This window comes from Yersinia sp. KBS0713, from assembly GCF_005937895.2.
GTDB lineage: Bacteria > Pseudomonadota > Gammaproteobacteria > Enterobacterales > Enterobacteriaceae > Yersinia > Yersinia bercovieri.
The window spans coordinates 1,210,430-1,441,115 of sequence record NZ_CP042173.1; the positions used below are offsets into that span (position 1 = coordinate 1,210,430).

Here is a 230,686-nt window from a genome sequence, read left to right on the forward strand (position 1 = left end):
ATCGAAGAAGTTTACCTGAATGGCGATTTGGAGAGTGGCGCACCTGGCATTCTGAACGTCAGCTTCAACTATGTTGAAGGTGAATCGCTGATCATGGCACTGAAAGATTTGGCTGTTTCATCAGGTTCCGCCTGTACCTCCGCGAGTCTGGAACCTTCTTACGTGTTGCGCGCGTTAGGGATGAACGACGAACTGGCTCACAGTTCAATCCGTTTCTCTCTGGGGCGTTTCACCACCGAAGAGGAGATCGACTACGCCATTGCGCTGGTTCGTAAATCCATTGGCCGTCTGCGTGACTTGTCTCCGTTGTGGGATATGTTCAAGCAGGGCGTGGATATCAGCAGCATTGAATGGTCTCACCATTAATTCCAGACTTTAAGACTCAGGAGTAATCACATGGCTTACAGCGAAAAAGTAATCGATCATTACGAAAATCCCCGCAACGTCGGTTCATTCGACAACGCAGATCCTAGCGTCGGTAGCGGCATGGTTGGCGCCCCCGCTTGTGGTGATGTCATGAAGTTGCAGATCAAAGTTAACGAAGCTGGCATCATTGAAGATGCACGTTTCAAGACTTATGGTTGCGGCTCTGCCATTGCTTCCAGCTCTCTGGTCACTGAATGGATGAAAGGCAAATCTCTGGATCAGGCAGAAGCTATCAAAAATACGCAGATCGCCGAAGAGCTGGAGTTACCGCCAGTCAAAATTCACTGCTCAATTCTGGCGGAAGACGCCATTAAAGCTGCTATCGCCGACTACAAAAGCAAACACACTGCCAAGTAGTTGTAAAATAGGTTATTAATAACTGGCTCATTTTCCTAAAAAATTTCAAGATACTGCATTCCAATACACCTGCGGTTTGAAAGATGATGGGGATATGAGCGGGTTTCAGAGTTGAGGAAGCTGTATGTCGATATCAATCAGCGACAGTGCTGCACAGCGGGTCAGCGCCTTTTTAAGTCACCGTGGTAAGGGCTTAGGTCTGCGCTTGGGTGTCAGAACTTCGGGCTGCTCCGGCATGGCATATGTGCTCGAATTTGTTGATGAAATGAACGATGACGATATCGTTTTTGAAGACAAAGGCGTGAAAGTGATCATCGACGGCAAAAGCATGGTCTATCTTGACGGCACTGAACTGGATTTCGTCAAAGAGGGGCTGAACGAGGGCTTTAAGTTCAACAATCCGAACGTCTCCAATGAGTGCGGATGTGGCGAAAGCTTTAACGTCTGATCCTGTTTTTGTTCCTACCTCAGGCACTTGATACCTTATATACCCAACGTCATTAGAGTTACAGGGGAGTGAGCGCAGCTAACACCCCTGCAGCTTCAAGGACGAAGGGGATAACTCCAGAGCATGTTATGGATTACTTCACACTATTCGGGCTACCACCTCGCTATCAGCTTGATGGCAACCAACTCACTACCCGCTATCAAGAGTTGCAACGTCAATTCCACCCTGACCGTTTTGCCAACCAGCCTGAGCGCGAACGTTTGGCCTCATTGCAACAAGCCGCGACCATCAATGATGGCTACCAAACCCTCAAGCACCCGTTAAAACGGGCCGAGTATATGCTATCTTTGCAGGGTTTTGATTTAGGCAACGAACAGCACACGATGCGCGATACCGCGTTTTTGATGGAGCAGTTGGAGCTGCGCGAAGAGCTTGATGCCATCGAACACCAACCCGATGCTGAAACGCAGCTTGCGGCATTCAGCCGCCGTCTGGCTTTGATGACGCAAAGGCGTAGTCAGCAGATGGTTGAGCAACTGGATCAACAGCTGTGGGCGTCAGCCGCGGATACGGTGCGGAAATTACGTTTTCTGGATAAATTGCAGCAGCAGGTTGAACAGCTAGAAGAGCGCCTGTTTGATGATTTTTCCTGAGGATGTTGCCCGACAAACTCTTATAACAGTGATATATCAAACGACCTTTGCAACAGATCTGAATATAACGCAAGGCCTTGGTATCTCGCCGGATAGATTTTGCTTTTTAGACTCATGATTGATGGAAGCTCAACATGGCCTTATTACAAATTAGTGAGCCTGGTTTAACTGCGGCCCCGCATCAACGGCGGCTGGCGGCAGGGATAGATTTAGGCACCACCAACTCATTGATTGCCACGGTGCGCAGCGGTAAAGCGCAAACGCTGGTCGATGAACAACAGCGGGATCTTCTGCCCTCGGTGGTTCATTATCAACAAAATGGCATTGATGTCGGCTGGCATGCGCGCGAGTTCGCCGCGCAGGATCCGGTCAACACCATCAGCTCAGTCAAACGCATGATGGGCCGCTCTTTGGCGGATATCCAACAGCGCTACCCCAATCTGCCTTACCAATTCCAGCCTAGCGAGAATGGCCTGCCGATGATCCAGACCGCCACGGGATGGGTCAATCCGGTGCAGGTCTCTGCCGATATTCTGAAAACCTTGACGCAGCGCGCGCAGGCGGCGCTGGAGGGGGAGTTGGATGGCGTGGTGATCACGGTTCCGGCCTATTTCGATGATGCGCAGCGTCAGGGCACCAAAGATGCCGCACGTCTGGCCGGGCTGCATGTGTTGCGCTTATTGAATGAGCCAACCGCTGCGGCTATCGCATATGGTCTGGACTCCGGTCAGGAGGGGGTGATCGCGGTTTACGATCTGGGGGGCGGCACTTTTGATATCTCCATTTTGCGCCTCAGCCGTGGGGTGTTTGAAGTGCTGGCAACCGGCGGTGACTCGGCATTAGGGGGCGATGATTTCGACCATCTATTAGCCGATTGGCTGCGTGAGCAAGCTGGCATTGATTCCCGTGATGATCACACTATTCAGCGGCAGCTACTTGATGCGGCGATTGCCGCCAAAATTGCTTTGAGTGATGCCGATGTTGCCGAGGTCTCGGTGGCTGGCTGGCAAGGGCAGATCACGCGGGCGCAGTTTGAATCCCTGATTGCCTCGCTGATTAAGCGCACACTCATGGCTTGCCGTCGCGCACTGAAAGACGCCGGTGTTACTGCTGACGAGGTGCTGCAAGTGGTGATGGTCGGCGGCTCGACCCGCGTGCCGCTGGTGCGTGAGCAGGTGGGGCTGTTCTTTGGCCGCACGCCGCTGACCACGATCGACCCCGATAAAGTGGTCGCCATCGGCGCGGCTATTCAGGCTGACATTCTGGTGGGCAATAAGCCAGACAGCGACATGCTGCTGCTTGATGTTATCCCGCTCTCATTGGGGCTGGAAACCATGGGCGGTTTGGTGGAAAAAGTCATCCCACGTAACACCACCATTCCGACGGCCCGCGCACAAGAGTTCACCACCTTTAAAGATGGTCAGAGCGCCATGATGATCCATGTGCTGCAAGGGGAGCGCGAGCGGGTGCAGGATTGCCGTTCGCTTGCCCGTTTCACCCTGCGTGGCCTGCCGCCACTGCCTGCGGGCGGGGCGCATATTCGCGTCACTTTTCAGGTGGATGCGGATGGGCTATTGAGTGTCACGGCGATGGAGAAATCCACCGGCGTTGAAGCATCGATTCAAGTGAAGCCATCTTATGGGCTATCTGATAATGAGATAGCTAACATGATTAAAGATTCGATGGTTAATGCACAGGCCGATATCAGTGCACGTAAGCTGGCGGAGCAGCAAGTCGAAGCCGCCCGGGTGCTGGAGAGTCTGCAGGGCGCATTGGCGCAAGACGCGGCACTACTCAGTGAGCAAGAGAGCAGCGCTATCGCGCAAGGGATGACGTTATTACAGCAGCAGATGCAGGGCAGCGACCCACAGGCAATCGAAGCTGCGATCAAGGCGTTAGATGCACAAACGCAAGATTTTGCCGCGCGCCGGATGGATGCCTCCATTCGCCGTGCTTTGGCTGGCCATTCAGTGGATGAGGTTTAATCATGCCCAAAATAGTATTTTTGCCCCATAAAGACCTCTGCCCGGATGGCGCAGTGCTGGAAGCAACCCAGGGTGAGACCATTCTGGACGTTGCCCTGCGTAATGGCATTGATATTGAGCACGCCTGTGAGAAATCCTGCGCCTGCACCACCTGCCACTGTGTGGTGCGCGAAGGTTTTGACTCCCTGCCGGAGAGTAGCGAGCTGGAAGATGACATGCTGGATAAAGCATGGGGTCTGGAGCCAGAGAGCCGCCTGAGCTGTCAGGCCAGAGTCACCGACGAAGATCTGGTGGTTGAGATCCCGCGTTACACCATTAACCATGCACGGGAGCACTGATATGAGCATGACCTGGCAAGATAGCCGTGAGATTGGCGAAGCCCTTTACGACCAATTCCCCGATATCGATCCCAAAACGGTGCGCTTTACCGATATGCATCAGTGGATTTGCTCCCTAGAAGATTTTGATGATGACCCGCAAGCATCGAATGAGAAAGTGCTGGAAGCTATTTTGCTGGTTTGGTTAGATGAGTTTAGCTAATCATTGATAAGGGCCGCCGGGTGAGTGGCGGAGAGAACAAGTAGATCGTAAAGACGCCGTCAATCCCTCCCTGGAGGCTCGAGCCGCGCCATCCTTGGCGCGGACGCTTTACTCTTCTACCCGTCCTCTCCGTTCCAGATCGCGTCATCGGGGTTTGTCAGCAGTTTAAGGGTCGCGTAAGCGGCCCTTTTGCTTTCTGTTACTTTTTATCTGTTACATTATCTCTAACGAAAGTGACTTTTTAGCGTAAAGTGTTGGCTTGTTCGATAGAAATTTTTGTTCCGCCGTGGCTAACACAGAGTCACGTATTATCAGCTGAATAACAGCAAAAAATAATAATGACGAGGTCGTCGATGACAACAGAAATAATGCAAGTATCCCTATCCGATAATCCTGCCGATGCCCGTTGGGGCGAAAAAGCGCTGCTCAGCACTGATGCTGAGGGCATGACCATCCATCTGACGGCGAACGGCCAATTGGGTGCTATTCAACGTGCCGCCCGCAAGATAGATGGGCAAGGTATTAAGCAGGTAAAACTGGCCGGTGAGGGCTGGGGTCTGGAGCAGAGCTGGGCATTTTGGCAAGGGTTCCGTGGGCCAAAAGGCCAGCGCAGTGTTGAGTGGGCAGAGCTGCCAGAGAACGAAAAAACCGAGCTAGAACAGCGTCTTAAAATTATTGACTGGGTGCGAGACACCATCAACGCCCCGGCTGAGGATCTCGGCCCAGAGCAACTGGCGAAAAATGCCATTGATCTGCTGTGTGCGGTATCTTGTGATGCCGTCACCTACCGCATCACCAAAGGTGAAGATCTGCGCGAGCAGGGTTATGCCGGAATTTATACCGTCGGGCGCGGATCTGATCGTGCTCCGGTACTATTGGCGCTGGACTATAACCCGACCGGTAACCCCGATGCACCAGTAATGGCTTGTCTGGTCGGCAAGGGAATTACTTTTGATTCAGGCGGTTACAGCCTGAAACAGAGCGCGTTTATGGATTCGATGAAATCCGATATGGGGGGCGCGGCGACAGTGACCGGCGCGTTGGCATTGGCTGCGGCCCGTGGGCTGAAAGCGCGTGTGAAGCTCTATCTGTGCTGCGCTGACAATATGGTTAGCGGCAATGCTTTTAAGCTGGGTGATATTATCCGTTACCGCAATGGTAAGTCGGTAGAGATCATGAATACTGATGCAGAAGGGCGTTTGGTGTTGGCCGATGGCCTGATCGATGCTTCCAGTCAGCAAGCACCACTGATTATTGATGCGGCCACCTTAACTGGCGCGGCAAAAACCGCCTTGGGCAATGATTACCATGCGCTGTTCAGCTTCGATGATGAGCTGGCGCAGGAGCTATTAAGCAGTGCAAAAAGTGAGCACGAACCTTTCTGGCGCTTACCGCTGGCGGAATTCCATCGCAGCCAGTTGCCATCCAATTTTGCTGAGTTAAATAATGTGGCGGGTGCCGCTTACAGTGCGGGTGCCAGCACTGCTGCTGCTTTCTTGTCCCATTTTGTGAAAAATTACCAACAGGGCTGGCTGCACATTGACTGCTCCGCCACTTACCGTAAAGCAGCAGTGGATCAGTGGTCTGCAGGCGCTACCGGGTTAGGGGTGCGGACTATTGCCAACTTGTTGTTAGCGAAAGCAAAATAAGAAATTGATGTGCCTAGGAGTGAGAATAGGCAGATCGTAAAGACGCCGTAAACCCTTCCCTGGGGGCTTGTTCCGCGTCATCCCTGGCGCGGACACTTTACTCTTCTACCTATCCACCCTCCCATTTATCCTAGCAAGATGTTTTTTGGAGTAGAGCATGAGTTTGCCGCAACCCCCTATTGATGATAATCACCATCACCACCATGATGATGAGCAGAGTCTGGAGTCCCTGCTAAAGCTGGCAGCGACCGAGTCGATTCATCGTATCGCCTTTTTCCGGGCCTTGCTGGATGCCACTGTTTTGGTGCTGGTGGATAGTTCGGCGCAGGGCAGTGAAGAAGATAGCGAGATGACCTTCACGGCGGGCAATGGGGTCAATATTCTGCATTGGGAAAAGCAGGATGGTGAATCTGTGATCCCTTTCTTCACCTCGGTAGAGGTGTTGCAGCAGGCGCTGGATCTGGCCGAAGAGACGCCAGAAGAGCGCGAAAAGCAGCCCTTTATCGCCATGCCAGTGCGGCTGTTATTTGAAATGACACAGGGCGCACATCTGTTTTTGAACCCGAAATCAGAGCACGGTAAAGAGTTCTGGCCACAAGAGGTGGTAATGCTGCTGGAGAATGGCGGTTTAGCCCAACCCGCTGAAATGACGGTAGATAAAGAGAGCCAGATTTTGCTGGGGCAGCCGGAGGAGTACCCTACGGCGATGGTTGACGCGCTGATCCAACTATTCAGCCAGCGTAAGCCGGTGCGCCGTGCATTTTTGGCACTGATGCATGATAAGAGTGTGGACGAGAAACCTAACCTGCTGATTGGGCTAGAGGTGGATGGCAGTGGCGAGGAGATTGACCAGCTGATTCAAGAGGCCGGCAGTGTCGCCAGTGACCATGCAGCAGATGATAGCCCGGTCGATTTCTGTCTGGTTAGCGAGCAACAGCGCGGTGTTAGTCACTATCTGATGACCCATACTCAGGCGTTTTATCAGCGCAGATGGGGCAGTTGGCTGCGCAATGTTATCCCTTCGGTCAGCCATTAGTGATTGATAAATGACATAAAAAAAGGGAGCCGATAGTGGCTCCCTTTATTATTTCACTGCTACATGAATTTCACTGTGGTTTACAACTTAGAAGGTGTAACCGACACCCAGATTAATGGTCACTGGGGTATCCACGTTTTTGCCTTTCGACAGCTTCACTTCAGAACCGATAGAGAGGTTTTTGGTCATGTTTACATTCATACCCACACCGGCATTAACACGCGTACCTTTGCGGCTGTTATCAAACATCTCGCCATTGACCAGCACGTTGTTACGCGCCATCAGGTCATGGTCAACAGAGAACAGTGCATATGGCTTGATCTCTGCACCGCTATTCAGCACAAAGCGATAGCCGGTGTTCACACCCAAACTCCCGGTGGTGTTACGTGAACCTTGGTTCTGCGCATCCATACCGTTAGACAACTGGTACTGGCTCTTGCCGGAAGTAAAGGTGCTCAGCGCGGCATAAGGAGAAACATACATTGCATCAACATTGATATGTTTACCCGCTTTCAGTGCCACACCCAGACCAGAGAAGTTAGCACTACCGTTGGCGCTGCTGCCATTCGAGGTGATATTCAGCTTCTGCTTAAACTGGTTAGTTTTCAGCACACCATTCAGGTAGTAACCACCATTGGTCAGATATTGTGCATATGCACCCAATGAGTTACTTTCCACGCTACCGCTGCTCTGGTAATCAGATTTGATATCTGAGCTGCTTTGGCTGCCGAAAGCACCAATACTCAGTACAGAGTCACCTACTTCAATGGCCTTATCGCCACCCAAGGTTATGCCATTCAGTTTTTGGTCGAAATTAGCGGCCGTACCTTTCACTTTGAAGTTATTGTTCAGGTAGTTGATCCACACGCCACTTTCGTTGGCTGAGGTGCTTTGCTTATCTAAACGATTCTGAATAGAGCTTAATTCAGCATTAAAGATAACCGGCATGGTGTTTGCCACCGCCAGAACACCGGCAGTACTTGGTGTCAATGCAGCGGTATCCGCCACCAGCTTATAGCCGCCTTTACCATCGCTGACCAGATTGTGCTTGTAGTTACCCAGGTTAATCGGCCCATTAGACAGCGAGAAACGAGCGGCATTAGTACCTTGTACATCAATCAGTTGCAGGTTGGTTGGTGCGACACCATTGTCACTTAGTTGGATGCCAAAGCTACCATTAGCATCGCCGGTGACATTCAGCGGTGCATTTGCCTGATTGTACAGTGATGCTGTCAGATTAAAGGTACCAGCACCTGACAGTGACGCCATGGTCAACTGAGCATTGGTGCTGCTCATATCAACAGTACCGCCATCCAGTGCAACATTTTTAAAGGCGAACTGTGCAGGATTACTCACAGCGGCACGGTGCAGTGCGTTTTGTGGTGCATTCGCGCCAACTAACTGCATATTACCGGCTAAGTTCAGGTTCGCATCTTGAGTTTTTGCGCCGTCATGCACGGTGATAACGCTGTTTTCAACTGCATTAATATTGCCGCTAATGGTCGCTGTTTTATCGAAGATAGCGGTGCCGCCATGGAATGTTGCATCTTTAAGTTCACCGGCGATCAGGGCGTAACCATTTTCAACAATGAGCTTAGCTGCCTGAGCGCGCTCCATCAGATTAAATTTACCGCCATTCACGTTGACCGTATTAGCAGTTGCACCCTGTTGCACGTCAAATACGCCGCCGTTTACGATGGTGTCGTTAGCAGTACCTGCAAGGGTGAATGTACCGTTATTCACGGTGGTGTTATTGGCTGTTACTCCGCTAACCAGCGTGAAGTCAACTTCGTTGAGTGTGGTATCAGCAATAGAGGCACCGGATTTAACATCAAATAGCCCACCATTGATGGTTGTGCCTTGTGCTTCCGAACCGCTTTCAAGCGTGAAAATACCACCTTCCAGGGTAGTGCCCGTTGCAAGAGCTTTATCTTGTAGGGTTAATGTTCCGCCCTTAATGGTGGAGTTAGAGACCTTCGCATCTGCTTTGGCAGTAACCTCACCTTCACTGACCATATTACTGATCAATGAATTCGCGTCAGCTGTCACAACCCCACCTTTGGCAACGGTAGCACCTTCAGATGTGGCTATCTGCGTGCCACTCGCCCCTGCGAGGACTAACTTACCTTGAGCGCCAACCTGCGTATTGGTATCTGTACCGCCGCTATTGGTCATGGTGCCCTCGGTGATCACCGAGTCAATCGCTTGTGCATCTGCTGCCAGATTTATGCTGCCGTTTTCGGTCACAATGCTGCCAATGACCTTGCCTTTAGTGTCTACGTCTTGCGTGCCACCGTCCACTTTGGTATCGATAGCGATAGTATCTGTAGCAACAGTATCTGTTGTACCTAAGGTGATAGTTTTATCGACAGCAGACAAATTAAAAGCAGTGTCTTTGACTAGATCGCTAACAGCACTCTTGGCGTCATTTAATTCCGTGTTTTTGGTGACTAGCTCAGTGTTTGCGTTGTTTTTGGCCGTTTCTGCTGTAGCAACATCTGCCTTGATACTATTAAGTTCTTCAGTTGACGCATGGTGCTCAGCCGCTGCACTCTCTGCCGCTGTTTTAGCAGCTTCAGCAGTCTTGATTGCTTCATTTGCCTGTTTGGCCTTATTGATTTTCCCCTCTACATCATCGAGTTGTTTTTTTGCATCAATTTTAGCTTTTTCTGCAGTATCGGCTGCCTGTTCTATATCCTGGGTCTGACCCTCAGCGGTGTTTTTCTCGTTCGTAATACCTGATTTTTCATCTTCTAGCTTTTTGCTTTTTGCTCCATTTTCTGTAACTGCATCATTAGCCAGCTTAATATTATCATTATAGGTTTTGACTAAAGCGTCATAGGCTTCTTTATTCGCGGTTGCTGTGGCTTTTAGTGCGTCATCTTGGCTGCTAAGGTTACCTTCGGTTTGGTCATGCTCTTTTTTGGCTTTAGCAATTTTGGTAGTAGAATCAGCTTCTGCAACGCCTTGAGCACTTTCTGCGGTAGAGAGAGCTGTATCTAACTTGCCTTTTTCTGTGGTGAGATCAGCTAATTTACCTTCTAGCTCTATAATCTGCTGATCAAACCTGCTAAGTTCATCTTCGTGCGCCTTTTTATCTGCTGCTGCTTTTTCAGCCTTTTCTGTTCTCTCGACTAGCGCTTGAGTTTTAACTTGAAGCTCTGTTTCTGACGTAGTAATCAGCTGAGTGACTTGTTGTGCGATATCGGCGGCGCTAGGATCTAACGTTATGCCAGTAATGGCAGTAATGGCAGCTTTTTTCTCACCGTCTTTTGTTGCAAAATCTGCCTCTAAATCAGTTTTAGTTTGTTTTTTTGCCGCGACTTCTTGGACGGCAGTAGCTTCTTTTTTCTTCAACTCATCAAAGGCTTGAGTTGAAGTTTCTGCTGCTTTTTCTGCTAACTCAACGGCTGCTTGCGCATTTTTTTCCGCTTCTTTCTTCTCGCCCAGCAGTTCTAAACTATCTTTCTCTGTTTGAGTAATAATACCAGCAGCCAGATAGTCGCTTAGTTTTTCATAGATACTCTTTTCAACAACCGGTTCTTTCTCGACAACAAGTACTGCCTCCTGGACAGACCCAGCATCAGCTATACGCTTGAATTTGCCAGTACTGATTTCTTTAGGTTGAAGAGGTTTGCTCTCTTTTATCAAAGTTGTCGATGTTGCCATTGCCCCGCCAGAAACCAGCGATGAGATCAGAATAGATAAAGGTAAGAGACGCGTATTTAATGTATTGCGATGATTCATAGTTTTATAACTTCCTATTTGCAGATAAATTTTAATAAATGAATGCTAAAGATAATAAGGGACGACAAAATGTTGGGAGGAATATAAGGAACTAACCTTAGCCAGGCTAGTTATTAAAACCTTAAAGACATTAATTTATATTAATTTGATTTTATATTGTATTTTTCAAGGTTGAGTATGCTATTAAGTTATTGTTATTTATTGTTTTAATTTGGCGCTCTCTGGTCTTTAATTTTTCGCCAGAGTTAATTTAATTTTTTATTAAAAAAATATTAAATACGTTTTTCTGTTTCTGTGCTGCAAAGTTAGAATGTTTCCTGGAAATTCCGCCTTTTTCTGGAGGGAAAAAACCATCTGTTTTATCTCTCTATATTCCCTTTCAGGCGAATGCTATAATCTTGCTATCATTCAGGGAGCAAGATATGAATCACCATGGTGTGCTGCGGTTAATCTCAGGAATAAAAAAGGGTATCGGGGTCAGTGCCCTGTTGTTGAGTATCACTCTGCTATTGGCGGGTTGTGATAACCGCAGTAGTAAAGAGGAGAGTAGCGCCCCGGCCCCTACCACCACCCAGGCCACGGCGCTGCCCGCCAATGGCCCGTTGAGCCAAGCCAAAGATGCCGCCACATTGGCCGCACTGGCAAAACGCCATGCCGGCCAGCCGCTCACCTTGCTCGATGCCTCTGAGCTGCAACTTGATGGGGCCAGCGCCATGGTGCTGACCTTCTCGCAACCGCTCGATCCCAATCAGGATTTTGCCGCGCAAGTGCATCTGGTGGATACCCTCAGCGGCACCATTGATGGCGCTTGGGAGCTATCAGATAACCTGATGGAGCTGCGCCTACGCCACCTCAAACCTGAGCGCAAACTGCTGCTCACGGTTGATAGCACACTAAAAGGGGTTGGCGGCGCGCAGCTTGGCGCACCACAACAGCAGCAAATCACCACCCGTGATAGCAAACCGAGTGTCGGTTTTGCCAGCAAAGGCTCCCTGCTACCGGGGAAACTGGCGCAGGGGCTGCCGGTGATGGCGCTGAATGTTGATAATGTCGACGTTAACTTTTTCCGCATCAAGCCCGCCAGCCTGGCCAACTTCCTCGCCAGCTGGCAGTACCGCAGCGCACTCTCTAACTGGGAGTCGGACGATCTGCTAAAAATGGCCGATTTAGTCTATAGCGGCCGTTTTGACCTCAATCCCGCCGCCAATACCCGTGAAAAACTGCTGCTGCCACTGGCCGATATCAAACCGCTGCAAGAGTCCGGCGTCTATCTGGCGGTGATGCAACAGGCGGGTCACTACAGCTATACCAATGCTGCCACCCTATTTACCCTCAGCGATATTGGCGTTTCGCTGCACAGCTACCATAACCGCATGGATGTTTTCACTCAGGCGCTGGCGGGTGGTGCGGCATTGCAAGGGGTCTCGGTGCAGCTGCTGGATGATAAAGGGCAAGTGCTGGCGCAGGCGGAAACTGATGCTCAGGGCCATGCGCAGCTAGAGAAAAAGGCCAATGCCAAGCTGCTACTGGCCTCGCAAAATGGGCAGACCAGCCTGATTGACCTCAATGCGCCGGCGCTGGATCTGGCGGAGTTTGATATTGCCGGGCCAGAGGGCTTTTTGAAGCAGCTCTTTGTCTTTGGCCCGCGCAACCTGTATCGCCCCGGTGAAACCTTAATTGTCAATGGCTTACTGCGCGATGCCGATGGTAAGCCGCTGACCACCCAGCCGGTTAAAGTGGATATCCTCAAACCGGATAACCAGGTGGTGCGCAGCTTTGTTTGGCAGCCGCAAGCGGGATTGTATCAATACCAATACGCCATTCCTGCCGGCGGCCCGACGGGGGAGTGGTCGCTGCGCCTCAATCTGGGGGATAACCAGCCGCGTTTGTACAAATTCAAAGTGGAAGATTTCCTGCCAGAGCGCATGGCACTGGAGATAGCCGCCAGTAAAGCGCCGATCGCCACTGATAGTGAGGCTCACTTTGCGGTCACCGGGCGCTATCTCTATGGTGCGCCAGCATCTGGCAACCGCCTGCAAGGGCAGCTGTTCCTGCGCCCACAGCGGGAGGCGGTGGCGTCACTGCCCGGTTTTGAATTTGGTTCGATTACCGAAGAGAACCTCTCCCGCACGCTGGATGAGTTTGATACCACGCTAGACAGCGAGGGCAAAACTGACGTCGCGGTAGAGAACAGCTGGCAGAGTGCCCAATCGCCGCTGAAACTGATTTTACAGGCCAGCTTGCTAGAGTCCGGCGGTCGTCCGGTCACTCGCCGTGCTGAACAGGCGGTGTGGCCCGCCGAGGCGCTGGCGGGAATTCGCCCACTGTTCAATCAGCAGCAGGTTTATGATTACCGCAGTGACAGCTATAAATCGCAGCCGATGGTTGATCAGGACTCTCAGGCGGATTTTGAGATCCTCTATGCCACGGCGGATGGTGAGAAACAGGCGGTTAATGGCTTAAAAGTCAAACTGATACGCGAGCGCCGTGATAACTACTGGCAGTGGTCAGAAAGTGATGGCTGGCAGTCGCTGTTTGATAAAAAAGATCTCCAACTGGCGGAGCAAACCATCAATATTGCCGCCAACGGCAGCGCGAAAGTCAGCTTCCCGGTGGAGTGGGGCGCTTACCGCATTGAGGTGAGCAATCCGGATAACTCACAGGTCAGCAGCTCGCGCTTCTGGGCCGGCTACAGCTGGCAGGATAACACCGCAGGCAGCGGCGCAGTGCGCCCGGATCAGGTCAAATTGACACTGGATAAACCCGCCTATCGCCCCGGCGAAAAGGTGAAATTGCACATTGAAGCCCCCGCCGCCGGTAACGGCTATCTGCTGGTGGAGTCCAGTGACGGCCCACTGTGGTGGCAGCAGGTGACTATTGCGGCAGGTGGCACTGAGGTTGAGGTGCCGATTAACCCCGGCTGGAATCGCCATGATCTCTATCTCAGCGCGACGGTGATCCGCCCTGGTGATAAAACGCAGCAGGCGACGCCAAAACGGGCAATTGGTTTACTGCATCTGCCGCTGGTGGATGAAACCCGCAAACTGGCACTGCAACTGGATGCGCCAGCCCGTATTCGCCCCAATCAGACCTTAACTGTTAAAGTGAAAGCCAGCCGCAGCGGCGCGCCGCTACCTGAAAAAGTGCAACTGCTGCTCTCCGCCGTCGACAGTGGGATTTTAAATATCACCGATTACGTCACGCCAGACCCATACGACGCCTTTTTGGGTCGCAAACGCTACAGCGCGGATCAATATGATGTTTATGGTCAGCTGATTGAGGGGCAGGGGCGGTTAGCCAGCTTGCGCTTTGGTGGTGATGGCGAAGAGGAGGATGCGCTCGCCCGTGGTGGTAAAAAACCGATTACCGAAGTGACCATTGTGGCGCAGCAAGCCCTACCGGTGACACTAAATGCGCAGGGTGAGGGCATAGTCGAGCTGGCTATTCCCGATTTTAACGGCGAACTGCGCCTGATGGCTCAGGCCTGGAGTGACGAAGAGTTCGGTAAAGCCGAGTCTAAAGTGGTGGTGGCCGCGCCACTGATTGCCCAACTGGCGACCCCACGCTTTCTGGCCGGTGGCGACACCACTGAGCTGGCGCTGGACTTAAGTAATCTATCCGGTCAACCGCAAACCCTCTCTCTCAACTGGCTCGCCAGCGAATTATTGGCGCTAAAAGGTGAATCGACTCAATCTGTTACTCTGGCAACCGGCGAGCGCAAAACGGTGTTGGTTCCGGTTCGCGCGCTGAACGGTTTCGGGCAGGGCGATATTGGTCTGACGATCAGCGGCATGGTGCTGCCGGGGGAGAAACTGCCGGATTATCAGCACCATTGGAAAATTGGCGTGCGGCCTGCTTATCCGGCTCAAACGCGCCATTTCGCCAATGTGCTGCGCAGCGGCGAGAGCTGGAGTTTGCCGACGGAGGCGATGGCGGGATTGGTAGCTGAAACCTTGCAAGGGCAACTGCTGGTGACCAGCCGGCCACCGCTCAATTTGGCGCGTTATATCAGCGAGTTATACGCTTATCCCTATGGCTGTCTGGAGCAGACGGTGAGCGGCTTATATCCGTCGCTCTACAGCAACCATGAGCAGTTGACCGCGCTGGGTATCAAGGCGGATAGCGATGAAAAACGGCGTCAAACGATTGATGTCGGCATTGAGCATCTGCTTGGTATGCAGCGCTACAATGGCGGTTTTGGCTTATGGCGCAATGATAGCCCGGAGGAGTTCTGGCTGACCGCCTACGCCACTGACTTCCTCTATCGCGCCAGCCAGCAGGGCTACAGTGTGCCAGAGGCCGCGTTAACCGCCGCCAACAGCCGTTTGCAGCGCTACTTGCAGGATCCGAGCCAGATTGAAATTCGCTACAGCGAGCAGAGCAAACATACCCGTTTTGCCGTGCAGGCCTATGCCGGTTTAGTGCTGGCGCAGCAGCAACAGGCCTCGCTGGGCGCATTGCGCCAGCTGTATACCCGCAGTGATGATGCCCGCTCCGGCTTGCCGCTGGTGCAACTGGGGGTGGCGCTCAAACTGATGGGGGACATGCCGCGCGCCAAAGAGGCCATCACGCAAGGGCTGAATACCCCGCGCAGCGATAAAGATTACTGGCTGGAAGATTACGGCAGCTCACTGCGCGATGATGCTCTGATTTTGGCGCTACTCACTGACAACAACTTGCTGCCAGAGGTGCGCGATAGCCGCTTGTTGGCGCTATCCGAGGCATTAGTTGGGCGCAATTATCTCTCCACCCAAGAGAGTAATGCGCTGTTCCTCGCCGGGCGCACGCTGATAAGTGGCGCTGAAATGCCGTGGCAACTGGCGATTGCGCCATCGGCGGAGTTACTCGCCGAGCGCGCGACCTTAACGCAGAGCACGGCGCTGAACCAAAATTGGTCGGCACAACAATTGGCCGGTGGGATGCAACTGCAAAATCGTGGCGATACACCGCTCTATAGCCGCGTCGATGTGGTGGGCTATCCGCAACAAACGCCAGCGCCATTTAGCCGTAATCTGCATATCAGCCGCAGTTATATCGGGCTTGATGGCAAGCCGTTGCAGCTATCACAACTGAAGAGTGGTGAGCTGGTGCTGGTGCATCTGGATGTGTGGGCGGATCAGCGGGTGCCGGATGCACTGGTGGTGGATCTACTGCCCGCCGGCCTGGAGCTGGAGAACCAGAATCTGGGCGACAGCAGTGCCACTCTGGGTGAGAGCGCCAATAGCGTGACTGAGCTACTGCAGGATATGCAGCAGTCAGATATCAAGCATCAGGAGTTCCGCGATGACCGCTATGTGGCGGCAGTCAGTGTTGACGGCTATCGCCACACCACGCTGCTCTATCTGGCACGCGCCGTCACACCGGGCATCTATCAGGTGCCAGCACCACAGGTGGAGTCAATGTATGTGCCGGATTGGCGGGCGCTCGGGGTCACGCCGATGCAACTTGAAATTGTTAAGTGAATACTTACTCCCCTTTGCTGGCGGTTAGTTGCAGCAAAGGGGGGTAAAGGCTATTGATGCGAACCACTCTTTTTTCCCGCTATCGCCGCCTGTGGTGGGCGCTGGCTATCATTGTCATATTGCTCCCGGCCACACTGTGGCTGGCGGATAAGCTCTGGCCGCTCCCCTTGGCGCAAGTTCAGGTCGCCCGGGTGGTGGTGGCTGAAGATGGCACGCCACTATGGCGTTTTGCCGATGCCGATGGGGTATGGCGCTATCCGGTGACCCTGCAACAGGTCTCACCTTACTACCTGCAAGCCCTGCTCACTTTCGAAGACCGCTGGTTTTACCGCCACCCCGGTGTTAATCCACTGGCGTTGGCCCGTGCCGCCTGGCAGGATCTGCGGGCGGGTAAAATCCTCTCTGGTGGCAGCACGCTATCAATGCAGGTTGCCCGCCTGATCGAGCCACATCCCCGCACCTTGACCGGAAAATTACGCCAAATTTGGCGCACCTTGCAGCTGGAGTGGCATTTTTCCAAAGATCAAATTCTGGAGCTTTACCTTAATCGCGCCCCATTTGGCGGCACCCTGCAAGGTATCGGGGCCGCCAGTTGGACCTATCTGGGCAAAGCGCCGGCCCAACTGACACCGGCAGAAGCGGCATTGTTGGCCGCCCTGCCACAGGCCCCAAGCCGATTGCGGCCAGATCGCTACCCGCTGCGGGCCAAAGCGGCGCGGGATAAAGTCTTAACCCGGCTGGCTGATTATCAGGTCTGGACGCCAGCAGAGGTGGCTGATATCAAACAAGAAGATATCTGGCTGGCACCACGTCAGGTGCCGCAACTCGCGCCACTGCTGGCCCGCCGCTTAACCCTGGGCAATCAGCGGGAAGTGATCCAAACCACTCTGGATGCTGCGCTACAGCGGCAATTGGAGGATATGGCGGCCAGTTGGCGGCATCAACTGCCGGAGAAAACCTCGCTGGGGCTGCTGGTGGTCGATCACACCACCATGAATGTGCGCGCTTACCTCGGCTCGGTGGATTTTCAGGATGATAGCCGCTTCGGCCATGTGGATATGGTCAGCGCCTGGCGCTCACCGGGTTCAACACTCAAACCTTTTCTGTATGCCATGGCGCTGGATGATGGCCTGATCCATGCTGAGTCACTGCTGCAAGATGTGCCGCGCCGCTTCGGTGATTACCGCCCCGGTAATTTTGATAGCGGATTCCATGGCCCGGTCAGTGCCAGCGAAGCGCTGGTGCGCTCACTGAATTTACCAGCGGTGCAGCTGTTGGAAGCTTATGGCCCGAAACGTTTTACCGCCAATTTGCGCAATGGCGGCCTGAATTTACGTTTTCCGCCGCACAGCGCACCGAGTTTGGCGGTGATCCTCGGCGGGGCTGGCTCACGACTGGATCAACTGGTGGCCGCCTATAGCGCCTTCGCCCGTGGTGGCATGGCGGCGACACTACGTTTTGAGCCGCAACAGCAGATACAGGAGCGGCGGCTCTTCTCACCTGGTGCCGCGTGGATTATCCGGCGCATACTGGCCGGTGAGGCCAGACCACTGCCGGACGATACTCTGCCGGCAACGGTGCCATTGGCGTGGAAAACCGGCACCAGCTATGGCTACCGTGATGCCTGGGCAGTGGGTATCAATGCCCGTTATACCATCGGCGTGTGGGTTGGGCGGCCAGATGGCACACCGGTCGCCGGGCAATTTGGCTATGCCACCGCTATCCCCATACTCAATCAGGTCAATAACTTGCTGATGACAGGACTGCCACCCGCTGGCCGCCAGTTACCGCGTGATCCACGGCCCGCGTCAGTCAGCCGGGCAGAGATCTGTTGGCCTGGTGGGCAACCGCTCGCCGCTGGCGACAGCAACTGCCGGCAGCGACGTCAAAGCTGGGTGCTCGACGGCACCTTACCACCCACCTTGACCGCTATCGGCCAGGAAAATAGGCAAGGCAGCTTGCTCACTCTGTGGCTAAATCCACAGGGCCAGCGGGTGGCGGCTGATTGCCCGGAAGCGGTGCCGCGCCAGTTAATATTATGGCCGCTACCACTCGAACCCTGGTTACCGATTGCCGAGCGGCGTAGCCAACGATTACCGACCGCCAGCACACAATGTCCTCCCCAAGCTGGGGGAGATACGGTGCCACTACTGATTTTAGGCATACGTGATGGTGCCATCGTCAAACGTTTACCCGGCCATGCTAGTCTCGATCTGCGTTTGGCGGCGCAGGGGGGGCGTGGACAACACTGGTGGTTCCTCAATGGGGAGCAGGTGGCGATGACGGAGAATAACCAGTCATGGCTCCAGACCTTATCAGCGCCTGGTGTCTATCAACTCAATGTATTGGATGAAAGTGGATTAGTGAGTAATTTACTGTTTCGGGTGGAATAGACTTCATTACCTTCTTCAATTAATCAGAATGCATTGTTTTATTATAACTAATTACCAAATCACTCTTCTTGTAATAAAAAAAGAAATATGAATTTTTAGATTATTCGCTAGAGTAATTAATCTGTCGCTGAGTGTTTACCCTGCACTTTATAATTCATATGAGTTAGCCGCGAGGAGAGTTGGCATGATAAAAAATAATCGCGTTCTCTTATTTGTTTCAATGCTTTTAATATTAAATTGTGATGTTATGGCAGAACAACCCAAAGTTTGCTTTTATGCCAATGAGTCTTATGTTGGGGAGAGTTTTTGTGCTGAAGAGGGTTTTTTTTCCCATTCACTTTTTCCTCAATGGAATGATAGAATTTCATCTGTCAAAGTTCCTCATGGTATGGTCGTCACTCTCTATGAACATGTGGATTTCTCTGGTCATTCATTCACCCTGAACCGTGATACCGATTTATTACACTCTCAAGACCTTCGCTGGTTTAACGATAAAACAAGTTCATTAAGAGTAAAAAATGCAGTGTGTCTTTATGAGAGTGATAATTTTATTGGTGATACAATTTGTTTATCTGAAGGTAAGCAGATTGATCTATATAGTCACGATAAGATTAAGAGTCCCCACATGCTATTGAATTCACTTAATGACCAAATAAACTCCATAACAGTACCAAGAGGTATGCAAGTTACTGTTTATAAAAATGATAACTTCAGCGGAGATGAGTTCACCTTAACGGAAACCTACTCGTTTAATGACCTGAAAGAGATAGGAATGGATAATCACATAAGCAGTCTCAAGGTCTATCAAGATAATAATTTTCTTTGTGACCACTCTTGCGCGATAAAAAAATATATGACACTGCCGATTAGGCAGGTTTTTGGGGATTATTGGATTGATGAAAAAATAGGAGCAAAGCAGATGCTCCTTAGCTTCAAGCTAACGGGCAATGATGAGTTCCTTATATTTATCACTGATGGTGGGTTAATTAAAGTTGGAAATAAGAAAATATACATTATTTATGACAGGTTAGATAATGCAGCTTATTTTGATCTGAACGATGAAAGTGAAAGTTTGTCAATGTTAGCACGCTTTAATGGTGGATATTTTGAGGTGCAGTTTATTGAATCTATGGGAACTCAGCCCACCTTTTACACCCCGCTTATTGGATATCTATTTGATCCCTTGGATGTTAATATAAATTTTTTTCTGGTAAACGCGAATACGAATGAAAATAGATCAATTATAATTGATAAAATCGTGATGACAGCAGAGAAGGTTTATAGCAGAAAGATACGAGATATCAGCGGAGCCGTTGCTTGTTGGTCCATACCCCTGCTTAATATTTATAATTATATTGTGCAGGGGCATTGCAACCAAGCAGATCGTTTTGTATCAAGTGCCTCTGATTTTTTTAGCGGTGGTCACGATAAGATATTGCAAGTTTTTGGCTCATCTAAGCCGCTGCCTAAAATAAGTGCCAATGAGCCTCTTCTTTTTGCAGATAGCGAGTTGACCCCCTCTTCAAAGATTGAAGCTACATTGACTCATGTCAATACCTCTATGGATAAAAAATCACTGACAATTCCGGCCACGGCTTTGGCCTGTCAAGTATCGATGAAGGAGCAATTACTCCCACATATCCGTTCTCGGCGTGACCTTAATCCTTGTATTCACTGGACCCTTAATATTATGACGGATTTTACGTTACTGTTTGGTGGCACTCTCACCAGTTGGAATAATGAAATTTTTGGTCAAGTAATTGCGCGAATTCTTCAGGAGGGAAATACCGGTTATGCAGTCTCTGATGTTGATACCGAAACACGTTTAATTAATAATGTTAGGGAGTATATCGCTGCAGATGAACATCATGAACAGCTCCACTTAAAAACAGCCTTCGACTTTTCTCAACTCGGTTATGCCACCTATTTGTACTTCAATAATCAAAATGATCCGGTTGTCTCCCCACAGAATACCCAAACTTTATCCTTGGGTCGTTATGAATTGGCATTGGAAACCTTTAATTATGTAGAGACCATACCCAGAATACATCAAAATGGCTACTGGGTTGAATATGCTAATTCTCATTTTGAGATTGAAATTATTACTGGCGCACCTGAAAAGACACTGGCTGCCCGGCAACGGGTTATTCCTACGATAAGCGAGTGGCGGCGATTATATAAGCAGGAAAAGCCATCTGAAGGGGGAATTGCCTCAAAGGATGTTGATGAAAAAACACATAGTGAAGGAGCTACCAGTGCGCAGGCCAATATAGACGGGGCTATTTCTGCATCACATATTGTCAGTGATGTTGTTGATAGTTGGTTAAGAACCAGTCGTGAGGATTATGTTTATGTCATCGTTCGTCTGGCAGGACGAATAGTGAGTATTACTTTGGCTGTTGATATTAATGAAACTGATGTGGGTATTGCTGGCTCATTAACCGATCCTGCTTATGTACTGCATCCTGCATCTGAAGGGACAATACGGGGCGGGGGAACGGCAGCGATTAGAGGCCTGGCCAGATATGCGGCTAGTATAGGGAGGCGGACTTTAGTTTCAGAGGTGATTAGCCAACCCTCAGCGATTGTAAAGAAAAAAGTTGGATTTACCTATACAAAGGAGCTTTAAATAGGGTTGAGACGTTTGAGATTATCAGGATGATTTATATGTAAAATGTGAGTTGTGCATAAAAATGAGTAATTAGGATAAATTATTTTTAATAAAATGTTGTGATTCCCGTATGCAATCGCTGATAGCGAACATATAATCGGCGGCCACCTATACAGGTCGGTAACATTGAGTGTTCAGGCGCTGCCTGTCAGCCAAGCTTACCCCCCTTATTTAAGGCTGTTAGGGGCGGTTCCGAGTCCGGTCAATATTAGAAATCCAATAGAGGTTATCATGGCTTTAGAACGTACTTTCTCCATCATCAAACCAAATGCTGTTGCCAATAACGACATCGGTGCTATCTACGCGCGTTTTGAAAGTGCTGGTTTCAAAATTATTGCTGCAAAAATGCTGCACCTGACCAAAGAACAGGCTGAAGGTTTTTACGCTGAACATAAAGGCCGCCCATTCTTTGATGGTTTGGTTGAATTTATGACCTCTGGCCCGATCATGGTTCAGGTTCTTGAAGGCGAAAATGCGGTTCAGCGCCACCGTGATATCATGGGCGCAACTAATCCAGATAACGCACTGGCCGGCACACTGCGTGCTGATTTTGCCGACAGCTTCACCGCGAACGCCGTACACGGCTCTGATGCAGTGGAATCTGCTCAGCGTGAAATCGCTTATTTTTTCGCTGCGGATGAGATTTTTCCCCGTAGCTAATGGATTGATCCCGTTTGGGAATGGCTGATATTTAACCAACGGAAACAATTAAAGTTGGTCGAGCGCCTTTCCAATTATGGAATCCACGCCCTAAAATTTGTACAATGCCGCGCCCCGGTGGAGACATCTCTCCCGGGGCGTTCTATTATTGATTAGATTCCAGTCTTTATTCATCGCCGTTTCTGAAGCCGTACCCGGTTTAAAGCACAGCGCCGTAAAGTGTAACAACGAGGCCACGACAATTTATGTCTGAACAATTATTAACTGCATCAATGCCAACTGATGTTGCCACTCTGTCTGACAATGGGGTTGAGACCACCGCACCTGTCACCAGCAAAATCAATCTGCTCGATTTAAACCGCCAGCAAATGCGCGAATTTTTTGCCCAAATGGGTGAGAAACCTTTCCGGGCAGATCAGGTCATGAAGTGGATGTATCACTACTGCTACGACGATTTCGAGCAAATGACCGATATCAACAAAGCGCTGCGCGCTAAGTTACAGCGCGTGGCAGAGATTCGCGCCCCTGAAGTGGCACAAGAGCAGCGCTCTGCGGATGGCACCATTAAGTGGGCCATCACCGTGGGTGATCAGCAAGTTGAAACCGTGTATATCCCGGAAGCCGACCGCGCCACGCTGTGTGTCTCATCACAGGTAGGCTGTGCGTTGGAGTGTAAATTCTGCTCTACGGCGCAGCAGGGCTTTAACCGCAACCTGCGGGTATCCGAAATTATTGGCCAGGTATGGCGCGCGGCGAAAATTATCGGCTCATTAAAATCAACTGGCACACGGCCTATCACCAACGTGGTGATGATGGGCATGGGTGAACCCCTGCTGAACCTAAATAATGTTGTGCCCGCCATGGATATCATGCTGGATGACTTTGGTTTCGGTCTGTCCAAACGCCGCGTGACCCTATCCACCTCGGGTGTGGTGCCGGCGCTGGATAAGCTGGGTGATATGATTGACGTTGCACTGGCCATCTCATTACATGCGCCGACTGATGATATTCGCGATGAAATCGTACCAATCAATCGCAAATACAATATTGAAACCTTCCTGGCCGCGGTACGCCGTTACCTGGATAAATCCAAAGCGAATGGCGGGCGGGTTACTGTTGAGTACGTTATGCTGGATCACATTAATGACAGCGTGGAACAAGCTCATCAACTGGCTGAATGTTTAAAAGACACACCATGCAAGATTAACCTGATTCCATGGAACCCGTTCCCCGGTGCACCATATGGCCGTAGCTCAAACAGCCGAGTGGATCGTTTCTCTAAGGTGTTGATGGAGTATGGGTTTACCACCATTGTGCGTAAGACGCGCGGTGATGATATTGATGCCGCATGTGGTCAATTAGCCGGAGAAGTGATTGATCGCACCAAGCGCACCTTGAAAAAGAGAATGGCGGGTGAACCAATCGCCATTAAGACAGTCTGATTGATAAGATTGCCTGAAGACAGGTAACTAACTGTTATTTAACTTATAATTTGTAGCGTGCTCAATGCTGAAAAAGTTATTCAAATCTCAGTAATGGGAATAACATGAGTGCCTAATTCCGGCACTTATCTTCACACATAAGGACAATTGAGAAAGCATGAAGCTGACAAGACTGTGGAGAGTTTGCCTGCTAGCAATAATACTGACTGGTTGTTCTGGTTCGTCGCCAGAAAAAACCAATCAGCCAGCGGCAGGGCAGACGCGCTTACAACTGGGTTTAGAGTATTTGGCGCAAGGTGATCTTAATGCTGCGCGACAGAATCTTGAGAAGGCTGTAGAGGCGGATCCGCAGGATTATCGTGCTCAATTGGGCATGGCATTTTATGAGCAACGTATCGGTGAAAACAGTGCCGCAGAGCAGCGTTATCAACATGCGATGAAACTGGCACCTGGAAATGGCACTGTACTGAATAATTACGGTGCGTTTCTGTGTAGTTTAGGGCAGTATGTATCGGCCCAACAACAGTTTAGCGCAGCAGCGCTGTTACCTGATTACGGCCAGGTGGCAGATAGTCTGGAAAACGCCGGATATTGCTTTTTACGGGCCAATCAAAATGATCAGGCTCGGCTATTGTTGAGTCGGGCATTGAAGTACGATCCAGATAAAGGTGAGCCGCTGCTCGCAGAAGCTCAACGGCATTTTGGTGAAGGGAATCGTGCTCAGGCGCAACTACTACTGGATATTTACCAACATACGCTACCAGCCAGTGCTGAAAGTTTATGGTTACAAATTCGTTTCGCCGCGCTAGCGGGCCGTCAAGATAGTGTTCAACGCTATGGCAAGCAGCTTGCGCGAAGTTTTCCACAATCCAAACAGTACCAGCATTTTCTAGCTAATGAATACTGAAGCCTCCCAAGATCAAACTGTTCCAGAGACGACAGGTGAGCGCCTGCGTCAAGCCCGTGAAGCACTAGGGCTAACTCAGCAGACGGTTGCAGAACGTCTGTGTCTGAAAGTATCCACAATCCGTGATCTTGAGGAGGATAAAGCACAAGCTAATCTCGCCTCAACATTCCACCGTGGTTACATTCGTTCTTACGCCAAACTAGTTCACCTTCCAGAAGATGAACTGCTACCCATGCTAGAAAAACAAGCGCCAGTCAGAGCGGCGAAGGTTGCCCCAATGCAGAGTTTCTCATTGGGCAAAAAGCATAAAAAACGCGATGGCTGGTTGATGACATTCACCTGGCTTATTGTGTTGGTTGTGCTGGGGCTGACCGGGGCATGGTGGTGGCAAAATCATCAGGCGCAGCAAGCAGAAATAGCCACCATGGCTGATCAATCCTCTGCTCAACTGTCGCAAAATGGCGGGCAATCTGTGCCGCTGACTGATGATAATAGCGATCCTGCACCATCTTCGGATGCTCAGGCTCCGGTTACCAACACTACACCAACAGCAAATGGTACCGCCCCTGTCACTGACAGTGCGGCACCAGCCGATACGGCAAATAGCCGTGTCGGGACCACCACCCAGGGAACGACGCCGGCGGAGTCAGTGGTCGTCTCCCCAAGTCAGGCTCCGTTGCCTGATGTTTCTACCACGCAACCACCATTGCCGACTGCAGACGCTGGGGTGAATGGTGCGGCATCAACTGCGGGTTCATTGGTCATGAACTTCACAGCTGATTGCTGGTTACAGGTTGTTGACGCGAGTGGAAAAACGCTGTTTAGCGGTATCCAGAAAGGGGGGGCTACCCTCAATCTATCGGGTAAATCGCCCTATAAGCTAACCATTGGTGCGCCGGGTGCACTGACGATCACTTATCAGGGTAATCCAGTAGATTTAACTAAGTTTATTAAGGCTAATCGCGTAGCCCGCCTGACTGTCGGTGTAGAGTAATATTGTGGTCTTGAGAAACTATAAGGTGGTGCAGATAGGTAACCACCATAGTTTTGATAGAGTGCTCTGTTGTATAACCTACACGACTGTAAAGGAGAGTGTGTAATGCATAACGAATCCCCCATTATCCGCCGTAAATCTACCCGAATTTACGTCGGTAAAGTGCCTATTGGTGATGGTGCACCGATTACAGTGCAATCAATGACCAATACCAAAACCACGGATGTTGATGCCACAGTTGCCCAAATCAGGGCATTGGAACGTGTTGGCGTGGATATCGTACGTGTCTCGGTGCCGACGATGGATGCGGCTGAAGCATTTAAGTTGATCAAACAGCAGTCGAATGTACCGCTGGTTGCCGATATTCACTTTGACTACCGGATTGCCCTTAAAGTCGCTGAATATGGTGTTGATTGCTTACGAATTAACCCCGGCAATATTGGTAACGAATCCCGTATTCGGGAGGTGGTTGCCAGTGCCCGCGATCACAATATCCCTATCCGTATTGGTATTAATGGTGGTTCGCTGGAGAAAGATATTCAGGAGAAATATGGTGAACCTACGCCGGAAGCCCTGCTTGAATCCGCGATGCGTCATGTCGATATTCTCGATCGCCTCAATTTCGACCAGTTTAAGGTCAGTGTTAAAGCCTCCGATGTTTTTCTGGCGGTAAACTCCTACCGCCTGTTAGCCAAACAAATTAATAATCCTCTGCATTTAGGGATCACTGAGGCCGGTGGTGCGCGCAGTGGCTCAGTAAAATCGGCCATTGGGCTGGGTTTGCTGCTGTCAGAGGGTATCGGCGACACCCTGCGTATTTCGTTAGCTGCGGACCCCGTTGAGGAAGTTAAAGTCGGCTTCGATATCCTTAAATCTCTGCGGATACGTGCGCGCGGGATTAACTTTATCGCCTGTCCAACCTGCTCCCGTCAGGAATTTGATGTTATCGGTACAGTGAATGCGTTGGAACAACGGCTTGAAGATCTGATTACGCCGATGGATGTTTCTATCATTGGTTGTGTGGTCAATGGGCCGGGTGAGGCATTGGTATCGACCATTGGTGTGACTGGTGCACGTAACCAAAGTGGTTTCTACGAAGATGGTGTTCGTCAGAGAGAGCGCTTTGATAACAAAAACATGATTGATCAGTTGGAAGCGAAGATTCGTGCCAAAGCATCAATGCTTGATGCCAATAACCGAATTACTATCAATCTGCTGGATGATAAATAGGTCGTTGGGTGCAGATAGGTGCTGCTGGTAGTGTGTTATTAGCCAGTATGCATGCCAGCCAACATGAAAAGTGGATAGCGCCCACTTTATATTGCATATTGCGCTTGTAGAGGTAACAAATTGCCGCCATTGAATAAGTGGATGGCAAACCTCTATAATCGACTTTATTTTTTGCACTATGCCCAAGCTCGCGGGAGTGGCCGCTAATAACGTTGCTACTTCCCGTTAGATGGGGATAAAACTACAGAGAACAGACGTGGCAAAGAACATTCAAGCCATCCGTGGTATGAACGACTACCTGCCGGCCGACACGGCGATATGGCAGCGTATTGAAAGCATCTTGAAGCAAGTGCTTGCAGGCTACGGCTACAGCGAAATTCGTATGCCGATTGTAGAGCAGACCCCGTTATTCAAACGCGCTATTGGTGAAGTCACCGACGTGGTTGAAAAAGAGATGTATACCTTCGACGATCGCAATGGCGAAAGTCTGACACTGCGCCCGGAAGGCACCGCAGGGTGCGTACGTGCCGGTATTGAACATGGTCTGCTGTACAATCAGGAGCAGCGTCTGTGGTACATCGGCCCGATGTTCCGCTATGAGCGCCCCCAGAAAGGCCGCTATCGTCAGTTCCACCAGTTGGGTGCCGAAGTTTTCGGCCTGCAAGGGCCAGATATTGACGCCGAATTGATTCTGCTAACTGCCCGTTGGTGGCGTGCTTTGGGGATCTCAGAGCACGTGCAGCTTGAGTTGAACTCCATTGGGTCATTGGATGCTCGCGCTGATTACCGTGAAGCACTGGTGACGTTCCTGGAACAGCATGTTGAGGTGCTGGACGAAGATTGTAAGCGCCGCATGTATAGCAACCCGTTACGGGTACTGGACTCCAAAAATCCCGATGTTCAACAGTTGCTTAATGATGCACCTAAGCTATCTGATTACCTGGATGAAGAGTCAAAACAACATTTTGCAGGTCTGTGTGAACTTTTGGACCAAGCCAGCATCCCATATACCGTTAATGAGCGTTTAGTTCGTGGCCTGGATTATTACAACCGCACGGTATTTGAGTGGGTGACCAACAGTTTAGGCGCACAAGGCACCGTTTGTGCCGGTGGGCGTTATGACGGCTTGGTCGAGCAATTAGGTGGTCGTGCAACGCCGGCTGTTGGTTTCGCGATGGGGCTGGAGCGTCTGGTCCTATTGGTGCAGGCAGTCAATGCTGATTTCCAGGTACCGGCGACCGTTGACGTTTATGTCATCTCGTCAGGTCAAAATACGCAAAGCGCCGCGATGCTACTCGCCGAAAGCTTGCGTGATGCCATGCCAACACTGAAATTAATGACCAATTACGGCGGTGGCAATGTCAAAAAGCAATTTACCCGCGCTGATAAGTGGGGGGCTAGTGTGGCATTAATGCTTGGCGAAAGCGAAGTGGCTGCAGATCAAGTGGTCGTCAAAGATTTGCGAAATGGTGAACAAGAAACGCTGGCGCAAGCGGATGTTGCTGCGCGTCTGGCTTTGATGTTGGGTTAAGGAGAGAGACACCGTGGAAGTCTATACCACTGATAATGACCAGGTTGATGCAGTGCGCCGCTTCTTTAGCGAGAATGGTAAAGCGCTGGCCGTGGGTGTGGTGCTCGGGATTGCTGCATTAGTGGGTTGGCGTTACTGGCAGAGTCATCAGAATAGTGCCATGACGGAGGCCTCCACTGCCTATCAGCAAGCTAGTGATGCTTTGTCAGCTAACAGTGCTGATGGTGTTGCGCTTGCTGAAAAATTTGTTCAGGGCAATAAAAATAACTATGGCGTACTTGCCGGGTTAGAGCTGGCGCATCATTTCGTTGAGCAAAACGAGTTTGATAAAGCAGCACAGCAGCTGACTCAAGCGCTGGGCCAGACAAAAGATGAAAACCTGCTGTCACTGATTAATCTGCGTCTCGCTCGTTTGCAACTGCAATTGAAAAAACCAGACGAAGCATTGAAAACACTGGATGCAGTGCAAGGTGATGGCTGGACAGCGATGGCGCAAGATGTCCGTGGTGATGCGTTATTAAGCAAAGGTGACATCTCAGGTGCGCGTGCCGCTTACAGTAAAGGCGTCGAATCCAATGCTTCTCAGGCGCTGCAAGCTCTGCTGCGCATGAAATTGAATAATTTGTCCAGCTAAGGGGTATTCCCATGCAATTGCGTAAAACACTCTTAGTAGGACTGGTATCTGTTGCCCTATTGAGCGGTTGTTCACTGTTTAACAGTGAAGAAGATGTGGTTACCATGTCACCACTGCCAAAAGTTGAGAACCAATTCACGCCAACTAAGGTGTGGAGCACCTCTGTTGGTGGTGGTGTTGGTGATTATTACTCTCATTTACGTCCAGCCTGGCAGGGGACATCTGTCTTCGCCGCAGACCGTAAAGGTCTGGTGAAAGCCATGGATGCAGACACTGGCAAGCAAATTTGGCAAACCGATCTGTCTGAGAAAACTAACTTCCTTTCCAGCAACCGCTCTGCAATGTTATCGGGTGGCGTAACGGCTTCAGGTGCACATGTGTATGTCGGTAGCGAGAAAGCAGTGGTGTATGCCCTGAACTCTGACGATGGTCAGATTGCATGGCAGACCGTGGTGGCGGGTGAAGCACTATCTCGCCCTGTGGCCAGTGATGGTGTGGTTCTGATCCACACCTCAAATGGTATGCTGCAAGCGCTGAATGAATCTGACGGCGCGATTAAATGGACACTCAATCTGGATACGCCTGCTTTGTCCCTGCGTGGCGAATCTGCGCCAGCTGTGGCATTCGGTGCTGCAATTGTTGGTGGCGATAATGGCCGCGTCAGTGCGGTGATGATGGAACAGGGTCAGTTAATCTGGCAGCAGCGTATTTCTCAAGTGACCGGCACCACTGAAATTGACCGTCTGAATGATGTCGATACGACGCCAGTGGTGGTTGATGGTGTGGTTTATGCACTGGCATACAACGGTAACCTGACGGCACTGGATCTGCGTTCCGGCCAGATTCTGTGGAAGCGTGAGATGGGTGCAGTGAACGACATTATTGTCGACGGTGGCCGCATCTATCTGGTCGATCAGAATGACCGCATTGTCGCGCTGAAAACTGATGGCGGTATAACTCTTTGGAGTCAAAGCGATTTATTACATCGTAACTTGACCGCTCCAGTGATGTATAATGGCTATCTGGTTGTCGGTGATGCCGAAGGTTATCTGCACTGGGTGAATACTGATGATGGTCGTTTCGTCGCTCAACAGAGCGTGGATAGCTCTGGCTTCTTAAGTGCGCCAGTGGTTGCCAGCGATAAACTGTTGGTTCAGGCCAGAGGCGGCACGGTTTACGCCTTTACCCGTTAATTTTGATTCAGTGCCTGTTTAACAGGTCAATACCCAAGTCATTGGCGTTGCAGCAAGTAATATCGCTGCAACTTCAAGGACGAAGGATTTAAAGCGGCTCCTGATGTTCAGGGGCCGTTTGTCTTCTAAAAACTGCGCTGTTGAAAGTTCGGTACAGCGCTGTAACGCTTTGAAAATTAAGTAATGAGGCTTCAACAATGATACCTGTCATCGCGCTGGTCGGGCGCCCGAATGTGGGTAAATCCACTCTATTTAACCGCTTAACGCACACCCGTGATGCGTTAGTTGCGGACTTTCCCGGGCTAACGCGTGACCGTAAATATGGTCGTGCCGAGGTCGAGGGTCATGAGTTTATTGTTATCGATACCGGAGGTATTGATGGCACAGAAGATGGCGTAGAAACCAAGATGGCTGGTCAATCGTTACTGGCGATTGAAGAGGCAGATATTGTCCTATTTATGGTTGATGCGCGCGCCGGGCTGATGCCTGCGGATCAGGGCATTGCCCAACATCTGCGTAGCCGTGAGAAAGCCACCTTTTTAGTTGCTAACAAAACTGATGGTATTGACCCGGATACTGCAACAGCCGACTTCTATTCATTAGGCTTGGGTGAAGTACATGCCATTGCGGCTTCCCATGGCCGTGGTGTTACCCAACTGATTGAAGATGTTATGGCGCCTTACATTGACGCCGAAGAGCCTGAAGTTGAGCTGACCGATGAAGAGGCCAATGCGGCCTATTGGGCGGCGCAGGAAGCTGGTGACGACGAAATTCCGGAAGATGAAGAGGATGATTTCGATCCGCGGACTCTGCCAATCAAGTTGGCTATTGTTGGGCGTCCTAACGTAGGTAAGTCCACACTAACTAACCGCATCCTCGGTGAAGATCGTGTGGTGGTGTATGACCTGCCGGGCACCACCCGTGACAGTATTTACATCCCGATGACCCGTGACGAGCGTGAATATGTTCTGATCGACACCGCTGGTGTGCGTAAACGCGGCAAAGTGACTGAAACTGTTGAGAAATTCTCAGTTATTAAAACCTTGCAGGCCATTGAAGACTCCAACGTTGTACTGTTGGTTATTGATGCCCGTGATGGTATTTCGGATCAGGATCTGTCGCTGTTAGGCTTTATTCTAAATAGTGGGCGCTCACTTGTTATTGCCGTCAACAAATGGGATGGCATGACAGAAGAGGCCCGTGCGCAGGTTAAAGATATGCTAGACCTGCGTCTTGGCTTTGTTGACTTTGCTCGTATTCACTTTATTTCTGCTTTGCACGGCAGTGGCGTGGGCAACCTATTTGAATCCATACAGGAAGCTTATGACTGCTCTACCAAACGAGTAGGCACCTCATTACTGACCCGCATTATGCAAATGGCAGAGGAAGATCATCAACCTCCGTTGGTTCGCGGCCGTCGTGTTAAGCTGAAGTATGCCCATGCTGGCGGTTATAACCCGCCGATTGTGGTTATCCACGGCAATCAGGTGACGGATCTGTCAGACTCTTACAAACGCTATCTGATGAATTACTTCCGCCGTTCACTGAAAGTAATGGGTACGCCAATCCGCATTCAGTTCAAAGAGGGTGAAAACCCGTTTGCGGGTAAACGCAATACCTTGACACCGAATCAGATGCGTAAACGTAAGCGTTTGGTTTCGCACCTGAAAAAAAGTAAGTAACCACAGCAAAGCGCGGGCATTCCGCGCTTTTTGCCTTTTTAGCGTACAGTATTTAAGATGCCATTTTGGCAATTTTCGGCCTGGGCCGCTTACCGGTAGACAAAAGGAGTTGAACACCCGCCATGTCATGGGAAACCTGGAGTTTCGCATTCGGTGTTACTGTACCTAACTTATTGATGATGTTGCTCGGTGTGCTGTTACGGCGTGGTGGTTTGATGGATGACCGCTTCTGCGATGGTGCGACCCGCGTGGTCTTCAATCTCGCCCTCCCTTGCTTGCTGTTTTTCAGTGTCGCCACCAATAATGTTAGCCTGATGGATAACCTACCACTGGTTATCTATGGTGCTGTTGGGACGTTGTTCACCTTCTTGTTACTTGAGTTCTCCGCCAAATGGCTGGTCAAAGACCCGAAAGAGCGCGGTGTCTTCGTGCAGGGTGGATTTAGGGCTAATACGGCGATTGTCGGTTTGGCTTTCGCCATGACCGCCTATGGCGCAGAGGGGGTTGCGTTGGGGTCGATGTACCTAACGGTAACGGTGATACTATTTAATATGCTGTCGGTGATTACACTCACCCGCAGCTTGCAAGCCGGGCAGGGCGGGAAAATCAGCAAAATGGCCTTGTTACGCAGCATTGTGACTAACCCCCTGATTATCGGTTTGCTATGTGGTTTAGCCTATGCTCAAACCCATTTACCTATTCCTACGGTGATTGCCCAGACCGGTAGCTATATCTCTGGCTTAGCACTTCCATTGGCGCTGTTGTGCACTGGGGCGAGTCTCGATTGGCAGGCGATGTTCCGTTCGTCTAATGTGGCGGCGTTATCTTCGGTGGCCAAACTATTCGTGGTGCCTATGCTGATGACCCTCGGCGGTTTGCTGATGGGATTCCGTGGCGCGACGCTAGGAATTATCTTCCTCTTTTCCGCCACGCCAACCGCCGCAGGTAGCTATGTGATGACCCGTGCGATGGGGGGCAATGCCACTTTGGCGGCGAATATTATTGCGCTCACCACGGTCGGTTCATTCTTCACCACCGCACTTGGGATCTATCTCTTACGTTCGCTGGGCGTAATTTGAGTGTTGAACCGCAAAACAGGAGAGAAATGATGGATGCGTTATGTCCGATTTGCCAAAAAGTGATGACAGAAGTCAGTGGTCACTATCATTGCGCTAACTGCCATGGCAACTACCAGCAGCAGGCTGATTGCCCTGATTGCGGCAAACCGCTGCAAGTGCTTAAAGCCTGTGGCGCAGTCGACTATTTTTGCCAGCAGGGTCACGGGTTGATTTCGAAAAGCCGTGTGCGCTTTAGTTACCTGCCGACACTCTGATAGTGCCACGAGGGGCTGAAACGGCTCCGCTACTCTTTTGCTGCTTTGCGTTGGCGCGGCTTCTTCGCCACATTGATCTGGGTAATCTCACTCTCCACCCAACCATCTTGCAGCCGAGTGGTTAATTTATCACCTGCTTGCACTTGTCTGGTGCTCTTGAGCAGTGCGCCCGCAGGGGTCTGAGTGACGCTGTAGCCGCGGGCTAATGTCGCTAATGGGCTGACGGTTTCCAACTGTGAGCAGGCGATGCCAAAGCGCTGACGATAGCCATTGAGCTGGCGCTCCAGTGCTTGACGCAAACGGTACTCTTGCTGCTGTACCCGTTGGTGGTAGCGGTGGATCTGCCCCTGCGGCTGCGCTTGAACCAAGCGCTGCTGGAGCTTTTCGCTGCGCCGACCCAATAAGCGAATCTGGTTCTGCGCACTCTCTGCCAGGCGTCGTTGCAGCTTCAACAGCAGTGTCTGCTGACGTGCCAGTCGTAAATGGGGATGTTGTTGCTGCAACCGGTGTTCGAGGCGGCTGAACTGCTGCCCACGTTGCGCCAGATAGTAATCCATCGCCATCTCCATCCGTTGCTGCTGCCCCTGTATTTGCCGAACCAATTCAATCTGGTTACGGCTGACTAACTCTGCGGCAGCGGAAGGGGTAGGGGCGCGTAAATCGGCAACAAAATCAGCAATAGTGACATCGGTTTCATGACCGACAGCACTGACAATCGGAATGCGGCTGTTAAAGATGGCGCGGGCAACCCGCTCGTCATTGAAACTCCACAGATCCTCCAGCGAGCCGCCACCACGCCCGACAATCAATACATCACATTCAGCGCGTAAGTTAGCGAGCTGAATGGCGCGGACTATCTGCAATGGTGCATCGGCACCTTGCACCGCTGTCGGGTAAATAATGACCGGCAGTGAGGGATCACGGCGCTGTAAAACTTGCAAAACGTCGTGCAGAGCCGCGCCGCTGGCGGAGGTAATCACCCCGACCTGCTTAGCCGGGCTGGGCAGAGATTGCTTGTTAGTTTGGTCAAAAAGCCCCTCTGCGGCCAATTTCTGCTTGAGCTGCTCGAATTGTTGTTGCAACAATCCGTCACCGGCAGGCTGCATGCTCTCGGCGATTAATTGATAATCACCACGGGGTTCATACAGCGTAATCGATGCCCTGACCAACACTTGTTGGCCATTTTGCGGACGGAAAGTGGTGCGGCGATTGGTGTTGCGGAACATCGCGCAACGCACCTGCGCCCGATCGTCTTTCAGGGTGAAATACCAGTGACCGGACGACGGCTGAGAGAAGTTGGAGATCTCGGCAGTGAGCCAAATCTGGCCCATTTCCATTTCCAGCAGCTGTCGCACCGTCTGATTAAGGCGGCTGACCGTAAAAATTGTTGATGCAGAAGATAGTGGCATGTGACCTGGATCAAATTTTAAAACAAGCACTTAATTGATCGATATTACCTGCCTCACACCTGTTGGCAAGAAATATTATGAGAAAGTACTGGAGGCAAACGGTTACGCTCTGTAGAATGCCACGGCAATATTTTATCTTTTCACATTCACCTTGGTGAGATATTGCCCATGCTACGTATCAAGAAAGAAGCACTAACATTTGACGACGTTCTCCTGGTTCCAGCCCACTCCACAGTGCTGCCTAATACGGCGGAACTTGGCACTCAACTGACCGCAACTATCCGCCTAAATATCCCTATGCTCTCCGCAGCGATGGATACTGTTACCGAAGCTCGTCTGGCCATTGCGCTGGCGCAAGAGGGCGGTTTAGGTTTCATCCACAAAAATATGTCCATTGAGCGCCAGGCTGAAGAAGTTAGCCGGGTGAAAAAGCATGAAAGTGGCGTTGTCACTGAGCCACAGACTGTTACACCAACCACCACTCTTCGCCAGGTTAAAGAGCTGACCGCCCGTAATGGTTTCGCCGGCTATCCGGTGGTGACCGAAGATTACGAGCTGGTTGGGATCATCACTGGCCGTGACGTTCGCTTCGTTACCGACCTGGAGCAACCAGTGACGGCGGTGATGACACCGAAAGATCGTCTGGTTACCGTCAAGGAGGGCGAGGCGCGCGAAGTTGTGCTGCAAAAAATGCATGAAAAACGCGTCGAGAAAGTGTTGGTTGTTGATGACAGCTTCCACTTGCGCGGCATGATCACCGTGAAAGATTTCCAAAAAGCAGAACGCAAGCCAAACGCCTGTAAAGACGAACACGGTCGTCTGCGGGTTGGTGCTGCTGTCGGTGCCGGAGCAGGTAACGAAGAGCGTATCGACGCGCTGGTTGCTGCTGGCGTTGATGTTCTACTGATCGACTCCTCCCACGGTCACTCCGAAGGTGTGCTGCAACGTATCCGCGAAACCCGTGCTAAATATCCAAACCTGCAAATCGTGGGCGGTAACGTCGCGACTGGCTCGGGCGCAAAAGCGCTGGCGGATGCAGGGGTGAGTGCGGTTAAAGTGGGTATCGGCCCTGGTTCAATCTGCACTACCCGCATTGTTACAGGCGTCGGCGTGCCACAGATTACGGCAATTGCAGATGCGGTCGAAGCGCTGGAAGGCACCGGTATTCCGGTTATCGCCGATGGGGGAATTCGTTTCTCCGGTGATATCGCCAAAGCCATCGCGGCGGGCGCTTCTTGCGTCATGGTCGGTTCTATGTTGGCCGGTACTGAAGAGTCTCCGGGTGAAATCGAACTGTACCAAGGCCGCTCATTCAAATCTTACCGCGGGATGGGTTCACTGGGCGCGATGTCCAAAGGCTCCTCAGACCGCTACTTCCAGACCGACAATGCGGCCGATAAATTAGTGCCGGAAGGCATTGAAGGGCGCGTGGCGTACAAAGGTCTGCTGAAAGAGATTGTGCATCAACAAATGGGGGGCCTGCGTTCATGTATGGGGCTGACCGGTTGTGGCACCATCAATGAATTACGCACCAAAGCTGAGTTTGTTCGTATCAGTGGTGCCGGTATTCAAGAGAGCCATGTGCATGATGTGACTATCACTAAAGAGTCACCAAACTACCGCATGGGCTAACTCCTCGGGCTGAAACTGGCGAATTGGGTGATCGTCCGCTGCACATGCTCTGCAGCGGGCGTTAACTCCTTTCTTGAGTCCTGCCGATGGAATGCTTTCAATTATTTACTTTTATTAAAAACCCTTGGAATTTGCCGCACATGACAAAAAATATCCATCAACATCGCATCCTTATTCTTGATTTCGGCTCGCAATACACTCAACTGGTGGCGCGCCGTGTTCGTGAGATTGGTGTCTATTGTGAATTATGGGCGTGGGATGTCACTGAAGCCCAGATCCGTGAATTTAATCCAAGCGGTATCATTCTTTCCGGCGGCCCTGAAAGCACCACCGAACACGACAGCCCACGTGCGCCTGATTATGTGTTCACCGCAGGTGTACCTGTGCTAGGTGTGTGCTACGGCATGCAGACCATGGCAATGCAGCTGGGCGGCAAAGTTGAAGGTTCAAATCAGCGCGAATTTGGTTACGCGCAGGTTGAGATTAAAACTGATAGCGCACTGATCCGTGATATCAAAGATGCCATCAATCCAGCCGGTGAAGCAGTGCTGGATGTGTGGATGAGCCATGGCGATAAAGTCACCGCTATCCCCTCTGATTTTGTCACTGTTGCCAGCACCGACACCTGCCCATTTGCCATTATGGCCAATGAAGAAAAACGTTTTTATGGCGTGCAGTTCCACCCAGAAGTGACCCACACCAAGCAAGGCCAACGTCTGCTGGAGCGCTTTGTTCTGGACATCTGCGCCTGCGAAGCGCTATGGACACCTGCTACTATCATCGAAGACGCCATTGTCCGCCTGCGTGAGCAAATCGGTGAGGACCACGTGATCCTCGGCCTGTCCGGCGGTGTTGACTCATCAGTGACCGCAATGCTATTGCATCGTGCCATTGGCAAACGCCTGACCTGTGTGTTTGTTGATAACGGCCTGTTGCGTTTGAACGAAGCGGATCAGGTGCTGGAGATGTTCGGCGATAAATTCGGCCTGAATATTGTCCATGTGGCCGCAGAAGATCGTTTCCTCTCGGCACTGGCGGGAGTGGACGAACCAGAAGCCAAACGTAAAATCATTGGTCGCGTATTTGTTGAGCTTTTCGACGAAGAAGCCTGCAAACAAGAGCAAGTTAAGTGGTTGGCGCAGGGGACTATCTATCCAGATGTGATTGAATCTGCTGCATCTGCTACCGGCAAAGCGCATGTGATTAAATCTCACCACAATGTGGGCGGCTTGCCGAAAGAGATGAAACTTGGGTTGGTAGAGCCACTGAAAGAGCTGTTTAAAGATGAAGTGCGCAAAATTGGTCTGGAGTTGGGCCTGCCATATGACATGCTGTACCGCCATCCATTCCCTGGCCCTGGTTTAGGTGTCCGCGTGCTTGGCGAAGTGAAAAAAGAGTATTGCGATTTACTGCGCCGCGCCGATGCTATCTTTATCGAAGAGCTACACAAAGCGGATCTCTACAATAAAGTCAGCCAGGCCTTTACCGTGTTCCTGCCTGTTCGTTCGGTTGGCGTGATGGGCGATGGTCGCAAATATGATTGGGTTGTTTCACTGCGTGCGGTTGAAACCATCGACTTCATGACCGCACACTGGGCGCATCTGCCATATGAGTTCCTGGGGCGCGTCTCAAATCGTATCATTAATGAAGTGAATGGTATCTCGCGCGTGGTTTACGATATCAGTGGTAAACCACCAGCAACCATTGAGTGGGAATAGCCTACTGCCTTTTGAAGAGTATTGACCACGATAGCCAAACCCTTAAACCCTCTGCCTTGGCAGGGGGTTTTCTCTTTTTGACGATGGATAAAGATTGAGGGAAGACTCAAATTTCTGACGGTATTTTTGACGGTATTACTTAGCAAGAGACACTGACATGCTCACTGATACAAAACTAAAAAATCTCAAGCCAAGAGATAAGCTTTATAAGGTTGCCGATCGTGATGGACTCTAGCCAACACTGAATATCAAAGTGGATGATGTCAAAACGCTGCGCGGGGAGTAAGGCATCAGCCCCTATTTAGTCATTTGAGGGAGCGCCTGATGCTCCCTCTCTTATTTAATTTTTTCATTATGCCAATGCATCAAAATATAGTCGCCGTCAATGCTCTTGCCGGTAGCAATCGCCACCCACCCCTGTTTTTGATAAAACGTCAGCGCCCGTTGGTTTTTTTCCAGGCATTTCAGTGAGCCATGGCGGGTAAATAGTGCATGTGCTGCCAGTAATAGTGCTTTTCCCGCCCCGAGATATTGCGCCGCAGGATCAACAAACAGATTATGCAGGAAGCTCTCCTCGATAAAAATTGAGGCAAAACCCAAGTGTTGATCACCATCGATGGCCACCAAAATGGTCTCTCCGAGAGTGGCACGGTCAAAATCTTCCAGGTGAAAACACTCGCCATCCCGCCAGCTAAAGGCGTCACGGCGTGATGCCAGATACAAAGTGCGCAGAAAGGGGCGGTCACTCTCCTGATACAGACGAATCTCAATACTCATTCTTCAGTTATCTCTCCAGTACAGCGTATTTTTGTTCTCTTGATTATTTGTTTTGCGAATGCATCGTTGACCTTCTATCACCTGCCGATGATAATAACAATTCTGACTCGGGGTGCCCGCCACAAAAGTGGTTTGGCTGAGATATACCCGTATTACCTGATCTGGATTATACCAGCGTAGGGAAGTCTCGGCACCGCAGGGTTCCGCCTTCTTGACCGCCGGTTAGGAGGAATATGTACGTTCAACCTGCCGCTTTTTCTTCAGTTGTCACTGTGAATCCCGCGCTATTCGCCCGATCGCTTACGAATGTGAGTGTTGGGATGTATTCATGAAGCGTATTAATGCACTCACCATTGCCGGAACTGACCCCAGTGGTGGCGCGGGTATTCAAGCTGACCTGAAAACCTTCTCTGCTCTGCAAGCTTACGGCACCACGGTTATCACCGCGCTGGTGGCGCAAAACACCACCGGCGTGCAGTCGCTCTATCCCATCGAACCCGCTTTTGTCGCCGCGCAACTGGATTCAGTGCTGAGTGATGTGCGCATCGATAGTGCCAAAATAGGTATGCTGGCCAATGCCGACATTATTGAGGTGGTCGCCGCGCAACTGCGCCGCTATCCAATTGCATTTGTGGTGCTGGATACCGTGATGGTGGCGAAAAGTGGTGATCCGCTGTTGGCACCGGAGGCAGTGGCGGCTCTGCGCCAGCTACTGCTGCCACAGGTAGACCTGATTACGCCGAACTTGCCGGAAGCCGCGGCGTTACTCAATTGCCAATCTGCCCGCGATGAACAAGAGATGCGTGAGCAGGGGCGGGCGCTGTTGGCGCTAGGCTGTCAGGGGGTGCTGATGAAAGGGGGTCACTTAAGTGGCGAAGATAGCCCGGACTGGCTGTTTACCGCGCAAGGGGAGCAGCGTTTTGTCACCCGCAGAGTCAGCACTCGCCATACCCACGGCACCGGTTGCACCTTATCAGCAGCACTAGCGGCGTTGCGACCACGGCACGCCAACTGGGGGGATACAGTCAATGCGGCCAAAGGCTATCTCCAGAGGGCATTGGAGCAAGCCGATACTCTTGAGGTGGGGCGGGGGGTTGGGCCGGTGCATCATTTCCATTTATGGTGGTAATCCCCTTCGTCCTTGAAACCACAGGGGTGTTAGCTGCGCTCATTTACCCGAATCACTGACTTGAGTCAGCTCATCGGGATGCTTTCGCTGGCTGCCTACCTGTGGCTCCAATGACTTTGGGGATGGCTTTTTTCCTTGAAACCACAGGGGTGTTAGCTGCGCTCATTTACCCGAATCACTGACTTGAGTCAGCTCATCGGGATGCTTTCGCTGGCTGCCTACCTGTGGCTCCAATGACTTTGGGGATGGCTTTTTTTTCCTTGAAACCACAGGGGTGTTAGCGGCGCTCGCTTACCCGAATCACTTACTGGTGTAAGCTCATCGGGATAAGCTTGCTTGCTGCCTACCTACAACGCCAATGACTTTGGGGGGATATTCTTCGTCCTTGAAAACACTGGGGTGTTAGCGGCGCTCATTTACCCGAATCACTGACTTGAGTCAGCTCATCGGGATAAGCTTGCTGGCTGCGGTTTACGGTAACAAATGGCGCTGGGTCATGGTAAACATTGCGATGGCACGTTGCAGATGATGAGCATCAAAGCGGTTAAGCAGATAACTCTCCGCGCCTTTGCGGGGGCGGATACACAGTGACAGCTTAGGCTTGCCAGCTTCATCGTTGATCAGACTAAACTGATAGCTACCAATCTCTTTCTCATTTTCGCGCCAGGAGATCTCTATGGCAGGCAGTGGGTTAGCGGCCGTGGGGTGTCTGACGGCAAAAAAGTACTCGCCAGCCCAGAAACCGGCGTAATCGCCGTCAGCTTGCAAGGGTTTGCTGCGAAAGATGGCGGCATCGGCTAACTGGCTAATCGCCTCCGGTGTTATCTGCAGTTGGGCTTGCTGCCACAGCGGGGTGTCGTTCTCCAGTTGCCAGCAGGCGGCTCCCAGATAGTCATTTAGTTCGCGCCAATCCGCATCCAACTGCTGTAGCAGCTCTTCGTCGAGGATATTGCGGTATTGCTGCATACCGCCAGGTTGCTCACCCAGTGTTTCGTAGGTGATTAACTCCATGGTGCGCGGCTTGCGGCGAAAGCTCATCCACAGCACCGCTTTCGGAATGCGGAACTCAATCGACTGAATACTTAGCCGATAGCGATCGCCTTTGTTCACCACAAAACCGTTGGCCGTGCCGCGCTTATTTTGATAGTTACGCACCACCACCACACTATTGAGCCCCATCCAGCCGGTGACATAGTGCTCGCTATCTGAGTTGGCGACATCAAGATCGATCACCATCTGGATGATCTTATCGGTCTCAAGCTTGTCCAGCGGATGGGCATCCCCGGCAGAGTAATAGAGCTTCTCGGGTTCTTTGGGTAACTCATAGGTTAACATGGCATGGCCTTCTCATCATCATCTGGTTCATAGCTTAACTCAAGCTGTCATACCGATTGTGGTATAACTGGAATTAGCGTGAAAATTCGTGCTATGGATCAACTTTTTCTACTGTTGATGGTCATAGACAGGCAAACCAACACTACGCCTGCAAATCAGTTGCACAGAGAGCATGTTCAATACTCCGGCGAGTAGATTAATCAGATCATAAGGATTTCGATAATGAAAGGTCATAAAACCCTCCATTGTCTTGCTGCTGCTGCGATACTCAGTGCCAGTTCCTGGGCCTTCGCGCAGCCAGCCAGTGCAACTTCAACCGTTTTAGCTTCATCCATTTCAACTTCGGCACCTTCTCAGGCTACGCCGGCTAAACCCCTGCCGACCACGGCGGATCTTCTGCAACAGCCGGTTTATAAAAATAGCTGGCAGAAAATGACCAAGAGCCAAAAAAACCTGCCGGCATGGGCGCGCAAAGGGGTGGGAACCTCAGGGCCGTATGAGGTCATCAATTGGGCAGGGCAGCAGTATAAAGTGGGCCGCATTTGTAAACCCCATGATTGCAGCAACCAATTTATGTGGGTGGCATTTAGCCAGAATAAAAAGCAAGTTTGGCAGGCGTGGGGGATGAGAGTCTCGGTGGAGGATAAGCCGCAAGCACTGGATAACCCGAGTCAATTCGCCACTTATCAATGGCTGGGCCGCCCTGATGAGCACATTCAGGCGCTGCTGAAAAAGCAGTTACAGCAAGATCCTAACTGGCGCTAATCTTTGGCGGCAGATAGTGAGCGCGGAGCATGATGTTGAGTGCCATGCCCCGCCGCTATCATTAAGCAATCCCCGCTTGATGCAGGTCATGCAGATTAATGGCGCCGACCAGTTTCCCTTGCAGATCTACCACCGGTGCTGCACTGATATGATGCTGATGCAGTGCTTCCAGCGCTTCGCCAGCACGCCACTGTTCAGGTAATCGGAAGCCGGGGCGGGTGATCGCTCCCGCCAGTGGTTGTTGTAATGTGCCGCCTTTTACCAGCCAGCGGCGCAAATCGCCATCGGTAAACACGCCAACCACCCGCTGATGCGGATCGCATACTGCCACCAACCCGAGTCCGGTGCGGCTCAGCTCCAGCATCGCCTCCATAACGCTGTCGGATTCATTCACTACCGGCAGGCGATCACCGGTTCGCATCAAATGATGGACGCGATTTAGCAAGCGCGCACCTAAGCTGCCCCCCGGATGTGAGCGGGCAAAATCTTCTGCATTGAAGCCGCGATGGCGCATCAATGCCATTGCCAGTGCATCACCCATCATTAGGGTATTTACTGCGCTGGATGTGGGAGCTAGCCCCATTGGGCAGGCCTCGTGCTCAACACTGATATCTAATACGCAGGCGGCACCTTGTGCCAGTGGTGACTCTTTACCACCAGTGATAGCAATCACCGGAATATGGCTGTCAGCCAGCAGGGGCAAAATCAGATCCAGCTCTTTAGCCCGGCCAGAGTAGGAGATAAAAATCAGCACATCCTGCGGGCCAATCATGCCCAAATCGCCATGTAATGCTTCGGCAGGATGGACGAAAAATGCGGGGGTGCCGGTACTGGCCAGTGAGGCGGCGATCTTTTTGCCGATATGGCCGGATTTTCCGATACCGGACACCACCGCTTTACCGGTGCAGGCCAGCAACAGCTCGCATGCACGAATAAAATTATCATCTAATCGAGACAGCAACTTGTGGGCTTCTGTCAGCTCAATTTCCAGTGTTTCACGGGCGTAGGTCAGCAGTGGATTACTCATTTTTATCAACCAGAATGATGTTAATGCCCATCTCTTGTAGTGCCTGCAAATATTCCGGGCTAATCCCTTTATCGGTAATCAGGGTATCAACGGCGCTTAATGGGCAAACTACATTCGGGCTTTTACGGCCAAATTTGGAGGAGTCGACCAGCAGAATGATGCGGCTGGCGGCACGGCACATCGCGGTACTGACATGGTAAACTTCGTTAAACGTGGTGACACCGGCTTTCAAATCAACACCATCTGCGCCGATAAACAGCTTATCGAAGCTGAAATTATCAAATGCAGACTCCGCCAGACTACCATGAAAAGAGGCTGAGCCTTTACGGTAAGTGCCGCCTGGCATCAGAATTGTTTGATCGTTATTTAACTCAACCAGCTCATTGACGATATGCAGGCTGTTAGTCATCACCGTGATATTGTTGAATTTTGTCAGGTGCGGCACCATTTGTAACACCGTGCTCCCGGCATCAAAAACCAGGCTGTCGCCATCTTTGATCAGTTGACTGGCCGCTTGGGCAATCTGTTTTTTCTTATCGGTATTGATATGTGTTTTGCGGTCAATTGGCTGCTCGACATCATCACGATTTAACACCACGCCGCCGTAGGTACGAATAACCGCCCCCTCTTTCTCGAGAGTGGTTAAGTCCTTACGGATAGTGGTTCCGGTGGTCGAAAAGTGGTCGGCGAGTTCATCAACTGCCGTCTTACCGTGTTGCTGGAGATATTCCAGTATAGCAACCTGCCGCTGCTTTGGTTTCATAGCGATTCCTGCTCAAGTATTTCCATTGCCTCTTTTTCAGGCATAACTTTCACATGAAAAAGAATAACTTTCATTATGAAAATATCATGATTTCGGTTTAATCGCTAACGATAGTGCAGTTTGACATGCGGTATCCGTAGGAAAGATCACATTTGGAATTAAATCCTGCTGATGTAACCCATGGAGGTGAGTTAATGGGCGTGGGCGGGCAAACACACTGATTCCACGCATGATCATGCTGTCGCTGACCCGCATATTCTCATCAAAAGCTAAAGCCATCACCACTCTGGGCTTAAAACGCCCACCAGAGCGGCCAACCCCTACCGATTTACTGTGCTGACACAGGCGATCAAAAGCACGATTAAATTGATTAATTTGCCACCAACCCAGCAAGATTTGTAGGACCCAGGCGATGATGACAACACTGATTAGTGCAGATGTAGGTGTCATTTACTCTTCTCCCTTGGCGCTGCAGCGGTGTTAGCTGCTGATGGGTGGCCCGGGTCACTGGTGCGAGTCAGTGACCCGGGTGTTGGCTACTTTAAAACATCACCTGCCCGCCGGTAATATTTATCGATTGGCCGGTGCAATAGGCGGCTTTATCACTGGCGTAGAACAGCAGGGTATTTAGCACATCTTGATAATCACAGCCACGTTTTAGCGGCACTTTATCGGTATAGTACTTCTCAACTTCTTCTGGTTTAATGCCCAACTTAGCGGCGTACTGTGGTAAAAGTGATTGGAACATCGGTGATTTGAGTAAATTCCCTAACATCAATGAATGCACGGTAATACCGTAATCAGCCAAGTCCAATGCCAGTGATTGCGTCAGCCCCACACCGCCAAACTTCGCGGCACTGTAACCGGAGTTGTGTTTGCTGCCCACTTTACCCGATTTAGAATTGATTTGGATAATGCGTCCGCCATTACCATCACGGATCATCAGCCGAGAGAACTCACGGGCGCATAAGAAGTAGCCCACCAGATTCACCTGTAATGAGCGGTCAAAATCATCCAGCGGGAAATCTGTAATCGGCGCGGCTTTGGCAATGCCCGCACTGTAAACCAATAAATCTGCTTGATGGAAGCGCTGATCGACGGCTTTTGCCAGCATCTCCACACTGCTTTCATTGGTGGCATCAACCTGAAAACCACGGGCAGTGTCTGCGCCATACTCTGCATTAATCTGGTCGGCCACCAACTGTGCGTTATCTGAATTTAAATCAGCCACCGCCACTTTATAACCTGCTTCAGCAAGCCCCTGACACAAGAATGCGCCCAGAGTTTGCCCACCACCAATCACTACTGCTACTTGTTGTGACATATACACCTCCATTATCCTTCGTACTTGAAGCTGCAGCTGTGTTAGCGGCACTCTTTCACCCGAATCACTGACTGATGTCAGCTCATCGGGATTAATGAGCCTTTTTGAGGCTCACCCTGCGGGCTAGCATAAATGCTGTTCAAATCGGTTTGACCGATTTGTCACTCGCTGGCTGCCTTGCTGCAACTCCAATTACTTTGGCTAATATCCTTGGTACTTGAAGCTGCAGCTGTGTTAGCGGCACTCTTTCACCCGAATCACTGACTGATGTCAGTGATTCGGGATTAATGAGCCTTTTTGAGGCTCACCCTGCGGGCTAGCATAAATGCTGTTCAAATCGGTTTGACCGATTTGTCACTCGCTGCAACGCCAATAACGTCGGATATAAATTAATAAATAAATTAACGAATAAATTTCAGTGAGCTACCAACAGGAATATCACTGGGGGTCGGGCCATTCACATGGATGGAGCCGGGGAACTCGGGCTGCTGATCACCATTGAAACGGATGGTGACGTGGCCCAACTCCCGCAGATTTTGAGTTGCCACCTCGCCAACCGCAGTGATGATGTAGCGCAACTGTGCCAGTTCCATAATGTTGCCTGCCTGTAACTCCCCATCAGTGGTACTGTGCTGGTGGATAAAACAGAACTCTTCAATATCTTTGGGTGCCCCCTCGCGGAAGGTGATGAGCATGTCATCAAGCAGCGCCTCGCGGGCGCTGTCGCCGATAGTGGTAATGGTTGTCTGATAAATAGTATTCATACGTACATCCTTAACCGTTGAATGTATTACAGAAATCTTTAGGTGATGCTCTTATCGATTCGATAACTCTTACTGATAGATAAAGGCCGATACTGCCCAGGCAATCAATACCGTTGGTGCGCCGGTGAGGAAGCGACCAACCAGTACTGATGGGACGCCAACCCGCACGGTATCTTGCTTCGCTTCAGCCAGAGAGAGACCAACAGGGATAAAGTCACAGGCTGCCTGAGCATTTATCGCAAATAACGCTGGCAGGGCTAATTGTGGTGGGATATTCCCCAAACCAATTTGTACCCCAACTAATACGCCGATAACCTGGGCAATAACCGCCCCTGGGCCTAAGAATGGGGACAACAGCGGGAAGGAGCAGATCAGCGCCAGGAGCACTAACCCTATCGGGCTGCTAGCCAGTGGAGTTAAGCCGTGGGCAATAAAATCACCCAAACCGGATGCCATGATGATGCCGATTAAGGCTGAAACGAAGGCCATAAACGGCAGGATAGTTTTCAGCACGGTATCAATGGTGTCGCGGCCTGACTGGAAGAACACCGCCACGACAGAGCCCATGCCCATACCCACTTTCGCCAACAATCCGTCACTCTGCTCGGTGATTTTCTTGCTGGTGTCGTAATCACGCCCACCTTTGGCTGCCACCGCAGCTGCGGATTCGGTGTTCACTACGACTGCTGTTGCCTGGTCAGCTCCGCTGATTTTCTGGATATTTTTTTCACGCACCCCGGAAACATAAATATCTTCCAGTATGTATTGCGCCATCGGGCCGGATTGACCGGTTGAATGGATGTTGACGGTTGGAATACGGCGTTTGGGATACAGGCCGCAGCGCAGGGTGCCACCGCAGTCAATAATGGCGACCGCGATCTCTTCTGCTGGTGGTTCACCTTCTTTAAATCCATCAACCGCTTCCCAGCCGGTCAGTTCACTAATACGGTCAATAATCGCCGGGCGAGTTCCTGCCGTGATATAAACAATTTTCTTACCGGGGACGATGGGCAGCACTAATGGGCCACCCCAACCGCCTTCGCCTTTTTCAATCCGGATAAATTCACTCATGATCTGCTCCACACAGTATGTATTTAATTTACATATTAAAGTTGTACGTTACGGTCCAGACGGATACCCATTTTGCGTTCGAAAATGGAGGTCGTCAGATCAGTCACCCAGCCACGGAAGAAGTTGGTGAACAAGCCAACCAGGAAGTAACTCACTGCAAGTGGGCCTAGTGGCAAGCCCAGTGTGGTTAAACCACTAGCGATGCCTAAGAAGACGAACAACTCACCTGGGTTGATGTGTGGGAACAAACCATTCATTGAGTGACAGCTGTAAGAGGCAGCTGCGTAATAACTTGGTTTATATTTTTCTGGCATAAAACGTCCGAGACTCAAGGTCATCGGGTTACAGAATACAAAGGTCCCGATCAGTGGCAGCAGCAGATAGCGGGAAACGGGGTTGCCCGCGCAACGTTGTGCCAATCGTTCGATTCTATCCTGACCAACAAACTTGATCAGGGCATTCATGATAACTAATAAACTGATTAATAAAGGTAAGATCCCGGTGACCATGCCAACAAAAACTTCTCCCCCTTTTTGGAAGAGTCCGATAAACCACTCGGCTCCATGGGTTATAAGTTCAATCATTCTTTTTCTCCTGTAATCGACGTTATGGCTGTTTTTATAAACCTTTGTTATAAGGTTTTGTTATGAAAAGAAATTTTAAAGACCACATATTAAAATGGTTTCAAAATGCTGGGGTGTTAGAGTGAACCTCAGTATCTTGTCTATCGCCATGGGTACTACCATAAGCATTTTTCAGATCTATTTATCGCATATAGATCACACTTTGAAAGATAAATCTTTCAAGCTGAAGATTAAAAGTAAAAGAAAATCGGATTGAAATGAAAGATTTTGGTGTGAATTGAATACGCTAACAGTGACTGAAGCTTTGCCAGCATGGGGGGGAGTGGGAACGAAATGGGAGTGGAAATAGATTAAAAAGATAATAAAATCATGGGTTAAGTATGATTAACCCACGAAGTGATATTTAGCCGAGCAGCTCACAATTAGGGGGTAAGCGGCACTGGATGGCATTGGGAACGATTTCAATGCGGAAATGTTTGCCTGACAATGGTTCACCGTCCAGATTGAAGATGATGTCGTGCGGCGCAGTAATTTCCAGCCAGGTCAGATTGGCCTCAACCACATTTTTATTTTTCTCGCCGCTGAATAGACTGGTCAACAGGGCAGGGAGCAGCTCTTCGGCAGTCAATAACCGCAATTGCAGCAGGCCATCATTAATCAGTGCATCAGGACAGAGAGGCTGTCCGCCGCCAGCTTGTCTGCCATTACCTATTCCTATCACCAATGCATCACCCGCCCAGTTGAACTCAGGCCCATGGATTTCACAGCTGTCTGCTTTAATCGCATCCATGCGCATCAGGCCATGAATAAAATAGGAAGCTCCGCCCAGTACTGCTTTGAGTTTTTCGGGGGTTTCAGTGGTGATTCGAGTCCCAAAGCCACCCGTCGCCATATTGATAAAATAGTGCTCGCTATTCACCTGCGCGATATCAATGGTCACGGCGCGGCCTTTAACCGCTAATTGCAATGCGTTCTCTATTTGCAGGGGAATGTTGCAGCTGGTGGCAAAATCGTTGGCGGTGCCGAGTGGCAGGATACCTAAATCGGGCCGATTTTCGGCAGCTATTGCCATTAATGCGGTCGTGACCTCATTCAGAGTGCCATCCCCGCCGCCAGCAATCACGACATCAACACCCAGAACCGCGGCTTCTGCGACATAACGTTTCGCATCACCTTGCTCCCAGGTGACCCGAACATGAATTGTGACACCCTCCTCACGTAGGTTTTTGACGGCATTACGAACATCAAGATTACCTGATTCTTTACCGTTCAAGACGAGAAGGGCACACGGCGTTGGGGTCATAGCTTGCTCCGGATCAATTCTGTAATAGCGAGTATATACCCTTCATCCTTGATGCCTAGCTGCATCACCAATGATTTGGGTATATCAGATTATTTAAAGAATAATTGAATTTATTAATGATTGTTAGGTTTAATAGGGGGGGATTTTATTTTTACTAGAATATGAAGCTAACTGGAATAATTATTATTTGAGGTGAGATTATTGATGACAACAGGATTTTTTTATTATTAGTTAATAGCTTAACAAGGGTTGCTAATAATAAAAAAACAAGAAAAATCCTTTTTAATCATACAGATATACATCAAAAAGAAAAGGCCAGCCCAAGGGAGATTGGGCTAGCCAAGGAGGTGGTTCCTAGTCTTGTTTTAAAACTTTTTTAGTTCTTGATTGTACTCGAGCTATACTACCCCTCCGCCATTATAATTGATGTGATCTAATTCTAATATTTGCTAAAAATGCCACCTTAGCGATGGCAATATTTTTTATTGTTTTACGTTACGCTTTTTCATGGGGATTACGGCTATTTGTTCCGTTCAGATTACGGATCAGTAAGCCATATTCCACATCAATATCAGCCGGGATAGGCAAATACATGATATGCCCATTACCCGGAGCAATATCCGCCGCTTGGCCTTTTTTATCCTGCATGCTCTCAAGGGTGAACTGGATATTGCCGTTTGGCGTCATCAGCTCAACACTGTCACCGACCGAAAATTTGTTTTTGACCACCACTTCAGCCAGGCCATCACGGCGTACAGCAGTAAACTCACCGACAAATTGTTGGCGCTCTGAAACCGAATAACCGTAGTCGTAAGTTTGTTGATCTTCATGCACGTGACGGCGTAGGAAGCCCTCGGTATAGCCGCGGTGTGCCAGACCTTCTAGTGTGGTCAATAGTGTGGGATCGAAAGGTTTACCCGCGACAGCATCATCAATGGCGCGGCGATAGACCTGCGCGGTGCGGGCGCAATAGTAGAACGATTTGGTTCGGCCCTCAATTTTCAGCGAATGCACACCCAATTGGGTCAACCGCTCCACATGCTGGATAGCCCGCAGGTCTTTTGAGTTCATGATGTAAGTGCCGTGCTCATCTTCTGAGGCGGTCATATACTCCCCCGGGCGCTGCGCTTCTTCTAGCATAAACACTTTGTCGGTGGGGGCGCCGATACCCAGAGTTGGCTCGACACTCTTCACCGCGATAGGCTGATGAATATGCACGATATTGCCGATATCGTCCTCTTTGCCTTCCTGAACGTTATATTCCCAGCGGCAAGCATTGGTGCAGGTGCCCTGATTTGGATCGCGCTTATTGATATAGCCGGAGAGCAGGCAGCGACCTGAATAGGCCATGCACAGTGCGCCGTGGACAAACACTTCCAGTTCCATGTCAGGGACTTGCGCGCGGATTTCTGCAATCTCTTCCAGTGATAACTCACGGGAGAGGATCACCCGGGTCAAGCCCATCTGCTGCCAGAATTTGACGGTCGCCCAGTTGACGGCGTTAGCTTGCACTGACAGATGGATATCCATCGCTGGAAATGCTTCCCGCACCAGCATAATCAAGCCGGGATCAGACATAATCAGCGCATCTGGCCCCATATCGATCACCGGTTTCAAATCACGCAGGAAGGTTTTCAGTTTGGAGTTGTGGGGGGCAATATTCACCACCACATAGAAGCGTTTGCCAAGTGCATGGGCTTCCTCAATACCTAATGCCAGATTCTCGTGATTGAATTCATTATTACGCACCCGCAAGCTGTAACGCGGCTGACCGGCATAAACCGCATCCGCGCCGTAAGCAAAGGCATAGCGCATATTTTTAAGTGTACCGGCAGGGGATAGCAGTTCCGGTGTAAAAGGTGCATTAGAGGATAGTGCTGATGACGACATATTGTTGGCTCTCAGTCTGAGTTCAAGTCAGAACCACGCCCGCAGGGGTGGCTAAAAACCGGGGATTGTAACCTTGCCCATCGTGAAAATCAGCCCTTGCACAATTTTTGTAAGGTTTAAATGATTTAGATCAACTCACTGTTAGTAATATTTTTGCTGACAGTATGCCGCAGCAGGTTATATATGATCTCTATGGTGGAGATAAATTTATAAGCGTTAAATTAACTCAATAGTTAAAATTAATCACATGGCGATGGGTTAATATAATCATCGCTGATTATTGATGCTAAATCAATAAAATGCGCGGTAAGGTAGCCCGCGCAGGGAGAGGTAAAAGTTAAAAGTTACAGCGTCAAATCTTTTATTGTTGCTGTCGGGCCATTTTTCATCACTGAGGCAATGCCATTTTTAGCGGCAGCTTCGGAACTGTAGGCTTCGCTGACACCAATAACTTGATGGTTCTTCGCTTTCAAAACGAAATAGGGCTCGTTTTTGACATTACGTTTAGACTCGTACTGGCTCTCTAGTGGCGAGTTACTCTGTACTGATGCGATGCCGTTCTCTGCGGAGGCTTTACTGGCATACATCTCACTGGAGAGAATAATTTCACCATTGCTGGCTTTCAGATTGAAATGGTATTGCCCATTCTTTGCCTTTTTAATCTCATAGTGACCCATGGCCATAGTGTTTCTCCTGTTGGTTGTGATAACTCTACTGAGTGTAGTCAACGTTGACCGAAAGTGAGGTCAATGCGCCATGCACCACCAACATTAATAGATCTTCTGTCGCGATGAAATTACAGTAAACGACAGATCTCTGCTTCCCAACGATACCCCATGCCATAAACCGCGCGGATAAAAGGCTTCTCGCCATCGAGCGCCTCCAGCTTGCGCCGCAGATTTTTGATATGACTGTCGATAGTGCGGTCAGTCACCACACGATAGTCGTCATAGAGATTATTGAGCAGCTGTTCGCGGCTAAACACATGTCCCGGCTGTGTTGCCAGTATTTTCAGCAGGCGAAACTCTGCCGGCGTCAGCTCCAGTAAGTGACCCTGATAACTGGCCTGAAAGCGCGACTCATCAATCAGCAGCGGCGCACTCTCACTTGGCTGTTCGCGCTGTTGTTGGCAGCGGCGCAGAATGGTTTTAACCCGCGCCACCACCTCCCGTGGGCTATAGGGTTTGCAGATATAGTCATCAGCACCGATCTCCAGCCCCAGTAAGCGGTCGATCTCCTCGGTTTTTGCCGTGACCATCATGATGGGCACATCGGAGAAACGGCGAATTTCCCGGCAAATGGTGATGCCATCGCTGCCCGGTAGCATTAAATCCAGCAATATCATCGCCGGTGGGGCCTGGCGCACGGCGGCCACGACCTCTGCGCCATTGGTGATCCACTGGGTGCTGTAACCCGCCGCTTGTAGATAATCGACCAATAATTGGCCGAGTTTAGGTTCATCTTCAACAATCAATACGCAGCCAGACTGGCTGGCAGACTGAAGCGGCTCGTGCATTACCATGAGTTACCCTATGGAGTGGAAGAGGGGAAATAGTACCGTAATCCGCAGCCCCCCTAAAGGTGAATGTGCCGCGCTGATTTTCCCCCCATGGGCCTCGACAATATTGTGACAAATTGCCAGGCCCAGCCCCGATCCGCCACTGGCGCGGTTACGCGAACTTTCGGTGCGATAAAAACGCTCAAAAATACGCTGCAACTGTTCGTCACTCAGGCCCGGTTTACTGTCCTGCCAGTGTAGCGTTAAGGTATCGTCATCGAGTTGTGCGGTGATCTCTAGCCGCCCGCCCTCATTGGTATAGCGCAAACTGTTCTCCAGCAAATTGTGGAACAGCTGATTCAGGCGGTCGGGATCGCCAAAGATAACCCCCTGCTCCGGCAGATTAGCCATCACGGTGATATTTTTGCTTTGGAAGCGGCCATGGAAGCTGGCAACGGCAATCTGTAGCAGCCGCACGGCATCCAACTGGGTTTTGCGGTAGGCCAGTGCGCCGTGATCTGAGAGCGACAATTGATGCAGGTCATTGACCAGCTTGGTGAGGATGCCGACCTCAGCTTGCAGCGAAATCAAGGATTCAGGTGTCGGTTGGCGCACGCCATCTTGCAGGGCCTCCAGCTCACCGCGCAATACCGCCAGTGGGGTGCGCAATTCATGGGAGACATCGGCCATGAAATCGCGCCGCATCTGCTCATTTTTCTCCAGCGAACTGGCGAGCTGGTTAAAGTCCTGTGCCAGACGGCCTAGCTCATCACGGCTGCTGACTGCCACGCGGGTGCTGAAATCACCGGCGGCTAGCCGATGGGTGCCCTCCACCAACCGTTTTACCGGTGCCAACATGCCGCGCGATAATAGCCAGGTGGCGGCCGCCGCCAGTAGGGTCGAGAGGCCGACAATCATCCAACTGGTGCGGCGCTGTTGCAGATCAAAGTTGATATCGGCATTGCGGGTCAGTTTTTCCGATGGTGTCGACATCACCCAGCCCACCACCTGTTTATTCACGGTGATAGCCTGGCGGCTGGCCTCTTTTGGCACCCGGTCACTGCGCCCGGCCAACAGATTATTGTGCTGATCGACAACCCAAAATTGGGCGCGCCAGCCATGTGGGGGCATACTGCGGCTGTTATCACCACTCTGTTCGAATGAGCGCATGATCTGATAAATCAGCTGATCATTATTGCGCAGGAAATCCCAGTTGCCATGTTGCTGATACTGCACCTCCAGCGCATTGCCTAACATGCTGATCCGCTGCTCATTACTCTGCTTGATGTAATCAATAAAACCGCGCTCGAAGCTGGCTCTCACGCCCCAATGCATGGTGATCAGCACTAATATGCAGGTGGCAAATATCGCCATAAACAGTTTTCCGGTAATGCCGATCCTCATTTTTCACCTATCTCTATCGGTTTGCTGGGGCGGTGGGCCAGATGACAGACTACTCCAGCCTCATGAGCGGCTGTTTGCTAAAACGGCTGCGCAGCCGGTCAAAGTAGAGGTAGACCACCGGCGTGGTGTAGAGGGTGAGCAGTTGGCTCACCACTAACCCGCCGACAATGGTGATCCCCAGCGGCTGGCGCAACTCCGCCCCATCGCCACTACCGAGAACCAGTGGCAGTGCGCCGAACAGGGCCGCCAGTGTGGTCATCAGAATTGGCCTGAAACGCAGCAAACTGGCCTGGAAAATAGCATCGCGGGCGCTGATATTGCCATTACGCTGTGCATCAAGGGCGAAGTCCACCATCATAATGGCGTTCTTTTTCACGATACCAATCAACAACATAATGCCAATCAGGGCGATAAGGCTAAAGGGCGCATTGAACAACTCCAGCGCCAGCAGCGCCCCGACACCGGCGGAGGGCAGTGTTGACAAGATAGTCAGCGGGTGAACATAGCTCTCATACAGGATGCCGAGCACGATATAGACCGTGGCGATGGCGGCCATAATCAGCCATAGCTGAGATTTCAGCGTCTCCTGGAATACCTGCGCGGTGCCGGTAAATGTCCCGCGCACGCTAGCGGGCACGCCAAGTTCGGTCATCGCCCGCTCAACGGCCGCAGTCGCCGCAGATAAACTACCGCCCTCCGGTAAGTTAAACGAGATGGTCGAAGCGGCAGAAAGTCCCTGATGATTGACCGCCAGTGGCGCATTGGCAGGTTGCCACTTGGCGAAATAGGAGAGCGGAATGGATTGGCCGCTGCTATTAATGACAAACATTTTGTCCAGCGAACTCACATCCTGCGTGTATTGTGGCGCGACTTCCATCACCACTTTGTATTGGTTTAACGGCTGATAAATGGTGGAGATCTGCCGCTGACCAAAGGCATTGTTCAGCAGGGCATTAGCATCGGAGACATCAATCCCCAGCCGCGCCATAGTTTCACGGTCATAAGTGAGCGCAATCTCAGCGCCTTTATCTTGCTGGTCGGAGCTAACATCCGCCAGCTCCGGCAGCTTCGCCAGCGCGGCCCGCACTTTGGGTTCCCACTCACGCAGTGCGGTCAGATCGTCGGCCAGCAGGGTAAATTGGTAGCTGGCATTGGCTTGCCGCCCGCCAACGCGGATATCTTGCACCGGGGCCAGAAACAGACTGGCGCCCGGCTCTTTGGCTAATTTGGCCCGCAAGCGGGTGATAATTTGCTGGGCGCTTTCGCCGCGTTCACTCAGCGGTTTGAGCGAGATAAACATTGAGCCGCTGTTGGTGCGTGAACCGCCAGTAAAACCGGTGACATTATCGACCGCCGGATCATCATTGATGATCTTCATGAAATTTTTCAGTTTTTGCTGCATCGCCTGGAAAGAGATGCTCTGATCCGCCTGAATAAAGCCCATCATGCGGCCGGTATCCTGCTCAGGGAAAAAGGTTTTCGGGATGCTGATATAGAGCCAGACATTCAGCGCAATAGTGGAAAGCAGCACAACCATCACCCAGCGTGTATGGCCCAGCACCCAGTTGAGTGAGCGGCCATAACCCCGCTGAATCGCCAGTAGCACTTTACCAAAACCACGGATCCGGGGTTGCTGACCCGCCGGCTGCGCGCGCAGCAAGTGGGCGCACATCATCGGGGTCAGGGTCAGGGAGATGACCAGCGAGATGCCGATCGCCACTGACAGCGTAATGGCAAACTCGCGGAACAGTCGGCCCGGCAGCCCCTCCATCAGCAGCAGGGGGATAAACACCGCCACCAGTGAGATACTCATCGACAGCACGGTAAATCCGACTTCGCGCACCCCGCGTAGGGCGGCCACCATCGGTTTCACCCCCGCCTCCAGATGGCGGGAGATATTCTCCAGCACCACAATGGCATCATCGACCACAAAGCCGGTGGCGATGGTCAGCGCCATCAGTGACAGGTTATTGAGACTAAAACCGCACAGATACATGGCGGTAAAGGTTCCGATCAGTGAGACCGGCACGGCAACCGCGGGGATCAGTGTGGCGCGTCCTGATCGCAGAAACAGGAACACCACCAGAATTACCAGCGCCACCGCGATGATCAGTGAGCGCTCCACCTCCTCTAGTGAGGCGCGGATAGTTGGCGAGCGATCTTGCGCAATTTTTAACTCAATTGAGGCCGGGATCGAGGCACGCAGGGCGGGTAGCTCCGCGCGGATCCGGTCTACCGTGGCGATAATATTCGCCCCCGGTTCGCGGCTGATCACCAGCAGCACCGCCGATTTGCCATCGGACATCCCGGCGTTGCGCACATCCTGAACTGAGTCCACCACGTTGGCGACATCCTGCAATCGCACTGGCGACCCATTATTGTAATGAATGATTAGTGGGCGATAACCCTCGGCGGTTTTGATCTCATCATTGGCCTGAACTTGCCAGTGCTGCTCGTGGCTATCGACAGAGCCTTGCGGGCGGCGCACATTGGCGGCAGTGATGGCCTGGCGCACCGCATCAAGTGAGACCCCCTGATTAAATAGTGCGCTAGGGTTCAGCTCCACCCGCACCGCAGGCAGCGAGCTACCACCGACACTCACATCACTGACGCCCTCAGTCTGGGCGATTTTCTGCGCCAGTTTGGTAGAGGCGAAGTCATACAGCTGGCCCTGAGTGAAGGTGTCTGAGGTCAGCGTCATGATCATGATGGGGGCATCCGACGGGTTCATCTTGTAGTAGGTCGGGCGGTTCGGCATGCCGGTCGGCAGCAAGCTTTGCGCGGCATTCAGCGCCGCCTGCACATCGCGGGCAGCGCCATTAATATCGCGGTTGAGATCAAATTGTAAAATGATCCGCGTGCTGCCCAGTGAACTGGTCGAGGTCATCTCATTGACTCCGGAAATTCTTCCCAGAGCGCGCTCCAGCGGCGTGGCGATGGATGACGCCATGGTTTCCGGATCAGCTCCGGGCATCGAGGCACTGACCATAATCACCGGATAATCGACCTGCGGCAGCGGCGATACCGGCAGTAAACTAAAACCGATAATGCCACTCAGGGTGATAGCCAGTGTCAGCAGGGTGGTCGCCACCGGGCGCTGGATGAACAGAGCAAAGAATTTCACGGCAGCTCCCGCCCATCGGGTAATGTAGCTGAATCCATATCTTCGTGATGATGGGTATTGCGCGCCACTCTATCGAACAGCAGATAGATAACCGGGGTGGTAAACAGGGTCAATATTTGGCTGACAATCAACCCGCCGACCATACAGACCCCCAGCGGCTGGCGCAATTCGGCCCCGGCCCCGGTACTGAGCATCAGGGGCAAGGCACCGAACAGCGCGGCCAGTGTGGTCATCAGAATGGGGCGGAAACGCAGCAAACAGGCCTGATAGATAGCATCATAAGGGGTCATGCCCTGATCCCGCTCGGCGGCGAGCGCAAAGTCGATCATCATGATCGCATTCTTTTTGACGATGCCGATCAGCAGAATTATTCCGATGATGGCGATCACATCCAGCTCATGGCCGGTCAACATCAGCGCCAGCAACGCCCCGACCCCAGCGGTCGGCAGGGTGGATAAGATAGTCACCGGGTGAATAAAACTTTCGTACAACACACCGAGCACGATATACATCGCCACAATGGCGGCGATAATCAGCCACAAGGTGCTGCCGAGGGCGGCCTGAAATGCCAGCGTCGAGCCTTGGAAGCGGGTGGTGATATCGGCGGGCAGCTGAATGGCCTGCTCAGCTTGCGTCACCGCGGCCACCGCCTCGCCAAGGGAGTAGCCCTGGGCCAGATTGAAGGAGATGGTGGCTGACGGGAACTGATTCAAATGGTTGATCGACAGCGGCCCAAAGCGCTCCTCAATGGTGGCAATACTGCTTAGCGGCACCCCTTTGCCGTCACTGCCGGTCAGGCGGATATCATTGAAAGCCGCCAGCCCCGGCGCGGCTTGCACGTCATGCTCCAGCACCACCCGATACTGATTGGCCTGGGTATAGATGGTGGAGATCAAGCGCTGACCAAAGGCGTTATACAGCGCATTGTCGATGGCGGCCATGGTGATCCCCAAACGGCTGGCGCTGTCTCGGTCCACATTGACAAAGGCCACTAGCCCCTGATCCTGCCAGTCGCTGGTCACATCCTGGAAGGGCGCTTGCTGCTGCAACTCGCTAATCAGCTTCGGCACCCAGGTGCTCAGCTCTTCGAGCGAGGTGGCCTGTAGCGTGAACTGATACTGCGTGCGGCTCAGTTGGGTATCGATGGTTAAATCTTGCACTGGCTGTAAATAGAGTTTGATGCCCGGAATGCTGGCGACACTCTGCTGCAAGCGGGCTATCACCTGCGGGATGCGGTCGGCGCGCTCAGCCAGTGGCTTAAGGTTAATCTGCAATCGGCCACTGTTGAGGGTGGCATTGGTGCCATCGACACCGACAAATGAGGTCAGACTCTCCACCGCCGGATCTTTGAGGATGATAGCCGCCACCTGCTGCTGGCGCTCAGCCATATTGCTAAATGACACCGATTGCGGCGCTTCTAGTGTGCCCTGAATCAGCCCATTGTCCTGCAAGGGGAAAAAGCCTTTGGGCATCAGCAAATAAAGCAGCACCGTCAGCAGCAGAGTGCTCACGGCAACACCCAAGGTTATCCATTGATGCTTCAGCACTTTTTTTAGCGCCACGGCATAATGGGCGATCACCCAATCGAAGAATTTCTCACTAGCGCGTGACAGCCTATTTTGCTTGCGCAGTGACTCATAACTGAGCATCCGCGCGCACATCATTGGGGTAAGGGTCAGGGAGACCACCGCTGAAATCAGGATCGCCACCGCCAGGGTGACGGCAAACTCGCGGAACAGCCGGCCGACGATATCGCCCATAAACAGCAGCGGAATCAACACCGCAATCAATGAGAAGGTCAGTGAGATAATGGTGAAACCAATCTCTCCCGCCCCTTTTAGCGCCGCATCCAGCGGTTTCTCGCCCTTTTCGATATAGCGCGAGATATTCTCAATCACCACAATGGCGTCATCCACCACAAAACCGGTGGCGATGGTTAGCGCCATCAGGGTCAAATTATTGATGGAAAAACCGAGGAAATACATCGCCGCAAAGGTGCCGATCAGTGACAGCGGCACCGCGATACTGGGGATCACAGTGGCGGCGGCATTGCGCAGGAACAGGTAGATAACCATCACCACCAGGGCAATCGACAGCAGCAACTCAAACTGCACGTCACTGACCGAGGCGCGGATGGTGGTGGTGCGGTCGGTCAGGATGTTGACCTCCACCGACTTGGGCAGACTCTTAATCAGCTCCGGCAGCATCTGGCGGATACTGTCGGCGGTGGCTATCACGTTAACCCCCGGCTGGCGCTGGATATTCAGCACAATCGCCTGCTGGTTATTGGCCCAGGCGGCCAGCTTGTTATTCTCCGCCCCCTGCTCAATGGTGGCGACATCCCGCAAGCGGATTGGCGCGCCATTTTGGTAGGCGATGACCAGATCACGATAATCCTCGGCGGATTTCATCTGATCATTGGCCGACAGAGTCACCGAGCGGGTTGGCCCATCCAGACTTCCTTTGGCGGAGTTGACATTGGCATTGCTGATGGCGGTGCGGATGGTTTCGCTATCCAGCCCAAGGGCGGCGACGGCGGGCGCATTTAGCTTCACCCGCACCGCAGGGCGCTGGCCACCCGAGATGGTGACCAGACCGACACCGGTGACTTGCGAAATCTTCTGCGCAATGCGGGTCTCCACCATGTCCTCCACCTGAGTCATCGGTATCGCCGTGGAGGTGACCGCCAGTGTCATAATTGGCGGATCAGCCGGATTCACTTTGCTGTAAATCGGCGGATAGGGCAGATCACCTGGCAGCAGATTCGTGGCGGAGTTAATCGCCGCTTGTACCTCCTGCTCTGCCACATCGAGCGGCAGGGCGAGCTGGAATTGCAAAGTGATAACTGACGCGCCGCCAGAGCTTTGCGACGCCATCTGTTTCAGGCCGGACATCTGACCAAACTGGCGCTCCAGTGGCGCGGTGATAGAGGAGGTGACCACATCCGGGCTGGCGCCGGGATAGAGTGTCACCACCTGAATGGTGGGGTAATCCACCTCCGGCAGGGCGGAGACCGGCAGGGCGCGGTAGCCGAGAACCCCGGCTAGCAGAATGGCGACCATAAACAGGGTGGTGGCGACCGGGCGCAGGATAAACAGCCGTGAGGGGCCACCACCGGGTGTTGGGGGCATCACTTGCATCAGGACTTCTCCGCCGGAGTGGTTTGGCCGGCTTGCGCATTAGCGCCATGTTTTCTGCCGGTGCGGGTGCCGGTTTGTTCTGTTGGCGCGGCGGCATCGCTTTGCTCTGTCGCGGTGGAGCGCGGCGTGACCACTTCAACCTGCACCCCCTCGGTCAGGCGGTCGATGCCGTCAGTGACCACCCGCTGACCAGCATTCAGGCCGGAGCTGATTACTACCTGTTTGCTATCCTGAATGCCGGTGGTGACCAGATGTTTGCTGACCCTATTTTCGTCATTGAGTGTCCAGACAAAGCTACCTTCGCTGCCCATCTGCACCGCAGCGGTGGGGACGACCACCGCATTTTGCAGCAAATCGACCTTGATGCGGGCATTGACAAACTGATTCGGGAACAGCGCATCATCTTCATTGGCGAAACGCGCTTTCAGCTTAATAGTGCCGGTGGTGGTATCAATCTGGTTATCCATGCTCAGCAGATAGCCCTGCGCCAACAGCTGTTTGTTGGTGCGATCCCAGGCCTCCACTGGCACGGTACTGTTATTTTTGGCCGCATTTTTCTGCGCCTGCATAATGGCCGGAATATCACTCTCCGGCAGAGTAAAGAGTACATCAACCGGATGTGTCTGGGTGATCACCACAATCGGTGTGGCGGTGCCACTGGTGATAAAGTTGCCGACATCCACCTGTTTTAGCCCCACTTTGCCGGAAATTGGCGCGGTGATGCGGCTATAGGTCAGTTGCAGTTCAGCACTATCAATCGCGCCCTGATCGGCCTTCACGCTGCCCTCACTCTGGCGCACCAAGGCCGCTTGGGTGTCCAGCTCTTGCTGTGAAATCACTCCGGTTTTGACCAATTTCTGGTAGCGGGCCAGATCACGGCGCGCATTATCGAGGGTGGCCTGATCTTTGGCCAACTGCCCCTGTGCTTGGGTCAGTTGCACCTGATAAGGGCGTGGGTCGATCTCGGCTAGTAGCTCACCGGCCTTGACCTGCTGACCCTCGGTAAAGTGGATCGCCATTAACTGACCATCAACACGGCTGGTGACGGTGACAGTATTGGCGGCTATCACGGTGCCTAATCCGCTGAGGTAGCGCGGCACAGTTTGCTCGCTGGCGGTGGCGGTCTGTACTGGTGACAGTGGCATATTACGTCGCCCGCCGGCCCGCGCGGGGCTGCTGCTGCTGCTGGCGGGTTGCGCTCCCGGCGCCCGGCTTTCAGCGGTGGCACTGAAGTGACGCCAAACCAATAGAGCAACAATAATCGCCACCACTGCCCCCAATAACATCAGTAACCGGGAGGTGCGTTTAGATTGAGCTTTCATGATGGCGGAGCATTCCTTTTGATGTTCTGGTTATCTGCAGTTGCAATATAGATGCATAAGTCAGTTTTTGGATATGTTACTAGTTTAGCGGGGATTTACCGGATAAAAATGGAGGAAATATGAAAATAGTGTATAGATTCGTTCACGAGTTAAGTTGGTGAGGGGGCTGTCGTTGGGGGGCGACCCAACACCACGCCTTGCGCCAAGATTGGATAGTCGCGTTGCGTCTATCCAATCGCTGGGCCTAAGCAGAAAAATCTGCTTACCGATAGAGCGTCTGCGCCCAGCGGGCTAACCCGGCGGTTACCGAGCCAAAGTCATTTCCCCCCACCAGCGGAATTCCCGGTAGTTGCTGCTGCAAGGCGGCGCGCAGTAATGGGGAGCGGGCGCTGCCGCCGGTCAGGTAGATCACATCTGGGGTGATGTGGCTGGTGGCGAGCGCCAGGCTGACTTGTTCCTGAATCCGTTGCAGCGGCTGAGAAATAGCCTCGGCCAACTGCTGCTGGCTGATGGTCTGCCCCAGTTCCGGCTGGACAAAACTCAGCGCGGCGGCGACCTGCCCCTGCTCAGAGAGCGCAATTTTGCTCTCTTCTGCGGCGCGCACAATGCGGTAGCTCAGGCGCTGTTGATAGACTTTCAGCAGGCGCTCGACCTGCTGCGGGTTGGCGGCGTCGCGGATCAGATCCCGCAGGAAGCGGCCATTGGCGATGCTGTAGAAGTCGCTCTGTGCCGGAACATCATTGGTGGCCACCGCATTCCAGTAGGGCAGTGACGGCATGGCAATGCCTTTTTCGGTTTCGCTCCCCATGCCAAACAGCGGCATCAACTGCTTAAACGCGAGCATGATATCCAGATCGTTACCGCCGACGCGGCAGCCACTGTGGCCCAGCAGGCTCTGCTGGCGGTCTGCCACTCCCTGCCATTTTGGCCCCATCAGCAGCACCGAGCAGTCAGTGGTGCCGCCGCCGATATCCACCACCAGCACGGTTTTCTCTGTGGTCAGTGTGGCTTCAAAATCCAGCCCCGCCGCCACCGGCTCAAACTGAAAGGCGATATCGCGAAAACCGGCCCGTTGCGCGGCGCGTAGCAAGATGCCCTCGGCCTGACGGTTGGCCTCTTCGCCACCGGAACCCTGAAAGTTGACCGGGCGACCAATCACCGTTTGGCTGATTTCTGCAGCTAGCACTGACTCTGCCTGCCGCTTAATATGGAACATCATGGCGCAGACCAAATCCTCAAACAGCGCCAGTTGCTGCGGCTTTAGGCCATTGGCGCCAAGGAAGGATTTAGGGGATTTTACAAAGTAAACTTCTTCTGGATCTTCAATATATTGCGCCAGTGCTGACAGGCCGAACATCAGGCTGTCTGCGGTGACCGGAATATCCTCTTCGCGGTTAAACGCCATGGCCCGGCGCAACAGTTGCTGGTTTTCGTCACTGCCCGTTGGCACTTGCCAGTGGCGGTGCAGGCACTCACTGACCGCTTCCCGGGTCGGCGCACACAACATGGAGGGCAGATAGACGTCACTATTTTCCAGTGTCAGCAATTCGGGAGCATCGCCCCGCATCACGGCAACCGAGCAGTTTGCTGTGCCGTAGTCAAATCCAATGAACATTAGTGCTCCCCCCCAAATAAAAGGGGCCGACTTTACCCCAGAGTGAGCAGCGGAGCAATCGTCAAAGCAGGGATTTTTTTATCCTGAGCAGCGGCGCTGCGCCTAAGGAATAAAAATATTCGCTGCGGCGCGGTCGATGGCGATGAAGGAGGTCAAAAGTATCGCCCGCGACTGAAATTATTTAGCCGCGAAATAGCCGCTGTTCAGCACCTCAGATAGCGGCTGCGTGCGGCCAATAGTCTCGCCGTCAGCTAAATCGACGCCAATCACGATCAGCTTATTGAGGATCTGCGGTAATTCGGCGGGGCCTGCCAGTGTGGCGATATTGGCCCGTTGCGCCGTGCCGTTGATGATGGAGACCAGCACCTCATCCATTTGATTGATATGAATATGGGCAATTAAGTCACTGTTGAACTTAAGGTAGTTGATGGTGTGCTCAGCCAGCAGCTCAAAGTCATTTAGATTATGACCAAACTCCTTGACGATTAGCTGGCAGCCCAGCTGTTGCAGCTTGGCGAGGAAGTTACCAATCGCAAATGGATATTGCAGCAAGGTGGATTCGTCGACCATCCAGTACAAACTGTGGGGTGGCAATGGGGTCTGTTGCACCAGGGTCAGCAGTGACTGACGAAACTCCTCTTTGAGCAGCGCAGTTTCTGAGAGTGGAATCGCCAGTGCCAGCCCTTTGCGGTTGATCGCCTCGGCTTGCGCCACTAACAGTTGCTCGCACACCCAGCCGTCAACTTGCGGCAGTAAACCATACAGCAGCGCGGCCTCCTGAAATGCGGCCTCGCTGACATTGATGTTTTCTGGCCGATTGACAATAAAACTGACCTGATAAAAGCAGACTGACAATGGCGTTTTAGGCGGAGCAGTTGGCGTCAGTTGCAGTGTCAGTTGGCTGTCACTGAGGATAGTTTCAACATCCTCTCTGCTCAGCAAGTCGTGCTGGCGTGCCAACAGCTGTTTTTGTCGTGGTTGATAGAGGAACACCTGACCGCGACCACTGTGTTTGGCGGTATAACAGGCGATATCGGCCTGCGCCATAATCTCACTGCGCTGGTTGTTGCTACTGCTGATTTGGGTCACTCCGGCGCTGGCACCAATACGATAGAGCTTATTCTCCCAGTAGAATTGGTAGCCATTGATAGTGGAGACCAGACTTTGGGTGATAGCTTTGGCGTGGGGCAGGGTGCAATTGAGCATCAATAGACCGAACTCATCCCCGCCGAGGCGCGCGACACAATCACTATTGCGCAAGTGCTGGCGCATTAACTGGCTGATCTCTTTCAGTAATGCATCCCCCGCCGGATGCCCTGCGGTGTCGTTGATGGCCTTAAAATAATCTAAATCGAGGAACGCCAGCGCATGTTGCTGGTTTAGCTCAACACTGACCTGAATGGCCGCCTTCAGCTTATTTTCAAAATTGGCGCGGTTTGGCAGGCCGGTCAGATTGTCGTGGGAGGCACTGTGGCTCAGTTTGCGCATCATAGCGCGCGACTCGCCGACATCCTGGAACACCATCACCGCCCCGACCACCTCACCTTCCAGGGTTTTCAGCGGCGCGACCGACTCCTGAATGTCGTAATACTGCCCATCGCGATGATGTAACACTATCGATTCATTGAGCGAAGAGTTAGAGCGATGGTTGAGACAGTGGGCGATTGGGTCGGTAATTTCTGGCCCCTCCACACCATTGGTCAGCTTGATGATATGGTTGACCGGCTGGCCCAGGGCGATGGTGTTGGCCCAGCCGGTCATTTTCTCGGCGACCGGGTTCATAAAGGTGATCTTCATCTCCTGATCGGTACAGACCACCGCTTCGCCGATGGAGTCTAGCGTGATATGCAGCCGCTCTTTCTCTTCGTGCAGCGCTTCCGTCAGGTTTCTGATCTCGGTCATATCCAGTGTGGTGCCAATCAGGCGCAGCATATTGCCGTGCTTATCACACACCATATTGGCCTGATTGCGCAGATGGACAATCTCACCGTTGGGCAGTAGCAGCCGGAACTCCAGACGATAGGGCTGGCGCTGCTTGAGGGCCGCGCTGTATTCGCGATTGACCCGGTTGAGATCTTCCGGATGCACGTGTCTGCGCCAAACTTTATCGTCAACCGGGGTATGTAGCGGGATATGATAAAGCTCATACATCCGCTTATCCCAACTGATTAGCTGTTTTTTCAGATCCAGTTCCCAGATGCCAATGCCGCCCGCTTCATTAGCCAGCGTAATGCGCTCCATCAGGCGGCGGTTAATGATCTCGCTCTTTTTCAGGTCATTGATATCTTCGACCTGGGAGATGTAATAGAGCGGTTGTTGCTGATGATCCCGCACCACACTAACCACCAGTAGCGCCCACACCACCTCGCCATCACTGCGGATATAGCGCTTTTCCATCGAGTAGCTGGGGATGCGGTCATGATATAGGTCATCGAGCAATTTCAGGTCAGCGGAGAGATCTTCCGGATGGGTGATTTGCTGGAACGTCAGGGTGAGTAAGGTCTCCTGGCTGTAACCCAGCAACCGGCACAACGCCTGATTGACCTGCATCCATTGCCCTTCCGGTGACACCAGCGCCATGCCGATAGCCGAATACTCCATGGCGTTACGAAAGCGGTTTTCACTCTCAATGATATGTTCTTTCTCCATGCGGAAGGCGTGCATCACCATCGCCATGGCGTGAGGCGGGATTAGCACCATCAACAGAGGAATAAAGGAGAATGCCTGCACCAACATTTTGGTATCCGCCTGCAGGGTAAACAGGTTGAAATTGATCATCAGTGCAATCAGCAAGGTGGCCAGAAAACAGATGGTAAATGTCTCAAAGCGCGGCAGGCGAATTGCGACCCAAATCAGCGACATAATGACAAAGGTGAACGGGAAGGGCAGGTAAAGCAGACCGATATAGCAGACAGATAGCGATAGAATCATCATCCACATCATATCAAACAGCGCTTTAGATTTGGTCGCGATATTAAAGTAGCCACGGCGATAGAGCAGCCCGACCGGGCCGAGAGCCAACATGCCGATGGCTTCGGACATAAACCACACCGTGAACACCTGCCCAAAGCTGCCGTTATCGGGGGCGAGATACCAGGCTGCTGCCAGCCCGCTCATCAGTGGCACTACAATCACCGTGCAAATCGAGAACTTGAGCCAACTGAACAGGCTATTGAGTGGGTCTTTCGGTTGCAGGAATCGCCGCAACAGCCACGCGCCGGCTGCCGATTCTGCCAGATTGATCAAGGTAAGCGGCAGCGGGAACCAACTGACGCCATATAAAATAAAGTTGGCGGCAACAATACATAGCCCCGCAGAGGATAGTTGCCACCACCAGTAGCGTGTCGGGTGGTGGAATAGGGCCACCATCAGTAGGGCGGTTGGGAACCACAATGGGGCCAGATTCTCTGATCGCTCAGAGAGTTGGATACAAAAGAGTGCAAGCAAAAACACCACTATGCTGACCAGAGTGATGTGCAGAATGGTTTTATTGTCAGGTGCCGGTTGTTCGGCCGCGCTGAGATCCATAGAGTGCCTTATTTTGCTTGCCAGTGTGCTGGTTATGATGAGAAGGCCTCATCACATAAAAAATATACCGCAGTTAAAATACGGTCATATTCAAAAGTTTAGTATAGATGAGCAGTGCCGAGTGTTGTTCGTTTTGTCTCATGCTCAATTTATTGCTTAATTCTAATAATATCTAAACTAAAAATAGGGTGGCTAACCCCAGGAAGATGAAAAAGCCGCCAGTATCAGTGATGGCGGTGATCATCACACTGGAGCCAATTGCCGGATCACGGCCTAATCGGGCCATGGTCATTGGGATAATCACCCCCATCAATGCCGCCATTAATAGGTTCAGCATCATTGCTAAAGTCATGACACCGCCCATAGCCGGGTCGCCATAGAGTAGATAAGTGACCACCCCCATAATACCGCCCCAGACCAGACCATTAATCAGTGCCACCCCCAACTCTCTGAACATCAGGAAGGTCACATTGCCCTGCTGAATATGGTGCAGGGCCAGAGCGCGGACAATCATGGTGATGGTCTGATTGCCAGTGTTACCGCCAATGCCGGCCACGATGGGCATTAATGCCGCCAGCGCCACTAATTGCGAAATAGTATCTTCAAATAAGCCGATAACGCGTGAGGCCACAAATGCGGTACAGAGGTTGATCGCCAGCCATGACCAGCGGGTGCGCACCGCGCGGCCGACCGGGGAGAACACATCCTCTTCCGGGCTTAAGCCCCCCATCCGTCTTAAGGTGGTATCACTCTCTTCATTGACCACGTCGACTATCTCTTCGATGGTCAGACGGCCCATCAGTTTGCCTTTGGCATCAATCACCGCAGCACTGATTAAGTCATAACGTTCAAACGCGCCCGCCGCATCTTCCGCTTTCTGCTCGGGTTGGAAGGTGGTTGGATTACTCTCCATCACCTCAAACACCTTGGTGTCAGGTGCGTTGAGCAGGATGGCGGTCAGTGGTAGTTCGCCGAGTAAGGTATTCTTGCGGTCAATAACAAAGATTTTATCTGTGGCGTCGGGAATGCTGCGCCGATAGCGCAAATAGCGGTGCACCGTCGCCAGTGTCACGTCTGCGCGCACGGTAACCAGCTCGAAATCCATCATCTGGCCAACAGTGTCACGGCCATACTGAATAACTTCCCGCACACGGGCGCGCTGGTCGGGGTCTAGTGAGGTGAGTAGCCGGCCCATCAGGTTACGCGGCAGATACTCCGCCAGATAAGCCTGCTCATCGACATGTAAGGTGCGCATCGCTTTCAGCAGGTCTTTATCGCTCATCTCTTTGATCAGGGTGTCCCACACCGTCTCCGAGACTTCAACTAAGGTTTGACCGCGCTTCTCATTTTTGACTAAGCGCCACAAGGCTAAACGTTCGTCGTTGGGGAGAGCTTCGAGCAGGTCGGCAAGGTCCGCTGCGTGTAGATCATCAAGCAGCGTTTTGATCTCTAAGGTTTGTGCTGATAACTGCTCATCACTGAGCTTTTCGCGCTCATCCTGACGGCCAAGAATACCGTCAACCAGCGCTTTATTATTCAGTAACAGAGAAAGTATCCGGTTGCGGATCTCTGCCAGTTTCTTTGTTTTATTTTTCGTTTTGTTCTTTATAGTGGCGGAAAGTGGCGCAGGTATGATTGGTGCTGGCATAGTATATATTACCCTTGGTGCTTGAAATTGCAGGGTTATTCGCTTGCCCGAGCCGCTGAGTGACTCGGGATAGGTTAACTGATATCTAGGGGCTGAGATCGCTCTCGTGGGGGCCAGGTGGCTCACCCTCCACCGACAGTTCGAGCCGCTGCGTTTCACGTCGCTCCTGATGATGAGAGATAGACGCGACTGCGGCATACAATAAGCGGCCGAACAGAATGAGGAAGCTCACCAGTAAGATTATTTTTGTTAGCTGTGTGGAGGGCCGTCGCTTCATTTTTTCCCTTCTTCCTTGGCGCTGCAGCGGTGTTAGCTGCTCTCACTCACCCGAATCACTGACTTGAGTCAGCTCATCGGGACTCACTCGTTTGCTGCCTTGCTGCAACCCCAATGACTTTGGGAAAATCCGTGGCACCTTGGCGCTGCAGCGGTGTTAGCTGCTCTCATTTACTCGGCCCATCCTTGGGCCTCGCCTCTGCGAGGCCGCTGCAAGCAGCGTTCAAATTTGCTCCCAGCAAATTTGTCACCCGAATCACTGACTTGAGTCAGCTCATCGGGACTCACTCTATTTAGGCCGCTGGTGCTGCGTTATTTGCCTGTTCCGGCGCCTATTCTTCGATGATCAACTTCCAGCCGACCACGTCATCCCAGTATGCCTGCTCGCGTTCAAAATCCAGTTGCACCAGATTATTTTGTGCCAGATAACCCGCAGGGAAGCGCAATGTCCAGTGGCTATCATCGGTTATCAGCCGCAGACTTTCTGGTGTGGTGGTCGATTGGCGCTGATTGTTGAGCAAGGTGCTCAGCCGCAATAATTGAATTAACGGCAAATAATACTTTTTCTTGAATAAATTCAAGCGCGGCAGCTCATCCAGCTTAATGCCTTTACGATGCATACGAACCAGCGTTGCTAACAGCAATTGCTGCTCTTGATTGAAGCCCGGCAAGTTGGTGTTTTGCAGAATATAGGCAGAGTGGCGATGCATCCCGCTGTGATTAATGCTCAGGCCCACTTCGTGCAGCATTGCCGCCCATTTCAGCAAGGCTTCAAGCTGCGGTTGTACCAGCTTAGTATTCTGTGCCAGCCACTGGGTATAGAGTTGCTCGGTTGTCTCCAGCACCCGGCGGGCCTGTTCGCGATCAATATTATAGTGCTCCGCCAGGCTTTTGGCAGTGCGCTGACGGATATCCTGATGGCGGAAACGGCCTTCCATTTCATACAGCACACCTTCGCGTAGCGCGCCATCCGATAAACGTAACTCTTTGACAGCTAATGCATCGAACACACCACACAAAATAGCCAGACCCGGAACAAATACCGATTGGCGATCTTCTGATAGCCCCGGCAGACTCAGGGCCGAGAAGTGTTTGAATTGCAGCACTTGCTCCACCAGCATTTCGAGCCGTTCCGGCGTGATTAAGCCATCTTTCTCGCCCATCTCCACCAGCACTTCGTAGGTGGCTTTAATGGTGCCGGATGCGCCCAGCGCATACTGCCAGCCTTGAATTCGGTATTGCCACGCCAGATTTTCCAGCTTTTGGGCCGCCGCCAGACGGGCGCGCTTGAAGTTGGTTTTGCTGATTTCGCCATGGGGGAAGAACTGCTGGGCAAAGCTGACGCAGCCCATGCGGCGGCTCTCTACCAGCAGCGGTTCAAAGTCTTCACCAATCACTAACTCAGTGGAGCCACCACCAATGTCAATCACCAGCTTGCGGCCTTTCTCCGGCTGAGTATGCTCGACGCCCATGAAAATCAGACGCGCCTCTTCCTGACCGGAGATGATTTCGATGGGGTAAGGGATCACCTCAGCGGCGCGTTTGAGGAAGGTTTCCGCATTCGCTGCCTGGCGCAGTGAATGGGTGCCGACGATACAGACGTTGTCCGGTGAGAAACCCTGTAGGCGCTCAGCAAACAGTGCCAGACAGGCCAGACCCCGCTCAATGGCCTCTTCGCTGAGCATATTATTGCTATCCAGACCATCAGCCAGATGCACCCGCTGCTTTAGGCGGCCTAAAACTTGCAACGCGCCGTTGACGACGCGGGCGATCACCATATGGAAACTGTTAGATCCCAAGTCGATAGCCGCAATTTCCTGCGGTTTGGTGGTAGTCGAATTATTGGTTAGCGGCATAATTTTCGCCCTACTGCTCTGGTTGTTCCAGCGCTTTTAAATAATCATAGATGGCAATCTGTGCACGTACTTTGCGCCTGTTGCCACGCGGTACATAACGATTACTCAGTTCTTTATCAATATAACGGGCTTTTACCGTGTCGTTAAATAGCAGCTCTAAAATATCCAACACCCGCTGCTTTAATTTCGGATCAAGCAGCGAGACCGCGACTTCTATACGGTAATCAATATTGCGGGTCATCCAGTCAGCGGAGGAGAGATACACCAGTTTGTCGCCTTTATTATCGAAGACGTAGACCCGGTCATGCTCTAAGAAGCGGTCAACGATGCTGGTGACCTGAATATTATCGCTGATCCCCGGCATATTGGGGATTAATGAACACATTCCGCGCACTAATAATCGAACCTTCACCCCGGCACTGGAGGCGCTATATAACCTATCTACCAGCCCTTTATCCACTAAATTATTTATTTTCAGTGAAATTCCCGCGCTTTCCCCCGCCTGAGCATGAATAATTTCCTGGTCAATCAATTGATAGAGCATGATGCGCGAGTTTTGTGGTGACACCATCAGATTATCAAACTTCACCGGGCGGTATGGATTCTCAATAAAGTTAAATACGCGCCGCACTTCATTGGTGATACGTGCATCGGCCGTCAGTAGTGAGTAGTCGGTATAAATCCGCGCGGTTTTTTCGTTAAAATTACCGGTGCCAATATGGGCATAGCGCACGATTTCATCGCCTTCAAGGCGGGAAATAAGGAATAATTTGGCGTGGATCTTCAGGCCCGGCGCGGAGAAAATAACGTGTACACCCGCAGCGGTCAGGCTTTTGGCCCAATGAATATTAGCTTCTTCATCGAAACGCGCCTGTAACTCCACCACCACCGTGACTTTTTTGCCATTATGGGCGGCATGGATCATCGATTCAATAATACGTGAATCTTTGGCGACCCGATAAATATTGATTTTAATCGCCAAGACACTGGGATCAAATGATGCCTGGCGCAGCAGTTCTAATACGTGCTCAAAGGTGTGATACGGATAGTAGAGCAGTACATCCTGTTCACGAATAGCATCAAAGCCGTTGCGGAATTTATCAAACCAAACATGGCGCAGACGCGGCATGAGTTTGTTCACCAGATTGCTTTTACCGACATTGGGGAAGCTAATAAAATCTTTGAAATTATGATAACGGCCGCCGGCGATCACGGAATCATCGTTAGAGATACCGAGCTTGCCGCGCAGTAACTCCACCATTTCGTTGGGCATATCACGTTGATAAACAAAGCGTACCGGCTCTGCCGTCAGGCGCTGTTTCAGGCTCGATGACATCAGTTCCAGCAGGCTGGACTCCATCTCAGTGACCAAATCATATTCGGCATCGCGGGTCATCTTCATCGAATAGGCATTCAGCGCATCGTAATCAAAGAAGCCTTTGAAGATCTCATCGAGGCAATAGCGCAATATATTATCAAGTAATATCATTGGCTTTCGGCGGCGAGGTGCTTCCGGTGGTAAATTAACGAAGCGCGGCACTTTATCCGAAGGAATTTCCAGCAGGGCATAGGCAATATCCTGACCACGGATAATTTCCACTGCCAAATAGGTATAATCGTCTTTTAAAAACTGCACCAGATTGGTGTCATGGTTAATTAGAATCGGTGTGATGTGCTGGCGTAGATGCTGCTTAAAATAGAGCTTTAGCCAGACTTGCTGATTCTCAGAAATTTGCCGCTCATTAATCAGGAAGATCTGATTACGCGCCATCTCCAGCAAAAGATCATTATACAGCCCATCAAATTCTTGGTCGGCCTTCACCACTTTGTTCTGAATTTTTTTCAGCAAATGGCGCGAGGTCACGGCAGAGCCTTGCTCTTCGCTAATCAAAATGCGCCGCTTCAGATCGGCGAAACGGACTTTATAGAATTCATCCAAATTATTGGAGTAAATGCCAAGGAATCGCATCCGCTCAATGAGTGGATTGCTCTTATCCGCTGCTTCTTGCAATACCCGCTCATTAAAGGCTAACCAGCTGAGTTCTTTCTCGATGTAGAGCTTTTCCTGACCCATTGCAACTCCAGTAAGATTATTGTGGGAGTATTTAGTGTCCGTAATCATTATTGCGAAAGAATGATAAGAAAGTCCAACAGATATCATTAGTTAACTTTATTAGGTAAACATCAAACCTATTGTCAGGTAAATAGCGCACAGATGTTGGGCGGGTGTGGCAAACATTGTCATGCAAATGCCACAAAAGTGACATAAAATGCTCGGTCATCTGGCGCTATGTTATAGCCATAAATTGTGGCCGGAGTGATAACATAGACGGATATGGCGTAAGGGCATGGGGCAATCAAAGATGCAGCAGCAAGTGGGTGTAGTAACACCATCAGGGAGAGATAAGCGCCGGGCTGTCATTGATCGTCTGGTGCGCATGATGGTGACAGGCAGTGGCTTGCTGGTGTTGCTGACTCTGATGCTGATTTTCGTTTATTTATTGTACGCCGTCTTCCCTCTGTTTAAGCCCGCCACCGTCAGCTTGCATAATGAATTTGCGGTCAATCGTAGTGCACCCACCGCGCTGCTCGGCCTTGATACTCAAGGGCAGGTGGCCTATCGCATTGATAATCAGGGCAAAGGATACTTTATTCGGCTCAATGCACAGGGGGAGTCTCCCGCTGGCAGCCTGATTAGTGAACAGATATTATCACCACCGCCGATATCAATTAGCCGCGCGGCAGGGGGGCAACCGCTATATGGGGTCGGTTTGAGCAATGGGCGGCTTCTGCTGCTGCAACCTGATCTCTCGGCCACGCCACCGCGCTGGCAATTTCCACTGGGTGAGCAACCGCGCTTTTTGGATTTGCGAGGCCAGCGCTTACACCATTTGGTGCTGGCGGAGCCGCAACCACAACAATTTACCCTGGCCGCCATGACTGAGGATGGCCGCTTGCTGACCGGAACCTTTACTGCGCAGGGCCAGCAAGTCAGCGAACTGACGGGGGTGCCGAGGGCCGATCAGCTGTTATTGGCCCCTGACGGGCGCTTGCTCTATCTGTTAGCGGGCAATCAGCTGTACATCTACCAATTGGGCGCCGAACTGACACTGCGCGAAGTGGTGTCGTTGCGAAATGATAAGCATGCCGCTGATGGCCCCTTAACCCTCGCTATATTGGCGGGCGGAAAATCCCTGTTGGTGCAATCGCCAGATGGCCAGTTAACCCAATGGTTTGATGTACGCAAAGCGCAGGATAACTCGTTCCACTTAACCCCTATCCGCACTTTTACCCCAGCGCTCAAGGGGTTACTGACCACCGAAAATAGGCGGCGGGTCTTTGCATCGTTGTCACCACAAGGGGAGTTATCTCTCTTCTCTAGCATCCAATCCGCACCGCTATTGCAACAAAAAATGGCTAAGGGGATCACTCATGCCGCCTTCTCCCCTTGGGGCGATAATCTGCTGGTGGAGAGTGCCGCCGGTTGGTCATTTTATCAGGTGGATAACCGCTATCCCGACATCAGTTGGCGCAGCTTATGGCAACGGGTGTGGTATGAGAATTACCCGGAGCCGGCTTATGTGTGGCAATCAAGCTCAGCCGAAGAGAGCTATCAGGCCAAATTCAGCTTAGTGCCGATCATTTTCGGCACATTAAAGGCCGCCAGTTACGCCATGTTATTTGCTATTCCACTGGCATTGGCGGGGGCCATTTACACTGCCTATTTCATGTCGGCGGGTCTGCGGCGCGTGGTGAAACCGGCCATTGAGATGATGGGGGCATTCCCGACCGTGGTGATTGGTTTGATTGCCGGTATTTGGCTGGCTCCGGTGATTGAAAACTATCTGGCGGGCATTTTATTGCTACCGCCACTGCTGGCATTGACCATCATTCTGTCCGGCTGGGGCGCTACCCGATTGGCAGAAAAGGCTCAGTGGCGGCTGCCTGCGGGCTGGGATGCCATTGTGCTGCTGCCAGTTATTCTGCTGACGGGGTGGCTGGCATTGTGGTTGGGGCCGCAACTATCGATGTGGACGCTGGGGGGGCCGTTACATGAGTGGCTGGGTGACAACTACTCTCAGCGCAATGCGCTGGTGGTGGGGGTGGCGATGGGCTTTGCACTGGTGCCGGTCATTTTCTCACTGGCGGAAGATGCCCTATTTAGTGTGCCGCCGTCGCTAAGCCAGGGGTCATTGGCGCTGGGGGCCACCCCCTGGCAGACCCTGGTGCGAGTGGTGTTGCCCTCGGCCTTCGCCGGTATTTTCTCCGCCCTGATGATAGGTTTTGGTCGTGCTGTGGGTGAGACGATGATTGTGTTGATGGCGACCGGTAACACGCCAATTATTGATGGCAGCATTTTTCAGGGGCTGCGCGCGATGGCGGCCAATATCGCCATTGAGATGCCGGAAGCGGTGGTGGGCAGCGGGCATTATCGGGTGCTGTTTTTGACGGCGTTGGTGCTGTTTTGCTTCACGTTTTTAGTGAACACGCTCGCCGAAGCCATTCGGTTACGGCTGCGTGAGCGCTATCAGATGGAGCGGATGGCATGACGACGGCAGGCACTATCAAAAGGTGGTTTGCCTCCGGCTCGCCGTGGATCTGGCTGACCGCCAGTGCCGTGAGTATCAGCCTATTGGCGCTATTGGGGATAGTATTGCTGCTGGCGGGGCAGGGGATGCGCTATTTTTGGCCCGCGCCGGTTTATCTGTTTGAACTCAAGCAGACGGCTGCCGGCCCGGTCAGGGTGATTGGCGAAATTTATCAGCAGCAGTCGCTGCCACGGCAACAACTCGAACAGGCCGGGGTGATTTTGCCGCCACAAACCGGTGAGACGGTGACCCGATATCTGATTAAAACCGGCAATCGGGAGATTCAGGGGCAGGATTTTCATCGATTGCTGGAGAGTGATATCCAACAACGCACGCAACCTAAAGAGCTGTTGGTACTGGATCGGCAAAACAGTGGCACCGCTTACGGTTTTCTCGCGGGTATGCTGGATAACGGCCAGCCACTGGTGGGTGATGATTTGGCGCAGGAGCTGCAAAAGCGTATTCCCGTTATTCAGGGGCTGGTTCGGCAGTCGAAAGATATTCAGTTCCGCCAGATAAATATGCTCAATCAGCAATTTGAGGCGTTGCGGCTACAGAAAAAACGTCTGCAAATGACCGGTTCGCTCGACAGTAAATCGCAAGACAGCATTGACGCGGAGTGGGGCGAGTTACAGCGCCGCCATCAGGCGATGATAGAGAAATTGCGGGGTCTGCAAACTGAGCAGAATCGCTATACCTTATTGCTGCGGGATATGAATGGGCAAATTCACCCCCAGTTGCTCAGCCAGATCAACCGCGCCTGGTATCCCAATGAGATGAGTTTTGGGCAAAAATTGCGCCATTGGCTGGCACAAGTTCATCAATTTTTGACCGATAATCCCCGTAATGCCAGCACCGAAGGCGGCGTCTTCCCGGCTATTTTTGGTACTGTGCTGATGGTGATACTGATGTCGATTATTGTCATGCCGTTAGGGGTGATTGCGGCGGTCTATTTGCATGAGTATGCGGGTAAAAATTGGCTGACCCGTATGATTCGTATTTCCGTGGTGAATCTGGCGGGGGTGCCATCCATTGTCTATGGGGTATTTGGCCTCGGATTCTTTGTCTATTTTATCGGCGGATCACTGGATAAACTCTTTTATCCGGAGGCGCTACCCAACCCCACATTTGGCACGCCGGGTGTACTGTGGGCGGCCTTGACTCTGGCGCTACTGACGCTGCCGGTGGTGATTGTCGCCACTGAAGAGGGGCTGGCTCGCATTCCGGCCAGTTTGCGACAAGGCTCGCAAGCGCTGGGGGCCAGTAAAGCCGAGACACTGTGGCACATCGTGTTGCCGATGGCAGCGCCGGCGATGATCACCGGGCTGATTCTAGCTGTAGCACGGGCGGCGGGTGAAACCGCCCCGCTAATGTTGGTGGGCGTGGTAAAATCAGCGCCACTCTTGCCGGTAGATGGCATCTTCCCGTTCCTGCATTTGGAACGTAAATTTATGCATTTAAGCTTCCAGATCTACGATATGGCGTTCCAAAGCCCCAATGTGGAAGCCGCCCGCCCATTAGTCTTCGCCATCGCATTGCTGCTGGTGATCATAGTGGTTGGCCTTAATTTAGCGGCCATCGGCATTCGCCACCATTTGCGCGAAAAGTACCGAGGTTTAATGCTGTGATTGAACTTTTTAACCCGCAGGACGAAATATGGGACTTTTGATGCCGGATGCGCTGCCACTGTTTGATGTGCAGCAATTGAGTGATGAGCAAACGGCGCTGGCGGTCGAAAAGCTCAACTTATTCTATGGCGACAAACAGGTGCTGCACGATATTTCGTTTTGTGTGCCTAAGCACCGGGTAACTGCGCTGATTGGCCCGTCTGGTTGCGGCAAATCCACATTGCTGCGCTGCTTTAACCGCATGAATGATCTGCTGGATAACTGCCGCCTTGAGGGTGAAATCCGCTTGGGTGGCGAAATCATCACAGATAAAACCACCGATGTGGCCGCCTTACGTCGGCGGGTCGGCATGGTCTTCCAACGGCCTAACCCATTCCCAAAATCAATCTATGAAAATGTGGTCTATGGCCTGCGCTTGCAGGGAATTCGTGATCGTCGGCTGCTTGATGACGCCGTTGAGCGCTCCCTGCGGGCGGCGGCGCTGTGGCATGAGGTGAAAGACCGCTTACGGGAGAATGCGTTTCGTCTCTCCAGCGGCCAACAGCAGCGCTTAGTTATCGCCAGGGCCATTGCGATCGAGCCAGAAGTTTTGTTGCTGGATGAACCGACATCGGCCCTTGACCCTATCTCCACGCTGACCATTGAGGAGCTGATCACCACGCTAAAACAGCAATATACCGTGGTGTTGGTGACCCATAACATGCAGCAGGCTGCGCGGGTGTCAGACTATACCGCCTTTATTCATCAGGGGAGTTTGGTGGAATATAACAATACTGATGCTCTGTTTACCTCACCATATCAGCGCCGCACGGAAGATTATATTACCGGGCGTTATGGTTAGCTCCGCGTGGAGGGCGTAGGCTAGCTCGAGCTAGGGTCTTCACTGTATTTATTTTTCACCATTTAAGTTTACATTATTACGTGTCGCTCGTTATTAAAGTAACTATTAAATGGAAATGTTAAGTGAAAGAGCTATTGATAACCCAGCCTGATTTTATGGAGACATTTAGTTGTGTGGGTACAGCCTGTCTTGATCACTGTTGCAAAGGCCAGAATGTCATACTCGATAGAAACCGCTATCAAAAATACATTAAAAGCCCCTACTCAGATATTAAACGTATTGCCATCACTCATATCTCTGTTACTCAAGATAGTCTCGCCTCTTGGGCCAATATTAGCCCCGATAGTCAGGGTAATTGCCCCTTTCTTGATGAACAGCGACTATGTCAGATTTATAAACATGCCGGTGTGAATGCGCTGGGTAATCGCTGTTCAACTTACCCTCGCGTTGAACATATCTATAAAAATCAAAAGATTAAAAGTATGTCACTCTCCTGTCCTGAGGTCACTCGGCAAGTATTATTCTCGCCTGATGCATTAACCCTGCGATTTTCGATTATTAATCAATATGACTATTTTAAATCACCGGATATTGTTGTCGAAGAGCGATTGGTCAATCGTGCTTGCGCGGCGATTGCAGCAATTCCGCAGGTGGATATAGCAGAAAATCTTTGGGCAATAAATTGCTTCTTGCACAGCTATCAAGCTTGTAATGATGTGAACAGAAATAACATGGTTGAGATCGATAACCTGCGTAGTAAATTAATTTCTTCCATAGAGACCGGGCAAGCGGCCCATGAATTAATGGCCGTAGAATATAATCCGGTTATCCGTGGTGAGTTATTAAATTGCCTGCACAATTTTATGGCACAGCTATCAGATGTTCGAGGAAAAAAGAGACTGACGGCCTATACCAATAGGCTACTGACCAATTCCACTGATGAACAGATTGAATCCCACAGTTTTCGGCAGCAATTAACGACGGCCTGGCAGCAGTATGCACTGCCTTTTTTTATGGGGAATCCGTCTGTGTTGCGTAACTACTTTCTGTTTCGCATTCATCATGACCAATTGGCAATGGGCGGGGGATTATCTGCGGTGGCTGCGTTTAATCTACAAATTATAGACTTCTTTTATTTGAAAATGCTAATCACGGCCCATGTAAATGAGTATGGGCAATTAGCTGAGGATGACGTGATTGGTATTGTCTACTCTTACCATGCCTGCCGTGAGTCTAGTGACAGCTTAAGCCAGCGCTTTATGCAGCAACTGACTGTTTATGCCATGAGCGATGATTTTCCGTTATTATCCTTACTAATGTGAAATTAAATTTAATTCCACAGCCTGTTGTGTCGCTTGTTATGGCTAAATAATCAGTGACTAATAGGATTTCATTCGGTGAAAAAATTACAAATTACTCAACCTAAGTTTGTAGAGCGTTTTAGTTGTGTCGGTTCTGCCTGCCGTGATCATTGCTGTAATAGTTGGAGCATCCAAATCGATAAAGAGACGTACCGAAAATATAAGAGTAGTCAGAATCAAAATATCAGAAATATAGCAATAAAAAATATTAAGGTGACACGAGATAGCCTAGAGAGTTGGGCCGAAATACGTCTTGATGATGACGGTAATTGCCCTTATCTTGATAAGGCTCGTTTGTGTGAGATTCATAAATGCTTAGGTGGTGAGGCACTAAGTAAAACCTGTTCCACATATCCGCGTAGTAGTCATGAATACAAAATTGAAAAATTTAATACACTGACACTCTCCTGCCCAGAAGTTACCCGATTAGTATTATTTAGCCCAGATGCGTTTCTTGTTAATCAGGAAGAGATAAGCCAGCAGCACTACTTCAATAATAGAGAGATCCACGCTGAAGGGAAGATGGTTAATGATTATTGTAATCAATTGATGTCCACTCCACGGGAGAATATTGAAGAGAATATTTATGCAACCAATGTATTTATTCATTATTATCAGGATATCGATAAAGCTGTTAAGGATAAAACTCAATTAATATCTGAAGGTTATGCAGCAATTAAAAATATGCTAACCTCTGGCCGTATGACTGAGGAGATGACCAGCATTCCTTTTAATGCTAATGTGCGCTGGCATTTTTTAATGGCATTCCAAAGACATATTGTTAATTCCCTATCTAGCAGAGGGAGAAAAATGATGATTAATTACATGGGTTTTTTAATCCATCATTTAATGAACGACGTGGATGTCAATCAACTTGAAAAACGCATGAGTGAACTGAGTGAGACTTGGAATAGCAAAGTTATGCCTTTGCTCAATCAACACCCCCATATTTTGAGTAACTTTTTTCTGTATAACTTCTATCATCACCAGTTTGCGCTGAATAAAACTGATGAGATTGACAAGGAGTTTTATTCTTATGTCATGGATTTTTTCATTATAAAATCAGTTATCAGTGCTTTTGTCATATACAACAACACGCTAAGTGAAGATGACATAATCAATATTGTTTACTCATACAGTGTTTTCAGAATACACACCAGAAAATCACAGGAGTATTTATTAGGGAAAATAGATGAAATCAATGCGAGTGATAACATTACTTTATTAAATTTGTTGAATTGATTCTACCATAACTATTGGGGCCGTGTGGCCCCTGTTTGGGTATAAATCAAGCACTCTTTATCGATGGCGTTTTATATTTAGCTAAATATTGTGGCTGAAAAATGCACATACGAATCACCGTACGGTATTCACCATTGATAAAGAACTCCTGCTTCAGTTCGCCTTCCACTTCAAAACCTAATTTGCTGTAGATATGAATGGCTTTTTTATTCTCTTTATCCACGATCAGATAAAGTTTGTACAAATTCAGCACAGAAAAACCATATTCCATGGCCAGTTTTGCTGCGGTGCCAGCATGGCCTTTCCCCTGATGGGCGGGGTCGATAATAATCTGAAACTCAGCACGGCGGTGAATATGGTTAATTTCAACTAACTCGACCAGCCCTACTTTTGTGCCCTGACTTTCAATAATAAAGCGGCGCTCACTCTGGTCATGAATATGTTTATCGTAGAGATCAGAGAGTTCGACAAAGGCCTCGTAAGGCTCCTCAAACCAATAGCGCATAACACTGGCATTGTTATCTAACTGATGGACAAACGGCAGATCATCCCGTTCAAGTGGGCGTAAACGGACGCTGCTGGTGGTAGACATGCTTATTCCTCATAGGGCGACAGCGGCTGCTGCCACAACGATTATATACTCTCATGCTTGAAGGTGCAGTGGGAGATCTGCGACTTTGGCGATAACCTGAGCGCGATAATTAGCATAACGCATTAAGAATAAAGCATAAAAAAGGCGCTAACCGCAAAACGGTAGCGCCCTTAATCAATGCACTATTATCTGTTATTGCATCAATCTACTCTTCAGCCGCATAACCTTGCGCAGGTAAGCGCTTGCCATCCAGCCAGGCTGCGTTATCACCCATAGTCAGTCGGCCATCAGTAAACCAATTCACCACCAGCGGATAGATGTTATGTTCCTGAGTTTGCACTCTTTCGATAACATCATCTTCGGTGTCATCACTGAAAATGGGCACTTTGGCTTGCAGAATCACCGGGCCGCCATCCAGCTCCTCAGTGACAAAATGTACTGAAGTGCCGTGTTCCTGATCGCCGTTTTCCAGTGCCTGCCGATGAGTGTGCAGGCCAGGATATTTGGGCAGCAGGGAGGGGTGGATATTCAACATCCGCCCGGCATAGTGCTGCACAAACACGGGGCTAAGAATGCGCATATAACCGGCAAGTACCAGCAAATCAGGCTGATACTGGTCAATGGCTTGGGCCAATGCCGCATCAAAACTGGCGCGGTCAGCAAAGGTTTTGGCATCCAACCCATGGTGTGGGATACCCGCCAGCTTGGCACGTTCTAACCCATAAGCCGCAGGGTTATTGCTGAATACGGCGCTAATCTGGCCTGAAATGCGCCCTTGCTGCTGGGTCTCTATCAGTGCCTGTAGATTGCTTCCTTGGCCAGAGACTAAAACGACAATTTTCATCATCATTACGGATTGATAATAACTTGTTCAGCGCCTTCGACTGCCGCTGCGATCACCCCTATTTTCCAGGCTTTTTCACCAGATGCTGTCAGCAACTCAACGGCACTATCTGCCAGTTCCGCTGGGAGAGCAACCACCATGCCGACACCACAGTTAAAGGTGCGGTACATTTCGTGGCGGCTCACATTGCCAGCTTGCTGCAACCAGCTGAATACCGCAGGCCACTGCCAGCTAGCTTCATCGATAACCGCTTGAGTGCCTTGCGGTAATACCCGTGGGATATTCTCCCAGAAGCCGCCACCGGTCAGGTGAGCAATCGCATGAATATCAAGTTGTTCAATCAAGCTCAGAATAGATTTTACGTAGATTTTGGTCGGTTCCAGCAGATGGTCGGCCAGGGATTTACCTTCCAGCTGTGTCTGTTCTGGATTGGTGTTGCTGACTTCCAAAATTTTGCGAACCAATGAATAACCATTGGAGTGTGGGCCGCTGGCACCTAAGGCCACCAACACATCACCGGGCGTCACTTTGCTGCCATCGATGATTTCAGATTTTTCGACCACGCCAACACAGAAGCCAGCAACGTCATAATCTTCGCCGTGGTACATGCCCGGCATCTCGGCTGTTTCGCCGCCGACCAGCGCACAACCTGACTGTTTGCACCCTTCGGCAATACCGGTAATGACACTGGCGGCAGTATCCACATCCAGTTTACCGGTGGCGAAGTAGTCGAGGAAGAACAGTGGTTCGGCTCCTTGAACCACCAGGTCGTTGACACACATGGCCACTAAATCGATACCGATGGTATCGTGGCGTTTCAGGTCCATCGCCAGACGCAGCTTGGTGCCCACGCCATCAGTGCCTGAAACTAAAATAGGTTCACGGTATTTTTGCGGCAAAGCGCACAGGGCACCGAAGCCGCCCAATCCACCCATGACCTCTGGGCGACGGGTCTGTTTAACCACACCTTTTATGCGATCAACAAGGTCATTGCCGGCATCAATATCTACACCTGCGTCTTTATAGCTGAGAGAGGTTTTGTTGGTCACTGCGAGGTCCCCACGGCGGTTGGCGGTTTAAGCATAGGAAGAAAACGCGACAATTCTAACAGCGCAGGCAAACGTTTGCGAGTAGCTTGTGATATCACGCTGATTTTTAGCTTTCTTGACTTAATAATGATTTTCTATTGATCTGAATCAGGCTATTGATTGTGGCGTTCAAAAAAAAAGGCGGTATAATCTCGCGATTTTTTTGGCCGCCAGTCGCCTAACCAGGAGAAAAATAATGAAGATCGTTGAGGTGAAACACCCGCTAGTAAAACATAAACTTGGTTTGATGCGTGAAAATGATATCAGCACGAAGCGTTTTCGCGAGTTAGCGTCTGAAGTGGGGAGTTTGCTGACTTACGTGGCAACCGCCGATTTGGAAACTGAAAAAGTGACCATCGAAGGTTGGAACGGGCCGGTTGAAGTTGAGCAGATTAAAGGTAAGAAAATCACTGTGGTGCCCATTTTGCGTGCCGGTTTGGGCATGATGGAAGGGGTGTTGGAAAATGTACCGAGCGCCCGCATCAGTGTGGTGGGTGTCTATCGTGATGAAGAGACACTAAAGCCAGTACCTTACTTCCAGAAGCTGGTTTCTAATATCAATGAGCGGATGGCGTTAGTGGTTGACCCAATGCTGGCAACCGGTGGTTCGATGATTGCCACCATTGATTTGCTGAAGAAAGCGGGCTGCCAGAGCATTAAAGTCTTGGTATTGGTCGCGGCACCGGAAGGTATTAAAGCATTGGAACAGGCGCATCCAGACGTTGAGCTATACACTGCCTCTATCGATCAGGGCCTAAACGAACACGGCTACATTATCCCAGGTTTGGGTGATGCCGGTGATAAGATTTTCGGAACAAAATAAACGATGATAGCCGACTCGATAGTCGGCTTTTTTTTGAATAATTTTTAGCATAAATCACACCATTGAAGAGGATAGAGATAATGAGCCGTCGCACCATTGGCGTCAGCGAGCGTCCACCGCTGCTCCAGACGATCCCACTGAGTTTTCAACATTTGTTTGCCATGTTCGGTGCCACAGTTTTAGTTCCTATCCTATTTAAGATTAACCCGGCCACAGTGCTGCTGTTCAACGGCATTGGCACCTTACTCTATCTGTTTATCTGTAAGGGCAAGATCCCGGCTTATCTGGGTTCCAGCTTTGCGTTTATTTCACCGGTTTTACTATTATTGCCATTGGGATATGAAGTCGCCTTGGGCGGTTTTATCATGTGCGGCGTGCTGTTCTGCTTGGTAGCGCTGATTGTGAAAAAAGCCGGCACTGGCTGGTTGGATGTGATATTTCCACCGGCGGCGATGGGGGCGATTGTCGCGGTTATCGGCCTTGAGTTAGCCGGTGTTGCTGCCGGAATGGCAGGACTACTGCCAGCACCGGGGGTGACGGTAGATTCAACCACCATCATCATCTCAATGGTGACCCTGGGGGTGACCATTTTAGGTTCGGTGCTGTTCCGTGGCTTCTTCGCCATTATCCCGATTCTGATTGGTGTATTGGTGGGTTATGCCTTGTCATTCGTGATGGGTGTGGTTGATTTAACACCTATTAGCGAAGCCCATTGGTTTGCTTTGCCGACCTTCTATACCCCCCGTTTTGAGTGGTTCGCCATTCTGACCATCTTGCCTGCGGCGCTGGTGGTGATTGCCGAGCATATTGGGCATCTGGTGGTGACCGCCAATATCGTGAAAAAAGATTTAATTCGTGACCCCGGCCTGCATCGCTCGATGTTTGCCAACGGTATTTCTACAGTGATCTCCGGTTTCTTTGGCTCCACGCCGAATACCACTTATGGCGAAAATATTGGGGTAATGGCGATCACCCGGGTTTATAGCACCTGGGTTATCGGTGGTGCAGCGATTCTGGCGATTATGCTCTCTTGTGTCGGTAAACTTGCTGCTGCCATTCAGGCCGTGCCTGTTCCTGTTATGGGCGGCGTTTCACTGCTGTTATACGGCGTGATTGCGGCATCTGGTATCCGTGTGTTGATCGAGTCAAAAGTTGACTATAACAAGGCACAAAACCTGATTTTAACCTCGGTCATCTTGATAATCGGCGTGAGTGGCGCGAAAGTGAACATTGGCGCGACTGAACTTAAAGGCATGGCGCTGGCGACAGTGGTCGGTATTGGTCTGAGCCTGCTGTTCAAAGTGATCAGCTTGTTGCGCACGGAAGAAGAGATTCTCGATGCAGCGGAAGATAAGTCTGCGCACTAAAAAGTGAAATCTGGCCGAGCCGCTGTTGTCTGCGGAGCGCACATCTGTCGGTTCGGCCACTATTTCATCCCAGATCAGGTTTTTATGCTGTTGTTACTTTTTGTGTTAAGCTGACTCTGTTTTCCCGCCCGTTTTGTTGGTTGAGGTGCTTTTCTGAATACGCCGGCACAGCTTTCACTGCCACTATATCTTCCCGATGATGAAACTTTTGCCAGTTTTTATCCGGGTGAGAACCCGTCGCTATTAGCGGCGATCCAGTCCGCTGTTCATCAATCCCACGGCAGTTACATCTATTTCTGGTCGCGCGAAGGCGGTGGCCGTAGCCATCTGTTACATGCCGCTTGCGCGGAGCTATCGCAACAAGGCGAGGCGGTAGGCTATGTCCCGCTGGATAAACGTGCCTACTTTGTACCCGAAGTGCTGGACGGCATGGAGCAGTTAGCGCTGGTTTGTATTGATAATATCGAGTGTATTGCCGGTGATGAGCAGTGGGAAATGGCGATGTTTAATCTCTATAACCGCATTGTAGAAACCGGTCGTACCCGTTTACTGATCACCGGTGATCGCCCGCCACGGCAGTTAAATCTCGGTTTGCCGGATTTGGCCTCTCGTCTTGATTGGGGCCAGATCTATAAATTGCAGCCACTATCTGATGACGAAAAGTTGCAGGCTTTGCAGCTGCGCGCCAAATTACGTGGTTTTGAATTGCCGGAAGATGTGGGCCGCTTTTTGCTAAAGCGACTGGATCGGGAGATGCGCACCCTATTTATGACACTGGATCAGCTTGATAGAGCTTCCATCACCGCACAGCGCAAGCTGACTATTCCTTTTGTGAAAGATATCCTCGGGCTGTAATCCCCTGCATCCTTGACGTTGCAGGGTTGTTAGCTGCGGCCACTCACTTACTCCTGCAACACCAACGACGTTGACCAGGAGTCGTTAGCCGGTTTATTCGTGCCACTTTTCGTCTTGATTCAATCACGGCAAAATGTCCAATACCTGCTCTGGCGGCCTGCCAATGCGCGCTTTCCCTTGATAAACCACAATTGGGCGCTCGATCAATTTGGGATTTTCGCTCATGATTTGTAGCAATTTTTCTTGTGTCAGCGACGGGTCTGCCAGATTCAGCTCTTTGTAGCACTCCTCTTTGGTGCGCATCAATTGCCGGGCATCACTAAAGCCCAACTGTTGCAGTAACTCTTTTAATGTCGCCACTGACGGCGGGGTGTCTAAATACAGAATCACCTGCGGCTTAATCCCCTGTTGTTCAACTAACGCAAGGGTCTCGCGGCTTTTTGAGCAGCGCGGATTATGATAAATCGTGACATTTTTCATCGTAACTCTCCTTAGGTTTTCTGGTATTTACGAAAGCGCTCATTCAACTGGCGTAGCTGGTCAATACGAGCGTCATAGCGAGCCTGCTCCAGACTTCCTAATTTCACCCGCGCGCTGGCATCACTAAGCAGGCCAATTGCCTGTGTCAGCTTGCCACTTAATGCCAAACTCTCCGCTCGGGCGGCCAATTCTTGATCACGTAAATTCAATGCCGCCGCCGCTTGTGCTAATAGATCCCAACCATTCGGGTCGTTCGGATTGGTGAAAGTGTAGCGATGCAGTATCTTGATGGCTGCAGCCGGTTGTCCACCCTGAACATAAGCGTTGGCCAGATTGAGTTGCAATACCGGCTCATCATTCTGTTTTGCGGTGGCAGCTTGTAGGCGAGAGATGGCTGCTGCCGCTCTGTTCTGCCCCAAATCAATATCGGTCATCAAATCGAGGAACCAAATATTGCCCGGTTGCTGGGTTAACAGCGGCTGTAACTGATTACGGGCTTCGTCATATTTTTTGGCCTGATATAGCAAGATGGCCTGACCATATTTGGCTGCCAACTGTTCGCGCACCGTGCCTTTGCTCAAGGTTTCCAGCAGGTCTGGGGTCAGGCTATTTTCAGTTGAACCATACATGCCCAGAATACGAACTTTGGCGAATAGATAATCTTGTGATGAAGCGATAGGGTGCGGCTTCATTTGATTGGCGCGGTTACGTGCATCAGATAACCGGCTATCGGGTAAGGGGTGAGTCAGCAGCATTTCTGGCGGTTTTGACGCATATCGTGACTGATCGGCCAGTTTTTGCAGGAAATTGGGCATGGCTTGCGGATCAAATCCCGAACGTTGCAGCACTTGAATCCCAATGCGGTCAGCTTCCTGCTCATTGCCCTGAGTAAAGCTAATGACACCTTGCTGAGCGCCCGCCAGGGTGCCACTTAAGCCCGCCATACCAGCTTGTGGGCTGGCCATGGTCAACAGGATCGAGCCTAATACCCCGACCCATGTCAACGGGGCCATACGTTGCTGCTCTTCCATGGCTCGCGCCAAATGGCGTTGAGTGACATGAGATATTTCATGGGCTAATACTGATGCCAACTCACTTTCGTTATCGGTATAACGGAACAGCGCGGAGTGGAGCACCACGTTGCCACCAAAGAAAGCAAAGGCGTTAATCTGGTCGTTATTGACCAGATAGAAATGGAAGGGGGTGCGAACTGAGTTGGCATTGGCAACCAGCCGCTTACCCAGCGTATTGATATATTGCGTCAATAACGGATCATATATCAGTGGCGTACTGGCGCGCATTTGGCGGACATAGAAATCCCCCATCGCCAGTTCTTGATCGATGCTCAAGGTCGCCCCGGCTGAAGTCCCGATATCGGGCAGCAGGTCTTGTGTCTCAGCGCTAGCGGGTATTGTGCTGGTGAGCAGCAAGCTACTGAGCAGTGCTGCAAGCACTCTCTTACGTAATCGGCCCGTTTGATTAAACCGACCTGTGTTACTCAACCGATAAGTCATAACTGAAGCTGCCCCTGCCAATGTAATGACAATTAGACTCCGAGATGTGTAAGAGTTCTTCTTCCTTGCTCTGCTCTCCAGTACAATCATCACGAAAGCGAGCTATATCACAAAAATAGGTTCAAATAGGTCAAAAGCTAAGCTCAGCATCCATTGCTGAGACTCATAACTATCTTAGCCAGCCTGCGAGTATAAAGAAATAGTTATAACTTAATGGATACCTAGGCAATGGCGTTATGGAAGAGCCGACAAAAAATTTGACCTTCGGGTTGTGCCTCTGCTGAGCGGGGCGGTTTAAGGAGTTCGTCAATTTGCGGATTCCTCATGGTATTTAAGGAGCAATTTCGGATGCTAGAGCTGTTGTTACAGTGGTATCGTCGCCGTTTTACCGACCCGCAGGTTATCGCTTTACTGGTTATTCTGTTAGCTGGGTTCTGTATTCTCTATTTCTTCAGCGGTATTTTGGCCCCGCTACTGGCGGCAATCGTATTGGCCTATCTGCTGGAGTGGCCGACTGCCCGATTACAGCGCATTGGCTGTTCACGCCTTTGGGCCGCCACTATTGTACTGGTGGTTTTTGGTGGTATCACACTGTTAGCGGTGTTTGTCGTGGCACCGACGGTCTGGCAACAGGGTAATAATCTGATCTCAGATATGCCGAAAATGCTAAATAAATTCAACGCATTTGCTCAAACACTGCCCTCGCGCTACCCCGCGTTGGTGGATGCCGGTATCGTCGATATGATGGCGGAAAACCTGCGCAATAAGCTCTCCGGCATGGGTGAATCCGTGGTTAAATTCTCGGTGGCCTCATTAATCGGCTTGCTGACACTGGCGATCTATTTGATTTTAGTGCCGCTGATGCTGTTTTTCCTGCTCAAAGACAAAGAGCAGATGTTGAATGCAGTGCGCCGTGTTCTGCCGCGTAATCGTGGCCTTGCCGGGCAGGTTTGGCTGGAGATGAACCAACAGATTACCAACTATATTCGCGGCAAAGTGGTGGAGATGGTTGTTGTCGGCATCGCCACCTACTTAGTGTTCTTCATCATGGGCATGAATTACTCGCTGTTGTTGGCGGTGTTGGTCGGTTTCTCGGTTTTGATTCCCTATATTGGCGCGGTGATTGTTACCATTCCGGTGGTGCTGGTGGCGCTATTCCAGTGGGGGCTTGGTGCTGATTTCTGGACCCTTTTTGTCGCCTATCTGGTGGTGCAGGGGCTGGATGGCAACTTATTGGTGCCAGTTTTGTTCTCGGAAGCCGTCAATCTACATCCGCTGGTGATTATTCTGTCGGTGATCATTTTCGGCGGTATGTGGGGTTTTTGGGGGGTATTCTTTGCTATCCCATTGGCGACTTTGGTCAAAGCCGTTATCCACGCCTGGCCGGAAGAGCTTGCTCTTGAAGCGGATTGATTAACAGAAAGCGATGCGCTATTTTGACTGAATAAACAGCAGGTTGAGCCAATAAAAAAGAGCGCCTAAACGCTCTTTTTTGCTTTTTATGGGAAATGCGACCACTTAGGCACTTTGGCGTAAATAGTCCATCACAATATCGTGGTGGTTGGTGGTTTTGAAATTATCAAACACATGCTCCACCTTACCGTCGGCATCAATTAAGAAGCTGATGCGGTGGATACCATCGTAGGTTTTACCCATAAAACTTTTTTCGCCCCAAACGCCAAATTGCTCTGCAACCTGATGATCTTCATCCGACAGCAAAGTGAAATTCAGCAGCTCTTTCTCCGCGAAACGTGACAGTTTTTCAGGTTTATCAGTGCTAATACCCAGCACTTCAACCCCCGCGCTCGTCAATTCATCCATGTTGTCCCGCAGACCACAGGCCTGCACAGTACAGCCCGGTGTCATGGCTTTAGGATAAAAATAGACCAAGACACGTTGTCCCTGGAAGTCGGCCAAACTAATTTGCTCACCATCTTGGTCGGGCAAGCTAAAGTTCGGCGCTAAATCACCGGCTTTCAATGGGCTCATTACTAACTCTCCATTCGTGAATCATGTTGTGGATAGTTCACAACGCTAATACTGCCTTGTGCATTGAGTTCTGTACATAGCTGATAAAAAGCGTGTTCAATTATCGAACTGTCTTGACTGGCGGGGCTGTGCGCACTCATCTGGATATGTAACCGAGGAGGCATGTCGCCTTCAGCCGGTTGAGTTTTGGAAACCAACTCCGCGATATTCATATTGTGGCAATGAAACAGGTTGGTAAAGCGTTCAATAATATGTGGGGAGTCATTCACTTCAACTTTTACCCATACTGTCGCCGGCATCGCTTTCTGCTCTTGGGCGTTGGTTCGCTTCATCACAATCAGCAAATCAAGCTCTGCGCCTTTTTGCGGCAAAGTTGATTCCAGCAGGGTAATGGCATTCCAACTGCCTGAAAGCAACATAATAAATGTGAACTCTTCACCGAACATGGCCAGACGGCTATCTTCAATATTACAACCGCAGCTACTGACATGGCGGGTGATGGTATTCACGATCCCAGGGCGGTCAGCACCCAGTGCGGTAATGACCAGATAATGTTCATCAAGCTGCGGCAAAATCGCTCTTCCTGTCATGCTCTTGGGGGTTACCATGGTAAACATAAAAAAAACCTGCTGCCAAGCGCTTACAACAGAGTTGTTTGCTTGCTTTTGGATAGAGGTCAAAAGTACCATGAGTAACTTGTTTAAGGAGGGGGTGGGCAATGTTTACGGGAAGTCCGATGTTTACAGGCAACGCAATGTTTACAGGTAGCATAGTTGCACTGGTAACGCCGATGGACGACAAAGGTGCTGTCGATCGTGCGAGCCTTAAGAAACTAATTGATTATCATGTCGCCAGCGGTACTGCGGCGATTGTCTCCGTGGGCACCACGGGAGAGTCAGCCACACTGAATCATGACGAGCATGTCGATGTGGTGATGCAGACCCTTGAACTGGCTGATGGCCGCATTCCCATCATTGCTGGAACCGGTGCTAATGCCACCTCCGAAGCAATTTCTCTCACGCAACGGTTCAATAACACCGGTGTGGTGGGTTGCTTGACTGTGACGCCATATTATAACCGGCCAATGCAGGAAGGGTTATATCAGCACTTCAAAGCGATCGCTGAAAGTACCGATTTACCACAAATTCTCTATAATGTGCCTTCGCGTACTGGTTGCGATATGTTACCGCCAACCATCGCCCGCTTAGCCAAGATTAAAAATATTGTTGCTGTTAAAGAGGCAACAGGGAACTTAAGTCGTGTTAGTCAGATCCAAGTGCTGGTTGATGATGAAGATTTCATCCTGCTCAGTGGTGACGATGCGAGCGGACTGGACTTTATGCAACTGGGCGGCAAAGGGGTTATTTCGGTGACGGCGAACATCGCTGCGCGTGAAATGGCTGAACTTTGTGCGTTGGCTGCACAAGGCAACTTTGCACAAGCACGCCGTTTGAATCAGCGCTTGATGCCATTGCATCAGCATTTATTTGTAGAAGCAAACCCAATTCCGGTGAAATGGGCCGCAAAGCAACTGGGATTAATGGCGAATGACACTTTGCGTCTGCCAATGACCCCGCTGACTGATCCGGCTAAACGGATTGTGGAAGACGCGCTGAAAAGCGCAGGTTTGCTGTAACTCTTAGGGAAATTTGATGGCAATAACATTGCAAAAGTCGACAGTGGTCACGGTAGTGGGTGTTTCGCTGGCCATGCTGCTGGCAGGCTGCACCACTGACCAACGCTACAAACGCCAGGTTGGTGGTGACGAATCTTATCTGGAAGCTCCGGGGCTGAAACCGCTTAACTCACCAGCAGGCATGATTTTGCCGGTACAAAATGGCGATTTTGATGTCCGTTCCGTCAACTCTCAAGGCGCTGTGGGTAAACAGTTGGACATCCGTCCTCCGGTACAACCACTGGCATTGTTAAGCGGTTCTCGCGCTGAAAATGCTAACGATACCAGCAAGCTATTGTTAGAAAATAGCCCGCAAAACCGTAATCTGTGGGCGCAGGTTACCCGCGTCCTGCAAGATAAAAACTGGCCGATAGCCAGCCGTCAGGATGCCAGCCAAACACTGACCACTGACTGGGTCAAATGGAACCGCGCTGATGAAGATGTGCAGTTTGAAGGCCGTTATCAGATAAGTGTGCAGGAGCAGGGTTATCAGTTGGTATTGGTGGTGAAATCCCTTGCTCTCCAGCAAGGAGGTCAGCCCGTTAGCAGCTATACCGAAATCCAGCGCTACAACGGCGCAATGCTGAATGCCATTATCGAAGGTTTGGATAAGGTTCGTTCTGACAGCGAAAGCAGCCAGGCAGCCCGTAAAGTTGGCTCGCTAGATGTTCAAAGCGGCAGCGACGACACCGGCTTACCACAACTGATTGTCCGCGCGCCTTATGCTGTGCTGTGGGAGCGCCTGCCAGCCGCACTTGAGAAAATCGGCATGAAAGTCACTGACCGTAGCCGTCCGCAAGGCTCAATTAACCTGACCAACAAATCTATGAGCAGCAGTGACTGGGATGCGTTGGGGGCCAAAGACCCTGAATTGCCAGCAGGTGATTACAAGCTGCAAGTCGGTGACCTTGATAACCGCAGTAGTTTGCAATTCATCGGTCCGAAAGGGCACACCCTAACCCAGTCGCAGAATGATGCGCTGGTCGCGGTGTTCCAGGCGGCGTTTAGCCAGACAAGCGCCACAAGTACCAAATAAAACCAAAGGGGCTTCGGCCCCTTTCCCTTTACACCCGTCATACTTTAAGCTGCATGTGCGTTGGCTATGTTCAATTATCCGAATCACTTACTTATGTAAGCTCATCGGGATTCTCTCTTGCCGCCTTCCTGCAACTTGAACTATTTAGGGCTTACCCATTTTATGGCGAGTTACATTTTCACATTACTGGAGTAATAAAATGCAAAAGCTAGCTGAGTTGTATCGTGGGAAGGCGAAGACCGTCTATACCACCGAAAATCCTGACCTATTGGTATTGGAGTTCCGTAACGATACGTCAGCACTGGATGGTCAGCGCATTGAGCAATTCGATCGTAAGGGCATGGTAAACAACAAATTTAACCATTTTATTATGGCTAAATTAGAAGCGGCCGGTATTCCCACTCAAATGGAACGTTTGCTATCTGATACTGAAGTGCTGGTAAAAAAACTGGAAATGATCCCGGTTGAATGCGTTATCCGCAACCGTGCTGCTGGCTCGTTGGTAAAACGTCTGGGTATCGAAGAGGGCATAGAACTGAATCCACCGCTGTTTGACCTGTTCTTGAAAAACGACGCAATGCACGACCCGATGGTTAACGAGTCTTACTGCAAAACTTTTGGTTGGGCAACAGAAGCACAATTAGCGCGGATGAAAGAGCTGAGCTATTTAGCCAATGAGGTGCTGAGCAAACTGTTTGACGATGCCGGTTTAATCCTGGTGGACTTCAAATTGGAGTTTGGCCTGTTCAACGGTGAAGTGGTATTGGGTGATGAGTTCTCGCCGGATGGCAGCCGTTTGTGGGATAAGAAGACCCTCAACAAGATGGATAAAGACCGTTACCGTCAGAGCCTGGGTGGTTTGATTGAAGCCTACGAAGAAGTTGCACACCGTATCGGCGTTAAATTAGACTAACTACGCAATCGATTACCTTTCGTTGGCGTTACTGTTCTAAGGGGAGATAGCCTCTATCTCCCTTCAATCTCCCTTCAATAACCTCTCTCATCCCTATCATCGTTGAATCAAATCCGCCAACATACCAATCATTCTTGTTTTTAATGGTGTTGAGCCAATATATTTCCTACGATAGTGGTAAGGAATATCTCTGGGAGTACAGCTATGCGTTGGCAAGGTCGTCGTGAAAGTGACAATGTGGAGGACAGGCGGGGCGATTCATCCGGTGGTGGCGGTGGATTTAGACCGCCGATTGGTGGCAAGGGCGGTATTGTCATCCTGATTGTGGTGCTGGTCGCTGGCTACTATGGGGTGGATCTGACACCACTGTTGAATGGCAGTGATCCTATGTCGCAAACCCAGACGCAGCCGCGCTCATCAAGCTCCGTCAGTGCCAAAGATGACCAATATGCCAAATTCACCTCCGTGATTCTGGCTGACACGGAGGAGACCTGGAAACCGATTTTCCAGAAGATGGGGCGCAGCTATCAAGAGCCTAAATTGGTGATGTACCGTGGCGCAACCCGCACCGGCTGTGGCACCGGCCAATCGGTGATGGGGCCGTTTTATTGCCCGGCAGACAGCACGGTTTATATCGATTTATCCTTCTATGAAGAGATGAAAAACAAGCTGGGCGCAGGCGGTGACTTTGCGCAGGCGTATGTGATTGCTCACGAAGTTGGGCATCATGTGCAGCACTTGATGGGCATCGATACCAAAGTGCGGCAACAGCAGCAGGGGGCGACGCAGGCAGAAGCTAATCGACTGTCGGTCAAAATGGAATTGCAAGCAGACTGTTTTGCTGGCGTGTGGGGCAAAGCGATGGATGAACAGCAGGTGCTGGAAGTGGGGGACTTGCAAGAAGCCCTGAATGCCGCGCAGGCCATTGGTGATGACCGACTACAGCAGCAAAGCCAGGGGCGCGTGGTGCCGGACAGCTTCACTCACGGCACATCACAGCAGCGTTACACCTGGTTTAAACGTGGATTCGACAGTGGCGACCCCAATAGCTGCAACACCTTTGCCAGCCGCTAATAGCGCTAGAACCTCGCGTCAGCAGCGATTATCATAACAGCACTTTCTTCTGGCCGGCACTTTCGCTGCCGGCATCTCTTGCAAGGCAAGGATAACCATGGCCGCTCTCGATCCCACTTTATTGATTCTATTGGCGTTGGCTGCGCTCGGCATCATCAGCCACAATATGACCGTCACATTAGCCATTCTGACACTACTGGCCATTCGCATCACTCCCCTGAATCAGTTCTTCCCGTGGATAGAAAAATATGGCTTAACCATTGGCATCCTGATTTTGACCATTGGGGTGATGACCCCGATTGCTAGCGGCAAAATCAGCGCCAGCGAGGTGCTGCACTCTTTTGTGCAATGGAAATCGATATTGGCCATTGTGGTGGGGGTGGCGGTGTCGTGGCTCGGCGGGCGAGGGGTTTCGCTGATGACACATCAACCGTCGGTGGTGGCGGGGCTACTGGTCGGGACAGTGCTGGGTGTGGCGCTGTTCAGAGGTGTGCCGGTCGGGCCATTGATCGCCGCCGGATTGCTCTCGCTGGTGATTGGTAAATCCTAACGTGAGTCAGGGGATAGTTGCCAGCCAACCGCTGATGGCACAGCAGGGGACACGCCGTTTACTGGTGCTCAGTGGCAGTGCTGATTGGTCACGGCAACAGGCGCTAAATCTATGTCAGCAACTGCCGGGGGATTGGCTGTGGATTGGCGAGGAGCTACCCGCTGATACTCAGGGGATTCGTCCGACGGCGGCAAAAACCTTATTGGGTCAGGAGTGGTTGCACGGCGTATTTGATGCCACTGATGGCTTGAATACCGAGGCGCTGGCGGTGCTGGCGGGGACATTGCAGGCCGGAAGCTGGCTGCTGCTCTTGGTGCCCGAGTGGGGCCGTTGGCCGAGTTTGCCCGATAGTGATAGCTTGCGTTGGAGTGAGCAGGGCACCCCCATCACCACGCCCAACTTTATCCAGCATCTGCAACGCCAGCTTCTGGCTGATCCCGATGTGGTGTTGTGGCAAGAGGGCCAGCCACAACCTGCGCCGATAGTGGACTCACGCCCCAACTGGCAGCGACCAGACGGCTCTCCTACCCTGGAGCAGCAAAATATTTTGCAGCGTTTGATGCAGGCCAACAGGGGGATTTGGGTGCTGACCGCCGCTCGCGGGCGCGGCAAGTCGACTCTGGCTGGCATGTTGGTGGCGCAGTGGCAAGGCCAGTGCTGGGTGAGCGGGCCGGGTAAGGCCGCTACGCAAGTTTTGAATACGCGGGCTGGCGAACGGGCGCAGTTTTGGGCGCCGGACGCACTGTTGGATTACTGCCGACAGCATGATGTCAGTGAAGTCGACTGGCTATTGATTGACGAGGCCGCCGCCATCCCCGCCGCATTACTCGCCGCGCTATTGGCCTACTTTCCACGGGCATTATTAACCACCACGGTACAGGGTTACGAAGGCACCGGACGCGGCTTTTTACTGAAATTTTGCGCCACCCTAAACGATTGGCACCATTTGACACTGACGAACCCGATCCGCTGGGCCAGTCACGATCCGCTGGAGCGCATTGTGGATGCGGTGATGCTATTTGATGATCAATGGTCACTCACGGCCCCTTTATCCTCGCCGGTTGATATCATCACCTGTGAACAGCGCGATTGGCTGGATAATCCCGAATTACTGCGGCAGTTTTATGGTCTGCTCTCCAGTGCACATTATCGGACTACACCACTAGATTTGCGGCGGTTGATGGATGCTCCGGGTATGCACTTCTCTGCGGCGCAAGCAGCTGATGCTGTGGTTGGCGCACTGTGGCTGGTGGATGAAGGTGGCTTGAGCCGTGAATTGGCCCAAGATGTTTGGGCGGGCAAGCGGCGGCCAAAGGGCAGTTTAGTGGCGCAATCACTGGCAGCGCACAGCGGGCAATGGCAAGCGCCGATCCTACTATCGCGGCGTATCAGCCGGGTGGCGGTCGCCCCATTATGGCGGCGGCAGGGGATTGCCCGCCAGATGATTGCCGCCGAGCAGCTACGCGCGCAGCAACAGCAGCTTGATTTTCTTTCGGTTAGTTTTGGCTATACAGCAGAATTAGCGCATTTTTGGCACACCTGCGGATTTCAACTGGTGCGCATTGGCAGCCACCAAGAGGCCAGTAGCGGCTGTTATGCCGCCATGGCGCTGCTCCCTTTGAGTCGCGCCGGGCAAGCACTCTGTAACGCGGCACGCCAGCAATTAGAGCGAGATTGGTATTGGTTGCAGCAATGGATTGAGATCGACACGCCAGCATCGCTATCCCTGCCTGAACAGCCTGATGTCAGCTTAAATGATGACGACTGGCGTGAATTAGCGGGTTTTGTCTCTGCTTCCCGCCCATTAGAGGCCAGTTTACCTGCGTTGCAGCGCCTGTTAGTGCACAGTGAATTACCCCTTCCTGCGCTGCGGCAATATTTGCAGCAGGAGGTGCCACCTGCGGAGATTGTTAGCTCACAGGGTCTTTCTGGGCGCAAGGCGTTAGTGGCGCGTTGGCGGCAGGAGGCCGCAGCAGGAGTGCGGGGGATTGATGGTGAACGGCCGTGTGCAATTTCCTTTTATTTACTTAATGGCTCAGGTTCTTATGAGTGATTAAGAGTGTATCAGGTTAAGATTTTTCGAATATTCAGGATGAGTATAACGAAGGATGCCAGGCTAGATGCACACGCACAGATTGGTCACTGAAGGGGCGCAATTGACTTATTGTTAGGCGAACTACACTATTTATACCGAACTTTAGTGGATTTTATGCTCAAGGTTGCCAACAATGAAAGTATACAAATTCTGTATTTTGTTGCTGAAAACCGAGCCTTAAATGCCATATACCCGAGGTATGTGAAGCGGTTTGCCAGAGAGCACAACCTAACCTACATAAATGATGGAGCTTGTTATGCGATACGGACACGGCACTACCCACACTAAAGGGCCGATTGATTTTAAAGCGATTCATGATAGCAAAATCGAAATGTTCAAACGATTTATGGCCGCTAAAGAAATTGCTGAGCGTAATGGTAACGTGGTCATCACGCCACTTTGAATGTTCTGCCCGGTAACGAAAAGAGGCCTATTGGCCTCTTTTCTTGATAAAAAACCAGTCGCCAGAACAAGCCGAATCGATTACATCATCACCTTCAATAATTCCCACCAACTCCATCAATAAAACCCAATATCCCTGCGGCACGAGCGGCCGTATAGTAACACTATCGTCACTCAATGATTAAAGGCCCCTAATGAATCAACAACATATCGTGGTGCAGCAACCCGCCAAGGCAGAACAATTGATTTTACTGTTTCATGGGGTCGGCGACAGTGCCGCTGGCATGGCACCGGTAGGCAGCCATTTCGCGCAAGCTTTTCCTCAGGCGCTGGTGGTCAGTATTGATGGGCCATTTGCCAGCAGCATGGGCAATGGAAGGCAGTGGTTTTCGGTCCAGGGGATTACCGAAGAGGGCCGCCAGGGGCGCATCGACGAAGTGATCCCTCAATGGGTTGCCACGATACATCAATGGCAGCAACAAAGTGGCTTGGGGGCGCAGCAGACCACGTTGGTTGGCTTCTCGCAGGGCGCTATCATGTCATTAGAGGGGATGAAAGCCCAGCCACAACTCGCAGGGCGGATTATTGCCTTCAGCGGGCGGTTTGCCACTTTGCCACAACAACCGATAGCGGATGTGGTTTACCATCTGATTCATGGCGAACAGGATGGTGTGATACAGGTAGAGCACGCGAAAAAAGCGGTCAGCAGCTTAACGGCGTTAGGTCATAAGGTGACGTTGGATCTTGTACCCAACATGGGGCATGGCATCAATCAGCTGATGCTAGAGCAGGCGATCGCCCATTTGCGGCAAGATCTGGCCGCGAGATAAGGGTTATTGGCGAAGGGGGGCTATCCCTTCGCGGGGGGCGCGCGTTCAGTTTACTTTTTCTTATTTTTATCCGGCCAGTCATCATCGTCGTCCCACTCCGCATTATTGTCGCGGTGAGGTGGGATCTCCGGCTTATTGCTCAAAAAGCGTTTATGGTCGAGACGGCGTAACTCTTTGATGCCATTTAGGATAATCCCTGCCAGTAGGATAAGGATTATCCACCAGTAATCTGCTAGCCAGTGCATAATTAAGATCCTTCCATCGTGGGTGTCGCGATAAATCGTGAAAAAATCATGGGTAAATGGCGTGTCAGCCACTCACTGCCCGCCACATCTTCTGCTTGCCAGGCTTCCAGCAAGATTTTGGGTGTCAGTAACTGTGCCGCCGTGACGGCTAACGGGCGATAGCTCAAGTGCCATGGCTCTACAGCGACGCCGCCACTCTCCTCGCTAAAAGGTCGGTAAAAACCAAATTCAGCCATATGCGCACTCAGCCATTGGGTGAGCGGATAAAAATAGCCGCCAGTTTGGTACTCCCATGGTTCCAGCTGTAGTTTGGCCTCCGCTGGCAGCAAGGAGGGATCGTAAATATCCAGATCACTGCCCCAGTGATGGCGGCTGGCCCCCGGCAGGGCAGACCAGCGCAAAATAGCTTCACAGCGGGCTGCATCGTCAAGCTGGCTGATATCTATCGGCTGACTCTCTTTATCTAATACTGGTCGCTCACCGCGAAATTTACCATTCCAAATCGCTAATTGGCGGTCAAAATCGCGAAAAGTGCTGGCAGGCTGGAGATCAAAACCTGCCGCTTTCGCCGCCTGCTGCATGGCCTGAAAAGCCTCAACCGCCTGCGGCTGTAGGCGGTGATTGCCGGTTAACACCATCAAATGTTCCGTTGAGCGCCCGGTAAGCATCTGTGGGGTTAATGTGTTAACTGTCATGCGATAAGTTGCTCCATGATTCGCTGATACATTCGGCTTAGCAGTTGTAAATCAGCCGCGTGAACGCACTCATTCACTTTATGGATAGTGGCATTAACTGGCCCCAGCTCCACCACTTGAGCGCCCATTAAGGCGATAAAACGGCCATCTGAGGTGCCACCGGTAGTGAGTAGCTGCGGCGTGATTTCAGCGTAATGCTCAACGGCGTTAACCACCGCATCGACCAGCGCGCCTCGAGCGGTCAGGAAGGGTTGGCCGGAGAGCACCCACTCCAGGCTGTAATTGAGTTGATGGCGATCCAGCAGGGCTTCAACCCGCTGCTTAATCAGAGTGTCGGTCAGCTCAGTGCTGAAACGGAAGTTGAACTGCACGTAGAACTCACCGGGGATCACGTTATTGCTGCCGGTGCCCGCGTGTAAGTTAGCAATCTGCATGCTGGTGGCGGGGAAGAACTCATTGCCCTCATCCCACTGGGTGGCAACCAACTCATTCAGGGCTGGCATGGCGCGGTGCACCGGGTTATCAGCCAAATGGGGGTAGGCCACATGCCCTTGAATACCGTGGATGCGCAGATTGGCGGTGATCGAGCCTCGGCGGCCATTTTTCACCACATCGCCGACTCTATCGGTACTGGAGGGTTCGCCTACCAGACAATAGTCTAACCGTTCATTGCGCGCCATCAGCGCATTAACCACTTTTACGGTGCCGTTAATCGCTTTGGCTTCTTCATCGGAGGTGATCATAAATGCCAGGCGGCCCTTATGATTCGGCTGCGCGGCAACAAAACGTTCGGCGGCGACCACCATGGCGGCCAGTGAGCCTTTCATATCGGCAGCACCACGGCCATACAACATGCCATCACGAATGGTCGGCTCAAAGGGTGGAGTGCTCCAATGGCTCTCATCACCGGTTGGCACCACGTCGGTATGACCGGCAAACGCCAGCGTCTCGCCTTCGCCACGCCATGCCCAGAAATTAAGAGTATCGCCAAAATTCATCGGTTCAACAGTAAAACCAATCGCCTCTAAGCGCTTGATCATGATCTCCTGGCAACCCGCATCATTCGGGCTGAGCGACGGGCGCTTAATTAATTGTTGGGCCAGTTCGATTACCGGACAGATCATATTATTGCACCTCAATAGCGGTTTGGTTTTGGATAAAGGATTGATAACTCTCAACGTTGAAGCCCAGCAGCATCTCGCCATTGGCGGCTTCCAACAGTGGGCGCTTGATTATGGCGGGCTGCTCTAACATCAACACTTTGGCGGTTTGGGCATCGGTGATGCTATCTCGCCGCTCTTCTGGCAGCTTGCGCCAGGTGGTGCCGCGGGTGTTGAGTAGCGGCTGCCAACCCAGTTTATCAATGAAACTTTGCAGACGTTCGTCACTCAATCCATCCACGCGATAATCATGGAACTGATAGGCAATGCCTTGTTCTTCCAGCCAGCGGCGGGCCTTTTTTATGGTGTCGCAATTTTTAATGCCATAAAGGCGCAATGATGGGGTGGCAGGGCTATCTGACATGGAAAAATAGTACCTCGGCTAGAGTGGTAAAACAGGTCAGCTACTAATGCGGCTGCCCGGCTCCAAAGGAGCAATTAGCCCATAATGCGGGAAAATGAGGTTTGAATCCAGACGGCTATGGCTTGTTTGGCGTTCCGACAATCAGGAATGAGCTGCGGTTTTAGCTGATAGCGTCAAGGTCAACGGCATATTGGCGCAGCGCTTTTTGGTAAAGGCTGATCTCTTGATGGTTTGAGGTCTGCGCCAACAGTAGCAGCAAAGCCGCCACCGCTTCTTGGGTTTCACCCAGATTATGCAGCGTCATGGCGCGAAACAGGGTTATCTCCTTCGCTTGCGGGAAGGCCGCCAGCGCGCGGTCAAGTGTCTCTAACGATGCTTGATATAACCCCAGTTCCCGATAAGTGCTACCCAGCCCCAAATAGGCCTCCTGTAGCTCTTTACCCACCAGGTGATGATCAATGGCCGCACGATAGAAGGGAATGGCCTGTAACTCCAACCCCTGCACATCATACAGGGAGGCGATTTTATACATCAGACTGGCGTTATCTGGTGAGTGTTGCAGCAACTTCTGCGCCATTGCCAGCGCATCATCATAACGGCCCTGCTCTTTTAGCGAGTCGATGGAGTGTTTCATGGTTTCACTCTGTCATTTAAGTGACACACAGTCATTTAAGTTTCACACAGTAATTAATTAGCAAACTGCTCGAATTAATGAGCACGCTACTCCGGAATTGAACCTCTGGCAAGCTGAGCGCAGCCAATTCGGCTATCAACAGTGCCGCTCTTCCCCGAAGTAAATCTATGCCGCACATCTTTTAGAGAGAGAGTTTGGGCAATAATAGCGCGATAAATGAGCGCCATCACAAAATAAGAAGACAAAAAATTAACTTCATTGCTTAGCGACACATATTAAATATATGTTGTTTTTTCGTTCCATAAATGGATATTGGAGTTAATTATATGTTAAGGAAAGTTAAAGTATTAATGATGGCGACGGCGGTATTAGCCACTCTTCCAGCCATTGCTCAACTCCCAACTTATTATCCTGCTGATTATCAAAACATTATTGATGGCGCCAAAAAAGAGGGCAAAGTGGTGGTGTATGCCTCTACGGATATCAAAGCCGCAGCGCCGCTGATTAAGGGATTCGAAGCCGCCTATCCGGGGATTAAAGTCGAATACAACGACATGAACAGCACCGAGTTATACAACCGCTACATCAGTGAGCAGGCATCAGGTAGCCTCAGTGGTGACGTGGTGTGGAGCTCCTCCATGGATACCGCGTTGAAGTTGGCGACCGACTATGCGCAGGAGTACCTCTCTCCAGAGCAGGGTGAGCTGCCAACATGGGCAGTATGGAAAAACAGGGCCTACGGCACGACTTACGAACCGGTGGTTTTCATCTATAACAAGCGCCTGATCCCCGCAGCAGATGTGCCGACGACCCATGCCGCACTGGCAAAACTCATCGCCAGCCAGCCTGATAAATTCAAAAAGAGAGTGACCACCTATGATATTGAAAAGTCAGGTTTAGGTTTTATGTTGTCGGTACAGGATTTCAAAGCTGATCCTAACTACTTTGCGACACTGGCTGATATCGCCAAGGGCGGGCTGACGGTGCAATCCTCCACCGGCACGATGATGGAGAGAGTGTCATCTGGTGAGAATCTGATTGGTTTTAATATCCTCGGCTCTTACGCCGAAACCCGTGCTAAAACAGACCCTTCTCTTGGGATCTCCTACCCGCAGGACTACACCCTGGTGCTGTCGCGAGTCACATTTATCAGTAAAAATGCAACCAATAATAATGCGGCCAAACTGTGGGTTAACTACGTGCTATCAGAAGCGGGCCAAAATATTTTGGCTAATCAGTCAGATATTCCTTCAATTCGCAACGATATCGAGGGTAACAACGACATCGCTGGCATGACCAAGAAGCTAGGTGATGCGCTCAAACCGATCGCGGTTGATGAGAGTCTGTTGGAGTATATGGAGCAGACTAAACGTCTGGACTACATCAAACAGTGGCGCAGCGCGGCCGCAAAATAAGGGCTCCCCCTTGGTGCGTATCTGTGGCGGTACGCACCCTGATTTTACTGGTTTTATCATGGATTTTTAACCAACGGGACTCATTATGAAAGCATTGCGCAGAAAGTGGCAAAGCTTGCCGCGCGGCTTGGTAGTCTTGATAACCACACTGGTTATCTACGTACCACTGTCATTTATTGTTATTCAAAGTTTCCTTTCTGCCCCCTTTTTCTCACCGAGCAAAGTGTTCAGCCTTGAGGCATTTCGCTTCATTTTTGCTGATCCCGATTTTTATAAGGCGCTGAAAAGTGGTTTTATTCTGGCTTTCGGGCTGGTGGTTATCGCGATTCCGTTGGGAGGGATTCTGGCCTTTTTGATGGTCAGGACTGATCTACCTGGCCGCCGGATCATCGAACCGCTGATTTTGGTGCCTATTTTTGTCTCGCCCATGGTGTTGGGGTTTGGTTACGTGGTGGCGGCAGGGCCGGTGGGATTCTTCTCCCTGTGGGCGGAGTCATTGATAGGTTTTGTGCCCTGGAATATTTATGCCATGTCCAGCATCGTGGTGATTGCGGGCCTGACCCACGTTCCTCACGCCTACCTCTATATCTCATCGGCGCTGCGCAGTGTCGGTTCTGATGTGGAGGAGGCGGCGCGCACGGCAGGGGCCTCGCCTTTGCAGGTGATGACGGCGGTGAGTTTGCCGATGGTGCGCCCATCGATTTTGTATATCACCGTATTGCTGTTCTTCCTGGGGCTGGAGGTGTTCGGGCTGATGCTGGTATTGGGCGATCCTGAGGGCAACTTGGTGCTGGCGACCTATCTCTACCAACTGACCAATAAGCTGGGCACCCCCTCTTACCATCTAATGGCCGCCGTAGCGGTGATACTTATCTGCATCACCATTCCGTTGGTGATGTTACAGCGGGTACTGATGCGTACCGCCAACCGTTTTGTTACGGTCAAAGGTAAAGCGTCTCAGGCGCGACTGCTACCTCTGGGCAAGTGGCGTTGGATTGCCGGTGGTGTGGTGGCGTTTTGGCTGACGGTTACCATTGGCGTGCCGCTGCTGGGGGTGGTGCTACGTGCTTTTGTCTCTAACTGGGGCATGGGGGTATCGCTCTGGGATGAGCTATCGCTCAACACTTTCCGCACCATCTGGCAGCAGCCTAACTTGCTGCGGGCCATCGTCAACTCGATGGCGATCGGGGTATTTGGCGGCGCGTTGGCAGTTATCTGCTATCTGTTTATCGGCATTGCGATGCACCGTAAACCGGATGGCGTGACGCGTTTCCTTGATTACAGCGTGTTAGTCCCGCGTGCAGTGCCGGGGCTGCTGGCGGGGTTGGCATTCTTATGGGTCTTCCTGTTCCTGCCGATGTGGCTGGATAACTCCTTGAAAGAGGGCTGGTTATCCTCGCTGCCAATGGCCGAGTGGTTGCGGGGGAATCTGGTGGTGTGGCTCCGCTCTCTGCGCAGCACCATTTTTAGTGTCTGGCTGGCGTACACCGTGGTGTGGATGGCCTATGGCCTGCGGCTGATCTCGTCGACTTTGCTGCAAGTCGGGCCTGAGTTGGAAGAAGCGGCCCGCAGCAACGGCGCCAGCCGGGGTCAGGTGACGCGCCATGTCACCATTCCACTATCCCGCTATGGCCTGATTGGTTCGTGGCTGCTGATGTTCCTGATTTTTGAGCGCGAATACTCTACCGGGGTTTATCTGCTGTCACCGGGTACGGAAACCATTGGCTCGATGCTGGTTTCACTGTGGGCGGCGGGGGCGATTGATATCGTTGCCGCGCTCTCCTTTATTAATATCCTGCTGGTGGTGTTGGGGCTGGGTATTGCATTGCGCTTTGGAGTTAAACTAAATGATTGAATTATCAGTAGATAACCTGCATTTAACCTATGGCGATAACCCGGTATTGAAAGGGGTGTCGATGCAATTAAAGCGCGGCGAAGTGGTCTCTCTGCTAGGGCCATCGGGGAGTGGGAAAACCACCTTGCTGCGCGCAGTCGCGGGTTTGGAGAAACCGAGTCAGGGTTGCATTATCATTGGTGAAAACAGGGTTTATGATGGTAAAACGAGTCGTGAAATCCCTGCCGAAGAGCGCAACCTGGGCTTGGTGTTCCAGTCTTATGCTTTGTGGCCCCACAAAACGGTATTTGAGAACATTGCTTACCCGCTGAAGTTGCGCAAAACGCCGGCGGCGGAGATCACTCAGCGGGTGCAAGCGGTACTCGACCAACTGGGGCTTGGGGCGCTGGGTCATCGCCATCCCCATCAGCTTTCTGGTGGGCAGCAGCAGCGTGTGGCCATTGGTCGTGCGCTGGTCTATAACCCGCCGGTTATTCTGCTGGATGAGCCGCTATCGAATCTGGACGCCAAATTGCGCGAGGAAGCGCGGGTGTTCCTACGTGAATTGATCATCAAACTCGGCTTGTCAGCGCTAATGGTGACCCATGACCAAAATGAGGCGATGGCAATCTCTGACCGTATTTTGCTGCTAAATAATGGCAAAATTGAGCAGCAGGGGACGCCACAGGAGATGTACGGTTCGCCAACGACGCTTTTTACCGCAGAATTTATGGGCAGCAATAACCGCTTACATGGCAAGGTCACGCAGGTTAGTGAGGGTAAGGCGCGAATCGAAGGTAAAGATTGGGCGCTGTGGGGATGGGCGGGCGAGGGGGTGCTGGTGGGGCAAGAAGGTACGGCAGTGATCCGAGTCGAACGGGTCAATCTGACGGATGATCCGAACGGCAACCAGCTCAATTTACCCCTGCTGACCAGCATGTATCTGGGCGACCGCTGGGAATATCTGTTCCGCACTGCGGCTGACGATTTTGTGATCCGCGCTTATGGTGCTGAGGTTCGCCGCGAGGAGCTATGCTCGATCTCTTTACCGATGGAGCATCTGTGGGTCTTCCCTAAGGGATAAACCTTCCGATATCAGGAGATTATTAACAAAGTTTCAGTGGCGGAGAGAACAGACAGATAGTAAAGATGCCGTCAATCCATCCATGGAGGCTTGAGCCGCGCCATTCGTGGCGCGGACGCTTTACTCTTTAGCCTGTACTCACCTTTTCCAATCGAGTCATCGGGTTTTCCATCAGTCTGAGACCTGCTTTTAGTAAAAATAGCTCTTTTGACTGCTCAACTCATTCGCCTGCTTTCTATTTTGACTGTTCAAATAATAGGCGTATAATGACTCGCGATAATTAGAGAGGACGTTATGGTTGAATTTGAGTTAAGCACGTGGAAAGAGTTTATCGATGCTATGCTGCGTAAGGCATAAGCGAATAAACCAGCAGTAAGAGTTATTATCTTTTTGTTGTTTTATCGATACAGATCCAGGGGCGAGTGATCGCTCGCAGAAAGGCAGAACCGTTGAGGTATCTGCCTTTTTTATCGGCAAATGCTCACTAGCTGTTTTGATATTGGTAACCCAACCATGGGACGACAATATTGCCGCTGTTGATCAGAAAGAAGCGCTCAAAACCGGGGATCAGGACATGGGTTACCGTGCAACCTGCCGCACTCTGATAGAGGATACTGATCAGCACCGGATGACCTTGCGCATTTAAGCCCCGCTCAATATGCAGTAGTTGATCAATCACTGAGGTGATGGGTTCATCTTCTGGAATATCGACCGCTTGTAAGGTTCGATCCGCTAATAGCCCGGGTAAATCAGCTTTACAGCTACGGCGGAGCTTTGGCCATGGCGATAGACGCCGCAAATAGTGATGTTGTGCCTCAATGAGATGGGGGTGTCGGGTGGCAATGGAGTGAAATTGAACCAGCTCTGTGATGGCTCGGGATAGGGCATAATAAGGCGAGAGGGATGTTCCTGCGCCAAATAAATGTATCGCCTGGCAGGGTTTGTGGCCGAAAGCGATGAAGGTCCGGCAGACGCAAGAGCGGCTGATTTCCAGTACTGTAATTTGGTCCGCTATTTCAGCCTCAGCATGGCACCATAAATGATGAAGCTCTTGCTGTAGTGAATCCCGGTTCACCCGTCGTAACTCATCATCACTCTCCTGATAAAAGTAGTTAATCAAAAATTGCGATATATCTTCACGTTCAATACTTTCATTAACTGCATGTAGAGTGGCTTCTTGAAAAGAGGAACCAATAGCGGTGCCACTGTTGCTGGAATAGCGGCGTAATACCTGATAATCGAAGTTATCTCCCTCAATGGGCGAGTTGGCGTAATCGGGGGTTGAAAAGGCGACCGGGTAAAAAACAGAAATATCGCCAGTGATATTTCGGTAATGGCGGCAACCAATTTTTGTATCCGGTTGAGTTTGCAATAAACTTCTAACGAAATCATACTCTTTTAATGTGTGTTGCAGCTTATTTGTTTTACATAATGATATTTCACCGAACTTTTGATAACTGGTTGAAATATAGTGTTCAAATGCTTCATAAAAGGAGCCGATTAATGCTGCGCCGTCAATACCTTTGCCAACACCTTGGCTCAGTAACTTATTATTATGATCATAAATATCACAGGTGGTAGTAATAATATTTTGACCAAGATTCTCTATGTAGGGGATCATACTATTCCCCTGAAACTCAGTCAGGATTCGTTTTTGGGCTTCAGCTAACGTGATTTCACGCTCATAAGGTAATTCCATATGTTTATCTCCAATAAACAATCAATTAAGGAAGCCGAAGCTTCCTTAATTATGGTGCTATTCATTTTCCAGTTCAGCTAACTCCTTTTCTGTTAAACAATTAATGTGTTCATTGTTCTCAATTGATTCATCCTCATCAACTTTATTTGGTAATAAACCGAGAATACCCATGATGATATCTCCTGACTCTATTGAGGTTAATATGAAGTTGTGTTTTCACGTCGATATTGCCACGTGATAGATAAATATGGATTATGATTTTAAAATGATCAACATGCAGTGTGAATATATTAAAGTAATTTTTTTGTTTACCGATTAATGATTCATTTGAATATTATTAATATAAATGATTTATTGTATTTGCTACTTATTTAAAATAAAAGGTGACATTAATTATTAATGTCACCTTTCTCACGCCACATATCGCGGTTTACTGATTATCTACCGGCCAAAATTTAGGCTTTCCTCCGCGCTGCTCTGCCGGGGAAGCGACGGCGAACCAGGACAAAGAACAGCGGCACAAAGAATATCGCCAATACAGTGGCGGAGATCATCCCGCCCATCACCCCGGTTCCTACCGCATGTTGGCTACCGGAGCCGGCCCCCTGACTGACCGCCATTGGCAACACACCAAAAATAAACGCCAGTGAGGTCATCAGAATGGGCCGCAGCCGCTGGCGTGACGCCTCCAGTGTGGCCTCCACCAGATCTTTGCCTTTGTTGTTCAATTCACTGGCAAATTCGACAATCAAAATGGCGTTTTTGGCCGATAGCCCGATGATGGTCAGCAGTCCAACCTGGAAATAGACGTCATTCTCTAACCCACGCATCCAGGTGGCGGCAACCGCGCCAATCACCCCGAGCGGCACCACCAGCATTACGGAGAAAGGTATTGACCAACTCTCATACAGTGCCGCCAGACACAAGAACACGACCAGCAGCGAAATAGCATAGAGGGCCGGGGCTTGCGAGCCAGATAGCCGCTCCTGATAGGACATGCCGGTCCACTCCAGACCAAAACCATTTGGCAGTTGTTTAACCAGATCCTCCATCACATTCATCGCGGTGCCGGTACTGACCCCCGGCGCGGCCTCGCCGACAATCTCCAGCGCCGAGTACCCGTTGTAGCGCTCTAGTCGTGGTGAACCATATTCCCAGCGAGTGGTAGAGAATGCGGAGAAGGGCACCATGCCGCCGCTCTTATTACGCACATACCACTTATTGACATCTTCCGGCAGCATACGAGCGGTGGCCTCAGACTGCACATAGACCTTTTTCACCCGCCCGCGATCAACAAAGTCGTTAACGTAGGTCGAACCCCAGGCGGTTTTCAGCGTGTTGTTGATATCATCCAGTGAGACCCCCAGCGCTTGTGCTTTGCGCTGATCAATATCTATCTGCAACTGCGGGCTATCATCCAACCCGTTATGCCGCACCCGTGTCAGGGCCGGGTCTTGGGACGCCATCTGCAACAGTTGGTCACGGGCCGCCATCAGCTTATCGTGGCCTAAACCGCCGTGATCTTGCAGCTCCATATCAAAACCGGAGGAGCCACCTAAACCTGAAATGGCCGGTGGACTACTGACTGACACTTTGGCCTCGGTTATCTTATTAAAGGCTTTGGTCGCGCGCTCAATAATGGCAAAGGAGGAGTCATGACTGCTTTTTCGCAGCTCCCAATCAGAGAGCCGAATGAATAACCGCGCCACGTTTTGACCATTACCGCCGGGGCCGGAGCCCACGGTGGCAAACACCGACAGCACGCTCTCTTTCTCGGCCGTCAGGAAGTAGTCCTCCACTTTCTCGACCACTTTCAGTGTCTGTTGCTGGGTGGAACCCACAGGAAGCTGGACTTGTGCCATAAAGACCCCGCGATCTTCCAGTGGTAAAAATGAGGTCGGTAATTTTACGAACAATAGCGCCAGCCCGCCTAGCAGCAGTACATAGAGCAGCATATAGCGCAGACTGTGGTGCAACACCTGCGCCACGCCCCGCTCGTAACGATGAGCATTGCGATCAAACATGCGGTTGAACCAGCCGAAGAAGCCGCGTTTGCCGTGATGATGCCCCGGCTTAATTGGCTTGAGCATGGTAGCGCAAAGTGCCGGTGTCAGAATCAGCGCGACCAGCACTGAGAGCACCATGGCAGAGACGATGGTGATGGAGAACTGACGGTAGATGGCCCCAGTAGTTCCGCCGAAGAATGCCATCGGAATAAATACCGCTGATAGCACCAGTGCAATCCCCACCAGTGCGCCCTGAATCTGCCCCATGGATTTGCGCGTCGCTTCCCGGGGGTCTAATCCCTCTTCGCTCATGACGCGCTCGACGTTCTCCACCACCACGATGGCATCATCAACCAATAGCCCGATGGCGAGCACGATGGCAAATAGGGTTAAGGTATTAATACTAAAACCAAATACCGATAGGATAGCGAAGGTTCCCAGCAGCACCACTGGCACGGCGATGGTCGGGATCAGGGTGGCGCGGAAATTTTGCAAGAACAGATACATCACCAGGAACACCAGCAAAATGGCTTCCAATAGTGTTTTGACCACATCCTTGATTGAGGCTTTGACGAAGGGGGTGGTTTCATAAGCGATTTTGGCCTCAAGGCCATGGGGGAAGAAGGGCGCGAGTTCGGCCAACCGGGCTTTTACCAGTGCATCGGTTTGCAGCTCATTGGCACCAGAGGCCAGTTTGACACTCATCCCCGACGCGGCTTGCCCGTTAAAACGGCTCAGATAGTCATACTTCTCGGCCCCCATCTCAATCTTTGCCACATCGCCCAAAGTGACCAGTGAACCATCCTGGTTGACTCGTAGTGTAATTTCCCTGAATTGTTCAGGTGTTTGCAATTGAGATTGCGCATTAATTGTGGCATTCAATGCCTGATTATCAACCGAAGGTGTCCCGCCCAATTGTCCGACGGCTATCTGGCTATTTTGCGACTGGATAGCGGTGACAATATCCTGCGTAGTGAGTTGATAATTATTGAGTTTGTTAGGATCGAGCCAGATCCGCATCGCGTATTGCGAACCGAAAGCATCAATACTGCCGACCCCTTCGATTCGGCTAAGGGGGTCTTGCAGATTACTGGCAACATAGTCGGCAATATCTTGCTTATCCATGCTGCCATCGGTGGAAACAAAGGCCACCATCATCAGTGTGCTATCACCGGATTTTGAGACTGAAACCCCTTGCTGCTGTACATCCTGAGGCAGTTTTTTGATGGCAGATTGCAACTGGTTTTGAACCTGTTGCATAGCTTCGTTAGGGTTGGTGCCAGCCTGGAAAGTTAAGGTTATCGAGGCACTACCGGAGTTGCTGCTCTGTGATGACATATACAGCAGATTATCCAGCCCGGTCATACTTTGCTCAATGACCTGCGTGACAGTGTTTTCCAGGGTTTGCGCCGAGGCACCGGGGTAGGAGGCACTGATGCGCACAGTCGGCGGAGCCAGATTGGGGTATTGCTCAATCGGCAGTGTTGAGATTGCCAATGCCCCAGTGAGACACATAATTATCGCCAATACCCAGGCAAATATCGGGCGGTCGATGAAAAAGTTTGCCATGCAGTGCCAGCCTCTATAGAAAAAATGATTTGCCGCAAAATCTACACTGCACTCTACGCGGGAAAGCTAAAGGAAACGTGAAGAAAATAAGGAGAACCTGTAAAAAAACCTCGATAAAGCTGAGTTAATTCACCTTGATACAGAAAAGAGTGATAAACAGGTGTTTTTTCGGGTATCAAGTAGACTGAATAGCAGTCACTCAACATAGGAATGTGTATGGAACTCAATCCGGTATTTGCCCGTCGTCTCTATCTGTGCTGGCTTATTAGTCGTGGTGACTCGCTGAACGTGCCGCGCTTGATGGAATTAACTGGCTGGCCACGGCGAACGTTGCAGGATGTCTTAAAAGCACTGCCCGGTTTGGGCGTCACGCTAACATTTGTACAGCAGGGTGTGCGCAATAACGCGGGCTATTACCAGTTAGATAGCTGGGGGCCACTGAATAAAAAATGGATATACGATAACCATGATTTGATCTTAGCGGCCATTGAATAGCCTCGCGGCTAGAAAAGTTGGCTGATAATTAACCTGCTGGGCGGCTGCTAATATTTCTTATTTTCCAAAAACATGATGGTTGCCGCCACACGCGAACGCACATTCAACTTACGCAATAAATTACGGATATGCACTTTCACGGTCTCTTCGGAAATGTGTAATTCGAAAGCCACCTGTTTATTGGACATCCCGCGAGCCACTTCTTGCAGCACATCTAATTCGCGCTCGGTTAATTCACCGAAAGGATTAACCTGTTCGTGGCGAGAGGATAAATAGAGCGCGACTTCATCACTGAATACTTTTTCACCCTGTGCCGCCTGACGGATATTTTCTAGCAATATTTCTGGTTCGCTGTCTTTGAGCAGATAACCGTCCGCACCAGCATCAATCATGGCATACACATCGTTGCGGGCATCAGAAACCGTGAGGATAATAATTCTCGCATCGACACCTTCATTTCTTAATGCTTTCAATGTATCTAGCCCAGACATTCCTTTCATATTCAGATCGAGCAGAATGACATCCGGCTGACATTTGGTCGCTTCAATAATGGCGTCACTACCGCAGTTAGCTTCAGCGATGACATTAAAATTACTGTCTAATTCAAGTAGTTGTCTAATGCCTCGGCGCATTAATGGATGATCATCAACGATCATAATGGTGTGACTTTTGGTCATAATAAGTAATGTCCCTGTAACCGAAAAAACGGTTATACCGTTATTAACGTGAAACCGCAGGGGTTAGCGATGTGGATTCACCCGGCTCAGTTAATCGAAATGAGCTTATCGGGGGATGTTCGTTTGCTGCCCTACCTACAATTCCAATGACTTTAGGTATAAATATCTGCTGTAAAATATGAATTATTTTTTGGTCACTAATTAGGCTAAACATGTTAACAATCATAGTTAGTTGACCTATGATTTAAGTGTACCGCACTCTTCCCCTATCTCCTGCGGTAATTCTCCTTCGTAGTATAAGGGGGTTCTGATTGGAACTCTATTCTTTACCCACAAGGAAGGGAAGAGTGTTTTAAAACAGCAGTCAAATTCATTTAACCGCTGCATTTTGTCTTAAGAAATAATTACCAAAGTATTATCTTGATTTGATAGCTATTCTCATTAAACAAATCGTTATATAAAAAAACTAATAACGCAAATAGATTTAACCACGACAAATCAGGTAAATAACCACTAAATTAATTGATCCTGCTCAATATCTCCCACTGATTAACCCTAAAGAGTAATTATTTTATTACTCATTATTCTGTATTTAGTACCTAAACACTGGGGAATCTCTTTCATTAATATAAATAAGAATAATTATCATTATCCCGAGATGAATCCTTGGGCGCTAAATGAACTATCTCTCTTGCACTCGCGGGCGCGCCAGCAGGTATTAAGGATATCAGCATGACTGATTTATCGCGGCGTAAATTACTGACCGGCCTTTGGCGAGCGGATAGGCAACACTCCTCTGTTATACGCCCCCCCTGGTCGGTGATGGAGGCTGATTTTATTGCGGGTTGTACCCGATGCCATGCCTGTGTTGCCGCCTGTGAAACCGGCGTATTGATCGCGGGCAGTGGTGGATTCCCCGAAATAGATTTTCAGCGTGCCGAATGCAGCTTTTGCCAGGCCTGCGTGCGGGCATGTGAAGCCGATGTTTTTACCGCAACAGAACGGGCAGCCTGGTCACTTAACATCAACATATCAGACCGCTGTTTGCCTTTTCACAATATTGAGTGCCGTAGTTGTCAGGATAGCTGTGAAACGCGAGCGATTAAGTTCCGCCCGCGCTTGAATGGCATTGCTCAGCCCGAATTAGATTTACCAGCCTGTACTGGCTGCGGTGCCTGTGTGCCCGGCTGCCCAGTTCAAGCCGTAACCCTCACCCGGAGTGATGATGGACAATAAAGAGTGGCATGTCTGCGGATTGGTATTGCAAGCCAAACCGGCGCGATTTGCGCAATTGATTGACAGCTTGCTGGCGATCCCGGGCACTGAAATACCCACCAGTGATGCCGCGCAAGGCAAACTGGTGGTGGTCATGCAGGCGGCGCGCTCAGACGTGCTCCTGAATTATATTGAGTCAGCACGTAATCTGGATGGTGTGCTGGCTGTATCGCTGGTGTATCACCAGCAGGATAGCCAAGGTGAGGAAATGCCATGAAACTCAGTCGCCGGGATTTTATGAAGGCCAATGCTGCGGTTGCCGCAGCTGCCGCAGCCGGATTGACCATACCCACAGTCGCTAAGGCTGTGGTGGGTGAGACATCAAACGCAATAAAGTGGGATAAAGCACCTTGCCGATTCTGCGGTACTGGCTGCGGTGTTTTGGTCGGCACGCAAAATGGTCGCATCGTGGCATCGCAAGGTGATCCGGACTCACCGGTCAACCGTGGGTTGAACTGCGTGAAAGGCTATTTCCTGCCAAAAATCATGTACGGCAAAGACCGTCTGACCCAGCCGCTGCTGCGGATGAAAGAGGGGCAGTATGATAAAGAGGGCGATTTCACCCCAATCAGTTGGGAAAAAGCCTTTGATATCATGGAGCTGAAATTCAAAAATGCGTTGAAAGAGAAAGGCCCGACGGCTGTTGGCATGTTTGGCTCCGGCCAATGGACGGTGTGGGAGGGCTACGCCGCCTCGAAATTACTGAAAGCGGGCTTCCGCTCCAACAACCTTGACCCCAATGCCCGCCACTGTATGGCCTCTTCCGTGGTGGGCTTTATGCGCACCTTCGGCATGGATGAGCCAATGGGTTGCTACGATGATATTGAAGAAGCAGATGCTTTCGTGCTCTGGGGCTCCAATATGGCGGAGATGCACCCGGTTTTATGGTCACGCATGACCAGCCGCCGCCTGACCAATGAAAATGTCCGAATTGCCGTCCTCTCGACCTATGAGCACCGCAGCTTTGAACTGGCTGATAACCCGATGGTCTTCACCCCGCAGACCGATCTGGCGATCATGAATTACATCGCCAATTACATCATCCAAAACAATGCTGTTGATCAGGGCTTCCTTGACCGCCATGTGAATTTCCGTCGTGGTGCCACTGATATTGGCTATGGTTTACGACCAACCCATCCACTGGAAAAAGCGGCGAAAAATCCGGGTAGCGATGCTTCTGAGCCAATGAGTTTTGATGATTTCAAAGCTTTCGTCGCCGAATATACAGTCGAAAAAGCCGCTAAAATGAGCGGCGTGCCGGAAGACCAATTGGAGTCACTGGCGCAGCTGTATGCTGATCCGAAAGTGAAACTGGTCTCCTACTGGACGATGGGCTTCAACCAGCACACCCGTGGTGTCTGGGCCAACAACATGTGCTACAACCTGCATCTGTTAACCGGCAAGATCTCCAAACCGGGTTCTGGCCCCTTCTCCCTGACCGGCCAGCCATCGGCTTGCGGCACCGCACGTGAAGTAGGGACCTTCTCCCACCGCTTGCCCGCAGACATGGTGGTGACCAACGAAAAACATCGCCAGATTGCCGAAACCAAATGGCAACTGCCTGCCGGGACTATCCCCGAAAAAGTGGGCCTACATGCGGTAGCACAAGACCGGGCGCTGAAAGATGGCACCCTCAATGCCTACTGGGTGATGTGCAATAACAACATGCAGGCTGGCCCGAATATCAACGAAGATCGTATGCCAGGCTGGCGTGATCCGCGCAACTTTATTGTGGTGTCTGACCCCTATCCGACCATCAGTGCACTGTCGGCTGACCTTATCTTGCCGACGGCGATGTGGGTCGAGAAAGAGGGCGCTTATGGTAATGCCGAACGCCGCACTCAGTTCTGGCGTCAGCAAGTCCCGGCACCGGGCGAAGCAAAATCTGATTTGTGGCAGATGGTTGAGTTCGCCAAACGCTTTAAAGTTGAAGAGGTGTGGCCGGCTGAGCTGGTTAACAAGAAGCCGGAATATCGCGGTAAAACGCTGTATGAGGTGCTGTTTGCCAACGATGTGGTGAGCAAATACCCGCTGAGTGAAATCCCCGCCGATCAACTGAATGACGAAGCGCGCGATTTCGGTTTCTACATCCAGAAAGGGCTATTTGAGGAGTATGCCGATTTTGGTCGCGGTCACGGCCACGATTTAGCCCCATTCGATCGTTATCACCAAGAGCGCGGTCTGCGCTGGCCGGTAGTCAATGGTAAAGAGACACTTTGGCGCTACCGCGAAGGTTTCGATCCCTTCGTGCCGAAAGGCGAGGAGGTGCGCTTCTATGGCAAACCGGATGGTAAAGCGGTGATCTTTGCCCTGCCTTACGAACCCGCCGCTGAAAGCCCGGATGAAGAGTATGACCTGTGGCTCTCTACCGGCCGGGTGCTGGAGCACTGGCATACCGGTTCCATGACCCGCCGCGTACCTGAGTTACACCGCGCCTTCCCTGAAGCGGTGCTATTCATTCACCCACTGGATGCCAAAAAGCGTGGTTTACACCGTGGCGACAAGGTGAAAGTGATTTCACGCCGTGGTGAACTTATCTCCCTGGTGGAGACCCGAGGCCGCAACCGCCCACCAGAAGGGCTGGTGTATATGCCGTTCTTCGATGCGGCACAACTGGTGAATAACCTGACGCTGGATGCCACCGATCCACTATCCAAAGAGACAGACTTCAAGAAATGCGCAGTGAAATTGGCGCGGGTCGTGGCGTGATTTAGTGGAGTGGCGTGATGTAGTGGAGTGATACGGCTGCTCGCCCAAGGGCGGGCTATGCCACTCACTTATCAAAATCATCCAGGGATGCTCAGGAAAAGAGTGTCTTTCAGGAGGAAATAATGAATAGCACAATGTTTAAATCACTAAACCGCCGATTTTTGGCAATCATATCGCTGCTGGCGGTACTGGTGGTCACCGGCGCGGTCAATGCGGCCAACAATGTTGAAATGGACTTAAGCCAATCACCGGAGGTCTCAGGGAGTGCGGCAGGCAAGGTGACAATGCCGAGACAGCAACAGCGGATGGCGCTGAACTATGTTAACCAGCCGCCAATGGTCCCCCATAGTGTGGATGGTTATCAAATCAGCAAAAATACCAACCGCTGCCTGCAATGCCACGGCGTTGAGCACTATCGAACCACCGGCGCACCACGGGTTAGCCCGACCCACTTTATTGACCGCGATGGTCGAGTGTCGAGTGAAGTCTCGCCACGTCGCTATTTCTGCCTGCAATGCCATGTGCCACAAACCGATGCCGCACCTATTGTCGGTAACAGCTTCCAACCAGCCCCTGGCTTTGGTCAATAACCCAGGTGCTACTGTGAGATTCGTGATGAGAGAGGCCAGTGATGAGTGAAACTAAAAAGCCCGGTGTGATCCGACGGATATGGCAGTGGTGGCGTCGGCCAAGCCGACTGGCGCTAGGGACTTTACTGCTGATTGGCTTTGTCAGTGGCATCATTTTCTGGGGCGGTTTTAATACCGGCATGGAGATGGCGAATACCGAAAAATTCTGTATTAGCTGCCATGAAATGAAAGATAACGTCTATCAGGAGTACATGGGAACCATCCACTACAGCAACCGCAGTGGTGTAAAGGCGACCTGCCCTGATTGTCACGTGCCCCATGAGTGGGGGCCAAAAATGGTGCGCAAGATCAAGGCCAGTAAAGAGCTGTATGCCAAGACCATTGGCTTGATCAATACGCCGCAGAAGTTTGAGGCCCATCGTCTGGCCATGGCCGAAAATGAGTGGGCGCGCATGAAAGCCAATGGTTCGCAAGAGTGCCGAAATTGCCATAATTTCGACAATATGGATTTCACCGCGCAAAAAACTGTGGCGGCGAAGATGCACAGTAAAGCCATCACTGAAGGCAAGAGCTGTATCGACTGCCATAAAGGCATTGCCCATAAGTTGCCGGATATGAAGGATGTCCCAACCGGGTTTTAATCCTGACGCCGTCGGTATCAATAAAATAGTGGTTAGATGCCTTGTGGACGTAGTGTCGACAAGGCATTTTTTATTGCAATATTAAGCTGCATCTCACATAATGAGACCTGTTAACAGGTCTTTTGAGGTGTTTATGCCAAGTGTGATTTTGACTGATACCAGCGCCAGTGTGAGTGAACTGAAGAAAAATCCAATGGCAACGGTCAATGCTGGCGCGGGATTTCCTGTTGCCATTCTCAACCGCAATCAACCCGCTTTCTATTGCGTCCCCGCCGAACTTTACGAACAAATAATGGATGCACTCGATGATCATGAGCTAGCAAAACTGGTCAATGAGCGCCGTAATCAATCGTTGCATGATATCGATCTGGACAGCTATTTATGATTTATCCCGTTAAATTCAGAGAAGAAGCGCTAAAGGAGTGGCACAAACTGGATAAGACGATACAGCAGCAGTTTGCCAAGAAATTAAAAAAATGCAGCGATAATCCGCATACTGAAAGCGCAAGACTGCGCAGCATGAAAAATTGCTACAAAATTAAATTACGATCTTCTGGATTTAGATTAGTGTATGAAGTTATCGATGATATTTTGATTATTGCAGTGGTTGCCGTAGGAAAAAGAGAGCGCAATGAAGTTTATCAACTTGCAAGTGATAGATTACGCTAAATCCTTCGACTTCGACGTTGCAGGAGTGGCCTGTTCACCGCTCTCCCCGTTATAAGGCTGCTACACGCAGCATTCAAATCTGTTTCCGGCAGATTTGTCACCGGAATAACTTCCACGTTTTTGCCGCGATAAAAGAAGGGCGTTATGTCAGTTAAAATTGAAAATATTCAGTGTGAAGTGTTATCCAAAAATTGGTTTAAATTACATAAATATACCTTTGATTTAAAAGCTGATGATGGCACCACAGTGCAACAGATTCGTGAAGTCTATGACCGGGGTAATGGCGCGACCATTCTGCTGTATAACCGTGAAAAGGGCACAGTAGTACTGATAAACCAATTCCGTATGCCCACCTATGTTAATGGTAATCCTACTGGCATGTTATTAGAGACCTGCGCAGGGTTATTGGATAATGACTCACCGGAAGAGTGTATTCGCCGTGAAGCCATGGAGGAGACCGGGTATCAGATTGATAAAGTGCAAAAGTTGTTTGAAGCCTATATGTCACCGGGTGGCGTGACTGAAATTATCTATTTCTTTGCTGCGCAATATCATGCGGATCAGAAAGTCACTGATAATGTTGGTGTAGAAGATGAGGTGATTGATGTGGTTGAACTACCCTTCAGCGAGGCGCTGGCGATGATTGCCGATGGTCGGATTAAAGATGGCAAAACTATCATGCTGTTACAATATGCCCAAATCCAGGGCTTTTTTAACTAATATTATTCCTACCTGTACCACCGCGATACTTTTACTGCCGCTACCTGAGCGGCATTTAATTTCGCCATTATTGATAATCCCTTCTGATTGATAAGCAAATTCCCTGATTGATACAAAAATGTTATGCAGAGTATGCCCTGGTTCATAGATTGTGGTGATTCACTCACTATACTGGTTCAGCTGTTACCTCAAAACAAAAAAGCAAAGGGAACCTACAATGGACGAACAATTGAAACAGAGTGCGCTTGATTTTCACCAATTCCCCACCCCAGGGAAAATTCAGGTGTCGCCAACCAAACCGCTAGCAACCCAACGGGATTTGGCGCTGGCTTACTCTCCCGGTGTTGCGGCCCCCTGTTTGGAAATTGCAGCTGATCCTGCGGCAGCCTACAAATATACGGCGCGTGGCAACCTGGTCGCGGTTATTTCCAACGGCACCGCAGTTCTTGGGCTGGGTAATATCGGCGCATTAGCCGGTAAACCGGTAATGGAAGGTAAGGGCGTTCTGTTTAAAAAATTCTCGGGTATTGATGTATTTGATATTGAGGTGGATGAACTCGACCCGGACAAATTAATTGATATTATCGCCTCACTGGAGCCGACCTTCGGTGGCATCAATCTGGAGGATATTAAAGCGCCGGAATGTTTTTATATTGAGCAGAAATTACGCGAGCGCATGAAGATCCCGGTATTCCATGACGATCAGCATGGCACTGCTATTATCTGTACTGCCGCAGTGCTCAATGGCTTGCGAGTGGTGAAAAAAGATATTAGTGATGTGAAACTGGTGGTGTCCGGCGCCGGCGCGGCATCCATTGCCTGCTTAAATCTGCTGGTGGCGCTGGGATTAAAGCATCACAACATCACGGTTTGTGATTCCAAAGGCGTGATTTATAAGGGCCGCGAAGCCAATATGGCTGAAACCAAAGCGGCTTACGCCATTGATGACCATGGTCAGCGCACACTGGGCGACGCCATGCCGGGTGCGGACATCTTCCTCGGCTGTTCCGGCCCGGGCGTGTTAAGCCAAGAGATGGTGAAAACCATGGCTCCTAGCCCGCTGATTCTGGCGCTGGCGAACCCAGAGCCTGAGATCTTGCCGCCACTGGCTAAAGCGGTGCGCCCGGATGCGATTATCTGTACTGGCCGCTCGGACTACCCGAATCAGGTCAATAACGTACTCTGCTTCCCATTCATCTTCCGTGGTGCGCTGGATGTGGGGGCGACCACTATTAATGAAGAGATGAAGCTGGCTTGTGTACACGCCATCGCTGATCTGGCGCTGGCTGAGCAGAGTGATGTGGTGGCGTCAGCTTATGGTGAGCAAGATCTCTCCTTCGGCCCTGAATATATTATCCCGAAACCATTCGATCCGCGTCTGATTGTCAAAATCGCGCCCGCAGTGGCTAAAGCGGCAATGGATTCTGGTGTGGCCACTCGTCCCATCACTGACTTCAATGCTTATATCGAGAAATTGACCGAATTCGTCTACAAAACCAACTTGTTTATGAAGCCTATCTTCTCGCAAGCGAAAAAAGAGATGAAGCGGGTGGTGTTGGCGGAGGGGGAAGAGGAGCGGGTGCTGCACGCCACTCAGGAGCTGATTTCCCAAGGACTGGCATACCCGATTCTTATTGGTCGCCCAACGGTGATTGAGACCCGGCTGAAGAAGTTGGGCCTGCAAATTGCCATCGGCAAAGATTTCGAAGTGGTCAATAATGAGTCTGACCCGCGCTTTAACGAGTACTGGCACGAATATTATCAAATCATGAAACGCCGTGGGGTGTCGCAGGAGCAGGCCCGCCGCGCAGTGATTGGCAACCCAACCCTGATTGGTGCCATTATGGTGCACCGAGGTGAAGCTGACGCGATGATTTGCGGCACCATCGGCACCTATCATGAACATTATGATGTGGTGGAGAAAGTGTTTGGTTTCCGTGAGGGGGCACATGTGGCGGGGGCGATGAATGCGCTGTTGCTGCCGACTGGCAACACCTTTATTGCCGATACCTATGTCAACGATGATCCGACACCAGAGCAGTTGGCGGAGATAACATTAATGGCGGCTGAAACTGTGCGCCGTTTCGGCATCGAGCCGAAAGTTGCGCTGCTATCCCATTCAAGTTTCGGCTCTTCAGATTGCCCGGCGGCGCGCAAAATGCGCCGCACATTAGCGCTGGTCAATCAGATGGCCCCTGAGCTGGAAATTGATGGTGAGATGCACGGTGATGCCGCGCTGGTGGAGAGTATCCGCCATAATCTGATGCCAGATAGTCCGCTGAAAGGGGCGGCTAACATATTGATTATGCCAAATATGGAGGCGGCACGTATCAGTTATAACCTGCTGCGCGTGACCTCGTCGGAAGGGGTGACTGTCGGGCCGGTATTGATGGGCGTGGCAAAACCGGTTCACATTCTGACGCAGATTGCGTCGGTGCGGCGAATCGTCAATATGGTGGCGTTGGCAGTCGTCGAGGCGCAAACCGAACCGCTCTAAATACTCTTCGTCCTGGGCGTTGCAGTGTTGTTAGCGGCTTTCGGTCACCCGAATCAGTTACTGATGTCAGCTCATCGGGATTACCTCAACTGCTGCCTGGCTGCAACGCCAATGACTTTGAGTATTGAACCCGCCTCGGCGGGTTTTGACTTATCGGGCCTTGCCGGCTTGCTGTAGCCACTTATCCAGCTCATTGGCAAACTGCTGGCGGTCACGCTGATTGAGGGTGTTAGGGCCACCGGTCTGAATGCCGCTGGCGCGCATAGTATCCATAAAGTCACGGATATTCAGTCGCTCACGGATGGTATCAGGAGTGTAGCGCTCCCCCCGTGGATTGAGTGCGATACCGCCTTTCTCAATCACCTCTGCCGCTAGTGGGATATCGGCGGTGATCACCAGATCATTTTTCTCAACCCGCTGCACGATTTCGTTATCGGCGACATCAAAACCGGAAGCAACCTGTAACGTGCGGATAAACTTTGATGGTGGTGTTTTTAGTGGCTGATTCGCCACCAGTGTGACCATGATGCCGGTGCGATCTGCGGCGCGAAACAGCACCTCTTTAATCACATTCGGACAGGCGTCTGCATCAACCCAAATTTGCATCAGTGCTGTTCTCCTGCAGTTAGCCACTCTTTGACCGGCAGAAAATCGCGGTACAATGCCGCTTCCGCGCTCTCAGCCGCCGGCTGATAGTTATATTCCCAGCGCACCAGTGGCGGCAGGGACATCAAAATAGACTCTGTGCGCCCACCGGTTTGTAAGCCGAACAAAGTGCCGCGATCCCAGACCAGATTGAATTCAACGTAACGGCCACGGCGATAGAGCTGGAACTGGCGTTCGCGCTCGCCCCAACTCAGTGCTTTGCGCCGCTCAACAATGGGTAAATAGGCAGCGAGGAAGCCGTCGCCCACCGCCTGAGTGAAGCGGAAACAGCTATCAAAATCGGGGCTATTCAAATCGTCAAAAAACAGGCCGCCAATGCCCCGTGCTTCGTTACGATGCTTAATATAAAAATAGTCATCGCACCATTTTTTATAGCGCGGATAGACTTGCTCACCAAAAGGCTGACACAGCTGATAGGCGGTCTGATGCCAGTGAACCGCATCCTCTTCAAAGCCATAAAATGGCGTTAAATCAAAGCCGCCACCAAACCACCACACAGGATCTTCACCCGGTTTCTCGGCGATAAAAAAGCGCACATTGGCGTGACTGGTGGGCAAATAGGGGCTGAGCGGGTGAATAACCAGTGATACGCCAAGTGCCTGAAAACTGCGGCCGGCCAATTCGGGACGATGTGCGGTGGCGGATGCCGGGAGTGTCGCACCTGAAACATGGGAAAAGTTAACCCCTGCCTGCTCAAATACCGCGCCATTAATCAATACCCGGCTGCGCCCGCCACCACCCTCTTCACGGGTCCAGTTCTCCTCTGCGAAGGTAGCGCTGCCATCGGCTGCGGCCAGAGCGACACAGATTTTATCCTGCAAATCCAGCAGATAGGTTTTGATTAGGGCGATATCGGGTAAATTCATCAGCGGGGTTCTAGTTATCGGGAAGTTTTCAGGGGCCAAGTATACCCCGATTTGACGCCATTGTTGTACTCTCGGTGTGGATTAGTGCTTATTGAGCCGGAAGCCGAACGAAATTTATCTGATTATGCTCAAATATCATTAGCACTATCACGATGGGAAATATCACTTTATTATTGGGTGATATAATATTGTGTCATAACCAGCATATCCATTTGACTCAAGGGTGCGAATATCCATGGAAATCCGCGTATTTCAGCAAAACGATTTTGAAGAGGTCATTCTGTTGTGGGAGCATTGCGACTTACTGCGGCCCTGGAACGATCCAGAAATGGATATTGAGCGTAAGCTGAACCATGATCCCGAACTGTTTTTAGTCGCAGAGGTCAGCGGCGCGATTGTCGGCTCAGTGATGGGCGGTTATGACGGCCACCGTGGCTCGGCCTATTATCTCGGGGTCCATCCCGATTTCCGTGGCCGTGGCTTTGCCAATGCGCTGATCAGCCGCCTGGAAAAGAAACTCATCGCCCGCGGCTGCCCGAAGCTGAATATCATGGTGCGCGAAGACAATGACGCAGTGATCGGCATGTATGAAAAACTCGATTACGAAACCCAAGACAGCATCATGCTGGGTAAACGGCTGATTGTGGATCAAGAGTATTGAGGGGTAGTTGGCGTAATCAGAATAAACTTTCCCTCAGCAGATGAGGGAAAGTGGGTATTGAATTTTTTATTATTAATGGGTCGTAGCTATGGTTGGAAGATTGCCAGTATCAAAAGGTGGAACCTCACACTGCACTCCAGAGCTCTGCATCTGATCGCTGAATTCAGATATATATTCAGCCATTACATCGTATGGATACCCTTCTGGGTTAATACATTCCGACTCGTTATTTGTATAGTCAAAATAATCATCAAGAGAATTAACCTGGAGGGAGTTGGTTTTATTAGAGGTGATGAATTTTTTTGAGTCATATGTCACATTTTCAATAATCATCTCTTTAATACCAGTCATTTGATTATCAACTATATGATTATTCAAATCATGAAGCAGATTTTTATAATTAGAAAATGCCTTTTTTTCCGCATTAAGGCGATCTATTTTTTTGCTGTCAATATTATTATTAATATCATGTAACAGCTTGTTGTAATTAGTGATTTCATCTTTCATTGCATTAAGATTATCTATTTTTTCGTTCTGCTTGGAAATCAAGATTCTAATTTTAATATCCACTACCTCAATGACATTATTGATTTTATGTAAAATTAATTCGGTGGGGATATCTCCCTCGTTATAATTTTGGTAAAGTATTTGATGAGTAAAATTAGAGTCGTTAATTACCTTATTATAATGTTTGTTTGCTGTTATGGCATCTCTATATATATCTCCATCTCCATCTATGGTTAGGTCATAATTATTGAAAAGTGCGTGTTCTATCTCATCGGCAGCTTCCTGTAAATTGGCTAATGCTTGGTTATATCCAGCATAACCAGCGTTAGAAAACGTCACTTTATGGCCAGATTCTTTATCTAGTAGATAGCTACAATTCTCTCCGGGGATGTATACTAAATTCTCTTTTTTGCTGTTCTTGAAAGTTAAGGTGGCAGTGCCGTCAGCATTACTAATAATATAATTTCTTTGCCTTAAATCTACCTCAAATTTATTATTTTCTAACTTGCCCTCTAATTCTATTGTTTCTGATTTGGTGTTTATTGAATAGTGGTCGTTATTTATCATTGCGTTTTTCCTTATTTATTTTTTATTTGTATAAATTATTATCTCAGGCGATTTATCTTGGTATGCCTGATAAATTTAATCATAGTGTTATTTTAATTGGCTTTAAATAAACAAATAATAAACATTTCTTCACAGTAAATATATTAAATATATTTGAATTTTATATTTTTCTTTGATGATGATTCGTTGAGGAGAGCATAGGTGTTAGGGGTATTATCGGGTACTGAACTCACTGAGATACAGTACCCGAGGTTAAAAATGAATGATTGAATCTTGATAATTATTGAATCTTGCTAATATTCTTCACATCCACTTCTACTGAGTTCCAGTCTTTATCCACTTTCCCTTCGATTTGTACTTTATCTTGCGGCGTGATGGTTTGGCCTTTCCAGCGTTTGTCATCAATATCAACCGTGATGGTGCCAGTGGCGTCGCGGAAAGTATAAGTGTCGTGGCCCAGCCGCTCGATAATATTCCCTTGCAGGGTCACACGGGCGTCATCCCGCATACTTTTGACTTTATCCACAGTGGTGTTCGTGGCGCTAGGGCCGGTAAATCCGCCCTGAGTTGCCGGTTGAGTCTGTGTGGTTGCCGGGCCATCAAAGCCGCCTTTCGTGGTGTCGGTCGCGCTGTGGGCTAATAGTGGCGCACCGCATAACATCATTAGCGTTGCAGCTAAGGTTAATTTTTTCATTATATTGCTCCTTCAATGAATGAATAATTACGTCTAAAACGGGAGGCGATAAAAGCCTCTCAGGTACTCAAGAGTAGACCAAATTTAAGTTAAAACATGCAGAAGTTTCAATACCCGGCAATTAAATAGGGCCGATGTGGGTTTTATCAACCACCGCCAGTGGCTTTCATCTGGGTAGCGCAGTAAATTAGATGCGCCGCTGACCAGTGATAGCGATCAATGCCTGCGTGGCAATGGCACTTTTTCTGCGCTGAAGACTCCAACCACTGGTTATCATTTTTCAACTGCCCATAACTCTGTCTCTGCGCCGCACTCTTTGCAGAGAAGCTTACTGGATGCAGTGGTTTTTTTTAAGGAGCTTTAGATGAATATTCGCCCACGGTTGTCTGGGGTGCGGTTGTTATTACTGGGTGCCCCTTTGTTGCTGGCCGGGTGTTCAAGTATGTCCGGTCTCTCCTGGTCAAGCCTCTCTCCGCTCAATTGGTTTAGCGGCAGTAGCAGCTTGCAGGTGACTGATCAGGGGGTCGGCGGGATTACTGCCAGCACGCCGCTGGCCGAAAATGAGATTAAAGAGGGGCTGAAAGGTGATTATCGGTTACGCAGTGGAATGGCAACCAATGATGGCAAATTAGTCTCTTTCTATCAGGCGATGCAAGAGGAGCAAATTAAGCTAGTGATATCCGGTCAGCCAAAAGGTACGGTAGAGCGTATCGACGTAATGGATAAAAATATTCCTAGCCAGTGGGGTGTCAAAATTGGTACTCCATTTGGTGATTTATATAAAAAAGCCTTTGGTGTTTGCCGCCAGGGGCATGGTGATGACGCCGCGCAAATAGAGTGCGTCGCACCGGATAGCAAGCATGTCAGCTACTTATTTGACGGTGACTGGCATGGCCCTGAAGGCTTGATGCCCTCTGATGACACGCTAAAAAGCTGGAAGGTGAGTAAGATTATATGGCGAAATAGTAGCCAATAATTTTTATTGTCATGCTATTAAGGCGCGGCATATTTCTCGCGCCTTAATAATATTCTCATCTCCCTTCTCCATTTTATTTTGCGTTGACGCAAGGTTATTTAAATCGTTTCAGCTATGATATTCAGCATTATCAATACGGATTTTAGTAAGGAAAAAAGATGACTCAAGTACAGAGTGGCATTTTGCTGGAGCATTGCCGTTTTGCCATATTTATGGAAGCAAGAGTGCAGGGCGAATTTGATGCCATTCGTCAGGGCTGCAAAAAATTCTGCCATTCATTACAAGAGTTGCAGCAACAATTTCCTCATGAACATCTAGGTGCCGTTATCGCTTTCGGTTCTGACATTTGGCATGATCTATCCAATGGGCAGGGCGCGAAAGAGTTAAAGCCTTTTGTCCCATTGGGTAAAGCGCCAATGGTTGCCCCTGCGACTCAGCGCGATCTATTGATTCATATCCAATCACTGCGTCAGGATATCAACTTTACCTTAGCGCAAGCGGCTGTTGCGGCCTTTGGTGATGCTATTGCGGTTGAAGAGGAGACCCACGGTTTCCGCTGGGTTGAAGAGCGTGATTTTACCGGCTTTATTGATGGCACTGAAAACCCGCAGGGCGATAGCCGGCCAGAGGTGGCGGTGATTGCTGATGGTGAAGAGGATGCGGGCGGCAGTTATGTTCTGGTTCAGCGTTATGAGCACGACCTGAAAAAATGGCAGCGTATTCCTGAGCATAAACAAGAACAAATTGTTGGGCGCACCAAGCATGACAGTCAGGAGTTGCCTTCGGATCAACGCCCAGATACTTCCCACGTCAGTCGGGTTGATCTGAAAGAGCATGGTAAGGGGCTGAAGATTTTGCGCCAAAGCCTGCCTTATGGCCAAGCCAGTGGCAAACATGGCTTATATTTTATTGCTTATTGCGCGCGCTTGCACAATATCGAGCAGCAATTATTAAGCATGTTTGGTTCAATAGATGGCAAGCATGATCTGCTACTTGGTTTTAGCAAACCGGTGACTGGCAGCTACTATTTCGCGCCGTCACTGACTAAATTGCTCTCCCTCTAACTCTTGGTCTTGGTCATAATAAAGGCCGGATATCCGGCCTCAGACTGATACAAACCCCGATGACGCGATCTGGAATGGAGAGGGCGGGTAGAAGAGTAAAGCGTCCGCGCCAGGGAGGGCGCGGCTCGAGCCATCAGGGATGATTTTACGGCGTCTTTACGATCTGCCTGTTCTCTCCGCTCAGGCGACTTTGTTTGCTATTACTGCCATCATTCAATTAAGCAGAATATATTGCGTCACGCATTCTGTTCACCACTGTTTGCTTCTGCTCTTTGGTCAGTGCCCGCAGTGGCAGACGTGGATTACCGGCATCAATACCGTGTAACTGCATCGCCGCTTTGCCGGCGGCAACACCGCCAAATTCAACCAGCACACGAATAAGCGCAATAACCTGATCCATGCTGCGCTGTACCGCCACTTGATTGCCCGCATTGAAGTCAGCAATGATTTTGTGGAACAGTGGGGCGGCATAGTTATAGGTGCTGCCGACTGCGCCGATAGCGCCCACGGCCAAACCCCCCGGCAGATGCTCATCTACGCCAAATGGAATATCATATTTACCGCCACTCACTCGCAGGCAGCGCTGGAACTCATAGAGATCCGCATTATTGAATTTGATGCCTGAAAGGTTAGGGATCTTGGATTCAGCTTTGATCAGGAACTGCTCCATATCCAAATTCACCCCAGACATCCCAGAGTGATAATAGTAGAAGCCTTTCGAGGGTGCTGCGGCCGCGATGGCCTGACAGTAGGCTATCAGATCATCAAGATTGCCGGGCTTAAAGAAGCAGGGGCCGATGGCGGAGGTCGCGAAGATATCCAGTGTTTCTGCATGGCGAGAGAGGTCGACGGCATCTTTGATGCTGAGCGCGCCGGTGTGCAGGGTGATGCTCAGTTTGCCTTGTGCCGCCTTGACCCAGCGCTCAGCAATGTTCTTGCGCTCTTCAACTGAGCAGTGAATGCCCTCGCCAGTGGTGCCGCAAACATAGACCCCTTTCACGCCATCATTGACCAGATGCTCGGCAATTTGGTCAATAACAGGATAGTTGACCTCACCCTGCTCATCAAAGGGGGTGTGCGGAGCTGCTATCAGGCCGGTTAACTTTTTCATACGCATCCTTATAAATCAGAGAGAGTGGGTAGCCCGGATGGGCTAATAGCCATTAGTATTCAGTCAGTTTTGCGGCTTGATGCTGCTTGATTGCTTCGCAAAACCAACCGCAAATATGTTCGATTCGGGTAATGGCCGAGCCGACAGTCACGGCATAAGCACCCGCTGAAATCGCGGCGGCTGCCAGAGCTGGCGAGTTATAGCGGCCCTCCGCAATCACCCGACAACCCGCTTGGGCCAACTGATTAACCAGCGCCAGATCCGGCTCGGTAGGCACACGTTTTTGGGTATAGCCGGATAGAGTGGTGCCGATAAAATCGATACCTAATCGATGGGCCAGCAAGCCATCGTCAAGATTGGAAGCATCCGCCATCGCCAGGCGGCCGGTCGCCTGCACTCGTTGGTACAGCTCTTCAACCGAGACCGGACGGGCGCGGCAGGTGACATCAAACGCGATAATATCGGCACCGGCGGCACTCAGACCATCGACATCTTCCAGCCACGGAGTAATTCTCACCTCGCAATCCGGCAGGTCGCGCTTAATAATGCCGATAATTGGCGCATCTGTAACCCGGCGCACCGCCAGAATATTGTCGATACCTTCAATCCGCAGGCCAACGGCACCTCCAGCGAGAGCCGCACAAGCCATTGCCGCCACAATTTCAGGTCTATCCATGGCGCTGCCGGGGAGTGGCTGGCAAGATGCGATTAAGCCATTTTGCAGCTTGTGGCGAAGATCACTGGTGTTACTCATGGTCGGGTCACTCGCAGTCAGATTGCGCACGGTTTTTTGCTCCGATCTTTAATTTTAAATGAAGTTTTACTCCATTATGTTAGATCTTTTATTTGCAGGGCGCAATGGTGATAAAGGTAAATAAATGTCTCGATTGGAGTGTAACTCCAATTTGAAAATAATAATGGAGTTAAGGCCAGAAAATTGCCATAGTCAATGTCATGACATTTATGACAGGTGCAAGAGGGTTACGCCGGATGGGAAAAGTATTAGCACTGGATATTGGTGGGACAAAAATTGCGGCGGCAGTGGTCACCGAGAGTGGCATGTTGATTGGTCGCCAGCAGGTGGCAACGCCACGGGGCGGGGCGGAACAACTGGCTATCGCCCTGGACACCCTGGTGACACCTTATCGGCATCTGGTTGATTCTATTGCAGTTGCCTCAACAGGCATTATCAGTGGTGGCCGCCTCACTGCGCTGAATCCTGCCAATCTGGGCGGGCTGGCGGATTTCCCATTGCAGGAGTGTATTCAGTCGATCGCTGACTTGCCCTGTGTGTTGCTCAATGATGGGCAGGCCGCAGCCTGGGCTGAGTATCAGGCATTAAGTGATAATGGCGACAGTCTGATTTCTGTCAATAATATGATGTTCGTCACGGTATCTACTGGCGTGGGCGGCGGCATTATCTTGAATAAAAAGTTGCTGGTCGGCAATCACGGGCTGGCAGGGCATATTGGCCACACGCTGGCTGATCCCCATGGTCTGCTATGTGGCTGTGGTCGCCGTGGGTGTGTCGAAAGTGTGGCATCCGGCAGTGCCATTGGTGCTGAAACCTTGGGCTGGAAACAGCCGGTCGCGGCGGCCAAAGTGTTTGAAATGGCGCAACGTGGTCATCTTCCTGCGGAAAACATCATTAACCGTTCCGCGACAGCGATAGCACAGATGCTGGCAGACATGAAAATGGCACTGGATCTGGAGATCGTGATTCTGGGTGGCAGTGTCGGGCTGGCTGTGGGGTATCTGGAGCGGGTGATAGGTGCGCAAAAAGCGCTACCTGAAATTTATCGCGTACCGGTACAGGCGGCACATCATCGGCAGGATAGTGGCCTGTTGGGGGCCGCACTCTGGGCAAAAAACAGCCTTTGTTCTTGACGCCGCAATGAGTGTGGGTATTCATTTTATGATTAAAAATAGAGGGTCAATATGATCAGCGGATCATTAACACAAACAACATTTTTTGGCGGATTGCCAGAGCGACTTCAATGGGTTTTAGCTTATTTGGCCAAGTTGCCACTGGCGGAGCTAAGCTGCGGGCGTCATGACATTGATGGCGAGCTACTTTTCATGAATGTTATGGAGTTTGACACCCAACCGGCTGAGAGCAAAAAAGCTGAAATGCATCGCACCTATGCTGACGTCCAGCTATTGATCAGCGGCATTGAGGGCATTGAGTATTCAACGCTGACGCCAACTGAGCATCTGGAACCTTACCATGCGGATGACGACTACCAACTCATCGCCGATATTCCGGATAAAAGCCAATTACGTATGCTACCGGGGATGTTTGCGCTGTTTTTACCGGGCGAACCCCATAAACCAGGCTGCAAGATTGCCGACTCCGGCACCATTAAGAAGGTGGTGGTAAAGGTTCACTACAGCCTATTGTAAATACTATATCGCTATGATTTTTATATAATAATAAGGCAGGTTATCTTTGACATCTTCCCCGGCCCTCCGGGGTTTTTTTATCGATTTTTTATGGAGTGCATCCCGCATAACAGAGCCATTGTTCTTCACGAAATGGGCCAATTATGTCATGATGCGCCCCAGATATGTCCCCTGTTCATCAATTCTCTTTCCCTTGAGGTGTCCGCGTGAAGACTGGTGCCCCCCGTTTTAAGCCAGGTAAAATTCTTGATGCCTTGGGTGCGATGCAAAATAGCCTGACACGCTCAGCACAGCGAATTGCGGCCTATATTCTGGCGGAACCGGCTAAAGTGACTCACCTTTCTATTGCTGATCTCTCCGCGAACACGCAGGCCGGTGAAGCCACCATTATCCGCTTCTGCCGGACACTGGGCTATAAAGGGTTTCAGGATTTTAAAATGGATCTGGCCATTGAAGTGGCAACCCGCCATAACAGTGAAAACAGCCTGTTGGATGCGGATGTACAAGAGGGCGATGATGCGCTGGCGATTGGCAATAAATTGCAGTCGGCGATTAATAACGTGCTATCCGAAACCCTAAATCTGCTCTCTATCGAGAGTGTCGAGCAGGTGGTTAAGTTACTGCGCCCGGCGGATCGAATCTGCATTTTTGGTGTCGGCTCTTCCGGCATCACGGCGGAAGATGCCAAAGGTAAATTAATGCGAATCGGACTGCGGGTTGATGCCGCTACCAATAACCATTTTATGTATATGCAAGCCTCTTTGATGCGCCCTGGTGATGTGGCGATAGGTATCAGCCACTCGGGGACCTCGGCTGAAACTGTGCATGCCCTGAAGCTGGCGAAGCAGGCGGGGGCGACCACTGTGGCATTGACTCACAATATGGGTTCCACTATTACTGAGCTGGCGGATTATGTGCTGATTAACGGCAACCGTCAGGGGCAGCTGCAAGGGGACTCCATCGGCACCAAAATCGCCCAACTCTTTGTGCTGGACCTGATCTACGCCCTGCTGGTTAAAGCTGATCCGGCGCAGGCGGAGAGCATTAAGCGCAAAACCACTCAGGCGGTCAGTCAAAATGGATGACCGGTAATACATTTTCTGCTGCAATACCTAGCCCCCGCGACGGAGATATTCCGCCTGCGGAGGTAAATACCCCGTTATCCTGTTGCCTCTCTCTCGCACACTAGCATTTCGCCATCTTTGTCACGTTTTAGACACATTGTGATTGAAATAGCGGGCTGATCTTATACACTCAAATGGAGTTTTACTCCTTTTGTGTATTTTGTTTGGAGTAAAACCACATAAATATAAATGTGGCGAGAACCATCGGGTAGTGACAGATTATGTGATGATAAACAATCGGTTGCTATGGTTATACCTGCCGCGGGGAAAACAGTTTCTGCCAGTGAATTTGGCTGGTGGTGGAGAGAGCGACGATATGAGCACTTCAGTAGGATCTCGTGGAGACAAGCCATTGCGCTGGTATAAGCAGCTAACCCCTGCGCAATGGAAGGCATTTATTGCCGCCTGGATCGGTTATGCCCTGGATGGTTTCGATTTTGTTCTTATTACTCTGGTTCTGACTGATATTAAACAAGAATTTGGTCTGACACTGATTCAAGCCACCAGTCTTATCTCAGCGGCCTTTATTTCACGCTGGTTCGGTGGTCTGGTGCTAGGGGCCATGGGCGACCGTTATGGCCGCAAACTGGCGATGATCACCAGTATTGTGCTGTTCTCTTTCGGGACGCTGGCCTGTGGTTTAGCGCCCGGTTATACCACCCTATTTATCGCGCGACTGATTATTGGCATCGGGATGGCGGGGGAGTATGGCTCCAGTTCCACCTATGTCATGGAGAGCTGGCCGAAGAATATGCGCAATAAAGCCAGTGGTTTTCTGATTTCTGGCTTCTCTATTGGCGCAGTATTGGCGGCTCAAGCCTATAGCTATGTGGTTCCGGCATTTGGCTGGCGTATGCTTTTCTACATTGGATTGCTACCGATTATTTTTGCACTCTGGTTGCGTAAAAATCTGCCAGAAGCGGAAGATTGGGAAAAAGCCCAAAGTAAGCAACAGCACTCTAAACAGACCAAAAATCGCAATATGGTGGATATTCTCTATCGCAGCAACTTGAGTTATTTGAATATCGGCCTGACCATCTTTGCCGCCGCCGCGCTCTACGCCTGCTTTACCGGCATGGTATCGACTCCCGTGGTGGTGATCCTGGGTATCCTTTGTGCTGCAATATTCGTCTACTTTATGATTCAAACCAGCGGTGAGCGCTGGCCGACAGGTGTCATGCTGATGGTGGTGGTGTTCTGCGCCTTCCTCTACTCATGGCCGATTCAGGCACTGCTACCCACTTATCTGAAAATGGATCTAGGCTATGACCCGCACACGGTCGGCAATATCTTATTTTTCAGTGGCTTTGGTGCGGCGGTGGGTTGCTGTGTGGGCGGCTTCCTCGGTGATTGGTTAGGCACCCGCAAAGCTTATGTGACCAGCTTGCTGATTTCGCAATTACTGATTATTCCGCTATTCGCCATTCAGGGCAGCAGCATCGTGTTTCTTGGTGGTTTACTGTTCCTACAACAGATGTTGGGGCAGGGGATTGCCGGATTACTGCCCAAACTGTTGGGGGGCTATTTCGATACCGAACAACGAGCAGCGGGCCTGGGCTTTACCTACAACGTCGGCGCACTGGGTGGGGCATTAGCGCCCATTCTCGGGGCATCCATTGCTCAGCATCTGAGTCTCGGCACCGCGCTCGGTTCGCTCTCATTCAGCCTGACATTTGTGGTGATTCTACTGATTGGTTTTGATATGCCATCCCGCGTACAGCGCTGGGTGCGACCATCCGGTTTGCGCATGGTGGATGCTATCGACGGCAAGCCATTTAGTGGCGCTATTGGTGCAACTAATGTCAGTGTAGTTACGCAAAAATAGAATCAGCCCACTATTTATGCCCAGTGCAGGTCGGCTGGGCTTTTTTTATCGATAGAGAACCGCAAAATGGAGTGGCTGGCGACCTGCGGTGTGACTGGCTTAGAGCATTTGATACTTGCACATCACTAAACGGTATATAAAAGCATTATAGGTATGCGCCTAGTTATAAATACACTGAACATATTAAGGGCGGTATTAACATTTATAACCCGCCTGCCGGATGAACTCAGTGAATAAGGTGCAGAATGAAACAGACCTCAGTGAAGAGAAATGGATGGACTCGTGTTGCCTTATTAAGCGCGTTAGTTTTCGGCAGTGCAACCGCCTGTGCAACTGAGTTGCTCAACAGCTCTTATGATGTCTCGCGCGAACTATTCACCGCGTTGAATCCGGGCTTCCAGCGGCTGTGGGAGCAGCAAAATCCGGGCGACAAACTGACCATCAAGCAATCTCATGCCGGCTCCTCTAAGCAGGCATTGGCTATCTTGCAAGGTTTGAAAGCCGATGTGGTGACCTATAACCAAGTCACTGATGTGCAAATTTTGCACGATCGCGGCAACTTGATCCCGGCCGACTGGCAGGCGCGCTTGCCAAACAACAGCTCGCCATTCTACTCCACCATGGCTTTCCTGGTGCGCAAGGGCAATCCAAAGAGTATCCACAACTGGGATGACTTGGTGCGCGAAGATGTGAAACTGGTGTTCCCAAATCCAAAAACCTCCGGCAATGGCCGCTATACCTATCTGGCAGCATGGGGCGCGACACAGCAGGCCAATGGCCAGGATGAGGCGAAAACCCGCGACTGGATGAAGCGCTTCCTGAACAATGTACAGGTGTTTGATACCGGCGGTCGTGGTGCTACCACCACTTTTGTTGAACGTGGTTTGGGTGATGTGCTGATCAGTTTCGAGTCAGAAGTGAATAATATCCGCAAAGAGTATGGCAGCGACAAATATGAAGTTATTGTCCCGCCGGTCGATATTCTGGCGGAGTTCCCGGTGGCGTGGGTAGACAAAAATGTGGCGAAAAATGGCACGGAAAAAGCCGCCAAAGCTTACCTCAACTACCTCTACAGCCCAGCGGCGCAGCAGGTTATCACCAGCTTCAACTATCGTGTTTACGATAAAGCCGCGATGGAGGCGGCCAAATCCCAATTCCCTGATACCAAATTATTCCGCGTTGAGGAGCAATTCGGTAGCTGGCCACAAGTGATGAGCACCCATTTTGCCACCGGCGGCGTGTTGGATAAATTGTTAGCGGAAGGGCATCAGTAATGTTGTCGGCATCCAGTAAACGGGTTCTGCCCGGATTTACCCTCAGTCTTGGGAGCAGCCTGCTTTACACCTGCCTGATCTTGTTATTACCACTCAGCGCGTTAGTGATGCAGGTCGCACAGATGAGTTGGGCGCAGTACTGGGAGGTGATAACCAACCCTCAGGTGGTCGCGGCTTATAAAGTGACCCTACTGGCGGCGGGGGTGGCGAGTCTGTTTAATGCGCTCTTTGGCATGTTGATGGCGTGGATTTTAACCCGCTATCAATTCCCCGGCCGCAGCTTGCTGGATGGCCTGATGGATTTGCCGTTCGCTTTACCGACCGCAGTCGCCGGTTTGACTTTGGCGACCCTGTTCTCCACCACCGGCTGGTATGGGGCCTGGTTGAATGAATTGGGTATCAAAGTGTCATTCACCTGGTTAGGCATTGCGGTGGCGATGGCATTTACCAGCTTGCCGTTTGTGGTTCGCACGGTGCAGCCGGTGTTGGAAGAGTTGGGGCCAGAGTACGAAGAGGCGGCTGAAACCTTAGGTGCCAGCCGCTGGCAGAGTTTTCGTCTGGTGGTGATGCCCGAACTGGCGCCGGCACTGCTGGCAGGAACGGCACTCTCCTTCACCCGCAGTCTGGGCGAGTTCGGCGCAGTTATCTTTATCGCCGGTAATATCGCCTGGAAGACCGAAGTCACCTCGCTGATGATTTTCATCCGCTTGCAGGAGTTTGATTACCCGGCAGCCAGCGCCATTGCCTCGGTTATTTTGGCGGTTTCACTGCTGCTGCTGTTTGGTATTAACACGTTACAAAGCCGCTTTGGTCGGCGGATAGGTGGGCACTGATGGCGGATATCAGCGAGTTTAACGGCGTGGCCCGCCCGCCGATCAACTGGGGCAAATGGGCCTTGATCGCCATCGGCGCAGGGTTCTCACTCCTGCTGCTGGTGATCCCGATGGTATGGATCTTTATCACCGCGTTCTCGAAAGGGATTGAGGTGGTGGGGCAGAATTTACTCGATCCCGATATGTTGCACGCCATTTGGCTCACCGTGCTGGTGGCGCTGATTACCGTGCCGGTGAATCTGGTGTTTGGTGTGGTGTTGGCCTGGCTGGTGACCCGGTTTGTCTTCCCCGGCCGCCAATTATTGATGACGCTAATTGATATCCCGTTTGCTGTTTCGCCAGTGGTCGCGGGCCTGATGTACTTGCTGTTTTACGGCTCTAACGGGGTAGTCGGCGGCTGGTTGGACTCCCATGATATCCAATTGATGTTCTCGTGGCCCGGCATGGTGTTGGTGACCATCTTCGTCACCTGCCCGTTTGTGGTACGTGAATTGGTGCCGGTGATGATGAGTCAGGGCAGTCAGGAGGATGAAGCCGCGGTGCTGCTCGGCGCATCCGGCTGGCAGATGTTCCGCCGGGTGACCTTACCCAACATCCGCTGGGCGCTGCTGTATGGCGTGGTGTTGACCAACGCCCGCGCGATTGGCGAGTTTGGGGCGGTCTCCGTGGTATCCGGTTCTATTCGTGGCGAGACCTACACCTTGCCGCTACAAGTTGAGTTGTTGCATCAGGATTACAACACCGCCGGGGCATTTACCGCCGCCGCGTTATTGACCCTGATGGCAATAGTGACCCTTTTTCTGAAAAGCGGCCTGCAATGGCGCTTAGCGCGTCAGGTTGTTCGTCTCGAACAGGAGCAAAAGCATGAGCATTGAGATTGATAATATCAGCAAGTATTTTGGTCGCACCAAGGTACTGAACAACATTACGCTGGATATTCCTTCTGGCCAGATGGTGGCGCTGCTCGGCCCGTCCGGTTCAGGGAAAACCACCTTACTGCGCATTATTGCTGGGTTAGAGAACCAAAACGCCGGGCGGTTAAGCTTCCACGGCACTGATGTCAGCCGCCTACATGCCCGTGATAGGCGCGTGGGTTTTGTGTTCCAGCATTACGCCCTATTCCGCCATATGACGGTGTTCGATAACATCGCTTTCGGCCTGACGGTGTTACCGCGCCGTGAGCGGCCAAATGCCGTGGCCATCAAGCAGAAGGTGGCACAGCTGCTGGAGATGGTGCAATTAGGCCATCTGGCTACCCGTTACCCGTCACAGCTCTCCGGCGGCCAGAAACAGCGCGTTGCATTAGCGCGGGCGCTGGCGGTTGAACCCCAAATTCTGCTGCTGGATGAGCCATTCGGCGCTCTGGATGCACAGGTGCGCAAAGAGCTGCGCCGCTGGTTACGCCAGTTGCATGATGAACTGAAGTTCACCAGCGTCTTCGTCACCCACGATCAGGAAGAGGCGATGGAAGTTGCTGATCGAGTGGTGGTGATGAGTCAGGGGAATATTGAGCAGGTCGGCACGCCAGATGAGGTGTGGCGCTACCCGGCGACCCGTTTTGTCCTGGAGTTCCTCGGTGAAGTGAATCGCCTGAGTGGTGAAATCCGTGGTTCACAGTTGTATATTGGCGCTCATCACTGGCCGCTGGATTTAGCCCCGATGCATCAAGGCAGTGTGGATCTGTTCCTGCGCCCATGGGAGATGGAGGTCAGCACCCAATCGAGTGATCGTTGCCCGTTACCGGTACAGGTGCTTGAAGTCAGCCCGCGCGGTCACTTCTGGCAACTGACAGTGCAACCTATTGGTTGGCATCAAGATCCTATCAGTGTCGTGCTGCCAGAGGGTAATATCGACGCCCCAGTGCGCGGCAATCGCTATTACGTGGGTGGATTGAATGCTCGCTTATATTCAGGCGACCAATTATTACAACCCATTGCTTTAGCCCAAAGCGCCTGATAAATTTTTCTGCAAGTGGCAAACAGAGGTGGCCTTATGGTCGCCTTTTCTTTTATTGAGTTCAATTCAAGTTAGGTAACGAATGTGACTACCCTCGAACACTGCATCGGCAACACCCCACTGGTCAAACTGCAACGCTTAAGCCAAGGGCTGAATGCAGAAATTTGGGTCAAACTGGAAGGTAATAATCCGGCGGGGTCGGTCAAAGATAGGGCAGCTCTCGCTATGATCCAGCAGGCAGAATTACGCGGGGAGATTGCACCTGGCGATGTGTTGATCGAGGCAACCAGCGGTAATACCGGGATTGCATTGGCAATGATTGCGGCCCTGAAAGGTTATCAGCTGAAATTACTCATGCCAGAAAATATGAGTCAGGAACGTCAGGCGGCGATGCGCGCTTATGGTGCTGAGCTAATTCTGGTGAGCCGCGAGCAGGGCATGGAAGGTGCGCGCGATCAGGCGTTGATGATGCAGGCCGCAGGGCAAGGCAAGGTGCTGGATCAGTTTAATAATGCCGATAATCCCTACGCCCATTTTACCGGTACTGGGCCAGAGATTTGGCAGCAAACGGCGGGTAAAGTGAGCCATTTTGTCTCCAGCATGGGAACCACCGGCACCATTACCGGGGTCAGCCAGTTTCTGAAAAGCCAAAATCCTGCGGTGATCACTATCGGGTTGCAACCGGCTGAGGGCAGCAGTATTCCCGGTATCCGCCGTTGGGCAGCGGAATATATGCCGGGGATATTCCGCCCCGAATTAGTGGATCAAGTATTGGATATCACGCAGATCTCAGCCGAACAGACCATGCGCCGACTCGCCACGGAAGAGGGGATCTTCTGTGGTGTCAGTTCTGGTGGCGCGGTCGCTGGGGCGTTGCGCGTGGCGGCAGAGAACCCGGGTGCGGTCATTGTGGCGATTATTTGTGATCGCGGAGATAGGTATTTATCGACCGGGGTGTTTGAGTAATCGCGCTTCTCTTACCATGACCCAGTAAAACCCAACCTGATCCTATGATCAGGTTGGGTGACATAACATTTAATAATAAAAATCCTGACGGTAAAAATAGTTCACTCTCGTTCTAACGCCCTGATAGGGTCCATCTCCGCCGCTCTCTTGGCCGGGAAAAAACCAAAAATCACCCCAATCAGGCTGGAACAGACAAATGCGGTGATGATCGAGGTTGCCGAATAAACCATCGAAAAGCTGCTGCTGAACTGACTAAATAGCAGGCCGATACCCAGTGACAGCACCACCCCAATACCGCCCCCCAGCAGGCACACCAGGACTGCCTCAATCAAGAATTGCTGCATAATGTCACCGGCTCGCGCACCCACCGCCATTCGAACCCCAATCTCTTTAGTGCGCTCACTGACTGATACCAACATGATATTCATCACACCGATACCACCGACTACCAATGAAATAACGGCAATCATTGATACCAGTAATGTCATGGTTGAGGTGGTCTTCTCAATGGTTTGACGGATGCTATCGGTGTTCATCACGAAAAAATCCTGTGCGCCGTGACGCTGGGCCAGCAGTTTGGTGACACCCTGCTCAGCATTCGCCAAATCTATATCATCGTTAACTCGCACGGTAATGCTGCGCAGATAGGTTTGCCCCAGCATACGCTTCATGGCGGTGGTATATGGTATCCACACATTCAGATTCTCGTCACTGCCAAAACCGCTCTGTTTCTTGGCTGCAACCCCAATTACCCGGCAGGGCAGGGAGCCGAGCAGGATAACTTTACCTAAGGGATTTTCGCCGTTGGGGAACAGCTTATCGCGCGTATTTTCATCAATAACAGCCTCTTGCATCAATCCATCGACGCTGGCACGGGTAAATGCCATCCCTTGGGCAATGCTATAGCCGCGCACCATAAAGTATTGTTCGCCGACACCATTCACGGTGCCACTGACAGATTTATTACCATAGCGCAGCGTGCTACTGCTGGAGACCGCCGGTGTCACGCTGTGGATATAGCCCTGTTTCGCCAATGCATCGGCATCAGTGGCCCGCAAAGTTTGGATGGCAGCAGAGCGCATATCGCCGAAATCTTTGCCGGGGAAGATCTCCAGCGTGCTGGTGCCCATGGCGCTGATGTTAGCGAGCACTTGCTGTTGCGAACCTTTTCCCAATGCTACGACGGAGACCACTGACGCAATACCAATGATGATCCCCAGCATGGTCAGCAGGGTGCGCAGGCGCTGTGCAGCCATCGCCAGTGTCGCCATTTTAAATGCTTCACGGAGGCGGTCACGTTGGGCCATCCAGGGCGATAGCACGGTTTTTTTAGCACTTTTGGGTGCTATTTCTGGCGTGATTATGGGGAGTCGTTGTGCCTGTTGTGCGGCCTGCTGCACCGCTCTATCCGCAATCACCTCGCCGTCTTTTAGCTCGATAATCCGTTGAGCATGTTCTGCAATCGACATATCGTGGGTGACAATGACCACGGTATGGCCTTGTCGATGCAGCTCTTTAAGGATGTTTAACACTTCATTGCCGCTGTGAGTATCAAGTGCGCCTGTGGGTTCGTCGGCCAGAATAACTTCGCCGCCATTCATCAATGCTCTGGCAATACTGACCCGCTGCTGTTGCCCGCCAGAAAGCTGGCTCGGGCGATACTCCAGCCGGTCAGCCAGGCCGAGACGGGATAGTAGATCGCCAGCGCGTTGACGGCGCTCTTCACGATCGATACCGGCGTAAATAGCCGGTATCTCAACATTTTCCCGCGCATTTAAGTCATTGAGTAAATGATAGCGCTGAAAAATAAAGCCGAAATGTTCGCGACGTAGCTCGGCGAGGGTGTCGCTATCCAAATGCTGCGGAATACGGCCAGCCACCAGATACTCTCCTGAACTGGGCTTGTCCAGACAGCCAAGAATGTTCATTAGCGTCGATTTGCCGGAACCGGATGCTCCGACGATCGCCACCATTTCACCGCTGTAAATCGTCAAGTTGATGTTTTTCAGCACCCGGACGCGCTCTTCACCTGCAATAAACCAGCGGCTCACGTTATCAAGTTGCAGCAAAATCTTTCTTTGGTTGAGGTCTATCATCAGTTACATCCCCATCGGTGGGCCGATATGTTGGGCCTTATTGTTGGCGGGGGCGGCACTTGCCTGACTGACAATCACCTGCTCCCCAGCCTGCAAACCGGAGAGAATCTGAGCATCGACATTGTTATTTAACCCGACGGTGACCTCGCGCGCACTGATTTTGCCGTTGCTGCTCACCACCTGAACCCGATACGTCCCGTGATCATTTTCCAGTGCCGTGGCGGGGATGACCAAGGCTTTTTCGTCTTTATGTAGCACGATATACACTTGGGCGGTCATCGAAATACGCAGTGCTCCGTTCGGGTTCGCCACATCAAACAGGCCGTTATAGTAAATGGCAGTGGTGGTGGAACTGCTGCTTGAACTTGATGTTGTGGTGGTGGTTTCATCGTTTATCGAGTCAGGGGCGGGTTCGATGGCGCGCAGTGTGGCACTGAAGCGCTCTTCCGGCTCGCCTAAAATAGTGAAGTAAACGGGCATACCGGCTTTGACTTTGACCACGTCCGCTTCAGAGATCTGCGCTTCAATCGTCATCGTATCGAGCTGAGCGACTTTAATAATAGTGGGGGCGCTTTGCACCGCGTTAACGGTTTGCCCCTCTTCAACCGGAATAGCGACCACCGTCCCGGTGATCGGCGAGCTGATTTTGGTATAACCGAGATTGAGTTTGGCGGTATTCACGGCGATCTCAGCCTGCGCAATTTGGGCATCCAGCGCATTAATCTCAGCTTGGGCGCTCTCTAATGTGGCTTTGGCACTATCAAAATCGGCGCGGACGCCGAGACCCTTGGCGAGGATTTGCTGCTGTCGCTGGTAGGTTAATTGGTTGTTCTGCTGTGTCGCCACTTTGGCTGCACGCTGTGCAAGCACATTTTTCAGCGCTTCCTCCGCGTCTTTCAGCGCATTTTGTTGCGTAAGATCATCAATTTCGGCCACTAACTGGCCTTTTTCAACTTGCTGCCCTAGGGTGATATGCAGGGCTTTGATCTGCCCGGAAACTTGTGCGCCGACAGTGACCTGTTTTTTTGCCTTGATAGTGCCATCGGCGAGTACGCTCTGTTCCAGTGTGCGGATCTCGGCCGCTGCGGTGATATAGCCGGGTTTCTCCGCAGGAGAGAGCCATTTGAAGAGCAACAAACCGGCCAGCATCAGCAACACAACCGCTAACCCAATAAAACGCCGTTTTGACTTGGTAACCTGTAGCATAATTAATCAAAAATCCTTGAACCACAATGAAGAGAGTGGTGAAGCCAAATGCAGGGAGCTAATTTACCGCCAAGGCCGCTGAGTGTGAGTTAAGTCGAATTCAAAAATATGTAAGGATTGAGTAAAACTGGCTGCGTGCGCACCAAATAGGCATGAAAATAGCTGAAATCAGGCAGGAGAGTTAAAAATGAAGATTTTGTTAGTCGATGATGATGTAGAACTGGGCACGATGTTGAGGGAGTACCTGAGCGGCGAGGGCTTTAATGCTGAGTTGGTATTAACTGGCAAAGAGGGCATTGATGGTGCCTTGTCCGGCGACTATACCGCCTTGATCCTCGACATTATGTTGCCTGATATGAGTGGTATCGATGTGCTGCGGCAAGTGCGGAAAAAAAGCCGTTTACCCATCATTATGTTGACGGCCAAAGGCGACAATATTGACCGGGTTATCGGCCTTGAGATGGGGGCAGACGACTACATGCCAAAGCCATGCTATCCGCGTGAACTGGTAGCTCGGTTGCGTGCAGTACTGCGCCGTTTCGACGAACATCCTGACTTATCATCCACCGATGACAGCGTTATCACCCACGGGGATTTGACACTCAATCCGTCAACTCGTAGCAGTGAATGGCAGGGCAAGACATTTGATTTGACCGCCTCGGAGTTTAATTTGCTGGAGCTGCTGCTACGCTCACCGGATCGTGTGGTCACCAAAGATGAGTTATCAGATAAAGGGTTAGGGCGACCACGGGAAGCTTATGACCGCAGTGTCGATGTGCATATCAGCAATATCCGCCAGAAACTGGCCGCTCTGCCGGGGAATACCCTGAATATTGAAACGGTACGTAGTATTGGCTATCGCATCAGATAATCGCCATCAATGAAATGAGATAACATATGCGTGGACGATTGTTCTGGAAGATCCTGCTGGGTTTTTGGCTGACCTTTATTTTAATGACCCAGATGCTGTGGGTGGTGTTCTCCTTCTACGGCAATCGCCATGAACCGCCGGAGCGCGAGATGGCACGCCAGATTGCCAAATTACAAATAGCGTCAGCCGCTGCGGTATTGCATTCCGGCGGCTTGCCAGCGTTGAATGCCATGATTGCTGACTGGCCCGAGGCAGCTAAAAAGCAGTTATCAGTCTTGCCCGCCGCCATGATAGCGCCAATGGCTGGAGCCGTCCCCGTTGAGCAATCCGCCCCCAGCGGCAATGAACCTGAGCTTCATCGCTCGGAGGTCACGACCTGGGCCAAAAGCCCCGATGGGCAGGGTTATCGTATCAGCTATAACATTGATGGTTTGCGGGGGGGAGGTGAGCCTGGTGAGAAGCGCCGTGAAATACTCAATATTCCGATCCCGATGATTTGGATGGGGCTATTAGGCGGCCTGTTCTTCAGTGCGCTATTAGCCTGGAACCTGACGCGGCCAATGCGGCAGTTAAGGGCGGGTTTCGAGCGGGTGGCACAGGGCGATTTATCGGTGCGATTGTTGCCAGTGATGCGCCGTCGCCATGATGAGTTGACGGAAGTGGCGCGTGATTTTGACTCAATGGCCGAGCGCCTTGAGGCGCTAGTCAGCGCCCGTGAGCAGCTGCTGCATGATGTCTCCCATGAGTTACGTTCACCGCTGGCTCGCTTGCAATTGGCTATCGGGCTGGCGCGTCAGAATCCGGGTAACGTGGAGAACTCATTACAGCGTATTGAGCATGAGTCGCAGCGGCTGGATAAGATGATTGGTGAGTTATTGGCGCTTTCACGTGCTGAAAACCATGATTTGTCCGATGATGATGAATATTTCGATCTGCATGAATTAGTGAAAGTGGTGGTGAATGATGCTCGCTACGAGGCGCAGGTGCCGGGGGTGGAGATTCTGCTACAGGTCGCGCCACAGGCAGTCGAGTTCACCGTTAAAGGTAATGCCGAGCTGATGCGGCGGGCAATTGACAATATCGTTCGCAATGCACTGCGTTTCTCCGCCCATGCTCAACAGGTAAAAGTGGCGCTGTCAGTGGTTGATAAGAGTTATCAGATTCAGGTGGTCGATCAAGGGCCGGGGGTAGAGGCGAGTAAGCTATCCTGCATTTTCGACCCTTTCGTGCGCGTAAAATCTGCGATGTCTGGCAAAGGTTATGGCTTGGGGTTGGCCATTACGCGGAAAGTGATTCTAGCCCATGGCGGGCAGGTCGAAGCAAGAAATGGCGAGCTGGTGGGCTTGGTGATTACACTGCGGATACCACGTTGGGTTGCCGCTGATTAATTGATTTTAGCCAACAAAAACGGCACCCTTGGGTGCCGTTTCTTATTCGTAGCGAGAAATTACTTCTTAATACGAATAATTGGCGTCTCACCAACGGTGACACTGCCAGACAACTTGATCAGCTCTTTGATCTCGTCCATGTTGGAGATAACCACCGGCGTCAATGTAGACTTGGCTTTCTCTTCCAGCAGGGCCAGATTGAACTCAATAACCACATCACCTTTCTTGACGCGTTGACCCTCTTCTGCGATGCGTTTGAAGCCTTCGCCTTTCAGTTCAACAGTATCAATACCGAAGTGGACGAACAGCTCAATGCCGCTGTCTGATTCGATAGAAAAAGCATGGTTAGTTTCGAAAATTTTACCGATGGTGCCGTCAACAGGAGCAACCATTTTGTTGCCTGTCGGCTTGATGGCAATACCATCACCAACGATTTTCTCTGCAAAAACAACATCAGGTACATCTTCGATGTTGACGATTTCGCCAGACAGTGGTGCAACGATTTCAATAGTACCGCTGTCTTTTTTATCATCTGAAACCAGTGATTTCAGTTTATCGAACAAACCCATGATCTTCTCCTAAGTATTTATATTGGGCAGCGTTCCAGTATCGTGGAATTAGCAGAGCGTTTTTTCTTCGATGAATGTGGTAACCAAATCCATCAACTCCTTCGCTGTTGGTTGAGCCAATGCCTGCTCTGCCAACACTTTCACATCTTCGAAATTCGTATTGCGGATAATTTTCTTGATGCGTGGGATCGAAATCGCACTCATGCTGAACTCATCCAGCCCCATGCCCAATAGCAACAGTGTAGCACGTTCGTCGCCAGCAAGTTCACCGCACATTCCGGTCCACTTACCTTCAGCGTGAGATGCATCAATAACCTGTTTGATCAGCCCCAATACCGATGGCGACATTGGGTTATAGAGATGTGAAATCAGCTCATTACCACGATCTACCGCCAGAGTATACTGAGTTAGATCGTTTGTCCCAATACTAAAGAAGTCAACTTCTTTAGCTAAGTGGCGAGCGATGACCGCCGCCGCAGGTGTTTCAACCATGACACCGACCTCGATAGTTTCATCGAAGGCTTTGTTTTCTTCACGTAATTGGCTCTTCAGCAGCTCAAGTTCTGCTTTCAGCTCGCGTACTTCTTCAACCGAAATAATCATCGGGAACATAATACGCAATTTACCAAATGCTGATGCCCGCAAGATTGCTCGCAGCTGTGCGTGCAGAATCTCTTTGCGATCCATAGCAATACGGATGGCGCGCCAGCCCAGGAATGGGTTTTCCTCTTTCGGCAAATTCATGTACGGCAGGTCTTTGTCACCGCCGATGTCCATAGTACGGACGATCACGGCCTGAGAACCCATAGCTTCCGCAACGGCTTTATATGCCTGGAACTGCTCTTCTTCAGTAGGCAGTGAGTCGCGGTCCATGAACAGGAACTCGGTACGATACAGACCAACACCTTCAGCGCCATTACGTTCAGCACCGGCGATATCACGCACAGTACCAATGTTGGCAACCACTTCAACCTGATGGCCATCAAGCGTGATAGCAGGCAAGTCTTTCAGTTTGGCCAGATCATTTCTTTCGGTGATGTATTGATTATTCACCGCCCTCAACTGCTCAATAATATCAGCAGTTGGGTTTAAATAGACTTTGTTGTTTACTGCATCAAGGATCAAATAGTCGCCATTCTGCACTTGTTTGGTCACATCGGTGGTGCCGACGATAGCCGGTAACTCCAATGAGCGAGCCATAATGGAGGTGTGAGAGGTACGGCCACCTAAATCGGTGATGAACCCTAACACTTTATCCAGATTCAGCTGTGCGGTCTCTGATGGCGTCAAATCAGTTGCAACCAGAATCACTTCATCCTGAATGGCACTTAAATCGACAATGTTCAGGCCGAGAATGTTTTTCAGCAGGCGTTTACCGATATCACGTACGTCAGCGGCACGCTCTTTCAGGTATTCGTCATCCAGCTCTTCCAGGGCTTTTGCCTGCCCTTCAATCACTGAATAAGCGGCTGCGTCGGCAGTGGCATGCTCATCTTTGATGAGGGCTATGATTTCCTGCTCAAGCTCTTCGTCTTCCAACAGCATGATATGCCCTTCGAAGATAGCAGCTTTCTCTTCGCCGAGGCTTGCTTCAGCTTTGGTCTTAATCGCTTCCAACTGTTCTGCGGCCTTGGCCCGGCCAGTTTTGAAACGCTCGACTTCCTGCTCCACTTGGTCAGCAGAGATCTTTTTCCGGTTGATAACAATCTCATCTTCTTTCAGTAAAAGTGCTTTACCAAAAGCGATACCCGGTGATACTAAAATGCCTGAAATCATAACCCTACCTTACTCTTGACTGGTGTTAACTTAAAAAGCGTGCGTGATTACTCAAGCTCAGCCATCAGTTTTACCAGATGCTCAACAGCTTTCTTCTCATCTTCGCCTTCAGCAGAGATCGTAACAACAGTACCTTGGGTCAGGCCCAGAGTTTGCAGTTTGAACAGGCTCTTGGCGCTAGCGCTTTTACCGTTAGAGATCACAGTAATTTCAGACGCGAAGCCTTTTGCTTCTTTTACGAACTGGGCAGCAGGGCGGGTATGCAGACCGTTTGGTGCAGTAATAGTAACTTCTTGCTGGAACATTGTATTTCCCCAACTTATTGGATTTATGTTGTGGAGCTAAAGTTTAGTGTAAAACCGAAACTTTAGCCTGTATTGGTGCGCGTAAAACGAGACTATTTGACTCGCGCATGACTATGCCTCAACCACCGGCAAGTCACAAAGACAGTTTCTGATGCAACCTGAATTCAGGTCTAAAATCAGCACTGTCGTATCTAAGAATAATGCTCTCTTTACATTATGTCTTCAATCAGCGTGAGCTGATGACATTTTTTGTCACTTTGCATAACGCATTGCATAATAGATAAATCGATTCAGCCTGAGAAGCATCAAAGCTGCGATTAATTTCGCGTATCAAAATAATTGTCCGGTTAAATACTAAACCCAGAGGCTAAAATCAATCTTTATGTAGTAAAAACTTTGAAGTGCGCCACAAAAAAAGCACCCATAAGGGTGCTTTTTTAGCATTTAGTGCGACGGCATCACTACTGTTGCAGCTCTTGCTCAGTGAACAGATCTGCGAACAAAGCCGTGCTCAAATAGCGCTCACCCGAGGAGGGAAGAATAACCACAATTGTTTTGTCAGTAAAGCCATCTTCCTCAGAAAGTTTGACCGCCGCGGCAACCGCAGCGCCGGAAGAAATACCGGCTAAGATGCCCTCTTCATCCATCAAACGGCGGGCCATAGAGATGGCTTCGTCATTGGTTACCAGAGCAACACGATCAACCAGTGTTAGATCAAGGTTACCGGGAATGAAGCCAGCACCGATACCCTGAATTTTATGCGGGCCGGGTTTGATTTCCTGACCTGCTAATGCCTGAGTAATAACCGGAGAGTCGGTAGGCTCCACCGCAACTGTGGTAATCGCCTTACCTTTGGTGTTTTTGATGTAGCGGCTGACCCCGGTCAAGGTGCCACCGGTGCCCACTCCAGCGATAAAGACATCGACTTCACCATCAGTATCTTCCCAAATTTCTGGGCCGGTGGTTTTTTCATGAATTTCTGGGTTCGCTGGGTTACTGAATTGCTGCAAAATGAGGTAGCGGTCTGGATCAGTCGCTTGAATCTCTTCTGCTTTAGCAATTGCCCCTTTCATTCCTTTGGCGCCTTCGGTCAGCACCAGGTTGGCACCCAGCGCTTTTAGTAGCTTACGGCGCTCGATGCTCATAGTTTCAGGCATGGTCAGGGTTAATTTGTAACCGCGTGCGGCGGCAACAAATGCCAGCGCAATGCCGGTATTGCCGCTGGTAGGCTCTACCAGCTCTTTATCTGTCGTCAGAATGCCGCGTTTTTCAGCATCCCAAATCATATTCGCGCCGATACGGCATTTAACGCTAAAACTTGGATTACGTGACTCAACCTTTGCCAAAATGCGTCCGTTACCGATACGGTTCAAACGAACCAGCGGCGTATGGCCGATTGTTAAAGAGTTGTCTTCATATATCTTGCTCATAGCCCGTCCTTTAACTCTATGAAAATGTAGGAAACGTTCAAAGCATACGCTAACAGTATGGCTATGGAAGTAAGTAATTGGTATATCGATATGTGATTAGGAGATAAGAACATAATCACATGGAGAAAGTTATTTTTTTATAATTAGTTATAAAATAAAGGAATTTTAATAACTGAATCATCTTTTAAAAACAAAATAATCCGCCCTTAAAATTCTTCTGCAAAACCCCTGCAAAACTCTTCTGCTAAACTGGTCAGTTATTGCACCACTTTAAACCGCGATAGTGATCCACTCCTTTCCTCTGTCGTCATTGTATTTATCCGTCATTGTTTGATTTTTGTGACCCAGTAGTGATTTTGTATCGATGCCTTGCTCGCGGTATAACCGTTCTGAAAGCGATCGCTGGTTCGTGAAATGTTGGTGGTATTTGATTAGCATTTATGCACACAAGGTTCTCTGGGTTCTATGTCAACAGGTACCGAGTCTGCTCACACTAAAAGATTCGATATTGTTCTCGCTAATCTTGGTGATAAGGCATTAAAACTGAACAAGATTTGCCACCCCTGATGGAAAAAATTCGAACTTGATACCGTGGACGAGACGTTATTGAACGGCTCATTGAAACCAAATGCATCAGTAAGGGGATTTGCAGTGTTTTCCTCACTGGATGATTCTGTATATAAGTCAACATTTGTAAAAGCATCAATTGATTGTAAGTAACATTAAGTAGCCTGCCACTGTGTTAAAGAAATCCGCCATCCGCGCGGAATTATCTATTTAAGGCCTCACCTAACTAGTTGAGGTTTTTTCATTTCTACATCCGTATGGTGCTGGGTTGGTTAATCCAATCGTTGTGAAACAGTACTCAGTGGAATGTGGTGAAGTGGTCAAGCCCGATAACCATTGCTGTTGTAGATACGAGGCTAGAGACCTCGGTGGCGGGCCAAATGAGATGCAAGAGATAATGGGATGGGCTATGTGAAGAGATTAATTATAGTGTTATCTATGGTGGTGATAATTGCGCTTGGCTTATTTTCACTAGGGAAATTAAAAGAAATCGCATGTCCAGCGCAATGTTAGATGGTTGGTTTCTGTTCGTATTTGCCCTAAGCATGGGAACTAAATGGCAGAAGGGCACAGTTGGTTTTGATACACACTACTGACCCCTACCACTACACTAGTACCCTAATTGTGCCCTTGGTGTGAAGTGACTACCGGGAAAGATCGACAACCATTCAGGCCCCTGAGTTAATAGCTCGAGGGCTTTTTTACATGTGGGATTATCCCCTATGTAGAATCAGAGGAATGTGGTTAAGCCGTTAAGTGCAAAGCCCGCCAAGGTGGATATCACAGCAACAAAGCTTACCCACCGACGAATAATGAGATCACACTCTCATTTTTAGCTATTACCATTTGCTCGGGAGACTCTGCCGTCATTAGTGTCAGTCTCGCCGATTATTCGGCATCCTTAAGCTTATTTGTCGCTGATTATAAAAGCGATTTTACCCGCCATCAGTTCATTTATTTGAGCTGTTGTCTCCGCAAAGAGATGATGACATTAAGTTCCGGATGCCGATGGCGGGTGTTTTTTATATACAAAAGCACATTGGGTTAAGTCGATGAAGGATCGCCGGAGGTATCCAGTGTGCTTACCTATTTCCGCCATTAGCTCAGGAGGATAGAGCGGTCATGTCTGTGGATATGAGGGTGCAGGGTTCAAGTCCCTGATGGCGGTCCAAATGAGTCACAATAGAAAAGCGCGTCGGGTTGTGCTGATTGGTATTATCGGCGTCTTCTGGGGAATGACCCGATGCGCTCCTCCATTTTGACTTAGTATAAATATTATGGAAAACACGAAGCCCTGACTCTAGCCAATCAGGGTTTTTGCTTTCTACATTCGCCTGAGCATCACTGAATAACGAGTTCACATCCCAATCTATTTAGGACATTGCTGCAGCAGTGGTTGGTGTTCAAGCGAATGTGGTGAATACGTGACCTACTGCTCGCGATGAAAAGGGCATAGAATGATTACTCCTCTGAATTGGAGGTTGCATGATCAAGAAGATTTTAAACAGTAAGTTGGCAGGCTATATCGTAGGAATACTGATTGCGATTGGCCTTGGCGAAAGCTTCATCACGACTCGCGAAGAAGCGGACAAATTCGCTAAATAACCCAGTAACTAAGTTTAAGGCTGCCTATTCAGGTGGCCTTTTTCCGTTTTAGCCCATCAGTCACCCAATCAACTCCACACACTATTAACAGATGAGTGGCTGCACTGGTGGTCATTGTGTCAGCGCTGTTTTTTAACAGTTACCGCCTCTCAAATTGTTGTTTTAAAAAATATCTTACTGACCATTTTCCACTTCCACCAGAATCAGTGTAGCCATCAATCCTAAAACGGTGACTCAGAACTATCACGCAGATTTACATGGCTTATATCGGCCCATTTGGCAGATGCATCAGGACACTTGAAATATTGACACATCGTCCCGATATATTGAATAAACCCCCCCTCATTTAAAACATTGTATAATAATGCTGGCCCAGTAATAATTATAGTCTGTTCTAATCTACAGTGGCTAAGAAATGGATTAGGTACTGACATTTTAGAAAATGGGTCATACTCTAAGTTTGAACGTTTCTTTGACCATGTATAGTTTTCGTTGATTGGGGCAGAATAATTTCTTTCTATAGAATCTAGCATCAATTTAATCCAAGGGTGGTTTGGTGCTACCGCAATTATATTATTTTGAATTGCAGCTCTCCCTGGAACAACCTCTCTTACAGAGAAACCATATTGACTTTGAACCGCAGATACATTCAACTTTGAGTATAACTCTGCATCTAGATCTAAATAAACCCCGCCAATATGATATAGAATCAATAAGCGTAATATATCTGATGCTGCGGCATAATTCCTATAGGCGCCAATAGACTCACGTATAAATGCGCTGTAGTTTCTTACGTTTACCTCTTTTAAATACTCGCCAATAACTCTAACTTCTATGTTATTTACAAAGTACAGTTTACTCTCTCTTAAGAAAAAATCCGCATATGAATTTGCATCTACAATTACCGCTTTTAGACGATAATATTCTGAATAACTATCAGTCCAGATAATGAATTTAAATCCAATGGAATTTTTGACAACATGATTAATCACTCTGCAAATTTGATTTGTATTTAATGGTGAACCTAACCAAATATAATGTATGATTGAAGGAACCGTTGTGTTCACTGGCATAATTGGTGGGTTATAAGGTTTTTCATTGGTTTTTTTGTGTTTTACATTCTCAGTCTCACCAAAACTAATACTTATTGGTCTTTTCATTGTAATTTTCCATTCATTGGTTTCTAAAACTAAATTGGCATAGTCCTATTAGTTACACTACAAACGAGAGCATATATTTAATAGGTTAATTGTCTGTGGCGTCAGATTATTTACCAGATTGAGATAATAAAAAAAAGGTCTCAGTTGATAAGGTTTAGTCACACATTTTACGCCACTCGTCATTTTCGGGGGCCTCCACTGGAACCTTATTTCAATCATACAGCCAGCGGCTTGCCTTGGCTGATTCGATAAGCATATGGACTGTAAGCGGCTCAGGTTTATGACGGTCTGATTTTAAGCGCTCATGAAGAATACTATTAGGCAAAAAAGGAAAAACCACCTGGGGAAAATAACGCCTCCAGTATATTTTGCTGCAATCGACATTAAACTTTTCAGAATATTTATCCATTAACTCATAGATATCTTCGGGAACTGTTTGATGTTCACCGGTACTGAGCGATGAATCTATCTGTAACTGACAACAACGCAACTCATCTTTGACGAATTGTAGTACCGCCTCATGAGTGTTCATTCCAAACGATCCCTTGACGAAACAATGAGGTTGTAACGGTGAACACTTCTATACCCGATAATACTAATATCATAAGCTGTAATGGCTACACCTAGCCAAGGTATCCACCTACCGATGAGCCCACCCAAACTTGTCGATCTTGCCCAGCCTCCACCAATTAATGTCTTCCATGTTGGTGATCTCCAGCGATTGTTAAGGCGACATGAGATCATGCGACGAAGGGATAAATGATAGAAGGCTAGTGCCGGGGGGGCTGTATGTGGCTTACCGGGGACGGGAATGATGTTCAATCCTCCAAGAATGAAAGCAAAAGCAACGATATCTATCCCGTTGAATTGCTTTTCAACTTCATCAACAGTGACCCAAAAAGCTAATTCACCCTGAGACAGATTGTGCATTTCTTTAAAATAATAACCACTTACTTGCTCAACCGTATCCATAGCCTTCCCTGATTGTTACAGTATTGTTTCAATCATATTGGGTTTTATCTAATTACTCCTAATGATTTAAGCTCCGAATGTTCTGAAAATAGAGTGGTATTATGGACGCAGCCCGAAAGACTGCGTACCAGTTATGTTAATTTCACTAAGGCTGAAACCAATCATCAGCGCTTTCCCACGTCTCCTGCAAAATCTCTTCGACCGTCTTTTTATCCTCGCTAGCCCCGCCCAGCACTGTTAATTCATCGGCACCCGCAAATCTAACCTTCACGTGAATATCGCTAAATTTACGACTGAGGCGTTTTGTTAATTCTTCCGTCAGTGCATTGGTATAGCCAAGAGGAAAACTCTTGGCGTTCAGCTTATCTATCGTCACTTCGACACGCAGCATAAATTCCCCTCAAGTTAAATATCGATAACCAGCCACTGTTCGGCTTCATTAAACATTTCCTCAACCAGTCGATTGATAATAGCTTTAGTGCGGTCCTCTTCTGACATTCTGTGCAATAGTATTCTGAAAATGACAGCAGTCGCTGCATGTGTATTGAGTTACGTAAAATAGACTTACATTTTGAAAGTTCTCATTCGTATAACTAGTGCGGTAGTCTGTGCTAGCTGGGAACTCGTAGCGAAGTAGATTATTCCTATTTTATCCACACTGAATAATGAAAGGACAACATTATGGCGGATAGCAACCTAACACTCACGACTAACCACAGATTACTTAATATTATATCCCGAGATACAAATATTATTTTTTTTAACAATGTAGTTCATTTTATAAATGGATTAGATATCAGACAGTTGGACGTTTTTGTGGGTACTTTAAATTCTTCAGCTCGGACATTCAGATTATTAAAGAAATATGCTGGGGGAAATGCTGATGCACAGAAAATTTTGGATAATATGTATGGCGGGATTATTTCTCACATGTTTGAACCAAGAGGAAGTGCTAACTATAAATATTATATTTACGACCCCATAACAAGTGTTATTTCCTTCTTTTCGCATAATCTTCGGGAATGTTTGCCAAGTTCGATATCAAATGTATTGTTCTATTTTTGCGGTGATATCTATCAAACATACACTAGAATTAATGAAAATACGCTTTTAAATACTTTCCCACAAGCGGTATCCATTGGTTCGGGTTTGGCATCTAATTTACTAGCTACTGTAACACATGATTATAATAAGGATTCTTCTACTGCCACTCCTGCCGCTCCTACGGGTAATACTACCTTCATAATTGATAGTGCTTTTAAAGCAAGCGTAGCCGTTTGGTTCGTCATGTCTGCATTGAGTAATACTGCAAAATCTTATTATACTTATAACGAAACTCGCCTAAAGATGCTTGGTGATATAGCCTCACTAAGGCAGAGTGGTATAAAATTCTTTAATGATATAAATGAAAAATATTCATCAAAAGATGATGTTCTGTTGGACTTAATAAATCATCATAATGATTATATAAATTATAAGGAACCTTTAAGTCGCATACTTAATTCAACATTATATGTCCCCGACAATGCAGGTACTTATCAGTTAGATATGGATAAGGCCTTTTATTTAGGTGGTGTTGATTATACTTATGAGCAAGCCAAGATATGGGAAGCTCTATTGATAATGGCTACGACTCATACAGTACCCACAGCCCGGAACCAAACAAGATCGCAGATCCCCAGACCAGTAGTCATACCACAAAATGTAAGCCCTCACAGGCCTAGGGCAAGCACACTGGGAGTCCGACCCGCCTGGAGATAATTCTGAGTCATTGCCAACTGAACTCGATAATAAAATGACTTATTGCTAGCCACCAGTTATGGGGTGGCATATTCCATTTTTTATGATTTCTTGCCATGCCACCTCCCATTAAGTTGCTGCTTGTATAAACAGTAATTAATTCTTTTTCTGTTGAAAAAGCTTTCTGCAAAACTATTTTTCTTTACTTGATAATCAATAAGTTACAAAGACCACTTTTAAATATTTTTTACGAATAAAAGGGTCAGCATCCATTGATAAATCATATGATTGTTGGCCCTTGGTGTATCTAAGTAATTGGTATATCGATATGTGATTAGGAAATAAGTTTTAATCCCAATAACAAGGGCGTGACCGGCACGCCCATAGATGATTATCGTGATGGTTGAATAAACTGCTCGCGGTAGCGATCAACCCACATTGCTGTGGCACCGCAGACTGCAACTGGCATAATCACCAAATTGAGAAAGGGAATCATGGTGAATAAGCTCACCAGTGCACCAAATTGCAGGTTATCGACTTTATTCTGGCGCAGCGCACTGCGCATCTCCTGGAAACTCACTTTATGGTTATCAAAGGGATAATCGCAATATTGAATTGATAGCATCCAGGCGCTGAATAAGAACCACAGAACCGGGGCCAGTGTTTGACCGATGCCCGGAATAAAGTACAGCAGCAGTAACACTAAGGCTCGTGGCAGGTAGTAGGCCAATTTGCGCCATTCACGCGCCATAATGCGCGGTAGATCTTTCATTATGCCGATGATACCGGTGTCTGGCAGGGGCTTACCGGTTAGGCTAGCCTCCAGTTGATCGGCCAGTAAGCCGTTAAAAGGGGCCGCGATAAAATTGGCAAGGGTACTGAACAGGTAACTGAATACCAGCAATACCGAAATCACCATAATTGGCCACAGCAAATAGCTCAGCCACTGTAACCAGTCGGGCACATGGCTCATCAATTGTGGTACCCAGTCACCTATACGATTGAATAACCACCAGAAAGCGCCTCCCATCAGCAGAATATTCACCAGTAACGGCAAAATAACAAATCTTCGGATGCCCGGACGAGAAATCAGCTGCCATCCCTGGGCAAAATAGTGGACACCACTGACCTTTTTTACCGCTTTTTGCGTATACGCCATGCCATTCAGTTCTCTATTTGCTTATCGACCCGGGTATCATATCGGTATGATTTCCCACTGCATAGTCACATATTGTGCGAAAAGTGAGCGAAACATCTAGCATAATCATCTTTCTTCGAAGAAAATTGAGCACGGACTTGCACTTGTGTTCGTTGGGAAATAGAGTTAAAGGGTGAATGTTTGCCGCGGTGGCAATGTATTGGAACAACAGAGATAGTAATGATGCAGGATTTGCGTCTGATATTAATCGTTGTTGGCGCGATCGCCATAATAGCGTTGTTATTGCATGGTTTATGGACCAGCCGTAAAGAACGCTCATCACTTTTTCGCGATCGCCCAGTTAAACGTCTGAAACAAGAACGTGTTGAAACCCCGATCGAGAGTCTCGATGAAGGGGTAGGAGAGGTGCGCGTCCGCACCGCTCATCCACAGGAGAAGCCTTCGTTTAGTCATACTGATGACGATGATGAAGAAATGCCGGTTATTCAGCATGATGATGCTAAGCCGGCTCAGGTGAAGACAGAATCTCGTCAGCAGCCTTTTGCTTCCGTGCAAACAGAATATGACGACCCTCTTTTGGGTGGGCTATCTGCTGAGCAACCACCGCATGAGTCACAGCGTGATCCTTTGCTTGGATCGGTTGACGAATCCTATTCACAACCGCGACACGTAGAGCCACAACATGCGGCAGAACCGGCACATCGTGCGGTTCCACAGCCCGAACCTGTTGCTCCTGCTCCTGAGGTGAAACCGCAAAAACTGAAAGAGACCGTTTTGGTGCTGCATGTTGCCGCGCATCACGGTGGTGCGCTAGGTGGCGAGTTGCTGCTACAGAGTGTTCTTCAGTCTGGTTTCCAGTTTGGCGAGATGGGCATTTTCCATCGTCATCTTAGCCCCGCAGGCAGTGGCCCAGTACTATTTAGTCTGGCGAATATGGTCAAACCCGGCTCCTTTGACCCCGATACCATGGCTGATTTCTCAACGCCGGGTGTCTCAATGTTTATGATGGTGCCGTCTTATGGCGATGCACATCAGAACTTTAAGCTCATGTTGCAATCAGCCCAACGTATTGCCGATGATGTCGGTGGTGTGGTGTTGGATGATGAACGCCGTATGATGACCCCGCAAAAACTGGAAACGTATAAGGCGCGCATCCGCGAAGTGCTGGAAGCAAACGCAACCGCCTAATCACGTTGCCTCGCAATGAACCGAATTAACCCGAACCCCCGCATGCCGGGGGTTTTTTATCTTTGATGGTGAGCTATGGAATCGATAATTCAGCAAATTAATCAACTAAGAACCTCATTGCGCCATCACGAACATCAATACCATGTGTTGGATGCCCCAGAGATCCCTGATGCTGAATATGACCGCCTGATGCAGCAACTGCGTGATTTGGAAAGCCAACATCCCGAACTGATTACCAGTGACTCACCGACGCAGCGGGTGGGCGCAGCCCCTCTTGATGCGTTTGAGCAAGTTAAGCATGAAGTGCCGATGCTCTCTCTCGATAACGTGTTTGATGAAGAGAGCTATTTGGCGTTTGATAAGCGGGTGCATGATCGCCTGAAACGCACCGAGCCGCTGACCTTTTGCTGCGAGCTGAAGTTAGATGGTCTGGCGGTCAGTTTACTGTATGAAGATGGCGAACTGGTCAGGGCGGCAACCCGTGGTGATGGCACCACCGGTGAAAATATTACCGCCAATGTGCGCACCATTCGTGCTATTCCGCTGCGTTTACACGGGGATAACATCCCACGTCGGGTTGAAGTTCGTGGCGAAGTCTTTATGCCACAGGCCGGTTTTGAGCAACTGAATGACGAGGCGCGCCGTAAAGGTGGCAAGGTTTTCGCTAACCCACGTAATGCCGCCGCGGGATCATTGCGCCAGCTTGATCCTCGCATCACGGCGAAACGGCGATTAGCTTTCTTCTGTTATGGCGTTGGTTTGTTGGATGGCGGCGAGCTGCCACGCAGCCATATTCAGCGCCTGATGCAATTTAAGGCCTGGGGCTTACCGGTCAGTAATCGAGTGCAGCTCTGCACCGGTAGCGAGCAGGTTATTGCTTTTTATCGTCAGGTTGAACAGGATCGCGCCGGTTTAGGCTTTGATATCGATGGTGTGGTTATCAAGGTTGATGATCTCGATTTGCAAGAGCAGTTGGGCTTTGTGGCGCGCGCCCCTCGTTGGGCAACCGCGTTTAAGTTTCCAGCCCAAGAGCAGATAACACAGGTCCGCGAAGTTGAGTTTCAGGTGGGGCGCACGGGGGCTATCACGCCAGTTGCCCGTCTGGAACCGGTGCAGGTGGCGGGTGTGATTGTCAGCAACGCGACCTTGCATAATGCCGATGAAATTGAGCGTCTTGGCTTGCGCATTGGCGATACCGTCATTGTGCGCCGTGCTGGCGATGTGATCCCGCAAGTAGTGGGGGTGGTGATGGAGCAGCGCCCGCAGGACGCGAAAGAGATCACATTCCCAGAGCACTGCCCGGTGTGTGGTTCTGATATCGAGCGGGTAGAAGGCGAGGCGGTTGCCCGCTGTACTGGTGGCCTATTCTGCGCGGCGCAACGCAAAGAGGCGCTTAAGCACTTTGTCTCCCGTCGGGCGCTGGATGTGGACGGCATGGGCGATAAAATTATCGAGCAGTTGGTGGAGAAACAGTATGTCGAGAACCCGGCGGACTTATTCGAGCTGACGGCAGGTAAACTCACCGGGCTGGATCGGATGGGGCCAAAGTCGGCACAAAATCTGATTGTGGCATTAGAGAGAGCAAAACAGACCACCTTTGCTCGCTTCCTGTATGCCTTGGGTATCCGCGAGGTGGGGGAGGCGACGGCAGCTAACCTGGCCGCTCACTTTCGCAATATGGCAAACCTGCGCGCAGCTGATATTGATGAACTGAAAAGTGTGCCAGATGTCGGTGAAGTGGTGGCTAAACACGTGTTGAACTTCCTCGGCGAGGAGCACAATCAGCGAGTGATCGAAGCGCTGGAGAAAGTGATCAGTTGGCCAGAGCCGCAGCAGATTATTGCTGAAGAGATCGACAGTCCATTTGCCGGTAAAACAGTGGTCCTGACTGGCTCACTAACGATCCTCTCGCGGGACGAAGCGAAAGATCGCCTGACTGCCCTAGGGGCAAAAGTGAGTGGCAGTGTCTCCAGGAAAACCGATCTGGTGATAGCCGGTGAGGCTGCGGGGTCAAAATTGGTGAAAGCGCAGGAGCTAGGGATAACAGTTATTGATGAAGCTGAGATGATCCGTTTGCTGGGTGAATAGTTCTAACATCAGAGGACAGTATGGAAAAAGAGAATCTGATTGAGATTGCCAATACTCGGATGCCTTTTGGTAAATATCAGGGGCGAGTATTGATTGATCTGCCCGAAGAGTACTTGCTGTGGTTCGCCCGCAAAGGTGAATTTCCACAAGGTAAGCTGGGGATGCTGATGGAACTGACGCTGACAATTAAGGTGGAAGGGTTAGAGAGCTTAGTTATGCCGCTTAAGCGGGGCTAAAACATGGCGGTGGGCGTAATCTGTCCATCGCCATGGATCGGTTTTATCGGGTACAAACAGCTTAAATATAGACGTCAATCTGGTTTTGAGTAGAAGGGCGGTTGACCCCATCACCTGTCGGCGTACTCGCGCTTAGGCTATCGTTTTTACCCTCTTTGGCTTTTTCCGCTTCCTGCGCCTCAATACTGGCGATTTGAGCTTGCAGCGCGGCAATTTGCCCCTGAATCTGTTGCTGCTGTTTTTTCAACTCATCAGCCGTCAGACCAGAGTCTTTTAAGGTGCTTAATTTCTCGGTCAGCTTTTGGATCTGCTGATAAATAGACTTAATCTGTGCGGCAGCGCTGCTGTCAGAAGAGCTACTGCTGCTTACTGACGCAGATGCTGCTGAAATCGTGTTCGACATCATGACTCCTTAGAAAAACGTGGGTGGAGTAATGCTTATCGACGACAGAGTATTAACCTTTAATCTTCTATGGCTGTTTTACACAATCTTATCACTAACTTATCACTTGGCGTTTTTATGAGCGCCTAAACAGGGTTCTAAGGGGCTAAACCACCAAACGCAACTCAGGCCAATGTTGTTGCCAGCCTTTACTGGTTATTCGTTGGTGATAGGTGTCGATTTCACCGTTTTTAGGATTCAGAGTAATAGTTCGGGTAAATAGCGCATCCAACCCCCACGGAGCCACCAATTCGATATCCCCACACGCTTTGAGCCTGGCACCAATCGCCGTTTCCACTTCAACCCAATAGCTGATGGCATCTTCTGTGCTGCGATAGGGCTGACGACCACTGCGCAGGTGCATTCTGGCCTGGTTTTTTACTGACCAGGGGAAGGAAGCGTGCTGAGACGCGGCGTTTTGCCGTAACTGCGCCTCTAGCTGTAAATCATGCTGCTCGCTGATGTTTTGCTTATCAAAATAGACTAAATCAATATCATTGAGTGGTGTAGGAGAGTGATGGCCGTGGAGCTGATCCCACACGAGATTGCGGACAAATCCTGCGGCCAGACACCACTGATTTAGCCCGAGTTCGCGGGCAATAGACAATGCCTGCATACGATAAGAGTCAGCATAGAGCCATTGAATGATTTGTTGCTGCTGATCCATACCCTATTCCTAAAGTCATCAATACATTTAGAGTGTGCAGGATAACAGGGGTCAATGACAAAACGGAGATGCATTTAAAACGAGGCGCGTGACAAGGATGGGCGCTGGAAAGCAAAAACCGGCCATGAGCCGGTTTTTTAAAGAGTGGTGGAGCTAGACGGGATCGAACCGTCGACCTCTTGCATGCCATGCAAGCGCTCTCCCAGCTGAGCTATAGCCCCACAAATGTGGTTGTTCGTACTGATTTATCTCTGTGCCACCCATTTAACCCATCTGATTAGGCGATAAAGCGCACTGATCAAAAGGTAAAATTTGGTGGAGCTAGACGGGATCGAACCGTCGACCTCTTGCATGCCATGCAAGCGCTCTCCCAGCTGAGCTATAGCCCCAATGCGCACATAATAAATCGTGTGAACGGGGCGCATGATATGAAACCGCTGAAACAGTGTCAACGGCTAATTCTATTTCTCGTGTTAAGCGCTGAAAAAGCCGCCAAATCAGTCAACAAACAGCAGAATAAATGGAATCCTGCTCACAATTAATGATGCTATCCATATAAAAAAGGCGGCTGAGTAGCCGCCTGATCATATTAAGAATGCTCAGTTATTGCTGTTGCGCTTCGCGTTCGCTGATAAAGGCCAGTGCTTTATCAATTCGGGCCAGTGAACGAGCCTGACCGATAGCATGAACGGTCACATCCATACCCGGTGATTGGCCGGCACCAGTGACGGCAACACGCAGCGGCATACCCACTTTGCCCATACCTACAGCTAACTCGTCAGCAGTGCCCTGAATGGCATTGTGCACGTTTTCCGTGGTCCAGTCAGTGATAGCGGCAAGTTTAGCTTTGACTGCTTCAAGCGGCTGGCGGGCAACCGGGCGCAGATGTTTTTTAGCGGCGTCAGCATCGAACTCATCAAATTCTTCATAGAAGTAGCGGCAAGATTCCGCCATCTCTTTCAGTGTCTTGCAGCGCTCGCCCAGCAGCTTAACAATTTCAACCAATTCAGGGCCGTTACGGGTATCGAGACCCAACTGCTCGATATGCCACGACAGCTGCACGGCAACATGTTCTGGCGGCAAGCTATTGATATAGTGATGGTTCAACCATTGCAGTTTTTCAGTATTGAAAGCACTGGCTGATTTGCTCACCGCATCCAGTGTGAATAGCTCGGTCATTTCGGCAACCGAGAAAATCTCTTGATCATCATGAGACCAGCCCAAACGCACCAGATAGTTCAGCAGTGCTTCTGGCAGGTAGCCGTCATCACGGTATTGCATGACGCCAACCGCGCCGTGACGTTTAGATAGTTTTTTGCCGTCATCACCGAGGATCATTGAAACGTGGGCATATTCAGGAACAGGTGCTCCCAATGCTTTTAGAATATTAATCTGGCGCGGGGTGTTGTTGATATGGTCTTCACCACGAATAACATGTGTGATCTCCATATCCCAGTCATCAACTACCACGCAGAAGTTATAGGTTGGTGAACCATCAGTACGGCGGATAATTAAGTCATCCAACTCTTGGTTGCTGAATTCGATCGGCCCACGGATTTTATCGTCGAAAATGACCGAACCTTCCTGCGGGTTACGAAAACGCACTACCGATGGCTCATCAGCACTGTGGGTACAGTGGCTATCGCGGCAGCGGCCATCGTAGCGAGGTTTCTCGCCATTGGCCATTTGAGTCTCACGAAGCTCATCCAGGCGCTCTTTAGAGCAGTAGCAACGATAAGCGGTGCCTTTTTCCAACATTTGGTCAATCACGGCATTATAGCGATCGAAACGTTTAGTTTGGAAATACGGGCCTTCGTCCCAATCCAGATTCAGCCAGTTCATACCGTCCATAATGGCATCAATAGCTTCCTGGGTTGAGCGCTCAAGATCGGTGTCTTCTATGCGCAGCACAAATTCACCGCCTAAATGACGGGTGAATAACCAGGAGTAGAGCGCGGTACGTGCGCCACCAACATGGAGATAGCCGGTAGGACTGGGTGCAAAACGGGTTTTGATTTTCATTGGGATCGATGCCTTATTACGCTACGCCGACCAGCAGACGCCGGTTGTTGCTCGAAATTAGAAAAAGTAGGCGCCATTCTACCACCCTCAGGTAATTCCTCAACGATGTTACCAGTAGGCAATCGATGATTACTGACAGATATAGCTAAACAAACGTTCATAGCGGCGATAAATATCGCATCCTGTCTAAATTTGCGGCGAACGGTTGTTTTCGTTTTAAAAACCGTTGACTCACTTCGAACTATCCCTATAATGCGACTCCAACAACACGGCGGGGCGATTAGCTCAGTTGGTAGAGCATCTCCTTTACACGGAGGGGGTCATCAGTTCGAATCTGGTATCGCCCACCAAACTCGGCGTGTTGTGGATAGAAGCAGTAAGTGAGATAGATGAGGGCGATTAGCTCAGTTGGTAGAGCATCTCCTTTACACGGAGGGGGTCATCAGTTCGAATCTGGTATCGCCCACCACTCATCACTCATGGTTTTAAGTATTAGGTTTCAAGTAGTAGAAGTGGGCGATTAGCTCAGTTGGTAGAGCATCTCCTTTACACGGAGGGGGTCATCAGTTCGAATCTGGTATCGCCCACCACTTCTTTTACTCGTATTATCAATATAGTGGGTCGTTAGCTCAGTTGGTAGAGCAGTTGACTTTTAATCAATTGGTTAAAGGTTCGAGCCGAGCGAAGCGAGACAGCAACGCGTTAGCGTTGACCCGAAGGGCGAGTCTGCAGGAGGAGTAATCCCGCACGATGAGCATCGAATTGTCATTAAGCAGTAAATACATAATGGGCCGTTAGCTCAGTTGGTAGAGCAGTTGACTTTTAATCAATTGGTCGCAGGTTCGAATCCCGCACGGCCCACCATTATGTAGCAGTACAAGTTATCCAGCACGACCCATGATTATTTCAAGCACTCAATTATCCCCCCCCAAAAAAACACTCCATACCCTCAAACTGCTTCCAACTAATCAATGTTTCCATCAATCCTGACATTAAATTCCTTCAGCACATATTCTCCAGCCTGTCAGTTTCCAAATAAGTCATCACTCAAACAGATTCCTCAGCCCTGAATCGCAGACATAAAAAAAGGCGCCGTAGCGCCTTTTTAGCGAGTTTTTTCTGAAGCTTAGAGCACCAGGCCCGCGATAGAGGCGGACAGCACACTGACCAGTGTAGAGCCGTATAGCAGTTTCAGGCCGAAGCGAGAAACCACGTTGCCTTGATGTTCATTCAGACCCTTAATCGCACCGGCTACAATACCGATAGAGGAGAAGTTAGCGAATGAAACCAGGAATACGGACAAAATACCCACGCTACGTGGTGACAGTGTTGATGCGACTTTCTGCAAATCCATCATTGCCACGAATTCGTTAGAGACCAGTTTGGTTGCCATGATGCCACCGACTTGCAAAGCTTCATGAGTCGGTACGCCCATGACCCAGGCAAACGGGAAGAACACATAGCCCAGAATCCCCTGGAAGCTAATCCCGAACAGCAAGCTGAATAAGGCATTCATTGCGGCAATTAATGCGATGAAACCAATCAACATAGCAGCAACGATAATGGCTACTTTGAAACCGGCCAGGATATATTCACCCAGCATTTCAAAGAAACTTTGGCCTTCATGCAAGTTGCTGAGTTGTAACTCCTCTTCATCTTCCGCTTTATACGGGTTGATCAACGACAACACGATAAAGGTACTGAACATGTTAAGCACCAGTGCTGCGACCACGAATTTCGCGTCCAGCATTGACATATAAGCACCGACAATCGACATAGAGACTGTCGACATTGCGGTCGCCGCCATGGTGTACATGCGTTTTTCAGACATTTTGCCCAAAATGTCTTTATAAGCGATGAAGTTTTCAGACTGGCCCAGAATCAATGAACTGACGGCGTTGAATGATTCCAACTTGCCCATGCCATTAACTTTGGATAATAGAGTCCCGATAATCCGAATAACGATCGGCAGCACTTTGATGTATTGCAAAATACCAATCAGAGCAGAGATAAAGACGATAGGGCATAACACTCTTAGGAAGAAGAATGCGAGACCTTTATCACCCATATTGCCAAAGACAAAATCAGTACCGGTAGCGGCAAATCCAAGTAATTTGTCGAATAGACCGGCGAATCCTTTCACAAAACCTAATCCAGCTTCCGAATGAAGGAAGAAGTACGCCAATAACACTTCAATAACCAGCAATTGAATAACAAACCGAATGCGAATACTTTTACGATCTTTACAGATCGCCAAAGCTAATATGGCCACCACGACTAAGGCCAACGCAAACTGCAGAATATGGGACATGTGTGCTCCAAATTTGAGGCAGGCTAGATTTTGGTGGACATTTTATGTAACGGCTACATTAAAAACGAGATGTAAGCTGCAAATATAGAAATTCGTTTTCATAAATGCAAACAAATTAGTGGGGTTGGTCACAAAAAAAAACGCTGTTAATCATTTGCTGTGGCAGTAGGTTAGCTATGCTAGCTTGAATAATTGTAGCGCCTGCCTTGAAAATAGTAATGTCACATTTAGCTCAACTTTTTAGTAGCCAAAAGCCAATGATGACGAGATGGCTGATTAATTGGGGTCGCCTATTAAAGAGATAATTTTTGCCGATCTAAATGCGCTTGATAATTATTATCATTTAGATATTATGGATAGCAAGTAAAGAAGGCCTCATTTTCCAAGGGTATTACTGAATGCTAAATAGCCGTGTTGTCGATACATCCCGCCGTACATCAAGGAGAGTTAAACTTTCCCTGATGGGGCCTGCTTTTATCGCCGCCATTGCTTATATTGATCCCGGTAATTTTGCGACTAATATTCAGGCCGGTGCTTCGTTCGGTTATACCTTGCTGTGGGTGGTGGTGTGGGCCAATGTGATGGCGATGTTAGTTCAGCTGCTCTCCGCCAAACTCGGTATTGCGACGGGCAAGAATCTGGCGGAGCATATCCGCGACCGCTTCCCCCGACCCGTGGTTTGGGCATATTGGGTGCAAGCTGAGATTATTGTGATGGCGACCGATCTGGCTGAGTTTATCGGGGCCGCCATCGGCTTCAAATTGCTGCTGGGCGTCACGCTACTGGAAGGGGCGGTGCTAACCGGGATTGCCACTTTCCTGATTCTGATGCTGCAAAATAGGGGGCAAAAGCCTATCGAGTTAGTGGTCGGCGGCTTGCTATTGTTTGTCGCGGCCGCCTATATCGTAGAGCTGATTTTCTCTCAACCCAATATTGCCGCACTTGGTCGTGGGATGCTCATCCCAAATTTACCCAATGGTAACGCCGTATTTTTAGCCGCCGGTGTGCTGGGGGCGACCATCATGCCGCATGTTATTTATCTGCATTCAGCATTGACTCAGGCGGAAGGGAGCGAGTCCAAAGCTCAGCGCTATGCTTCGACCCGATTTGATGTGGCGATCGCGATGACAATCGCCGGTTTTGTCAATCTGGCGATGATGGCAACTGCCGCTGCGGCTTTCCATTTCAGCGGTTATCAGGACGTCGCTGAGATAGAAGAGGCCTATTTGACCCTACAGCCGCTGCTGGGTAATGCCGCTGCCACTGTTTTTGGTTTGAGCTTAATCGCGGCGGGGCTTTCATCGACGGTGGTGGGTACGATGGCGGGGCAAGTGGTGATGCAGGGTTTTGTGCGGTTTTATATTCCAATGTGGCTGCGCCGCTCGGTGACCATGTTGCCCTCCTTTATTGTCATTTTGGTAGGAATAGATGCAACACAGATATTAGTGATGAGCCAGGTATTACTGAGTTTTGGTATTGCGCTGGCGCTGGTGCCACTGCTGGTTTTCACCGGTAATAAAGAGTTGATGGGGGATTTGGTCGATACAAAATTCACCCAAATTCTAGGTAAATTAGTCGTCTTATTCGTGATTGGGCTAAATGCTTATCTGCTGATTAGCTTAATTTAACCTCTGGAAGCTGGCGGGGGGCAACAACGCGCCAGCGCCCCTTTAGTTAATCATCGCCGTGATGACCGTGGCCATGGCCTTTACCCTGATGATGTTTTTTACCTTGATAATGTTTTTTACCGTGTTTGTCATAGTGCTTATCGTATTTCCAGTAGCGCCCTTCACGGTAATAGTAGTTCTTCTTCCACCAGTCCCTACCTTGCCAGCGATGTCCATCCCAGTAGTGTCCATGGCGGTTACGTTCGCCTAAATCCCGCCCTTGATGATCATGCCACCATTGGCGGTCACGCCAGTCATAACCATCCCAATAGTTACCGCTGCGATCTTGCTCGCCAATGTTTAAAGTGACACTGGGTAATAACTCAATGCTCTCAGCATTTGCCATCGGAATGAGTGGTAGCCAGGCTAATATGGTTATCAGCAACAGGGGTTTTACCCTTCTTGGTCTTACGACACTCAGTTTCAGCATTGTCGATTGAAACGCGGCCACTTTTAACATGATTTATCCTTACTTGGCCTTATTGGCTATGACGTTATCTTAAACAGTTCGCCAACCTCTGGGATTCGGATAAAACTGTAAAATATATATTTAGGATTTATCTGTGGGAGTGATGGGGGCGAATGGAGCAGGGGCCGTGAGTACCCCTGCCAATGTTTTAAAAAGAGAGCGTTTACACCAAAATGGCTTCGATTATGCTGATCTCTTCAGCGCTGAATTCACTATTCGCCAACATCCCCACGGCGTCATCAATCTGGCTGGTTTTGCTGGCACCAATTAGTGCTGAGGTCACCCGCCCATCACGTAATACCCAGGCTAAAGACATCTGCGACAGTTTCTGCCCACGGGCAAGTGCCAGCTCATTGAGTCGACGAACTTTAGTCAGTTTTTCTGCCGTAAGCTGCTCAGGATTAAGGAATTTACTGTTGCTGGCGGCCCGAGAGTCCTGCGGGATACCCGCTAAATAGCGATCCGTCAATAACCCGCCAGCCAGTGGGGAGAAGGCTATCGACCCCACGCCGTATTCGTCCAGCACATTTTGCAGATCGGCTTCAATCCAGCGTTCAAACAGGGAGTATTTAGGTTGGTGGATCAGACAAGGTGTACCCAGATCCGCCAGAATCTCAAATGCCTGACGCGCTTGCTCAGCAGGATAGTTAGACAAGCCGATATAGAGTGCTTTCCCCTGGCGCACCAGCAGATCTAAGGCGGCCATGGTCTCTTCCAATGGGGTATTAGGGTCGGGACGGTGATGATAGAAGATATCAACATAATCCAGCCCCATACGTTGTAAGCTCTGATTGATGCTAGCGACCAGATATTTCTTCGAACCCCAGTCACCGTAAGGGCCGGGCCACATGGTGTAACCCGCTTTGGAGGAGATAATCAACTGATCACGATAAGGGCGCAGATCCTGCTGTAGGATTCGACCAAAGTTCAGCTCAGCAGAGCCGGGAGGTGGGCCATAGTTATTCGCTAAGTCGAAATGAGTGATGCCACTATCAAAAGCACGGTGAATGAGATTACGGCTATTTTCGTACAGCGTGCTGTCACCAAAGTTATGCCACAGGCCCAGAGAGATGGCGGGGAGCATTAGCCCACTACGACCACAACGATGATACTTCATCTCCTGATAGCGGGAGGACGCTGCTTGATAGACCATGATGCCCCTGATTGAAGAGAGTAAATGACACTTTAGTGTATGCGCTTTCACTCATTGATGAAGTTGGCAGGATCACAGAGTTGATCAGCAGTGCTGCGCCCCAGAATAGGGAGGGCAGTAAATGATGACGCTGTTAGCTAATCAAAGTGCTTGAGGCTCGGAATGGGGCTATCTGATATCACCGGTTAACTGCTCCAACAACCAATAGCCTGCCGGGCCGGGTGGGCTTTTTTTCGACCAAACCGCATCAATAGAGATCATTTTTGGCCAACCAAGGGTCGATAATGGCACCAGTTTTCTGTGGCTGTATTGCTCAACCAACCAGCGAGGTAAAATAGCCCAACCGAAGCCCTGCTCAGCCATTTCCAGCAACATTAAATAACTGGGGGCCGACCAGATTAATCCCTGTGGCTGATTGCGTTCGGTGCGATTGTAGGTGTTGAGGCAGAGTTGGCGGGTGGTGGCCAACTGCTCACGGTGAACCTGGGGCAGTTGTGCCAGCGGGTGATCAGCTTGCACAAATATCGCCATTTCAGTTTGAGCGGATAAGCGGCGAGCCGCAATGTCCGGCGGATAGCTGTTTTGCACCTCCACCACACCAATGTGCGCGCGTCTGAGCTGTAATAGATCAATCACGTCGGCATCTTCGGCGATCAGGCACTCAAATTCGATATCAGGGTAGCGCTGCTCAAAACGGCGCAGCAGATCTTCATGATGTGTCGGCTGATAGGTGTCGGAGAGCACAAAGGTCAGGCGGGTTTCAACCTGGCCTGCCAGACGAATTGATAGCGAATCAAGCCGTTCGCTGGCGGCCAGAATCTCTTGCACGTGGGACAGCACTCGGCGGCCATGATCCGTCAGCACTGGCTGACGCGCCTGCCTATCAAATAGCGTCAACCCCAGATCTGCCTCCAGATTGGCGATGGCGGTGCTGATCGTCGACTGACTTTTGCGTAGCTTACGGGCGGCGGCCGAAAACGAGCCGAGTGCGGCGGCTTCAACAAAGGCAATCAAAGCTTCAGGAGAATAGTGCATAAACTATCTATTTTATCGATGGGTTCTAATTTCAATCTATCTTAAAAAACGATGATAATCACCCTCGATAATCAGTTATCAGTTAATTAAATAGGTGTTTTATGCAAGTTCATCACAAATCTCTCTCTGAACGGTTTATCCATGCTATTGGTTTTGAAGTGATCGCCATCGCGATTTGTGCCCCGGTTGGAGCATGGCTGTTGGATCGTTCAATACTGCAAATGGGAACCTTGACCATCATGCTCTCTTCCGTGGCGATGCTGTGGAATATTGTTTACAACAGTTTGTTCGACTACTTCTGGCCCGTCAGTCGGGTCGCCAAAACCCTGGGTGTGCGAGCGCTCCATGCCCTGGGCTTTGAAAGTGGCTTTATCCTGATTGGCTTGCCGATTGCGGCTTATATATTGGGTGTTTCGTTGCTACAGGCATTTATGTTGGAGATCGGTTTCTTCCTGTTCTTCCTGCCTTACACCATTTGCTATAACTGGGCCTATGACGGCTTACGGATGCGAATTATCCGTGCCCGCCAGCCTGCGATGTTGGCTCCCGCAGCAGAAAAAGGTCAAGGCACATCTGAGCGTTAATCACTATTTTTCCCCTTCAGCAGCGGTATTTTGCCGTGGCTGAAACGTTTTTATGTGATCGTCATCGCAAAGCGAAAGGGTTTACAGCTTTGAGATTGTTGTTTCTCCAACCTAATTTTACAGTGGTAAAAGTAGAAGTTAAGCATCCCTGTAACGGAGAAGTTTCTGATGACGAGCTATGCCCTGGTGGGTGACGTTGGCGGCACTAATGCCCGTTTGGCGCTTTGCGCTGTGGCGACGGGCGAAATATCACAAGCAAAAACATATTCAGGGCTGGAATGCGACAGTTTGGAAGATGTTATCCGGCAATACTTGTCAGAGCATACCGTGACGATAACCGATGCCTGTATCGCCATTGCTTGCCCGATTACTGACGATTGGGTGGCGATGACCAACCATACTTGGGCATTTTCGATTGCCGCCATGAAGCAGAATTTGGGGCTGAATCATTTAGAAGTGATCAATGATTTCACCGCGGTATCGATGGCAATCCCGGTGCTGTCCGAGCAAGATGTGCTGCAATTTGGCGGTACTGCACCCCAGCCGGGTAAACCGATAGCAGTGTATGGTGCAGGTACTGGGTTGGGGGTGGCGCATTTAGTTAATGTCGATCGCCGCTGGATAAGTCTGCCGAGTGAGGGCGGGCATGTCGATTTCGCGCCAAATAGTGAAGAAGAGGACCGGATCCTGGCGGTATTGCGTCAGGAACTGGGCCATGTCTCTGCCGAGCGGGTACTCTCTGGGCCGGGGTTGGTTAATCTCTATCGGGCGATCGTTATCTCTGATGCCCGCCTGCCAGAGAATCTGGCACCGAAAGATGTGACAGAGCGGGCGCTGGCGGATAGCTGCACTGACTGTCGCCGCGCATTGTCGCTGTTCTGCGTCATCATGGGGCGTTTTGGCGGCAATTTGGCGTTGAATCTCAGCACCTTTGGCGGCGTATATATCGCGGGCGGTATCGTGCCGCGCTTTATGGAGTTCTTTAAAGCCTCCGGTTTCCGTGGTGCTTTTGAAGATAAAGGCCGCTTCAAAGATTTCCTGCATGACATTCCGGTTTATATGATTACCCATCAACAGCCGGGATTATTGGGGGCGGGGGCTTATCTGCGCCAGACGCTAGGTCATACCCTTCGTCCTTGAAGCCGCAGGGGTGTTAGCTACGCTCGCTTACCCGAATCACTGACTTGGGTCAGCTCATCGGGATGCGTTCGCTTGCTGCCTACCTGCAACTCCAATGACTTTGGGTATCTTTTGTCCTTGAAGCCGCAGGGGTGTTAGCTACGCTCGCTTACCCGAATCACTGACTTGGGTCAGCTCATCGGGATGCGTTCGCTTGCTGCCTACCTGCAACTCCAATGACTTTGGGTATCTTTTGTCCTTGAAGCCGCAGGGGTGTTAGCTACGCTCGCTTACCCGAATCACTGACTTGGGTCAGCTCATCGGGATGCGTTCGCTTGCTGCCTACCTGCAACTCCAATGACTTTGGGTATCTTTTGTCCTTGAAGCCGCAGGGGTGTTAGCTTTCGTGTTACCCGTTGAAGCAAGCAAAGCTTTGGATCTGCTTCAGACTGATAACAAATCTCGACGACTCGATCTCAAGAGGTGAGGGCAGATAGAAGAGTAAAGCGTCCGCGCCAGGGAGGGCGCGGTTCGAGCCTCCATGGATGGATTTACGTCGTCTTTACGATCTACCTGCCCTCTCCGCCGCTGGCACTTTGTCAATAACCTCAAGCAGAGCTAAGGCTCTGCTTTTTTATGCCGCCGACTTAAACTATACTCAAGTTGAGCATAGTCATGTGAAAGGTTATGGATAGACGAGGAGATAGAATGGATGCTGTATTTATAGAACTACCGCCATTCGAGCGCTTTAGAGTGGGCTATTTATCGGATGATAAATATAGAACTTTGCAGATTACGTTAATGAATAATCCAACTGCTGGGGATGTTATCCAACAGACCGGCGGTTTGCGCAAAATGCGATTCAGTGATGCAAAAGCGGGTAAAGGCAAACGTGGCGGTGTCAGAGTCATTTATTATTGGTGGGTAGAGCGTTTTCAATTTTTACTCTTCGCCATTTATAGCAAAGGTGAGATGTCTGATTTAACCAATGCACAACGGAAAATACTTAGTAATCTTCTTAAATGCCGTAAATCTGAATGATATATATCGAGGTAATATATGGAAAAAAGAGATTTATTTTCAGAGTTGGTTGAGGGAATGGGTGCATGGGAAGAGGCCAATACGGGTAAAAAAACACTGAAAACGCACAAGGTCTCAACTGAAAGTAGCCTAACACTGACCTCTGAGGAGCTACGTCACATTCGCGAGACTTTGAATATTTCACAAGCGCTGTTTGCTCACTATTTACAGGCGGGAACTGCAACCTACCAGAACTGGGAGCAAGGCCGCGCTAAGCCAAATAAGCAGGCTATTTTGCTGATTAGAATGGTACAAAAAGACCCCCATACCTTGCACACTCTGGCCGAGTTGTACTCGTGATGAGGGCCTTTTTCAGTCAATGGTTATCAAGCATGGCTACTGGCTGTGGGGCCGGCAGGGGCGGGAATAGTGCTTTCTGCCTCGGTGGCGGCACCTTTTGGTGGCTTGATAATGAGAGTCAGCAGCAAGGAGAGCACTGATAGCACCGCGATGACGATAAAGGTGGCGTGATATCCCCCCAGCCGCGCGGCAATAAATGAACCTGCCAATGCGCCCAAACCAAAGCCCTGATAGATGACCCCGTAGTTTTTGCTGTGGTTTTTCAGGCCAAAGAAGTCGCCGACGATGGCGGGGAACACAGTGATATTGCCGCCGAAACAGAAAGCAATGGCCCCAACGCACAGGAAGAATAGGGCGTGAGTTAGCGGCACAAAGGTCAACACGGAGACCGCCAGGGTGGTGACTAGCAAGGTGAAACTAATCACCCGCAGGCGGCCCACTTTATCTGATAGCGCCCCCAAAATAATTCGTCCGGCGGTGTTAAAGATGGCGATAGCTGAAACAGTATTCGCCGCTGTAGCTAAATCCATCCCTGCCAGTTGCACACCTAAGTCTTTCACGATACCAATCAGATATAGGCCACTCATACAGGCGGTGAAGAAGATGATAAACAGGAAGTAGGACTCTTTGACCGCCAGCATCTCACCAACACTAAAATCACGCCCCGCGTTAGCGGTTGGCTGGCTGTTGGCAACGGGTGGCGTGGCCACTTTCTCCCGCAGCAGGAGAGAGCCGGCCCCAACCAATAGCATCACAATAATGCCCCAGTAGAAGAATGCCAATGACACGCCCTGATTGGCAATTAAGCTGGCATTCACATATTTAAATAGCAGGCTACCGGTGCCAAATGCCCCGACGGAGATACCTGAAATCAGCCCCTTGCGTTCCGGGAACCACTTAATCAGATTCGACAGCGTGGTGATATAGGCGGTGCCATCAGCAAAACCAACCACAATCCCCGCCAGCAGATAGATCATCCCCAGCGAGGTGGCAAAGGAGCTGGCAATCAACCCCAAACCGAGGATGATGCCGGAAATCAGTGTCAGCTTGCGGATACCAATACGCTCTTGCAGGCGGCCAGCGAAGAGTGTCGCAATAGCCAGAGAGAAACTGGTGATAGAGAAGGTGGTGGCTACCGCCGCCAATGACCAACTGAACTTCTCCCCCAAGGGCTGATTAAATAAGCTCCAAGTATAGATTGTGCCCAGACCCATCTGAACAATGATAGTACCTACAACGATTAGCCAACGATTTACCGGTTTACTGCTCATGCCGGACTCCTTAAACATCAATGCAATGTGGCCCGAATATGGCTATTGATAGCGATAAATAGCGTCGGAAGCCTAAAAGTTACGCGCTGATGGAGCACCGGAAATCTTGTGTTGAGGTGTTATCAGCCCGCCGAATGAAACCAGTATACGGGCGGGCTAATAGCTATAGATCGAAAGGGGAATGAGCTGCACTCCAGCTGGAGTGAAATGCATTTAAAGGCGCATCAGTTGCCTAAACTCTTTTATCTTGCTGCGGCTGACCGGGACTTCAAAGTCCAACTCACTGAGCCGCAGGATGTAAGTGTTGTTAAACCAAGGGACGATTTCACGGATTTTGGCTAAATTGACGCAATAAGAGCGGTGACAGCGGAAGAAATACTCCTCCGGCAAGCGGCTACAAAACTCAGTGATATTCATCGGCATGATGAATTCTTCGCGGCGGGTGTAGACCAGCGTGACCTTCTCCTGCGCCGCCGCATAGTAGATATCATTGATGTCAGTGACGATGATGCGTTCGTCTTTCATCAGATTGATGGTATGCGCTGCTGCACGGGGGGTGGGGCTGCTAGTTTGCTCTCTATTTTGACCATCACGCTGATGCAGTGCTTCCAACTTTTGCAGCATGGTGACGATACGTGACTCATGGTAGGGCTTCAAAATATAGTCGAATGCTTCAATCTCAAATGCTTCAACCGCATGCTCTTTATAGGCGGTGATAAAGATAATATAGGGCTTATGGGTAAATTTGCTGATGTTCTGAGCCAGCAATACGCCATCTAGTGACGGGATATTAATATCGAGAAAAATAGCATCAACCTGATGATTTTGCAGATATTTAAGCACATCCAACCCATCGTCAAAAGTGGCCTCAATGGTGATGTGGCTGTGCTGGTGAATCAGGTAGCTCAACTCTTCCTGAGCCAGAAACTCATCTTCAACAATGATTGCTTTCACGGGTTAAACTCCGGCTGAAATGCTGGGTTCTGCATGGATTTTGCCGCCATTTTTGCTGATATAAAAAGAGATTTCGGTGCCCGGTTCCATGCGGCGGATCTGTAAACCCTCGCCATAGAGTAATTTCACCCGATGATGCACATTCAGTAAACCGATTTTATTGCCCGGCATTTCATTATTAGCGACGCGCTCAATGGTTTCTGGATTAATACCATTGCCGGTATCTTTCACTGAAATCTTAATTTGATCACCATGCTCTTTGACCGCAATGACCACCACGCCTTTGCCACGATAGGGCTGAATGCCATGCACAATGGCATTTTCCACCAAAGGTTGAATCAGTAGGCTAGGAATTTTCAGCGCAATATCGTCGTCAATATCATAAATCACGGTCAACTTGCTGCCGAACCGGGCCTGCTCAATGGCGATATAGTCCTGAATTTGATGGAGTTCTTTGCGGATATCGATTTGCTCATCATTCAGCTCAAGGTTATAGCGCAAGTAGCGAGATAAATTGATGATCAATTGACGGGCGGTGTCTGGATTAATACGGATTGACGACGAAATCGCATTCAAAGCATTAAATAAGAAGTGCGGGTTAATTTTGCTTTGCAGTGCGCGCATTTCCGCTTTATTCGCCATTTCACGCAGTTGCTCGATGCGGGAAACCTCAATTTGTGTTGAGATAATCTGCGATAAACCCACCGCCATGACTTTCAGCGAATAGGTGATTTTATGGGCATGGCAGTAATAGATTTTCAGCGAACCGGTGACTTCACCTTTTTCCCATAACGGGATAATAATCAGCGAGTGAATTTGCGGTGTACGGTGAACTTCATCGTTATTGCGGATGGTAATTTTACCGCGCTGAATACTCTCTTTGGTGATATCACTGATAATCTCATGGCCGATATCGTAGGTTTCGACCCCGACTCCCACATAAGCCAAAATATTCTGGGTATCGGTGATAGCGACTGCATCCGCCTTGATATCGTTGCGAATAATTTCGCATACGCTACGTAAGGATTCGCCATTAATATTGCGGAAATAGGGCAAGGTTTTATTGGCGATATCCAGGGCGAGTTTGGCCTGCCGTGCCGCAATCACCTCTTTTTCATCCTCAACACTCTGCACTAGCAGCACAATCAGCCCGATACACACCGCCCCTAAAATCATCGGAATGGCAATTTTAGAGACAATATCGATGCCTAATGCTGTCGGTTTGGCCCAGATGACCACCAATAGCATGGTCAGTGATTCGCAAATCATGCCCGCTAAAATACCGACCCGCCATTGCCGCTCTTTCTTCACTTTCAGGTTGATATAGCCCGACATCAGGCCAGCAATAATACTGGTAATCAGGCAGGGAACTGAGGTAATACCATCAATATCAATTAAGTAGCGGTGAGATCCGGCGATCAATCCGGTAATGATCCCGACCCATGGGCCAAAGAGAATTCCGCCAGACATGACGGCAATAACACGGACATTGACCAACGAACCTTCGACATTAATACCGGAATAAGTACCGAAAATTGCGAATAGCGAGAAAATTGCCGTCACGGCAGCCAGTTCCAGCGGGGTGTGCTTCTCTTTTTGCAGCAACTGACGGAACAGGCGGGTGCGGGTCAGGAAGAACAGGCAAATTAGCATTAGCGCGGCGCGATCAAACACCGCCAGTAGCATTTCAAATATCTGGTGCACGCAATTTTCTCTTGGCTACGGCCTGGGATCTTAGGCCGAAGATAATCAGATCTTGAGGTGAATAAGCGGCTAACTATAAGGAAAAGGGCGGCTGACTGCTACTTTATCCGTGCTATCGAGGGGGCTGCCGGAGGTCAGGCTCCGGCAGGGAGAGTGGCGGGATACAATTATTCAGTCATTCCCAGTTGCTGCTTGCCTATCGGGGTCAGGTTTTCGGCCGTCGCTCTGCCTGAGAAATCGACTTCAAAATCATCGGCGGCGAAGTCTGGTGGCGAGCGGCCATCAATAAAGCTGGCTAACTGGCGCGGCAAGTAGGCGGCGTTTTTTTCGCACCATGGGGCGGCGGCGATGTACATCACGTTGCTGTCAAACTCACCATTATGCTCATTTTCTACTGAGTGAATCACATCGCAATGCCAAAATACGGTGTCGCCCGCCTCCAAATCAGGAATAGGGGAAATCGCTTCGATTAAAAGAGGATGCCACTGCTCGGAAGCTGACAGTGCACGACCTGGCGCGGCACCACAGAGGTCATCGTCGGCAACATCATCCTGAATGGCCCGCAACAAGATATAGGCCATGGCATTGGCGATTGGAATAACGTTTAACGTCCCCGCATGGGTACGTTGAGGTGTCAGCGCGGTCCAGCCCTGGAAGGTGCGGAACATCGAGCATACCGCCGGTGACGGGAACTCGCGCACTTCTGGGCGGCCCTCTGCCGCGAATGGATCATACTTCTGCCATTCACCAGAGAATACGTGGCGATAGACATGGCGGAAATTTTCATCCAGCCAGCGCTCAATGGAGCCGCCATCCACATGGGGTGACAAGCCCAGAGAGGAGGATTTTGGCGGACGGCGACGTGTGCGGTCAGCATAGGTCACGACGCGGTTAGCATCAAAATGCTGCTTGCCGTTGCTCTCGGTGTGCCACAGATTATTCAAGAATATCTGTACCGCATTCATGCGCTGATCCTGACGAGCTTCAACTTGTGGTGTTGACCAATAAATGCCGTAAATTTGTGGCTTGCTGGCAGCCAGAGTGCCAAAGTAATTATCTTCGGCGGCATTTTTCAGCCGCACGACAAAATTATTACGATCCAGATAGTTACCGATTTCACGGTTCCAGGCGGCGGCTTTTTCTGTCGGGAAAACACCAAGAATGGCACAACATCCCCGCTGCTTTATTTGTGCTTTTTGTTCATCAGTCACTTTGCCGTTGATAATATCATCAGCATGAATGCGTGGGACGGGGTTTTCACCCTGCGCCAGAGTGCGGCGAATTTCGGTAACTTGCTGGCGAATGTTCTCTTCAACGGCTTGAAACACCTGCTGGTAATCCGGTAGCGCCTGACGTAATTGCTGTTTCACCGCTTTGATTGCTGCGGGAATATCGTCTATTTGTAATGAAGCCATAATGCTGATTCTCCGATAGCTGTAGGGTTGAGGCGGTGGCATGGGTCGGCTGGTACTGACCATTTGTTTGTTTTTTGTTACTTTGGAGTAAACATTATTCAAGTAAAATGGAGAAGAATAAAGGGATGAGGTTATGACAAAATTTCCCCTTTAATTTTCGATCCTCTTTTTCTGGCTAACATCTTAATTTGAGAGAAAAATGGCACCTGTGATTCAAATGTTCAGTCGTTCTCCCATTTCACTAAAAACACCACGGCTGCTGCTCGATAGCCTTAACGAGCAGGATTGGCCGCTGTTTTTACGTCTATATCAAGACCCGGAGATTCAGCGTTTTATTGCTGATCCGATGGATTTAGCTGAGATTCGTGCGCGGTTTGAGTCACGTCTGATGCCATGGGAAAAGAGTGCCAACCATTGGCTCTGCCTGGTTATTCGCGAAAAGAGAAGCGGGCAACCTGTGGGATTGACCGGATTTTTAGCTGAATGGTCGCCATTACAGCAAGCTGAGGTGGGCTATGCCATGTTGCCCTCTTATCAAGGCAAAGGTTTTGCCAAAGAGTCGCTAATGGCCGTATTGGCGTTTGGCTTCCAGCACTGTTTGTTCCATAAAATGAAAGCAACAGTCACGGTGGGAAATCATGCTTCTCGGGGGCTGCTAGAGCGCTGTGGTTTTCAGTTGGAGGGCACTTTGCGGGATAACTATCAGTTGGCTGGGCAGTGGTGTGATGATTGGGTTTTGGGGATGCTTAACCACGAATTTCAGCCGTAGTCACTTCTCCGATGAGTGAGATATTTATGAGCCGCCACTCGACACCTATGCGGCGCTGGGATATGTTCATAAATAGACCATTTGCTGGTCTGCGTCGCTCGGATGGTCCGGGCGCTCACGTATCCCGAGGAAATTATGGCTGAATACCCTTCCAAACGTCGTTTTACCCGAATTGAACGTCTTCCCCCTTATGTTTTCAATATCACCTCTGAGTTAAAAATGGCGGCGCGCCGTCGTGGTGAAGATATTATTGATTTCAGTATGGGTAATCCGGATGGCCCGACACCGCCACATATCGTTGAGAAAATGTGCAGTGTTGCGCAACGTGAAGACACCCACGGCTATTCAACCTCCCGTGGGATCCCCCGCCTACGCAGGGCCATTTCCCGCTGGTATGCCGATCGCTACCAGGTGGAGATTGACCCGGAAAGCGAAGCGATTGTCACTATCGGCTCGAAAGAGGGGCTGGCGCATTTGATGCTGGCAACACTGGATCACGGTGATACCGTACTAGTACCGAACCCGAGCTACCCGATTCATATTTATGGTGCGGTCATTGCTGGTGCACAAGTGCGTTCGGTGCCACTGACCGAGGGCATTGATTTTTTTGGTGAGCTAGAGCGCGCGATCCGCGAAACCATTCCTAAACCAAAAATGATGATCCTCGGCTTCCCCTCTAACCCGACGGCACAGTGTGTCGAGCTGGACTTTTTTGAGCGGGTGGTGGCGCTGGCGAAGCAATATGATGTGCTGGTGGTGCATGATCTGGCCTATGCCGACATCGTCTATGATGGCTGGAAAGCGCCCTCAATCATGCAAGTTCCCGGCGCAAAAGAGATTGCGGTTGAGTTTTTCACCCTATCCAAAAGTTACAATATGGCCGGTTGGCGCATTGGTTTTATGGTGGGCAATCCTGAACTGGTCAATGCGCTGGCGCGTATTAAGAGCTATCACGATTACGGCACTTTTACCCCACTACAGGTTGCGGCTATTGCGGCGCTGGAGGGGGATCAGCAGTGTGTGCGGGATATCGCCGAGCAGTATCGCCAACGCCGTAACGCTTTGGTGCGCGGGCTGCATGAAGCGGGTTGGATGGTCGAAAACCCGAAAGCCTCAATGTATGTTTGGGCTAAAATTCCAGAACAATACGCGCATTTAGGGTCGCTCGAGTTTGCTAAACGTCTGCTCTCTGAAGCGAAAGTTTGTGTCTCGCCGGGGATTGGATTTGGCGATTACGGTGATACCCATGTTCGTTTTGCGCTAATTGAGAACCAAGACCGGATCCGTCAGGCGGTGCGCGGCATTAAAAGTATGTTCCGCGCTGATGGCTTGCTGAAACCAAGTAAACCGACATCAGATGAAACGGCGTAACTTAGCCATGTAATCACTATTCTGGCTGATTGCTCATGGTGATCAGTCAGAATAGCCGTGCTCTTCTGCCGAATGACGCAAATAACACCTTAATGTTCTCTTCAGCTGTGATACACCATACTCATCATTAATGAATCAATTTATTGTGACATATTGGAGTGGGCGGCTATGAGAGATCGCTATTCGTTACCCCAAATAACCCTGCATTGGCTAACCCTATTGATGCTGATTTTGACCTATGCGGCCATGTTGCTCAGTGACAGCGTGCCTGACGAAGATCGAACATTAGTGAAAAACCTGCATTTTAATTTTGGTATTTCTGTCTGGCTATTGATGCTGATGCGCCTTTGGTTGCGCCATCGAAATGTGACACCCGCTATCACCCCGAAATTACCGGATTGGCAGCTGTTAGCTGCTCATATTTTGCATTGGGGGCTGTATCTGCTGTTCTTATCCTTGCCGATACTCGGCGTACTGGCGCAAGCTTACGGCGGGAAAACCTGGTTTTTACTGGGCTGGCAGGTGCCGCAGTGGGTGACACAAAATGATGAAGCGCGATCCTACCTTAAGCAGACCCACGAGCTAATCGCCAATTTGGGCTATTTTATGATTGGAGCTCACGTTCTGGCGGCTCTCTATCATCACTATATTCGCCGTGATGATACATTGCGCAGAATGATGCCAGGTAAATGAGTAGCTAAAAATCAGAATGATAAAGGGCGCGAATGCGCCCTTTATACGATGTCAGATGGTGGATGGTTCGAGCCAATCTTACTCGACCATCATCATGAAGGTGCCAATCCAAACCACCAACATGATTGAGATACCCATAAAGAAATATTTCACTGAACAACTCCCCTTGGAGCTACCTCGCCAGTAACGATCCCAATTGCTGTGCTGAGTATCAAATGGATAAATAGGATCGCGCTAATGTAATCCCAACAAGGAGAGACTTACAATACTGTAATTTTATGCATTAGATCACAATTTCACACATAAATGGCAAATATTGTTAGCCAATGTATTGAAGTGTGAAGCTATTAACGTTTTTTTTAATTATCTATAGATAACAATTTGTTACTTTGTTGGCTGAATTTTAAGCCACCTAACGGCGTGTTAGGCCATCAACTGATCTTTCTGACCGCGACATCTGCCTCAAAGCCCAGTAGATACAGGGCTTGCTCCAGTGCTTCAACTTTAGAGGCGTAATAGACATCCAACAGGCGATCCATCTGTGCCGCATTCAAACCGAGCTTGCGAGCCATATCGGCTTTGCGGGTATGGGTGGTGAGCATGGCATTGTGCAATTCAGCTTTCAGTCGCACCAAAATTGGCACGTGGACGGATATATCACCAGCTTGCAGCGCCGACGGAGCAGGGACTGGGCGATGCTCTTCTATCTCTGCGGCGATGCCATTTTTAATGCCATCCTGTGCTTCCAGCTCAATATCTTCCAGGGAGTAGGTCACTGAGGCCAATTCAGGGAAGTCGCGATACTGAATGTGGTATTCGCCGCTGGCTTCATCAAGGGTATAACTGGCGGGGTAGTGGAACACGGTGTTACTCCTGTGGGGGAAGGTGGTACTCAAAGTACTGGCATTGTACTGACATCAGCCACCCAAGGTTACTTATTTAACGTATTGATCCAAATGATGGCGATTTATCAGCATTAGCCGAAATTTATTATTCTACCCGCTAATTATCTTGTTTTTCAGGCGGCGCAGTAACGAAAAAACAACATCCATTATAACTATACCCATACAATTGCTTATTGCATAACCAACGATAATAATAAGTGATAAACTAATTTCGCTTTAAATAAAATGCGGTTTTTAAACCTTAAGTAAAATTTAGATACATAGATTGGGTTTAATATTTCAAAATGTATTTTATATCTGTTATTATTCGCTCGCGAAAATCCTTTTTAAATCAATGATAATTATATGTGTATTTATCAATAATAACTCTTTGTTATTATTACCGTTCTATGTTAGTTAATAGGCTGATAGTTTAACTTAAGTAAAATTATCACTATTTATTTCTTCCAGTTATGGCGTTTAATCTTTTATTGAGAATATTGCTTTTATGATGAAAAAAATATTTTTAGCTTCCACGTTAATAACCGCGTTCTTATTAAGTGGATGCGCCTCTGAGTCCTCCCGTTCGTTAGAAGTGGCGAAAGTTGCCTCTTACGGCACGCAATATAACGGCCCCCGCAGCCCTATTTCTGTGGGTAAATTCGACAACCGTTCAAGCTATATGAGCGGGATATTCTCCGATGGCGTCGATCGTTTGGGGAACCAGTCAAAAACCATTCTGGTGACGCACTTACAACAAACTGGCCGCTTTAACGTATTAGAGCGCACCAATATGGAAGAGCTGAAAACAGAAGCGGCGATTTCAGGGCAAAACCAGCAATTGAAAGGTGCGACCTATGTCGTGACCGGCGATGTGACCGAGTTTGGCCGCAAAGAGACTGGCGATCGTCAGCTATTTGGCATTTTGGGCCGGGGTAAATCTCAGATTGCCTACGCCAAAGTCAATCTGAATATCGTCAATGTGAAGACCTCTGAAGTGGTCTTCTCCTCACAGGGTGCTGGTGAGTATGAACTCTCCAACCGCGAAGTGATCGGTTTTGGTGGGACGGCAAGTTACGACTCAACCTTAAATGGCAAGGTGCTGGACTTAGCTATCCGTGAAGCTGTCAACAATCTGGTAGCTGGCATTGAATCGGGTGCATGGCAACCGGCGAAATAGACATTAATAGCAAAATAATTCCTCATCACGAGTATGGATACCGCAACATGAAATTAGTGAAAAAGCTCTCCCTGCTGCTGGCTGCCGCTGTATTGGCGGGTTGTGCCACGGCCCCGAAACCTATTTACAACTGGGATAACTACCAAACGACGATTTATGATTACTATAAATCTGATGCCAGCCCTGAACAGCAAATTGCTGCTTTAAAAGAGAATATCGAAAAATCACGTGCGAAGAACATGCCAGTCCCTCCGGGCTTACATGCTCATTTGGGTATGCTGTATGGCAATACCGGGCATACAGATTTAGCGATGGCTGAATTTAATACCGAGAAAACGGCATTCCCTGAGTCTGCTCCGTTTATGGATTTTTTGATGAGCAAGGATAAAGGGGCGTTTAAATGAGATCTATTTTCGCAATATGCGCAGTCATGATGGCACTGCTGTTGACTGGCTGTGCCAAGCCGGTACAGCAGGACTACTCTGCATTTAAGCAAAGCAAACCAAAAAGTATTTTGGTGCTGCTGCCACAGAACCAATCGCCAGAAGTGGCTGCCAGCCATGGTATGTTGTCTCAGGTCACTTACCCATTATCTGAAGCGGGCTATTACGTGCTGCCAGTGGCTGTAGTGGAAGAGACATTTAAGCAAAATGGCATGACAAATGCGGGCGACATCAGTGCTGCCAGCCCAGCCAAACTGCATAAAATCTTTGGTGCAGATGCGGTGTTGTACATCACCGTGGTGCAATACGGCACCTCTTATCAGGTCATCACCAGTGATACTCGGGTTACGGCGAATGCCAAACTGGTTGATTTGAGAAGCGGCAAATTGTTGTGGAGCGGCAGTGCGACTGCATCCAGCAATGAAGGCGATAACTCCTCTGGTGGTGTCATCGGCATGTTGGTTCAAGCTGCGGTAACTCAGATCAGCAACACACTCACTGATCGTAGCCATGATATTGCCGGTGTTACCAGTGCACGTATGCTGACCGCCGGAACGCCTAACGGTATTCTCTACGGGCCGCGTTCACCTAATTACGGTAAAGATGCGCAGTAACTCGCTTTAGTGCCGATGCCCCCTGAAGTTGCAGGGGGCATCTGTTACTCTCCCCGCTGTGTTTGATTTAATCGCTGACTTTCCGGTGAGTTAACCCATCCCTCGTAAACTGCTATTCTCTATCTCTACTCTTCATTGTATTACCACGCAGGGAATCAGCGCGATGTTGAATATGAGAAACCGATTTGAGCGTAATAATCTCTTTGGGGAAAAGAGTATCCATGCTGTTTTTGAAATCAGTCTGCTGCTAAAAGCCATACTGGCGGCCCTGGAGATCATCGCCGGTATTTTAACGTATTTTATCACGCCGCAATTTTTACTGAATTTGCTGCATCGCATTACGCAAGTTGAGTTTATCGAAGAGCGTGGGGATGTCGTGGCTAATTATTTGCTGCATGCCGCACAAAGTCTCTCTATCAGCAGTTTACATTTCGCTGCTTTTTATCTGGTGGCCCATGGCGTAATTAAGCTGTGGATCATTATTGGATTATGGCGCAAGAAGTTGGGTTATTACCCCATGGCCATGGTGATTTTTAGCTTATTTATTGTTTATCAACTCTATCGCTATACCTTTACCCACTCGCCACTGCTGATTTTGATAACCATTCTGGATGCGGTGGTGATTGTGTTGACCTTGCTGGAATACCGGCAACTGCGGCGTCAACTGCGACCTGCTGGCTGAACATCTACCCTCAGCAGGTGAGTTAGCACTTTAATCAGCACTTTTAATCACTAAAGAGATGCGCCTGACCAATAATCGTCAGGTCAACCATTGAGCCGATACGAATACCTTCTCGACTGATAGTTTTGATCTCGACACTCTCTTCGCTAGCGACGAGATATAATGTGACTGTCGAGATAAAGCCGGCAAAATCAATATTGGTAATTTTCGCCAGGCAGTGAGTCGGGTAGTGATGATCGGCGGGCAGTGGAGTGATGGTAATTTGCTCGGGGCGCAACATAATCCGCGTCAGGCCATGGCGTTTTGCATCGTCAACCTTGACCCGACCCAATGCACAATCGGCCCATCCGTTGGCGATATTGGCAGAAAGAATCAGTGTTTCCCCCAGAAAGGTCGCTGTCGGTTCATCAATCGGCCGCAGGTAAAGCTCTTGTGGCGGGCCAACATGGGCCAGTTTACCGGCGCGCATGACCGCAACCTGATCGGCAAATGACAGCGCTTCAGTTTGATCATGGGTCACTAAAATAGAGGCAATATTCGCCTGTGCCAGTAGTTCGGCGACCGCTTTGCGGGTTGAGGCGCGCAATGCGGTATCCAGCGCAGAAAATGGCTCATCCAGCAGCATCAGCACCGGGCGCTGCGCGAGTGCTCTGGCGAGAGCTACCCGCTGTTGTTGCCCACCGGAGATCTCATGGGGCCAAAGTTGGGACAATCTGCGGTCTAGCGCGACCATCTCCATCAACTCATCAATCCGGCGTGTTTTCTCCTGCCGGGTGCCTTTTAGCCCATAACCGATGTTGCCCGCCACGGTGAAGTGTGGGAACAGCGCACCATCTTGCGGGACAAAACCAATTCCTCTTTTATGTGCGGGTACTTGAGTTTGGCTATCAAATAGCGGTTCCCCTTGCAGGATAACTGTGCCGTGATCGGGCGTTTCGAAACCGGCAATGATTCGCAGCAGTGTGGTTTTGCCTGAGCCAGAAGGGCCGACAATGGCGGTGCGACTACCCGAGGTAACCTGTAAGTCAATGCGATCTAACACGGTAACCGATTGATAAGACTTGCCGATTTGCTGAAGTTCAAGCGTGCTCATAGTCCTGCCGTACGTTGAGATTGAGAATAAAGCAGCCAGGTTAGCGGCAGGGAAAGCGCCACCATCAGCAGTGCATAAGGTGATGCTGCAACATAATCGATTTCGCTGGTCAATGCCCAGAAACCTGTTGCTAGTGTGCGGGTGCCATTGGGAGCCAGTAATAGCGTGGCGGTTAACTCATTGGAGATGGCGAGGAACACCAATGCCGCTCCGGCGGCAGCCCCCGGTGCCGCGAGGCGCATGGTGGTGCTCCAGAGGGCTTGAGTCGGCGTTTTGCCCAAGCTACGCGCCACGTTTTCTAATTCAACCGGCGCTTGGGCAATCCCGGCCCGCAAACTGATCAACGCCCGTGGCGTAAACATCAATAAATAGGCCAGCAAAATAGTGAATTCGGTTTGATACAGCGGGCGTGCAATGCGGATAGTGATGGTCACCAGTGCCAGCGCGACCACGATACCGGGCAGGGAGCTGGTGACATAATTACAGCCCTCCATTAGCCGATGCAAACGCCCTGGGTAACGTACTGATAACCATGCCATTGGGACGGCGCATAGTGTGATAATCACCGCACCACTCAGTGCTAATGCCAGTGTTTGTTTCAAGGCAGGGAGCAATTCAGGATTCAGCCACACATCGATGCCACCAATATAGAGCCAGCGGGCGAGAGTGATAAAGGGCACGCCCAGCGAGAGGGCGGTGAGCACCAGCGGCAATAACAGGCAAAATAGGGTGAGCGCCGAACCCATAGCGTAAGCGGTTTGGCTTCTAGCGCTACCGGAACCGACTCGTGCATAGCGATTATAGCCGCGGCTGGTGGCCTCAATTAACAGTAATCCCAGGCAACATAGTGCCAGCACTCCGGCTAGCATATTAGCTGCCGGGCCATTAAAGGTGGACTGGAACTGGTCAAAAATGGCGGTGGTAAAGGTATCGAAGCGGATCATGGCATACAGCCCATATTCGGCCAATAAATGTAGTGCAATCAGTATTGAACCGCCCCAAATGGCTAGTTTTAGCTGTGGTAGCACCACTTTAAAAAATACCGCAGTGGGGGGGCTGCCCAGTGACGCGGCGGCGTCTTCAAGGCCGGGATCAAGACGACGTAATACCGCTGATGCGGGCAGGTAGATAAAGGGAAAATAGGCGATAACAGAGATAAAGACTCCTGCGCCAAGCCCGTGCATGGCGGGCACCAGACTAATCCAGGCATAACTTTGCACAAACGCGGGTACTGCTAATGGCGCGATAGCCAGCAGTGACCAAATCCGCCTACCGGGTAGGGCGGTGCGTTCGGTCAGCCACGCCAGTGCGACACCAATAATGGTACAAAGGGGTAGGGTAAAAACCACCAGTAGCGCGGTGTTGATCAGGAGTTCACCCACGCGAGGGCGAAAAACCAGTGCTTTGACGGTTGACCAGCCAGTATCGATGGCAATACCGATAACAAACCCCAATGGCAGCAGGGATAGCAGCGAAAGCATAATCGCGATAGCCACAATCCCAGAGCCTGGGCGGCGGTTATACTGCCGTGTTGCTGCCCTATTCAGTGCAACCGGTGCAACATCGGTACTTATATTGGCCATAATCGTCAAGGCACTCAGCATGTTAAATGCCCGCCGGGCTAGAGACGCGGCGGGCTAAAAAATCAGTCGATTGACTCTATTACAGCAGGCCTGCTTCTGTCATCAATTCAACCACTTTCTTGCTATTTAGTTTGGATGGTTCGACTTTCGGTGCTTGCAGATCTTTCAGTGGCACCAATTTAGGATTTGAAGCTGCATCAACGCCGACGGCATACTCAAATGCATCGTTGGTGCGCAGGATATCCTGGCCGGATTTACTGGTGATCCATTTGACGAACTCTTGTGCTTCTTTCTGATGCTTGCTAGAGGCTAACACGCCGCCGCCAGAGATACTCACAAACGCGCCTGGATCTTCATTTTTGAAGTAGTGCAGCTTGGTGTTGCCGCTGTTCTCGCCAGTTTTTGCCTGATCAACAAAGCGGTAATAGTGATAGATAACCCCACCATCGATTTGTCCCGCATTCACGGCTTTCATCACGGTGCTATTGCCTTTATAGGCGGTAAAGTTGGTTTTCATGGCTTTGAGCCACTCTAACGTCGCTTTTTCGCCTTTTAGCTCCAGCATAGCACTGACAATGGCCTGGAAATCTGCGCCGGATGGTGAGGCTGCCCAGCGGCCTTTCCACTCAGGTTTAGCCAGATCCATAATGGATTTAGGCAGCTGCGCTTCGCTGATTTTTTCCGGATTATAGACAAACACGGTGCTACGGGCGGCAATGCCGGTCCAGCGGCCATGCTCAGGGCGGTACTCTTTAGCAACCTGAGCTTGTGTCGCCGCATCCAGTGGTGCGAACAGTTTGGCATTATCAACCAGCACTATGGCTGGCGAGTTCTCGGTCAGGAAAACATCTGCTGGCGATGCGCTACCCTCCTGAACCAACTGGTTACCTAACTCGCTATCCCCGCCATTACGCAGGGTGACTTTGATGCCAGTATCCTTGGTAAAGCCATCAACCCAGGATTTCACCAGGTTTTCATGTTGAGCGTTATAAATCACAATGCTTTTATCATTTGATGCGGCATGAGCAGAGAACGCCAGCATCATTGAGGAAGCCAGTATAGAAGAGGAGAGCAGTGCGACAGAGCCAAGTGCGGGGAAACGTAACTTCATAGCGACATCCTTTTTAAAAGGTCAGAAGAAGAAAGCGGTTGGTCTGATAGTGGCGAAACAAAATGATTGTATAGAAAGAAAATGGTAATCATAGTGAAAATCATTCGCAATATATGCTACAAGATGTTTCATTTTCAACGCTATTTTTTGTATGGATAACGCCTCCTGCCCCTTGTATTAAGCTCTCCTGCGCATTTATCTGTTTGTTGGCAACAGACAATGACTTAACATAGCTATCACTTTTTTGCATGGTTCATGGATATTCGATGCGCTATCTGGCTGTTATTCTTCCCTTACTCACGTTGCTCTCTGCCTGTAGTAGCAAGCCGACGCCTCCCACCACCGCCACACCATCTGATGGCTTGATACAGAGCGGATTTTTACTTGAACCGGAGCATCAGGGGCATCTGCAAAACGGTGATTTTGCTTATAACGCCGACACTGCCCGCTTTGTCGACAAAATGGTGCGTGAGCACGGTTTTGAGCGCCAACAACTGCATGATGTATTGGCCCAGACCCAAAAGCTGGACTGGGTTATCCGCCTGATGGATAAGCAAGCGCCCACTTCAGGTCGCCCTTCCGGGCCAAATGGGGCTTGGAACCGCTACCGCAACCAATTTATTACGCCGGATAATGTGCAAAATGGCGTGAATTTCTGGAATCAACATGAAGAGGCGCTGCAACGCGCTTATGAGATCTATGGGGTTCCGCCAGAGATTATCGTCGGTATCATCGGCGTTGAAACTCGCTGGGGCCGAGTGATGGGCAAGACCCGCATTATTGATGCATTGGCGACACTCTCTTTTGCCTATCCGCGCCGCGCCGCGTACTTTACTGGCGAGCTGGAGACCTTCTTGCTGATGGCACGTGCTGAGGGCAATGACCCGCTCAGTCTGCGTGGCTCTTACGCGGGTGCGATGGGTTATGGTCAATTTATGCCATCGTCATTTAAGAGCTATGCAGTTGATTTTAATGGTAATGGCCATATCAATTTGTGGGACCCGGAGGATGCGATTGGTAGTGTTGCCAACTACTTCAAATCTCACGGCTGGACGAAAGGGGCGGCAGTCGCGATACCGGCGAATGGTCAGGCACCCAATCTCGAAAATGGTTTTAAGACCAAATATCCGCTATCGACCCTATCTGCGGCGGGGCTAAGCCCAACAGCGCCACTGGGCGACTATCAGGAGGCTAGCCTATTGCGCCTTGATGTCGGCACGGGTTATCAATACTGGTACGGTTTATCTAACTTCTACACTATTACCCGTTACAACCACAGCACCCACTACGCCATGGCGGTGTGGCAATTGGGTGAGGCGGTCGGCAGGGCGCGTAGAGGTTATTGAAATAGCTGCTGACAAAGCTGAACCAAGGGGAAACGTGCCGTTGGGGTCGTAAGCGGCGTAAGCCGCCGAAGTGCCCCTAGGTGCGCTCCCCCCTTGGCTCACAACTGTTTTCATCATACTCAGGGCCACATCAGTGGCCCTTTTTACCACTAAACTAGCGGCTTACAGCAGATGTGAAATATCATCCGGATTCACTGATGGCGGGGATTTACGCCAACCACGGGTGAGCCACAGCAGATAGATAAAGCCTGCCAGCAACCACAGTAGACCCACCTCCAGAGCGCGCTGCTCTAAATGCAGCCACAGCCAGACTGACATCACAAATCCCATCATGGGTAACAGCCCATACTTGAACATGGCCGACGCGCCACGGCGCTTCTCATTGATCAGGAAATGCTTTATCACACTCAGGTTGACAAAGGTAAAAGCGCCCAGCGCGCCAAAGCTAATCATCGACACCACTAAGTTCAGATCAAGGAACAGCGCCAGCAGCGAAATTGTCGCGACGAACAAAATGGCCCGCCATGGCGTATGGAACTTGCGATGCAGATGGAAGAACACTTTACGTGGTAATACCCCTTCACGGCCCATGGCATAGAAGATGCGCGATACACTGGTCTGCGCGGTCATTGCCGAGGCATACACGCCCGTCAGGTAGGTCGCCATAAAGAAGTTATACATCCATTTACCGCCGACATGCTCGGAGATAATCAGGCTGGCGGTATCTTGATGCGGGATCAGCGACTGCCAATCGGGATAGGCCAGATGAGCTGCATAGGAGACGGCGATAAAAATAGCTCCGGCACTGATGACGGTAAACAAAATAGCGCGCGGTAGAGTGCGCTTGGCGTCGTGGGCCTCTTCAGCCATGGTGGCGATGGCATCAAAACCGAGGAATGCCAGACAGAGCACCGCAGCACCGGACAACAAACCAGAGAGATCACCAGCATTCACCAGTAGCGGCTTCATCAGCGCTGCCGGGCTTAGATCTGCCTGACTGAATGAAAGGGCGATAAATAGCACGATAAACACCATCTGTGCGGCGATCAGCGAGAAATTCACCGAAGTGAGCAGTCGCACACCGAGGATATTGAGTAAGCTGACACTGACAATAGAGGCAATGATAAAGAGCGGTGCGGGAACAGCCGGGAATGCCTCGTGCAGGAAAATACCTAAAACCAAATAGTTCAGGATCGGCAGGAACAGATAATCCAGAATTTGCGCCCAGCCCACCAGAAAACCGGTTTTTCCGCCAAAACTGCGCTGAACATAAGAGTAGGCCGAACCTGATAGCGGCATGGCGCTGGTCATCCGGCAATAACTGAGGGCGGTAAACAAAATGGTGGCAACTGTCACCAGATAAGCAATGGGCAAGTGGCCCTGGCTTAATACGGTCACCTGTCCATAGGTGGTAAATACGCCTAATGGCACCATGTAGGCAAGGCCGAAAGCGACCAGCGCGGGGGTTTTAAGCACTCTGCGCAACTGAATATTTTGTGGCATTACCCTATCATCTCCTGGTGTAAACGAGCACCGTTGAGCTGCATTTTTATGCAGCTGTAAAATACAAAGGAGCGGATTTTGACACAAGGGGGGCAGCTTTGAAAGTCCATCACTACCTGACTCGGTAACGGGTGCCATTAAGCGCAATTATTTACCTGAATCACTGACGTAACTCAGTGATTCAGTTTGTCATCTCTTGCGTTTATCTATCCGAATCAGCAGCTTGATAGACTAATTTACCGCCAATCAGTGTGCTCTCCACCTCAGTTTGATAAATCCTCTCTGGCGACTGCTCAAATAGGTTATTTTTCAGAATAGTGATATCGGCGAATTTACCAGCTTCCAGTGAGCCGATGTACTGCTCTTTAGCAATCATATAAGCGGCATCAATGGTGGCAGATCGCAGCGTTTCGATCAGGGTCAGATCCCGGTCAGTATCCAGACGCGGGCCTGCCGGATGACCATCAAGATCCCATGCGCGGCGGGTCATGCCCACTTGCAGGTTGTACCACTCATCCAGGCGATCAATAGGCCAGTCACTGCCATAAGCGATTCGTGCACCAGCATCGAGAAAACGGGCGGCTGGCTCCATATGCTGAAAACGGGTCTCGCCCAGCATGGCACGCTCTTCATCAATTAGCACGCCCGGTAAACCGGCCCACTGGAAGGAGAGCACTGCCGTGGCACCCAGTTTGGCAAAACGCTCATATTGATGAGCGGCAACCAGCTCATTGTGCGCCAATCCCGGCCGGATATCCTTGCCCGGCAGTGCCGCACGCATCTGCTCCACCGCATCTAACACCATCTCGATGGCGCCATCCCCTACGGTGTGAGTATGGGGATGCAGGCCGGCGCGGGCGCACTCCAGAATCACGGCATTGACCATCGGCGCGGTAAAGTAGAGATCGCCATAGTGCTCGGTATTTTGCCAATCTGGCTGCTGCGCGGTGCCATGGTTTGCCCGGTAGGGTTCGAGCAAGGCGGCAGTCATGGTCGGCGGTTGTAACACCCCGTCGATAAAGAGTTTCAGGTGATCGACAGCAAAGCCCGGCGCAGGGCTCCATTCGCGGCTGCCCCATTCACGACCAAACTCCACCACCTCCTGCACCACGCGCGCGGCGTCCTCTGGCCCTTGCAGGCTATCGGGGGTGACCTCTTTAGCTCCCAGCACTCGCAGGGTCAATTCATTACGTTCATGTAACCGACGAAACGCCAGCAACTGCTCGGCAAATACACGGGTATCCATCACGGTCGTCACGCCCTGAGCATTCAGGACCTGCTGCACATGGGCGGCGATTTGCACATTTTTTTCTGCTGTCGCGGATGGGATGCTATCAAAGGCGCGCATGGCGGGTGCATCTTCCAAAATACCGGTCAGTTTGCCATTCGCGTCACGGGCAATTTTGCCGTCTGGCGGCACCGGGGTATTTTCATCAATGCCCAGCAGCTCCAGCGCGCGGCTGTTGGCCGCCAGGGTGTGGCAGTCATTGGAGAATAGTGCCACTGGGCGGCGGGTATTGAGGGAGTCCAGTGCCGCGCGGCTCATATCGGCACCCACTGGCGTCATCGCCTGACGTTGCCAGGCGCGGACAGTCAGCCACTCATTTTCGCCTTTAAAAGGGTCATTATCGAGGTGCTGCTGGATGATATCTAACGTCTGCTCAACACTTAGCGCAGCATAATTAAGGTTACAGCCAATCAGCTGTTTTCCGCCCCAAAACGGGTGCATATGGCTGTCGATCAGGCCGGGCATCATAAACTTGCCGGCCAGATCGATAAGTTGGGTTTTCGCGCCGGAAAACTGGGGGATAAGTTCATCGCCGCCAGTGGCCAGAATATAGCCCTGGCCCAGTGCGATGGCGCTGCAAATGGTGTTATCGGTGTCAGCCGTATAAATCGTGCCGTTGTAATAGATAACATCGGCTACTAACGTCTGTTTAGTCATGTTATGTACTCAATAAATCCCCTTTTAACTGGGGATAGGGATCATTAAATAGCGATTATAGCCTGTTATTGATGGCAAAGCCGCCACAGTGAGCGACGGGCTAATATCAAGAGTTGAGTATCGATTTTTTAGCGATTAATTTTTCAATAGCTCGGTTGCCATCATGGCATTCAGATGGCGCAGGATTTCAGCTTCTGAAAAGGCTAATTCGGTAAACTGGATTAGGCCATCCAGACCACAGACCAGCCCAATTAAGCGCCATGCAACATCACTGGCGTTAATATCTGAGCGGAATTCATCATTGGCAATGCCGGCATTAATGACCGCTAGCGTCGCCTGGTGCCAGTCTGACATTGAGGCGGCATAGGCGGCTTTAATCAGCTCATCTCGCTCTGCCAAAATCGAAACTTCATTCCACAAACGTGTCTCTCTTTGTCCCATCTCATCTTGCGGATAGCCCAGTACTTGTTGCAGCCGTTCAATGGTGGGTAAATTTTGGCACTCTATCGTAAAAGCGGCTAACGACTGTTTCACCAAGAGCAGAAAAGCATCGGCCCGCAGACGTGAAACTGACGCGAAGTGGTGGTGAACCTGCCCAACTGCCACCCCAGCTTCATTGGCAACACGGCGCACGGTGGTAGCGGCCATCCCCTCGGTTATGGCGACACGCATCGCCGCGTGCAAAATGGTGTTGTGGCGCTCTTCGCGGTTCAAATAGGCCAAAAATGGCTCCTTATCTGGTCCATCACTGTTTGGGTCATTATGTGATGAATTGGACGCTAGTTCAACTTTCCGCTATTATTGCGATATTGAACAGGTGTTCAACATTAACTTATGCCCTATTTGAGTGCTGTTTGTATGTCTAAAAAGTGGATGATTTTTTACGTTATTATTCTGATGTATCTCCCCGTTTCGATTGATGCAACCGTATTGCATGTGGCGGCTCCTCGGCTGGGTATTGCCCTGTCGGCGACCGGCAGCGAATTGCTGTGGATCATCGATATTTACTCGCTGGTGATGGCGTGTTTGTTGCTGCCGATGGGGGCGCTGGGGGATCGTATTGGCTTCAAACGGCTGGCTTTAATGGGGTCGGTACTGTTCGGCTTGGCATCACTGGCGGCAGCCCTTGCGCCCTCGGTTGCAGCACTTATTGTGGCGCGCGCGTTTCTGGCGATCGGCGCGGCGATGATCCTGCCAGCCACTTTATCCGCCGTGCGCCATATTTTTACCGACGAGCGCGAGCGGGCGCTGGCGCTGGGGGTATGGGTAGCGATTGGCACTATGGGGGCCGCGATGGGGCCGCTGGTGGGCGGAATATTGCTGGAGCACTTCTATTGGGGTTCGGTTTTTCTGATTAATATTCCCATTATCATCGCCGTGGTGATTGCGACCTTGGTGGTGATCCCCAGCCAACCCATGCGCACTGAGCAGACATGGAAATTGGCTCCGGCACTGGTATTGATTACCGCGATCCTGATGCTGGTCTATGCCGCGAAAACCGGGCTACGTGGTGGTGGCGATATGGTTGTCACCTCTCTGACGGCGCTGTTTGGTGGTGTGATGCTGTTTGCATTTGTTCGCCATCAGCTATCCACGTCGGCCCCAATGATTGATTTTCGTCTGATTAGCCAGCGGGTGATCGCGGTGGGTATGGTGATGGCGATGACCGCCATGATCACGCTGGTGGGTTTTGAGTTGCTGCTGACACAGGAATTGCAGTTTGTCTTGGGCAAAAGTCCGCTCGACGCGGGCATATTTCTACTGCCGCTAATGATTGCTAGTGGGGTGAGCGGGCCGCTATCCGGTTGGCTGGTTGCCAGATTGGGGCTGCGCACCGTCGCCAGTGCTGGTATTGCATTAAGCTCACTGAGCTTTCTGGGGCTAGCCTGGACTGATTTTGCCACTCAAACTTATCTGGCATGGGGATGGATGATATTGCTCGGTTTCAGTATTGAAGCTTCGTTGCTGGCCTCAACGGCGGCCATTATGAGCGCAGCCCCCCCTGAAAAAGCGGGCGCGGCGGGCGCGGTAGAGGGGATGGCTTATGAGTTGGGGGCCGGGTTAGGGGTCGCCATATTTGGTTTGATGCTCTCGCGGGCTTATAGCGCCTCGATTGTGTTACCGGCAGATTTACCGACTGACTTAGTTGCTCAGGCAACGGCATCTATCAGTGAAACCATCCAGGTGGTAAATAGCCTCGGTGGGAATGAACCGCTGCTTGCCAGTGCTAAGCTAGCTTTTTCAGCCTCGCACAGCTTGGTATTAGGTACTGCCAGTGGATTGTTGATGCTACTGGCGCTGGCCGTTGGGTTCACCATGCCGGGGAAACGCGTCCTGCAACTGGCGCACTGATCGTGGGGCTGAAAGGTCGCCAATGATCTTTCAACTATTACTCATTACTCTTACTAAAGTGTGTGATATATCTACTTAAGGCAGTGACCTTTGGTATGCTGATGATGTCATAACCCTATCTTAATAAAGAGTAAGGCTTTCTCTATGACCGAGCGGCAGTTCACAGTACAACTCGATATCGACAGCTCGGTTCAGCCGGTCCGCGTTGCGGCTAAAGGGGATTGGGTCTTGGCGCACTACCGTGCCTTGGAGCCGGAGGTGACCCAATTGCGGGCGAATTTGCCTGCGGCCGTGGTATTTGATCTCAGCCAATTGGGCGCGTTGGATACTGCGGGGGCGACGCTGCTGGTACTGCTCCTCGGCGAGGAGCGTGTCAAGCAATTACGCGAGCTGGCTCCCACATTACCTGATGAGCGCCGAGTCTTACTGGAAACGGTTAGCCACGTTTTACCCGATTTAACGCCGGAACCCGCCACCAAAGCCCCCCCGTTCTGGCTGGAGTTATTGTCCAATATTGGCCGTTCAATGGACAATTTATGGCAAGATATCAAATCCTTACTGGGCTTTGTCGGCCTAACACTCGAAGCTCTGCTGAGCACAATATTTCGCCCCTCCCGCTGGCGAATGACCTCGCTTATCGCCAATATTCAGCAAATTGGCCTGAATGCTGTACCTATCATTATGCTGCTGACCTTTCTGGTCGGGGCTGTCATCGCCTTTCTCGGTGCCACCGTGTTGACCACCTTCGGCGCGGGCATCTTCACCGTTGATTTGGTGGTGTTCTCTTTCCTGCGCGAGTTTGCGGTATTGCTCACCGCCATCCTGATGGCAGGGCGCACCGCCAGTGCCTTCACCGCTGAAATCGGCCTGATGAAAGCCAACGAAGAGATCGACGCCATCCAAACACTGGGGCTTAATCCGGTTGAACTGCTGGTGCTGCCCCGGGTATTGGCGCTATTGATTTCGCTGCCGATGCTGACATTTATCGGCATGATTTGCGGTATTTTTGGTGGCATGGTGGTGTGCGCCTTAACGCTGGATATTTCGCCGACCATGTTTTTGTCGATCATGCAAAACAGCAACGGATTGCAGCACTTTCTGGTGGGGATAAGTAAAGCGCCAGTTTTCGCTTTCCTGATTGCTATCATTGGCTGTCTGGAGGGGTTCAAAGTCACGGGCAGCGCGGAGTCCGTGGGGGTTCATACCACCACCAGTGTGGTGCACTCTATCTTTGTGGTCATCCTGCTTGATGCTGTCGCCGCGCTATTTTTCATGGAGATGGGGTGGTGAGCCAAATGAAGCAAGATGCAATCATTCAAATCCGTGGTTTGGTGAACAGCTTCGGCAAACAGACGGTGCACCAAGACCTGAACCTTGATGTTCAGCGCGGCGAAATTCTCGGCGTGGTCGGGGGGTCGGGAACCGGAAAGTCGGTACTATTGCGCAGTATCGTCGGGTTGCGCCGCCCCACTGGTGGGCAGATCCACGTCTTTGGTCAGGATTTAATGGCGCTGTCGGGGATGGCACGCTCTATGGTCGAACGCCGATTTGGCGTGCTGTTTCAACGGGGTGCGCTGTTTAGCTCTCTGACGGTGACTGAAAACGTGGCGTTGCCGTTAATCGAAAATGCCGGTTTGCCACGGGCGGAAGCGGAGCGTCTGGCGCAGGTCAAATTGGCGCTGGCGGGGTTACCGCCGGGTGCTGGCAGTAAATATCCGGCATCTTTGTCGGGCGGTATGGTCAAACGGGTAGCTTTAGCCCGTGCGCTGGCGCTGGACCCCGACATTTTGTTTCTTGATGAGCCGACGGCGGGTCTTGATCCCATTGGTGCGGCGGCCTTCGACAGTTTGATTCGTACACTGCGCGATGCCCTCAATCTGACGGTGTTTTTGGTGACTCACGATCTGGATACGCTCTATACGCTGTGTGATCGTGTGGCGGTGCTTTCGCAAAAGAGAGTGCTGGTGGTGGATACATTGGATAACGTCGCTGCGACCCATGATGACTGGATTCAGGCGTATTTTCATGGCCCACGTGGCCGGGCTGCCTATCAGGCAGCCACCAATAGTGGAGAGAGGTGGTAATATGGAAACCCGTGCTCATTATGTTGTCATTGGTTTGTTCACTCTCATTGTGGTCAGTGCCGCGCTGTTATTTTGCCTATGGCTGACCAATGCTGGCGCTAATCGGCAGTTCAAACTGTACGATATTGTCTTCAATGAACCGGTGAGTGGCCTCTCTCAGGGCAGCACCGTGCAGTACAGCGGGATCCGCGTCGGCGAAGTGATTCAGTTACGTCTGGATAGCGAAAATCCCAATAAAGTTTGGGCGCGGATTCGGGTATCGGCATCAACGCCCATCCGCCAGGACACCCAAGCGCGGCTAACAGTCGCCGGGATTACCGGCACCTCAAATATTCAATTTAGCAGCAGTAACCAATCAAGCCCACTGCTGGAGGGGCAAGATGGTGAGATCCCCATCATCATTGCTACCCCGTCGCCGATGAGCCAACTATTGGCTAACGGTGAGAATTTCATGAGCAACGCCAATGAAGTGCTGGTGCGCCTCAATCAACTCTTGGAACCCGATAATCAGCAGCGCCTCATCAGGACGCTGGATAATCTGGCGCTGATTACCCAGACCGTGGCTGACCAACGTGGCGATATCCGCACCATGTTGCAGCAGTTGGCGCAGGCCAGCAAACAGGCCAATGAGACACTGGCACAGACCAATCGTTTACTGCGCAATGCCAACGGATTAATGGATGGGCAGGGCAAACAGCTGGTCAGTGATGCCGCTAAGACTATGGCGTCGTTGCAAAAAACCAGTACCATCCTCAATCAATTGGTGAGTGAAAATAAAACCTCACTCAGTAATGGTATGCAAGGGATGAGTGAGTTGGGGCCAGCGGTTGATGAGCTGCGCAGAACATTAGCCACATTACGTGCGGCGGTTTCCCGCCTGGAAGAGAACCCAGCGGCCTTGCTGCGTGGCCGTGAAAGAACACAGGAGTTTACGCCTCGATGATATCTCTTAAGGTAATACGCTATTTAGGCCGCCGCACTTGGCTATTGATGTTATCAATGCTGGCTTTGTTGCTATCAGCCTGCACCATTTTACCCACCGCGCCGGTCTCACAGGTCTATCTTCTGCCGGTGCCGCCAGCGACGAATGCCCCACGAGCGCAGAGTGTCAATTGGTCGCTACGGGTTTCTCAACCGGCAACCAGCCAGTTCTTGAACAGTTCACGTATCGCTGTGCAGCCGCAGGGGCAGGAGATTGCGGTCTATCAAAACTCACGCTGGAGTGACCCCGCGCCGATTTTGGTGCGCAATCGCTTGATTCAGGAGTTCCGCGCAGATGGCCGTATTCGTGCCGTCAGTAGTGATGATGACAGCTTGCAGGCTGATGTTGAGTTGAGCGGTGATCTCTCTGCATTTCAGGGCGTCTACCTAACGGATAAGAGTGAAGTGCTGATCCGCTTTGATGCCCGACTGGTCAGAATTTCGGATCGTCGGATTATTGCCACCCGCCATTTTGAGATCCGCCAGCCGATAAAAGGCACGGAGATGAATGAGGTGGTTCAGGCGTTTGGTCTGGCGAGCGATCAGTTAGCCACTCAAGTGCTTAACTGGATGTTGCAGCACTCTATTACGTCATCTTAAAGCCTATCTCCCCCGATCAGACGGATGTCATCACTCTGGTCGGGGTACTTATTGCCACGTCTCGCGCTATTTATCCTGCGCAAACCAATATTAGCGGCATGGAGATGAAATACCGGGTGCGCGCAATAAATACACATAATCTTATTTTTAATGCTGACTGCGAGGCGCTAGGGCTAATATAACCTCTTTTATATTTCTCTATATTTGTTATCTCACTGTCAAGTTAAGTAAAGTCAGCCAATTAAACTGACAAACTCTTGTTCGACTCCGGCAAAATAACTGAAAGCGGTTAGAGAAGTATATTTAATATCAAATAAGTGTTGATTTTATGTTTCATAATGTTTGACTATTGCACAATAAATTGAGCAAAAGGGAATCATTATGCTTTGGAAAAATACCAGGGAGCAGTTTGGTCGCATCACTATTGGCATCCACTGGCTGGTGGCATTAACCGTCTATGGGCTATTTGCTCTGGGGTTGTGGATGGTGACACTGGGCTACTACGATGGTTGGTATCATCAGGCACCTGAAATACATAAAAGCATCGGCTGTATATTATTTGCTGTAATGATATTCCGGGTTATTTGGCGCTTTATTTCACCGCCACCAAAGCCCTTATCCAGCTATAGCTGTTTCACGCGAGTTAGCGCGATATTGGCTCATCTGACTTTATATATTGTTCTATTTTGTATTATGTTCAGTGGATATTTGATCTCGACGGCTGATGGACAACCTATCAATGTATTTGGCTGGTTTACTCTACCTGCGACATTAACCGGCTTACCTGATCAGGCTGATACCGCTGGCACTGTACACCTTTATCTGGCTTGGGCCGTGGTAGTGCTTTCACTATTACATGGGCTGGCCGCGATCAAGCACCACTTTATTGATGGTGATATTACCCTTAAACGGATGCTGGGACGTAGCACCGATTAACCAACTCTATTATGGAGAATGAACATGTTTAATAAGACCCTATTGGGCCTGACTGTAGGTGCACTGATGTTTACCGCAGGCAGCGCCGTAGCCGCCGAATATAAAATCGATAAAGAGGGGCAACACGCTTTTATCGAATTCCGGATTAAACATTTAGGCTATAGCTGGTTATACGGTAGCTTTAACGATTTTGATGGCTCTTTCACTTTTGATGAGAAAAATCCGACTGCCGATAAAGTGAATGTGGTGATCAATACCAATAGTGTTGATACCAACCATGCTGAGCGTGATAAACATCTGCGCAGCAAAGAGTTCCTAAACGTCAGTAAATTCCCACAGGCGACATTTGAGTCAACTGAAGTGAAGAAGAGTGGCGAAGGTTATTCCGTGGTGGGTAACCTGACACTGAATGGCGTCACTAAGCCAGTCACACTGGAAAGTAAATTGACTGGCCAAGGCAATGACCCATGGGGCGGGTACCGCGCTGGTTTTGAAGCGAACGGCAATATTAAGTTGAAAGACTTTAATATCACCACCGATTTAGGCCCGGCCTCACAAGAAGTCGAGCTGATTTTATCCGTCGAAGGTGTTCGCGCTAAATAGTTTTATTCAGGCTAGATAGTTTTGTTGAGGTTAACTGGTTTTTGGGCTAAAGAAAGGCCCATAACTGACCGAGTCCCTGAGCATGAGGTCAGACTGAAACCTATTTTCGTTTGATAAATAGCCCCCGTCCAGCATGGATATTAACCGGTTGATAACTTCATTTATCATGCTGCTGACGGGGTCTTTAATGCTGGATAATGACGGGCTAAGAAAAGGGGCAAGTGGAATATTATCAAAGCCGATGATAGATATTTCCTCTGGTACCCGAATGCCCACTTCAGTTAATTTTTTCATCGCGCCAATCGCCATATCATCATTACTGGCGATGATTGCGCTAAAAGGCAACTGACTGGCGAGTAATGACTCAACCGCCACAAAACCACTCTGTGGTGTCCATCTTCCTGGTGCAATAAGTGTTTCTCGCACAATCAATGAGTTGGCCATTAATGCGGCTTTGTAGCCGGAAAGGCGCTCAATAGCGGTGGGTGAATCTAGTGAGCCGGTAATAAAGGCGATATCCCGATGCCCCTGCTCGATAAGGTAATTTGTGGCGTTATAGCTGGAGCCTTTATGATCGCAGAAAATAGAGTGGCTATGATTTTTTCTTAATTTCCTGTTGACCACCATAATCGGCTGCTTATGTTTATCAATAATCAGATCCATGGCATCAACAGTTAAAAATCGCGGATAGATGATAATGGCATCACAGCGGAGATCTAGCAGAAACTGAATTGCCGCTTGTTCCTCTTCTGCGCTATGTTTCCCGTCTACCAATACCAACTGACGGCCACTGTCTTCTAATTTTTTGGCCGCCTGAGAGAGAATTTCATTAAAGTAATTCCCATTGTAAAGTGTATTGGTCACCACGAAACCGATGCATTCTGATTTATTGGTTGCCAGATTTCGCGCTAATAAATTTGGCCGATATCCCGCCTCTTCGATCGCTTTATATACCTGCTCTTTTGTCGCTTCGCTGACATAACCTTTGCCTGACAGAACCCGTGAAACAGTGGCTTTCGATACGCCCGCTTTCTTTGCCACTTCCTGCATCGTAGACATAGGCCCTTCCTGGCTTTTAAATAATAATGACTATTCTACAGGTTACGACAGGCAAGCAACATGCTGTTGAGCAGAATAAATCACCGCACTTATGCTGATCGCTATCACAAAACGTAAATTGTATTCGCCCATCTATTGAATTCCATCTCGTAATTAACGATTCTCATGCGGAACCGGTTACCTATCTGTTTGGAAAGAACAAAATAGGCTGATTACCGGCAGGTGGGTTAATTATAACTATATGAATATAATGGCTAATTGCGCATTTATGCTGATGAGGGCAGTTTCCCTTCGGCCGCAAATGGTTCGCTTAGTCCGGCGTGCGTCGTTACGGGGAGTTGTTACTCATGTCTAAGAATTATGCCGTAGTATCTCAACAGATAGTCGATGCCATTGGTGGTGTCGGTAACATTAAAGCTGTGACCCACTGTATGACGCGGTTACGCTTTGTGCTCAATGATGATAGCGTGGTCGATCTGGCTAAGTTAAAGGCCATCCGTGGCGTCCTGGGCGTGGTGCGCAATGAAAACCAGTGTCAGGTCATCATTGGTAATAGCGTCTCCTATGCCTATGCAGAAGTTCTGAAACTGCTGCCAGAAGGCGCATTGTCTGAAAGTAGTGCACCGCAAAAAAATAGCATCACTTTAAGGCGAATAGGGGCAGGGATCCTTGATGCGTTGATTGGTACTATGTCACCGCTGATACCGGCGATCATTGGTGGGTCGATGGTCAAATTGCTGGCGATGATACTGGATATGACCGGTATCTTCGGCAAAGGCTCCTCAACACTGATCATTTTGAATGTCATTGGCGACGGCGCTTTCTTCTTCCTGCCAGTGATGGTGGCGGCTTCCGCCGCAATCAAATTCAAAACCAACATGTCGCTGGCCATCGCCATTGCCGGGGTGTTGGTACACCCGACCTTTATTGATCTGATGGCGAAGGCCGCGCAAGGCCAACAGGTTGAATTTATGGGGTTATCCGTCACCGCGGTGAAGTACACCTATACCGTGATCCCGGCGCTATGCATGACCTGGCTGCTCTCTTATATTGAACGTTGGGTTGACCGTATCACCCCTGCGGTGACCAAAAACTTCCTTAAGCCGATGCTGATTGTGCTCATTTCCGCCCCCATTGCCATTATGTTTATCGGCCCGTTGGGGATCTGGATCGGCAGCGGCATCTCCTCTTTGGTCTATACCGTTCATGATTATCTGGGCTGGCTCTCTGTCGCGATTATGGGGGCACTCTGGCCATTACTGGTGATGACCGGGATGCACCGCGTCTTTACCCCGACGATTATTCAGACCATTGCCGAAACCGGGAAAGAGGGCATGGTTATGCCGTCCGAAATTGGTGCTAACCTTTCGCTCGGTGGCTCCTCACTGGCAGTGGCATGGCGAACTAAGAACCCAGAACTGCGCCAGACAGCACTGGCGGCGGCGGCATCCGCAATTGTGGCGGGTATTTCGGAACCCGCGCTTTATGGTGTCGCTTTACGGCTCAAGCGCCCGCTGATCGCCAGCTTAATCAGTGGATTTATTTGTGGTGCTGTTGCCGGGATCGGCGGATTGGCCAGCCATTCGATGGCCTCCCCTGGGCTATTTACCAGTGTTCAGTTCTTCGATCCAGCCAATCCAATGAGTATCGTCTGGGTGTTTGGCGTGATGGTGCTGGCGATAGTGATTTCATTCGTCACCACACTATTGCTGGGGTTTGAGGATATTCCCGTCGAGAGCAGTGAAGGTGATAACACCGCTCCTGGCGACGAGGTGGCTGTTGCGCAGAATGCAGTGAAAATTAACTAAATAACGAGGTATTTCATGGCGGTATCAACATTTCCTGACGGTTTTTTATGGGGTGGCGCATTAGCTGCAAACCAGGCCGAAGGTGCATGTTTTGAAGGTGGTAAAGGGCTGACGACAGTTGACATGATCCCCCATGGGCCGCACCGCCTGGCGGTGAAACTGGGGCAGGAGAAGCGGTTCGCATTGCGGGATAATGAGTTTTATCCCAGCCATCAGGCCATTGATTTTTACCATCGATACAAAGACGATATCGCATTAATGGCTGAAATGGGATTCACCGTATTTCGCACATCAATAGCGTGGAGCCGAATTTATCCGAATGGCGATGAAATGACGCCGAATGCGGAAGGTATCGCCTTTTACTGCGATCTGTTTCGCGAATGCAAAAAGTACAATATTGAACCCTTAGTCACTTTGTGCCACTTTGATGTCCCGATGCATCTGGTCACGGAGTATGGTTCGTGGCGCAACCGGAAAATGGTCGAGTTCTTCACGCGCTATGCGCGCACCTGTTTCGAGGAGTTTGATGGCTTGGTGAAATATTGGCTCACTTTTAATGAGATCAATATTCTGCTGCATAGCCCGTTCTCCGGTGCAGGATTGGTATTTGAGCCAAATGAGGATCAGGAGCAGGTCAAATATCAGGCCGCCCATCACGAACTGCTTGCCAGCGCACTGGCGACCAAAATTGCCCATGAGGTCAATCCGGATAATCTGGTGGGGTGTATGCTGGCTGGCGGGAATTTCTACCCGCGCACCTGTAAGCCAGAAGATGTCTGGGCGGCGCTGGAAAAAGACCGCGAGAATCTGTTTTTCATTGATGTACAGGCGCGGGGCGCTTATCCGGCCTACACCAAACGTCTCTTCAGAGATAAGGCAATTGCCATTGTCACTGAAGCTGGGGACGATGATATCCTGAAAGATACCGTGGATTTCGTCTCCTTTAGTTATTACGCCTCCCGTTGTGCTTCGGCGGAGATGAACGACCATAACAGCAGTGCGGCTAATATCGTAAAATCCCTGAAAAATCCTCATATTGCGGCTAGTGAATGGGGCTGGGGCATTGATCCCTTAGGTTTGCGCATCACCATGAACATGATGTATGACCGCTATCAGAAACCACTATTTCTGGTTGAAAATGGGCTAGGTGCGAAAGATGAAATTAACCCACAGGGTGAAATTGAGGATGATTACCGCATTAGCTATTTGCGCGAGCACATTAAAGCCATGGGTGAGGCTATTGATGACGGTATTCCGGTTATCGGCTACACCTCATGGGGCTGTATCGATTTAGTTTCCGCCTCGACCGGGGAGATGAGCAAGCGCTACGGCTTTATCTATGTTGACCGCGATGACCAGGGAAACGGCTCTTTAGCACGTCGGAGAAAGAGATCTTTTTATTGGTATAAAAAGGTTATTGCCAGTAATGGTGCTGATTTGGGGTAAAAATGTGGGGAATATCGCCGATAATTGATATTCCCGCGAAATAACGCATATATGGCCTTATTCTGCTTTACTGCTCGCTATCCTGCTGCTGGCAGCGAGGTGAACCTTTTTTCAGCAGAGTCATAAACTCCATAAATGCCGTGCGCAACGGGGCAAACAGCGGATGTTTGCGGTTCTCCATCATGGTTTCTGAAAACAGTTTCAGACCCACAGCAAATGCCGCTGTTTTATCTTTGCCGAACGCCAGATCTTCGCGCGCTTGCAGCCGGTCGATGATGCCGAGGATCTCATCATGATTCTCGACTTCAAAGGTGACCGGTGCTTTATCCATTGGCTCACCTTTACGATCGGTGAGCGGCTCAACAGTAATGCGATAACGATAGCCGGACATCAGTTCTTCTCCTGTGCATCCGCATCAGTCGCCACAGAGGCGGGCGTTAACTCTTTCTCGATAGCTTCTACTGCGGTCATTAAAGCGGCATTTATGCGGACAACCTGCTCTGGTGTGACATCTGATCGCACCATGTTGCTGCGCAAAATATGACGTAAACGATGCATTACATCGGAAATACCTTCTGCCAGATTCCCCTCTGGGCGACGATTGACCTGCGCCAGTCGAGAGAAAATCACATCGACCATCTCTTGATTTTGCTGTAATTCAACCTTACCCGCTTCGGTGATTTGGTAGCTTTTGCGGCCATTCCCGGTTGCCACTGGTGTGACAAAATCTTGCTCCTCCAGCAGGGTTAGCGTTGGGTAGATAACCCCTGGACTTGGCACATAAAGCCCGGATGACGCCTCTTCAATAGCCTTAATCAGCTCATAGCCATGGCTGGGTTTTTTATCAACCAGAGCCAGCAAAACAACACGTAAATCACCGTGTTCGAACAGGCGATGCATTTTGTCACCACGCCCACCTCTGCCACCCGCCATCGGGTGGCGACCACCACGATGCATTCTCTCGCCGCCACGGCGCTGCCCTTCATGATGCTCTTGGCCATGGCAATGACCACGTTTTGAAAATCCAAACATAACAACTCTCCTTTAGATATATCGAAACAATTTCGATATATCTAATCTAGATCGATATATCGAAGTTAGCAAGGGGATGATGCAAAAAAGATATATCTAAATGAAAGATTCATCGGGATGGGGAGGTGAGTGAGCTTAAGGCAGAGGGTAGAGTGGGGACTAGGTGGCACAATAGATATTGCTATAAATCATCCCCTTGCTCAGCAGAACTACACCGAGCAAGGGGGAAAATAGTTGGTTACAGTATTAATTTTTCTTAACAAACTCAGATTTTAGCTTCATCTGACCAAATCCATCGATTTTACAATCGATATTGTGGTCGCCTTCAACCAGACGGATACCTTTCACTTTGGTGCCAATTTTCAAGGTTGAAGAGCTGCCTTTTACTTTCAGATCCTTAATAACGGTGACCGAATCGCCGTCAACCAGCAAGTTGCCATTGGCATCACGCACCACCAGACCCTCTTCGTCTGCTGCTGAAGCACCACTTTCTGACCACTCATGACCACACTCTGGGCAATTCAGTTGTTCCCCCTCCTGCCATGTAAATTCAGAACTACATTTTGGACAGTTTGGTAAACTCATCTCGCTAACTCCTTGAAATTAAATTTAATAAATATAAAAAAGTGATAAATAATCGGTTACTGTCTTGATAATCAACTATTTTACACTTTTTATCAGGTTATTGACTAGTCAGATGCGGAGTAAAGAGCGTAAAGGGGGGCTACCTACTTTTTGTCTCATGTTTTTATCGCGATAATCTTATGGGGAGAAACCCCTTTTCTAGGATAAATAAAAGTAAATCATCACTCTATATTCAACCCTGTTTCAGGCACTAGAATTAACATGTATTGAGGAGGGCTTGTTTTAACCAATTATTTTATATTAATATAATTCTCACGTATGTTTTTTGGCATCACGCTGAAATTAAAGTTAATTCCCTAATTCTAACGTGTTATTTATAATGGGCCGCATAAACTTTGATTAACGCTATATATAGTTATAGCGAATTTAAAAATAATAACTTGGACATATATTGGCGTCAAACCCTGCTAATTAATAGCAGGTCATTACGGGATCTACAGGCGGCTAAATGGTACATACCGACAGCCAGCGCCGGATATTTTAGTAATATGGAAACAGTAATATTTCCATATGGTAGAAAGCCAACATGTTCTGTGATCTTCGGCGATTCAACGACTATCGCCGAACAGCTTTTTCTGAATGAGGATTATCTATTTGTCGGGCCAAAAGCGATGTTGGCAATACCTTATTTACAAAATATTGTCACTAGCATCCCAATCAAAGAAAAACTGCCTGATGGCAACTATAGTTTAATTTACCGGCAACAGCAGGTGTTACCCCCATTGGCAAAACACCTGATAGATGAGATTCGTTTCGCTTATTGGGAGTTAATGAGCCGCCAGATAACATGATATTTTTACATCCTCGGATGAATATCTCTTTATGGGTTATCGCCTCACATTGTTGATCAAACATAATGGGAGAATGGCTGTGAATTAGTTTTTGGTGTGTCGCGAGGTAATGCGGTTATGGTGTCCCCGACTGGAATCGAACCAGTAACTAGCCCTTAGGAGGGGCTTGTTATATCCGTTTAACTACGGGGACCCGGTCATCGGCAAGTTGCCGGTGAAGTGTGCTGCTGGAGCATTATACGCATTTTGACCCAGATAATAAGCAGTTAGCTGTTCGTTTGGTCACTCTGTCGCCAATTTAGGGTGAATAAGTGCTGTCTGCTATCCAAAAACAGCCGTTGACAGTGGCTAAATGCATGCAGTTATTTCTGTGATGACGATGATTTTTTATCTACTTTATCGCCGTTTTTAGGTTGATGAGTCATATCGCTGCGGATCTGGGCGTGACTTATCAGGGCGAAGATAAAGGTGCCACCAATGATGTTGCCCGCCAGTGTCGGGATAGCGAAAGGGTAAATAAATTGCTGCCAGGGTAGTGAGCCATTGAACACCAGATAGAAGATCTCCACCGAGCCGACCACAATGTGAGTCAGGTCGCATAAAGCGACTAAATAGGTCATTAGGAAAATGACCCAAATCTTGGCAGCGCCAGCCGCAGGGATCATCCATACCATAGTGGCAATTATCCAACCGGAAAATATACCTTTAGCAAACATCTCTCCCGGTGAGCTATCCATGACACCTTGCGCTATGCTGACAAACGCCGCGCGCGTGGCATCATCAAATACCGGCATATGAATAAAGGCGTAGGCGGCTATCCCAGTCCCCAGCAGGTTGCCCAATAGCACCAGCCCCCACAGACGAAATAACAGAATAAAGTTCTGGCCGCTGGGTTTCTGCATTATCGGTAGTACGGGCGTGACGGTATTTTCGGTAAACAGCTGTTGGCGCGCCATAATGACAATAATAAAACCGAAAGTATAACCGATGTTTTCCAGCAGAAAACTGGCTGGCGTGTCGGGCAGTTTGGCATGGAAAATACCTTTGGCAATCAGTGAGGCCCCCATGGAAAGGCCCGCCGCAATTGCCGACCACAGTAGTGCAAAACTGTCACGCTCTAACTCTTTTTCGCCGTCGACACGGATAAGTTCATGAATTGCCGCCGCTTTGGAGGGCAGGTTCTTCTCATTGATTTCAATTTCTTTTCCCTGCTTTTGTTCTTCGCTTTCCACTTTCAGTTCACTCTCATCCTGGGGCGGTTTTTTATCACTCATCGGGGATTTCCTGATTGACAGAAAAAATTATTGTGGACGCTCGGCGGCAATAAAATAAGGGAATAGTAAAATAATAAGCATAGATGCTAATTTTTGTTCGCGAGGTTTTACCGATAATTGTTGTGTTAAATAGGGCGAGATTGACGAAATCATGCTCAGTTTTGCTGGAAAGAAGTAACCAAATTTTAACACTGTCGATTTTTTCTACAGAAATTTGATCTTATCCCGAATATTACCTCTATAAGGGTAGGGATAGCGTTAGGCCCATGCTACGTAAGGTTTAAGCCTTATGTTATCATTCGGTTTTCCTGAACTAACAATCCTACGGTGGAAGAGAATCCTTCATGCTGGAAGCTAAAGAACTGACCTGCATTCGAGATGAACGGCACTTATTCCAACGGTTAAGTTTTTGTGTGGCTGCGGGCGAAATTGTGCAGGTTGAGGGGCAAAACGGCGCGGGTAAAACCAGCTTGCTGCGTATTCTCGCCGGACTTGCCGATGCCGATGAGGGGCAGGTGAGCTGGCAGGGTAAGAATATCCGCAGTGATCGCCCTCGCTATCATCAGGATCTACTATTTTTAGGTCATCAGCCGGGTATCAAATCGGTGCTGACACCTTTTGAAAATCTGGCGTTTTATCAGTCAGTGTTTCAAAAGGTGGATAGCGCTGCAATTTGGCAGGCGCTGGCTCAGGTCGGGCTGGTGGGGTACGAAGATCTACCGGTCTCTCAGTTATCGGCAGGCCAGCAACGGCGGGTGGCGCTGGCCCGTTTGTGGTTGAGTCAGTCGCCGTTATGGATTTTGGATGAGCCGCTGACTGCTATTGACCAGCAAGGTGTTGGCACACTGTTGGCGCTGTTTGTCGAACATGCCGCTAGCGGGGGAATGGTACTGCTCACCACCCATCAGGAGTTGGATGCGCTCGGTCAGCAGGTGCGAAAAATCCGTCTCACCAACACGCGGGAGCATTAATGTTTATCAGCGTGTTGCGCCGTGAATTAAAAATAGCCTGCAGAAAGGGTGGCGAAATTGTTAACCCGCTCTGGTTTTTTCTGATTGTCATCACTTTGTTTCCATTGGGTATTGGCCCTGAACCGCAACTGTTGGCACGCATTGCACCGGGTATCGTCTGGGTTGCTGCACTGCTGGCGTCGCTGTTATCACTGGAGCGGTTATTCCGTGATGATTTTCTCGATGGCTCGCTTGAGCAGTTGCTGCTATTGCCCACACCGCTGGCGCTCACGGTGTTAGGCAAAGTGTGTGCTCACTGGGTAGTTACCGGGCTGCCGCTGCTTATTTTATCACCACTGGTGGCGTTGCTACTCTCCCTAGACACAAATACCGCTATTGCGATGGCCCTGACACTGCTATTGGGGACGCCGACCTTAAGTTTTATTGGCGCTATTGGTGTGGCGCTCACTGTCGGTTTGCGTAAGGGCGGTGTTTTGCTGAGCTTATTAGTGTTGCCGCTCTATATCCCGGTGCTGATATTTGCCACTGCGGCTATTGATGCGGCCTCGATGGCGCTGCCGATTGATGGTTATCTGGCCATTCTGGGGGCGATGCTGGCAGGGAGCGCGACACTCGCCCCTTTTGCTACCGCCGCTGCATTGAGAGTGAGTGTGCACTAGCGGTTTATCGCTAGCGGCAAACCGCAGTTAAACCAGTAGCGATTTTCATCAGTATTAGTTTTCATGAGCGTGAGTTTTCAGCAGCTTAAACGCGGTAGCCAACGACAGTCACAGCAGATTGTGCGCCGTATCCTGTACCGGTATTGCCCAGGCGGCAGTCCCCGTCCAATTTCAACGTGAGCAATGAAAAATGTGGAAATGGTTTCATCAATTGGCTAAACCCGAGCGGCTCTATCAGCTATGCGGCCGATTTATTCCGTGGCTGGGCATGGGGGCAGCCCTCTGTCTGCTGGTGGGCTGGGTGTGGGGCTTTGGTTTTGCCCCTGCGGATTATCAGCAAGGTAATAGTTTCCGTATCATCTATTTGCATGTTCCGGCAGCCATCTGGTCGATGGGTATCTATATGTCGATGGCGATAGCCGCATTTGTCGGATTGGTCTGGCAAATGAAAATGTCCGATAACGTGCTGGCCGCCATGGCCCCTGTGGGGGCGGTATTTACCTTTATTGCCCTGGTCACCGGCTCCGCCTGGGGCAAACCGATGTGGGGAACCTGGTGGATCTGGGATGCACGTCTGACCTCTGAGCTAGTGCTGCTATTTCTCTATCTGGGGGTGATAGCCCTGTATAACGCCTTCGAAGACCGCAAGCTGGCAGGGCGTGCGGCCGGTATTTTGGTACTGGTTGGCGTGGTGAATATCCCCATCATTCATTTCTCGGTTATATGGTGGAATACCCTGCACCAAGGCTCAACCAACATGCAGCAGAGCATCGATCCGAGTATGCGCTCGCCACTGCGCTGGGCGATTTTGGGTTATTTGCTCTGTTTTATCACCCTGACATTAATGCGCCTGCGCAATCTGATTTTGCAGCAAGAGCGCCATCGCCCTTGGGTTAGCGCCTTATTGCGTAAGGAGCCACGAGTATGAAACCAGCCTTTGACTCTTGGGCGGCATTTTTTGCCATGGGCGGCTACGCCTTTTATGTCTGGTTGGCGGTGGCGGCCACATTACTGTCACTGCTGGGTCTGTGGCTAGATACCCTGCGACAGCACAAACAACTATTAGCAGATATTCAGCGCCGTCAGGCCAGAGAACAGCGCATTCGTCAGCACGCAGCCCATTCACAGGAGAAATCACAGTGAATCCACGTAGAAAAAGTCGGCTCTATCTGGCGTTGGTGGTGCTTATCGGTATCGGTTTGACCACCACACTGGTGCTGTATGCCCTGCGCTCAAATATTGATTTGTTTTATACACCGGGCGAAATTTTACAGGGCAAAGGTGAGCGCCATGAGAAGCCAGAAATCGGTCAGCGCTTGCGCATCGGCGGCATGGTGATGCCGGGGTCGGTCAAACGAGATAATAAGACGCTGGAGATGAGTTTTAAGGTTTATGATGCCCGTGGCGCTGTCACCGTGACCTATACCGGCATCCTGCCGGATCTGTTCCGCGAGGGGCAGGGCGTCGTGGCGCAAGGGGTATTTGCTGCCGGCAATACCATCAACGCCAAAGAAGTGTTGGCAAAACATGATGAAAAATACACCCCACCAGAAGTCAAAGAAGCGATGAAAGAGAACCATACACGTCCAGCCGAGGCTTATAGTAGCGCTAACAGTGGGGGCAATGCCTCATGATGCCTGAAATTGGCAGTTTCTTGTTATGTCTGGCACTGGCTATCTCGCTGCTACTGAGCCTCTATCCGCAGTGGGGGGCGGCACGTCAGGATGCCCGCATGATGGCCACCGGCCGGCCACTGACCTACGGTATGTTCGCCACCATTACGCTTTCATTTATATGTCTTATCTACGCATTTGTGGTGAATGATTTCACCGTCTCCTATGTGGCGGCTAACTCGAATTCACATCTGCCGGTCTATTACCGGATCGCCGCCAGTTGGGGGGCGCACGAGGGATCACTGCTGCTGTGGGTGTTGCTGCTCAGTTGCTGGTCACTGGCGGTAGCGCTGTTTAGCCGTTCAATGCCGGATGATGCGGTAGCCAGGGTGCTATCGGTGCTGGGGATGATTACCGGTGGTTTCCTGCTGTTTATTATTCTGACCTCGAATCCATTTACCCGCACCTTGCCGGACTTCCCCATTGATGGCAACGATCTGAACCCACTGTTGCAGGATATCGGGCTGATATTCCACCCGCCGCTGCTCTATATGGGCTACGTCGGTTTCTCGGTGGCCTTTGCTTTCGCCATCGCCTCCTTAATGGCCGGGCGGCTCGACAGTGCCTGGGCGCGCTGGTCACGACCATGGACACAAGCTGCATGGGTGTTCCTGACCTTGGGGATCGTGCTCGGCTCGGCCTGGGCCTACTATGAGCTAGGCTGGGGCGGTTGGTGGTTCTGGGACCCGGTAGAAAATGCTTCATTTATGCCGTGGCTAGCCGGTACTGCGCTGATCCACTCGCTGGCAGTGACTGAAAAACGCGGCACATTCAAAGCCTGGACTGTGCTGCTGGCCATCACCGCATTCTCATTGTGCCTGATGGGAACATTCCTGGTGCGTTCTGGCGTGTTGGTCTCGGTACACTCGTTTGCCTCTGATCCGGCGCGCGGCATGTTTATTCTGGCCTATCTGGTGATTGTCATCGGCGGCTCCTTGCTGCTGTACGCGGTTAAAGGTGCGCAAGTGCGCAGCCGGACTCAACATGAGGTGTTCTCCCGCGAGACTTTCCTGCTGGGGAATAATGTGCTGCTGATTGCCGCCATGCTGGTGGTGCTGTTGGGCACCCTGCTGCCATTGGTCCACAAACAGCTGGGGCTGGGTAGCATCTCTATCGGCGAACCCTTCTTTAATACTATGTTTACCTGGCTGATGGCGCCGATGGCGCTACTGATGGGGATTGGGCCGCTGGTGCGCTGGCGTCGTGATGAACCGAGCAAGCTGTGGCGGCGCTTGTCGGTGGCGCTGGTGGTCACCTTGCTGCTGTCGATTCTGTTGCCGTGGCTGCTGCAAGACACCATTGCCGGTATGACGGTGGTCGGTTTGATGATGGCTATCTGGGTGATTATCCTGACATTGATGGAGCTGCATGAGCGCGCCACCCATCGCCATAGCTTCTGGCGCGGCCTGAGCCACCTCTCCCGCAGCCATTGGGGCATGGTGCTGGGCCATCTGGGGGTGGCGGTGACCGTGATCGGCATTGCGTTTAGCCAGAATTACAGTGTCGAGCGCGATGTGCGCATGAAGGCAGGCGATAGTATCGATATCCACGATTATCACTTTGTTTTCCGCGATGTTCACGATATTAAGGGGCCTAACTATACAGGCGGCGTGGGGATCATTGATGTCACCCGCAATGGCAAGCCGGAAGCGACCCTACATGCGGAAAAACGCTACTACAGTGTGGCCCGTTCAATGATGACTGAGGCGGCTATTGATGGCGGCCTGACCCGTGATCTCTATGCGGCATTGGGCGAAGAGCTGGATGATGGCTCATGGGCGGTGCGCCTGTATTACAAACCCTTTGTGCGCTGGATCTGGTATGGCGGGCTGTTTATGGCCATCGGCGGCATCTGCTGTATGCTCGATCCGCGCTACCGGATGAGTAAAAAGTTAAAACGCGGCGCTGCGTCGGAGGCTGAATAATGAAAACTCCCACTTCATTCAATAAGCTGATGTTCATTCCGCTGGTGCTGTTTTTGTTGCTGGTGGTGGCCTTTTTAGTGCAACTGACCCGCAATGCTAATGGCGATGATCCCACCATGTTAGAGTCGGCGCTGATTGGTAAACCAGTGCCGACCTTCAAGCTGGAGTCCCTTGAACAACCGGGCAAAATATTTGATCAAGCGGTGCTGCATGATGGTAAACCCATGCTGCTCAATGTCTGGGCGACCTGGTGCCCCACCTGTCGGGCCGAGCATCAATACCTGAATAAACTGGCCGCGCAGGGCATTCGTGTGGTGGGCCTGAACTATAAAGATGATCGCGTCAAAGCTGTGCAGTGGCTCAATGCGCTGGGCAACCCCTATGCGCTGAGTCTATATGATGGCGATGGTATGTTAGGGCTGGATCTTGGGGTGTACGGCGCGCCGGAAACTTTCCTGATCGATGGTCAGGGTATTATCCGTTATCGCCATGCCGGTGATCTGAATGATCGGATCTGGTTGCAGGAAATTTTGCCGCTATATAAGAAGTATCAGGGGGGCGCATGAGATTATTGAGCCTGATGCTCGGCCTGTTGTTGAGCTGGAGTGTGTTTGCGGCCATCGATACCTACACCTTCAAATCGGAGGCGCAGGAGCAGCAGTATCGCGAGCTGACCGAGCAGCTGCGCTGCCCGAAATGCCAGAACAACAGCATTGCTGACTCCAATGCCATCATCGCCGCTGATATGCGCGGTAAAGTGTACGAACTGCAGCAGCAGGGGAGTACCAAACAGCAGATCATTGACTATATGGTGGCGCGCTACGGCAATTTTGTCACCTACGAGCCACCGGTTACCGCCGCGACGATGATTCTGTGGGTCGGGCCAGCACTGTTTGTTCTGATAGGTGCAGCCGTGGTGATATTACGCGCCCGCCGACGGGTGGAGAAGCAGACCTCGCTTTCCGTGCAGGAGCAGCGGCGGTTACAACATCTGTTGGCTGAACAACCGACCCCATCAAAACCGACTGACAGGAAACAACCATAATGGCTTTTTGGCTAATAGTGATTATTTTACTGGCGGTCGCGGCGGCCTTGTTGGTCATTCCGGCCATGGGACAAGGGGCGAATTCACCGGCGACCACCCGGGATGAGCTGAATAAGGCCATTTATCAGGACAGGTTAGCTGAATTGGCGGAGGATGAAGCGCAGGGCGTGGTGGAACAGCGGCCTGAACTGATTCAAGAATTGCAACAAAACCTGTTGACTGATATCCCACAGCAATCGGATGAAACGACAACGCCAATCAACCGCTGGGCGCTATTACCGGGCGTGGTGATTTTGGTGGTGATCGCGCTAGGGCTATACCTGAAAACGGGCGGTTTGACCCAGGTGCAGGCATGGCAGCAGGTAGAGGGGCAAATGCCTGAATTACGTGCCAGAGTTGCTAATGAGCGCGCGGAGCCGCTGACCATGGAGGAGGTCGCCCGTTTAGGGCTGGGGTTGCGCACCTCCTTGCAGCACGATGCCGCTAACGTCAACGACTGGATGATGCTCGGCAGAGTGGGGATGGCGCTGAATAACGCCACCACGGCGACGCAAGCTTTTGCTAAAGCTTATCAACTCGCGCCCGATAATGAGGATGTCAGACTCGGCTATGCCGAAGTGCTGACACGTTCCAGTGATCCGCAGGATAATCAGTTAGCAACCCAGATGCTGCGCAGCATGGTGGGGCAAGATCACACCAATCTGCGCGTCATGAGTTTATTAGCTTTTAATGCTTTTGAGCAGGGCGATTTCAAACAAGCCATTGGCGCGTGGGAAGTTATGCTAAAATTGCTGCCTGCTGGTGATTCTCGCGTAGAAGTGATAAAACGCAGTATCGCGCAAGCTAAATCACAGGCAGGGCAGGAAACAGCTACACTGGGAATAGAGGTTTCACTATCATCTGATGCCGCCCGAAAATTGCCCCAGCAGGGAACAGTGATTATATCGGTCACCGATGGAGCCAATCCGGTGCCGGTTGCCGTCAAGCAACTGCCTTTGAGCCGATTCCCGCTAGCAATAGCGCTAGATGACAGTAATGCAATGATGCCGGAGCGCTTGCTTTCGTCACTGCAGCAGGTGAAAGTGCGTGCGCGTATCTCATTGGATGGCACCGCTAATCCACAGCCGGGTGACTGGTTTGGTGAGAGTGACGTGCAGAATTTTGATGGGAAAGGGCAGCCTCAGACGATTCATGTCGAGATAAATAAGCAGACTCCTTAAGTGTGAGGGGTTGAAAAGAATTTCATGGAGAAAAATATGAACTACCGCCTGATTGGGCTGGCTTTTGCAACTGTGCTGTTAGTCGGCTGTGCCAGTAGCTCGCCGGATCACATGGAGCAGGGCCGCTCTGATCCGCTAGAAGGTTTTAACCGGGCAATGTTCAATTTCAACTACGAGGTTCTTGACCCTTATGTGGTGCGCCCGGTCGCCGTGGTCTGGCGCGATTACGTACCACAGCCAGCACGTAATGGGATGAGCAACTTCCTCGGTAACCTTGAAGAGCCAGCCAGTATGGTGAATAGCTTCCTGGTGGGGGACCCCTACAACGCAATGAAACACTTTAACCGCTTCTTCCTGAACACAATTTTGGGGATGGGTGGCTTGATTGATGTCGCCGGTATGGCGAACCCGAAACTGGCGAAAGAGGTGCCGCACCGCTTTGGTAGTACGCTGGGCCACTATAATGTCGGTTACGGCCCTTATGTGGTATTACCGGGCTATGGCAGCTTCACTATCCGTGAGGATGGTGGTAATGCGGCTGATTACGTCTATCCGGTGCTGAGCTATTTGACCTTCTGGATGTCGGCAGGTAAATGGATGGTTGAAGGGATTGAAACGCGTGCGCAACTGCTGGATTCCGATGGTTTGCTGCGCAACTCCTCTGATCCTTACCTGATGATGCGCGAAGCTTACTTCCAGCGTTATGATTTCCTGGCCAATGGCGGGCAGTTGAAACCGGAAGTTAACTCGAATGCACAGGCCATTCAGGGTGACCTGGATAGTATTGACTCCGCGAATTGATCGATTCAGCCAATGAGTAGTGGTTAATACTGAACAGAAAAAAAGCGCCGGAAGGCGCTTTTTTTGTGGGCATCAAACTGCCAATAACGGCTATCAGAATGCGTAGTTAAAGTTCACGCCATACAGCAGCGCGGTGCCTTCTGAAGAGAACTGGTAATTTGGTGCTGAAGGAGAAACTTGTTCGCTGATTTTGACGTTCTGCCCATGCATATAGGAGATACCGACGTCAACAGATGCATCTTTGTTGAAGGCGTAGGTAGTACCGGCACTGATCCAGAAGCGGTCCTGATCAGGGATTGAGATTGAACGGTTATTCGCAGGGACTGGGCTATCATCGAAGGCGATACCGGTACGGAAGGTCCAGTTATCATCGTAATAATAGGTGGTACCCAATGCGATACGGTAAGCGTCTTTGAAGCCTTCATGTTTTTCAAACAGTGTCTGACCGTTATTGCCGACGGCTCTCAGCTCTTGGAACTGACTCCAACTGGTATAAGCCAGACTGTAGTGAATCGCCCACTGTGGCGCCACTTTATTGTAGCCGGACACCTCCCATACTTCTGGCAAGTTCAAAGTCAGCGCACCTGGGATAATTTGTCCACCCGTGCCGACAGTGCTGCCAATAACTGCACCTTTAGGGAATTGGTTACTGTAATCACCGTCAAAATCAATTTTCACTTTTGAGCGGTAGGTGAAGCTGTAGCGGTTCTCTTTATCGACTTCGTACAGAATACCGGCATTCCAGCCATAGCCCCACTCTTTACCTTCCAGACGTGCTGATTCGGTTGTTGATGGGATCGCACCGCCTGTTGCTATTGGTACTAATTCACCTGCGGTACGGGTAATCTTGGCATCAGCATAAACAGCATTGAAGCCCAAACCGAAACTGAAGTTTTCATTGAGGCGATAAGCTGCGGCTAAGTTTATGTTGGCTGTTTTCAGATCAGTTTTACCGCCGATAGGGCCAGCGAGATAGTTATCATCAAACTCGGTAGCCAAACCGTAGTTTGAGGTACCGGAGGCACCAATAGCCCATTGTTCATTCAGCGGCATAATAAAGTGGATATTTGGGATCCAGGCTGATGGGGCGATATCATTGGCACTTGTGCTGCGGCGTGTGACCGGAGAAGTTCCTGTGATATCAACACTAGGGTCAACATAAACAATACCACCAGAGAATGAAGGGCGGTCGAATAGAGTCATTGCAGCGGGGTTACGGCTACCAACAGATGCGTTGTCGGCAACAGCGCCTTCACCAGAGAAAGAGCGGCCCAATGCAGCGGCTGAATATTCATTCAGTTGGAAGCCCGCCGCAGAAACGTTCGAAGAGATGATTGCTACTGCAGCTGCCAGAGCTGATCGGGTAAACAGGTTTTTCTGGTTCATGACCAAAACCTCATTGTTTTAATTAATGTTACATACCGTAACAAGAGAATGCGGGATTGTAGGGTCCGTTTTCGGTCAGACAAAGCAGACCAGTGGCTGAAGTATAGGTCTGACCTGTGTGCATGTTGCAAGTATGTTTTAATATTTGTTCGGATTTGATCGCAAAAAATAGACGCAGTTAACAAAAAACTTACAAATTGGTATCAATAAACACGCTATTGATGAGCAAATAAACAAAACGACTGTGATATCCATCACTTAATAGGCCTATAAACAGTAAGTCCTAGTGCCTTCGGGATTGGGGTAGTAAAATAGCGCCAGAGAAATTTTTTTTTGCGCCAGGTTCTATTTGCTTTGTACTTACTGCTATTTGCGCTAACCGGTAGGCAATTTGCACCTATTTTGAAATGTCCGTTGAGGAGAATTGAAGATGTCAGATACCAACGATCGTCCAATAAAAAATCTGTGTAGTGCTGAAGAGACTGCGGCCTGTTGCTGTGTCGATGTTGGCACTGTCATGGACAATACTGACTGTACTGCATCCTACAGCTGTGTATTTGATAACCGCGCTGAAGCAGAAGCCATGCTGAAAACGCTGACTGAAAAAGCGCGTGCTGTTGAGTCTGACCCATGCCTGATTGAGCATAAGCTGGAAGAGAGTGAAGGCGGCGTGCGTTTAACCGTCGATTTCACTTTTGCCTGCCAGGCTGAAACCATGATTTTCCAGTTGGGTTTGCGTTAATCAATACCTCGCTGTGAGGGAGTTCAGATACGCTGAATACTCATCCAACGCGGAGCTTTTTGCTGCGCGTTTTGTTTTTATGCACCTTGCTGCGTGAATTTGTTGCGCTAGACCATCACTTCGATTGATGTGACTCCACCCTCGACTCTTCCCCCACGAGGTTTTTTACCTCAAAAAGTTGCTCCTGCTCTCACTTTCCTGCTCTATAGGTTTACCAAATGTAAATGTTTGGTTAACAATCATTAGATCAGGTCAGACCTGTTATTTGTTATGCTTTAATAACAGCCACTTTTATTTATCAGGAGCCTTTATGAGTAAGCCATTACCGCTAGTGACGCGTCAGGGCGATCGTATTGCCATCGTAAGCGGCCTACGAACCCCTTTTGCTAAGCAGGCAACTGCTTACCATGGCGTGCCTGCTGTCGACTTAGGCAAAATTGTGGTCAGTGAGTTGCTGGCACGAAGTGGCGTGGCTCCTGAGTTAATCGACCAACTGGTGTTTGGCCAAGTGGTCCAAATGCCAGAAGCACCAAATATCGCCCGCGAAATTGTATTGGGGACGGGCATGAGTGTGCACACCGATGCCTACAGCGTCTCACGCGCTTGCGCGACCAGCTTTCAGGCGGTGGCGAATGTAGCGGAAAGTATCATTGCCGGTTCAGTGACGGTGGCGATAGCTGGTGGTGCCGACTCCTCTTCCGTCCTGCCCATTGGGGTCAGTAAAGCACTGGCGCGCACCCTGGTTGATGTCAACAAAGCGAGAACGCTAACCCAGCGGCTAAAGTTGTTCAGCCGGTTAAAATTACGTGATCTCCTGCCAGTGGCCCCGGCAGTCGCTGAATACTCAACGGGTTTGCGCATGGGGGATACTGCCGAGCAGATGGCGAAAACCTATGGTATCAGCCGCCAAGATCAGGATGCGTTAGCGCTGCGATCTCACCAAATGGCAGCTCAAGCCTGGCAGCAAGGGCTGTTGCACGATGAGGTGATGACGGCCTATATTCCGCCTTACCGTGATGCAATTGCCGAAGATAACAATATCCGCAAAGATTCCACGTTGGCGCAATATGCCAAATTACGCCCGGCGTTTGACCGCCAGCACGGCAGTGTCACGGCGGCGAATAGCACACCACTGACTGATGGTGCGGCGGCGGTGATGATGATGAGTGAATCAAAAGCTAAAGAGCTGGGGTTGCTGCCACTGGGTTATCTGCGCAGTTTTGCTTTTTCCGCGATTGATGTTTGGCAAGATATGCTGCTAGGCCCCTCCTACGCCACGCCGTTGGCGCTAGAGCGCGCTGGGATCACACTGGCGGATTTGACCCTGATTGATATGCACGAAGCTTTTGCCGCACAAACCCTGGCTAACCTTAAAATGTTCGCCAGTGATACCTTCGCCCGTGAAAAACTGGGTCGCAGTCAGGCGATTGGCGAAGTAGACATGAGCAAATTCAACGTATTGGGTGGTTCGATTGCTTACGGCCACCCCTTTGCAGCAACCGGTGCGCGCATGATAACCCAGACATTAAATGAGCTGCGTCGCCGCGGTGGCGGGCTAGGGCTAACCACCGCCTGTGCTGCGGGCGGATTGGGTGCCGCGATGATTTTGGAGGTGGAGTAATGAGTCAGGACAATGCACTTAATCCTATTGATGAGTCAGTTGTTATCGATACTGCGGCGGTGACTCCCTCTGCATTTCACCTTGATATTCGCCCGGACAATATCGGTATTATCACCATTGATGTTGTTGGCGATAAAGTGAATACCTTAAAGGCTGAATTTGCAGAACAAATTACCGACATACTGCAACAAGCACAGGCTTTACCCCAATTGCAGGGGCTGGTGATTATATCTGGCAAACCAGACTCTTTTATCGCGGGCGCTGATATCACTATGATTGCAGCTTGCCGTACTGCGCAGGATGCCCGGAAGTTGGCCCAAAAAGGGCAATCAATCTTGGCGCAAATCGCGGCATTCCCCGTGCCAGTGGTAGCGGCTATTCATGGTGCTTGTCTGGGGGGGGGGGTGGAACTGGCGCTGGCGTGCCATAGTCGCATCTGTTCGCTGGACGATAAAACGGTGCTGGGCCTGCCGGAGGTGCAACTGGGGCTGTTGCCCGGCTCCGGTGGAACACAACGGCTGCCGCGTCTGGTGGGGGTCAGTAAGGCGCTGGATATGATACTGACCGGCAGGCAGGTTCGCGCCCGTCAGGCTCTTAAAATGGGGCTGGTGGATGATGCTGTGCCGCAAGATATCTTGCTGGATGTGGCTATCGACAGGGCCAAAGCGGGCTGGCGTGACAAGCCGGTAGTGCCTTGGCAAGAGCGTCTGCTCAGTGGCCCGTTAGGCAAGGCGCTGCTGTTTAGCATTGTGCGCAAGAAAACGTTGGCGAAGACCAAAGGCCACTATCCGGCGGCTGAACGCATTATTGATGTGGTGCGTAAAGGGCTGGATCACGGCAGTGCCAGCGGCTATGAGGCTGAAGCCACCGCGTTTGGCGAACTGGCGATGTCGCCTCAATCGGCGGCATTGCGCAGCCTGTTTTTTGCCACCACCGCACTGAAAAAAGAGACCGGTGGTGACGCGCAACCCCGCGCTATTCATCGTGTCGGCGTGCTGGGGGGCGGCCTGATGGGCGGTGGCATTGCCAGTGTCACCGCGACCCGCGCGGGTTTACCTGTGCGTATCAAAGATATCAATCCGCAGGGGATTAATCAGGCGCTGAAATATACGTGGGACGCTTTAGGTAAACGGGTGCGTAGTAAGCGGATGCGCCCGGCGGAGCGGCAACGGCAGATGATGCTGATTTCCGGCAGCACGGATTACCGCGGTTTTGAGACTGTTGATATCGTAATTGAAGCGGTATTTGAAGATTTATCATTGAAGCAACAAATGGTTGCGGATATCGAGAGCTTCGCTGCGACACATACCATTTTCGCGTCCAATACCTCGTCACTACCGATCAGCCAAATTGCCGCTCAGGCACAGCGGCCGGAGCAGGTTATCGGCCTGCACTACTTTAGCCCCGTCGATAAAATGCCGCTGGTGGAAGTGATCCCTCATGCAAAAACCAGCGAAGAAACAATAGCAACCACCGTGGCTTTAGCCCGTAAACAGGGTAAAACCGCCATTGTGGTGGCTGATCGCGCCGGATTCTATGTAAATCGCATTCTGGCCCCCTATATTAATGAGGCGGCTCGCTGCCTGCTAGAGGGGGAACCTATCGACTCCATCGACAGCGCACTGGTCGATTTCGGCTTCCCGGTTGGCCCGATTACGCTGCTGGATGAAGTCGGCATTGATGTCGGAACCAAAATCATGCCGATTCTGGTTGAGCAATTAGGGCCACGCTTTGCCGCGCCGCCATCATTTGACGTTATTTTGCAGGATGGACGTAAAGGGCGCAAAAATAGCCGTGGATTTTACTTATATCCAACCCAAAGTCGCGGCGTTAAGTGGAAGCGAAACCCCGGTAAGCAAGTTGATACCAGTGTTTATGTTTTATTGGGTGTCACAGCCAAAGCTCATCTAGGATCTGCGACAATCGCGCAGCGCTGCACGATGATGCTGCTGAATGAGGCCGCCCGTTGTCTGGATGAGTCCATTATTCGTAACCCACGAGACGGTGATATTGGTGCGGTGTTCGGTATTGGCTTCCCACCATTCCTCGGCGGGCCTTTCCGCTATCTGGATAGTCTGGGTGCTGATAAGGTGGTGAAAACGCTTAGATTGTTGGCGCAGCAGTTTGGTGAGCGCTTTGAGCCTTGTCAGTTGCTGGTGACGATGGCGGAGCAACAGCAGCGGTTTTACCCACAGGAAAACAGCGAAAATGAGGTGTCGGGCAACGCCTCTGTTTAGAGTGTGAGCAGGATCACTACCTGCAATTGTTGCGGATAAGGTGGCTGTACACAGGGAGCAACCCGCGCTACCTTAAGCCAGAATCACCTGAAGTGACTATTCGTAGCAAAATGAATTAATCGCTACTTATTGGCAGGTAGTGGAGTTTGGATTAAGCTATTGATATGGTTATTATGTAACCAGTCAGGGTTGGCTGCCGGGATGACCGGTGTGAAAACAGCCATTTTCTTTACTTTAAGTTTCAGGCAAAATGCCCGGCCGCCATAGAGAGACGGCGCGTTATCGTTATGAAGTTTCTTTACTCACGGGTAAAGGTTTCGGCGGTACAGCACGCAAAGCGTTTCTGTATAGCGTTATTTTGTTAACAAAAACGGTGCAATATGCAAGTTTTCATTATGCGTCACGGTGACGCGGCCCTTGACGCAGCAAGTGATGCGCTAAGGCCCCTAACTCTGTGTGGTCAGGATGAATCACGTCAGATAGCAAGCTGGTTAAACGAGCAATCGGTCGATATCGACCAGATTCTGGTGAGCCCTTATTTGCGCGCTGAGCAGACATTGGATGTGGTGCGAGGGGTCATGCCTCTACCGGCAGAGCAGGAAGTGATGCCAGAATTAACGCCAGGCGGGGATGCGGCTTTCATCTGTTGCTATTTGCAAGCGCTGGCGAAAGAGGACCATGCAGCAGTGCTGGTTATCTCACATTTACCGCTGGTGGGCTATCTGGTGGCGGAACTTTGTCCAGGGCAGTGCCCGCCAATGTTTGCGACCTCGGCAATTGCTTGTATCTCGCTGAATGGCGAGACAGGTAAGGGGACTTTTGACTGGCAAGTCAGCCCGACACAGCTTCTGGCAAAGGCTTGCCACGGTTGATTCATAGCAGCATATAAATATGAACCGATAAGGGCGCAATTCATATTGCGCCCTTTTTGATGCTACTGGAGAGCCTTACGAAGACTGATTAAGTCTAAACTCCAGCGGTAATCAAAGGTACCACCGGCCTGACGGTTACTGCTGGATTGCCATAGCAGGAAGTTGATTGCAGTTCATTTTCAGCACCGAATGATGCTATTGCATCTGAGGTGGTGGGAGTAAGCTCAGGGGATGTATAAGCATCTTGTTTTGTAGTGCTTTCTTCTTTCAACGTATTTTTTACCCCTTCCACTCTGCTAAACTCATTGAAATTTAGTAGCTTATCACCGTTACCTTTGTTGTCTCTGAAGATATTGCCGTCATCGGCATCCATCCCTGTCGTTATATTGGTTGCCTCTTTGGCGGTGGCGTTTTTATCAGGGAATGTGGGTTGTAGCCCTTGCCCCAGAGCCTTGCGGATATCCGTCATTACCAAAATTTGGCCATTCACTTCAATATTTTTCAGTGAGTTACAACCTGAGGATGTTGATTTAAGGTTTTCATTAATAACCAGGTAGTCGCCGGAAGGGCTATTTTTAAAGGTGATTTTCGTTTTAGGACGTACAACGCTGCCAATGCTTTCGAAGTGCAGCTTATCAAGCGTGATGCCAGCACCCAATGTTAGGGTATTATGGTGAGATCCGGAGGGGAGCTTTATCAGTCTGCCACCATCGCCCAAATTAAAAGTATAACTATTCTCTCCCTTGGTGTTTTTTGTCAAACCTCGGGGGGGCGAATCTGGGAATAGGGGCTGCAGATTTTGGCGCAATGCTCTATGGATACTCCGCATTGGCAGACTTACACCACCCACCTTTATATTTCTCAGCAAGTTACGCGTTGTGGATTCCGAGCCAAGGCTTTCATTAATAATCAAGCAGTCACCGGAACGGTTACCGTTAAAGGTGATTTTCGTTTTAAGGAGTGAATCGGTGACAACTCTTTCGAAGTGCAGCTTATCAGGCGTGATGCGAGCATCCAATATTAGGGTATTATGGCGAGATTGGGGAGTGAGGTTTAACTCTCTGGCACCATCGCCCAAATTAAAAGTATAACTATATTCATCTTTGCCGATTTTTGTAACATCCAGGGGGATCAAATTTGGAAATTTGGGCTGTAAATTTTGGCGTAATGCTGTATGGATATCCTGCATTGGCAGATTTACACCCCCTACCTCTATATTTTTCAGTGAGTTATAAAAATAGGCTTTCGAGTTATGGCTTTCATTAATAATCAGATGGTCGCCGGAAGGGCTATTTTTAAGGGTGATTTTCGTTTTGGGATATACAACGCTGCCAATGCTTTCAAAGTGCAGCATATCAGGCGTGATGCCAGCACCAAATATTAGGGTATTATTACGAGTTCCGGGGATGAGCGTGATCATTCTGCCGCCATCGCCCAAATTAAAAGTATAACTATTCTCTCCCTTGGTGTTTTTTGTCAAACCTCGGGGGGGCGAATCTGGGAATAGGGGCTGCAGATTTTGGCGCAATGCTGTATGGATACTCCGCATTGGCAGACTTACACCATCCACCTTTATATTTCTCAGCAAGTTACGCGTTGTGGATTCCGAGCCAAGGCTTTCATTAATAACCAGGTAGTCACCGGAACGGTTACCGTTAAAGGTGATTTTTATTTTAGGGTAATGTTTCGTGCCAATGTATTCGAAGTGCAGCTTATCAGTCGTGATGCCAGCACCCAATATTAGGGTATTATGGCGAGATTGGGGAGTGAGGTTTAACTCTCTGGCACCATCACCCAAATTAAAAGTATAACTATATTCATCTTTGCCGATTTTTGTAAAATCCAGGGGGATCAAATTGGGAAATTCGGGCTGTAAATTTTGGCGTAATGCTGTATGGATATCCTGCATTTGCAGACTTACACCTCCTATCTCTATATTTTTCAGTGGGTTATGAAAATAGGCTTTCGAGCTATAGCTTTCATTAATAATCAGGTGGTCGCCGGAAGGGCTATTTTTAACGGTGATTTTCGTTTTGGGGTAGAAAGTGGAGGTGCTAATGTTTTCAAAGTGCAGCATATCAGGCGTGATGCCAGCACCAAATATTAGGGTATTATTGTCAGATCCTAAGGGGAGCGTCATCATTCTGCCACCATCGCCCAAATTAAAAGTATAACTATTTTTGCCTTCAGTATTGTTTGTAGAACCTCGGGGGAGCGAATCTGGGAATAGGGGCTGCAGATTTTGGCGCAATGCTGTATGGATATTCGGTATTGGCAGACTTACACCACCCACCTCTATATTTGTCTGCGAGCCAAATCTTGGATTCATCGGCAAGCCAAATCTTGGTAACCTCAAGTCATGGCTCTGATTAATAATCAGGTAGTCACCGGAACGGTTACCGTTAAAGGTGATTTTTATTGTAGGGGAGCGTTCCGTACCAATGTTTTCGAAGTGCAGCTTATTAGGCGTGATGTCAGCACTCAATATTAGGATATTATTGTGAGGTTCGGAGGAGAGTGTGATCTTTTTGTTACCATCAGTTGGATGATAAGTGTAATTCATACCGCCGTTGGCGTTTGGTACCCCGTCTAGATTAATCTTTTGGGTTGATATAGGGCTATTTTCCATCATGTTGATAACTCCTTAGTAAGGTTAGAAATACGAGTAACTTCGCATTCAAATTAGATCATTGAACAGAGATAATCTCGTAACACTAAGCAGAACTAAGTGGCTGTAATAAAAATAGTTATAGCCTAAAATGCAAAAATAAATCTCAATTATTCAGCTAACTCAATTAACACCAACAGTGCAGCGGTTCCCCCCCACTCTTTAGGGGCTTGATGGAATGCCAACACATCGGGATGCTGCGCCAGCCATAACGGGGTTTGCTGTTTCAGGACATGCTTACCATGACCATGCATAACGCAGGCGCAATGCACATGCTCGCGTTTGCAGGCGGCAATCAAGGCACCTAGCTCTTGTTTGGCCTGTTTCTGAGTTAATCCGTGTAAATCCAAAAACATATCGGGTGAGTAATCGCCACGCCGCAATTTTTTAACTTCAAAATGGTCGACACCTGGCCGCACATAACGTGTCGGGCCTTCCATATCCAGCTGCGGCTGGAATTCATCAGAGAAATAATAGCTAGCATCAACCTGCTCCTGGAGTAATCGCTCAGGGGCGATTTTCTTACCCAATTTAGGCGGCTCACGGTGGAGGATGGTATCTTGCTTCAGCTTCTTTGCCCCGGCTATCGACTCTTTAAAAAGCTGTAGTTCATCGGTTGTCAGGTGATATTTGTTTTTCATTATTAGTTCATTGGCATGTTGCAATTGTTCCCAGTTTACCTGTTGATGGCCATCTGCCTAAATAAAAATCTGGCCTGAGTGGCGACTTTAATGCGTTCTTCATTATTCGGTTATCATTCTACTGATGTATTGCTGCTGATTTGTCGCAGGCTTCATGGCAAACTAGGGGCATAGATCATGATTTTACGCACCAGTTGGAGATAACCTTGGACAAGATTTTCGTCGATGAAGCAGTAAATGAGCTGCACACCATTCAAGATATGCTGCGCTGGGCAGTCAGCCGGTTTAATGCCGCCAATATTTTTTATGGTCACGGTACTGATAATCCGTGGGACGAAGCGGTGCAACTGGTTTTCCCAAGCCTGTTTTTACCGATTGATATTCCAGAAGATATGCGCAGTGCGCGTCTGACCTCCAGCGAGCGTCACCGCATTGTTGAGCGGGTTATCCGCCGGGTCAACGAGCGTATCCCGGTGGCTTACCTGACCAATAAAGCCTGGTTTTGTGACATGGAATATTATGTTGATGAGCGCGTGTTGGTGCCTCGCTCACCGATTGGTGAGTTAATCAATAACCGCTTTGATGGGCTGATTCGCCATCAACCTAAACATATTCTCGATATGTGTACCGGTAGCGGCTGTATTGCTATTGCCTGTGCTTATGCTTTCCCTGAAGCTGAAGTGGATGCGGTTGATATCTCCAACGACGTATTGGCGGTGACTGAGCACAATATTGAGCAGCATTCGATGGAGCACCAGGTCACGCCAATTCGCTCGGATCTGTTCCGCGACTTGCCGCCGATCAAATATGACTTGATTGTAACGAACCCGCCATATGTTGATGCTGAAGATATGGCCGATTTGCCACAGGAGTTCCGCTTCGAGCCTGAGTTAGGGCTGGCTGCGGGCAGTGATGGCCTGAAACTGGCCCGCCGAATTCTGGCCTGTGCGCCAGACTTCTTGCAAGATGATGGCGTGCTGATTTGTGAAGTGGGCAACAGCATGGTGCATTTGATGGATCAATATCCAGATGTGCCGTTCACCTGGCTGGAATTTGACAACGGTGGTGATGGCGTCTTTATGCTGACCAAACAGCAACTGATTGACTGCGCACCACATTTCAGCATGTATCGCGATTAATTAAGCGCCACTTATAACCTCTGCCAGCACGATGATATTGTGCTGGCAGATTAATTATGAGTAATTTATTTATCACTAAAGGGTAAGGAGCCGTGATGGCTGGGAACAGTATTGGGCAATTTTTCCGCGTCACCACTTTTGGTGAGTCTCACGGCATCGCCTTGGGATGTATTATCGATGGTGTTCCGCCGGGTATTCCCATCACCGAGGCCGATATTCAGTTGGATCTCGACCGACGTCGTCCGGGCACTTCACGCTATACCACCCAACGCCGCGAGCCGGATGCGGTGCGTATTTTATCTGGTGTGTTCGAGGGGCTAACCACCGGGACCAGTATCGGGTTGATGATTGAGAATACCGATCAGCGTTCGCAAGATTACAGCGCGATTAAAGACGTGTTTCGCCCAGGCCACGCTGACTACACCTATGAACAGAAATACGGGGTGCGCGACTACCGTGGTGGTGGCCGCTCTTCCGCCCGTGAAACGGCGATGCGCGTTGCTGCCGGTGCCATTGCTAAAAAGTATCTGGCGCAGAAATTTGGTGTGCAGGTGCGGGGTTATTTGGCACAAATTGGCGATATCAGCTGTGATTTGATTGATTGGGATTTGGTCGAGCAGAATCCGTTCTTCTGCCCGGATGCCAGTAAATTGGAGCCGCTGGATGCGCTGATGCGCGAGCTGAAAAAAGCGGGCGACTCGATCGGTGCCAAAATCACTGTGGTGGCTGAACAGGTGCCAGTCGGTTTGGGCGAGCCGGTTTTTGATCGTTTGGATGCGGATCTGGCCCATGCGCTGATGAGTATCAATGCGGTGAAAGGGGTGGAAATTGGCGATGGTTTTGCGGTGGTGACCAAGCGTGGTAGCGAAAATCGTGATGAAATTACGCCGCAAGGTTTCCAGAGCAACCATGCTGGCGGCATTCTGGGCGGTATCAGCAGCGGCCAGCCGGTCGTGGCGCATATCGCTTTGAAACCTACGTCCAGTATTATGGTTCCGGGGCAAACCATTAACCGGCAGGGGGAAGCGGTGGAGATGGTCACTCGTGGTCGCCATGACCCTTGCGTCGGCATCCGTGCGGTCCCGATTGCTGAAGCGATGATGGCAATTGTGCTAATGGATCACCTGCTGCGCCAGCGTGCCCAGTGTGGTGATGTGGTTTCAGACGTTCCGCGCTGGTAGGCACAATGAACAGATGGATTGCGAGTGCGGTGGCACTTGCCGGCATAGTGTTGCTGGGCGCAACAGCCCCAGTCATGGCTGCGACGCCGTGGCAACAGATAGTGAATCCGGTGCTGGGATCGCCACAGTCGATTGGGGGTTTTGCCAATGGCTGCGTGATTGGTGCCATGCCTTTGCCGCTTCAATCGGCAGATTATCAGGTGATGCGCCCAGATCAGCGCCGCTATTTTGGCCATCCTGATCTATTGAACTTTATTCACCGTCTAAGTGATAAAGCTCAGAAAAATCAGCTTGGTACAGTGTTGATTGGTGATATGGCGATGCCCGCAGGTGGGCGTTTTAACAGCGGTCATGCCAGTCATCAGTCAGGTCTGGATGTCGACATCTGGTTACAGTTGCCACCACAGCGCTGGAACCAACAGCAGTTGCTAAAACCGCAACCTATTGATTTGGTTGCCGCGGACGGTAAAGGGGTGGTGCCAGCACTTTGGCAGCCACAAGTTGAAAATTTGATTAAGCTAGCGGCTAACGATAGTGAAGTGACCCGCATTTTCGTCAATCCAGCGATTAAAAAACAGCTCTGTCTGGATGCGGGCACGGATCGCCATTGGCTGCATAAAGTACGCCCGTGGTTTGGTCACCGTGCTCATATGCACGTGCGTTTGCGCTGTCCAGCCGATAGCCTGGAGTGCCTGGATCAAGAGACACCGCCAGCGGGTGATGGCTGCGGTGCCGAGCTGGAGAGCTGGTTCCAGCCTCATCAGCCAAGTGCTAAACCAGGTAAAACCCTGCCACCACCACTGCCGCCTTCATGTCAGGCGTTGCTGGACAACCATTTTGCTACGGAATAAATCATGGATTGGTTTACCCTTGGTCCTGCGGTTCTGGGGATATTGTTTGTAGTTGCGTTATTGGCCGGATTTATTGATTCCATCGCGGGTGGCGGCGGTTTACTCACTGTCCCGGCGCTGTTAGCGGTGGGCTTACCCCCGGCGCAGGCCTTGGCGACTAACAAATTGCAATCTGTTGGCGGGTCGTTCTCCGCCAGCCTCTATTTTATCCGCCGTGGCGCGGTTAATCTAAAGGATCAAAAGCTGACCATTGCACTGACTCTGGTCGGTTCGATGCTGGGCGCGATTTTGGTTCAGCATATGCGGGCGGATATTCTGCGGCAAATTTTGCCGTTGCTGGTGATAGGCATTGGCGTCTATTTTCTGGTGACCCCTAAGCTCGGCGAATTTGACCAAAAGCGCCGTTTGTCTGCACTGCCCTTTGCCCTGATAGCCGGTGGTGGGGTCGGTTTTTACGACGGTTTCTTTGGCCCCGGCGCGGGTTCTTTCTATGCACTGGCCTTTGTCACCTTGTGCGGTTTCAATCTGGCGAAATCCACCGCCCATGCCAAAATCCTGAATTTCACCTCTAATTTGGGCGGCCTGACTTTCTTTATTGTCGGCGGCAAAGTGGTGTGGAGTATTGGGCTGGTGATGTTGGTCGGGCAGGTGCTGGGTGCGCGTCTGGGGGCGCATATGGTGCTGACGAAAGGGCAGAAATTAATTCGCCCAATGATTGTCGTGGTGTCATTCGTCATGAGCTGCAAGCTGCTGTACGACAGCCACGGTGCCGAGATCTCCTCCTGGCTGGGATTACACGTTTTCGCTTAACTTAAGGTATCAACTATCAGGGATAACCTGATGTCGCTCGCGATACCGCTCTTACGGACTCAAGCATGACCCATCATTATCAGCAGTTGATCGACGTTTTTAATGCCAGCTTTAGTGACTCATTTAATACGCGATTGGTCAAAGGGGAGGATGAACCTATCTACCTGCCCGCCGACGACCAACTCCCTTACCATCGGGTGGTTTTCGCCCACGGCTATTACGCCAGCGCGATGCATGAAATCTCCCATTGGTGTATTGCCGGCGAAGAGCGGCGCAAGCTTGTGGATTTTGGCTATTGGTACTGCCCGGATGGGCGCGATGCGTTAACCCAGAGCCAATTTGAAGTGGTAGAGATAAAGCCGCAGGCACTGGAGTGGATGTTTTGTGTAGCGGCTGGTTTCCCTTTCAATGTCAGTTGCGACAATTTGAACGGGGATTGTGAGCCGGATCGAATCACATTCCAGCGTAAAGTGCGCGAACAGGTGCTATGGCATCTGGAAAACGGAGTATCCCCACGACCTGCGGGCTTTATTCAGGCGTTACAATCGTTTTACAATACACCGCCGTTGACCCCAGAACTATTTCCCTACCCGGAAGATTTAGTTTAATAACAGATTGATATAATTAGGATAAGAGTGATGATCGCAGAGTTTGAAACACACATCTTGGCGCAGATAGATGACATGGTAGAGCACGCCAGTGATGATGATTTATTTGCCGGTGGTTACCTGCG

General features: G+C 50.3%; 202 protein-coding genes, 8 tRNA genes, 1 other RNA gene, 2 pseudogenes and 1 riboswitch (2 of these 214 cut by a window edge). Of the genes and pseudogenes, 125 read left to right on the top strand and 88 right to left on the bottom strand.

The annotated features are described in order from the left end of the window. The 9 genes from FFE93_RS05670 to sseB all read left to right on the top strand — a co-directional run. Positions 1 to 366, top strand: the end of a protein-coding gene (locus tag FFE93_RS05670) for an IscS subfamily cysteine desulfurase (RefSeq protein ID WP_005274331.1). It extends 864 nt beyond the left edge of the window; only the last 366 of its 1,230 coding nucleotides appear in the window; its start codon lies beyond the left edge, outside the window; its stop codon occupies positions 364 to 366. A 30-nt stretch (positions 367 to 396) separates the two neighbouring features. Continuing rightward, the gene (gene iscU, locus FFE93_RS05675) at positions 397 to 783 is read left to right on the top strand and encodes a Fe-S cluster assembly scaffold IscU (RefSeq protein ID WP_005274334.1); all 387 of its coding nucleotides are present in this window, start codon (positions 397 to 399) and stop codon (positions 781 to 783) included. 124 nt (positions 784 to 907) lie between these two features. Beyond that, positions 908 to 1,231: an iron-sulfur cluster assembly protein IscA gene (gene iscA, locus FFE93_RS05680; protein WP_004874655.1), complete on the top strand. Its 324-nt coding sequence runs from the start codon at positions 908 to 910 to the stop codon at positions 1,229 to 1,231. A 128-nt stretch (positions 1,232 to 1,359) separates the two neighbouring features. Next, positions 1,360 to 1,884 (top strand): co-chaperone HscB, encoded by a 525-nt coding sequence (gene hscB / locus FFE93_RS05685; protein ID WP_005274338.1) that lies wholly within the window; start codon positions 1,360 to 1,362, stop codon positions 1,882 to 1,884. A 134-nt stretch (positions 1,885 to 2,018) separates the two neighbouring features. Further along, positions 2,019 to 3,869, top strand: coding sequence for a Fe-S protein assembly chaperone HscA (hscA, locus tag FFE93_RS05690; RefSeq protein ID WP_138774894.1), 1,851 nt, complete (start codon positions 2,019 to 2,021; stop codon positions 3,867 to 3,869). Positions 3,870 to 3,871: 2 nt separating this feature from the next. Beyond that, complete coding sequence (gene fdx / locus FFE93_RS05695) at positions 3,872 to 4,207, top strand: ISC system 2Fe-2S type ferredoxin (RefSeq protein WP_004713939.1); 336 nt, start codon at positions 3,872 to 3,874, stop codon at positions 4,205 to 4,207. Between the two features lies 1 nt (position 4,208). Further along, the gene (gene iscX / locus FFE93_RS05700) at positions 4,209 to 4,409 is read left to right on the top strand and encodes a Fe-S cluster assembly protein IscX (RefSeq protein WP_005274344.1); all 201 of its coding nucleotides are present in this window, start codon (positions 4,209 to 4,211) and stop codon (positions 4,407 to 4,409) included. 353 nt (positions 4,410 to 4,762) lie between these two features. After that, entirely contained in the window at positions 4,763 to 6,058 is a 1,296-nt protein-coding gene (gene pepB, locus FFE93_RS05705) for an aminopeptidase PepB (RefSeq protein ID WP_138774895.1), read from the top strand. Positions 6,059 to 6,215: 157 nt separating this feature from the next. Next, positions 6,216 to 7,094 carry an enhanced serine sensitivity protein SseB gene (gene sseB, locus FFE93_RS05710; RefSeq protein ID WP_049600645.1) on the top strand — a complete coding sequence of 293 codons (879 nt, stop codon included), beginning with the start codon at positions 6,216 to 6,218 and terminating at the stop codon, positions 7,092 to 7,094. An 87-nt stretch (positions 7,095 to 7,181) separates the two neighbouring features. On the opposite strand, the gene FFE93_RS05715 is transcribed toward sseB, so the two are convergent. Continuing rightward, entirely contained in the window at positions 7,182 to 10,841 is a 3,660-nt protein-coding gene (locus FFE93_RS05715) for an autotransporter outer membrane beta-barrel domain-containing protein (protein ID WP_138774896.1), read from the bottom strand. Positions 10,842 to 11,263: 422 nt separating this feature from the next. Here FFE93_RS05715 and FFE93_RS05720 point away from each other — a divergent pair, with 422 nt between their 5' ends. From FFE93_RS05720 to FFE93_RS05785, 14 genes are all read left to right on the top strand, one after another. Next, positions 11,264 to 16,303: an alpha-2-macroglobulin family protein gene (locus FFE93_RS05720; RefSeq protein ID WP_138774897.1), complete on the top strand. Its 5,040-nt coding sequence runs from the start codon at positions 11,264 to 11,266 to the stop codon at positions 16,301 to 16,303. A 56-nt stretch (positions 16,304 to 16,359) separates the two neighbouring features. After that, on the top strand, positions 16,360 to 18,696 hold the full coding sequence (gene pbpC / locus FFE93_RS05725) for a peptidoglycan glycosyltransferase PbpC (protein WP_138774898.1): 2,337 nt from the start codon (positions 16,360 to 16,362) through the stop codon (positions 18,694 to 18,696). Between the two features lie 184 nt (positions 18,697 to 18,880). Further along, positions 18,881 to 21,325, top strand: a complete 2,445-nt coding sequence (locus FFE93_RS05730) for a beta/gamma crystallin-related protein (RefSeq protein ID WP_138774899.1) — start codon at positions 18,881 to 18,883, stop codon at positions 21,323 to 21,325. Positions 21,326 to 21,598: 273 nt separating this feature from the next. After that, the gene (gene ndk / locus FFE93_RS05735; protein WP_004707890.1) at positions 21,599 to 22,027 is read left to right on the top strand and encodes a nucleoside-diphosphate kinase; all 429 of its coding nucleotides are present in this window, start codon (positions 21,599 to 21,601) and stop codon (positions 22,025 to 22,027) included. Between the two features lie 272 nt (positions 22,028 to 22,299). Beyond that, the gene (locus tag FFE93_RS05740; protein WP_226713684.1) at positions 22,300 to 23,469 is read left to right on the top strand and encodes a bifunctional tRNA (adenosine(37)-C2)-methyltransferase TrmG/ribosomal RNA large subunit methyltransferase RlmN; all 1,170 of its coding nucleotides are present in this window, start codon (positions 22,300 to 22,302) and stop codon (positions 23,467 to 23,469) included. Positions 23,470 to 23,626: 157 nt separating this feature from the next. Next, positions 23,627 to 24,376: a type IV pilus biogenesis/stability protein PilW gene (gene pilW, locus FFE93_RS05745; RefSeq protein ID WP_005276955.1), complete on the top strand. Its 750-nt coding sequence runs from the start codon at positions 23,627 to 23,629 to the stop codon at positions 24,374 to 24,376. Then, positions 24,366 to 25,370, top strand: a complete 1,005-nt coding sequence (rodZ, locus tag FFE93_RS05750) for a cytoskeleton protein RodZ (RefSeq protein ID WP_032898464.1) — start codon at positions 24,366 to 24,368, stop codon at positions 25,368 to 25,370. Before pilW ends, rodZ begins: the two co-directional genes overlap by 11 nt. Before the next feature lie 105 nt (positions 25,371 to 25,475). Next, positions 25,476 to 26,600 carry a flavodoxin-dependent (E)-4-hydroxy-3-methylbut-2-enyl-diphosphate synthase gene (ispG, locus tag FFE93_RS05755; protein ID WP_005276959.1) on the top strand — a complete coding sequence of 375 codons (1,125 nt, stop codon included), beginning with the start codon at positions 25,476 to 25,478 and terminating at the stop codon, positions 26,598 to 26,600. Between the two features lie 256 nt (positions 26,601 to 26,856). Next, positions 26,857 to 28,131 carry a histidine--tRNA ligase gene (gene hisS, locus FFE93_RS05760; protein WP_032898465.1) on the top strand — a complete coding sequence of 425 codons (1,275 nt, stop codon included), beginning with the start codon at positions 26,857 to 26,859 and terminating at the stop codon, positions 28,129 to 28,131. A gap of 13 nt (positions 28,132 to 28,144) precedes the next feature. Beyond that, on the top strand, positions 28,145 to 28,765 hold the full coding sequence (locus FFE93_RS05765) for a YfgM family protein (RefSeq protein ID WP_005276962.1): 621 nt from the start codon (positions 28,145 to 28,147) through the stop codon (positions 28,763 to 28,765). A gap of 11 nt (positions 28,766 to 28,776) precedes the next feature. Continuing rightward, a complete protein-coding gene (bamB, locus tag FFE93_RS05770; protein WP_005276964.1) occupies positions 28,777 to 29,958 on the top strand; it encodes an outer membrane protein assembly factor BamB in 1,182 nt (393 codons plus the stop codon). A gap of 197 nt (positions 29,959 to 30,155) precedes the next feature. Continuing rightward, positions 30,156 to 31,640: a ribosome biogenesis GTPase Der gene (der, locus tag FFE93_RS05775; RefSeq protein ID WP_005276966.1), complete on the top strand. Its 1,485-nt coding sequence runs from the start codon at positions 30,156 to 30,158 to the stop codon at positions 31,638 to 31,640. Between the two features lie 122 nt (positions 31,641 to 31,762). Beyond that, positions 31,763 to 32,719, top strand: coding sequence for an AEC family transporter (locus FFE93_RS05780; protein ID WP_005276968.1), 957 nt, complete (start codon positions 31,763 to 31,765; stop codon positions 32,717 to 32,719). 29 nt (positions 32,720 to 32,748) lie between these two features. Then, a complete protein-coding gene (locus FFE93_RS05785; protein ID WP_099460511.1) occupies positions 32,749 to 32,973 on the top strand; it encodes a zinc ribbon domain-containing protein in 225 nt (74 codons plus the stop codon). Positions 32,974 to 33,002: 29 nt separating this feature from the next. Here FFE93_RS05785 and xseA read toward each other — a convergent pair whose 3' ends face one another. After that, positions 33,003 to 34,382: an exodeoxyribonuclease VII large subunit gene (xseA, locus tag FFE93_RS05790; RefSeq protein WP_049600668.1), complete on the bottom strand. Its 1,380-nt coding sequence runs from the start codon at positions 34,380 to 34,382 to the stop codon at positions 33,003 to 33,005. 168 nt (positions 34,383 to 34,550) lie between these two features. Here xseA and guaB point away from each other — a divergent pair, with 168 nt between their 5' ends. Further along, positions 34,551 to 36,014: an IMP dehydrogenase gene (gene guaB / locus FFE93_RS05795; protein ID WP_004875811.1), complete on the top strand. Its 1,464-nt coding sequence runs from the start codon at positions 34,551 to 34,553 to the stop codon at positions 36,012 to 36,014. A 140-nt stretch (positions 36,015 to 36,154) separates the two neighbouring features. Continuing rightward, entirely contained in the window at positions 36,155 to 37,732 is a 1,578-nt protein-coding gene (guaA, locus tag FFE93_RS05800; protein WP_005276975.1) for a glutamine-hydrolyzing GMP synthase, read from the top strand. 336 nt (positions 37,733 to 38,068) lie between these two features. Here guaA and FFE93_RS05805 read toward each other — a convergent pair whose 3' ends face one another. Next, positions 38,069 to 38,509 (bottom strand): GNAT family N-acetyltransferase, encoded by a 441-nt coding sequence (locus FFE93_RS05805; protein ID WP_138774900.1) that lies wholly within the window; start codon positions 38,507 to 38,509, stop codon positions 38,069 to 38,071. 98 nt (positions 38,510 to 38,607) lie between these two features. Then, positions 38,608 to 38,709, top strand: a riboswitch (TPP riboswitch). 128 nt (positions 38,710 to 38,837) lie between these two features. Here FFE93_RS05805 and thiD point away from each other — a divergent pair. Next, positions 38,838 to 39,638, top strand: coding sequence for a bifunctional hydroxymethylpyrimidine kinase/phosphomethylpyrimidine kinase (thiD, locus tag FFE93_RS05810; RefSeq protein ID WP_049600687.1), 801 nt, complete (start codon positions 38,838 to 38,840; stop codon positions 39,636 to 39,638). Between the two features lie 471 nt (positions 39,639 to 40,109). Here thiD and FFE93_RS05815 read toward each other — a convergent pair whose 3' ends face one another. Beyond that, positions 40,110 to 40,973 carry a hypothetical protein gene (locus tag FFE93_RS05815; RefSeq protein WP_049600690.1) on the bottom strand — a complete coding sequence of 288 codons (864 nt, stop codon included), beginning with the start codon at positions 40,971 to 40,973 and terminating at the stop codon, positions 40,110 to 40,112. 222 nt (positions 40,974 to 41,195) lie between these two features. On the opposite strand from FFE93_RS05815, the gene FFE93_RS05820 reads away from it, so the two are divergent. After that, positions 41,196 to 41,738: an inhibitor of vertebrate lysozyme family protein gene (locus FFE93_RS05820; RefSeq protein WP_054872370.1), complete on the top strand. Its 543-nt coding sequence runs from the start codon at positions 41,196 to 41,198 to the stop codon at positions 41,736 to 41,738. A 61-nt stretch (positions 41,739 to 41,799) separates the two neighbouring features. Here FFE93_RS05820 and gutQ read toward each other — a convergent pair whose 3' ends face one another. The 21 genes from gutQ to ppk1 form a co-directional block, all read right to left on the bottom strand. Further along, positions 41,800 to 42,765: an arabinose-5-phosphate isomerase GutQ gene (gene gutQ / locus FFE93_RS05825; protein ID WP_138774901.1), complete on the bottom strand. Its 966-nt coding sequence runs from the start codon at positions 42,763 to 42,765 to the stop codon at positions 41,800 to 41,802. Next, positions 42,758 to 43,528: a DNA-binding transcriptional repressor gene (locus tag FFE93_RS05830; protein ID WP_005273204.1), complete on the bottom strand. Its 771-nt coding sequence runs from the start codon at positions 43,526 to 43,528 to the stop codon at positions 42,758 to 42,760. Before FFE93_RS05830 ends, gutQ begins: the two co-directional genes overlap by 8 nt. A gap of 84 nt (positions 43,529 to 43,612) precedes the next feature. Next, on the bottom strand, positions 43,613 to 43,978 hold the full coding sequence (gene gutM, locus FFE93_RS05835; protein ID WP_032897446.1) for a transcriptional regulator GutM: 366 nt from the start codon (positions 43,976 to 43,978) through the stop codon (positions 43,613 to 43,615). Positions 43,979 to 44,069: 91 nt separating this feature from the next. Beyond that, entirely contained in the window at positions 44,070 to 44,852 is a 783-nt protein-coding gene (srlD, locus tag FFE93_RS05840; protein ID WP_054872369.1) for a sorbitol-6-phosphate dehydrogenase, read from the bottom strand. A gap of 401 nt (positions 44,853 to 45,253) precedes the next feature. Beyond that, a complete protein-coding gene (gene srlB, locus FFE93_RS05845) occupies positions 45,254 to 45,616 on the bottom strand; it encodes a PTS glucitol/sorbitol transporter subunit IIA (protein ID WP_005273214.1) in 363 nt (120 codons plus the stop codon). 69 nt (positions 45,617 to 45,685) lie between these two features. Continuing rightward, positions 45,686 to 46,687: a PTS glucitol/sorbitol transporter subunit IIB gene (locus FFE93_RS05850; protein ID WP_138774902.1), complete on the bottom strand. Its 1,002-nt coding sequence runs from the start codon at positions 46,685 to 46,687 to the stop codon at positions 45,686 to 45,688. Between the two features lie 35 nt (positions 46,688 to 46,722). Then, positions 46,723 to 47,271 (bottom strand): PTS glucitol/sorbitol transporter subunit IIC, encoded by a 549-nt coding sequence (locus FFE93_RS05855; RefSeq protein WP_004877312.1) that lies wholly within the window; start codon positions 47,269 to 47,271, stop codon positions 46,723 to 46,725. A 403-nt stretch (positions 47,272 to 47,674) separates the two neighbouring features. Next, positions 47,675 to 48,574: a lipid kinase YegS gene (gene yegS, locus FFE93_RS05860; protein ID WP_032897454.1), complete on the bottom strand. Its 900-nt coding sequence runs from the start codon at positions 48,572 to 48,574 to the stop codon at positions 47,675 to 47,677. Between the two features lie 495 nt (positions 48,575 to 49,069). Then, on the bottom strand, positions 49,070 to 50,389 hold the full coding sequence (gene yegQ, locus FFE93_RS05865) for a tRNA 5-hydroxyuridine modification protein YegQ (protein ID WP_409994336.1): 1,320 nt from the start codon (positions 50,387 to 50,389) through the stop codon (positions 49,070 to 49,072). Between the two features lie 419 nt (positions 50,390 to 50,808). After that, positions 50,809 to 51,147 (bottom strand): YegP family protein, encoded by a 339-nt coding sequence (locus tag FFE93_RS05870; protein ID WP_005273223.1) that lies wholly within the window; start codon positions 51,145 to 51,147, stop codon positions 50,809 to 50,811. 113 nt (positions 51,148 to 51,260) lie between these two features. Beyond that, the gene (baeR, locus tag FFE93_RS05875) at positions 51,261 to 51,980 is read right to left on the bottom strand and encodes a two-component system response regulator BaeR (protein ID WP_005273226.1); all 720 of its coding nucleotides are present in this window, start codon (positions 51,978 to 51,980) and stop codon (positions 51,261 to 51,263) included. Between the two features lie 9 nt (positions 51,981 to 51,989). Further along, complete coding sequence (gene baeS, locus FFE93_RS05880) at positions 51,990 to 53,366, bottom strand: two-component system sensor histidine kinase BaeS (protein ID WP_005273227.1); 1,377 nt, start codon at positions 53,364 to 53,366, stop codon at positions 51,990 to 51,992. Between the two features lie 49 nt (positions 53,367 to 53,415). Next, entirely contained in the window at positions 53,416 to 56,490 is a 3,075-nt protein-coding gene (mdtC, locus tag FFE93_RS05885) for a multidrug efflux RND transporter permease subunit MdtC (protein ID WP_138774903.1), read from the bottom strand. Then, positions 56,487 to 59,630: an MdtB/MuxB family multidrug efflux RND transporter permease subunit gene (locus tag FFE93_RS05890; RefSeq protein ID WP_054872366.1), complete on the bottom strand. Its 3,144-nt coding sequence runs from the start codon at positions 59,628 to 59,630 to the stop codon at positions 56,487 to 56,489. The genes mdtC and FFE93_RS05890 overlap by 4 nt, the downstream gene beginning before the upstream one ends. Next, the gene (locus FFE93_RS05895; protein WP_138774904.1) at positions 59,630 to 60,952 is read right to left on the bottom strand and encodes an MdtA/MuxA family multidrug efflux RND transporter periplasmic adaptor subunit; all 1,323 of its coding nucleotides are present in this window, start codon (positions 60,950 to 60,952) and stop codon (positions 59,630 to 59,632) included. Before FFE93_RS05895 ends, FFE93_RS05890 begins: the two co-directional genes overlap by 1 nt. A 262-nt stretch (positions 60,953 to 61,214) precedes the next feature. Further along, a complete protein-coding gene (gene yegD / locus FFE93_RS05900; RefSeq protein ID WP_005273237.1) occupies positions 61,215 to 62,567 on the bottom strand; it encodes a molecular chaperone in 1,353 nt (450 codons plus the stop codon). Between the two features lie 177 nt (positions 62,568 to 62,744). Then, positions 62,745 to 66,095 (bottom strand): diguanylate cyclase, encoded by a 3,351-nt coding sequence (locus FFE93_RS05905; protein WP_138774905.1) that lies wholly within the window; start codon positions 66,093 to 66,095, stop codon positions 62,745 to 62,747. A gap of 172 nt (positions 66,096 to 66,267) precedes the next feature. Beyond that, a complete protein-coding gene (gene mgtE, locus FFE93_RS05910; protein WP_005273245.1) occupies positions 66,268 to 67,743 on the bottom strand; it encodes a magnesium transporter in 1,476 nt (491 codons plus the stop codon). An 85-nt stretch (positions 67,744 to 67,828) separates the two neighbouring features. Continuing rightward, complete coding sequence (locus FFE93_RS05915; protein ID WP_138774906.1) at positions 67,829 to 68,020, bottom strand: YfgG family protein; 192 nt, start codon at positions 68,018 to 68,020, stop codon at positions 67,829 to 67,831. A 331-nt stretch (positions 68,021 to 68,351) separates the two neighbouring features. Continuing rightward, positions 68,352 to 69,875, bottom strand: coding sequence for an exopolyphosphatase (ppx, locus tag FFE93_RS05920; RefSeq protein ID WP_138774907.1), 1,524 nt, complete (start codon positions 69,873 to 69,875; stop codon positions 68,352 to 68,354). Positions 69,876 to 69,885: 10 nt separating this feature from the next. After that, a complete protein-coding gene (gene ppk1 / locus FFE93_RS05925) occupies positions 69,886 to 71,949 on the bottom strand; it encodes a polyphosphate kinase 1 (protein WP_005273254.1) in 2,064 nt (687 codons plus the stop codon). Between the two features lie 274 nt (positions 71,950 to 72,223). On the opposite strand from ppk1, the gene FFE93_RS05930 reads away from it, so the two are divergent. From FFE93_RS05930 to fliB (FFE93_RS05950), 5 genes are all read left to right on the top strand, one after another. Further along, positions 72,224 to 74,425, top strand: a complete 2,202-nt coding sequence (locus FFE93_RS05930; RefSeq protein WP_138774908.1) for an ABC transporter permease subunit — start codon at positions 72,224 to 72,226, stop codon at positions 74,423 to 74,425. Beyond that, entirely contained in the window at positions 74,422 to 76,092 is a 1,671-nt protein-coding gene (pstA, locus tag FFE93_RS05935; protein ID WP_080375770.1) for a phosphate ABC transporter permease PstA, read from the top strand. The genes FFE93_RS05930 and pstA overlap by 4 nt, the downstream gene beginning before the upstream one ends. Before the next feature lie 28 nt (positions 76,093 to 76,120). Beyond that, on the top strand, positions 76,121 to 76,933 hold the full coding sequence (gene pstB / locus FFE93_RS05940; RefSeq protein WP_049600716.1) for a phosphate ABC transporter ATP-binding protein PstB: 813 nt from the start codon (positions 76,121 to 76,123) through the stop codon (positions 76,931 to 76,933). 122 nt (positions 76,934 to 77,055) lie between these two features. Continuing rightward, positions 77,056 to 78,255, top strand: coding sequence for a flagellin lysine-N-methylase (gene fliB / locus FFE93_RS05945; protein ID WP_072083770.1), 1,200 nt, complete (start codon positions 77,056 to 77,058; stop codon positions 78,253 to 78,255). Between the two features lie 75 nt (positions 78,256 to 78,330). After that, positions 78,331 to 79,536 carry a flagellin lysine-N-methylase gene (gene fliB, locus FFE93_RS05950; RefSeq protein WP_049600719.1) on the top strand — a complete coding sequence of 402 codons (1,206 nt, stop codon included), beginning with the start codon at positions 78,331 to 78,333 and terminating at the stop codon, positions 79,534 to 79,536. A 46-nt stretch (positions 79,537 to 79,582) separates the two neighbouring features. Here fliB (FFE93_RS05950) and speG read toward each other — a convergent pair whose 3' ends face one another. The 3 genes from speG to purM all read right to left on the bottom strand — a co-directional run bounded on the left by speG (position 79,583) and on the right by purM (position 82,021). Beyond that, positions 79,583 to 80,128, bottom strand: a complete 546-nt coding sequence (gene speG / locus FFE93_RS05955) for a spermidine N1-acetyltransferase (protein WP_004876820.1) — start codon at positions 80,126 to 80,128, stop codon at positions 79,583 to 79,585. 205 nt (positions 80,129 to 80,333) lie between these two features. Then, complete coding sequence (purN, locus tag FFE93_RS05960) at positions 80,334 to 80,975, bottom strand: phosphoribosylglycinamide formyltransferase (RefSeq protein WP_138775207.1); 642 nt, start codon at positions 80,973 to 80,975, stop codon at positions 80,334 to 80,336. 2 nt (positions 80,976 to 80,977) lie between these two features. Then, on the bottom strand, positions 80,978 to 82,021 hold the full coding sequence (gene purM, locus FFE93_RS05965) for a phosphoribosylformylglycinamidine cyclo-ligase (RefSeq protein WP_005273274.1): 1,044 nt from the start codon (positions 82,019 to 82,021) through the stop codon (positions 80,978 to 80,980). A 235-nt stretch (positions 82,022 to 82,256) separates the two neighbouring features. On the opposite strand from purM, the gene upp reads away from it, so the two are divergent. The 3 genes from upp (at position 82,257) to hda (ending at position 85,105) form a co-directional block, all read left to right on the top strand. Beyond that, positions 82,257 to 82,883, top strand: coding sequence for a uracil phosphoribosyltransferase (gene upp, locus FFE93_RS05970; protein WP_032897468.1), 627 nt, complete (start codon positions 82,257 to 82,259; stop codon positions 82,881 to 82,883). Positions 82,884 to 82,963: 80 nt separating this feature from the next. Further along, positions 82,964 to 84,250, top strand: a complete 1,287-nt coding sequence (uraA, locus tag FFE93_RS05975) for a uracil permease (RefSeq protein ID WP_054872362.1) — start codon at positions 82,964 to 82,966, stop codon at positions 84,248 to 84,250. 153 nt (positions 84,251 to 84,403) lie between these two features. Continuing rightward, positions 84,404 to 85,105, top strand: a complete 702-nt coding sequence (gene hda / locus FFE93_RS05980; protein ID WP_032897470.1) for a DnaA inactivator Hda — start codon at positions 84,404 to 84,406, stop codon at positions 85,103 to 85,105. A 123-nt stretch (positions 85,106 to 85,228) separates the two neighbouring features. Here the strand turns inward: hda and arsC are convergent, their stop codons facing one another. Both arsC and FFE93_RS05990 read right to left on the bottom strand, forming a co-directional pair. After that, the gene (gene arsC, locus FFE93_RS05985) at positions 85,229 to 85,585 is read right to left on the bottom strand and encodes an arsenate reductase (glutaredoxin) (RefSeq protein WP_138774909.1); all 357 of its coding nucleotides are present in this window, start codon (positions 85,583 to 85,585) and stop codon (positions 85,229 to 85,231) included. Between the two features lie 11 nt (positions 85,586 to 85,596). Next, a complete protein-coding gene (locus tag FFE93_RS05990; protein WP_180272498.1) occupies positions 85,597 to 87,099 on the bottom strand; it encodes a tetratricopeptide repeat protein in 1,503 nt (500 codons plus the stop codon). A 348-nt stretch (positions 87,100 to 87,447) separates the two neighbouring features. Here FFE93_RS05990 and FFE93_RS05995 point away from each other — a divergent pair, with 348 nt between their 5' ends. Beyond that, a complete protein-coding gene (locus FFE93_RS05995) occupies positions 87,448 to 88,512 on the top strand; it encodes an AI-2E family transporter (protein WP_032897476.1) in 1,065 nt (354 codons plus the stop codon). Positions 88,513 to 88,617: 105 nt separating this feature from the next. Here FFE93_RS05995 and bcp read toward each other — a convergent pair whose 3' ends face one another. Together bcp and FFE93_RS06005 are read right to left on the bottom strand one after the other, a co-directional pair. Beyond that, on the bottom strand, positions 88,618 to 89,088 hold the full coding sequence (gene bcp / locus FFE93_RS06000; RefSeq protein WP_138774910.1) for a thioredoxin-dependent thiol peroxidase: 471 nt from the start codon (positions 89,086 to 89,088) through the stop codon (positions 88,618 to 88,620). 2 nt (positions 89,089 to 89,090) lie between these two features. Beyond that, positions 89,091 to 89,660 carry a glycine cleavage system transcriptional repressor gene (locus tag FFE93_RS06005; protein WP_138775209.1) on the bottom strand — a complete coding sequence of 190 codons (570 nt, stop codon included), beginning with the start codon at positions 89,658 to 89,660 and terminating at the stop codon, positions 89,091 to 89,093. Between the two features lie 182 nt (positions 89,661 to 89,842). Between FFE93_RS06005 and dapA the strand changes: the two genes are divergently transcribed. The 8 genes from dapA (at position 89,843) to ypfH (ending at position 97,663) form a co-directional block, all read left to right on the top strand. Then, the gene (gene dapA / locus FFE93_RS06010) at positions 89,843 to 90,724 is read left to right on the top strand and encodes a 4-hydroxy-tetrahydrodipicolinate synthase (RefSeq protein ID WP_138775208.1); all 882 of its coding nucleotides are present in this window, start codon (positions 89,843 to 89,845) and stop codon (positions 90,722 to 90,724) included. 16 nt (positions 90,725 to 90,740) lie between these two features. Further along, positions 90,741 to 91,799 carry an outer membrane protein assembly factor BamC gene (gene bamC / locus FFE93_RS06015; protein WP_005273297.1) on the top strand — a complete coding sequence of 353 codons (1,059 nt, stop codon included), beginning with the start codon at positions 90,741 to 90,743 and terminating at the stop codon, positions 91,797 to 91,799. 199 nt (positions 91,800 to 91,998) lie between these two features. Further along, entirely contained in the window at positions 91,999 to 92,712 is a 714-nt protein-coding gene (gene purC / locus FFE93_RS06020; protein WP_005273298.1) for a phosphoribosylaminoimidazolesuccinocarboxamide synthase, read from the top strand. 204 nt (positions 92,713 to 92,916) lie between these two features. Beyond that, a complete protein-coding gene (locus FFE93_RS06025; RefSeq protein WP_005273312.1) occupies positions 92,917 to 93,786 on the top strand; it encodes a neutral zinc metallopeptidase in 870 nt (289 codons plus the stop codon). Between the two features lie 97 nt (positions 93,787 to 93,883). Continuing rightward, on the top strand, positions 93,884 to 94,336 hold the full coding sequence (locus FFE93_RS06030) for a DUF441 domain-containing protein (protein WP_004876835.1): 453 nt from the start codon (positions 93,884 to 93,886) through the stop codon (positions 94,334 to 94,336). Positions 94,337 to 94,370: 34 nt separating this feature from the next. Beyond that, positions 94,371 to 96,389 (top strand): tRNA(Met) cytidine acetyltransferase TmcA, encoded by a 2,019-nt coding sequence (locus tag FFE93_RS06035; RefSeq protein WP_138775210.1) that lies wholly within the window; start codon positions 94,371 to 94,373, stop codon positions 96,387 to 96,389. Between the two features lie 298 nt (positions 96,390 to 96,687). Beyond that, positions 96,688 to 96,834: a hypothetical protein gene (locus FFE93_RS21480; RefSeq protein ID WP_172666414.1), complete on the top strand. Its 147-nt coding sequence runs from the start codon at positions 96,688 to 96,690 to the stop codon at positions 96,832 to 96,834. A gap of 193 nt (positions 96,835 to 97,027) precedes the next feature. After that, complete coding sequence (gene ypfH, locus FFE93_RS06040) at positions 97,028 to 97,663, top strand: esterase (protein WP_138774911.1); 636 nt, start codon at positions 97,028 to 97,030, stop codon at positions 97,661 to 97,663. Between the two features lie 50 nt (positions 97,664 to 97,713). Here ypfH and FFE93_RS06045 read toward each other — a convergent pair whose 3' ends face one another. From FFE93_RS06045 to FFE93_RS06065, 5 genes are all read right to left on the bottom strand, one after another. Next, positions 97,714 to 97,908 (bottom strand): YpfN family protein, encoded by a 195-nt coding sequence (locus tag FFE93_RS06045; protein WP_005273331.1) that lies wholly within the window; start codon positions 97,906 to 97,908, stop codon positions 97,714 to 97,716. A gap of 2 nt (positions 97,909 to 97,910) precedes the next feature. Further along, a complete protein-coding gene (locus FFE93_RS06050) occupies positions 97,911 to 98,603 on the bottom strand; it encodes a M15 family metallopeptidase (protein ID WP_057647320.1) in 693 nt (230 codons plus the stop codon). Further along, complete coding sequence (gene dapE, locus FFE93_RS06055) at positions 98,600 to 99,727, bottom strand: succinyl-diaminopimelate desuccinylase (RefSeq protein ID WP_054872360.1); 1,128 nt, start codon at positions 99,725 to 99,727, stop codon at positions 98,600 to 98,602. The genes FFE93_RS06050 and dapE overlap by 4 nt, the downstream gene beginning before the upstream one ends. Position 99,728: 1 nt before the next feature. Beyond that, positions 99,729 to 100,127: an ArsC family reductase gene (locus FFE93_RS06060; RefSeq protein ID WP_005273337.1), complete on the bottom strand. Its 399-nt coding sequence runs from the start codon at positions 100,125 to 100,127 to the stop codon at positions 99,729 to 99,731. A 160-nt stretch (positions 100,128 to 100,287) separates the two neighbouring features. Then, positions 100,288 to 100,761 (bottom strand): tetratricopeptide repeat protein, encoded by a 474-nt coding sequence (locus FFE93_RS06065; protein ID WP_138774912.1) that lies wholly within the window; start codon positions 100,759 to 100,761, stop codon positions 100,288 to 100,290. Between the two features lie 326 nt (positions 100,762 to 101,087). Here FFE93_RS06065 and FFE93_RS06070 point away from each other — a divergent pair, with 326 nt between their 5' ends. The 3 genes from FFE93_RS06070 to FFE93_RS06080 all read left to right on the top strand — a co-directional run bounded on the left by FFE93_RS06070 (position 101,088) and on the right by FFE93_RS06080 (position 105,094). After that, on the top strand, positions 101,088 to 102,176 hold the full coding sequence (locus FFE93_RS06070; protein WP_049600742.1) for an ABC transporter substrate-binding protein: 1,089 nt from the start codon (positions 101,088 to 101,090) through the stop codon (positions 102,174 to 102,176). An 85-nt stretch (positions 102,177 to 102,261) separates the two neighbouring features. Continuing rightward, on the top strand, positions 102,262 to 104,031 hold the full coding sequence (locus tag FFE93_RS06075; protein ID WP_005273344.1) for an ABC transporter permease: 1,770 nt from the start codon (positions 102,262 to 102,264) through the stop codon (positions 104,029 to 104,031). After that, a complete protein-coding gene (locus FFE93_RS06080; protein ID WP_032897492.1) occupies positions 104,024 to 105,094 on the top strand; it encodes an ABC transporter ATP-binding protein in 1,071 nt (356 codons plus the stop codon). Before FFE93_RS06075 ends, FFE93_RS06080 begins: the two co-directional genes overlap by 8 nt. A gap of 484 nt (positions 105,095 to 105,578) precedes the next feature. On the opposite strand, the gene FFE93_RS06085 is transcribed toward FFE93_RS06080, so the two are convergent. Then, entirely contained in the window at positions 105,579 to 106,793 is a 1,215-nt protein-coding gene (locus FFE93_RS06085; protein WP_005273349.1) for a YcaO-like family protein, read from the bottom strand. A 455-nt stretch (positions 106,794 to 107,248) separates the two neighbouring features. Then, positions 107,249 to 110,368, bottom strand: a complete 3,120-nt coding sequence (acrD, locus tag FFE93_RS06090) for a multidrug efflux RND transporter permease AcrD (protein ID WP_138774913.1) — start codon at positions 110,366 to 110,368, stop codon at positions 107,249 to 107,251. Between the two features lie 216 nt (positions 110,369 to 110,584). Between acrD and FFE93_RS06095 the strand changes: the two genes are divergently transcribed. Beyond that, a complete protein-coding gene (locus FFE93_RS06095; protein WP_049600751.1) occupies positions 110,585 to 110,863 on the top strand; it encodes a helix-turn-helix domain-containing protein in 279 nt (92 codons plus the stop codon). A gap of 47 nt (positions 110,864 to 110,910) precedes the next feature. On the opposite strand, the gene FFE93_RS06100 is transcribed toward FFE93_RS06095, so the two are convergent. Then, a complete protein-coding gene (locus tag FFE93_RS06100) occupies positions 110,911 to 111,540 on the bottom strand; it encodes a response regulator (RefSeq protein WP_005273360.1) in 630 nt (209 codons plus the stop codon). Positions 111,541 to 112,272: 732 nt separating this feature from the next. Here FFE93_RS06100 and napF point away from each other — a divergent pair. The 9 genes from napF (at position 112,273) to maeB (ending at position 120,641) form a co-directional block, all read left to right on the top strand. After that, positions 112,273 to 112,776, top strand: a complete 504-nt coding sequence (napF, locus tag FFE93_RS06105; protein ID WP_005273362.1) for a ferredoxin-type protein NapF — start codon at positions 112,273 to 112,275, stop codon at positions 112,774 to 112,776. After that, positions 112,766 to 113,032, top strand: a complete 267-nt coding sequence (gene napD / locus FFE93_RS06110; protein ID WP_032897496.1) for a chaperone NapD — start codon at positions 112,766 to 112,768, stop codon at positions 113,030 to 113,032. Before napF ends, napD begins: the two co-directional genes overlap by 11 nt. Then, positions 113,029 to 115,524 carry a nitrate reductase catalytic subunit NapA gene (gene napA / locus FFE93_RS06115; RefSeq protein ID WP_032897499.1) on the top strand — a complete coding sequence of 832 codons (2,496 nt, stop codon included), beginning with the start codon at positions 113,029 to 113,031 and terminating at the stop codon, positions 115,522 to 115,524. The genes napD and napA overlap by 4 nt, the downstream gene beginning before the upstream one ends. Before the next feature lie 122 nt (positions 115,525 to 115,646). After that, entirely contained in the window at positions 115,647 to 116,114 is a 468-nt protein-coding gene (gene napB / locus FFE93_RS06120) for a nitrate reductase cytochrome c-type subunit (RefSeq protein ID WP_032897502.1), read from the top strand. Between the two features lie 41 nt (positions 116,115 to 116,155). Beyond that, positions 116,156 to 116,755 (top strand): cytochrome c-type protein NapC, encoded by a 600-nt coding sequence (gene napC, locus FFE93_RS06125; protein WP_032897505.1) that lies wholly within the window; start codon positions 116,156 to 116,158, stop codon positions 116,753 to 116,755. Between the two features lie 133 nt (positions 116,756 to 116,888). Continuing rightward, positions 116,889 to 117,140: a type II toxin-antitoxin system Phd/YefM family antitoxin gene (locus FFE93_RS06130; protein WP_032897508.1), complete on the top strand. Its 252-nt coding sequence runs from the start codon at positions 116,889 to 116,891 to the stop codon at positions 117,138 to 117,140. Then, positions 117,137 to 117,424, top strand: coding sequence for a type II toxin-antitoxin system RelE family toxin (locus FFE93_RS06135; protein WP_138774914.1), 288 nt, complete (start codon positions 117,137 to 117,139; stop codon positions 117,422 to 117,424). The genes FFE93_RS06130 and FFE93_RS06135 overlap by 4 nt, the downstream gene beginning before the upstream one ends. Positions 117,425 to 117,568: 144 nt before the next feature. Continuing rightward, the gene (nudK, locus tag FFE93_RS06140; protein WP_005273377.1) at positions 117,569 to 118,144 is read left to right on the top strand and encodes a GDP-mannose pyrophosphatase NudK; all 576 of its coding nucleotides are present in this window, start codon (positions 117,569 to 117,571) and stop codon (positions 118,142 to 118,144) included. Between the two features lie 217 nt (positions 118,145 to 118,361). Beyond that, positions 118,362 to 120,641, top strand: coding sequence for an NADP-dependent oxaloacetate-decarboxylating malate dehydrogenase (gene maeB / locus FFE93_RS06145; RefSeq protein WP_005273379.1), 2,280 nt, complete (start codon positions 118,362 to 118,364; stop codon positions 120,639 to 120,641). A gap of 150 nt (positions 120,642 to 120,791) precedes the next feature. On the opposite strand, the gene FFE93_RS06150 is transcribed toward maeB, so the two are convergent. After that, positions 120,792 to 121,247: a YaiI/YqxD family protein gene (locus FFE93_RS06150; protein WP_032897515.1), complete on the bottom strand. Its 456-nt coding sequence runs from the start codon at positions 121,245 to 121,247 to the stop codon at positions 120,792 to 120,794. Beyond that, complete coding sequence (gene hemF / locus FFE93_RS06155) at positions 121,247 to 122,173, bottom strand: oxygen-dependent coproporphyrinogen oxidase (protein WP_005273381.1); 927 nt, start codon at positions 122,171 to 122,173, stop codon at positions 121,247 to 121,249. The genes FFE93_RS06150 and hemF overlap by 1 nt, the downstream gene beginning before the upstream one ends. Before the next feature lie 235 nt (positions 122,174 to 122,408). Here hemF and FFE93_RS06160 point away from each other — a divergent pair, with 235 nt between their 5' ends. After that, complete coding sequence (locus FFE93_RS06160) at positions 122,409 to 122,834, top strand: GNAT family acetyltransferase (protein WP_049600761.1); 426 nt, start codon at positions 122,409 to 122,411, stop codon at positions 122,832 to 122,834. Between the two features lie 72 nt (positions 122,835 to 122,906). Here the strand turns inward: FFE93_RS06160 and FFE93_RS06165 are convergent, their stop codons facing one another. Together FFE93_RS06165 and FFE93_RS06170 are read right to left on the bottom strand one after the other, a co-directional pair. Beyond that, positions 122,907 to 123,908 carry a hypothetical protein gene (locus FFE93_RS06165; protein ID WP_138774915.1) on the bottom strand — a complete coding sequence of 334 codons (1,002 nt, stop codon included), beginning with the start codon at positions 123,906 to 123,908 and terminating at the stop codon, positions 122,907 to 122,909. Positions 123,909 to 124,188: 280 nt separating this feature from the next. Next, entirely contained in the window at positions 124,189 to 124,602 is a 414-nt protein-coding gene (locus FFE93_RS06170) for a YgiW/YdeI family stress tolerance OB fold protein (RefSeq protein WP_005273390.1), read from the bottom strand. Between the two features lie 364 nt (positions 124,603 to 124,966). Between FFE93_RS06170 and FFE93_RS06175 the strand changes: the two genes are divergently transcribed. Both FFE93_RS06175 and FFE93_RS06180 read left to right on the top strand, forming a co-directional pair. Beyond that, entirely contained in the window at positions 124,967 to 125,578 is a 612-nt protein-coding gene (locus FFE93_RS06175; protein WP_005273393.1) for an RpoE-regulated lipoprotein, read from the top strand. A gap of 158 nt (positions 125,579 to 125,736) precedes the next feature. Further along, positions 125,737 to 126,642: a Dyp-type peroxidase gene (locus FFE93_RS06180; RefSeq protein WP_005273395.1), complete on the top strand. Its 906-nt coding sequence runs from the start codon at positions 125,737 to 125,739 to the stop codon at positions 126,640 to 126,642. Positions 126,643 to 126,859: 217 nt separating this feature from the next. On the opposite strand, the gene FFE93_RS06185 is transcribed toward FFE93_RS06180, so the two are convergent. Continuing rightward, complete coding sequence (locus FFE93_RS06185; RefSeq protein ID WP_049600767.1) at positions 126,860 to 127,753, bottom strand: dihydrodipicolinate synthase family protein; 894 nt, start codon at positions 127,751 to 127,753, stop codon at positions 126,860 to 126,862. A 52-nt stretch (positions 127,754 to 127,805) separates the two neighbouring features. Further along, the gene (locus FFE93_RS06190) at positions 127,806 to 128,507 is read right to left on the bottom strand and encodes an N-acetylmannosamine-6-phosphate 2-epimerase (RefSeq protein ID WP_138775211.1); all 702 of its coding nucleotides are present in this window, start codon (positions 128,505 to 128,507) and stop codon (positions 127,806 to 127,808) included. Positions 128,508 to 128,743: 236 nt separating this feature from the next. Here FFE93_RS06190 and FFE93_RS06195 point away from each other — a divergent pair, with 236 nt between their 5' ends. From FFE93_RS06195 to cysM, 9 genes are all read left to right on the top strand, one after another. Then, entirely contained in the window at positions 128,744 to 129,640 is an 897-nt protein-coding gene (locus FFE93_RS06195) for an N-acetylmannosamine kinase (protein WP_054872354.1), read from the top strand. 51 nt (positions 129,641 to 129,691) lie between these two features. After that, positions 129,692 to 130,156, top strand: coding sequence for an N-acetylneuraminate anomerase (gene nanQ / locus FFE93_RS06200; protein WP_005276787.1), 465 nt, complete (start codon positions 129,692 to 129,694; stop codon positions 130,154 to 130,156). 206 nt (positions 130,157 to 130,362) lie between these two features. Then, positions 130,363 to 131,241 carry a MurR/RpiR family transcriptional regulator gene (locus FFE93_RS06205; protein ID WP_005276789.1) on the top strand — a complete coding sequence of 293 codons (879 nt, stop codon included), beginning with the start codon at positions 130,363 to 130,365 and terminating at the stop codon, positions 131,239 to 131,241. Positions 131,242 to 131,596: 355 nt separating this feature from the next. Further along, positions 131,597 to 133,105: an MFS transporter gene (locus FFE93_RS06210; protein ID WP_049601017.1), complete on the top strand. Its 1,509-nt coding sequence runs from the start codon at positions 131,597 to 131,599 to the stop codon at positions 133,103 to 133,105. 245 nt (positions 133,106 to 133,350) lie between these two features. Continuing rightward, positions 133,351 to 134,379, top strand: a complete 1,029-nt coding sequence (locus tag FFE93_RS06215) for a sulfate ABC transporter substrate-binding protein (RefSeq protein WP_049600816.1) — start codon at positions 133,351 to 133,353, stop codon at positions 134,377 to 134,379. Then, entirely contained in the window at positions 134,379 to 135,212 is an 834-nt protein-coding gene (cysT, locus tag FFE93_RS06220) for a sulfate/thiosulfate ABC transporter permease CysT (RefSeq protein WP_032898590.1), read from the top strand. Before FFE93_RS06215 ends, cysT begins: the two co-directional genes overlap by 1 nt. Next, the gene (cysW, locus tag FFE93_RS06225; RefSeq protein WP_005277629.1) at positions 135,212 to 136,087 is read left to right on the top strand and encodes a sulfate/thiosulfate ABC transporter permease CysW; all 876 of its coding nucleotides are present in this window, start codon (positions 135,212 to 135,214) and stop codon (positions 136,085 to 136,087) included. Before cysT ends, cysW begins: the two co-directional genes overlap by 1 nt. Further along, positions 136,077 to 137,168 carry a sulfate/thiosulfate ABC transporter ATP-binding protein CysA gene (cysA, locus tag FFE93_RS06230; RefSeq protein ID WP_049600818.1) on the top strand — a complete coding sequence of 364 codons (1,092 nt, stop codon included), beginning with the start codon at positions 136,077 to 136,079 and terminating at the stop codon, positions 137,166 to 137,168. The genes cysW and cysA overlap by 11 nt, the downstream gene beginning before the upstream one ends. Positions 137,169 to 137,252: 84 nt before the next feature. Then, entirely contained in the window at positions 137,253 to 138,134 is an 882-nt protein-coding gene (gene cysM / locus FFE93_RS06235) for a cysteine synthase CysM (protein WP_138774916.1), read from the top strand. Between the two features lie 101 nt (positions 138,135 to 138,235). On the opposite strand, the gene FFE93_RS06240 is transcribed toward cysM, so the two are convergent. Both FFE93_RS06240 and FFE93_RS06245 read right to left on the bottom strand, forming a co-directional pair. Beyond that, positions 138,236 to 140,230: a MacB family efflux pump subunit gene (locus tag FFE93_RS06240; protein ID WP_057647341.1), complete on the bottom strand. Its 1,995-nt coding sequence runs from the start codon at positions 140,228 to 140,230 to the stop codon at positions 138,236 to 138,238. Between the two features lie 3 nt (positions 140,231 to 140,233). Beyond that, positions 140,234 to 141,436 (bottom strand): efflux RND transporter periplasmic adaptor subunit, encoded by a 1,203-nt coding sequence (locus FFE93_RS06245; RefSeq protein WP_049600827.1) that lies wholly within the window; start codon positions 141,434 to 141,436, stop codon positions 140,234 to 140,236. Between the two features lie 187 nt (positions 141,437 to 141,623). On the opposite strand from FFE93_RS06245, the gene FFE93_RS06250 reads away from it, so the two are divergent. Next, the gene (locus tag FFE93_RS06250; RefSeq protein WP_005277624.1) at positions 141,624 to 142,307 is read left to right on the top strand and encodes a response regulator transcription factor; all 684 of its coding nucleotides are present in this window, start codon (positions 141,624 to 141,626) and stop codon (positions 142,305 to 142,307) included. A gap of 26 nt (positions 142,308 to 142,333) precedes the next feature. Further along, complete coding sequence (locus FFE93_RS06255) at positions 142,334 to 143,695, top strand: ATP-binding protein (protein ID WP_032898588.1); 1,362 nt, start codon at positions 142,334 to 142,336, stop codon at positions 143,693 to 143,695. Between the two features lie 59 nt (positions 143,696 to 143,754). Here the strand turns inward: FFE93_RS06255 and crr are convergent, their stop codons facing one another. The 5 genes and pseudogenes from crr to FFE93_RS21675 all read right to left on the bottom strand — a co-directional run. Further along, entirely contained in the window at positions 143,755 to 144,264 is a 510-nt protein-coding gene (gene crr, locus FFE93_RS06260; protein ID WP_005277622.1) for a PTS glucose transporter subunit IIA, read from the bottom strand. A gap of 48 nt (positions 144,265 to 144,312) precedes the next feature. After that, entirely contained in the window at positions 144,313 to 146,040 is a 1,728-nt protein-coding gene (gene ptsI / locus FFE93_RS06265; protein WP_049600830.1) for a phosphoenolpyruvate-protein phosphotransferase PtsI, read from the bottom strand. 47 nt (positions 146,041 to 146,087) lie between these two features. Next, entirely contained in the window at positions 146,088 to 146,345 is a 258-nt protein-coding gene (ptsH, locus tag FFE93_RS06270) for a phosphocarrier protein Hpr (protein WP_004393588.1), read from the bottom strand. A 461-nt stretch (positions 146,346 to 146,806) separates the two neighbouring features. Next, the gene (gene cysK / locus FFE93_RS06275; protein ID WP_004877754.1) at positions 146,807 to 147,775 is read right to left on the bottom strand and encodes a cysteine synthase A; all 969 of its coding nucleotides are present in this window, start codon (positions 147,773 to 147,775) and stop codon (positions 146,807 to 146,809) included. A 270-nt stretch (positions 147,776 to 148,045) separates the two neighbouring features. Continuing rightward, positions 148,046 to 148,196 (bottom strand): annotated as a pseudogene (locus FFE93_RS21675) (integrase); the annotation flags it as partial. A gap of 44 nt (positions 148,197 to 148,240) precedes the next feature. Between FFE93_RS21675 and FFE93_RS21680 the strand changes: the two are divergent. Together FFE93_RS21680 and FFE93_RS06295 are read left to right on the top strand one after the other, a co-directional pair. Next, positions 148,241 to 148,495 (top strand): annotated as a pseudogene (locus tag FFE93_RS21680) (DUF4354 family protein). A gap of 939 nt (positions 148,496 to 149,434) precedes the next feature. Further along, positions 149,435 to 149,513: transfer RNA gene (locus FFE93_RS06295), tRNA-OTHER, on the top strand. A gap of 655 nt (positions 149,514 to 150,168) precedes the next feature. On the opposite strand, the gene FFE93_RS06300 is transcribed toward FFE93_RS06295, so the two are convergent. From FFE93_RS06300 to FFE93_RS06315, 4 genes are all read right to left on the bottom strand, one after another. Further along, complete coding sequence (locus FFE93_RS06300) at positions 150,169 to 151,107, bottom strand: glycosyltransferase family 32 protein (RefSeq protein WP_099460449.1); 939 nt, start codon at positions 151,105 to 151,107, stop codon at positions 150,169 to 150,171. A gap of 211 nt (positions 151,108 to 151,318) precedes the next feature. Beyond that, on the bottom strand, positions 151,319 to 151,639 hold the full coding sequence (locus tag FFE93_RS06305) for a DUF1493 family protein (protein WP_032898586.1): 321 nt from the start codon (positions 151,637 to 151,639) through the stop codon (positions 151,319 to 151,321). After that, positions 151,636 to 152,079 carry an STM2901 family protein gene (locus FFE93_RS06310; protein ID WP_032898584.1) on the bottom strand — a complete coding sequence of 148 codons (444 nt, stop codon included), beginning with the start codon at positions 152,077 to 152,079 and terminating at the stop codon, positions 151,636 to 151,638. Before FFE93_RS06310 ends, FFE93_RS06305 begins: the two co-directional genes overlap by 4 nt. Before the next feature lie 145 nt (positions 152,080 to 152,224). After that, a complete protein-coding gene (locus FFE93_RS06315; RefSeq protein WP_032898592.1) occupies positions 152,225 to 152,467 on the bottom strand; it encodes a DinI-like family protein in 243 nt (80 codons plus the stop codon). 293 nt (positions 152,468 to 152,760) lie between these two features. Here FFE93_RS06315 and FFE93_RS06325 point away from each other — a divergent pair, with 293 nt between their 5' ends. Further along, complete coding sequence (locus FFE93_RS06325; protein WP_005277615.1) at positions 152,761 to 153,840, top strand: hypothetical protein; 1,080 nt, start codon at positions 152,761 to 152,763, stop codon at positions 153,838 to 153,840. A 370-nt stretch (positions 153,841 to 154,210) separates the two neighbouring features. Here FFE93_RS06325 and cysZ read toward each other — a convergent pair whose 3' ends face one another. Continuing rightward, positions 154,211 to 154,978 (bottom strand): sulfate transporter CysZ, encoded by a 768-nt coding sequence (cysZ, locus tag FFE93_RS06330; protein ID WP_138774918.1) that lies wholly within the window; start codon positions 154,976 to 154,978, stop codon positions 154,211 to 154,213. Positions 154,979 to 155,197: 219 nt separating this feature from the next. Between cysZ and zipA the strand changes: the two genes are divergently transcribed. The 3 genes from zipA to FFE93_RS06345 all read left to right on the top strand — a co-directional run bounded on the left by zipA (position 155,198) and on the right by FFE93_RS06345 (position 158,490). Further along, on the top strand, positions 155,198 to 156,166 hold the full coding sequence (gene zipA, locus FFE93_RS06335) for a cell division protein ZipA (RefSeq protein ID WP_138774919.1): 969 nt from the start codon (positions 155,198 to 155,200) through the stop codon (positions 156,164 to 156,166). A 75-nt stretch (positions 156,167 to 156,241) separates the two neighbouring features. Then, positions 156,242 to 158,254 (top strand): NAD-dependent DNA ligase LigA, encoded by a 2,013-nt coding sequence (gene ligA, locus FFE93_RS06340; RefSeq protein WP_005277609.1) that lies wholly within the window; start codon positions 156,242 to 156,244, stop codon positions 158,252 to 158,254. A 20-nt stretch (positions 158,255 to 158,274) separates the two neighbouring features. Beyond that, positions 158,275 to 158,490, top strand: a complete 216-nt coding sequence (locus tag FFE93_RS06345) for a DUF3820 family protein (protein ID WP_005277607.1) — start codon at positions 158,275 to 158,277, stop codon at positions 158,488 to 158,490. 61 nt (positions 158,491 to 158,551) lie between these two features. On the opposite strand, the gene FFE93_RS06350 is transcribed toward FFE93_RS06345, so the two are convergent. The 5 genes from FFE93_RS06350 to gltX form a co-directional block, all read right to left on the bottom strand. Then, positions 158,552 to 158,893 carry a FlxA-like family protein gene (locus FFE93_RS06350; RefSeq protein ID WP_138775212.1) on the bottom strand — a complete coding sequence of 114 codons (342 nt, stop codon included), beginning with the start codon at positions 158,891 to 158,893 and terminating at the stop codon, positions 158,552 to 158,554. 145 nt (positions 158,894 to 159,038) lie between these two features. Next, positions 159,039 to 159,599, bottom strand: a complete 561-nt coding sequence (locus FFE93_RS06355) for a nucleotidyltransferase family protein (protein WP_054872340.1) — start codon at positions 159,597 to 159,599, stop codon at positions 159,039 to 159,041. A 145-nt stretch (positions 159,600 to 159,744) separates the two neighbouring features. After that, positions 159,745 to 159,820: transfer RNA gene (locus tag FFE93_RS06360), tRNA-Ala, on the bottom strand. A gap of 92 nt (positions 159,821 to 159,912) precedes the next feature. Beyond that, positions 159,913 to 159,988 (bottom strand) — tRNA-Ala (locus FFE93_RS06365). 214 nt (positions 159,989 to 160,202) lie between these two features. Then, the gene (gene gltX / locus FFE93_RS06375) at positions 160,203 to 161,621 is read right to left on the bottom strand and encodes a glutamate--tRNA ligase (RefSeq protein ID WP_138774920.1); all 1,419 of its coding nucleotides are present in this window, start codon (positions 161,619 to 161,621) and stop codon (positions 160,203 to 160,205) included. Positions 161,622 to 161,895: 274 nt separating this feature from the next. Here gltX and FFE93_RS06380 point away from each other — a divergent pair. The 5 genes from FFE93_RS06380 (at position 161,896) to FFE93_RS06400 (ending at position 162,485) form a co-directional block, all read left to right on the top strand. Next, positions 161,896 to 161,971, top strand: a tRNA-Val gene (locus tag FFE93_RS06380). Between the two features lie 43 nt (positions 161,972 to 162,014). Further along, positions 162,015 to 162,090 (top strand) — tRNA-Val (locus FFE93_RS06385). Between the two features lie 45 nt (positions 162,091 to 162,135). Then, a tRNA-Val gene (locus FFE93_RS06390) sits at positions 162,136 to 162,211 on the top strand. 35 nt (positions 162,212 to 162,246) lie between these two features. Continuing rightward, positions 162,247 to 162,379, top strand: a non-coding RNA gene (locus FFE93_RS06395) — RtT sRNA. 30 nt (positions 162,380 to 162,409) lie between these two features. Beyond that, a tRNA-Lys gene (locus FFE93_RS06400) sits at positions 162,410 to 162,485 on the top strand. 262 nt (positions 162,486 to 162,747) lie between these two features. Here the strand turns inward: FFE93_RS06400 and FFE93_RS06405 are convergent. Then, entirely contained in the window at positions 162,748 to 163,932 is a 1,185-nt protein-coding gene (locus FFE93_RS06405) for a NupC/NupG family nucleoside CNT transporter (RefSeq protein ID WP_005279685.1), read from the bottom strand. 398 nt (positions 163,933 to 164,330) lie between these two features. Here FFE93_RS06405 and FFE93_RS06410 point away from each other — a divergent pair, with 398 nt between their 5' ends. Next, positions 164,331 to 165,560: an Nramp family divalent metal transporter gene (locus FFE93_RS06410; RefSeq protein ID WP_049600851.1), complete on the top strand. Its 1,230-nt coding sequence runs from the start codon at positions 164,331 to 164,333 to the stop codon at positions 165,558 to 165,560. Positions 165,561 to 165,606: 46 nt separating this feature from the next. Here the strand turns inward: FFE93_RS06410 and FFE93_RS06415 are convergent, their stop codons facing one another. The 3 genes from FFE93_RS06415 to FFE93_RS06425 all read right to left on the bottom strand — a co-directional run bounded on the left by FFE93_RS06415 (position 165,607) and on the right by FFE93_RS06425 (position 168,256). Beyond that, positions 165,607 to 166,059: a DUF2502 domain-containing protein gene (locus FFE93_RS06415; protein WP_005279688.1), complete on the bottom strand. Its 453-nt coding sequence runs from the start codon at positions 166,057 to 166,059 to the stop codon at positions 165,607 to 165,609. Positions 166,060 to 166,231: 172 nt separating this feature from the next. Then, complete coding sequence (locus FFE93_RS06420; RefSeq protein ID WP_057647346.1) at positions 166,232 to 167,221, bottom strand: aldo/keto reductase; 990 nt, start codon at positions 167,219 to 167,221, stop codon at positions 166,232 to 166,234. Positions 167,222 to 167,389: 168 nt separating this feature from the next. Next, positions 167,390 to 168,256 carry a LysR family transcriptional regulator gene (locus tag FFE93_RS06425; RefSeq protein ID WP_049600856.1) on the bottom strand — a complete coding sequence of 289 codons (867 nt, stop codon included), beginning with the start codon at positions 168,254 to 168,256 and terminating at the stop codon, positions 167,390 to 167,392. A 101-nt stretch (positions 168,257 to 168,357) separates the two neighbouring features. Here FFE93_RS06425 and FFE93_RS06430 point away from each other — a divergent pair, with 101 nt between their 5' ends. From FFE93_RS06430 to FFE93_RS06445, 4 genes are all read left to right on the top strand, one after another. Further along, positions 168,358 to 168,840 carry a multidrug/biocide efflux PACE transporter gene (locus FFE93_RS06430; RefSeq protein WP_054873127.1) on the top strand — a complete coding sequence of 161 codons (483 nt, stop codon included), beginning with the start codon at positions 168,358 to 168,360 and terminating at the stop codon, positions 168,838 to 168,840. Between the two features lie 168 nt (positions 168,841 to 169,008). Beyond that, entirely contained in the window at positions 169,009 to 169,980 is a 972-nt protein-coding gene (glk, locus tag FFE93_RS06435) for a glucokinase (RefSeq protein WP_054873126.1), read from the top strand. Positions 169,981 to 170,667: 687 nt separating this feature from the next. Beyond that, positions 170,668 to 171,000 carry a toxin gene (locus FFE93_RS06440; RefSeq protein WP_049600866.1) on the top strand — a complete coding sequence of 111 codons (333 nt, stop codon included), beginning with the start codon at positions 170,668 to 170,670 and terminating at the stop codon, positions 170,998 to 171,000. Positions 171,001 to 171,018: 18 nt separating this feature from the next. Next, on the top strand, positions 171,019 to 171,339 hold the full coding sequence (locus FFE93_RS06445) for a helix-turn-helix domain-containing protein (RefSeq protein WP_138774921.1): 321 nt from the start codon (positions 171,019 to 171,021) through the stop codon (positions 171,337 to 171,339). Between the two features lie 26 nt (positions 171,340 to 171,365). On the opposite strand, the gene FFE93_RS06450 is transcribed toward FFE93_RS06445, so the two are convergent. The 4 genes from FFE93_RS06450 to FFE93_RS06465 all read right to left on the bottom strand — a co-directional run bounded on the left by FFE93_RS06450 (position 171,366) and on the right by FFE93_RS06465 (position 176,683). Beyond that, positions 171,366 to 172,610, bottom strand: coding sequence for an OFA family MFS transporter (locus FFE93_RS06450; RefSeq protein ID WP_032898112.1), 1,245 nt, complete (start codon positions 172,608 to 172,610; stop codon positions 171,366 to 171,368). A 213-nt stretch (positions 172,611 to 172,823) separates the two neighbouring features. Further along, positions 172,824 to 173,564 carry a LytR/AlgR family response regulator transcription factor gene (locus tag FFE93_RS06455; protein WP_005275421.1) on the bottom strand — a complete coding sequence of 247 codons (741 nt, stop codon included), beginning with the start codon at positions 173,562 to 173,564 and terminating at the stop codon, positions 172,824 to 172,826. Positions 173,565 to 173,567: 3 nt separating this feature from the next. After that, a complete protein-coding gene (locus tag FFE93_RS06460) occupies positions 173,568 to 175,268 on the bottom strand; it encodes a sensor histidine kinase (RefSeq protein WP_049600872.1) in 1,701 nt (566 codons plus the stop codon). A gap of 167 nt (positions 175,269 to 175,435) precedes the next feature. Then, positions 175,436 to 176,683, bottom strand: coding sequence for a DUF1479 domain-containing protein (locus tag FFE93_RS06465; RefSeq protein ID WP_138774922.1), 1,248 nt, complete (start codon positions 176,681 to 176,683; stop codon positions 175,436 to 175,438). Between the two features lie 259 nt (positions 176,684 to 176,942). On the opposite strand from FFE93_RS06465, the gene FFE93_RS06470 reads away from it, so the two are divergent. The 3 genes from FFE93_RS06470 (at position 176,943) to FFE93_RS06480 (ending at position 179,516) form a co-directional block, all read left to right on the top strand. Next, positions 176,943 to 177,452: a GNAT family N-acetyltransferase gene (locus tag FFE93_RS06470; RefSeq protein ID WP_057647432.1), complete on the top strand. Its 510-nt coding sequence runs from the start codon at positions 176,943 to 176,945 to the stop codon at positions 177,450 to 177,452. 135 nt (positions 177,453 to 177,587) lie between these two features. Then, positions 177,588 to 178,823, top strand: a complete 1,236-nt coding sequence (alaC, locus tag FFE93_RS06475; protein WP_138774923.1) for an alanine transaminase — start codon at positions 177,588 to 177,590, stop codon at positions 178,821 to 178,823. Between the two features lie 168 nt (positions 178,824 to 178,991). Beyond that, a complete protein-coding gene (locus FFE93_RS06480) occupies positions 178,992 to 179,516 on the top strand; it encodes a cytochrome b (protein WP_099460445.1) in 525 nt (174 codons plus the stop codon). A gap of 78 nt (positions 179,517 to 179,594) precedes the next feature. Here FFE93_RS06480 and ypdK read toward each other — a convergent pair whose 3' ends face one another. Further along, entirely contained in the window at positions 179,595 to 179,669 is a 75-nt protein-coding gene (ypdK, locus tag FFE93_RS06485) for a membrane protein YpdK (protein WP_099460453.1), read from the bottom strand. Between the two features lie 278 nt (positions 179,670 to 179,947). Continuing rightward, the gene (locus FFE93_RS06490) at positions 179,948 to 180,379 is read right to left on the bottom strand and encodes a hypothetical protein (RefSeq protein WP_049600880.1); all 432 of its coding nucleotides are present in this window, start codon (positions 180,377 to 180,379) and stop codon (positions 179,948 to 179,950) included. A 529-nt stretch (positions 180,380 to 180,908) separates the two neighbouring features. On the opposite strand from FFE93_RS06490, the gene FFE93_RS06495 reads away from it, so the two are divergent. From FFE93_RS06495 to FFE93_RS06510, 4 genes are all read left to right on the top strand, one after another. Then, on the top strand, positions 180,909 to 181,580 hold the full coding sequence (locus tag FFE93_RS06495; protein ID WP_005275442.1) for a CsgG/HfaB family protein: 672 nt from the start codon (positions 180,909 to 180,911) through the stop codon (positions 181,578 to 181,580). A 47-nt stretch (positions 181,581 to 181,627) separates the two neighbouring features. After that, the gene (locus tag FFE93_RS06500; protein ID WP_005275447.1) at positions 181,628 to 181,984 is read left to right on the top strand and encodes a DUF4810 domain-containing protein; all 357 of its coding nucleotides are present in this window, start codon (positions 181,628 to 181,630) and stop codon (positions 181,982 to 181,984) included. Next, positions 181,981 to 182,637, top strand: a complete 657-nt coding sequence (locus FFE93_RS06505) for a DUF799 domain-containing protein (protein ID WP_032898113.1) — start codon at positions 181,981 to 181,983, stop codon at positions 182,635 to 182,637. The genes FFE93_RS06500 and FFE93_RS06505 overlap by 4 nt, the downstream gene beginning before the upstream one ends. Positions 182,638 to 182,800: 163 nt before the next feature. Further along, on the top strand, positions 182,801 to 183,319 hold the full coding sequence (locus tag FFE93_RS06510) for a DUF2127 domain-containing protein (RefSeq protein WP_005275451.1): 519 nt from the start codon (positions 182,801 to 182,803) through the stop codon (positions 183,317 to 183,319). A gap of 43 nt (positions 183,320 to 183,362) precedes the next feature. Here the strand turns inward: FFE93_RS06510 and FFE93_RS06515 are convergent, their stop codons facing one another. The 3 genes from FFE93_RS06515 to FFE93_RS06525 all read right to left on the bottom strand — a co-directional run bounded on the left by FFE93_RS06515 (position 183,363) and on the right by FFE93_RS06525 (position 187,106). Next, entirely contained in the window at positions 183,363 to 184,412 is a 1,050-nt protein-coding gene (locus tag FFE93_RS06515) for an ABC transporter ATP-binding protein (RefSeq protein ID WP_032898114.1), read from the bottom strand. After that, positions 184,409 to 185,995, bottom strand: a complete 1,587-nt coding sequence (locus FFE93_RS06520) for an ABC transporter permease (protein ID WP_032898135.1) — start codon at positions 185,993 to 185,995, stop codon at positions 184,409 to 184,411. The genes FFE93_RS06515 and FFE93_RS06520 overlap by 4 nt, the downstream gene beginning before the upstream one ends. A 79-nt stretch (positions 185,996 to 186,074) precedes the next feature. Then, positions 186,075 to 187,106: an iron ABC transporter substrate-binding protein gene (locus tag FFE93_RS06525; RefSeq protein ID WP_054873123.1), complete on the bottom strand. Its 1,032-nt coding sequence runs from the start codon at positions 187,104 to 187,106 to the stop codon at positions 186,075 to 186,077. A 266-nt stretch (positions 187,107 to 187,372) separates the two neighbouring features. Between FFE93_RS06525 and mltB the strand changes: the two genes are divergently transcribed. Continuing rightward, positions 187,373 to 188,452: a lytic murein transglycosylase B gene (gene mltB / locus FFE93_RS06530; protein ID WP_049600894.1), complete on the top strand. Its 1,080-nt coding sequence runs from the start codon at positions 187,373 to 187,375 to the stop codon at positions 188,450 to 188,452. Positions 188,453 to 188,614: 162 nt separating this feature from the next. On the opposite strand, the gene FFE93_RS06535 is transcribed toward mltB, so the two are convergent. The 3 genes from FFE93_RS06535 to FFE93_RS06545 form a co-directional block, all read right to left on the bottom strand. After that, positions 188,615 to 189,955 carry an APC family permease gene (locus FFE93_RS06535; protein ID WP_049600897.1) on the bottom strand — a complete coding sequence of 447 codons (1,341 nt, stop codon included), beginning with the start codon at positions 189,953 to 189,955 and terminating at the stop codon, positions 188,615 to 188,617. 202 nt (positions 189,956 to 190,157) lie between these two features. Then, positions 190,158 to 191,900 carry an amidohydrolase gene (locus tag FFE93_RS06540; protein WP_138774924.1) on the bottom strand — a complete coding sequence of 581 codons (1,743 nt, stop codon included), beginning with the start codon at positions 191,898 to 191,900 and terminating at the stop codon, positions 190,158 to 190,160. 135 nt (positions 191,901 to 192,035) lie between these two features. Continuing rightward, on the bottom strand, positions 192,036 to 192,623 hold the full coding sequence (locus FFE93_RS06545) for a TetR family transcriptional regulator (RefSeq protein WP_005275468.1): 588 nt from the start codon (positions 192,621 to 192,623) through the stop codon (positions 192,036 to 192,038). A 135-nt stretch (positions 192,624 to 192,758) separates the two neighbouring features. Here FFE93_RS06545 and FFE93_RS06550 point away from each other — a divergent pair, with 135 nt between their 5' ends. The 7 genes from FFE93_RS06550 (at position 192,759) to FFE93_RS06580 (ending at position 199,456) form a co-directional block, all read left to right on the top strand. Further along, the gene (locus FFE93_RS06550) at positions 192,759 to 194,252 is read left to right on the top strand and encodes a SmvA family efflux MFS transporter (RefSeq protein WP_032898116.1); all 1,494 of its coding nucleotides are present in this window, start codon (positions 192,759 to 192,761) and stop codon (positions 194,250 to 194,252) included. Between the two features lie 144 nt (positions 194,253 to 194,396). Next, positions 194,397 to 195,542, top strand: coding sequence for an MlaE family ABC transporter permease (locus tag FFE93_RS06555; RefSeq protein WP_138774925.1), 1,146 nt, complete (start codon positions 194,397 to 194,399; stop codon positions 195,540 to 195,542). A gap of 5 nt (positions 195,543 to 195,547) precedes the next feature. Further along, positions 195,548 to 196,336: an ABC transporter ATP-binding protein gene (locus tag FFE93_RS06560; protein ID WP_005275476.1), complete on the top strand. Its 789-nt coding sequence runs from the start codon at positions 195,548 to 195,550 to the stop codon at positions 196,334 to 196,336. Between the two features lies 1 nt (position 196,337). Then, positions 196,338 to 197,279 carry an MlaD family protein gene (locus tag FFE93_RS06565; protein ID WP_138774926.1) on the top strand — a complete coding sequence of 314 codons (942 nt, stop codon included), beginning with the start codon at positions 196,338 to 196,340 and terminating at the stop codon, positions 197,277 to 197,279. After that, positions 197,276 to 197,917 carry an ABC-type transport auxiliary lipoprotein family protein gene (locus FFE93_RS06570; RefSeq protein WP_138774927.1) on the top strand — a complete coding sequence of 214 codons (642 nt, stop codon included), beginning with the start codon at positions 197,276 to 197,278 and terminating at the stop codon, positions 197,915 to 197,917. The genes FFE93_RS06565 and FFE93_RS06570 overlap by 4 nt, the downstream gene beginning before the upstream one ends. A gap of 381 nt (positions 197,918 to 198,298) precedes the next feature. Beyond that, positions 198,299 to 198,853, top strand: a complete 555-nt coding sequence (locus FFE93_RS06575) for a cytochrome b (RefSeq protein WP_005275482.1) — start codon at positions 198,299 to 198,301, stop codon at positions 198,851 to 198,853. Between the two features lie 24 nt (positions 198,854 to 198,877). Beyond that, a complete protein-coding gene (locus FFE93_RS06580; protein WP_005275484.1) occupies positions 198,878 to 199,456 on the top strand; it encodes a YceI family protein in 579 nt (192 codons plus the stop codon). A gap of 30 nt (positions 199,457 to 199,486) precedes the next feature. On the opposite strand, the gene FFE93_RS06585 is transcribed toward FFE93_RS06580, so the two are convergent. Then, entirely contained in the window at positions 199,487 to 200,515 is a 1,029-nt protein-coding gene (locus tag FFE93_RS06585; protein WP_049600915.1) for a LacI family DNA-binding transcriptional regulator, read from the bottom strand. 347 nt (positions 200,516 to 200,862) lie between these two features. On the opposite strand from FFE93_RS06585, the gene ascF reads away from it, so the two are divergent. Next, positions 200,863 to 202,323: a PTS cellobiose/arbutin/salicin transporter subunit IIBC gene (ascF, locus tag FFE93_RS06590; RefSeq protein WP_005275487.1), complete on the top strand. Its 1,461-nt coding sequence runs from the start codon at positions 200,863 to 200,865 to the stop codon at positions 202,321 to 202,323. A 15-nt stretch (positions 202,324 to 202,338) separates the two neighbouring features. Next, entirely contained in the window at positions 202,339 to 203,769 is a 1,431-nt protein-coding gene (locus tag FFE93_RS06595) for a 6-phospho-beta-glucosidase (protein ID WP_005275490.1), read from the top strand. Between the two features lie 67 nt (positions 203,770 to 203,836). Here FFE93_RS06595 and FFE93_RS06600 read toward each other — a convergent pair whose 3' ends face one another. The 3 genes from FFE93_RS06600 to FFE93_RS06610 form a co-directional block, all read right to left on the bottom strand. Further along, on the bottom strand, positions 203,837 to 204,160 hold the full coding sequence (locus FFE93_RS06600; RefSeq protein WP_032898124.1) for a DUF3861 domain-containing protein: 324 nt from the start codon (positions 204,158 to 204,160) through the stop codon (positions 203,837 to 203,839). Continuing rightward, positions 204,160 to 204,801 carry a PadR family transcriptional regulator gene (locus tag FFE93_RS06605; protein ID WP_005275491.1) on the bottom strand — a complete coding sequence of 214 codons (642 nt, stop codon included), beginning with the start codon at positions 204,799 to 204,801 and terminating at the stop codon, positions 204,160 to 204,162. Before FFE93_RS06605 ends, FFE93_RS06600 begins: the two co-directional genes overlap by 1 nt. A 246-nt stretch (positions 204,802 to 205,047) precedes the next feature. Continuing rightward, on the bottom strand, positions 205,048 to 205,386 hold the full coding sequence (locus tag FFE93_RS06610; RefSeq protein WP_005275493.1) for a zinc ribbon domain-containing protein YjdM: 339 nt from the start codon (positions 205,384 to 205,386) through the stop codon (positions 205,048 to 205,050). A 548-nt stretch (positions 205,387 to 205,934) separates the two neighbouring features. Between FFE93_RS06610 and FFE93_RS06615 the strand changes: the two genes are divergently transcribed. Beyond that, complete coding sequence (locus FFE93_RS06615; protein WP_138774928.1) at positions 205,935 to 206,237, top strand: hypothetical protein; 303 nt, start codon at positions 205,935 to 205,937, stop codon at positions 206,235 to 206,237. Between the two features lie 118 nt (positions 206,238 to 206,355). Here FFE93_RS06615 and FFE93_RS06620 read toward each other — a convergent pair. Together FFE93_RS06620 and FFE93_RS06625 are read right to left on the bottom strand one after the other, a co-directional pair. Next, positions 206,356 to 206,430: transfer RNA gene (locus FFE93_RS06620), tRNA-Arg, on the bottom strand. Between the two features lie 169 nt (positions 206,431 to 206,599). Then, positions 206,600 to 207,511, bottom strand: a complete 912-nt coding sequence (locus tag FFE93_RS06625; RefSeq protein WP_057647391.1) for a formate/nitrite transporter family protein — start codon at positions 207,509 to 207,511, stop codon at positions 206,600 to 206,602. Positions 207,512 to 207,855: 344 nt separating this feature from the next. Here FFE93_RS06625 and ccmA point away from each other — a divergent pair, with 344 nt between their 5' ends. The 10 genes from ccmA to mlaA all read left to right on the top strand — a co-directional run bounded on the left by ccmA (position 207,856) and on the right by mlaA (position 215,805). Beyond that, on the top strand, positions 207,856 to 208,482 hold the full coding sequence (gene ccmA / locus FFE93_RS06630; RefSeq protein WP_049600925.1) for a cytochrome c biogenesis heme-transporting ATPase CcmA: 627 nt from the start codon (positions 207,856 to 207,858) through the stop codon (positions 208,480 to 208,482). Then, a complete protein-coding gene (gene ccmB, locus FFE93_RS06635) occupies positions 208,482 to 209,141 on the top strand; it encodes a heme exporter protein CcmB (protein WP_005275501.1) in 660 nt (219 codons plus the stop codon). The genes ccmA and ccmB overlap by 1 nt, the downstream gene beginning before the upstream one ends. Before the next feature lie 190 nt (positions 209,142 to 209,331). After that, on the top strand, positions 209,332 to 210,069 hold the full coding sequence (locus tag FFE93_RS06640; RefSeq protein WP_005275503.1) for a heme ABC transporter permease: 738 nt from the start codon (positions 209,332 to 209,334) through the stop codon (positions 210,067 to 210,069). Beyond that, entirely contained in the window at positions 210,066 to 210,284 is a 219-nt protein-coding gene (gene ccmD, locus FFE93_RS06645; protein ID WP_032898126.1) for a heme exporter protein CcmD, read from the top strand. Before FFE93_RS06640 ends, ccmD begins: the two co-directional genes overlap by 4 nt. Next, a complete protein-coding gene (gene ccmE, locus FFE93_RS06650; RefSeq protein ID WP_032898127.1) occupies positions 210,281 to 210,775 on the top strand; it encodes a cytochrome c maturation protein CcmE in 495 nt (164 codons plus the stop codon). The genes ccmD and ccmE overlap by 4 nt, the downstream gene beginning before the upstream one ends. Then, on the top strand, positions 210,772 to 212,739 hold the full coding sequence (locus tag FFE93_RS06655; RefSeq protein WP_054873118.1) for a heme lyase CcmF/NrfE family subunit: 1,968 nt from the start codon (positions 210,772 to 210,774) through the stop codon (positions 212,737 to 212,739). The genes ccmE and FFE93_RS06655 overlap by 4 nt, the downstream gene beginning before the upstream one ends. Then, on the top strand, positions 212,739 to 213,305 hold the full coding sequence (locus FFE93_RS06660; RefSeq protein WP_049600931.1) for a DsbE family thiol:disulfide interchange protein: 567 nt from the start codon (positions 212,739 to 212,741) through the stop codon (positions 213,303 to 213,305). Before FFE93_RS06655 ends, FFE93_RS06660 begins: the two co-directional genes overlap by 1 nt. Further along, positions 213,302 to 213,784 carry a cytochrome c-type biogenesis protein gene (locus FFE93_RS06665; protein ID WP_138774929.1) on the top strand — a complete coding sequence of 161 codons (483 nt, stop codon included), beginning with the start codon at positions 213,302 to 213,304 and terminating at the stop codon, positions 213,782 to 213,784. Before FFE93_RS06660 ends, FFE93_RS06665 begins: the two co-directional genes overlap by 4 nt. After that, a complete protein-coding gene (ccmI, locus tag FFE93_RS06670; protein WP_138774930.1) occupies positions 213,784 to 215,004 on the top strand; it encodes a c-type cytochrome biogenesis protein CcmI in 1,221 nt (406 codons plus the stop codon). Before FFE93_RS06665 ends, ccmI begins: the two co-directional genes overlap by 1 nt. A gap of 36 nt (positions 215,005 to 215,040) precedes the next feature. Beyond that, positions 215,041 to 215,805 (top strand): phospholipid-binding lipoprotein MlaA, encoded by a 765-nt coding sequence (mlaA, locus tag FFE93_RS06675; RefSeq protein ID WP_072083775.1) that lies wholly within the window; start codon positions 215,041 to 215,043, stop codon positions 215,803 to 215,805. A gap of 93 nt (positions 215,806 to 215,898) precedes the next feature. On the opposite strand, the gene fadL is transcribed toward mlaA, so the two are convergent. Then, positions 215,899 to 217,191, bottom strand: coding sequence for a long-chain fatty acid transporter FadL (gene fadL, locus FFE93_RS06680; RefSeq protein ID WP_049600940.1), 1,293 nt, complete (start codon positions 217,189 to 217,191; stop codon positions 215,899 to 215,901). 430 nt (positions 217,192 to 217,621) lie between these two features. On the opposite strand from fadL, the gene FFE93_RS06685 reads away from it, so the two are divergent. The 4 genes from FFE93_RS06685 (at position 217,622) to sixA (ending at position 222,663) form a co-directional block, all read left to right on the top strand. Then, the gene (locus tag FFE93_RS06685; RefSeq protein ID WP_005275516.1) at positions 217,622 to 217,933 is read left to right on the top strand and encodes a YfcZ/YiiS family protein; all 312 of its coding nucleotides are present in this window, start codon (positions 217,622 to 217,624) and stop codon (positions 217,931 to 217,933) included. Positions 217,934 to 218,243: 310 nt separating this feature from the next. Then, a complete protein-coding gene (gene fadI / locus FFE93_RS06690) occupies positions 218,244 to 219,554 on the top strand; it encodes an acetyl-CoA C-acyltransferase FadI (protein ID WP_057647397.1) in 1,311 nt (436 codons plus the stop codon). Further along, positions 219,554 to 221,791 carry a fatty acid oxidation complex subunit alpha FadJ gene (gene fadJ, locus FFE93_RS06695; RefSeq protein ID WP_138774931.1) on the top strand — a complete coding sequence of 746 codons (2,238 nt, stop codon included), beginning with the start codon at positions 219,554 to 219,556 and terminating at the stop codon, positions 221,789 to 221,791. The genes fadI and fadJ overlap by 1 nt, the downstream gene beginning before the upstream one ends. A gap of 380 nt (positions 221,792 to 222,171) precedes the next feature. Then, on the top strand, positions 222,172 to 222,663 hold the full coding sequence (gene sixA, locus FFE93_RS06700; protein WP_032898132.1) for a phosphohistidine phosphatase SixA: 492 nt from the start codon (positions 222,172 to 222,174) through the stop codon (positions 222,661 to 222,663). 94 nt (positions 222,664 to 222,757) lie between these two features. Here sixA and FFE93_RS06705 read toward each other — a convergent pair whose 3' ends face one another. Both FFE93_RS06705 and smrB read right to left on the bottom strand, forming a co-directional pair. Beyond that, entirely contained in the window at positions 222,758 to 225,295 is a 2,538-nt protein-coding gene (locus FFE93_RS06705) for a hypothetical protein (RefSeq protein ID WP_138774932.1), read from the bottom strand. Positions 225,296 to 225,441: 146 nt separating this feature from the next. Continuing rightward, positions 225,442 to 225,972, bottom strand: coding sequence for an endonuclease SmrB (gene smrB, locus FFE93_RS06710; protein ID WP_049600949.1), 531 nt, complete (start codon positions 225,970 to 225,972; stop codon positions 225,442 to 225,444). Between the two features lie 206 nt (positions 225,973 to 226,178). On the opposite strand from smrB, the gene prmB reads away from it, so the two are divergent. The 6 genes from prmB to FFE93_RS06740 all read left to right on the top strand — a co-directional run. Further along, on the top strand, positions 226,179 to 227,111 hold the full coding sequence (gene prmB / locus FFE93_RS06715) for a 50S ribosomal protein L3 N(5)-glutamine methyltransferase (RefSeq protein WP_032898873.1): 933 nt from the start codon (positions 226,179 to 226,181) through the stop codon (positions 227,109 to 227,111). A 95-nt stretch (positions 227,112 to 227,206) separates the two neighbouring features. Further along, entirely contained in the window at positions 227,207 to 228,292 is a 1,086-nt protein-coding gene (aroC, locus tag FFE93_RS06720) for a chorismate synthase (protein WP_005278907.1), read from the top strand. A gap of 5 nt (positions 228,293 to 228,297) precedes the next feature. After that, a complete protein-coding gene (gene mepA / locus FFE93_RS06725; protein WP_138774933.1) occupies positions 228,298 to 229,143 on the top strand; it encodes a penicillin-insensitive murein endopeptidase in 846 nt (281 codons plus the stop codon). Between the two features lie 3 nt (positions 229,144 to 229,146). Then, positions 229,147 to 229,953: a sulfite exporter TauE/SafE family protein gene (locus FFE93_RS06730; protein WP_138774934.1), complete on the top strand. Its 807-nt coding sequence runs from the start codon at positions 229,147 to 229,149 to the stop codon at positions 229,951 to 229,953. Between the two features lie 65 nt (positions 229,954 to 230,018). Then, positions 230,019 to 230,561: an elongation factor P hydroxylase gene (locus FFE93_RS06735; protein WP_049600954.1), complete on the top strand. Its 543-nt coding sequence runs from the start codon at positions 230,019 to 230,021 to the stop codon at positions 230,559 to 230,561. 30 nt (positions 230,562 to 230,591) lie between these two features. Next, positions 230,592 to 230,686: the 5' portion of a YfcL family protein gene (locus FFE93_RS06740; RefSeq protein ID WP_005278915.1), read on the top strand. It continues 181 nt past the right edge of the window; the window shows 95 of its 276 coding nt (coding positions 1-95); the start codon lies at positions 230,592 to 230,594; the stop codon falls past the right edge of the window.

What these genes read in the sequence shown, in the direction of transcription:
- iscU (WP_005274334.1), top strand. Translation starts at nt 397, where the DNA reads ATGGCTTACAGCGAAAAAGTAATCGATCATTACGAAAATCCCCGCAAC.
- iscA (WP_004874655.1), top strand. Translation starts at nt 908, where the DNA reads ATGTCGATATCAATCAGCGACAGTGCTGCACAGCGGGTCAGCGCCTTT.
- hscB (WP_005274338.1), top strand. Translation starts at nt 1,360, where the DNA reads ATGGATTACTTCACACTATTCGGGCTACCACCTCGCTATCAGCTTGAT.
- hscA (WP_138774894.1), top strand. Translation starts at nt 2,019, where the DNA reads ATGGCCTTATTACAAATTAGTGAGCCTGGTTTAACTGCGGCCCCGCAT.
- fdx (WP_004713939.1), top strand. Translation starts at nt 3,872, where the DNA reads ATGCCCAAAATAGTATTTTTGCCCCATAAAGACCTCTGCCCGGATGGC.
- iscX (WP_005274344.1), top strand. Translation starts at nt 4,209, where the DNA reads ATGAGCATGACCTGGCAAGATAGCCGTGAGATTGGCGAAGCCCTTTAC.
- pepB (WP_138774895.1), top strand. Translation starts at nt 4,763, where the DNA reads ATGACAACAGAAATAATGCAAGTATCCCTATCCGATAATCCTGCCGAT.
- sseB (WP_049600645.1), top strand. Translation starts at nt 6,216, where the DNA reads ATGAGTTTGCCGCAACCCCCTATTGATGATAATCACCATCACCACCAT.
- FFE93_RS05715 (WP_138774896.1), bottom strand. Translation starts at nt 10,841, where the DNA reads ATGAATCATCGCAATACATTAAATACGCGTCTCTTACCTTTATCTATT.
- FFE93_RS05720 (WP_138774897.1), top strand. Translation starts at nt 11,264, where the DNA reads ATGAATCACCATGGTGTGCTGCGGTTAATCTCAGGAATAAAAAAGGGT.
- pbpC (WP_138774898.1), top strand. Translation starts at nt 16,360, where the DNA reads ATGCGAACCACTCTTTTTTCCCGCTATCGCCGCCTGTGGTGGGCGCTG.
- FFE93_RS05730 (WP_138774899.1), top strand. Translation starts at nt 18,881, where the DNA reads ATGATAAAAAATAATCGCGTTCTCTTATTTGTTTCAATGCTTTTAATA.
- ndk (WP_004707890.1), top strand. Translation starts at nt 21,599, where the DNA reads ATGGCTTTAGAACGTACTTTCTCCATCATCAAACCAAATGCTGTTGCC.
- FFE93_RS05740 (WP_226713684.1), top strand. Translation starts at nt 22,300, where the DNA reads ATGCCAACTGATGTTGCCACTCTGTCTGACAATGGGGTTGAGACCACC.
- pilW (WP_005276955.1), top strand. Translation starts at nt 23,627, where the DNA reads ATGAAGCTGACAAGACTGTGGAGAGTTTGCCTGCTAGCAATAATACTG.
- rodZ (WP_032898464.1), top strand. Translation starts at nt 24,366, where the DNA reads ATGAATACTGAAGCCTCCCAAGATCAAACTGTTCCAGAGACGACAGGT.
- ispG (WP_005276959.1), top strand. Translation starts at nt 25,476, where the DNA reads ATGCATAACGAATCCCCCATTATCCGCCGTAAATCTACCCGAATTTAC.
- bamB (WP_005276964.1), top strand. Translation starts at nt 28,777, where the DNA reads ATGCAATTGCGTAAAACACTCTTAGTAGGACTGGTATCTGTTGCCCTA.
- der (WP_005276966.1), top strand. Translation starts at nt 30,156, where the DNA reads ATGATACCTGTCATCGCGCTGGTCGGGCGCCCGAATGTGGGTAAATCC.
- FFE93_RS05780 (WP_005276968.1), top strand. Translation starts at nt 31,763, where the DNA reads ATGTCATGGGAAACCTGGAGTTTCGCATTCGGTGTTACTGTACCTAAC.
- FFE93_RS05785 (WP_099460511.1), top strand. Translation starts at nt 32,749, where the DNA reads ATGGATGCGTTATGTCCGATTTGCCAAAAAGTGATGACAGAAGTCAGT.
- xseA (WP_049600668.1), bottom strand. Translation starts at nt 34,382, where the DNA reads ATGCCACTATCTTCTGCATCAACAATTTTTACGGTCAGCCGCCTTAAT.
- guaB (WP_004875811.1), top strand. Translation starts at nt 34,551, where the DNA reads ATGCTACGTATCAAGAAAGAAGCACTAACATTTGACGACGTTCTCCTG.
- guaA (WP_005276975.1), top strand. Translation starts at nt 36,155, where the DNA reads ATGACAAAAAATATCCATCAACATCGCATCCTTATTCTTGATTTCGGC.
- FFE93_RS05805 (WP_138774900.1), bottom strand. Translation starts at nt 38,509, where the DNA reads ATGAGTATTGAGATTCGTCTGTATCAGGAGAGTGACCGCCCCTTTCTG.
- thiD (WP_049600687.1), top strand. Translation starts at nt 38,838, where the DNA reads ATGAAGCGTATTAATGCACTCACCATTGCCGGAACTGACCCCAGTGGT.
- FFE93_RS05815 (WP_049600690.1), bottom strand. Translation starts at nt 40,973, where the DNA reads ATGTTAACCTATGAGTTACCCAAAGAACCCGAGAAGCTCTATTACTCT.
- FFE93_RS05820 (WP_054872370.1), top strand. Translation starts at nt 41,196, where the DNA reads ATGAAAGGTCATAAAACCCTCCATTGTCTTGCTGCTGCTGCGATACTC.
- gutQ (WP_138774901.1), bottom strand. Translation starts at nt 42,765, where the DNA reads ATGAGTAATCCACTGCTGACCTACGCCCGTGAAACACTGGAAATTGAG.
- FFE93_RS05830 (WP_005273204.1), bottom strand. Translation starts at nt 43,528, where the DNA reads ATGAAACCAAAGCAGCGGCAGGTTGCTATACTGGAATATCTCCAGCAA.
- gutM (WP_032897446.1), bottom strand. Translation starts at nt 43,978, where the DNA reads ATGACACCTACATCTGCACTAATCAGTGTTGTCATCATCGCCTGGGTC.
- srlD (WP_054872369.1), bottom strand. Translation starts at nt 44,852, where the DNA reads ATGTCACAACAAGTAGCAGTAGTGATTGGTGGTGGGCAAACTCTGGGC.
- srlB (WP_005273214.1), bottom strand. Translation starts at nt 45,616, where the DNA reads ATGAATACTATTTATCAGACAACCATTACCACTATCGGCGACAGCGCC.
- FFE93_RS05850 (WP_138774902.1), bottom strand. Translation starts at nt 46,687, where the DNA reads ATGAGTGAATTTATCCGGATTGAAAAAGGCGAAGGCGGTTGGGGTGGC.
- FFE93_RS05855 (WP_004877312.1), bottom strand. Translation starts at nt 47,271, where the DNA reads ATGATTGAACTTATAACCCATGGAGCCGAGTGGTTTATCGGACTCTTC.
- yegS (WP_032897454.1), bottom strand. Translation starts at nt 48,574, where the DNA reads ATGACCCCAACGCCGTGTGCCCTTCTCGTCTTGAACGGTAAAGAATCA.
- yegQ (WP_409994336.1), bottom strand. Translation starts at nt 50,389, where the DNA reads ATGCGCTATGCCTTTGCTTACGGCGCGGATGCGGTTTATGCCGGTCAG.
- FFE93_RS05870 (WP_005273223.1), bottom strand. Translation starts at nt 51,147, where the DNA reads ATGGCCATGGGTCACTATGAGATTAAAAAGGCAAAGAATGGGCAATAC.
- baeR (WP_005273226.1), bottom strand. Translation starts at nt 51,980, where the DNA reads ATGCACGAGCCGCTTCAGTCTGCCAGCCAGTCTGGCTGCGTATTGATT.
- baeS (WP_005273227.1), bottom strand. Translation starts at nt 53,366, where the DNA reads ATGAGGATCGGCATTACCGGAAAACTGTTTATGGCGATATTTGCCACC.
- FFE93_RS05890 (WP_054872366.1), bottom strand. Translation starts at nt 59,630, where the DNA reads ATGCAAGTGATGCCCCCAACACCCGGTGGTGGCCCCTCACGGCTGTTT.
- FFE93_RS05895 (WP_138774904.1), bottom strand. Translation starts at nt 60,952, where the DNA reads ATGAAAGCTCAATCTAAACGCACCTCCCGGTTACTGATGTTATTGGGG.
- yegD (WP_005273237.1), bottom strand. Translation starts at nt 62,567, where the DNA reads ATGTTCATTGGATTTGACTACGGCACAGCAAACTGCTCGGTTGCCGTG.
- FFE93_RS05905 (WP_138774905.1), bottom strand. Translation starts at nt 66,095, where the DNA reads ATGGATCTCAGCGCGGCCGAACAACCGGCACCTGACAATAAAACCATT.
- mgtE (WP_005273245.1), bottom strand. Translation starts at nt 67,743, where the DNA reads ATGCCAGCACCAATCATACCTGCGCCACTTTCCGCCACTATAAAGAAC.
- FFE93_RS05915 (WP_138774906.1), bottom strand. Translation starts at nt 68,020, where the DNA reads ATGAAGCGACGGCCCTCCACACAGCTAACAAAAATAATCTTACTGGTG.
- ppx (WP_138774907.1), bottom strand. Translation starts at nt 69,875, where the DNA reads ATGCCGCTAACCAATAATTCGACTACCACCAAACCGCAGGAAATTGCG.
- ppk1 (WP_005273254.1), bottom strand. Translation starts at nt 71,949, where the DNA reads ATGGGTCAGGAAAAGCTCTACATCGAGAAAGAACTCAGCTGGTTAGCC.
- FFE93_RS05930 (WP_138774908.1), top strand. Translation starts at nt 72,224, where the DNA reads ATGGGGCAATCAAAGATGCAGCAGCAAGTGGGTGTAGTAACACCATCA.
- pstA (WP_080375770.1), top strand. Translation starts at nt 74,422, where the DNA reads ATGACGACGGCAGGCACTATCAAAAGGTGGTTTGCCTCCGGCTCGCCG.
- pstB (WP_049600716.1), top strand. Translation starts at nt 76,121, where the DNA reads ATGGGACTTTTGATGCCGGATGCGCTGCCACTGTTTGATGTGCAGCAA.
- speG (WP_004876820.1), bottom strand. Translation starts at nt 80,128, where the DNA reads ATGTCTACCACCAGCAGCGTCCGTTTACGCCCACTTGAACGGGATGAT.
- purN (WP_138775207.1), bottom strand. Translation starts at nt 80,975, where the DNA reads ATGATGAAAATTGTCGTTTTAGTCTCTGGCCAAGGAAGCAATCTACAG.
- upp (WP_032897468.1), top strand. Translation starts at nt 82,257, where the DNA reads ATGAAGATCGTTGAGGTGAAACACCCGCTAGTAAAACATAAACTTGGT.
- uraA (WP_054872362.1), top strand. Translation starts at nt 82,964, where the DNA reads ATGAGCCGTCGCACCATTGGCGTCAGCGAGCGTCCACCGCTGCTCCAG.
- arsC (WP_138774909.1), bottom strand. Translation starts at nt 85,585, where the DNA reads ATGAAAAATGTCACGATTTATCATAATCCGCGCTGCTCAAAAAGCCGC.
- FFE93_RS05990 (WP_180272498.1), bottom strand. Translation starts at nt 87,099, where the DNA reads ATGACTTATCGGTTGAGTAACACAGGTCGGTTTAATCAAACGGGCCGA.
- FFE93_RS05995 (WP_032897476.1), top strand. Translation starts at nt 87,448, where the DNA reads ATGCTAGAGCTGTTGTTACAGTGGTATCGTCGCCGTTTTACCGACCCG.
- bcp (WP_138774910.1), bottom strand. Translation starts at nt 89,088, where the DNA reads ATGAGCCCATTGAAAGCCGGTGATTTAGCGCCGAACTTTAGCTTGCCC.
- dapA (WP_138775208.1), top strand. Translation starts at nt 89,843, where the DNA reads ATGTTTACAGGTAGCATAGTTGCACTGGTAACGCCGATGGACGACAAA.
- bamC (WP_005273297.1), top strand. Translation starts at nt 90,741, where the DNA reads ATGGCAATAACATTGCAAAAGTCGACAGTGGTCACGGTAGTGGGTGTT.
- purC (WP_005273298.1), top strand. Translation starts at nt 91,999, where the DNA reads ATGCAAAAGCTAGCTGAGTTGTATCGTGGGAAGGCGAAGACCGTCTAT.
- FFE93_RS06025 (WP_005273312.1), top strand. Translation starts at nt 92,917, where the DNA reads ATGCGTTGGCAAGGTCGTCGTGAAAGTGACAATGTGGAGGACAGGCGG.
- FFE93_RS06030 (WP_004876835.1), top strand. Translation starts at nt 93,884, where the DNA reads ATGGCCGCTCTCGATCCCACTTTATTGATTCTATTGGCGTTGGCTGCG.
- FFE93_RS06035 (WP_138775210.1), top strand. Translation starts at nt 94,371, where the DNA reads ATGGCACAGCAGGGGACACGCCGTTTACTGGTGCTCAGTGGCAGTGCT.
- FFE93_RS21480 (WP_172666414.1), top strand. Translation starts at nt 96,688, where the DNA reads ATGCGATACGGACACGGCACTACCCACACTAAAGGGCCGATTGATTTT.
- ypfH (WP_138774911.1), top strand. Translation starts at nt 97,028, where the DNA reads ATGAATCAACAACATATCGTGGTGCAGCAACCCGCCAAGGCAGAACAA.
- FFE93_RS06045 (WP_005273331.1), bottom strand. Translation starts at nt 97,908, where the DNA reads ATGCACTGGCTAGCAGATTACTGGTGGATAATCCTTATCCTACTGGCA.
- FFE93_RS06050 (WP_057647320.1), bottom strand. Translation starts at nt 98,603, where the DNA reads ATGACAGTTAACACATTAACCCCACAGATGCTTACCGGGCGCTCAACG.
- dapE (WP_054872360.1), bottom strand. Translation starts at nt 99,727, where the DNA reads ATGATCTGTCCGGTAATCGAACTGGCCCAACAATTAATTAAGCGCCCG.
- FFE93_RS06060 (WP_005273337.1), bottom strand. Translation starts at nt 100,127, where the DNA reads ATGTCAGATAGCCCTGCCACCCCATCATTGCGCCTTTATGGCATTAAA.
- FFE93_RS06065 (WP_138774912.1), bottom strand. Translation starts at nt 100,761, where the DNA reads ATGAAACACTCCATCGACTCGCTAAAAGAGCAGGGCCGTTATGATGAT.
- FFE93_RS06070 (WP_049600742.1), top strand. Translation starts at nt 101,088, where the DNA reads ATGTTAAGGAAAGTTAAAGTATTAATGATGGCGACGGCGGTATTAGCC.
- FFE93_RS06075 (WP_005273344.1), top strand. Translation starts at nt 102,262, where the DNA reads ATGAAAGCATTGCGCAGAAAGTGGCAAAGCTTGCCGCGCGGCTTGGTA.
- FFE93_RS06080 (WP_032897492.1), top strand. Translation starts at nt 104,024, where the DNA reads ATGATTGAATTATCAGTAGATAACCTGCATTTAACCTATGGCGATAAC.
- FFE93_RS06085 (WP_005273349.1), bottom strand. Translation starts at nt 106,793, where the DNA reads ATGGAATTACCTTATGAGCGTGAAATCACGTTAGCTGAAGCCCAAAAA.
- acrD (WP_138774913.1), bottom strand. Translation starts at nt 110,368, where the DNA reads ATGGCAAACTTTTTCATCGACCGCCCGATATTTGCCTGGGTATTGGCG.
- FFE93_RS06095 (WP_049600751.1), top strand. Translation starts at nt 110,585, where the DNA reads ATGGAACTCAATCCGGTATTTGCCCGTCGTCTCTATCTGTGCTGGCTT.
- FFE93_RS06100 (WP_005273360.1), bottom strand. Translation starts at nt 111,540, where the DNA reads ATGACCAAAAGTCACACCATTATGATCGTTGATGATCATCCATTAATG.
- napF (WP_005273362.1), top strand. Translation starts at nt 112,273, where the DNA reads ATGACTGATTTATCGCGGCGTAAATTACTGACCGGCCTTTGGCGAGCG.
- napD (WP_032897496.1), top strand. Translation starts at nt 112,766, where the DNA reads ATGGACAATAAAGAGTGGCATGTCTGCGGATTGGTATTGCAAGCCAAA.
- napA (WP_032897499.1), top strand. Translation starts at nt 113,029, where the DNA reads ATGAAACTCAGTCGCCGGGATTTTATGAAGGCCAATGCTGCGGTTGCC.
- napB (WP_032897502.1), top strand. Translation starts at nt 115,647, where the DNA reads ATGAATAGCACAATGTTTAAATCACTAAACCGCCGATTTTTGGCAATC.
- napC (WP_032897505.1), top strand. Translation starts at nt 116,156, where the DNA reads ATGAGTGAAACTAAAAAGCCCGGTGTGATCCGACGGATATGGCAGTGG.
- FFE93_RS06130 (WP_032897508.1), top strand. Translation starts at nt 116,889, where the DNA reads ATGCCAAGTGTGATTTTGACTGATACCAGCGCCAGTGTGAGTGAACTG.
- FFE93_RS06135 (WP_138774914.1), top strand. Translation starts at nt 117,137, where the DNA reads ATGATTTATCCCGTTAAATTCAGAGAAGAAGCGCTAAAGGAGTGGCAC.
- nudK (WP_005273377.1), top strand. Translation starts at nt 117,569, where the DNA reads ATGTCAGTTAAAATTGAAAATATTCAGTGTGAAGTGTTATCCAAAAAT.
- maeB (WP_005273379.1), top strand. Translation starts at nt 118,362, where the DNA reads ATGGACGAACAATTGAAACAGAGTGCGCTTGATTTTCACCAATTCCCC.
- FFE93_RS06150 (WP_032897515.1), bottom strand. Translation starts at nt 121,247, where the DNA reads ATGCAAATTTGGGTTGATGCAGACGCCTGTCCGAATGTGATTAAAGAG.
- hemF (WP_005273381.1), bottom strand. Translation starts at nt 122,173, where the DNA reads ATGAATTTACCCGATATCGCCCTAATCAAAACCTATCTGCTGGATTTG.
- FFE93_RS06160 (WP_049600761.1), top strand. Translation starts at nt 122,409, where the DNA reads ATGGAAATCCGCGTATTTCAGCAAAACGATTTTGAAGAGGTCATTCTG.
- FFE93_RS06165 (WP_138774915.1), bottom strand. Translation starts at nt 123,908, where the DNA reads ATGATAAATAACGACCACTATTCAATAAACACCAAATCAGAAACAATA.
- FFE93_RS06170 (WP_005273390.1), bottom strand. Translation starts at nt 124,602, where the DNA reads ATGAAAAAATTAACCTTAGCTGCAACGCTAATGATGTTATGCGGTGCG.
- FFE93_RS06175 (WP_005273393.1), top strand. Translation starts at nt 124,967, where the DNA reads ATGAATATTCGCCCACGGTTGTCTGGGGTGCGGTTGTTATTACTGGGT.
- FFE93_RS06180 (WP_005273395.1), top strand. Translation starts at nt 125,737, where the DNA reads ATGACTCAAGTACAGAGTGGCATTTTGCTGGAGCATTGCCGTTTTGCC.
- FFE93_RS06185 (WP_049600767.1), bottom strand. Translation starts at nt 127,753, where the DNA reads ATGAAAAAGTTAACCGGCCTGATAGCAGCTCCGCACACCCCCTTTGAT.
- FFE93_RS06190 (WP_138775211.1), bottom strand. Translation starts at nt 128,507, where the DNA reads ATGAGTAACACCAGTGATCTTCGCCACAAGCTGCAAAATGGCTTAATC.
- FFE93_RS06195 (WP_054872354.1), top strand. Translation starts at nt 128,744, where the DNA reads ATGGGAAAAGTATTAGCACTGGATATTGGTGGGACAAAAATTGCGGCG.
- nanQ (WP_005276787.1), top strand. Translation starts at nt 129,692, where the DNA reads ATGATCAGCGGATCATTAACACAAACAACATTTTTTGGCGGATTGCCA.
- FFE93_RS06210 (WP_049601017.1), top strand. Translation starts at nt 131,597, where the DNA reads ATGAGCACTTCAGTAGGATCTCGTGGAGACAAGCCATTGCGCTGGTAT.
- FFE93_RS06215 (WP_049600816.1), top strand. Translation starts at nt 133,351, where the DNA reads ATGAAACAGACCTCAGTGAAGAGAAATGGATGGACTCGTGTTGCCTTA.
- cysT (WP_032898590.1), top strand. Translation starts at nt 134,379, where the DNA reads ATGTTGTCGGCATCCAGTAAACGGGTTCTGCCCGGATTTACCCTCAGT.
- cysW (WP_005277629.1), top strand. Translation starts at nt 135,212, where the DNA reads ATGGCGGATATCAGCGAGTTTAACGGCGTGGCCCGCCCGCCGATCAAC.
- cysA (WP_049600818.1), top strand. Translation starts at nt 136,077, where the DNA reads ATGAGCATTGAGATTGATAATATCAGCAAGTATTTTGGTCGCACCAAG.
- FFE93_RS06240 (WP_057647341.1), bottom strand. Translation starts at nt 140,230, where the DNA reads ATGATAGACCTCAACCAAAGAAAGATTTTGCTGCAACTTGATAACGTG.
- FFE93_RS06245 (WP_049600827.1), bottom strand. Translation starts at nt 141,436, where the DNA reads ATGCTACAGGTTACCAAGTCAAAACGGCGTTTTATTGGGTTAGCGGTT.
- FFE93_RS06250 (WP_005277624.1), top strand. Translation starts at nt 141,624, where the DNA reads ATGAAGATTTTGTTAGTCGATGATGATGTAGAACTGGGCACGATGTTG.
- FFE93_RS06255 (WP_032898588.1), top strand. Translation starts at nt 142,334, where the DNA reads ATGCGTGGACGATTGTTCTGGAAGATCCTGCTGGGTTTTTGGCTGACC.
- crr (WP_005277622.1), bottom strand. Translation starts at nt 144,264, where the DNA reads ATGGGTTTGTTCGATAAACTGAAATCACTGGTTTCAGATGATAAAAAA.
- ptsI (WP_049600830.1), bottom strand. Translation starts at nt 146,040, where the DNA reads ATGATTTCAGGCATTTTAGTATCACCGGGTATCGCTTTTGGTAAAGCA.
- ptsH (WP_004393588.1), bottom strand. Translation starts at nt 146,345, where the DNA reads ATGTTCCAGCAAGAAGTTACTATTACTGCACCAAACGGTCTGCATACC.
- cysK (WP_004877754.1), bottom strand. Translation starts at nt 147,775, where the DNA reads ATGAGCAAGATATATGAAGACAACTCTTTAACAATCGGCCATACGCCG.
- FFE93_RS06300 (WP_099460449.1), bottom strand. Translation starts at nt 151,107, where the DNA reads ATGAAAAGACCAATAAGTATTAGTTTTGGTGAGACTGAGAATGTAAAA.
- FFE93_RS06305 (WP_032898586.1), bottom strand. Translation starts at nt 151,639, where the DNA reads ATGAACACTCATGAGGCGGTACTACAATTCGTCAAAGATGAGTTGCGT.
- FFE93_RS06310 (WP_032898584.1), bottom strand. Translation starts at nt 152,079, where the DNA reads ATGGATACGGTTGAGCAAGTAAGTGGTTATTATTTTAAAGAAATGCAC.
- FFE93_RS06325 (WP_005277615.1), top strand. Translation starts at nt 152,761, where the DNA reads ATGGCGGATAGCAACCTAACACTCACGACTAACCACAGATTACTTAAT.
- cysZ (WP_138774918.1), bottom strand. Translation starts at nt 154,978, where the DNA reads ATGGCGTATACGCAAAAAGCGGTAAAAAAGGTCAGTGGTGTCCACTAT.
- zipA (WP_138774919.1), top strand. Translation starts at nt 155,198, where the DNA reads ATGATGCAGGATTTGCGTCTGATATTAATCGTTGTTGGCGCGATCGCC.
- ligA (WP_005277609.1), top strand. Translation starts at nt 156,242, where the DNA reads ATGGAATCGATAATTCAGCAAATTAATCAACTAAGAACCTCATTGCGC.
- FFE93_RS06345 (WP_005277607.1), top strand. Translation starts at nt 158,275, where the DNA reads ATGGAAAAAGAGAATCTGATTGAGATTGCCAATACTCGGATGCCTTTT.
- FFE93_RS06350 (WP_138775212.1), bottom strand. Translation starts at nt 158,893, where the DNA reads ATGTCGAACACGATTTCAGCAGCATCTGCGTCAGTAAGCAGCAGTAGC.
- FFE93_RS06355 (WP_054872340.1), bottom strand. Translation starts at nt 159,599, where the DNA reads ATGGATCAGCAGCAACAAATCATTCAATGGCTCTATGCTGACTCTTAT.
- gltX (WP_138774920.1), bottom strand. Translation starts at nt 161,621, where the DNA reads ATGAAAATCAAAACCCGTTTTGCACCCAGTCCTACCGGCTATCTCCAT.
- FFE93_RS06405 (WP_005279685.1), bottom strand. Translation starts at nt 163,932, where the DNA reads ATGTCCCATATTCTGCAGTTTGCGTTGGCCTTAGTCGTGGTGGCCATA.
- FFE93_RS06410 (WP_049600851.1), top strand. Translation starts at nt 164,331, where the DNA reads ATGCTAAATAGCCGTGTTGTCGATACATCCCGCCGTACATCAAGGAGA.
- FFE93_RS06415 (WP_005279688.1), bottom strand. Translation starts at nt 166,059, where the DNA reads ATGTTAAAAGTGGCCGCGTTTCAATCGACAATGCTGAAACTGAGTGTC.
- FFE93_RS06420 (WP_057647346.1), bottom strand. Translation starts at nt 167,221, where the DNA reads ATGGTCTATCAAGCAGCGTCCTCCCGCTATCAGGAGATGAAGTATCAT.
- FFE93_RS06425 (WP_049600856.1), bottom strand. Translation starts at nt 168,256, where the DNA reads ATGCACTATTCTCCTGAAGCTTTGATTGCCTTTGTTGAAGCCGCCGCA.
- FFE93_RS06430 (WP_054873127.1), top strand. Translation starts at nt 168,358, where the DNA reads ATGCAAGTTCATCACAAATCTCTCTCTGAACGGTTTATCCATGCTATT.
- glk (WP_054873126.1), top strand. Translation starts at nt 169,009, where the DNA reads ATGACGAGCTATGCCCTGGTGGGTGACGTTGGCGGCACTAATGCCCGT.
- FFE93_RS06440 (WP_049600866.1), top strand. Translation starts at nt 170,668, where the DNA reads ATGGATGCTGTATTTATAGAACTACCGCCATTCGAGCGCTTTAGAGTG.
- FFE93_RS06445 (WP_138774921.1), top strand. Translation starts at nt 171,019, where the DNA reads ATGGAAAAAAGAGATTTATTTTCAGAGTTGGTTGAGGGAATGGGTGCA.
- FFE93_RS06450 (WP_032898112.1), bottom strand. Translation starts at nt 172,610, where the DNA reads ATGAGCAGTAAACCGGTAAATCGTTGGCTAATCGTTGTAGGTACTATC.
- FFE93_RS06465 (WP_138774922.1), bottom strand. Translation starts at nt 176,683, where the DNA reads ATGGCTTCATTACAAATAGACGATATTCCCGCAGCAATCAAAGCGGTG.
- alaC (WP_138774923.1), top strand. Translation starts at nt 177,588, where the DNA reads ATGGCTGAATACCCTTCCAAACGTCGTTTTACCCGAATTGAACGTCTT.
- FFE93_RS06480 (WP_099460445.1), top strand. Translation starts at nt 178,992, where the DNA reads ATGAGAGATCGCTATTCGTTACCCCAAATAACCCTGCATTGGCTAACC.
- FFE93_RS06495 (WP_005275442.1), top strand. Translation starts at nt 180,909, where the DNA reads ATGATGAAAAAAATATTTTTAGCTTCCACGTTAATAACCGCGTTCTTA.
- FFE93_RS06500 (WP_005275447.1), top strand. Translation starts at nt 181,628, where the DNA reads ATGAAATTAGTGAAAAAGCTCTCCCTGCTGCTGGCTGCCGCTGTATTG.
- FFE93_RS06505 (WP_032898113.1), top strand. Translation starts at nt 181,981, where the DNA reads ATGAGATCTATTTTCGCAATATGCGCAGTCATGATGGCACTGCTGTTG.
- FFE93_RS06510 (WP_005275451.1), top strand. Translation starts at nt 182,801, where the DNA reads ATGTTGAATATGAGAAACCGATTTGAGCGTAATAATCTCTTTGGGGAA.
- FFE93_RS06515 (WP_032898114.1), bottom strand. Translation starts at nt 184,412, where the DNA reads ATGAGCACGCTTGAACTTCAGCAAATCGGCAAGTCTTATCAATCGGTT.
- FFE93_RS06520 (WP_032898135.1), bottom strand. Translation starts at nt 185,995, where the DNA reads ATGGCCAATATAAGTACCGATGTTGCACCGGTTGCACTGAATAGGGCA.
- FFE93_RS06525 (WP_054873123.1), bottom strand. Translation starts at nt 187,106, where the DNA reads ATGAAGTTACGTTTCCCCGCACTTGGCTCTGTCGCACTGCTCTCCTCT.
- mltB (WP_049600894.1), top strand. Translation starts at nt 187,373, where the DNA reads ATGCGCTATCTGGCTGTTATTCTTCCCTTACTCACGTTGCTCTCTGCC.
- FFE93_RS06535 (WP_049600897.1), bottom strand. Translation starts at nt 189,955, where the DNA reads ATGCCACAAAATATTCAGTTGCGCAGAGTGCTTAAAACCCCCGCGCTG.
- FFE93_RS06540 (WP_138774924.1), bottom strand. Translation starts at nt 191,900, where the DNA reads ATGACTAAACAGACGTTAGTAGCCGATGTTATCTATTACAACGGCACG.
- FFE93_RS06550 (WP_032898116.1), top strand. Translation starts at nt 192,759, where the DNA reads ATGTCTAAAAAGTGGATGATTTTTTACGTTATTATTCTGATGTATCTC.
- FFE93_RS06555 (WP_138774925.1), top strand. Translation starts at nt 194,397, where the DNA reads ATGACCGAGCGGCAGTTCACAGTACAACTCGATATCGACAGCTCGGTT.
- FFE93_RS06560 (WP_005275476.1), top strand. Translation starts at nt 195,548, where the DNA reads ATGAAGCAAGATGCAATCATTCAAATCCGTGGTTTGGTGAACAGCTTC.
- FFE93_RS06565 (WP_138774926.1), top strand. Translation starts at nt 196,338, where the DNA reads ATGGAAACCCGTGCTCATTATGTTGTCATTGGTTTGTTCACTCTCATT.
- FFE93_RS06570 (WP_138774927.1), top strand. Translation starts at nt 197,276, where the DNA reads ATGATATCTCTTAAGGTAATACGCTATTTAGGCCGCCGCACTTGGCTA.
- FFE93_RS06575 (WP_005275482.1), top strand. Translation starts at nt 198,299, where the DNA reads ATGCTTTGGAAAAATACCAGGGAGCAGTTTGGTCGCATCACTATTGGC.
- FFE93_RS06580 (WP_005275484.1), top strand. Translation starts at nt 198,878, where the DNA reads ATGTTTAATAAGACCCTATTGGGCCTGACTGTAGGTGCACTGATGTTT.
- FFE93_RS06585 (WP_049600915.1), bottom strand. Translation starts at nt 200,515, where the DNA reads ATGTCTACGATGCAGGAAGTGGCAAAGAAAGCGGGCGTATCGAAAGCC.
- ascF (WP_005275487.1), top strand. Translation starts at nt 200,863, where the DNA reads ATGTCTAAGAATTATGCCGTAGTATCTCAACAGATAGTCGATGCCATT.
- FFE93_RS06595 (WP_005275490.1), top strand. Translation starts at nt 202,339, where the DNA reads ATGGCGGTATCAACATTTCCTGACGGTTTTTTATGGGGTGGCGCATTA.
- FFE93_RS06600 (WP_032898124.1), bottom strand. Translation starts at nt 204,160, where the DNA reads ATGTCCGGCTATCGTTATCGCATTACTGTTGAGCCGCTCACCGATCGT.
- FFE93_RS06605 (WP_005275491.1), bottom strand. Translation starts at nt 204,801, where the DNA reads ATGTTTGGATTTTCAAAACGTGGTCATTGCCATGGCCAAGAGCATCAT.
- FFE93_RS06610 (WP_005275493.1), bottom strand. Translation starts at nt 205,386, where the DNA reads ATGAGTTTACCAAACTGTCCAAAATGTAGTTCTGAATTTACATGGCAG.
- FFE93_RS06615 (WP_138774928.1), top strand. Translation starts at nt 205,935, where the DNA reads ATGGAAACAGTAATATTTCCATATGGTAGAAAGCCAACATGTTCTGTG.
- FFE93_RS06625 (WP_057647391.1), bottom strand. Translation starts at nt 207,511, where the DNA reads ATGAGTGATAAAAAACCGCCCCAGGATGAGAGTGAACTGAAAGTGGAA.
- ccmA (WP_049600925.1), top strand. Translation starts at nt 207,856, where the DNA reads ATGCTGGAAGCTAAAGAACTGACCTGCATTCGAGATGAACGGCACTTA.
- ccmB (WP_005275501.1), top strand. Translation starts at nt 208,482, where the DNA reads ATGTTTATCAGCGTGTTGCGCCGTGAATTAAAAATAGCCTGCAGAAAG.
- FFE93_RS06640 (WP_005275503.1), top strand. Translation starts at nt 209,332, where the DNA reads ATGTGGAAATGGTTTCATCAATTGGCTAAACCCGAGCGGCTCTATCAG.
- ccmD (WP_032898126.1), top strand. Translation starts at nt 210,066, where the DNA reads ATGAAACCAGCCTTTGACTCTTGGGCGGCATTTTTTGCCATGGGCGGC.
- FFE93_RS06655 (WP_054873118.1), top strand. Translation starts at nt 210,772, where the DNA reads ATGATGCCTGAAATTGGCAGTTTCTTGTTATGTCTGGCACTGGCTATC.
- FFE93_RS06660 (WP_049600931.1), top strand. Translation starts at nt 212,739, where the DNA reads ATGAAAACTCCCACTTCATTCAATAAGCTGATGTTCATTCCGCTGGTG.
- FFE93_RS06665 (WP_138774929.1), top strand. Translation starts at nt 213,302, where the DNA reads ATGAGATTATTGAGCCTGATGCTCGGCCTGTTGTTGAGCTGGAGTGTG.
- ccmI (WP_138774930.1), top strand. Translation starts at nt 213,784, where the DNA reads ATGGCTTTTTGGCTAATAGTGATTATTTTACTGGCGGTCGCGGCGGCC.
- mlaA (WP_072083775.1), top strand. Translation starts at nt 215,041, where the DNA reads ATGAACTACCGCCTGATTGGGCTGGCTTTTGCAACTGTGCTGTTAGTC.
- fadL (WP_049600940.1), bottom strand. Translation starts at nt 217,191, where the DNA reads ATGAACCAGAAAAACCTGTTTACCCGATCAGCTCTGGCAGCTGCAGTA.
- FFE93_RS06685 (WP_005275516.1), top strand. Translation starts at nt 217,622, where the DNA reads ATGTCAGATACCAACGATCGTCCAATAAAAAATCTGTGTAGTGCTGAA.
- fadI (WP_057647397.1), top strand. Translation starts at nt 218,244, where the DNA reads ATGAGTAAGCCATTACCGCTAGTGACGCGTCAGGGCGATCGTATTGCC.
- fadJ (WP_138774931.1), top strand. Translation starts at nt 219,554, where the DNA reads ATGAGTCAGGACAATGCACTTAATCCTATTGATGAGTCAGTTGTTATC.
- sixA (WP_032898132.1), top strand. Translation starts at nt 222,172, where the DNA reads ATGCAAGTTTTCATTATGCGTCACGGTGACGCGGCCCTTGACGCAGCA.
- FFE93_RS06705 (WP_138774932.1), bottom strand. Translation starts at nt 225,295, where the DNA reads ATGATGGAAAATAGCCCTATATCAACCCAAAAGATTAATCTAGACGGG.
- smrB (WP_049600949.1), bottom strand. Translation starts at nt 225,972, where the DNA reads ATGAAAAACAAATATCACCTGACAACCGATGAACTACAGCTTTTTAAA.
- aroC (WP_005278907.1), top strand. Translation starts at nt 227,207, where the DNA reads ATGGCTGGGAACAGTATTGGGCAATTTTTCCGCGTCACCACTTTTGGT.
- mepA (WP_138774933.1), top strand. Translation starts at nt 228,298, where the DNA reads ATGAACAGATGGATTGCGAGTGCGGTGGCACTTGCCGGCATAGTGTTG.
- FFE93_RS06730 (WP_138774934.1), top strand. Translation starts at nt 229,147, where the DNA reads ATGGATTGGTTTACCCTTGGTCCTGCGGTTCTGGGGATATTGTTTGTA.
- FFE93_RS06735 (WP_049600954.1), top strand. Translation starts at nt 230,019, where the DNA reads ATGACCCATCATTATCAGCAGTTGATCGACGTTTTTAATGCCAGCTTT.